The sequence below is a fragment of the Bradyrhizobium niftali genome (assembly GCF_004571025.1).
Lineage (GTDB): Bacteria > Pseudomonadota > Alphaproteobacteria > Rhizobiales > Xanthobacteraceae > Bradyrhizobium > Bradyrhizobium niftali.
The window spans coordinates 1-229,446 of record NZ_SPQT01000008.1; the positions used below are offsets into that span (position 1 = coordinate 1).

The window sequence follows — 229,446 nt, forward strand, 5'->3', positions numbered from 1 at the left end:
CCGGGACGACAGCGGAGTGTGTGGTCAGCGCGAACGCACCTCACCCGTAAACGAACGCCTTGTCGTCCAGATCCGTCTTCGGGATCTCGTCCTTCTCGGTCCAGTAATCCTGGCTGTGCTGCCATTCCGGCTTGTCGCCGCGCTTGGGCAGAAGATTCATGTTGCGCATCATGTAGCCGGGATTGAAGTTTTCCGGATCGATCCAGGGCAGGATCGGCATGTTGTGGTCTTCGGGTCGCAAGCGTACCTCGACCTTCTTTTTGCCCTTCGCCTTCATGTGTCCGAGCAGGCGGCAGACGAAATCGGCCACGAGGTCGACGCGCAACGTCCAGCTGGCACGGAAATAGCCGAACACCCAGACCATGTTCGGCACACCCGTGAACATCATGCCGCGATAGGTGACGGTGTCGCCGAAGGCGAGCGGCTTGCCGTCGATCTCGACGGCAATGTCGCCCAGCGCCGCAAGGTTGAAGCCGGTCGCGGTCACGATGACATCGGCTTCGAGCAGCTTGCCCGACTTGAGCTGGATGCCGTTCTCGACGAAACATTCGATCTCGTCGGTGACGACGGATGCCTTGCCGCTGGCGATGCCCTTGAACAGGTCGGCATCCGGCACGAAGGCGATGCGCTGCCGCCACGGCCGGTAGCTCGGCGTAAAGTGTGTCTCGACGTCGTACTCCGGACCAAGAACCGCGCTGATCTGGCCGATCAGTTCCTTCTTCACCTGCTCGGGCTTCGACAGGCAGAGCTTTGTGAACGCATCCTGCTCGAACAATATCTTGCGGCGGACGATCTCGTGGATCCATTCCTCGTCGACCTGGAGCCGGCGCAACTCCTCCGCGATCTCGATGGCGTTGCGGCCGAGCCTGAAATAGGTCGGCGAACGCTGGAGCATGGTCACATGCGCGCATGTGTCGGCGATGTTCGGCACCAGCGTCGCCGCCGTCGCGCCCGAGCCGATCACGACCACCTTCTTGTTCGTGAGGTCGATGTCATCAGGCCAGGTCTGCGGATGGACGATGCGGCCCTTGAAGCGGTCCGTGCCCTTCCACTCCGGCGTGTAACCCTCGGAATGGCGATAATAGCCCTGGCACATCCAGAGGAAGTTTGCGGTGAAGATCTTTGCCTCACCGGTGTCGGTCGTTGTCGCCTCGATGGTCCAGAGATTCTGCTCGCTCGACCAGCTCGCGGAATTGATCTTGTGCTTATAGCGGATGTGCCGGGCGATATCGTTTTCGTCGATCACCTCGTTCATGTAGGCGAGGATTTCTTCGGCGGTTGCGATCGGCGGCCCGACCCACGGCTTGAAGCTGTAGCCGAAAGTGTGGAGGTCGCTGTCCGAGCGAATTCCGGGATAGCGATGCGTGGTCCAGGTGCCGCCGAACGTCTCTTGCGTCTCCAGGATCACGTAGCTGGTGCCCGGAAGCTGCTTGGTGACGTGATAGGCGCTGCCGATGCCGGAGATGCCGGCACCGACGATCAGCACGTCGAAATGTTCAGAGGCCTGTTTGGTTGTGGCGTGACTGCGAACAGCGACATTCATTGTTGCTTCTATGCCTTGCTTGTCTTTTTGGCCGCCCTTGATGAGCGACGCGTTTCCTCCGCGACAGGCATGATCACCCGCCGCGCTTCCGCTTCAACATGGCACAGATCAAGTTGCGGTCAAATCACAGCGCCGCACCCCAGCTCCGCGCGGTCTGCAAGATCCAGTCGCGGTAGAGCGTGAGCGGCGTGACGCCGGTCAGCCCGCCGCAGCCGGCGGCGCCGTTCGGCCCTGTGGACCAGCTGATGAGGCCGACGAGCACGGCGCCGTTCGGCTTGTCCTCGAACACGGGACCTCCGGAATCACCGGTGCAGGCGCCAATTCCGTCGCGAACACCGTTGGTTACGGGATCGACCAGCCGGATCTGAAGCGTGCCGGGCTGGCCGGTGACGACGAGGCCCGCGACGCGCGTCGCGCCGCCGCTCTTGCCGTCACCGCGCACGGTGACGCCGATGCCGGCGATGACGAAGCGGTTGCCGACCTGAATTGGAATATTCGGCATGCCGACCGGCACCGTCGATTTTCCCTTGAGTGGAATTTCCAGTTGCAGCAGCGCCACGTCGGCGGTGGCGCGATGTGCCTGCATCGCCTGCATGTTGAAGCTTGGATGGATCGCGACGGTGCGGACGTTCAGCAATTGCGGCTGGCCGTCGGCGCCGCGATCGACGATCTTGTAGTCCGCGCCGGGCTGCACGCAGTGGGCGACGGTGAGCACGAGTCTTGGCGCGATCAGGCTGCCGGTGCAGAAATTGCCGCGTGAGCCGACGATGGTGACGACGGCACGCGCAACGCCATCGGCCTGCGGCGTGCCGCCGCCGACGATAGCACCGGCGGGCGTGGCGGGCAGCAGCGCAGCGACGATGAGAATTGCAAGCTTCTTCATGGGAACACGCCTTGGCGGCGACCTTGGTGGGGTTGCTTCGGACTGGCCCTTGCCGATAGCGCATGCTAGCCGTCTTGGAAAGGAATTGACGAGGGCAGGACATTGGCGATCGAGGCTGTGATCTTTGATTTTGGCGGCGTGCTGACGAGTTCGCCGTTCGAGGCGTTCGCGCGGTTCGAGACCGAGCGTGGACTGCCCATCGACATCATCCGGCGCACCAACGCCGCCAATCATCTGGAAAACGCCTGGGCCAGGTTCGAGCGCGCCGAGGTCGACATCGACACCTTCGACACGCTGTTCGCGGAGGAGTCGCGCGCGCTCGGCGCGGAGGTGCGCGGCCGCGACGTGCTGCCGCTGCTTCAGGGCGATCTGCGTCCCGAGATGGTCGAAGCTTTGAAGCGCATCAAGGCCGGGCTCAAGACCGGCTGCATCACCAACAATCTGCCCGCCAACGCCATCGGCAGCATGACCGGGCGCTCGCTCTACATCGCCGAGGTGATGGTGCTGTTCGACCACGTCATCGAGTCCGCCAAGATCGGCCTGCGCAAACCCGACCCACGCATTTACAAGATGATGGTCGAGACGCTGAAGGTCGATCCAAGGAATTGCGTCTATCTCGACGATCTCGGCGTCAATCTGAAACCCGCGCGTGAGATGGGCATGACCACCATCAAGGTCACCAGCGGCGCCCAGGCGATCGCCGAGCTCGAGAAGGCGACAGGGCTGAAGCTCTCCTAGGCGCGCTGCCAATTCCTCATCCAGAGGAGCGCGCTTTGCGCGCGTCTCGAAGGATGAAGGCCCGGCTGGTGCCCCTCGCCCTTCGAGACGCCGCGTAGGCGCGGCTCCTCAGGGTGAGGGAGAGAGGTCGGTGCACGCCGCTTCAACAGAAGCGTCATTGCGAGCGCAGCGAAGCAATCCAGAACCCACCGCAGAGACAGTCTGGATTGCTTCGCTGCGCTCGCAATGACGAGATCGGGGCGACTGTCTTCGTGAAACGCCCTACTCCGCCGCGGCGGCGATCCGCTCGGGAAACGCGGCTGCGAGCGAGGCGCGGTCGGGCTTCAGCACACCGCGCTCGGTGATGAGACCGGTGACGAGGCGAGCAGGCGTCACGTCAAACGCGTAATTCGCGACCGGCGAGTTCTCGGGCACGATGCGCACCGTCTCCAACCGGCCGTCGGCGGTGCGGCCGGTCATATCGGTGACCTCCACGCCGCTGCGCTGCTCGATCGGGATGTCGCGGATGCCGTCATGGACGGCGAAATCGATCGTCGGCGACGGCAGCGCGACGTAGAACGGCACGCCGTTGTCATGCGCGGCGAGCGCCTTGAGATACGTGCCGATCTTGTTGCAAACGTCGCCATTGGCGGCGACGCGATCGGTGCCGACGATGGCGAGATCGACCATGCCGTGCTGCATCAGATGGCCGCCGGTGTTGTCGGGGATTACCGTGTGCGGCACGCCGTGATGGCCGAGCTCCCAGGCCGTGAGCGAGGCCCCTTGGTTACGCGGCCGCGTCTCGTCGACCCAGACATGGATCTTGATGCCGCGCTCATGCGCCAGATAGATCGGTGCCGTCGCCGTGCCCCAATCGACGGTCGCAAGCCAGCCGGCATTGCAATGGGTCAGCACGTTGACTGTCTCGCCCGCCTTCTTCGCCGCGATCGCCTCGATCAGCGCCAGGCCGTTGGCGGCGATGCCGCGGTTGATCTCGACGTCCTGCTCGACGATCTCATCGGCGCGCGCATAGGCCGCCTCCGCCCGCTCAACGGGATCGATCGGCGCGAGCGTCGCACGCATCTCGTCCAGGGCCCATTTCAGATTGATTGCGGTCGGGCGTGCCACGACGAGCGTCTCGTAGGCGCGCTTCAGGCCGGCATCGGAAGCGTCCTCGCGCATCGCAAGCGCCATGCCGTAGGCCGCGGTGGCACCGATCAGCGGCGCGCCGCGCACCAGCATGTCGCGGATGGCCACTGCCGCGTCGTCGCAGGAGGTCAGGCGCGCGACAACGAACTCATGGGGCAGCCGGCGCTGGTCGATCGCGCCGACCGACCAGCCGTCGCGCTCACGCCAGATGCTGCGGAAATGCTTGCCGTCGACCTTCATGGCTTTCTGCCTTTCGTCTCACCCACGCAGCACGCGCCCTGCCACCGCATCGAGCTTCTTCAAAAGCTCGGGATCACGCGCCTCGGGCGCGGTGATCAGCGCGGTATCGAGCGCGCGATCCGAACCGATCGGGCACGGCTCATGCTCACGCGGAAAGTCTTGCGCCAGCCGCGCCACCAGCGCCTTCGCCTTGTCGGCATTCGAGGTCAGCACGCGAATGATGTCCTGCACGGTGACGGCGTCGTGGTCGGGATGCCAGCAGTCGAAATCCGTCACCATCGCCACCGTGGCGTAGCAGAGCTCCGCTTCGCGCGCGAGCTTCGCCTCGGGCATGTTGGTCATGCCGATCACGGAATAGCCAAGGGTCTTGTAGGTCATGCTCTCCGCAAGGGTCGAGAACTGCGGCCCTTCCATGCAGACATAGGTGCCGCCGCGCGCGATTGCGATGCCCTCGGCCTCGGCGGCCGCGGCGAGATGGATGCGCAGCCGCGGCGAGACCGGATGGGCCATCGACACATGCGCGACGCAGCCGTGGCCGAAGAACGAGCTCTCGCGCTTGTGGGTGCGGTCGACGAATTGATCGACCAGCACGAAGGTGCCGGGCGGCATCTCTTCCTTGAACGAGCCGCAGGCCGACAGCGAGATCAGGTCGGTGACACCGGCCCGCTTCAGGGCGTCGATATTGGCGCGATAATTGATGTCGGAGGGCGACAGCCTGTGGCCCTTGTCGTGCCGCGGCAGGAACACGATCGGCAGGCCTGCGATGGTCCCGCGCCGCAGGGGCGCCGACGGCTCGCCCCACGGGCTCTTGATCACCTCTTCGCGCGCACCCTCGAGGCCCGGCAGGTCATAGATGCCGGAGCCGCCGATGATGCCCAATACCGCCTGCGTCATGCCTGTTCCACCCTGTCTGCTCCATGCGACATGGTTAAGCTATGCCAGTTTTGCGGCGGTTTTGGAACGGGGGTGGGGGTGGTGCTGTGACGAGCGTGAGGCGCTCGTAACACGTTCGGTGTCGTCCCGGCCTAGTGCGCAATTGCGCACTAGGCCGGGACGACATTGGGGAGACACCTGTGCGTTTAACTAAGCCGCGGTCGCCGGCTGCAATTGGGTCATCACCATCCGCTCCAGCGTCTCGACGGACTGGAAATTCTCCGGCGTGATCTCCGACTGCGGAATGGTGAAGTCGAACTCGGCTTCGACGCCGAGCATCAGGTTGACCATGTCCATCGAGGTCAGGCCGACGTCGACGAGCTTTGCCGACGACGTGACGTCCGCGGCGAGCGCGTTCTGTTCGAGGATGCCCTTCACCAGCTTGATGATGCGATTGCGCACGTCGGTATTGAAGGCCTGCATCGGCAAATTCCCGTTTGTCTAGTCGGACCGGACTGCCGCCTACGATGGGCAGGGACGGCCGATCTCGCAATGGCCGGCACCATTACTTCGCGTTTCTTAGTAAACGATGACTCAGATTGTCTGGAATCCCGGCATCTTCCAGATCCCTAACGCGATCGCGGAAATTCCGACCATGCCAACAACCGGCCCTTAACTGTTCGTTCGGAATTTGGCTTTGTTTACCCTGTATTTCATCGACGAATTTGAATTAAATCCGTAGCCTCGTCTCACAAGCAAAGATGGTCGGAGGATCGCTTACACGGCATCGCGAATGATGCCGGCGATCTCGAACGGCAAACCGGAGGCGGACGAGCATGAACGTGCGTGAAGCAGTTCTCACTGTCGACGAAACGCAGACGAGCCTCCTCGAGCAGGGTCCCTCCCTGATCGAGCGCGCCACCCGAACCGCTGCAGCGGCAGCGGCCGACGCCGACGGGGTCGATCGCGACGCCCGCTTCCCGCACAAGGCCTTCGACGTCGCGCGTGAGCAGAAATTGCTCGGCGTCATGATCCCGGTCGAGTTCGGGGGCTTCGGCGCCTCGATCTACGACGTCACCGATATCTGCTACACGCTCGGGCGGGCCTGCGCCTCGACCGCGATGATCTACGCAATGCACCAGACCAAGGTCGCCTGCGTCGTCAGGCACGGCCACGGCATTCCCTGGATGGAAACCATGATGCGGCGGGTCGCCCGCGACCAGTGGCTGCTCGCCTCCTCCACCACGGAAGGCCAGAACGGCGGCAACATCCGCGCCAGCGCCGCCGCCGTCGACGTCGCCGGCGACACCGTCTCGCTGCTGCGCGACGCCACCGTGATCTCCTACGGCGCCGAGGCCGACGGCCTCGTCACCATCGCCCGCCGCGCCACCGACGCCGCCGCCTCCGACCAGGTGCTGCTGGCGCTCGCCAAGGACGATTACTCGCTGAAGCGGACGCTGGGCTGGGAAACGCTCGGCATGCGCGGCACCTGCTCCACCGGTTTCGAGCTGAAGGTCGACTGCCCGTCCGACCGTGTCTTCCCGGAAGCCTACGACAAGATCCATGCCCAGACGATGACGCCGTTTGCGCATCTGTGCTGGTCCTCGGCCTGGGCCGGCATTGCCGCCGCGGCCGTGACGCGCGCGCAGGCCTTCATCCGCAAGGCGGCCCGCAGCTCCGGCGGCCAGATGCCGCCGGCGGCTGCGCATTTCACGGCAGCGAAGATGTCGCTGGCAAAGCTGCGCGCGCTGATCGCTGCCAATATCGACGCCTTCGCCCGTGCCGAGCACGACGAGCGCGCGCTCGGCTCGCTCGACTTCCAGTCGTCGATCACCCTTCTGAAGGTGCAGGCTTCCGAACTCGCGGTCGAGACCGTGATGCATGCGATGCGCACCGCGGGTCTTTCCGGCTACCGCAACGACGGCGAATTCACCATGGGCCGTCACCTGCGCGACGTGCTGTCGTCGCCGATCATGATCAACAACGACCGTATTCTGGCCAACGCCGCGACCGCGACGCTGATGAGCGGCATTCCGGCGAGCCTTCGGGACTGACAAGCTTTCGAGACTGACGTGCCTTCGCCCAATAAGAATAATTTCAGATAGCAGGAAGTCGAATATGAACATTGCTGTTCTCCCCAACTCGCCTGACACCGCGCCGCAAATCTCGGATCCGCTCGATCATCTCGCCGACAAGCTGTTCCACAGCATGGGCTCGGACGGCGTCTATGCCCGCACCGCGCTCTATGAGGGCATCGTCGAGCGGCTCGCCGCGCTGATCACCAGCCATCGCGAAGCCGGCACCGAAGCGCTGCGCTTTCCACCGGTGATGAGCCGCGCCCAGCTCGAGAAGTCGGGCTATCTCAAGAGCTTTCCGAACCTGCTCGGCTGCGTCTGCGGCCTGCACGGCACCGAACGCGAGATCAACGCCGCGGTCAGCCGCTTCGACGCCGGCGGCGACTGGACCACGTCGCTCTCGCCGGCCGACCTCGTGCTGTCGCCGGCCGCCTGCTACCCCGTCTATCCGATCGCGGCGAGCCGCGGACCCTTGCCGAAGGGCGGTCTCCGCTTCGACGTCGCCGCGGACTGCTTCCGCCGCGAGCCGTCGAAACATCTCGACCGGCTGCAATCGTTCCGGATGCGCGAATATGTCTGCATCGGCACACCCGATGACGTTTCCGATTTCCGCGAGCGCTGGATGGTTCGTGCGCAGGCGATCGCCAGCGATCTCGGCCTGACCTTCCGCGTCGACTATGCCAGCGACCCCTTCTTCGGCCGCGTCGGCCAGATGAAGGCGGTGAGCCAGAAGCAGCAGCAGCTCAAGTTCGAGCTCCTGATCCCGCTGCGCTCGGAAGAGCAGCCGACCGCCTGCATGAGCTTCAACTATCACCGCGAGCATTTCGGCACCACCTGGGGCATCCAGGACGCCAATGGCGAACCGGCCCACACCGGCTGCGTCGCCTTCGGGATGGACCGGCTTGCGGTCGCGATGTTCCACACCCACGGCACAGACCTTTCGGCCTGGCCCGCCAAGGTGCGGGACATCCTCGGCCTGCAGCCGCATGTCGCGGCCGATGCCCATGGCGAGGGCTGGCGCTAGAGCATGATCCGGAAAAGTGCGAAGCGGTTTTCCGAAAAGATCATGCTGAGACGATAGACCAAACGAGGCCTGCCATTTCCACGGGTAAGACGAGCGTGATCCACACCAAGGTCAGATGCCGCGAGATCACCGAGGCCGACGTCGATGCGGTCGCGGACCTGCTGACGCGCGGCTTCGTCGGCCGCTCGCGCAATTACTGGATGCAGGGCCTGCGCCGGCAGGCCTTCCGGCCCGTGCCGGAGGGCTATCCGCGCTTCGGCTACATGCTCGACAATGACGGCACGCCGGTTGGCGTGCTGCTGCTGATCTACACGGCACGGAAGGACTGCGAAGAGACCGCGATCCAGTGCAATTTGTCGAGCTGGTATGTCGATCCGGCCTATCGCAACTACGCCCCGCTGCTGACCAAGATCGCGCAGCGGCACAAGGACGTGACCTATCTCAACATCAGCCCGGCGCCTTGGACCTGGCCGATCATCGAGACGCAGGGCTTTCGCGCCTATTGCCGCGGCATATTCTTTTCGGTGCCTGCGCTGGCGCGGGCCCCGCGCTGGAGCAAGATCGAAGTCGTCTCGCAGCACGCCAAGACGATCGAGGGACTTTCCGAGGCCGAGACCGAACTGCTGACGCGGCATGCGCGCTACAACTGCCTCAGCCTCGTCTGCCGCACGCCGCAGGGAACCTTCCCCTTCATCCTGCAACCGGTGCGCATCCGCCGCGGCTTCATCGCGCCGCCCGCGATGAAGCTGATCTACTGCCGCAGCGCCGCCGAGTACGCCGCCTGCGCAGGCCGCATCGGCCGGCTGCTGCTGCGGCTCGGCAAGATCTCGGTGGCTCTCGATGCCAACGGCCCAGTTCCCGGCCTCGTCGGTATTTATACTGAGCGGCGTGGCCGCAAATATTACAAGGGCCCGCACCAGCCGCAGCTCGCCGATCTCACCGACACGGAACTCGTGCTCTACGGGCCGTAGAAGATCGATCCGTCCCTGTAGCCCGCATGAGCGTAGCGACATGCGGGAACGACTGCCCCGGATATCGCTACGCTTATCCGGGCTACGGGACTGAGATTTGTCGCGCGCTCCCGCCCAACTCTGGCTTGCAGCTACCTTCGCACTCGCGCGCTCGCCTCACGCACTCTCTCCATCGCCAGTCACCCTCCGTAAACTACTGCGCTTAAGGGAATTTTCCGGGGTCTTCGTTACCCTCGGTGCTCGAATTACGCTGTGTTAAGTCGATTGCCCGCCGAGATCACGCCGACCCCATGACGTCGACCTGCGATAACGAGCTTGGTGCACGCCGCGAGCAGGGCCCGGAGGCCCTGGTCGCGCTGAGCCAGCTTGCGCTCGACCACATGGAGCAGGGCGTTTGCGTCTACGATGCCGACAACCGGATCGTGCTGGTCAACCAGCGTTACCTCAGCCTGTTCGACATGTCGGCCGATGTCGTGCGGGTGGGCACGAGCTATCGCGAGGTGCTCGCGCACAGCGCGACTCGTGGGAATTTTCCGGAAAGCGAGCTCGACACGCTGTATTCGACGCGGATCGCGCAAATCGCAGGCGGCAAGCCGTTCCGTACCGAGCAACGGCTGTCGACTGGCCTCGTCATGGCACTCGAGCTGAAGCCGCTTCCCGGCGGCGGCTGGATGACGATCTGCGACGACGTCAGCCGCCTCGCCCGGCTCGAGGCGGAATTGCGCGTGCAGACCGAACGCAGCCAGCATGCGCTCGCCAACATGTCGCACGGCCTCATCATGTATGACGCCGACAGCCGCCTCGTCGTCTGCAACGAACGCTTCCTGAACCTCTACAACCTCGACCCCGAAATCGTGAAGCCGGGCGTCACGCACAGCGCGGCCATCGAACACTGGCTCTCGCGCGGCAATACGCCGGGCATGTCGGCCGACGAATTCCGCGACACCAGGCTCGAGGACGTGCGCGGTCAGAAGGCGAAGACGCTGCTGGTGATGCGCTACGACGGGCGGATGGTGCAGGCGGTCTCCCGCTTCCTGCCCGACGGCGGCTGGGTGACGGTGCACGAAGACGTCACCGAACGGCTGAAATACGAGGAGACGCTGAGGCAGCAGAACTTCATCCTCGACGCGGCGATGGAGAACATGGCGCACGGGCTCGCCTTCTACGACAGCGACATGCGCCTGCGCGTCTGCAACACCACCTACCGCAAGATCTACTGGCTGTCGCCGGAGGAAACCAGGCCCGGCACGCATCTCGGCGAGCTGATCGAACGATCGATGGCGAACGGCGCGTTCGCTTCGGAATACAGCCCGCAACAGCTCCTGGAAGCCGCCAGCGCGCGGATCGCGAACCGCGATTCCTCGCCGATGCGCCGGCGCATGACGAACGACACCGTGATCTCGGTGCGCTATTGCGCCCTGGCCGAGGGCGGCTTCGTCGCCACCTACGAGGACATCACCGAGCGCGAGCGCGCGATCGAGGAGCTGAGCGAGCAGTATCGCCGCTTCGACGCGGCGCTGAACAACATGAGTCAGGGCCTGTGCATGCTCGATTCGAGCCTGCGCGTGATCGTCTGCAACCGCCGCTATATCGAGATGTACGGGCTATCGCCCGACGTTGTGAAGCCGGGCATTTCGATGCGCGAGATCATGGATCACAGCTGCGAGCTCGGCATCCATCCGAACACGACCGGCGCCAGGCTCTACGCCGACTATGTCGAAAGGCTGCGCGAGGGCGAGCACACGTTGCACCGCCATTTGAGCGACGGCCGTATCATCAAGCTCAACCACAAACGGATGGAGCTTGGCGGCTGGGTCGTCACCTATGAGGACGTCACCGAGCGCCACAAGGCCCAGGCCCGCGTTGCGCACATGGCCCGGCACGATTCACTCACCGACCTGCCCAACCGCACGCTGTTCCGCGAGAAGATGGGCGAGGGACTGAACCAGGTCGCGATCGCCGGCGGCGCCATGGCGGTGCTGTGCTTCGACCTCGACAATTTCAAGACCGTCAACGACAGGCTTGGCCATGCCGCCGGCGATCGCCTGCTACGCTGGGTCGCCGCGCGCCTGAAGGAGAATGTCGGCGAGCACGACACCGTCGCGCGCCTCGGCGGCGACGAGTTCGCCGTTCTCCAGCGCGGCCCGCAGCCACAGTCGGCCGAAAAGCTCGCCCGCCGCCTGGTCGAGATCATCGGCCACCCGCCGCCGCTGGAAAGCCAGTCGATCCATGTCGGCGCCTCCGTCGGTATCGCAATCGCGCCCGATCACGGGCTCGATGCCGACGAGCTGATGAAATGCGCCGACCTCGCGCTGTACCAGGCCAAGGCCAGGGGGCGCGGCGCCTATCAGCTGTTCGAACCCGAGATGGAGGAAGAGGCCCGCAGCCGGCACGCGCTGGAGCACGATCTGCGCGGCGCACTGGAGGCGCGTGAATTCCACCTGGTGTTCCAGCCGCAGGTGCGGCTCGACTCCTCCGAGCTCACCGGCTTCGAGGCGCTGCTGCGCTGGAAGCATCCCTCGCGCGGCTTCGTCTCGCCGGCCGAGTTCATTCCGATCGCCGAAGAGAACGGGCTGATCGTGCCGATCGGCGAATGGGTGCTGCGCACGGCCTGCGCGACCGCGGCGTCCTGGCCCGATGTCACGGTCGCGGTGAACCTGTCGCCGGTGCAGTTCCGCTCGCGCGGGCTGGCGGCGATGGTCACGAGCGCGCTCGCGGAGGCCGGCCTGCCGCCGCAGCGGCTCGAACTGGAGGTCACCGAGACCGCACTGCTCGACGACAGCGAGGCGACGATCGAGATCTTGCACCAGCTTCGCGCACTCGGCGTGCGCGTCAGCCTCGATGATTTCGGCGTCGGCTATTCCTCGCTGAGCTATCTGCGCAAGTTTCCGTTCGACCGCATCAAGATAGACCGCTCCTTCGTCGGCACGCTCGGCGAAAGCCCGGAGAGCGTCGCCATCGTCCGCACCATCGCGAGCCTCGGCTCCGTGCTCGGCGTCGAGACCACGGCTGAGGGTGTGGAGACCGAGGAGCAGCTCGACTTCGTGCGCGAATGCGGCTGCACCGCGGTGCAGGGCTATTACTTCGGCAGACCGTGCCCGGCGACCGAGGTCGGGCGCACCATCGAGACGCTGAACGCGGTTCGCCGCGTGGCGTAAGGCTGCTGCATGATCAATCCTCGCCGGTTCCTTCGAGTCGATCACGCAGAGCGTTGAGCACCCGGTGGGCGATCTCGACCTCCTTCACTGACAGCCCATCCGACAGGCCGTTGACCCACGGGACCTGCAGGCGGCCAGCCGCATCGTAGATCTGCCTGCCCTTTTCAGTGAGCACCACAAGCTGCGCCCGGCGATGATGCGGGTTGACCTCGAACACAACGAGACCATCGCGCTCGAGGTCGTTGACGATGCGCTGCACGTTCTGGCGATTGGCGCCGAGATTGCGGGCGAGCCAGGCGACCGGCTCCGGGCGCTCGGCATCGGCGATCGCCCCCAGGATCTGCCAGCGCGCACTGGTGAGGCCGAGCGACGTCACCAGCCGATCGCCGGCGGTCAGAAGCAGGCTGTTGGCTCGGAACAGGTCGAGGATGAGGCCGGTCAGGGCTTCGCCCGCCGGGGTCCGCTTGGTCTTGCTCATTTGGCACTACTACTCCGTATTGACATCATCATGTCAATTAGCTATGTCCTGGACTGCCGAATTGACATTATGATACCAAATTGACCGGAGCGATGTCATGCCTCAAATGCGTCCCCTCGACCCTTCCTTCCCGATCGACCGTCAGATCGCGCTCGAAACCGGCCCCGTGGTGCTCGTGAACGTCTTCACGCTCGACCCCGAGGACGAGCAGAGCTTCCTGGAGAGCTGGCAGAACGATGCCGCCTTCATGAAACGGCAGCCGGGCTTCATCTCGACCCAGCTCCACCGCGCCGTTGGCGACAGCGCGACCTATCTGAATTACGCAATTTGGGAATCCAACGCACATTTCCGCGCTGCGTTCACGCACCCGGAATTCCGCGCCAAGATTGCGGTCTACCCCACATCCGCCGTCGCGAGCCCGCATCTGTTTCAGAAGGTCGCGGTAGCAGGCATTTGCGTGGCGTAGCTGCCACATCGTCATTGCGAGCGCAGATCGTAGGGTGGGAAGGCGCACTTGCGCCGTGCCCACCAATTTAACGCGTGTTGCTGGCTCGAACTGCGAGGCGCGCCGTCTGAAGCGCTTCGATCACTTTCTCCAAGTCCTCCAGACCCAGCACGACCTCCAAATCGCTACCGTGCCTCAACGACAACGCCAACCCGGCAAGATCGTCGATAACGCGCACCAGCACGAGAGCCTCATCGCCGCTCTCACGATCTACGAAGCTTATCGGAGGAATTGTCACCCGACGTAATCTCCTACTTCGTACAGCGCCTCTTGAAACCGGTGGGCACGCTTCGCTTTGCCCACCCTACGGCTCCTCAGCCCGCCGCGGGCAGCACGCTGTCCGGCGGCGCAGGCCACGGGCGCTCGGCTGACGCGAGCCCGATCAGGCGGCCCTGGATGTAGTCGCAGCCCCAGTCGCGCAGCATGTTTGCGGCCTCGTCGTCCTGCACCCATTCGGCGACCGTCTTGATGTCGAGGCGGCGGGCGAGGTCGATCAGGGTCTGCACGAAAGCGCGATCGTCGGCGGAACGGGTGATGTTCTGCACGAAGGCGCCGTCGATCTTGACGATGTCGACGCCGAGCTTGCGCAAATTGCGGAACGAGGTGTAGCCGGCGCCGAAATCGTCGATGGCGATGCGGCTGCCGAAATTCTTCAGCCGGGTGACGAAGCCACGGACATCGTCGATGTCCTGGATCGCGACCGTCTCGGTGATCTCGACGATCAGCCGCTCGGCGACCCCGGGATGGGCCAGCATCAGCGACTCGATTCCCGCCCACCAATCGGGATCCATGGTGGTGTCGGGCGAGATGTTGAGGCTGAGACTGACATCGGGCGCGGCCGCGAGCTCGGCGACCACGAGCTCGAGTACGCGGTGATCGACGAGGCGGATGAGGCCGAGCCGCTCGGCGACCGGCACGATGTCGGGCGCGAGCAGCACCTGGCCGTCGCCCTGGTCCATCCGCACCAGGCATTCATGGAACGCGCGCTCGCGCGAGACGGCCGAGACCACCGGCTCATAGGCGAGCTTGATGCGGCGCTCGTTCAGTGCGGTGACGATCTCGTCGGTGACGCGGATGTTGACGCGGCGCTGCGCGTCGCGCGTGGCATCCGGACGCCACGCCGCAAACGAGCCGGAGCGCCGGCGCTTTGCCGCGTCCAACGTCTCATGGGCGCGGTTGACCGCCTCGTCCGTATTGCGGGCATAGCGCGGCACGCTGACCGCGCCGATCGAGGCGGTGACCGAGACCGGACCGGATTTCGTCGGCACCACTTCGTCGCGGATACCGGCGAGGAAACGCTCGGCCGCGACGTTCATGTCGTCGATGGTGCAGTTCTTCAGGATCAGGCCGAACTTGTTGCCGGAGAAGCGCCCGAGCACGTCGCCGCCGCGCAGCCGCGCGCGAATGCGTTTGCCGACGTCGAGGATCACGGCGTCCGCAACGTCGAAGCCGAAGGCGTCGTTGACGCGGGCGAGATGATCGATGCCGACCAGCATGAAGGCGGCGGTCGAGCGGAAGCGGGTCGTCTCCTCGATCGCCTCGGCCAGCGCCGCGATCAGGTGGGAGCGGTTGAGCTCGCCGGTCAGCGGATCGAGCCGGGCCAGCCTGGTCAATTCCTCGTCGCGGGCGTGGCGCTCATTGTTGATGCGGACGGAGCCGATCGCGCGGACCGGGCGGCCGTCGGGGCCGGCGAACCAGCGGCCGGTCTCCTCGACCCAGACCACGGGATCGGAGGCGCTCATGCGCACGCCGTATTCGACCCGGTAAGGCGTGCCGTCGGCGCCGTGCACGGCGGATGTCTGCGCCAGCGCGGCGGTCCGCAGCGACGGCGCAGGCTCGATCAGCTTGGCGAATTCGGCACCGGTCGCGAGCCGCTCGGCGGGGATGCCGGGGAATACGGCACTGAGCTGCTCACCCCAGACGATGACGTCGCTGGCGATGTCCCAGGCGAACACGGCCTGGCCGAGCGCGGCCAGGATGTCGGAGGCTTGCGGCAATGCGGGGGTCAATATCGCCTCGTTTCGGGACAGCGGGGAGTCCTATGCCGGCACAGGATAGAGCCAGATTCGCCCCCAACCCTAGGCAAAGTTGATAAACAATTTGGAAACCATGTTTCGGGGCGGTGCGGAACCAAACCGGCCCGGCCGGCATAGGCCTTGCGAGTACATGACTCGCACCGGCGCCCGCGTCCCGAAACGCGACAATCTTCGCCGGATCAACGGTGATTGCGATGTTGAGTACCGATCGATCGGACTTGGCGGACTACGGCACAGGCTCGGCCCTGGTGCCGCTGCTGCCGACGTTACAATGGGTTAACAAGGCGCCGATGCCTCGCCCCGATCCGAGCTTCGTCACCCAGCTCATCGCCAATGCCGAGCATTTGCCCCAGGCCAGCCGGCTCCGCCGAGCCTCCTCCGAAGATGCGCGGATGGCCTATGGCAGCAAGCGCCCGCTCGGAAGCGTCAGCGCGCGCACGCGGCAGGTGGCTTGAGATCGATCAGCGCGGCGCGTCGGGAGACGGCGTGCCGTTGCCGTTGCCCGGCTGCAAATGCGGCGAGGGGATTTCCGGCGAGGTCGTGCCTTGCACCGGCTTCGGCGCCGGATGGTCCATCAGCACGGATTCGGCGACCGATTGCGCGGAGGGCGCGGGCGGCACCGGGGCTGCCTGCGGTACCGATACCGGCTCGAACTTGGGCTCGGACGCAACGTCATCCGCCGGCGCCTCGGCCTGGCGCTTGGCCTTGCGCGGCGCCGGCACCGTCGTCTCGGCGACATAGGTGACACGGCGGCGCGTGCGCTGGGCGATGCCGCCGAGGAAATCGGCCATCGCGAGCAGCACCAGCAGGAAATAGGTGGAGTTGCCGAATTTGGGCCACATCACGAATTCGGCCGCGGCGGCGCCGAACAGGATCAGCGACAGCAAGTGATCCATCAGGAATTTCGCGCCGGGCCGCGCGCCCTTGACCACTTCGAGCAGCAGCAGCACCACACCAAGCGCGAGCAGGAGATCGGAGAGCGTGACCGGCCAGGTCTCGCCCGTGATCATCGGCACCTTGAACAGCACGTCCGAGAAGGACACGCTGGGCATCAGGAAGGCGATGATGTTGTAGACCGCGAGCGGAATCAGAAGCAGCGGGAAACCGACCATCGGCAAAATGCCTTCTCGATCAAGATATCCGGACAGAACAACGCAGCGGCGAAGCATTCGCTCCGCCGCCGTCACCGTCATATCTCATGGGGTGGCCGAAATCAGGCAGGTCAAATCGTCCCGCCTGAAGAAAAAGTCCTGACCTCAGGACTCTTTCTTCTTCAGGACCTGCCGGCCCTTGTACATGCCGGTCTTGAGGTCGAGATGGTGCGGACGACGGAGCTCGCCGGAGTCCTTGTCTTCCACGTAGGTCGGCTTCTTGATGGCGTCTGCCGAGCGGCGCATGCCACGGCGCGACGGCGAGGTTTTTCTTCTCGGAACGGCCATTTCAATATCCTCTAGGGATTGGTGTTATCAGGGCATCGTCCGCGAGGGACGGCTCAGCACCCGCAATACGAGGCGAGCTGAATGCCGATCAAGGCCGCGCTTATAGAGGAAGGCTGGCCGCAAAGCTAGGCTCTTGGGTCGGAAAATGCGCCCGAAAAAGGCCCGAAATCAGCGATTTTCCCGCCAGCAGGTCGCAAGCGTCGAGGCCTGCGCCCTTACCACATAGGTCCCGGCCAGCCGCCGGACACCCGGCCCAGGGTTCCTGGCGCTGCGTTTGACCGGATTCGGCAGGATCGAGGCCAGAAGTGCCGCCTCCCGGGGGGAGAGGCTGGCGGCCGATTTGCCGAAGGCATAGGCGCTGGCCGTCTCCACCCCAAACTGGCCCTGCGGACCGAGCTCGGCGATGTTGAGGTAAATTTCCAGGATCCGCGGCTTGGGCAGGACGAAATCGATCCACAACGCCAGCGGGAATTCCAGCGCCTTGCGGATGAAGTCCCGCCCCTGCCAGAGGAATAGGTTCTTCGCCACCTGCTGGGTGATGGTGGAGGCGCCCCGGAACGGCGTACCGTCCTCCTTCGCGTCGTCGATCGCCTCGCGCAGCGCGCCCCAGTCGATGCCGTGATGCTTGCAGAAATGAGCGTCTTCGGCCGCCACCACCGAGCGCGGCAGGTAAGGCGACATCGCCGCGAGATCGATCCATTCCCGCTGCATCGGCGCGCCCCGCAAGCTTCGCCAGGCCATCAGCGTCGAAACGGGATGGCCGGTGCGGTAGAACGGCGCGATCACATAGGGCGCGAGAACCACGACCGCGAGCGCTAGCAGCAGGATTTTAACGATGCGCAAATCGACCTTTCCGGCGCAAAATGAAACGCGGCCACGGGCCCAGCCATTAAGTCTGTGATAATTCGGGTCTTTTCCAGCACTTTTTAGGCCTTCCAAACGATTGACTGAGGCGGGCTCATAAAGGATTGTCCCGCCGAATTTTAGTTCTGGAGCCCTTCTTGATGACCGGCACGTCCCCGTCCGATTTCGCCAAACGTCTGGACAAGACCGCTGATGACACCGAGGCCCTGCTCGGGCGCCTCCTGGCGGACGACATCCTGCCCGATGAAATCGCCCGTCCCAAGCGACTGATGGACGCAATGCGCTATTCGAGCCTGAACGGCGGCAAGCGCCTGCGACCGTTCCTGGTGGTCGAAAGCGCGGCCGTGTTCGGCGTGCCGCGCGAGGCGGCCCTGCTCGCCGGTGCGGCGCTCGAATGCATCCACTGCTACTCGCTGATTCACGACGACCTGCCCGCGATGGACAATTCGGACCTGCGCCGGGGCCGTCCCACCCTGCACAAGAAGACCGACGACGCGACCGCGATCCTCGCCGGCGACGGCCTGCTCACGCTCGCTTTCGACATCATTACCCGCGACGAGATCCATCGTGACGCCAATGTGCGGCTGCTCTTGACGCGCGCGCTGGCGCGCTGCGCCGGCATCGGCGGCATGGTCGGCGGCCAGATCCTCGATCTCGCCGGCGAAGGCCGCTTTGGCGGCAACGAGCCGATCGATGTCGCGCGTATCCAGCAGATGAAGACCGGCGCGCTGCTGCGCTACGGCTGCATCGCCGGCGCGCTCCTCGGCCAGGCCACGCAGAAGGAATATCAGGCGCTCGACGACTACGGCCGCGCGCTCGGCGAGGCCTTCCAGATCGCCGACGATCTGCTCGACGTCGAAGGCGATGCGGCCGCGCTCGGCAAGCCCTCGGGTCAGGACGCAGCGATGGGCAAGACCACCTTCGTCACCCAGCTCGGCATCGAAGGCGCCAAGCAGCGCGTGCGCGACCTGCTCGCGCGGGCCGACAGCGCAGTCTCGATCTTCGGCGATCGCGCCGCCGTGCTGCAAGCCGCGGCGCGGTTTGTCGCCGAGCGCAAGAACTGACCGTGCGATGACGGGCATCGACAAAGACGATCCCGTCCTCGCGCGCTTCCAGAAAATGTCGCGGCCGATGCGCGTGATTTACGCGCGGCCGCGAACATTCATTTCACTCGGCTTCGGCATCCTGGTGTTTCTGTTGCTGCCCGGCACCCTGCGGCTGGCGACGCGGCTCGTGCTCGGCTGGGATGCGCTGATCGCGGTCTATCTGGTGCTGGTCTACGTGATGATGCTGAACAACGACCACCAGCACATCCGCCGCAACGCAGCGATGCAGGACGACGGCCGCTTCGTGATCCTGCTGGTGACGGCGATCGGCGCGTTCGCGAGCATCGCGGCGATCGTCGCCGAGCTCGGCGCCCATCGCGGCGCCGCGGAGCTGACGATCGCGATCACCACCATCGCGCTGTCATGGGCCGCCGTGCACACCACCTTCGCGCTGCATTACGCCCACGACTATTACCGGCACCCGCCGGGTGGGTTGCAGTTCCCGAGCGGCGACAAGGAAGACCACGCCGACTATTGGGACTTCGTCTATTTCTCCTTCGTGATCGGCATGACCGCGCAGGTCTCCGATGTCGGCATCACCGACAAGACCATCCGCCGCACGGCGACGGCGCACGGCATCGTGTCCTTCATCTACAACACGGCATTGCTGGCGCTGACGGTGAACATCGCGGCAAGCGCGATTGCGACGTGATCCCCCGACATTGTCCCGGCTCCGCCAGGACGATGTCGGGAAGCAGTAGCCTTCTCAGTTGCAGACCTCGGCATTGGCATCAACGTGGGGGCCGCCGCCACCGCGATATACGAGGCGGCAGCCGGGCCTGACCGGCCGGCAGAGGAGATCGTTGCAGAAAATCCGACCGCCGCCGCCCGAGGCGCGACCCGCGCCGGCCGCTGCAGCGGCACCATAGCCGCCCGCCGCACCAGCAGACGCGCCGCCGGACTGACGACCCTGCCGTGCGGGACGCTCATCGCCGTCGTCGCGCTTGGCCGTCGTCGGCTTGGCCGTTGCGGGCTTGGAGGCACGCTGCTTCTCGCACTCATTGTCGTCGTTGACCGCATAGCCGTCACGACAGACGACCTTGCTGCATTTGTCGCCGTCGGCCTTGAAGCCGTGCTCGCAGACCAGCGGGCAGACGCGCGACGGTTTTGACTTGACCGCATCGAGCGCATCGGTGCTCGCCACCTTCACGTCGAGCTTGGTGCCGGCATAGCGGTTGAACTGCGACAGCGACCGCTGCGAGGAGTTATTCCAATTGCCGTCGGCCTGCCCCGAGAAGCAGCCGACGCGGCCGAGCTCGGTCTGCACCGAGCGGCTGAGATCGGCCGGCGCAGTCGCGGGCGTCAGTGACGCGACGTTGATGCCGGCCGGGCTCGCCGTGCTGGCCGGCGCAGCGCCCGGGGCCGTGGCGGCAAGGTTGACGCGCTGCTGCTCGGCGGCGGCCGCCTGCTGCTGCGCCTGTTCCTTCGCCTTCTGGGCGGCAAGCTGCGCCTGCTCGGCGGCCTTCGCGTCGGCCGCAGCCTTGGCCTGCGCATCCTTCTGCGCACCGAGGGCGGCAAGACGGTCGCGCTCGGCCTCGGCCTGCTTGGCCTTCTCGATCGCCGCCGCATGAGCCTGCTCGGCGCCGATCTTCTCGAGCTGGAGCTTGGCGAGGCTGGAATAGAAGCCGTCGGGATGCTGAGCGAGGAAGGCATCCCATGCCGCCCTGTTGCCGACCTGGAGCGCGAGCTCGTAGTCGCGGCGGATGTCGGCCTGCGGGTTCGCCACGGGCGCCGCTGCAGCCACCACCTTGACCGGCACCAGCGGGACATCGTCGCCGCCGAGCGAGCCATAGACGAACGGCTCCTGCTTGTTGCCGGTCGACTTGAGCACGTCGTCGCGCACGAAGCCGAAGGCGCGCCGGACATCGAGGCCCGGCGTCGTCAGGTGCTTCGACAGCGCAACCGTAAACGGGCTGTTGGCGCCGTCGCCGTCCTGTGCCGTGAAGCCGGCCTTGGCCGAATAGGCAATCAGCGTGTTGGGACTGGTCGGCTCGACCTGGGCGAGGCCCCGGCCGATGCCGCGCGAGGCCACCGTGCGCTTCATGGTCTTGCCGAACGGGTTGTCGCGGCAGGCATCCAGGATCACCAGGCGGAGCAGCTTGGCGGGTTCGACGGCGACCAGGACGCGGTCGAGCGAGAGTGCCTCGTCATAGACGTCGGTATCGCGCTCGAGCTTGGCGTCAACGGGGATCAGATAATTGGAGCCTTCGACCTCGATGCCGTGACCGGCGTAGTAGACCACGGCGATGTCGGCATCGCGGGTCGCGTCCGCGAAGTCGCGCAGCACGCGCCGCGTATCCAGGGCCGACAAATCGTGCCGGTAATCGACGGTGTCGAAACCGGCATCCTTCAGTGTCTTCGCCATCACCGAACCGTCATTGACAGGGTTGGTGAGCGACGGCGCATGCTGATAGGCCGAATTGGCCAGCACCAACGCCACGCGCTTTCCGGCGAAAGCAGGTTCGGCGCCGAACAGCAGCGCGAGGGCGAGGAGAAGCGGGCAAAGTCTGAGCAAATTGCGCATGACACGACTTCCGAAAGTTCAGGACCACTCGAGCCCTTTGGGATCGTTCTTGTAGGCTGTGCTTGTGATGGAGGTCACGAAGGCGGCGCTGAGGACAGACGGGATGCCCCCTCGGGTTTGTCGCGCCAGCGCCGTCGCGGTTCGCTGAGGCGTGGGCTGGTTCCCTCATCCATCCCCGACGTGCCCCCGGTATTGCGGCAGATTGTCCGTAATCTCATGCCAGGGCGCCTTCGAGCCGACGAAAATATGGGCGCTGGGCCGGATCGAGGGGGCATCGACCAGGGTTCCCATGGCGACATGGACCCATTTTCCGTCGCGCACCCGGGAATAAAGCAGCGAGCCGCAACGGGCGCAGTGGGCGTCATGGGTGGTGTCGTCCCCGAAAATGATCCGCTGGTCGTCACCCCGGACGATGCGGAGCTTCTCTTGCGGAATGCCGGCGAACGGCTTGAAAGCGGAGCCGGTGGTGCGACGGCAGTTCGAACAGTGGCAGTTCATTGCGTAAGAGAATTGGTCCGCTACCTCGTAGCGCACGGCGCGGCAGTAGCATTCGCCGGTGAGAATACGAGCGTTCGAGTTTTCTGATCCGGTCATGGCAACGCCTGCGCGCAAATGGCTGACACACCCATAGCGCATTTTGATGCGTACGACTAAATTCCCCCAAGCCATCATTCAAAGGAATGACCCATGAGCCAGAATCGTTCGAGCGTCGAAGCCGTCGTGCAAAGCTATTTTGACGGACTCTACGAGGGCGATGCCGACAAACTCGGCGCCATCTTCCATCCCTCCGCCGATCTGCGCTGGGTCGAGAAGGGTGAATTACAGGTACTGACCGTGCCGGATTGGCTCGACCGCGTGCGCAAGCGTCCCTCCGGCAAGGCCGAAGGCAAGCCGCGCGAGGATTTCATCGTCACCATCGACCGTTCGGACGACAAGACCGCCTTCATCAAGGTCCGGTGCCAGCTGCCGCCACGGTTCTTCACCGACTACCTGGTGGCGATGAAGCTCGCCGACGGCTGGCAGATTGTATCGAAATCGTACCGGTATGACCTGAGGGAGTGAGGGGACGCCCTTCGCAATGACGGTGTAGAGACATCGTACACTGCGTTCCCTCCCCCCTTGCGGGGGAGGGTTAGGGAGGGGGTGCCACACGGCGTGCTCTATCGATTTCTGCGTGCGTGAAGCGACAATCTCTGTCGCGATGGATAAACCTCTTCCTGGGCTACCCCCCTCCCCTGCCCTCCCCCGCAAGGGGGGAGGGAGTGCAGTTTGCTTGTGGCTGCACTTTTCGCGCTCCAGCCGTTTACATCAATGAAGGTCCCCCATGCATCTCGACCGCCGCTCCCTGCTCGCCTCGCTGTGCTGGATGGCCGCTTCTCCCGCGCTTGCCGCCGGCGCGCCGCCTGAGCTCGAGGCCTATGAGCGCGAAAGCGGCGGACGGATCGGACTCTACGCGGAGAACCTTGCGACCGGCGCGAAGATCGCCTGGCGCGCCGACGAGCGGTTCGTCATGTGCTCGACGTTCAAGGCCTCACTTGCGGCCTGCGTGCTGGCGCGGGTCGATCGCGGCCAGGAGCAGCTCGCGGCCATGATCCCTTACGGCCAGGCCGACCTGCTGAGCTATGCGCCGGTTGCCAAGCAAAATCTCGCGGCCGGCAAGATGTCGGTCGCCGAGATGTGCAAGGCGATCGTCGAGCTCAGCGACAACACCTGCGCCAATCTGCTGCTGGCGCGGATCGGCGGGCCGGCCGCCCTCACCGCGTTCTGGCGATCGCTTGGTGACACCACCTCACGGATCGACCACAACGAGCCTGAGGTCAATCGCTCCGCGCCCGGCGATCCCCACGACACCACGACGCCGGCAGCGATGGCCGGCAATCTGCGGCGGCTGGTGACGGGCGAAGCGCTGTCGCCGGCATCGCGTGCCCAGCTCACCGAATGGATGGTGGGCTGCAAGACCGGTGCGAACCGGCTGCGCGGTGGCCTGCCCGCAAGCTGGACCATCGGCGACAAGACCGGCAACAACGGCGAGGACGCATCGGGCGATATCGCGGTCGCCTGGACCACGCCGGACACGCCGATCCTGATCGCGGCCTACACCCAGGGCGGCTCGCCGACTGCCCCGCAGATCGAGGCCGCGTTCGCGCGCATCGGACGCATGGTGGCAGGGCGCCTGGCGTAATGCCACCGCATTGACCTCTTGGCCGCTTCCGGGCGAAGACAGGCCATGATCGCAGCGAAATTCCAGACCTTCCTCATCCTGCTCGCCGTGCTGGCGGGCACCGCGCTCGTCGCCCGCCGTTTCAACATCGCGCCTGCGATCTTGCTGATGCTGTCCGGCGTCGGCCTCGCCTTCGTGCCGGGCATGCCGCCGGTGGAACTGCCGCCGGAGCTGGTGCTGCTGATGGTGCTGCCGCCGCTGATCTACTCGGCCAGCGTCGCCATGAGCTGGCGCGAGTTCCGGAACAATCTGCGCCCAATTGTGCTGCTCGCGGTCGGCGCGGTGATCTTCACCGCGGCGATGGTGGCGGCCGCCACGCATTATTTGATCGGCCTACCATGGACCATCGGCTTCCTGCTCGGGGCCATCGTCGCGCCGCCCGACGTGGTGGCGCCGCTCGCGATCGCGCGACGGCTCAACATACCGCGCCGCCTCCTGGTCATACTCGAAGGCGAAGGGCTCGCGAATGACGCCACCGCACTGATCCTCTACCGCTTCGCGCTCGCCGCCATCATGGTCGGCCATTTATCGCTGCCGCTGGCGGCCGGCGAGTTTGCCCTCATCGTCGCCGGCGAGATCGCCTTCGGCATCGGCGTCGGCTGGCTCTCGCTGCGCTTCCGCAAATGGGCGAAGGATCAGCAGGTCGAGCTCACGCTGTCGCTGATCACACCTTACGTCTCCTACTGGCTGCCCGAGCATGTCGGCGGCTCCGGCGTGATCGCCACCGTCGCCTGCGGGCTCTATGTGAGCTGGAACGGCCCGCTGCTGATCTCCTCGGCGACGCGCCTGCAAGGCATCTTCTTCTGGGACCTCATCATCTATCTGATCGAGGGCTTGCTGTTCCTGCTCACCGGCTTCCAGATGCGCGCGCTCTACGAGAAATCGAAGGCGTTCCCGCTCGACGACATCCTCATCGCGACCGCCGTCGTGCTGATGATCATTGTGACCGCGCGCTTCGCCTGGCTCTATCCCGCGACTTATCTGCCGCGGATCTTCTCCAAATCATTGCGCAAGCGCGATCCGTCGCCGCCATGGCAATGGCCGTTCGTGCTCGCCTTCACCGGCGTGCGCGGCGCGGTGTCGCTGGCGGCGGCGCTGGCGCTGCCGTTCACCCTGCCGGGCGGCGAGGCCTTTCCGTATCGCGACCTGATCCTGTTCGTCGCCTTCGGCGTCATCTTCGTCACGCTGATCGGCGTCGGACTGACGCTGCCGCCGGTGGTGCGCTGGCTCGGCGTCGCTGAAGCCGGCCGCAACGAGCATGTCGCCGAGCATGAGGCCGAGATCACCGCGCGGCGCCAGGCGCTCGACGCCGCGCTGAAGTCGCTCGACGCTCTGGCCGAAGGAAAGGAGGTCTCGGATGAAGTGATGAGGCTTCTGCGCGCCCGCCACGAGATCCGCGCCAACCAGCTTCCCGATTCCCTCGATCCCGCGCACCACGACGTCTCCGCCGCCGGCACCGCGCTGACCCGCGAGCTGATCGTCGCCGAACGCAAATTCATCCACGACCTCCTGCGCGACGGCCAGATCACCGACGAGACGCGGCGCCGGATCGAGCGCGATCTGGATCTGGAAGAGGCGAGCTTGGCGAACCGTGAGTATCGGGGCGTGCCGCTGTAGCTTCTCGTCAAGCTACCGCCTCACGCAAAACTCCCCCATCGCGGCCGCGACAGCTCCCGCGATCATCTCCTGCCGCTCCAGGGAGTTCATCGCCATTTCCTCGTCGCGGTTGATGATCGAGCCGGCTTCGAGCAGCACCGCGGCACTTCTCGTTCGCGACAGCACGACGAGCCCGTCATAGCGGTAGACACCGAGATCCTTGTCGAGCAATTGGCGCCGGTAGCGGCCCATCACCGGCAATGTGTATTGGCTGGCATAGTGCAGGCCCTGCTCTTTCAACTGCCGCCCGATCATCCGGGCCAGCAACAGGCTGGTGGCGAAGTGCGAATTGCGTTCGGATACGAACAGCGAATAGCCTGAAAACCGATCGCTGAAATAACTCATCGCGCCGTCGAATTCCCAGGTCTCGAGCAGCTTGTCCGGCACCGAGTCGTGATGGATCGACAGCAGGAGATCGGCCCGGCCGTCATTCGCGGCACTGACGCGCTTGAACAGGCTCGGCCGCGCCTTGCCGTCCGTAACGAGCAGGCGGGTTGCGGCAAAGCCCTGGTCCCTGAGTTTCGCCGTGATCAGCGTTCCGAGCCGGAAGTTGAAGCCGAACTCCGGATCATTGCGCGCGCTCAGCGCGCCGTAGGAGTCCGGGGTGTGCCCGACATCCACGACGATCCGGAATTTCGGCATCTCACATCTGGCCGATGGCGCCGGCGGCTTCGGCTTGGACTTGGGCCCGGGCTTCGCCATCGTTCGCGCGGCAGCGGCATGTCCGCGCTCAACGGGGGCCAGCGACGACAGCAGGGTCGACGCGACCAATCCGGCGATGATGCTGCGCAACTGCCCCAAGCGCTACTCCGCTGCTGCGACCTTGGGACGGCCGACGAAGCCTGCGACATCGCCAAAACGTTCCAGCATCACCGCCGGCAGGTCCTTGGCCCTGCTGGTGACGCAGGCGCCGGAGCGCACCGCGTAGCGATCCTGGTGTGCGGCCTGCGGCGGCGGCTCGCCCTGCTGAAGCGCGCGCGCCAGCTCCATCACGACTTTCCGGAAATGCATGATGCCGAGATCGGTCGGGCCGAGATGCTCCCGGGTACGGTCGGCGATCGGGCCCTGGCTGTCCTGCACGGCGGCGTCCTGCTCGGAGACGCCCTTGATGCCGGTGTAGCTCATGGTCTTCTGGAGCTTGCGGTCGATCAGATAATCGTTCCCCTTGTGGCGCAGTGGCACGTAATTGTCGTCGACCTCCGCGATCACGCCGTTGCCGCGATCGAACGCGTCGCGTTCGGCTTGCGTCAGCGGCCGCACGGGATTCCAGGCATAGGTGTAGATCCAGCAATTGGTGTCGGTGACGGGCACGAAGGTCTGGCCGAAGATGTTCTCACCCGGCATCGCGCTCGGCGCATAGGCGTGGAACGGCATCAGGAACTGCGCGATCCGCCAATAGATGTTGTCGCTGCCGGTGAGCCGGCCACCGGCGATCGTCAGTCCCGCTTCATGCGGACTGACCTTGATCACGGGGCGCGGATCCTCGGCGATCCAGCGCATGTGATCGGTGCTGACGCGGACAAGCGGATTCACAAAGTGCTTCTTGATGTCCAGAATCTCGTTCTCCTCCTTGTCGAAGGAGAGATGGGCGAAGGTGAAATGCGCGGTGTCGATCGAGCCCTCCAGCGCCTGCACCCAGTTGCAGTCCTGCCATTTCTTGCTGACGTAACGATGCGAGGCCGGCAGCAGCGCCATTTCGAGATCGGGCAGCTCGGGCATGGCGTCCGCTGGGCCCATATAGGCCCAGATCATCTCTCCCCATTCGCGCACCGGATAGGACTTGATGCGGATGAGATCCTTGGCGTTGAGATCGGGATAGGAGGTCGGCATGTCCACGCAGCGACCGTCGGTATCGAACTTCCAGCCGTGATAGACGCAGCGGATGCCGCACTCCTCAACGCGCCCAAGCCAGAGATTGGCGCCGCGATGCGGGCAGTATTGATCGATGACACCGACAACGCCGCGCGAATCGCGGAAGGCGAGCAGCTCCTCGCCGAGCACGGTGATCTTCTTGGGCTCGCTGTCGGGCTCGGGCAGTTCTTCGGACAGCAGGACGGGAATCCAGAAGCGGCGCAACAGCTCGCCCATGCCCGTTCCCGGGCCGACCTCGGTCAGGAATTTGTTGTCCTCGGCGCGGAGCATTGCGGATCCTCCCGATTTGTTTTTTGGGAAGATTGGCGCGGGAGCGGGAGGACGTCAACGCAAGAAGCGGCGCCTACACCGGCCGCTCCCCCTTCACCGTCACCCGCGTGCCCGAGCGCGTATGCGGCCAGTAGTCCCACATCGCGCGATGCTGGGTGCAGCGGTTGTCCCAGAAGGCGATGGCGTTCTCGGTCCAGCGGAAGCGGCACTGGAACAGCGGGTTCTCGGCGTGCTGGTAGAGATAGGCGAGCATCGCGTCGCTCTCGTCGCGCGGGATGCCGTTGATGTGGCGGGTGAAGCCGCGGTTGACGTAGAGCGCTTTCCTGCCCGTCACCGGGTGCGTGCGCACCACCGGATGCTCCGCGTTCGGATAGGACGGACGATCGGCGACGCCGTAATTGGCATAGAGCCCGCGATAGATCGGCTCGCCGTCATGCAGCGCGGTCAGCCCGTCGAGATAGGCCTTCATGCGATCCGACAGCGCCTCATAGGCCGCGTACATGTTGGCGAACAGCGTGTCGCCGCCGCGCGGCGGACACTGCTTGATGTAGAGGATCGAGCCCATCGGCGGCTCGAGATCGCAGGACACGTCGGAGTGCCAGCCCTCGCCGTTCGCGCGCGGCGAGTTCTTGTCGGCGTAGATCTTCATCAGCGCCGGGTCTTCGTCCTCGTGGGGAGCTGCGGGATGGAAATGCAGCTCGCCGAACTTGCGGCCGAAGGCGAGATGCTGCTGTGGCGTGATGTGCTGGCCGCGGAAGAAGATCACGAGGTTTTCCGCGAGCGCGCGGTGAACCTCATCCATTTGCCGGTTGGAACGGCCATCGCCATCGACGAGCGTGCCGATGTCGACGCCGGATATTTCAGCGCCGATGATCGGTGTGAGCTTTTCGACCGCGATCGTTTCGTAAGGCGCGCCGTCTTCGGCCATGTGACGGTAGCGCGGGCCCTGCTTGCCGGCGAGTGAGCTCATGGCGTGTCTCCCGATCGTTGTTGATTGGGGCCATCGTAGCGCGCGGTAACAGATGCGCAATCTGCACCGCAAACACAGCCGTCGTCCCGGACAAGCGCAAGCGCAGATCCGGGACCCATAGCCACCGAACTAGATTTGGCGAAGACTCGGAACTACGATCTCGCGCCATAACCACGGCCTGTGGTTATGGGTCCCGGCCTTCGCCGGGACGACGGCGGAGTATGAGGCGCTAGCGGAGTGAAATCACTCCGCCGCCGTCACCGGCACCTTGGCGCCCTGGCCGTAGCGCTGGTCGATGTAGTCGATCACCAGCGCCTTGAAGTCGGCGGAGATGGTCGGGCCGCGCAGCGTGCGGAACTTCTTGCCGTCGACGAAGACAGGCGCGGCCGGCGCTTCACCGGTGCCGGGCAAGGAGATGCCGATATTGGCGTGCTTGGATTCGCCGGGGCCGTTGACGATGCAGCCCATCACCGCGACGTTGAGCTCTTCCACACCCGGATATTTCGTCTTCCAGGCCGGCATCTCGTCGCGGATGAAATCCTGGATCGAGCGCGCCAGCTCCTGGAACGTGGTCGAGGTGGTGCGGCCGCAGCCGGGGCACGCCGCAACCAGCGGCACGAAGGTGCGGAAGCCCATGGTCTGCAAGAGCTCCTGGCCGACCTGCACCTCACGGGTACGGTCGCCGCCGGGCTCCGGCGTCAGCGAAATGCGGATGGTGTCGCCGATGCCCTGCTGCAGCAGGATGCCGAGCGCGGCCGAGGAGGCGACGATGCCCTTCGAGCCCATGCCGGCCTCGGTGAGACCGAGATGGATGGCGTAGTCGGAGCGCGACGCGAGATCCTGGTAGACCGCGATGAGGTCCTGCACCGCCGAGACCTTTGCGGAGAGGATGATGCGGTCCTTCGGCATGCCGAGCTCTTCGGCGCGCGCGGCCGAGAGCAGCGCCGACTGCACCATCGCCTCGCGCGTCACCGCGCGCACGTCGCGCGGATTGGCGGACGCGGCGTTCTCGTCCATCAGCTTGGTCAGCAGCTCCTGGTCGAGCGAGCCCCAATTGGCGCCGATGCGCACCGGCTTGTTGTTCTTGTTCGCGATCTCGATGATGTCGGCGAACTGGGTGTCGCGCTTGTCCTTGAAGCCGACATTGCCGGGATTGATGCGGTACTTGGCGAGCGCCTCGGCGCAGGCCGGATAGGCTGCGAGCAGCTTGTGGCCGATATAATGGAAGTCGCCGATCAAGGGCGTGGTGATGCCGCGCTTGGCGAGGCCGTCACGGATGTGCGGGACGGCGGCTGCAGCCTCCTCGCGGTCCACGGTGATGCGGACCATTTCGGAGCCGGCGCGCGCGAGCGCTGCGACCTGGGCGATGGTGCCGTCGATATCGGCGGTGTCGGTGTTGGTCATCGACTGCACGACGATCGGCGCCCCGCCGCCCACGGCGACGTCGCCGACCTTGACCTGGGTGGTCCGGTGCCGCGGCGCCGGGCCCGCGATGTCTGAATCGATGGTGTTCTCGAGCTTGTTCATGGGGTCCAAATATCAGGTTTTGGTGACGTTCAGCAATGCATCGCGCGGCGCCGCAGCCGATGAGCTGGGACGGTTAACTAGAAAAAGCCCAGCAATTACAAGGACCGCGGCGGCCCCGAACGTCAGGCTCAAGGTGTCGTGCATGATGAAATAGCTACCCACCACGCCAAACAAAGGGGTGATGAAGGTAAAAGCAGATAATTTGCTGGCCGAATAGGCCTTCACCAGCGCGAACCAAAGCGTGAACGTGGTTCCCACAACCCAGATCGCCTGGAAGGCCATCAGGGCGAGGGACAGCGGCGCCGGCGTGTGGGTGATGGATTCGCCGAACAGCCAGGCCGCCAGGCCCAGGATCGGGATCGAGGTTGCAACCTGGTAGCCCAGCGCCTTCTCCGGCGCGGCGAAGCGCAGCCGCGTGCCCTTGGCGACCAGGGTCGTTGCCGCCCACAGCGCGGCACCGCCGACGATCATGAGGTCGCCGAGCAGCACCTTGGCATCGACATCCGGCTGCGGCACGCCGATGGCGAGCGCGACGCCGGCAAAGCTCACCGCGAGTCCCAGCCATTGCGTGCCGCCGAGCCGTTCGCCGAGCACCTGGTAGGAGCCGAGCGCGACGAAGAACGGCGCGGTGTAAAGAAACACCACGGCCCGGGACGCCGGCGTGAGGCGCAGGCCTTGGAAGATCAGCACGAACTCGATGCCGAACATCAGCCCAGCGATCAGGCCGGGCTTCCAGGTCCCGTCCTTCTCGAAGAATTTGACGCCACGTAAGCTGCCGATGATGAACAGCACCGGCAGCGCACCCATCGAGCGGATCATCGCCTGGAGCATCGGCGGATGTCCGGCAGCACCAGCTTCACCGCGATCTGGTTGAAGCCCCAGGTCAGGCACAGCATCAGCATCAGGGCGATGGCGCCGGCACTGAGAGGGCGACCGGCGGACGGTATGGCTTGAGGTGAGGACATTTCTTCCCGAAATCCGGCTTTGTGCCGTTGTTGTATTAAGAGGTTTTCTGACAATGGGTGCAGATGCCCGTGATCTCGACCACGGACAATTTGGGGGCAAAGCCCGAGCTGCGCGCGGCGGCGTTGATATCCTTGGCGAAGGACGCTGACGGGATCTCGCCGACCAGGCCGCAGCGCTCGCAGATCAGGAATGCCACCGCCGAGGTCGCATCGTGGTCGTGGGCGGCGCAGGCGAGATAGGCGTTGCGGCTCTCGATGCGGTGCACGAGTCCGTTCGCCATCAAGAAATCGAGAGCACGGTAGACCGTGATCGGCGCCGGCCGCGGCATCGACTTGGCGAGTTCGTCGATCACCTCATAGGCGCCGAGCGGGCGGTGGCTGGAGAGCAGCGCCCCGAGCACCTGGCGGCGAATCGGCGTGAATTTCTGCGCGCGCTGCTCGCAAACCTCCTCGGCATGCGCCAGCGCGTCCGCAGTGCAGCGGCCGTGATCGTGGTCGGGCGCGGGAAATGCCGGTTTTGCGAGGGTCATTGCCTTGCGTTCTAGCATTTCGGCTGGGGAACCCAAAGGCCGGGCCACGCGCGGCTGTCAGCCATGCTTTTCCGGCGGGACAGCGTCGCACTAACCCGCCATGAAAAAATCATAAGCTTGCTTATAGTATCCCAAGCTTATTGGAGACAAAGCGCATGAGCCGCGGCCCCGTGGACCAGAACTTCCTGTTTACGCTCGCCGAGCTCTACCGCCTGCTGCGCGTCTACGCCGACAAGGAGGCGTCGCGCTTCGGCATCACCCGTGCGCAATGGGCGGTGCTGGCCAAGGTCGAGCGCAGCGAAGGCATGAAGCAGTCGGAACTCGCCGAGCTCCTCGAGGTGCAGCCGATCACGCTCACGCGCCTGATCGACAAGCTCTGCGACAATGACTGGCTGGAGCGCCGCAATGACGCCTCGGACCGCCGCGTCAAACGCCTGTACCTGAAGAAGGCCGGCCGGACGCTGCTCGGCCGGATGAGCGGGCTGCGGTCGGAAATCACCGCCAACGCGCTCGACGGCATCAATCCGGCGGACGCTCACCGTCTCCTCACCCAACTCGAATCCATCAAAGAAAACGTGCGTAACGCGATCCAGACCAGCGGAGCGGAACAAGCGCGTAAGGAGCAACGCTATGGCTGATCAGGTCCTGAAATTCCAGCCGGAGCAGAAGAGCGACAGCGGCAAGCCCACCAAGAAGGCCGGCACCGACCCGCGCCGCCGGCTGGTGGCCGGCCTGCGCCGTTATCGCCGCTTCCTGCTCCTGGTCGTGCTGCCGATCGTCGTCGCCATTGCCGGCTTGGCCTTCTATCTGAATGGCGGCCGCTATGTCGGCACCGATGACGCCTATGTCGGCGCGCAGAAGGTGCTGGTGACGCCCGACATCTCCGGCAAGATCGAGAAGGTCGTCGTGAGGGAAGGTCAGCTCGTCAAGCAGGGCGATGAGCTGTTCGAGATCGATCCCGTGCCGTTCCGCCTCGCGGTGGACGAGGCCAGGGCGCAGCTCGCGCAGGCGCAGTCGACCTACGATAATCTCCGCGCCAACATCAAGATCTACGGCGACATGCTTAATCTCGCCCAGCAGGGCGTCGACCTCAAGCAGCGCGACGTCGAGCGCAAGCAGGCGCTGGTCAAGAACAGCTACGGCTCGCAGCTCGATCTCGACAACGCGGCGAACGCGCTGGTCACGTCAGGCTCGATCGCGCAATACGTCAAGCAGCAGGTCTCGACGGCCAAGACGCAGCTGCTCGGCGATACCGACCTGCCGCTGGAGAAATTCCCGCCCTACGCGCAGGCCAAGTCCAAGCTCGACAACGCCGAGCGCAATCTCGATCACGCCGTGGTGCGGGCGCCGATGAGCGGCGTCGCGACGCAGGTCGAGCAGATCCAGCTCGGCCGCTATGTCAGCGCCGGCACGCCGGTGTTCTCCATCATCGACATCGCCCATCCCTGGGTCGACGCCAATCCGAAGGAAAGCGACCTCACCTACGTCACCGAAGGCCAGCCTGTTACCCTCGAGGTCGACGCGTTCCCGAACCACGTCTTCAAGGGCAAGATCGGCTCGCTCTCGCCGGGCACCGGCGCGCAATTCGCGATCCTGCCGCCGCAGAACGCCACCGGCAATTTCGTCAAGGTGGTGCAGCGCGTGCCGATCCGCATCTATTTCGACGAGACCGACAAATACGTGCGGAAGCTGAAAGCCGGCATGAGCGTCTACGCCACCATCGACACCGGGCATCGGCGCTCGCTCGCCGGCCTGCTCGGCCTGTCGGCGACCGCGGGTCAGGACAAAGACTAAGCCAAAGACCAAGACAAGGACTGATCCGATGTCCGGCCCCAATGCCAGCCTGATGGTCCCCGGCCTACGCCGGAACATGGTGACGATCTGCGCTATGACCGCGACCATCATGCAGGCGCTGGACACCACCATCGCCAACGTCGCCCTGCCCTACATGCAGGGCACGCTGTCGGCCTCGCAGGACCAGATCAACTGGGTGCTGACCTCCTACATCGTCGCCGCCGCGATCATGACGGCGCCGGTGGGCTGGATCGCCAACCGCTTCGGCCGCAAGCGCATCTTCATCATCTGCTCGGCCGGCTTCACCATGGCCTCGGTGCTGTGCGGCCTCGCGCAGGACATCAACCAGATGGTGCTGTTCCGCCTGCTGCAGGGCGTGTTCGGCGCGGCGCTGGTGCCGCTGTCGCAGTCGGTGATGCTCGACTATTACACGCTCCAGGAACGCGCCAAGGCGATGTCGATCTGGGGCATGGGCGTGATGATGGGCCCGATCATGGGGCCCTCGCTAGGGGCCTGGCTCACCGAGACCTATTCCTGGCACTGGGTGTTCTTCGTCAATCTGCCGTTCGGCGCCATTACCGTGCTCGGGCTGATCGTCTTCATGGACGAGACCAGGAAGGATATCAGCCTCAAATTCGACTGGTTCGGCTTCGCCGCGCTGGCGGTCGCGATCGGCTCGCTTCAGCTCGCGCTCGACCGCGGCGAGCAACTGGGCTGGCTCGAATCCAACGAGATCGTCGCGGAGTTCATCGTCTCCGCCGTCGCGTTCTACTTCTTCGTCGCGCACTCCTTCACGACCGCGACGCCGTTCATCCGCTTCGCGCTGTTCAGGGATCGCAATTTCGTCACCGGCTGCATGTTCATGGTGGTGATGGGGCTGGTGCTGTTCTCGACCATGGCGCTGGCCTCGCCCTACATGCAGAACGTGATCGGCTACCCCATCATCACCGCCGGCCTGCTGCTGGCGAGCCGCGGCTTCGGCACCTTCTTCGCCATGATGCTGGTCGGCCGCATGATGCGCTATTTCGAGGCGCGCACCCTGATCATCTCAGGCCTGACGCTGACCGCGGGCTCGCTCTACCAGATGACCGGCTGGACCGACCTGACCCAGGTGCCGGAGATCGTGACGGTCAGCGTCATCCAGGGCTTTGGCTTCGGCCTCGTCTTCGTGCCGCTCTCGACCGTTGCGTTCCTGACGCTGTCGAACGAGCTGCGTACCGACGGTACCGCGATGCTGACCCTGATGCGGAACGTCGCGAGTTCGGTCGGCATTTCCGTCGTCATCGCCCAGCTGACGCAGGGAACGCGCCGGACCTATGCGATCCTCTCCGAGCACATCAACCCGTTCAACCACGCGCTCCAGATGCCCGACGTCAGCGGCCTCATCAACCTCTCCACCGATGCCGGCCGCGCCATGGCCGACAGGATGGTCAGCGTGCAGGCGCAGATCATCGCCTTCGCGCACGACTATATGCTGGTGATGGTCTTCATCCTCTGCACCATCCCGCTCGCTTTGTTGATCGGCTCGACCAAGGCCACGCTGCGCAAGCAGGCCGCGGGGCCGGAACATGCGGTGATGGAGTAGGGGCACACGCGACCCACAATCTCCGCCGTCGTCCCGGCGAATGTCGGGCGGTCGTCGCGTCCCATTGCCGCTCCGTCGCCTACCCCAACAATTCCTCGCAGCCCAAATCCTCGACCGCGATCATCACGCGCTCCAGATTATTCCACCAGATCAACGGCGGGATGTTGATGCTCCACTGCCAGACCGGCCGGGTGATGTGCCAGAGCACCGACCATCGATAGTCGCGATCGAGCGCACCGCGCGTGTAGCCGGTGATGCCGCTCTCAATCAGCGTGTCATGGTAGAGATTGAGCAGCGAGCGTTCGAGCGCCTGCCGGCGTTCCGGATACCATTGCATCGCCATCATATAGGCGAGGTCGTTGGTCGGAACGTTGATACTCCACAGATCGAAATCGAAGATGCGCGCGGTGTCTGCGACGCCGGCGCGCGGCAGCATGAAATTCCAGATATGGGCGTCGCCATGGGTGATGCTGAGGTGCCGGCGTGAATGGTAGCGCCGGGACAGCCGGTCCGACTGATCGATGAGACGACGATAGAGGATGCGCCGCTCCTCGCTGAGGCGATCCCCGAGCAGGTCGGCGAAGCGGTCATAATGGCCCGCAAACGTCTCCATGTGTTGCGCGCTGTCCTCGGTGCTCGCCCAGGTGCCGGCGGTGTCGCCAAGTCCGGGATGGTCCCACCACGCCGCGTGCCAGCGTGCGAGGGTCGTAACGATCGCAACCGCCTGATCGCGCGATGGCGGCAGCGGCCAGGCCGTCGCGATTTCGTGGCTGTCGGTGAGGTCCTCGAGCAGAAGATGCCAAGTGAGGCTGTCCTCGTCGAAATGTCCGTCGAAGCAGCGGGGCACGAGTCCCGGCGGCATTTTCGGTACGAGCCGGGTGTAGAAGGCCACTTCGTGCCGGCCGCCATTTGCCAGCGTCTGCGCGAATGCGGAATTGGCAGTCTTCAGGATCAGCGATTGCGGGGCACCGGCGGATTCTCCGACATAGCGCAGGCCAAGGCGGATGATGTGTGACACGACGGTGTCACGCTGATGCAGCACCTTCACCTCGCGGACGGCGCCAGCGTCCAGCACGCCGCCCCTGCGTAGCGCGGCCGTCAGTTGGGCGGGCTCAACGACCGCCGGCAGTTGTGGATGTGTCATAGCCACGATGCCCCTGCCCCGCGCCATCCTGCACGATCACAACCCCGGGCACCAGCGGGGGACCCGGCGTCCGGCTTCAGGCCGCAGCCGTCGAATCGCGCACGGTCCGGACCACGACCGACCGCAGCTGCTCCAGATTGGACGCCATGCCGGCGATCGCCTGCCTGACCTCCGCGGCGCGCTCGTTCACGGAGGCGGCGTCGCGGCTGACATTGCCGATCTTGGCCGAGACCTCCTTCGCGGCGGACGCCGATTCGGAAATCGACCGCGCGATCTCCCGCGTCGCGGCGTCCTGCTGTTCCATCGCGGCGGCAACCGAGGTCGCCACACCGTCGATCTCGACGATGTGGCCCCCCATCGTCTCGACGGCATCGACCGCGGCCTGCGTCGAGGCCTGGATCTCGGCAATCAGCCGCCCGATCTCCTCGGTGGACTTGGCGGTCTGGTCGGACAGGGATTTCACTTCGGCAGCGACCACCGCGAAGCCGCGGCCGGCCTCGCCGGCACGCGCCGCCTCGATCGTGGCGTTGAGCGCCAGCAGGTTGGTCTGGCCGGCGATGCCGCCGATGAGGTCGGAGACCTCGGCAATCTTCTTCACCGATCCCGCCAGCGCCTGAATGGTCGAACGCGCCTGCTCGCGGCCGGCAACGGCCGATCGGGTGACCGTGCTGGTCCGCGCGACCTGGCCCGCGATCTCGCGGATCGAAGCGCTCAGTTCTTCGGCCGCGGCCGAAACGGTCTGGGAGCTGCCGAGTGCCTGGGTGGAGGCAGCGGCCACCGCCTGCGACTCCGAGGACAGCGATCGCGCGATCTCGGACAGGCTGGAGACGGCCCGCTCGACGCCCTGGCTCGCCGCACTCGCGGTGTCGACCGAGCGCCCGGTCTCGCGCTCGACGGTCTCGGCCATCTGGTGCAGGGCGCCGCGCTTGGCGAGCGCGGCCTCCTGCTCCTTCTGCAACTGCTCCTCGCGCAGCCGCGTATTCTCGATCGCGGCCTGCTTGAACACCAGAAGCGCGCCCGCCATCGAGCCGACCTCGTCCTGACGGTGGGCAAACGGAATGTCGGCGGCGATATCGCCGGTCGCGAGCTTTTGCATCGTATCCGTCATGCGCACGATCGGGCGCACCACGCCGAGGGCAACGCCGAGCAGCCCGGCGGCAATGAAGGCCAGGACGGCGGCGGTCACGCCGAGGAGGATGTAGAGGATCGAGCTGTCGCGCTCCGCGGCCAGCTTCTCCATGTCGGCATTCTGCTTGTTGGCGCTCTCGACGATGCTGTCGATGACGGCGCGATGCGCGGTGTAGGCGTCCTTGAGCCGCGCGTAGGCGCGTTCGGCGGCAGCCATGTCCTTGGCCTTGAGGGCCGGCAGGAGCTGGTCCGACAGGAGCTTCCAGAACTTCTGCACCTCGGCATCGGACTTCGACACCAGCGCCGTCTTCAGGTCGGCCGAGAGGCTGGAGGCGATCCAGAATGCCTTGCGCTCGTCGTAATCCTTGCGGAGCTGGACCAGGCGCTCGCCATGGGCCGCCAGCAGGTCCGGCTCGCGCATGGCGAGGGTCGCCTCGAGATAGGCCTCGATGACATATTCCGGCGGCGGCAGGATGTCCGCGATGAGGTCGTTGCCGAGCTTGATGTCGGAATAGAGCGGCCCGCCGACCTTGAGCTCCTTCAAGGCGTAGAGGCTGGTGGAGACCACGGCCGTGAAACCGATGGCCAGAACGATGCCGAAAGCAATGATCGCGGAGGAAAGCGACAGACGAATTTTCATGAAACAATCCAGGGCATGCGTCGAAACCGCAGCGACCCTAGACGAATACGGTAAATACGGGCTTGCTTCGCGCCAGAATTGTATCGCGCGCGCTCCGCACAATTACGGGGATTGGGCATCAATCATCGGTTTTTGAGTCAGCGAGGCTGACACACAAACCTGGAAGAGAGTGATTTCAGGCCCGATGCAACGCAGCGCCCACCTTGATGCGTGGAATGAGAAACGCGCGCCGGCGGTGCAGGCCTCCCGGCACGCGTTGCCTCACACGTCGAAGAACACCGTCTCGTCGTCGCCCTGCAAACGCAGATCGAGGCGATAGACGGCCTTGCCGGCCTCGCGCGTCGCGATCAGCGTGGCGCGGCGATCGGCGGGCACCAGCGCCAGCACGGGATCGGCGGCGTTGCCGGCCTCGTCGCTGAAATAGATCCGAGTATAGAGATGCCGCAGCATGCCGCGGCCGAACACCGCAAGGAGGACATGCGGCGCCTGTGGCTTGCCGTCGGGATCGGGCACCACGCCCGGCTTGACGGTGTCGAAGGCATAATTGCCGTCCTTGTCGGTGCCGCAGCGGGCGAAACCGCGGAAGCTGGCATTCGGCAGCGCGCGCTTGTCCTGCGGGTCGGCGAAACGCCCTTGGGCATCCGCCTGCCAGATCTCCAGCATGCAATCCGGCACGGCGACGCCGTCGCCGTCGAACACGCGGCCCTCGATGCGGACACGATCGCCCGTGACGTCGGGCGTCAGCGTCGAATTGGTGAACGCGTCGTTCCACGCATAGTCACCGGTCGGCGTCAGCCCGTATTTGAAGAACGGACCGACCGTCTGCGATGGCGTGATCCCGTTGTCCTTCACGTTGTCCTGCACTTAATGGTTCTCCATTGGCGTGGCGTTCTTGCCGCGCAGCACGATGTTGAAGCGGTAGCACAGCGCCCATTCGGGCTGGGTGTTCTCGAGATCGAACGACGAGACCATCCGCGCGCGCGCCTTCTCGTCCGGTACCGAATTGAAGATCGGATCGAACGGGAACAGCGGATCGGCCGGAAAGTACATCTGCGTCACCAGCCGCGTGACGAAGGAGTGACCGAACACCGAGAGATGGATGTGCGCGGGACGCCAGGCGTTGTGGTGATTGCCCCACGGATAGGCGCCGGGCTTGATGGTGACGAAGCGGTAGTAGCCGGCGGCATCGCTCTGGGTGCGGCCTGCGCCGGTGAAGTTCGGATCCAGCGGCGCCGGATGCTGGTCGCGGACATGGACGTAGCGGCCGCAGGAATTGGCCTGCCAGATCTCGACCAGAGAGTTGGGCACGCCGCGACCGTCCTCGTCGAGCACATGGCCGTGCACGATGATGCGCTCGCCGATCGGCTCGCCGCTGTGCTGGGTGGTGAGATCGTTGTCGCCCTCGCGCACGGTTTCGTGGCCGTAGACCGGGCCGGTCAATTCCGACAGCGTGTGGCGCATCGGGATCAAGGGCTTGTTCGGCGCGCGCTTGATCGAGCTTTTATACTCGGGCGACAGCGGCAGCGGATGCGCCTTGTTGCTGTCGACGGGATAGATGAATGTCATTGGCGACTCCTCCCCGGCCATTTTGGTCCGGCCGGTCAATGCTTCCGCCAATCATTATAGGATATAACTAATTGGGGGAAGCGAGTTTAGCAGCCTCTCTGGGCCGGCGCATGGCACAGACGCGCCCTATTTGATCGGCGGACGTGGCAGCACGGCTTCGCCGGCCTCGAGCCGGTAGGTGTGGTCGAGCGAATACCAGGGCGTCGCGACGTCGCGCGCGGCCGGATGCGGCGTATCGTGGCGCAGGAATTTGCCGATCAGCGCCTGCGTCACCCCGAACTGCACATCGCTGTCGATGTGCGGATCGGCGGGGTCGTAGACCTGCGAGATCAGCACCTTGAATCCGGGCTTGAAGATCAGGGCGTGCAGATGCGCGGGGCGATAGGGGTGCCGGCTCTGCGCCTTCAGCAGGCGGCCGACCACACCATTGGTCGGAATGGGATAGCCCACCATCATCACCGAACGGAAGGCGAAGCGTCCGTCCTGGTCGGTCGTGAACTTGCCGCGCAGGTTCATGTCGGCCTGATCAGGGTCCTGGTTCTCGTAGAGACCGACCGGCGAGGCGTGCCAGACATCGACCTCCGCGCCCGCGACAGGACGGTCGTCCTTGTCCACGACGCGGCCGCTGACGAACAGCGGCGCACCCGGTGTCTCGGAGCGGACAATCGATCCGCCATTCTCGACCCGCGGCGAATTCAACCGCCAGAACGGCCCGAGCAGCGACTGGTCGGTTTCCGTATTGCCCTGATCGCCATTGTTGAGCAGGCACACCAGCGGCGAGACGCCGAGCGAGCCGGCCATCAGCACGACTTCGTTATGCGTGTCGGTCGTCAGCTTGCCGAGCTCGGCCACGATCGCGGTGGCGTCGCGGAACTCCGCCTCGGTCAGGCGAACATCGCGCACGAATGCGTGCAGGTGCTTGACCAGTGAGACCATGATCTGGCGAAGCCGCGGATCGGACGTCCGCTCCATCACCGCCAGTGCCGCGGCCGTTACGTCCTGCTCGCGCTCGATGATCATGGGACGGTCCCTTCCCTCGTCATTCCGGGGCGATGCGAAGCATCGAACCCGGAATCTCGAGATCCCGGGTTCGGTGCAAGCGCACCGCCCCGGGATGACGGTCCACTGCGTGGACGGTCAATTCAGCTTCTCGATCGCAACGGCAACGCCCTGACCGACGCCGACGCACATGGTGGCGAGCGCGAGCTTGCCGCCGCGCTTCTCCATGCCGTGCACGGCGGTGAGCGCCAGGCGCGCGCCGCTCATGCCGAGGGGATGGCCGAGCGCGATGGCGCCGCCATGCGGATTGACGAAATCGGCATCGTCGGCAACGCCGAGCTGGCGCATGCAAGCGATGCCCTGCGAGGCGAAGGCCTCGTTGAGCTCGATCAGGTCGAAATCGCTGATCTTCTTGCCGAGCCGCTCCATCAGCTTGCGCGTGGCAGGCACCGGACCAATGCCCATGATACGCGGCGGCACGCCGGCCGAGGCGAGGCCGAGGATGCGGGCGCGCGGCGTCAGGCCGTGCTTCTTCACAGCAGCTTCGGACGCCAGGATCATCGCGGCGGCGCCGTCATTGACGCCGGAGGCGTTGCCGGCGGTCACCGTACCGGGATTGCGCACGATCGGCTTCAGCTTGGCAAGGCCTTCCAGCGTGGTCTCGGGACGCGGATGCTCGTCCTTGTCCACCGTGATCGGACCGGCCTTGCCGCCGGGAATGGTGATCGGCGTGATCTCTTCGGCGAAATAGCCGGCTGCGATCGCGGCACCCGCGCGCTGCTGCGAGCGGATCGCGAAGGCGTCCTGGTCGGCGCGCGAGACCTGGAATTCCTCGGCGACGTTCTCGCCGGTCTCGGGCATCGCATCGACGCCGTACTGCGCCTTCAGGAGCGGATTGATGAAGCGCCAGCCGATGGTGGTGTCGAAGATCTCGGCCGAGCGAGAGAAGGCTTCCTGCGCCTTGCCCATCACGAACGGCGCGCGGGTCATGGATTCAACACCGCCGGCAATCGCAAGCTCGATCTCGCCGGAGCGGATGGCGCGGCCGGCCGCACCGACCGCATCGAGGCCGGAGGCGCAGAGCCGGTTCAGGGTCTGGCCGGGAACCGAGTCGGGGAGACCTGCGAGCAGCAGCGCCATGCGCGCGACGTTGCGGTTGTCCTCGCCGGCCTGGTTGGCGCAGCCGAAGAAGACTTCGTCCACCTGCGCCCAATCGAGATGGGGATGCTTGGCCATCAGCGCCTTGATCGGGGCCGCCGCGAGGTCGTCGGCGCGCACCTTGGCGAGTGAGCCGCCGAAACGGCCAATCGGGGTCCGCACGGCATCGCAGATAAAGACGTCACGCATCGTTGTTCTCCCTGAATGCCGCGATCCGGCCCAAATTCTTCAATGTCGGCGGAGTTTTAGGAGGGCGCCCGCGGCAGGTCAATTGACGGTTTCGCGGGTGATGCATGTGAAACCCCAGCCGTCATTCCGGGGCGCCCGCAATCCATAACCACCAATCGGGGTTATGGATTCCGGGCCTGCGCCTGTCGGCGCATCCCGGAATGACGATGAGAATGTGGCGGCTCCTCGCTCCGTGCGGACAACGTGGAAAACCCGCCCTCCCCGGCCAAAGCGATAGGAGCGCGGGGCGAAATTTTGTAGGTTGCGCCGCCCATGACGATGCAACAGCCCATTCCCGCGCCAGACCCTGAACCCACGCCCGCGCCGCAGGCGGACGCCGCCGCGCGGGTCACACCGATGATGGAACAGTATCTGGAGATCAAGGCGGCGCATCAGGGCCTGCTGCTGTTCTACCGGATGGGCGATTTCTACGAGCTGTTCTTCGAGGACGCCGAGATCGCCTCGAAAACGCTCGGCATCGTGCTGACCAAGCGCGGCAAGCACCAGGGCGCTGATATCCCGATGTGCGGCGTTCCGGTCGAACGCTCCGAGGATTATCTGCACCGCCTGATCTCGGCCGGCCACCGGGTCGCAGTCTGCGAGCAGACCGAGGATCCCGCCGCCGCGAAAGCGCGCGGCAACAAGAGCGTGGTGCGCCGCGGCGTGGTGCGGCTGGTGACGCCGGGCACGCTGACCGAGGACACGCTGCTCGATGCGCGCGCCAACAATTACCTGCTGACGATCGCGCGCGCCCGCTCGTCTTCCGGAGGTGATCGCTTCGGGCTTGCCTGGATCGACATCTCGACCGCCGAATTCATGGTGACGGAATGTTCGGGCGGCGAGCTCGCTGCGACGCTGGCGCGGATCAATCCGAACGAGGCGATCGTCACCGACGCGCTCTACAACGACAACGAGCTCGGACAGACCTTGCGCGAACTGCCGGCGGTGACACCGCTGACCCGCGACGTCTTCGACGGCGCCACCGCCGAGAAGCGCCTGTGCGACTATTTTGCGGTCGCGACCATGGATGGGCTCGCACAGCTGACCCGGCTCGAAGCCACAGCTGCGGCCGCCGCCGTCACCTATGTCGACCGCACCCAGGTCGGCAAGCACCCGCCGCTATCGCCGCCCGCGCGCGAGGCTTCAGGCGCGACCATGGCGATCGATCCCGCCACGCGCGCCAATCTCGAGCTGACGCGAACGCTCGCCGGCGAGCGTCGCGGCTCGCTGCTGGATGCGATCGACTGCACCGTGACCTCGGCGGGTTCGCGCCTGCTGGCGCAGCGACTGGCGGCGCCGCTGACGGATGCGCCGGCGATCGCACGGCGGCTCGATGCGGTCGGCGCCTTCGTTGCCGATTCGGCCGCGCGCGAAGACATCCGCAGCATCCTGCGCGGCGCGCCCGACATGTCGCGGGCGCTGGCCCGTCTCTCGGTCGGCCGTGGCGGACCGCGCGATCTCGCCGGCCTGCGCGATGGCATCATCGCCGCCGACCAGGTGCTGGCGCGGCTCGGCGAGCTCGACCAGCCGCCGCAGGAGATCGCGGCGGTGATGGCGGCCTTGAAGCGACCATCGCGCGAGCTCGCGGCCGAGTTTGCGACGGCGCTCGACGAGCAACTGCCGCTGATCAAGCGCGACGGCGGCTTCGTTCGCCAGGGTTACGAGCCTGCCCTCGACGAAGCCCGGAACCTGCGCGACGCCTCGCGCCTGGTGGTGGCCTCGATGCAGGCCCGCTACGCCGACGACACCGGCGTCAAGGGCCTGAAGATCCGCCACAACAACGTGCTCGGCTATTTCGTCGAGGTCACCGCGCAGCACGGCGACAAGCTGATGTCGGCGCCGCTGAACGCCACCTTCATCCATCGCCAGACACTGGCGGGCCAGGTGCGCTTCACGACGTCGGAGCTCGGGGAGATCGAGGCCAAGATCGCCAATGCCGGTGACCGCGCGCTCGGGCTCGAGCTCGAGATTTTTGAGCGGCTCTGCGCCAAGGCGCTGGAGATCAGCGACGACCTGCGTGCCGCCGCGCAGGGCTTTGCGCTGCTCGATGTTGCGACCTCGCTGGCGAAGCTCGCCGTCGACGAGAACTATGTGCGGCCGGAGGTGGATTCGTCGCTCGGCTTCGCGATCGAAGCCGGCCGTCATCCCGTCGTCGAGCAGGCGCTCAAGCGCAACGGCGAGCCGTTCATTGCCAATGCCTGCGACTTGTCGCCGAGCCCTGCGCAAAAGTCCGGCCAGCTCTGGCTGCTCACCGGTCCCAACATGGCCGGTAAATCGACCTTCCTGCGCCAGAATGCGCTGATCGCCCTGCTCGCGCAGATAGGCAGCTTCGTGCCGGCCACGCGCGCCCGCATCGGCATCATCGACCGCCTGTTCTCGCGCGTCGGCGCCGCCGACGATCTCGCCCGGGGCCGCTCCACCTTCATGGTCGAGATGGTCGAGACCGCGGCGATCCTCAACCAGGCCGGCGAGCGCGCGCTCGTGATCCTCGACGAGATCGGCCGCGGCACCGCCACCTTCGACGGTCTCTCGATCGCCTGGGCCGCGATCGAGCATCTGCACGAGAGCAACCGCTGCCGCACGCTGTTCGCAACGCATTATCACGAACTGACCGCGCTCTCGGCAAAACTGCCGCGGATGTTCAACGCCACCGTGCGGGTGAAGGAATGGCAGGGCAACGTCGTGTTCCTGCACGAGGTGCTGCCGGGCTCGGCCGACCGCTCCTACGGCATCCAGGTGGCGAAGCTCGCGGGACTGCCACCGGCCGTGATCACGCGCGCCAAATCCGTGCTGGCGAAACTCGAGGCGCAGGACCGCGGCCAGACCGCCCGCGCCCTCGCCGATGATCTGCCGCTGTTCGCCGTGCCCTCACGCGCCGCCGCGGAAGCCGCGCCGCCGAGCGAGGCGGAGCTGCTGATCGACGCGGTGAAGGCGTTGCACCCCGACGAGATGTCGCCACGCGAGGCGCTGGATGCGCTGTATGCGTTGAAGGCCAAGCTGCCGAAGCAATGACGGTGCCGTAGCCCGGATGAGCGAAGCGACATCCGGGACACGTGATCCCGCATGTCGCTGCGCTCATGCGGGCTACGATACTTTTGCCGCAGCGGGAAAGGCTGGTGGGTTACGCTGCGCTAACCCACTCTACGCATCCGAACGTTTGGCCTACGCCCGCGCCGCGATCGCCGCCGCTTCCGCAGCGGCGCGCTGCATGCTGGTCGACATCTCGTTCGTGACCGTGCTCTGCTCCTCGACGGCCGCGGCGGTCGATGTCACGTATTCGCTGACATTGTTGATCGCCTGCTTGATCGAGCCGAGTGCGCTGACGACGTCGCCGGAGATGCCGTTGAGACTGCCGATCTCCTGGCCGATCTTGTCGGTCGCCTGCTTGGCCTGGTTGGCGAGGCTCTTCACCTCGGAGGCGACCACGGCAAAGCCGCGGCCGGCTTCGCCGGCGCGGGCGGATTCGATCGTTGCGTTGAGCGCGAGCAGGTTGATCTGCCCGGTGATGCTGTTGATCATCTCGACGATGCCACTCATCGCCTGCGCGGCCTCGGTGAGGCGCTGAGCCTGGGCGTCGGCGGCCGCGACCTGATCAACCGCGCTCAACGCGGTTTCGCGCGACTTGGTCATCGCCTCGGAAATTTCCCGCACCGAGGCGTTGAGCTCCTCGGAACCGGCGGCGACCGACTCCATCATGCCGCGAACGCGCTCGTTGCCCATGCGGACGAGCACCTGCCGCGTGGTGTCGGTGGCATATTTCACGACCTTGAACGGCTTGCCGTTGAGATCGAGGATCGGGTTGTAGGACGCCTGGATATAGACCTCCTTGCCACCCTTGCCGATGCGCTTGTACTCCGCCGCCTGGTACTGGCCGCGGTTGAGCGCGGCCCAGAACTCGCGATAGGCCGCGCCGTCGCGCTCCGACGGGTCGACGAACATGCTGTGATGCTTGCCATTGATCTCGGCGAGCGAATAGCCGAGCGCGCCGAGGAAGTTGGCGTTGGCGGTGATGATGGTGCCGTCCATGTTGAACTCGATCACCGCCTGCGCCTTGTCGATCGCCGCGATCTGACCGGCGAGATCGGCGTTCTTCAGCTTCTCCGCGGTGACGTCGGTTGCGAACTTGACGACGCCGAACGGCTTGCCGTTCTCGTCGAGCAGGGGATTGTAGGAGGCGAGGATCCAGACCTCGCGGCCGCCCTTGCCGATGCGCTTGAACTCGCCGGCCTGGTATTCGCCGCGGTTGAGCTTGGCCCAGAATTCGCGATAGGCGCCGCCGTCACGCTCGGACTGAGCCACGAACAGGCTGTGGTGCTTGCCCTCGATCTCGGCCAGCGAATAGCCGAGCGCCTCGCAGAAATTCTCGTTGGCCGTGACGATGGTGCCGTCGAGCTTGAACTCGATCACGGCCTGGGCGCGGCTGATGGCGGACACCTTGGAGGCTTCCGTCATGGCGCGAATCTTCTTGGCGGTGATGTCGGTCGCGATCTTCACCACCTTGACCGGCTTGCCGGCATTGTCGAGCACCGGATTGTAGGACGCCTCGATCCAGACCTCGCGGCCGCCCTTAGCAATTCGCTTGAATTCGGTGGCCTGCGGCTCGCCGCGGTTGAGCTGCGCCCAGAACGCCTTGTAGTCGGCACCGTCGCGCTGATCGGCCGGCACGAACATGGCGTGCTTCTTCCCCTTGATCTCGTCGAGGGAGTAGCCGAGCGCCTTCAGGAAGTTCTGGTTGGCCGTAAGGATCGTACCGTCCATCGCAAATTCGATCACGGCCAGCGAGCGGCCGATGGCGGCGAGCTGTGCGTCTGCATCACTGCGAGAGTTACGTCCAAACATCAAAGAAGCTCCATCTCGAATAGCACCGGATGTGACCGCGCGGCAGCGATGCCGTATTCCAATCGGCGGTTCCCGCAGGTCCGATCACTTGAATAGAGATCCGCCAAAATATACGCGGGCGGTGTCGGACGCGGGGTATGCAAGTTGATTCGTACGGGAAAAGCTCGAACAAAGTTCTAATAGAAATGTCGGAAAGCAGCAGCCGGGGGAAAGTCACCGGTGCGCACGGCGCTTGGCGGCAGTCTGGGCACGATTTGAAATGACATTTGTCACTCAACGGCTTGCGGGGCGCCGCGCTGCTTGCTCGAATGAATTCGCGCCAGACAAGTCTTTCGCGACGTCACATCGTGTCCGTAGTCTCACGGCGCTTATTGTGCACCTTGTGCATCGCACGCCGGCCGATGCCCCACAGTGTCAGGTTCGAGGTGACACAGGTGCCGAGCGCAAGACTCAAGCCGACGGCCGCGCCGAACGGCACCACCGCGACGTGCATGACCGCGATCGCCATGCCGAATCCGAGCAGGCCCCAGGCGGAGTTGGCGAGCACGGCGGCGGTCGGCGGACCGACGCCTCGCGCCTCGTGGTGGCCTCGATGCAGGCGCGCTACGCCGACGACACCGGCGTGAAGGGCCTGAAGATCCGCCACAACAACGTGCTCGGCTATTTCGTCGAGGTGACCGCGCAACACGGCGACAAGCTGATGTCGGCGCCGCTGAATGCCACCGTCATCCATCGCCAGACGCTTGCTCACCGGTCCCAACATGGCCGGCAAGTCGACCTTCCTGCGCCAGAACGCGCTGATCGCCCTGCTCGCGCAGATCGGCAGCTTCGTGCCGGCCACGCGCGCCCATCGGCATCATCGACCGCCTGTTCTCGCGCGTCGGCGCCGCCGAGCGAGGCGGAGCTGCTGATCGACGCCGTGAAGGCGTTGCACCCCGACGAGATGTCGCCGCGCGAGGCGCTGGATGCGCTGTATGCGCTGAAGGCCAAGCTGCCGAAGTAGTGCCAGCGAACCTTCCTTGGCCGTGTTCGCCGGCGTACTGGCCGTCAGCGGCCCGCCCCGGCAAACGGCTCGATCAGCTTCAAGGTGGCGGCGAGGCGGATGCTGCGCTTGCCGGCGAGCGCGGTCGCTTCCATTTCAGCACCCTTGTCATCGCAGTGGCCGGAGAAGCCGATGCCCACCTCGTAGCCACCGAACAAGGGATGCTCGCTCTTCGCCGGCGTGTGTTCCTGATTGACGAATTCGCCTTTCCAGCGACCGTTCGCCGAAGAATAGGCGCCGAGATAATAGAAGAAGGCATCGCCGCCGAGGATGCGGCCGTAGCGCAGCAACATCACGCCGGTATGGCCACCGGCAATTCCATCCAGCATCCGGATGTCGATCGAATAGAGTCCGCTGACGATGCCGCCCTCGCCGACCGCACCGGGCGGGGGAACGTCATCGTCGCCGAGCGGCGTCATCACGGCGCGAAACACCGCGGCGTCCTCGACCACTTCTCCCTCGAAGCGGCAGATCTTGCCCTGCTGTCGACCGCGAATGCTGATTGTGACGGCGTCGGAACTGACTAGCGACCTGTGCTGCGGCGACCGGCTGTGGCGCTTCGTCCGGAGCCTGGCGACGATTTCGCCGTCCACAATCTCGTAGGTGCCGAAGTGAGCGAAGGCCGTGTTGCCGCCAAGCATTTTCCCGGCATGGGCGTACAGAACGCTGCGGCCGGAGCCGTCGTTGATATCGTATTCGACCTTGTACAATCCCTCCACCGCACGCCCCGATCTTGCTCTGCTGCCAGCTTAGCGGGTCTGCCAGCCCCGGTAACCATCTATCCTGACGCAGGGCTGGGGTCCCAAGCGTAGCATACCTCGCCCCACGAAGCGCGGCGCGGCTAATGCACCGCCCTCTTCCGTCGCCCCATCCACCACAGCGTCAGGTTCCAGCCGATGCAGGTGGCAAGTGCGCAACTCAAGCCGATCGCCGAGCCGAACTGCGTGACGGCGACGTTCAGCACCGCGACCGCCATGCCGAATCCGAGCAGGCCCCAGGCGGAGTTGGCGAGCACGGCGGCGGTCGGCGGACCGCCGATGCGTGGATGCAGGATCAGCATGATGCTGGAGAACACCACCGGATACAGCGCGATGATACCGCTGATGCGGGGGCCGACCCAGCCCGACGTCGAAACCACGATGGCGACGAGGATCGCGACCAGCGCAGCACGCATGGGGACGTCGTACCAGCGCCGTGTCACCAGCGGCATCTTCGCGTGGCGATAGCCTGCGAGCAGTGGAATGCAGATGCCGAACGCGATCAGATTGGCGGCAAGCCCGGCCGTGAGCGACCAGTCGAACTGGCGGATGATCGTGGCCAGCACGATCCACACCGCGACGGCGCTGCCGCAACTCACCGCGAGATTGTGCCGCTGCGACAGCACGACATAGGTGAGGCACATGAAGATGGTCGCCGCGTTCACCGGCAGGCTCGCCAGCGCCCCCTGCGCGATGAAGCCGGCGTCGTGGTCGATGGCAAGAAAGACGTAGGACGGACCGGCCGAGACCGGCAGGGTCGCGATCAGTGCGCCGATCACGGGACCCGATCGCTCGGTGATGATCGAGGCCGTCACGACGAGCGCCGCCGCGATCGCCATGCGCAGGAGGAGGAAGAGGATGAAGTGGAGGTCGGGGGACATTTTTTCTTCGTCGTCCTGGACAAGCGAACTCCTGGCAAACGCGTTTGTCCAGAGTGAGCGCCGATCCAGGACCCATAGCCACAGGCTTCGCTGTGTTAAACGGTCGTAGTTGCAAGTATCGCGACACAATCAGCATCTGGGCTAATCGCGACGAGCAAGTGCTCGCGCGGGGGTCCCGGCTTTCGCCGGGACGACACCGATTGTTGGGCTGCGGCCCGCGTCTCACATCCGCTGCATCGACACCGACACCTTCGGGCCGTTCTTGATGGTCTGGTAGACCACGCAATAGCGCTCGGTGAGCTTGAGCAGGAGATCGAGCTTGTCCTGCGGCGCCGGCGTGTCGACCTCGAAGCGGAGACGGATCTCGGCGAAGCCGACCGGCGTCTCCTTGTCGACGCCGAGCGTGCCGCGGAAATCGAGATCGCCCTCGGCATAGACGTTGCCGGTCTTGAGCGGCACCTCGATCGCGGTCGCGACCGATTTCAGCGTGACGCCGGCGCAGGCGACCAGTGCCTCGAGCAGCATGTCGCCGGAGCAGAGTTCGAGGCCGGAGCCGCCGGTGGCCGGATGCAGGCCGGCAAGCGCGATGGCGCGGCCGGTCTCGACCTTGCAGGCGATGCCGTCGCTGTCGGTCGAGCCCTTGGCCTTCAACGTGATCAGCGCGGTCTTGGGATCGGTCTTGTAGCGTTCCTTGATCGGGGCCTGCATCTGGCGCAGTTGGGCAGCGTCCATCTTCGTTCTCTCCCGGAAAAATCGCCTCTCGATGTACCGGCTTGGGGAGAGATTGTCACCACCACATGGCCTGACCGGGACCCAGGGTTGCGTCACGGTCGGGCACGCTGCGGTCGAGCGAACGGTCGAGTGACGTCAGCACACTTCGCTTGAAGTTCTCGAACAGCGGCGAATTGCGGTCGCGCGGCCGCCCGAGGTTGATCTCGATCTGGTCGAACAGGCGCCCCGGCCGCGGCCGCATCACCAGCACGCGGTCGGCCAGCACCACGGCCTCGTCGACGTCATGTGTGACGAGGATCAAGGTCGGGCGCGTATCGGCCCAGAGGTCGAGCAGATGATCCTGGAGATCCCTGCGGGTGAAAGCGTCGAGCGCGGAGAACGGCTCGTCGAGCAGCAGCACCTCGGGCTGCGGCACCAGCGCCCGCGCGATCGCGACGCGCTGCGCCTGCCCGCCGGAGAGCTCGCGCGGCCAGGCCTGCGCCTTGTCGGCGAGCCCGACGCGCGCGAGCGCGCGCGCCACCTTCGCGCGCCGCTCAGCCGCGGGCAGATCGGCAAGGCCAAAACCGATATTGTCGGCGACGCTGAGCCAGGGCAAAAGCCGCGGCTCCTGGAAGATGATGCCGATCTTGGCGTGCGGCGAGGCGATCGCCTCGTCGTCGAGCGTTACCGTGCCTGAGGAGGCGCGGTCGAGGCCGGCGATGGCGCGCAGCAGCGTGGACTTGCCACAGCCGGAGCCGCCAATGATGGCGACGATCTCGCCCTGCCTGATCTCGGCTGAGAAGCGCGCCAGCGCCTCGACGCCGTTGGGATAGGTCTTGCCGACCCGGTCGAGCGCCAGCATCGCGTTACGCTCCCCCGGCGCGCCCGAAGGCGTCCTGCCAGCGCAGGAAGGGCGCGGATCCGACCTCGATCAGCCAGTCCGTGAGCTTGCCAAGCATGGCGAAGATCACGATGGCGGCGAGGATCTGCGCGGGCTTGCCGAGCTGCTGACCGTCGAGCAGGAGATAGCCGAGGCCTTCGGAGGCGCCGATCAATTCGGCCGCCACCACGAACATCCAGCCGAGACCGAGGCCGACGCGCAAGGAGACGACATAGGCCGGCAGCACCGCGGGCAGCAGGATGCGGCGGATCATCGCCGGTCCGGACAGGCGGAAGGTGCGGCCGACCTCGACGATCTTGCGATCGACCGAGAGGATCGCGCCCATGACGCCGAGATAGACCGGGAAGAACACGCCGACCGCGATCAGCGCGATCTTCGAGGTCTCGAAGATGCCGAGCCAGAGGATGAACAGCGGCACCCAAGCCAGCGAGGGTATCGCGCGAAGCGCCTGCACGGTCGGATCGAGCAGCCGGCGCGCCAGCGACCAATAGCCTGAGATCGCCCCGAGCAGCGTGCCGGCGACGACGCCGAACGCGAAGCCGAGGCCGACGCGCCACAGCGTCGCGGCGATGTGACGAACGAGTTCGCCGGAGCGGGCGAGATCAACGATGGTGACAAGGACGCGCGAGGGCGGCGGCACCAGCCGGCCGTTGGACCAGCCAGACCACACCACGAGCTCCCAGCCGAGCGCGAGCGCGAGCGGCAACAGCACACCCAGCACCGGCCGCGCGTAACGCGCGACGCGCGAGGGCGCAGCGGCGCTCTCGGCCGTATCAGAGGATCGTTGCAAGGCAGGCGCGTCGGAGATCATGGCCGGTAGGAAGCGCGTCTGGTCAGGGAATGCAACACTACTATTGCCGCGCTTTCTTGCGTCGTCCCCGCGAAGGCGGGGACCCATAACCACAGGGAGACGTGGTTACGGGGAGTCGGAGTTACCGCCTTCGTACCACAACCGCTCCCTGGGGGTATGGGTCCCGGGCTCGCTTCGCGCCCCGGGACGACGACGGTGTTTGCTGCGGCAGCTACGCTCTTCCCAACCGCCCTCAATTCGTCGGCAGCGGGACCTGGTCGTCGATCAGCGCGTCCAACGTCGCCTTCACGTCGACCTTGGCGTCGACGACTCCCGCCTGCTGCAACGCCAGGCCCGCGGCGAGGATCGACTCGCGCTGGGGCGCGCCGATGTGACTATGCGTCAGCTCGGTGCGTTCCTTGAGCTGCTTGTCGACGACGGCCTCGGGAAGCTTGGTCACGGCGATGAAGGTCTTCTTGAGATCGTCGTAGTTCGCCAACGAATATTTGCGCGCCTCTTCGTAAGTTGCGAGCACGCGGCGGGCGATGTCCGGATAGTCCTTCAGGAACTGCTCGCGCACATTGAGGATGCCCCAGGTGTTGGCGTCGGCCTTGCGATAGAACAGCCTGGCGCCTTCCTCCACCTCGGCCTGCGCCATCATCGGATCGAGCCCGGCCCAGGCATCGACATCGCCGCGGATCAGCGCGGTCTTGCCGTCGGCGTGCTGGAGCAGCACCGGCGTGATGTCCTTTTCGGTGAGGCCGGCACCAAGCAGCGCGCGCACTAGGAAGATGTGCGGATCGGTGCCGCGCGTCACCGCGACGCGCTTGCCCTTGAGATCCGCAACGCTCGCGATCTTGGACTCCTTGCCCGTCACCAGCGCGGTCCATTCGGGACGCGAATAGACGTAGATCGACTTGATCGGGTTGCCGTTGATCTTCGCCACCAGCGCCGCCGAGCCCGCGGTCGAGCCGAAATCGATCGAGCCGGCATTGAGGAATTCGAGCGCCTTGTTGGAGCCGGCCGACTGCACCCAGGTGATGGTGATGCCGTCCTTGGCGAACTCCTTCTCCAGGAGCCCCTTCTGCTTCAGGACCAGCGACACCGGGTTGTAGGTCGCCCAGTCGATGCGGATTTCCTTGAGCGGATCGGCCGCCCGCGCGGCGGGGGTCATGGCGAGCGCCATTGCTCCCGCCAACAGAATGCGTCGTGTCACCTTGGTCATGCCCGGCCTCCTCAAAAACTTCATTGTTTTTCAATGAGTTATATCTAGAGGTCAACGAGAAAATCCCACCCTTGAAGGCGGGTCGCCCGAGAACAACTTTGCCCGATGCCGGGCTTTTCAAGCATGGAACGACTATTGCCAGCGAATGGCGGGTGACAGCGCCTGTCACCTCTTATATCCGATGAGGCATGGACAGCGTCGCGACACAGCACAAGCAAGAGGTGGACGATCGCTTCGACACCGCGCGGATCACCGCCGCGGTCGATGCGCTTGCCGAAAAGCACAACGGACGCGAGGACGCGTTCCGCACCGCCATGGCGCAACTGCTCAAGGCCGAGCTGATCGCGTCGCGCGCCGCCGCACAGGCGATCCTGCTGAAGGACCGCCATGGCCGTCGCTGCGCCGAGCGGCTGTGCCATGTGCAGGACGAGATCATCCGCATCCTCTATTCGGCGGCGACCCGCCATCTCTACCGCTCGCCGATCCCGAGCGGCGCCGAGCGCATGGCGGTGGTGGCGACCGGCGGCTATGGCCGCGGCCTGATGGCGCCGGAATCGGACATCGATCTGCTCTTCATCCTGCCCTACAAGCAGACGGCCTGGGGCGAGCAGGTCGCCGAGGCGATCCTCTATTGCCTCTGGGACATGGGGCTGAAGGTCGGACACGCCACGCGCTCGGTCGACGAATCGATCCGGCAGGCGCGCGGCGACATGACGATCCGCACCGCGATCCTGGAGACGCGCTTCCTGACCGGCGACCAGCCGCTCTATGACGAGCTGGTCGAACGCTTCGACAAGGAAGTGGTGCAGGGCACGGCGTCCGAATTCGTCACCGCAAAGCTCGCCGAGCGCGAGGAGCGGCACCGCCGCGGCGGCCAGTCGCGCTACCTGGTCGAACCCAACGTCAAGGACGGCAAGGGCGCCTTGCGCGACCTGCACACGCTGTTCTGGATCGCCAAGTACGTCTATCGCGTCCGCGACACCGACGAATTGGTCGAGCGCGGCGTGTTCGACGCGCAGGAATATCGCAGCTTCCGCCGCTGCGCCGATTTCCTCTGGTCGGTGCGCTGCAATCTGCATTTCTACTGCGGCCGTGCCGAGGAGCGCCTCTCCTTCGACCTCCAGCGCGAGATCGCGATCCGGCTCGGCTACACCTCGCATCCCGGCATGCAGGACGTCGAGCGGTTCATGAAGCACTACTTCCTGGTCGCCAAGGAAGTCGGCAACCTCACCGCCATTCTCTGCGCCAAGCTCGAGGACCAGCAGGCCAAGCCTGCGCCGGTCTTGAGCCGGATGATGGCGCGGCTGCGCCCGACCCCGGTCAAGCGACGCGTCCCCGACAGCGACGACTTCATCGTCGACAACAACCGCATCAACGTCGCCGCGCCCGACGTCTTCAAGCACGATCCGGTCAACCTGATCCGCATCTTCCGCCTGGCGCAGAAGAACAACCTCGCCTTCCATCCCGACGCGATGCGCGACGTGACGCGCTCGCTCGGCCTGATCAACGCCCAGCTTCGCGAGAACCCCGAAGCTAACCGCCTGTTCATGGAGATCTTGACCTCCGACAACGCGGAGATCGTGCTGCGGCGCATGAACGAGACCGGCGTGCTCGGCCATTTCATCCGCGCCTTCGGCAAGATCGTCTCGATGATGCAGTTCAACATGTATCATCACTACACCGTCGACGAGCATTTGATCCGCTGCATCGGCTTCCTCCAGGACATCGAGCGGGGCGGCATCGAGGAGTTCGCGCTGGCGAGCGACCTGATGCGCAAGTCCCGGCCCGAGCACCGCTCCGTGATCTACATCGCCACGCTCTTGCACGACGTCGCCAAGGGCCGGCCGGAGGATCACTCGATCGCCGGCGCCAAGGTGGCGCGGCGGCTGTGCCCGCGGCTCGGCTTCAGCGCGGCCGACACCGAGCTCGTGGCCTGGCTGATCGAGGAGCATCTGACCATGTCCACGGTCGCGCAGTCGCGTGACCTGTCGGACCGCAAGACCATCGAGAATTTCGCGGCCGTGGTGCAGTCGGTCGAGCAGATGAAGCTGCTGACGATCCTCACCACCGCCGACATCCGCGGCGTCGGCCCGGGCGTATGGAACGGCTGGAAGGCGCAGCTGTTGCGCTCGCTTTATTACGAAACCGAGCCGGTGCTGACCGGCGGCTTCTCGGAGGTCGATCGGGGCAAACGCCTCGTGGCCGCACATGCCGAATTCCGCATGGCCTTCGCCGAATGGCCGGCGGACGAGCTCGATGCCTATATCGCCCGGCACTATCCGGCCTATTGGCTCAAGGTCGAGCTGCCGCGCAAGATCCGCCACGCCCGCTTCGTCCGCTCCAGCGAGCAGGCCGGCCACAAGCTCGCGATCAATGTCGGCTTCGACGAGGTGCGCGGCGTCACCGAGCTGACCATCTTCGCCGCCGACCATCCCTGGCTGCTGTCGATCATCGCGGGCGCCTGCGCCTCCGCCGGCGCCAACATCGTCGACGCCCAGATCTACACCACGACCGACGGCCGCGCGCTCGACACGATCTCGATCTCCCGGGAATACGACCGCGACGAGGACGAGGGACGGCGCGCCACCCGGATCGGCGAGATGATCGAGGACGTGCTCGAAGGCAAGCTGCGCCTGCCCGAGGTGGTGGCGCGGCGCACCGTGCGCAGCAAGGCGCGGCCCTTCGTGATCGAGCCGGAAGTGACCATCAACAACCAGTGGTCCGACCGCTACACCGTGATCGAGGTGTCCGGTCTCGACCGGCCCGGCCTGCTCTACGAGCTGACCACCGCGATCTCGAAGCTCAACCTCAACATCGCCTCCGCCCACGTCGCGACCTTCGGCGAGCGCGCGCGCGACGTATTCTACGTCACCGACCTGCTCGGCGCGCAGATCAACGCGCCGACCCGCCAGTCCGCGATCAAGAGCGCGCTGACCCATGTGATGGCCGGCGACAAGGCGGTTCAGCCGGCGGCGTGACGGCGGTCGCGCGCCCCTCTCTCCCCTCGTCATTCCGGGGCGCGCGTAGCGCGAACCCGGAATCCATTCATCCGCGAAGTTGGTGGCGCGATGGATTCCGGGCTCGCCGCTGCGCGGCGCCCCGGAATGACGAGGAGAGAGGTTGCGCGCGCTACGCCTTCAAACCTCCACCCCCTCATGCCGCAGCAGCCAGCGCTTGCGCTCCAGACCGCCGCCATACTTCACCAGCGAGCCGTTGGCGCCGATCAGGCGATGACAGGGCAGCACCACGCTGATCGGGTTGGAGCCGTTGGCATGGCCGACGGCGCGAATGGCCTTGGGCGTGTCGATCTTCGCGGCGAGCGTGCCGTAACTCATCGTGGTGCCGGCGGGGATCTTGGCAAGCGCGGTCCAGACCTTTTGCTGGAACGGTGTGCCGGCGATGCGCCATGCGATGGCCGAAAGCCTTCCGAGATCGCCGGCGAAGTAATCCGACAGCGCGGCCTTCATCGCTGCCGGCGCGGAGCGCTCGCTCAGATCCACCGCGCCGTAATGCAGGCGCAGCAGCTCGCGCATGCGGTGCTCGTAGTCGTCCCAGTCGAGCGCGCGCAGGGCGCCCTCGTCGTCGGTGACGAGCAGAGCGGTTCCGATCGGCGTCGCCAGACGATCGAGGCCGAAACTCTCGGGCGGAGATGCTGATCGACCGGCCATTGCACACCATCAATTCGGAACAGGCATCGCAATTGCCATGCCGGACGTGCTACCGTCCACCCGAAAGCTGACGCTGGGGGAGCTCAACTTGAATCTGATCGCCAATATCCTGGTGGCGCTGGTTGCCGCGCTGCACGCCTACTTCCTGATCCTGGAGATGTTCCTCTGGGACAAGCCGCAGGGCTTGAAGGTCTTTCGCAATACGCCGGAGAAGGCCGCGATCACGAAGGTGATGGCTGCCAATCAGGGCCTCTATAACGGCTTCCTCGCCGCCGGCCTGATCTGGGGCTTGCTTCACGGCAACCCGGCCTTCGCATTCCAGATCAAGGCATTCTTCCTGCTCTGCGTGATCGTGGCCGGCGCCTATGGCGCGGCAACCGTCAGCACGCGCATCCTGATCGTGCAGGCGCTGCCGGCGGCCATCGCGCTGGTGGCATTGTTCCTGGCCTGAGACTGCTGGTTAATTTCCTTGCCCTGAGACGCTACGGCGCAGCGCCGCGATCCTTGCGCGACGGCGAACGTTCCTCCACACTCTTCGGCAGCGATGGCGACCGTTGCAATCAACGGAAAAAGACCGTCGGCCGGAAATTCCGTCAGGAGGAACAACCCAATATGAGCAATCGCAGAGCCTTCATAACTGCCACGGCGGCGCTCGCCTTCGCGTTCTCCGCCAGCCAAGCCCTCGCCCAGAAGAAATATGACACCGGCGCGAGCGACACCGAGATCAAGATCGGCCAGACCGTGCCGTTCTCCGGCGCCTATTCCGTCTATGCCAATATCGGCAAGACCCAGGCCGCCTACTTCAAGATGATCAACGATCAGGGCGGCATCAACGGCCGCAAGATCAATTTGATCCAGTACGACGATGCCTATTCGCCGCCGAAGACGGTCGAGCAGGTGCGCAAGCTCGTCGAAGGCGACGAAGTGCTGTTCACCTTCCAGATCATCGGCACGGCCGCGAACGCCGCCGTGCAAAAATATCTCAACAGCAAGAAGATCCCGCAGCTGCTGGCCTCGACCGGCGCCGCACGCTTCAACGATCCGCAGAACTATCCCTGGACCATCGCCTACAATCCCAACTACGTGTCCGAGGGACGCATCTACGCCAAGTACATTCTCGCCAATCACCCCAATGCCAAGATCGGCGTGCTCTACCAGAACGACGACATGGGCCGCGACTATCTCGCCGGCCTCAAGAGCGGCCTCGGCGACAAGGCCGCCGGCATGATTGTCGGCGAAGTGTCCTACGAGGTCACCGACCCGACCGTCGATTCGCAGGTGGTCAAGCTGAAGTCGCTCGGCGCCGATCTCTTCTACGATGCCTCGACGCCGAAGTTCGCGGCGCAGGCCATCAAGAAGGTGGCCGAGCTCGGCTGGACGCCGGTGCACATCCTCGACATCAATGCGAGTCCGATCTCGGCGACGCTGAAGCCGGCCGGCCTCGACATTTCCAAGGGCATCATCTCGACCCAATACGGCAAGGAGCCGAGTGACCCGCAGTGGAAGGACGATCCGGGCGTGAAGGCCTTCTTCGCCTTCATGGACAAGTATTTCCCCGAAGGCGACAAGCTCAACACGGTCAACACCTATGCTTATTCGGTCGCCGAGTTGCTGACGCAGGTGCTGAAACAGTGCGGCGACGACCTGTCGCGTGAGAACGTGATGAAGCAGGTCGCCAACATCAAGGACTTCACCCCGAGCTTCGCGCTGCCCGGCATCAAGATCAACACCGGACCGAACGATTATCGCGTCAACAAGCAGATGCAGATGATGAAGTTCAACGGCGAGCGCTGGGAGCTGTTCGGCCCGATCATCGAGGACAACGGCCCGGCGGGCTAGCGACACAAACGGTTTCGTAGGGTGGGTTAGCCGGGCAGATGCGCGAAGCGAATCTGCTCGGCGCAACCCACCACTGTCTCTATCCGCGGTGACAGGATTGGTGGGTTACGCCTAGCGGACTGCGCTTCGCGTAGCCGCAAGGCTAACCCACCCTACGAACTTGTGCGGCGTCTACTTCGGTATCTCCCCAAAATTCTTCCCCACCGGCAACACCGCGTGCCGGATCAGCCGCGAATCCTCCACGGCGGCCTGACGGTGCTTCACCGCCTCGCGGTAGACGGGATCGCGGATCATCTCGACGAAGGCGGCGACGCTTGGGTATTCGGCGATGAAGCAATGGTCCCAGCGTTCTTCCTGCGGGCCGATCAGCATCAGCTCGAACCTGCCCTGCCAGACGATGCGGCCGCCGAGGCGTTCGAACACCGGGCCGCTCTCGCGGCCATAGGCCGCATAGGCCTCCGCGCCGCTCGCCTTGCGGCCGTCCGGATAGGCAGCGTCCTTGCGCAGGCGCACCAGATTGAGCATGTGGATCGGGCCCGGGCGGTCGTTGTCCCGGAATTGCGCAAAAATCTCCTTGGTCGGATCGATGTGGCCCATAGGTACTCCCTCGCGTGTTCCCTCTCGCTTTGTGGCGGCGATCCTAGCTTCGCCGTCCGATGAGCGGAACTGCGGCGGGCGAATGCCGCACCTCCTAATCGCGCGTTAACGTCTGGGTAACCGGGCCTTAAACAGCGACCGCTAGCGTGCGGCGGGGCGGACTGACCGGGCGTTTTGCTTATGGCGTGGGGAAAGAAAAAGGGTGGGCGGAAGGAGCCGCTGTTCGGCTTGCCCGCGGCGCTCACCGACCTGCGCCTGACCGCGGCCGACCGCGTCCCGGGCGGCGAGGACAAGCCGAAGAAGTCAGCGAAATCATCCGCCAAGAGCAAAGCTGAGGATTCCACCGACGAGCCGCCGCGCGAGCGGAAGGCATCGGCCGGCCGCAGCGGCGCCAAGCGCCGGTCGAAGTCGCGCATCGGCGCCAGCATTGGGCGCCTGGTCTATTGGGGTGCGGTGCTGGGCCTGTGGGGCGCGATCGCCGTGATCGGCGTCGTGGTCTGGGTCGGCGCCCATCTGCCGCCGATCCAGTCGCTGGAGATTCCCAAGCGTCCGCCGACGATCCAGATCGTCGGCATCGACGGCAGCATGCTGGCGCAACGCGGCGAGATGGCCGGCGCCAATGTCGCACTGAAGGATCTGCCGCCATACCTGCCCAAGGCCTTCATCGCCATCGAAGACCGCCGCTTCTATTCGCATTTCGGCATCGATCCCGTCGGCATCCTGCGCGCCCTCGTCACCAACGTGCTCCATCGCGGCGTGTCGCAGGGCGGCTCGACGCTGACGCAGCAGCTCGCGAAGAACCTGTTCCTGACCCAGGAACGCACCATGCAGCGCAAGCTGCAGGAGGCGGAGCTCGCGATCTGGCTGGAGCGCAAGCATTCCAAGAACGATATCCTGGAGCTCTATCTCAACCGCGTCTATTTCGGCTCGGGCGCCTACGGCGTCGAGGCCGCTGCGCAGCGCTATTTCGGCAAGTCGGCGAAGAACGTGACCATCGCAGAAGCCGCGATGCTGGCCGGTCTCGTCAAATCGCCGTCGCGGCTTGCGCCGAACCGCAACCCGGAAGGCGCGGAAGCGCGCGCGCAGATCGTGCTCACGGCGATGGCGGACGCAAAGTTCATCACTGAAGCGCAGGCGCAGGCCTCGATCGGCCATCCCTCCTACAACGTGAAGCCGGTCGGTGCCGGCACGGTCAATTACGTCGCCGACTGGATCGGCGAGGTGCTGGACGATCTCGTCGGCCAGATCGACGAGAGCATCAAGGTCGAGACCACGATCGATCCGAAGCTGCAGGGCGTGGCGGAAGCCGCCATCATCGACGAGCTCGCGGCCAAGAGCGTCAAGTTCAATGTCAGCCAGGGCGCGCTGGTGGCGATGACGCCCGACGGCGCCGTGCGCGCCTTGGTCGGCGGGCGGAACTATTCCGAGAGCCAGTACAACCGCGCGGTCACGGCCAAGCGCCAGCCGGGCTCCTCGTTCAAGCCGTTCGTGTACCTGACCGCGCTCGAGCAGGGCCTGACGCCCGATACCATGCGCCAGGACGCGCCGATCGAGGTCAAGGGCTGGAAGCCTGAGAACTACACCCATGAATATTTCGGCGCGGTGACGCTGACCCAGGCGCTGGCGATGTCGCTCAACACGGTCGCGATCCGCCTCGGCCTTGAGGTCGGGCCGAAGAACGTGGTGCGCACCGCGCACCGGCTCGGCATCTCCTCCAAGCTCGAGCCCAACGCCTCGATCGCGCTCGGCACCTCCGAGGTCTCGGTCGTCGAGCTGGTCGGCGCCTATGCGCCGTTCGCCAATGGCGGCTTCGCGGTGACGCCGCATGTCGTCACGCGGATCAGGACGCTCGGTGGCAAGCTGCTCTACATGCGCCAGGCGGACGAGCGCAACCAGGTGATCGACCCGCGCTATGTCGGCATGATGAACACGATGATGCGGGAGACGCTGATATCAGGCACCGCCAAGAAGGCGGAGATCCCCGGCTGGCCGGCGGCCGGCAAGACCGGCACCAGCCAAGATTACCGCGACGCCTGGTTCATCGGCTACACCGCCAACCTCGTCACCGGCGTCTGGCTCGGCAATGACGACAACTCGCCGACCAAGAAGGCCACCGGCGGCGGCCTGCCGGTGGAAGTCTGGTCGCGCTTCATGCGCACCGCGCACGAGGGCGTGCAGGTGGCAAACCTACCGAGTTCGCCGGGTGGCTGGGGTCTGTCGAACCTCGCGCAGGCGGCATCGCAAGTGTCGCCTCCGACAGCGGCCGCGCCCGGACCCGCGCCGGCGAACAATGGCGGCTATCGCCCGCCGCCCACGCGCGCCAATGCGCGGCCCGAAGCCGCCGCAGGACTCGACGGCTGGCTGATGGACCGGCTGTTTGGCGGGAACCGATAGGTTCGTCGTGAGGTCGCCATGACCTCAAAACAAAAACTGCGAAAACAACCCCATGCACAGTAGCCGGTGATTGCCGGCGCGATGCGCGGTGGATTGGAAGAAGCGCTTGATGCGACGGGGCTAATCAGGCATGCCGCGCAATTGTCGCGACGTGCGGCGAGAATCGAGCGAGACCGGCTGATGCTGCCGCATTCTCAACTGTCATTCCCCGCGAAGGCGGGGAATCCAGTACGCCGCGGCTTCTCGATTCAATCACAACCGCCTCTGGAATACTGGATCGCCCGCTTTCGCGGGCGATGACACCTTCCAAGACCGCCACAACGGCCCTAATCCTCGACCCCGTACCGGTGCAGGTCATTTCCGTACGTGTCGAGCCACTTCTTGGCGCGCTCCATCGAGGGGCAGACCTTGCCGCACACGCGCCAGAACCGCGCCGAGTGGTTCATCTCGACGAGATGGGCGACCTCGTGCGCGGCGAGATAGTCGAGCACGAAGGGCGGCGCGAGGATCAGGCGCCAGGAGAACGACAGCGAGCCCGCCGAGGTGCAGGAGCCCCAGCGGCTGGACTGGTCGCGGATCGACAGGCGCTTGACCCTGACACCGAGCTCGCCGGCATAGGCTTCGGCCGAACGCTGGAGATCGTGGCGCGCCTCGCGCTTGAGGAAGTCATGGACGCGGCGGTCCGCATATTCGACCCCGCCGGCGACGCAGAGAATGCGTTCACCGCTGTCGCGCACTTCCGTCCACACCGTGCCGCGCGCACCGGCGCGATGAACGATGCGATGGGGAACGCCGCGGAGCGGTATCACTGTGCCAGGCTGGAACGGCGCGGCCTTCGGCAAACGCCCGAGACGTGCCGCGATCCAAGCACCGTGACGCTGCGCGAAGTCTTTTGCTTCGGCGAGCGTGCCGCGCGGCGGCATGGTGAGGATGGCTTCGCGATCGCTCGGATGAATTCTGAGCGTGTAACGGCGCGCGCGTCTGTGCCGACGCAGCCGAATCGCAAAAAACTGCGATCCATGGGTGATGACGAGGGTCTTTGGCTCGTGGGGCCGCCGATAAAGGAGTGCGCGAGTGGCCATGTCTGTGAGTCCGGGGAGCAGGAGTTCGCCCGGATTCTGCCATAACCGCCGCCAGGGAAAGCGCTCGGCGCAAAAACAAATCATTTGCCCAATATACAGGGGTCTGGCGTCCGGGAGACCCTACAGACTGGGGTTGGAACCCGCTTTTTTCGCCCCCGCTGGATGCATGCGACACCCCCAAGGGGTGAGGGGGGACTCACTCCTATAAGGCTACCTAAATACCGCGAATCTGGACGGGAACAGGCCCTGCCGGAACCTCCGGCAGCACCCGAATTTCCGACGGGAAAGCCGAAATACGCGATTATTCAGCTGCGAGCGCCTGCAACGAGCTCGGATTCGCTGCGGAGACCATGAAGTCGTGAATCCGCGGCATGATTTCCGACTTGAAACGCGAGCCGTTGAACACGCCGTAATGACCGACGCCCTTCTGGACGTAATGAACGCGGCGATGATCGGGGATCGAGCTGCACAATGTGTGCGTTGCTTCGGTCTGACCGAGACCGGAGATGTCGTCGTTCTCGCCTTCGACCGTCATCAACGCCACACGCTTGACCTTGGAGGGATCGACGCGGGTTCCACGATGGGTCATCTCGCCCTTCGGCAGCGAGTGCTTCACGAACACGGTGTCGACCGTCTGCAGGTAATACTCGGCGGAGAGGTCCATCACCGCGAGATATTCGTCATAGAACTCACGATGCTTGTCGACGAGATCGCCGTCGCCCTTCACCAGATGGGCGAAGAGCTGCTTGTGGGCATCCATGTGCCGGTCGAGATTCATGCTGATGAAGCCGTTGAGCTGCAAGAATCCCGGATAGACGTCGCGCATCATGCCCGGATGCGGGAACGGCACCTTGGTGATGACGTGGTTGCGGAACCAGTCGATGCCGCGCTGCTGGGCGAGGTCGTTCACGCCGGTCGGATTGCGGCGGGTGTCGATCGGGCCGCCCATCAGCGTCATCGAGGTGGGCACGAACGGATCGCGCTGCGCTTCCATGATCGAGACGGCGGCGACGACGGGCACCGAGGGCTGGCACACCGCCATGACATGGGTGTTGCCGCCGAGGACGTGCAGCATCTCGATGACGTAGTCGATGTAGTCGTCGAGATCGAAGCGGCCGTCGCTGAGCGGCACCATGCGGGCATCGGCCCAGTCGGTGATGTAGACCTCATGCGCGGGCAGGAACGCCTCGACCGTGCCGCGCAGCAGCGTCGCATAGTGGCCGGACATCGGGGCTACGATCAGCACGCGCGGCTGCGGGCTGCGCAGCGGACGGGTGAACTTGCGATCGAAATAGAGCAGCCGGCAGAACGGCTTTTCCCAGACCGAACGGATCTCGACGGGGACGCGGATGCCGTTGACCTCGGTGTCGTTGAGGCCCCATTCCGGCTTGCCGTAGCGGCGCGTGGTGCGCTCGAACAATTCGCAGGCCGCGGCGACCGACTTGCCGACTTCGGTGCGCGCCCAGGGATTGAGGGGATTCTGAAACAGGAGCTTGGTCGCGTCGGTGACCGCGCGTGCCGGATTGAGAGAGGCGTGCGCCATCTCGTACATCCAGTACATCGGCGTCGTCAGAACCGGACTGCCTTCTGCAGCCAGGGGCGGTGCGCCGCCAAACTCACCAATAGGCATCGCTATATCCCTCTTCGCATCGCAGCATACTGCCGAATGCGTAATATTGCGTCAATGCATCGTCCCCGTACATCTACGTAGCGAAGACGGTTAAATCAGCCTGAATCCACGGGAAAGTGAAACTATTCGCCGGCGGACAGCAGCGAGCCGTTCTTCCTGGCGCTGCGCAAAAGGGCAAGGAATGCCCCAAAAGATGCAACCAGAAGGCCTGCATTGATGGCCAGCGCCTCCAGCATCAGGTCGGTGCGGAAGGTGTTCTCGATCAAGAGCGCGCGCATCCCCTCGAACACATAGGTCGGCGGCAGCACCCAGGCGACGACTTGCAGCCAGGCCGGCAGCACGCTGACCGGATAGTAGATGCAGGCGAGCGGCATGATCGCGAACATCAGGGTCCAGACGATGCTCTCGGCGCCGAGACCGTTTCGCAGCACGAGCCCCGAGACGAAGATGCCGACCGACCAGCTGGTGAAGATCAGATTGCAGAAGAACGCGATCAGCGGCAGGCCGAGGCTGTAGACGTTGAAATGAAACAGGAACAGCGCGAGCAGCGTCATCGGGATCACACCGATCGCGAGCCGGATCAGGCTCATGATCATCAGCGACAGCAGAAACTCGATCGGCCTCAAGGGGCTCATCATGAGGTTGCCGAGGTTGCGCGCCCACATCTCCTCCAGGAAGGAGATGGAGAAGCCGAGCTGTCCCCGGAACAGGATGTCCCAGAGGATGACGGCGCCGATCAGCGTGCCGCCAGCGCGCGCGAAGAAATTGGCGTTCTGCGCGATGTAGAGCTGGAGGAAGCCCCAGGTGATGACCTGGAGCGCCGGCCAGTAGAGCAGCTCGAGCAGCCGCGGCCAGGACGACATCAAGAGGTACCAATAGCGCAGGATCATCGCGCCGATGCGCTGCATGGAGATGCCGCGGTGAAGGGAGATCTCGCTCATCGGCGCACCACGTAGCTGGGATCAAGCTTCGTCATTCCGGGGCGCGCGGCGCGCGAGCCCGGAATCCATAACCATAGGCGGCGATTGTGGGGCGAGACCGGTAACCCCGAGTCTTCGCCAAATTCAATCCTGTGGTTATGGATTCCGGGCTCGCGACTATGTCGCGCCCCGGGATGACGGGATCCATCCGGGCTAGGACCGAAAAATCGGGACTCCCTCATCGCGCCGCCTCCTTCTCGCCGTTCACCCGGCCGCGGGCGACGTCCAGAAACACCTCCTCCAGCGTGGTGCGGTTGTAGCGGGCCATGATGGCCTCGGGCGTGTCGTCGTCCTCGATGCGGCCGCGCTTCATGATGATGACGCGGTCGCACAGACGCTCGACCTCGAGCATGTTGTGCGAGGCCAGCAGGATGGTGGCGTTGTTCTCCTTGCGATAGCGCTCCAGATGGGCTCGCACCCAATCGGCGGTGTCAGGGTCGAGCGAAGCCGTGGGCTCGTCCAGGAGAAGCAGCTCGGGCTGGTTGATCAGCGCCTTCGCCAGCGCGACGCGGGTCTTCTGGCCGGCGGAGAGCTTGCCGTTGGCGCGGTCGATGAATTCGGTGAGGTCGAGATCGTCGGCGAGCCTGGCGATGCGGCCCGCGAGATTCTTCACCGCATAGAGCTTGCCGAAGATGGTGAGGTTCTGGCGCACCGTGAGCCGCATCGGCATGTCGACATAGGGGCTCTCGAAATTCATCCGGCCCAGCACGGAAGCGCTCTCCTCGGGCATCCTGTGACCGAGCACCTGCACGCGGCCGGAGGTCGGCAGCACCAGCCCCATGATCATCGCGATGGTCGTGGTCTTGCCGGCGCCGTTGCCGCCCAACAGCCCGGTGATGCTGCCGCGCGGCAGCGAAAAGGAGATGTCATCGACGGCGCGGGTCTGCTTGTAGACCTTGACGAGGTGATCGACCGCAATTGCCGCAGAGGAGCTGCGCTCCGCGACAGTCGGCGGACTTGAAGCTTTGTCGTTCCCGGTCATGCTGGGCCGTTCTTCTGCTATTGCAGCTGACAGCGCAAGGCTTGTAATCCGGATGGTTCCACCAGCCGCGCGTTTGTGACCAGAAGGCACCGCCACATTGGCCGACATGACCGAAATTGCCGCTTCCGACTTTCGTCCCGCGCAGCGGCATATCCGCCTGGACACCATCCTGCGGCTGCGCTGGCTCGCGGTGCTGGGCCAGCTCGCCGCGATCTTCATCGTAGCGCAGGGGCTGGAGTTCAATGTCGAGATCGTCCCCTGCGTCAGCATCATCGCCCTGTCGGCCGCGCTCAATCTGGGGCTCCAGGCCGTCTCCAATCCGCTGCAGCGGCTGGAGCCGATACAGGCGGCCGGACTGCTCGCGCTGAACATCGTGGAGCTGGCCGGACTCTTGTTCTTCACCGGCGGGCTCCAGAATCCGTTCTCGTTCCTGTTCCTCGCGCCGGTGCTGATCTCGGCGACCGCACTGCCGGCCCGCTTCACCTTCGGGCTTGGCGTGCTGGCGGTCGCCTGCGCCTCGGTGCTGTTCTTCTTCCACCTGCCGCTGCCCTGGGATTCCGACGATCCGCTGGTACTGCCGCCGATCTATCTCGTCGGCGTCTGGCTCTCGATCGTGCTCGCGATCGGGGTCACCAGCCTCTACTCGTTCCAGGTGACCGAGGAGGCGCGCAAGCTTGCGGATGCGCTGGCCGCGACCGAGCTGGTGCTGACGCGCGAGCAGCACCTGACCCAGCTCGACGGCCTCGCCGCCGCGGCCGCGCACGAGCTCGGCACGCCGCTTGCGACCATCTTCCTGATCTCGCGCGAGCTGGAAAAGACGGTGAAGGACCCGGACTTTGCCGCCGATCTGAAAACCCTGCGCGAGCAGACCCAGCGTTGCCGCGACATCCTCAGCAAGATCACCCAGCTCTCCTCCACCGGTGCGCCGTTCGACCGCATGAAGCTGTCGGAGTTGATCGAGGAGGTGGTGGCCCCGCATCGCGATTTCGGCGTCGACATCAAGGTGCGGATCGCGGTGGCCGCCTTCGCCGAGCCGGTCGGCTCGCGCAACCCCGCGATCCTCTACGGCGTCGGCAACATCGTCGAGAACGCAGTCGATTTCGCCCGCACCGCCGTCGAGGTGAACGCCTGGTGGAACAAGGACACGATCGAGCTGCTGATCTCCGACGACGGCCCCGGCATTCCGCCCGATATCCTCAACCGGATCGGCGAGCCCTATCTGTCGCGGCGGCGCACCCAGGATGATGCCGTTGGCGAACGGCGCGGGCTCGGATTGGGCGTGTTCATCGCGCGCACCCTGCTCGAACGCACCGGCGCCAAGGTCTCGTTTACCAACCGGATCTTCCCGGAACACGGAGCGGTGGTCCAGATCACGTGGCCGCGACAGCGTTTTGAGGCTATCGAGACGCTTGAAGAAACAATAGGATAGGGCGCGACCTTGCGTCGCACAGAGGGCCCGATCGACCATTGGCGGCCTTGGCGCCGGCCGATTGCGAGGCCATATGTGGACGCGCAGGAGAGAGGACCAAACCTTGAACGCAATCGCCGAACTGAACGAACAGACCGACCGCTCGCTTCTCATCGTGGAGGACGACAAGCCGTTTCTGGAGCGGCTGTCGCGCGCCATGGAGACCCGCGGGTTCGCGGTGACGTCGTGTGACACCGTCTCGGACGGTCTTGCGCAGATTGGCAAGGCGGCGCCGGCCTTCGCGGTGGTCGACTTGCGACTCGGTGACGGCAACGGCCTCGACGTGGTCTCCGCGCTGAAGAAGAAACGCCCGGATGCACGCGCGATCGTGCTGACCGGCTATGGCAACATCGCCACCGCGGTGACCGCGGTGAAGATGGGCGCGATCGATTATCTCTCCAAGCCCGCGGACGCCGACGACGTCGTCGCCGCGCTGCTGTCGACCAGCGCAGAGAAATCCGAGCTGCCGACCAACCCGATGTCCGCGGACCGCGTCCGCTGGGAACACATCCAGCGCATCTACGAAATGTGCAACCGCAACGTCTCGGAAACGGCGCGGCGGCTGAACATGCACCGCCGCACGTTGCAGCGCATTTTGGCCAAGCGCGCGCCGAGGTAAGTTTCGTAGGGTGGATTAGCCGAAGGCGTAATCCACCTTTTCTCGTGCGGCAGAAGTGGTGGGTTACGTTACGCTACGCTAACCCACCCTACGCATTCACTCCCAGAAATCCGCGTGCCCCTGCGGATCGACCAGCCGGTTGATCCGCAGCGCCGCTGCCATCGCAAAGCGCACCGTCATCTGCTTGCGCGTGGCGGCCGCGATCTTGTGCTCGGGCGCCTCGCAATGCAGATGCGCACCGTAGGCGTCGGCGATGATCAGGCCGGTGTCTTGCGGAAAGATCTCGCACGGCAGATCCTGCGTGAAGGCGAAGAACAGCCGGTCGCAATGGGCACGGTACTCGTGCCATTTCTGATCGGCGCGCAGATCCTCCACCGACGACTTGATCTCGACGATCCAGATCTCGCCGCGCTCGTTCAGCGCCACCAGATCGGCACGCCGGCCCGAGGGCAGCGGCAATTCGCTGATGCAGGAGAAACCAAGCGAGCGCAGCAGCCGCGCCGTGCCACGCGCGATCGCCAGCGCCGTCTCGGATTGACGGCGGTCCGGCGGCGGCACGAGGGCGATGTTGCGGGCGCTGCTGTCCATGGGGGGAGTTTAGCCGATTCCCGTGGGGTTCACACTGCTTGATAGCGCGAGCTGTGGCCTCACTCTCCGCCGTCGTCCCGGCCTAGTGCGCAATTGCGCACGGGGGCCGGGACGACACTCGGGAACCTCCCCTCCCCCTCGCACTTATCACGCAGCCGCCGCACCTCGGCGGAGCATCGAGGCCGCTCGCGCATGATCGACGATCTCTGGTACAAGAACGGCGTGATCTACTGCCTCTCGGTCGGCACCTACATGGATGCCGACGGCGACGGCGTCGGTGATTTCAAGGGCCTGCTACGGCGGCTCGACTATCTGCACGGCCTCGGCATCACCACGATCTGGCTGATGCCGTTCCAGACTTCGCCGGGCCGTGACGACGGCTACGACATCGCCGATTATTACAGCGTCGATTCCCGCTACGGCACGCTCGGCGACTTCGTCGAGTTCGCCCATGGCTGCAAGCAGCGCGGCATCCGCATCATCATCGACCTCGTCGTCAACCACACCTCGGACCAGCATCACTGGTTCAAGGAAGCGCGGCGCGACAGGAATTCCCCCTATCGCGACTGGTATGTCTGGTCCGACACGAAGCCGGCCAATGCCAACAAGGGGATGGTGTTTCCCGGCGTGCAGAAATCGACCTGGACGCGCGACAAGGACGCCGGCGCCTGGTATTTCCATCGCTTCTACGATTTCCAGCCCGACCTCAACACCTCGAACCCGCACGTGCAGGCCGAGATCCTGAAGATCATGGGCTTCTGGATCCAGCTCGGCGTCTCCGGCTTCCGCATGGACGCCGTGCCCTTCGTGATCGCGACCAAGGGCGCCAAGGTGAAGAAGCCGGTCGAGCAATACGACATGCTGCGCGCGTTCCGCGAGTTCCTGCAATGGCGCCAGGGCGACGCCATCATCCTCGCCGAGGCCAATGTGCTGCCGGAAACCGACATGAACTATTTCGGCCGCGATGCCGACCGCATGCACATGATGTTCAACTTCCACGTCAACCAGCACCTGTTCTATGCGCTGGCATCCGGCGACTCGCGTCCGCTGGCAAAGGCGCTGAAGGCGACCAGGCCGCGGCCGGCCTCGGCGCAATGGGGCCTGTTCCTGCGCAATCACGACGAGCTCGATCTCGGGCGATTGACCCCGGCGCAGCGCGACACCGTGTTCAAAAGCTTCGGCCCCGACAAGGACATGCAGCTCTACGACCGCGGCATCCGCCGCCGCCTCGCGCCGATGCTGGGCGGCGACCGCAGGCGGCTCGAGCTTGCCTACAGCCTGATGTGCACGCTGCCGGGAACGCCCGTGATCCGCTATGGCGACGAGATCGGGATGGGCGACGATCTCTCATTGCCGGAGCGCAATTGCGCGCGCACGCCGATGCAATGGTCGACCGAGCCGCATGGCGGCTTCACCAAGAACGACAAGCCGGCGTGTCCCATCATCGACAAGGGCCCTTACGGCTTTCCGCACGTCAACGTCGCCAAGCAGCGACGCGATGCCAATTCCATGCTGAACTGGACCGAACGCATCGTCCGCATGCGCAAGGAGGTGCCCGAGATCGGCTGGGGCGATTTCGCCATCATTGCGACGCGCGATCCCGCCGTCTTCATCATGCGCTACGACTGGCGCAACAATTCCGTGCTGTTGGTGCACAATCTCGATGAGAAGCCACGCGAGATCGCGTTTTCAACGGGGTTGCCCGATGATGCCGGCGCGCACCTGATCAATCTGCTCGCGGAAGACCACAGCCACGCCGACAAGCGCGGCCAGCACCGTGTCGTGCTGGAGCCCTATGGCTATCGCTGGTACCGGGTCGGCGGGCTGGATTATTTACTGAAGCGGAGTGATATCGACGAGAATACAGCGCGGGGCAACAAGCATCCGGGATGACGTGGCCGTGCGCACCGCTGTCGCACTCTCCGCTGTCGTCCCCGCGAAGGTGGGGACCCATAGCCACAGGGAAGAGTGTGGCACGAACTGGTAACTCCGAGTCTTCGCAAAACCGCTCCCTGTGGCTATGGGTCCCGGGCTCGCGCTTCGCGCGCCCCGGGACGACGGTTAGGCGGGAGGCGCGACGATCACCCCCTCATTCCCCCGCAAGTCCAGCACCCCTTCCAGCCGCTCGCCCTCACGATCCAGAAACGTCGACAGCAGGATCTCACTGCCGAAGCGGATCGCGCTGGTGGTGACGGCGATCGGATCGGGACCGAGATTGAGCGCCACGATCACCACCCTGCCCTCGGCCTCGCGGCGGTAGATCAAGAGATCGCCCTGCGCCGCGATCGGATGATAGCTGCCCGCCAACAGGGGCGGGCTGCTCTTTCGCAGCACGATGAGCCGCTTGTTCAGGCTGAGGATCGAGCGCGTGTCGGCTTCGAGATTGACGACGTTCTCGTGGATATGATCCTCGGGCAGCGGCAGCCACGGCCGGACGTCCGAGAAGCCGGCGAAGTTCGAGGAATCCCACTGCATCGGCGTGCGGCAGCCGTCGCGGCCGACGCCGATGCCGGGCACGTTCTTCTCGAAGGGATCGCGCACGTCCTCGGGCGCGATCGCGAGCTGGTGCATGCCGATCTCGTCGCCGTAGTAGAGCGTCGGCGTGCCGCGCAGCGTCAGCAGCAGCATGGCGGCGACGCGGGCCTGCTCCGGCCCGACGCGGCTAGCGACGCGCGGACGGTCGTGATTGCCGAGCACCCAGTTCGGCCAGGCGCCTTTCGGCAGCGCCTTCTCATAATCGTCGATGATCTTCTCGATCGAGCGCGCGCTCCAGAAGGTCGAGAGCAGCGCGAAGTTGAACGGCATCTGCGCGCCGGTGAGATCGTTGCCGTAATAGGCCATCAGCCGGTGCAGCGGCAGATAGATCTCGCCGATCAGCACGCGGGCGCGATACGCATCGGTGACGCGCCGCATCTCGGCGATGACGTCATGCACCTCCGGCTGGTCGGTGGAATATTGCGTCATGATCCTTTCGTGCGCCGGCCGGCCCTCGACATAATGCGGGTTCGGCGGATTGTCGCGGAACTCGGCGTCCTTGATCAGGTGCCAGATCACGTCGACGCGAAAGCCGTCGACGCCCTTCTCCAGCCAGAACCGCATCACGTCGTAGATCGCGGCGCGGACATCCGGGTTGCGCCAGTTGAGGTCCGGCTGCTGGGCGAGGAAGGCGTGGTAGTAATATTGACCTGTCGTCTCGTCGAACTGCCACGCGCTGCCGCCGAACTCGGACACCCAGTTGTTCGGCGCGCCGCCATCGGGTGCCGGATCGCGCCAGACGTACCAGTCACGCCTGGGATTGTCGCGCGAGGACCGGCTCTCGACAAACCAGGGATGCTGGTCCGAGGTGTGGTTGGGCACGAGGTCGAGGATCAGCTTCAGACCGTTCTCGTGCGCGGCAGTGAGCAGCGCGTCGAAATCCGCCATCGTGCCAAACAGCGGATCGATGCCGGTATAGTCGGAGATGTCGTAGCCGAAATCGGCCATCGGCGAAGAGAAGATCGGCGACAGCCAGATCGCGTCGACGCCGAGCGACTTTACATAAGGCAGCCGCCGCAAGATGCCGGCGAGATCGCCGACGCCGTCACCGTCGCTGTCCTGAAAAGAGCGCGGATAGACCTGATAGAAGATGCCGTCGCGCCACCAATTCACCTCGCCCTGCGCCATGTCGGAGAACCCACCTGAAAACTGCCTCGCGCGAGAGAACGCGGAAGCAACGCCCCCGGTTCAAACCAGCAGGCGAATTGGGACGGCCGTGTGACGGTCGACGCGGCCGTTCCGGGCCCGGGCCACGAATCTTTTGCTTGGCGGCATGGCAAAAATCGGCATTGTGGCGCCATGACCGAGCAAAATGACACCCAAGGATCCTCGCAAGAGTCCTCGCAAGCCAAGGCCGGCGCGATCATCGTCCCCGTGACGCTGTTCGAGCAGAACTGCACCATCATCTGGGACGAGCCCGGCAAGAAGGCCGTGGTGATCGATCCCGGCGGCGACGTGCCGAAGATTTTGGACGCGATCAAGCAGACCGGCGTCACCGTGGAGAAGATCTGGCTGACCCACGGCCATATCGACCATGTCGGCGGCGCCGCGGAGTTACGCGATGCGCTGAAGGTGCCGATCGAGGGTCCGCATAAAGCCGACAAGTTCCTGCTCGACAATGTGGTGGAGAGCGGCGCGCGCTTCGGCATGACCGGCGTGCGCAATTTCGCGCCGGACCGCTGGTTGGAGGAGGGCGACACCGTGTCGATCGGCGGCTTGCAGTTCGACATTCTGCACTGCCCCGGCCATTCGCCCGGCAGCGTGGTGTTCTTCAACAAGGAATTACGATTTGCCCATGTCGGCGACGTGCTGTTCGCAGGCTCGGTCGGCCGCACCGACCTGCCCGGCGGCAGTCACGCGACGCTGATCGACTCGATTAAGACCAAGCTGCTGCCGCTCGGCGACGACGTCGGCTTCATCTGCGGCCATGGCGCAGGCTCGAGCATCGGCCAGGAGCGGATGACCAATCCGTTCATCACCGGCGAGATGTAGGTTCTATTCAGCGATGCGCCGGCGTCGCCACAAACTCTGCTGTCATGCCGGACAGGCGTTAGCGCAGATCCGGGCCCCATAGCCGCAGGGAGATGTGGTTACGGGGACTCGGCGTTGCGCCTTCGCGCCAAACTTTGTCCTGTGGCTATGGGTCCCGGATCGGCGCGCGCTTGAGGCGCGCTTGTCCGGGACGACGGCTGGGGTTTACTTCATCAACCCCGCGGCGGTCAGCGCGCGCGTGATGATCTGGCCGAGGTCGAAGCCGCGGGCGTCCTCGCGCTTCGGCTCGGCCGGTTCGGCGACAGCAGCGCGGATCGAGCGGGCCAGATGCGGCGCGGGCGTCAGCGCCGGCTTTGCCTCCGCCTTCTTCTTCGCCGCGTCCGGAATCCAGCCGGTCAGGCCGAAGAACTTTGCGATGTGATAGGACGAGGAGATGCCGGCCTCGATCAGGAACGCGCCCTCGACGCCATAGCGCTGGTCGTTGTCGGCTAGCCCAAGCGGCGTGCCATGCGCCATGTCGGTGATGGCATAGGACTCGACCAGCGTCTCGCCGTCCTTGTTCCACCAGGCCTGGCGGGGATAGCCGTCGACATGGGTCTCGGCCATCGGCACGTCGGGCAGGTCATGCAGATCGAGCCACTGCTTGACGATCTCGTTGGCATTGCCGGGATTGACGGTGCGGTCGGCACTGCCGTGCCACACCGACATCTTCGGCCAGGGGCCGCGATAATCGGAAGCGTTGCGCACGAGATCGCCGAGCTCGCGCGCGGGACGCGCCGGCGAATGGAACATGCCGTCCAGCGCCTCGCGCAAATTCGAGGCGATGCCATAGGGCAAGCCTGCGATCACCGCGCCGGCCGCGAAGACGTCCGGATAGGTCGCGAGCATCACCGATGTCATGCCGCCGCCGGCGGAGAGGCCGGTGATGAAGACGCGCCGGGAATCGATGCGGTGCGTCTTGACCATATGCGCGATCATCTCGCGGATCGAGCGCGCCTCGCCGCTGTCGCGCGCGGTGTCTTCCGGATTGAACCAGTTGAAGCAGGTGTTGCCGTTGTTGACGCGCTGCTGCTCGGGCATCAACAGCGCGAAGCCGTAGTGCCGTGCGAGCGTCGACCAGCCCGCGCCGAGATCGTAAGCAGCCGCGGTCTGACCGCAGCCATGCAGCACGACGACGAGCGCGCGCGGCATCTGCAGCTGCGCCGGCGCGAACGCGAACATGCGAAGATTGCCGGGATTGTCACCGAAGTCCGTGACTTCCGACATCGGACTGGACGCATCCGCGCTGCGGCCGAAGTCGGCAAAGCGCAGACCGTCCACCTTTGGCAGACGTCTCAAGAGATCGACATTTCTGGCGAGGGACACGGCAACTCCTGGCAGGCGACATTCAACGTTCAGCCAAACCAGATAGTTGCTGCACTGCAAAATGAAAAGTGTGTGTGCTGTCAATTACCAGAAATTCACGGAGAATCCGCACGCATTAACCGCAATGCCTCAACTTCGTGCAGATGCGCGGCGCATCCACGCCAGAAATGCGGCGCAGATCATGATTAATGTCACAAACAGCGCGAGCGAGACGAGAAATCCTGCGCGCGATGATTGCAATGATTCGATCGCGAAGAATATCGCGCCGATTGCGGCCACTCCGGCCGCATTTCCGATCTGCGCAATGGTGCCGTACATGCCGGACGCCGAGCCTGCGGCGACGGGCTTCACGGTCGAGAGCACCGCGCCGGACAGCGGCGCCATCACCAGGCCCTGACCGTAGCCGAAGATGATCAAGGTGAGCGCAAGCCCGATCGGCGTCGGCGCGTCGACATAGACTGCGACAAGCGCAAGCGCGGCGAGGCCGGCGATCTGAAGCGCGCATCCCTCGATCAACACCTTGGTGCCGCGATGGCGCGCCCGCGCGCCGCTGTGACGCGAGGCCACGACGAAGGCGAGCGCAAGCGGAACGAAGACCATGCCGGCTTCGAGCGGCGGAATCTTCAGGCCGCGCTGCATGAACAGCGTCATGACGAGGTAGAACGAGAGATTGGCAAGGAAGAAAAAGAACGCGGCGCCGAGACCGCGCAGGAACGCCGCATCCGCCAGCAGCGTGAGGTCAATCAGCGGCATGCCGCCGGCGCGCCCGACCGCGTGCTCGAGGTTCAGGAACGCCGCGAGGATCACAGCGCCGATCGCCATCACCGCCCACAGCGACGGCGCCCAGCCGACATCGTGGCCGAACAGCAGCGGACCGATCAGGCACAACAGCCCTGCGAACAGCACCACACTGCCCTTGATGTCGAGCCTTGTACCGGCCCGGCGCGGCACCGACGGCATGATGCGCGAGGCGGCACCGGCGATGAGGAGACCACAGGGCACGTTGACGAAGAACACCGAGCGCCAGCCGGTGCCGGCGAGATCGAGCGTGACGAGAAGACCGCCGAGCATGAAGCCCGCGGCGCCCGCAAGCCCGAGCACGATGCCGTAGACGGCGAAGGCCCGGTTGCGCTGTTCGTCGGTGAACAACAGATGCAGCGTCGCCAGCACCTGCGGCACCATCAGCGCGGCGGTGGCGCCCTGCGCCAGCCGCGCGACGATCAGCTCCGTGCCTGATTGCGCCAGCCCGCACCACAGCGAGGTCAGGGTGAAGCCGAGCACACCGGCCAGGAACACGTTCTTGGTGCCGTGGACGTCGCCGAGGCGGCCGCCGGTGACGACCAGCGTGGCATAGGCGATCAGATAGATCGCGATGACGGATTCGATCTGCGCCGGCGTTGCGTGCAGATCGATGGCGATGGTCGGAATGGCGACGTTGACCACGAAAGCGTCGACGCCGAACATGAACTGGGCGGCGACGACGATGGCGAGAACCCACCAGCGGCGCGACGAATCGATCTGCTTTGTGACGGTTTGATGCATCGGCGCGCGGCCCTTCGGGAATTTATTTACGCGCGATGCTCCCAGATCGGCGTCATCGGTGCGATTACCTCCGAGGTAGGACCTGCCGCCTTGGCCCGATTGCTGCATGTCGGTTCCCGCTGGTCCCGTGGGGTTCGGAAGTCTTCCGATGTACGACTACGACATGGTGGTGATCGGCTCGGGCCCGTCGGGGCGCCGGGCCGCGGTGCAATGCGCCAAGCTCGGCAAGGCCGTGTTGGTGGTGGAGAAGGGCCGGCGGGTCGGCGGCGTCTCCGTCCACACCGGCACCATTCCCTCCAAGACCCTGCGCGAGACCGTGCTCAATTTGTCCGGCTGGCGCGAGCGCGGCTTCTACGGCCGCTCCTACCGGGTGAAGCAGGACATCGCGGCCAGCGACCTGATGACCCGGCTGCAGAAGACGCTCGACCACGAGGTCGAGGTTCTCGAGCATCAGTTCAGCCGCAACCTGGTGCGCACCGCCAACGGCGAGGCGCGCTTCGTCGCGCCGCATCAGGTCGAGATCACGAGCGCGATCGGCGAGGTCAAGGTGGTGTCGGCCGCCTTCATCCTGATCGCCTGCGGCACGCGCCCGTTCCGGCCCGACTACGTGCCGTTCGACGGCACCACCGTGCTCGACAGCGACGAGATCATCGAGCTGCCAAAGCTGCCGCGCAGCCTTGCCGTGATCGGCGCCGGCGTGATCGGCGTCGAATATGCCACCATCTTCAGCGCGCTCGACGTGCCCGTGACCCTGATCGAGCCGCGGCCGACCTTCCTCGATTTCATCGACAAGGAGTTGATCGACGAGTTCATGCACGAGCTGCGCGACCGCAATGTCGCGCTGCGGCTCGGCGCCAAGGTCAACGCGATCGAGAAGAATGCGCAGGGCAATATCGTCACGCACTTGTCGGACGGGCGGCACGTCACCACGGAAATGCTGCTGTTCGCCGCCGGCCGGGTCGGCGCCACCGATCGCCTCAACCTCGAGGCGGCAGGCATCGCGGTTGACCATCGCGGGCGCATCACCGTCGATCCCGTGACGTTGCAGACCAGCGTGCCGCACATCTACGCGGCCGGCGACGTCATCGGCTTTCCGAGCCTGGCCTCGACCTCGATGGAGCAGGGCCGCGTCGCAGCCTGCCACGCGCTCGGCATGGAGCCGTTGGCGCCGCCGGAGTTCTTTCCCTACGGCATCTATTCGGTGCCGGAGATCTCGACCGCCGGCCTCACCGAGGAAGAGGTGCGCACGCGCGGCATTCCCTACGAGGTCGGTATCGCCCGCTTCCGCGAGACGTCGCGCGGCCACATCATGGGGCTGAACAGCGGCATGATGAAGATGATCTTCTCCACCAAGACGCGCCGCCTGCTCGGCGTGCACATCCTCGGCGAAGGCGCCACCGAGCTGATCCATATCGGCCAGGCCGTGCTGAACCTCAAAGGCACCATCGACTATTTCATACAGAACACGTTCAACTACCCGACGCTGGCGGAGGCATACAAGATCGCCGGCCTCGATGCGTGGAACAGGATGACAAGGTGATTTCTCTTACCTCTCCCCACTTGCGGGGAGAGGTCGGAATTCAAACGCAGTTTGAATTCCGGGTGAGGGGGAGCCTCCGCGAGTCGTCTGTCCACTGGAACGTCCCCTCTCGACACGTCATTGCGAGCGTAGCGAAGCAATCCAGAATCCCTCCGCGAAACGACTCTGGATTGCTTCGCTGCGCTCGCAATGACGGCGTGGGGCCATCTCGAAAACCCAACGACCTCCGTCCCCGCGGAGACTCCCCCTCACCCCGACCCTCTCCCCGCAAGCGGGGAGAGGGAGAATAGGCATCTCACCTCACTTCATCGCATGCCTGCATTCCGCCGCGCGGGACATCGCGCGATTGCGTTCGTGCCGTCAGGCACGTAGCCTCACCGTCTCAACAAACAGAAAATTCAGCCGGAGAGAACGCCATGGCGCGCCTGAAGTTCGGAGCCTTTCTTGCCCCGCATCACCCGATCGGGGAGCATCCGATGCTCCAGTTCCGGCGCGATCTCGACCTCGTCGAGCAGCTGGATAGCCTCGGCTATGACGAGTTCTGGTGCGGCGAGCATCATTCCTCCGGTTGGGAGATGATCGCCTCGCCGGAGATGTTTTTGGCCGCGGCCGGCGAGCGCACCAAGCGGATCAAGCTCGGCACCGGCGTGGTGTCGCTGCCCTATCACCATCCCTTCAACGTCGCCCAGCGCATGGTGCAGCTCGATCACATGACCGGCGGCCGCGCCATCTTCGGCTCCGGTCCCGGTGCGCTCGCCTCCGACGCGCACACGCTCGGCATCGACCCGATGACGCAACGCGACCGTCAGGACGAGGCGATCGGCGTGATCCGCCGCCTGTTCAACGGCGAACGCGTCACCGCCAGGAGCGACTGGTTCACCATGAACGACGCCGCGCTTCAGCTCCTGCCCTTGCAGGAGGAGATGCCGTTCGTGGTGGCCTCGCAGATCTCGCCCTCCGGGATGACGCTCGCCGGTAAATACGGCATCGGCATCATCTCGCTGGGCTCGATGACGACGCAGGGCCTGATGTCGCTCCAGCAGCAATGGCAGTTCGCCGAGGATGCCGCGAAGAAGCACGGCACCAAGGTCAACCGCGCCGACTGGCGCGTGCTCCTGACCTGGCATGTCGCGGAGACCCGCGAGCAGGCCCGCCGCGAGGCCGGCGCCGGGCTGATGCGCTGGCACAACGAATATAATGTCGGCACGTTGCAGCGGCCGGGCCTCACCGCGTTCGCCTCGCCCGACGATGCCGTGGACAAGACCGCCTTTGTCGAAGGCGCCGCCTCCGTCATCGGCACGCCCGACGATCTCGTGAAAATGATCAAGAACGTGATGCAGGTCTCCGGCGGCGTCGGCGCCGTGATCGGCTTCGTGCACGACTGGGCCAACCCGGAGAACACTCGCCGGAGCTGGGACCTGGTCGCGCGCTACGTGGTGCCGGAGATCAACGGCTATATCGATGGTCTCCGCAGGTCGCAAAAATTCGTGATCGAGAATCGCGCGATTTTCGAGCGCGCGGGCCAGGCCGTGATGGCCAAGATCATGGAGAACGAGAAGGCTGCCGAAGCGCTGAAGGTCACCGGCCCCGGCCGCGTCGCCATTCCCGCCGTCAACGCCCCGGATTTGCAGAAGGAAGCGGCGAAGCGGTAGGCCGCCAAACTGTCTCTAATGGTCGTCCCGGCGAAGGCCGGGACGACGATACTGTGCCGGGCGACTTGCACACAGGACGACTGGCACGTCATCGCATCAGTATTGTGCTATGTTGGCAGCAAGCCAACCGGAGCAATCGTCATGTCGATGCAGAATGTGGCCCCCGCGCTTCAGTTCACCGCGCCCAGGCGCAACGAGCTGACGCACATCCCCGGTGACGAGGGCTGGCCGATCATCGGCAAGACCTTCCAGGTGCTGGCCGACCCCAAGGGGCATATCGAGGCGAACGGCGCCAAATACGGCCCGGTCTACCGCACCCATGTTTTCGGCGAGACCAATGTCGTGCTGCTCGGACCCGAAGCGAACGAGCTCGTGATGTTCGACCAGCAAAAACTGTTCTCGTCGACGCACGGCTGGAACAAGGTGCTCGGCCTGTTGTTTCCGCGCGGATTGATGCTGCTCGATTTCGACGAGCACCGGCTGCACCGCAAGGCGCTGTCGGTCGCGTTCAAATCCGGGCCGATGAAATCCTATCTAGGCGATCTCGACCGCGGCATCTCCGCGCGCGTCGCGCAGTGGAAGGCCAGGCCCGGCGAGATGCAGCTTTATCCGGCGATGAAGCAGCTCACGCTCGATCTCGCCGCCGCGTCCTTCCTCGGCGCCGACATCGGGCCGGAGGTCGACGAGATCAACCGAGCCTTCGTCGACATGGTCGCGGCGGCCGTCGCTCCGATCCGCCGCCCCCTGCCCGGCACGCAGATGGCGCGCGGTGTCGCGGGCCGCAAGCGCATCGTCGCCTATTTCCGCCAGCAGATTCCGCTCCGCCGCGGCAATCACGGCGGCGATGATCTGTTCTCGCAGCTTTGCCGCGCCACCCATGAGGACGGGGCCCTGTTGTCCGAGCAGGACATCATCGACCACATGAGCTTTTTGATGATGGCGGCGCACGACACGCTGACCTCGTCGCTGACCTCCTTCATCGGCGAGCTTGCCGCCAACCCGGACTGGCAGGACAGGCTGCGCGCGGAGGTTCTCGCGCTCGGTCTTGCCCCGGGCGCGCCCAGCAGCTTCGACGATCTCGAAAAGATGCCGCTATCCGAAATGGCGTTCAAGGAAGCACTGCGGATCAAGCCGCCGGTGCCGTCGATGCCGCGCCGCGCGATGCGCGATTTCACCTTCAAGGGGTTCAGGATTCCCGCGGGCACCGCGGTCGGCGTCAATCCGCTCTATACGCACCACATGAGGGACATCTGGCCGGAGCCGGACCGCTTCGATCCGCTGCGGTTCACCGAGGAGGCCCAGCGCAACCGCCACCGCTTCGCCTGGGTGCCGTTCGGCGGCGGCGCGCATATGTGCCTCGGCCTGCACTTCGCCTATATGCAGGCCAAATGCTTCGCGCGGCACTTCCTCCAGAACATCGAGGTGTCGCTGGAGCCGGGCTACAAGCCGGACTGGCAGATGTGGCCGATCCCGAAGCCGCGGGATGGCTTGCGGGTACGGATGAAGGCGGTGTGATATTTCTCGTGTCCCGGACGCGCGAAGCGCGAGCCGGGACCCAGAATGTCGATATGCGTCCGGTAGCAAGATGGGCCCCGGCTCTGCAGCGCACCGCTGAAGAAGCGCTGCGCTGCGTCCGGGGCACGAGACCTATCCGGCCCCCTGATCGAACGCCTTGCGCAGCGCCACGTAGCCCTGCTGCTGCTGGCTCCAGTTGCGGCCGCCGGTCATGGCGCCATCGATGACGAGGTCGTGGCCGTTGATGAAACTGGATTCGTCGCTCGCCAGGAACACCGCGGCCTGGGCGATGTCGTCGGGGATGCCGGCGCGCGGAATCGGCTGCGCGGTCTTGTAAACCTCGCGCATCACCGCCGGCGTCTTCTCCGCGGCATCGGTCGGCAGCCCCAGCGCCTTGCCGAAAATGCCGGTCGCGATCGCGCCGGGCGAGATCGAGTTGACGCGGACGTTGGATTCGCCGAGCTCCATCGCCACGCATTTGGTGAGGTGGATCACCGCCGCCTTGGCCGCGCCGTAAACCACCGACGAGGAGAAGCCGGCGAGCCGGCCAGCGATGCTGCCATTGTTGATGATGCTGCCGGACCCCTGCTTCTTCATGTAGGGCGCGGCGTGCTTCATGCCGAGCATGACGCTGCGCACCAGCGTCGCCATCGCCGCGTCGAAGCGCTCGACCTCGAGACCTTCGATGCCGCCGGTCTGCGCCGGCCCGCCGGCATTGTTGAACAGGCAGTCGATGCGGCCGAATTTGTCCACCGCAAGCGCGATCAGCGCCTGCATCTGCGCTTCGACCGTCACATCGGTCTGGCGGAAGACACAAGTTGCCCCGAGCTGCTTGGCCAGCGCCTCGCCTTCCGGTATGCGCCGCCCCGCGATCACAATTTTGGCACCTTCGGCAACGAAGACTTCAGCGGTCCGCAATCCGATCCCGCTCGTCGCGCCCGTGATCACCGCGACCTTTCCGTCCAGCCTGCCCATGGAATGTCCCTGTTTTCGAACCCATTGACGCCAAATGGCGGATACCGATCGACCACGGCGCCGCGACGGACAGCGCCGCGACAGTCACTATTCCTGCCGGCTCCGAACAAGGCAAGCTTTGCTTGCGCTGGGGAGATGCGCAACAATCGCAACGAACGCACATCGCAACCGGGCGGCGCATGGAGAAGCTGATCGACGAATTCCGCAAGGGCTGGCAGGGCGCGGCGCCGCCGTCGCTCGGCTTGAGCATTGCCTTTGCGGTGGCCTGCCTGCTGGTTGCGACGCTGGCGCGCTGGGGTCTCGCGCAGGTGCGGCCCGACGTCTACTTCACCCCATACTTTCCGGCCGTGTTCTTTGCCGCCGCGTTCGGAGGCCTCCGGATCGGCGTCGTGACGGCGATCGTCGGCGGCGTCCTCGGCGTCGTCGTGAATTTCAGCGATGCGATTGCCGATCACGCGCGTTTTGCCCTGCTGGCGCTCTACTGGGCCGTGAGCGCGCTGACGATCTGGGGGGTCGAGCACTATCGCACCATGCTGGTGGAGCAGCGCCGGATCTCCAAGCGCCTGATCGAGGAAGAAGACTATCGCAAGCTGCTGGTCGACGAGCTCCAGCACCGGCTGAAGAACAAGCTCTCGACAGTGCACGCCGTGATTCACCAGGTGCTGCATGACCAGCCGCAGGTCTGGGCCCGGGTCGATCCGCGGCTGCGATCGCTGGCCGCAACCGACGATCTGATCTCGCGGATCGACAGGGCTGGCTGCGACATCCGCGATCTCCTGATCTCGGAGCTCGGTCCCTACGGCCACGTCCGCTTCACCCTCAACGGCGACCGGCTGTTCCTGCCGCCGAAGCTCGCGGTGACGCTGTCATTGATGTTTCACGAGCTCGCCACCAATGCGGGCAAATACGGCGCATTCTCCGCGCCGCGCGGTCTGCTGCAGGTGTCGTGGACCGTCGCCGACGATCGCCTGACCGTCACCTGGGACGAGACCGAGGGGCCGACCGTGGACAAGGTGTCCGAGCCCGGCTTCGGCACCAAGCTGCTGAAATCGGCACTTTCGGCCTTCGATGGCAGGACCGAGATCTCGTATCTGAAGACCGGGCTGCATTGCATCATGCAATGCCGCATCCCGCGAAGCGAATAGCCGCTCGGCAAAGCGAAGGCAGCCTCTCACGCTCCGCTCGCGGTTTCGCTGGGAGCATTGACCCTCTGTTAATGACGATGGGCGTCGCGCGTCGCATCGTCGCAAGACACGCCCGTATTTCTCCGGACCCCTTAACCAAACTTAAGAGGGAACCACGCAAGATCGCGCCCATTGCAAAGGCGCGCTGAAACAACAAGATTCATGACTTCTATGAACGACAACAGATATTCCGGCGCGAGCGAAGCCGAACTCGGATTTCTCAAGGAAATCGTTAGAATGCTGCCGGCCGGCCTGACCGTGCAGGACGCCCATGGCGAACTTCTGCTCGTTAACGATGCCGCAGCGGCGCAGCTCGGCATGGACGGCAGCCGACCCTCGCCCGATCTGGCGCCGCGCCGGGAAGCTTGCCGGAAGGCGCTGAGCGCCGGCCAGGCGGTCGTCACCGAGGAAGCCCTGCACGACGGCGCCGCGCGCCAGGTGCTGCTCACGACCCATCGTCCCGTTCGCCTCGCCGGGCGCGAGCTCCTGATCTCCGCCTCCTCCGACATCACCGAGCAGAAGAATTTCGAGGACCAGCTGTTCCGCTCGGCCTATTTCGACGAGTTGACCGGATTGCCCTCGCGGCGCGTGATCGAACACCGCGCCAACAACCTGCTCGCGCGCGATCACGGCGGCGAGCGCTTCGCGCTCGCCTTTCTCGACGTCGACAATTTCAAGCACATCAACGACTATTACGGCCACGCCGTCGGCGACGCGCTGCTGGTCGAGCTGGCGAAGCGGCTCGGGCGCGACCTGCGCGATTCCGACATGCTGTCGCGCATCTCCGGCGACGAATTCCTGCTGCTGCTGTCTCCGATCCAGAGCCAGGAGGAAATCGCCGAGTTCATGCAGGCGACGCTGGAGCGGCTGACCGCGCCGTTCTTCATCGACCATTCGGAGGTCTTCGCCTCGACCTCGGTCGGCATCAGCCTCTATCCCGACCATGGAAGCAGCTTCGAGACGCTGCGTCAGAACGCCGACATCGCGATGTACCGCATCAAGAACGACGGCAAGGGATCGGCCGCCTTCTTCGACGCCAGCATGGAGCGCGAGGCGCTGGCGCGGACCAAGATCGAGCAGTCGCTGCGGCTCGCCATCCTCGAGAAGCGCTTCTGCTGCGCGTTCCAGTCCAAGGTCGACATCCGCACGCAGGCGGTGAAGGGCATCGAGGCCCTGGTGCGGCTGCGCGACGACGAAGGCGTGATCCAGGCGCCGGGCTCGTTCATCAACCTTGCCGGCGAGCTCGGACTGATCGACGAGCTGACCCATCTCGTGCTCGCCGAGATCGTCAAGTCGATCGACCTGATCAACGAGACGTTCGGCGCGGAAGCCTCCATCAGCATCAACGTTGCCGCCAGGCAGGCCGGCAATCCCGAGTTCATGCGCAGCTTCGCGCAGGCGCTGGACAACACCGGCTTTCCCCAGCGCTTCATGATCGAGCTGACGGAAGAGGCCTTCGTCGCCAAAAGCCATTTCCAGTCGGAAATCCTGCCGATGTTCCGCAAGCTCGGCGTCGGCATCTCGATCGACGATTTCGGCACCGGCTATTCCTCGCTCTCGGCGCTCGCCGACATCACCGCCGACGAGATCAAGATCGACCGCTCCTTCATCACCGACATCCATAAGCGGCCGCGCAGCCAAGGCATCCTGCGCGCGATCGAATCCTTGAGCGAAGCGCTCGGCATGACCGTGATCGCCGAGGGCCTCGAATCCTACGAGGAACTCGCCTACCTCCAGGCCGCAAGCAAGATCCGCTACGCGCAGGGCTATTATTTCTCGCGGCCGATCTTCCTGGAGGAACTGAAGCTCGCAACACCCGTCTCCAGCGAGTCCCGCGCCAGCGTGGCCAGCCGCCCGATTCAGCAGAACCGGCAGGGCTATTCGCGGGCGAACGGGTATCGAAGGTAGGCTCCACTATCTGGATGTCGTCCCGGCGACGGCAAGTTCGGAGCCAGCCCCGTTTTCGCCCTTTGAAATTACTGCCCTTTTGGTAATAAACAGGCGGGCTTCCCGCGAGGCACGCCATGTCCGGTCCCTCTTCCGTCGTCAGCGATCCCGCCTATATCCGCGCACGCGCCATGGAGACGCTGTTCGAGCGGCTGGAGCATCTGTGCGAGGGTGCCATCGCAATCGATCGCAGCGGACGCGTGGTGTATGTCAACGAGAAATACGTCACCGCGATGGGCCTCTCGCATGAATCCGAGGCGCTCGGCCGCCCGATCGAGGAGGTCATCCCCAACAGCCTGATGCGAAGGGTCGTGGAAACGGGTGAACCGATCATCCTCGACATCATGGAGCTCGGCGGCGAGCAACTCGTCGTGACCCGCATGCCGATCGAGGACGAGAAAGGGAACATCATCGGCGCGATCGGCTTCGTGCTTTACGACCGCCTCGAGGGCTTGAAGCCACTGCTCGGTCGCGTCGCCCAGCTCGAAAACGATTTGCGGCTGGCGCGGCGGCAATTGTCGCATGCGCGTGCCGCCCGGTTCACGTTCGACGACTATGTCGGTGCAACCGCTGGCATTGCACAGGCCAAGACGCTTGCAGCGCGCGCCGCGCGCCAGAGCGTCACCATTCTGCTCACCGGGGAGACCGGCACCGGCAAGGAAATGATGGCGCAGGCCATCCACAACGCGTCCGCCCGCGCCGAAAAGCCGTTCGTCAGCGTCAACGTCGCGGCGATCCCGGACACGCTGATCGAATCGGAGTTCTTCGGCGCCGCGCCGGGCGCCTATACCGGCGCGGACCGCAAGGGTCGCGACGGAAAATTCCGGATCGCCGACGGCGGCACGCTGTTCCTCGACGAAATCGGCGAGATGCCGCTGCAATTGCAGGCCAAGCTGCTGCGCGTGCTGCAGGAGCGCGAGATCGAGCCACTCGGCTCCGACAAGGTCACCAGGGTCGACGTGCGCGTGATTGCGGCCACCAATGTCGACCTGCACAAGCGGGTCAGCGAGGGGACATTCCGGGCGGATCTCTACTACCGGCTCAACGTGCTCTCGATCGTGCTGCCGCCCCTGCGGCACTGCCTGGACGACCTGCCCGAGATCTGTGGACGGCTGCTCGACGACATCAGCGCATCCGGCGACTACCTCAATGCCAGGATCACGCCGAGCGGCCTGGCTGCGCTTGCGCGCTATGGCTGGCCCGGCAATGTCCGCGAACTGCGCAACATCCTGGAACGCGCGCTGATCCTGAGCGATTCGGGACGCCTCACCAGCGACGACTTCGATCGCATTCTCCCCGTCGGCGCGGAGACGGCGCCCACGGCACCATCGCGGCCGACCGGCCTCGTCCTGCCCTATGCGGAAGCCGAGGCCGAGTTCGAGAAGCACACGCTCGAACAGGCGCTCGCCGCCAGCAACGGCCAGATCTCGGAAGCGGCCAAGATGCTCCAGATCTCGCGCGCGACCTTCTACAAGAAGCTCGCGAAGTTCGGCCTCGCCTCGGGAGCCGCATCCGTCTGAGTTGCGAGACATCGGGTGTCCGGAGTCTCGGATTCCTGACACGGCGCGGAGCCGCTCCTTCCAGGAGCCGCCGCTGAATCTGCTGGGTTTTCAGCCATTTTGCGCAAACCTGCGGCATCTGGCGCGGAGCTTGCTCTTCGCTCTGCACAATGACGCGTGCTGCACATGCGCATTCGCAACCAGGGAGGACGCAAGATGAGTGAAGCGATCTCAGTCCATCAGCTTGAGGCGAGACAGCCCTCGCACGTGACGGTCGCCACCGCGAGCCTGATCGGCACGGCCATCGAGTGGTACGACTTCTTCCTCTACGGCACCGCCGCGGCGCTGATCTTCAACAAGCTGTTCTTCCCGACCTTCGACCCCATGATGGGAACGCTGCTGGCGTTCGCGACCTACGCGCTCGGCTTCATCGCGCGTCCGCTCGGCGGCGTGGTGTTCGGCCACTACGGCGACAAGATCGGCCGCAAGACCATGCTCTATCTGACCCTGCTGATCATGGGCGCCGCGACCGCGGCGATCGGCTTCCTGCCGACCTACGAGACCGCCGGCATCTGGGCCGCTGTTCTGCTCGTGACCTGCCGGCTGATCCAGGGTTTTGGTCTCGGCGGCGAATGGGGCGGCGCGGTGCTGATGGCGGTCGAGCATGCGCCCGCCGACAAGAAGGGATTTTACGGCAGCTGGCCGCAGCTCGGGGCGCCGCTTGGCCTCGTGCTCGGCACGCTGGTGTTCTCGGTGGTGTCCGCGATGCTGACCGACGCACAGCTTCTTTCCTGGGGCTGGCGCATCCCGTTCCTGTTCTCGATCGCGCTGGTGCTCGTGGGCTTGTGGATCCGCTTCACCATCGCGGAATCGCCAGAGTTCCAGAAGGTCAAGGACACCAAGCAAGAGGTCAAGATGCCGATCGTCGAGGCGATCCGCATGTACCCCAAGAACATCCTGCTCGCGATGGGCGCGCGCTTTGCCGAAAACGGCTTCTTCTACATCTACGCGACCTTCGTGCTGGCCTATGCCACGCAATCGCTCGGCATGAACAAGCAGGACATGCTCAACGGCGTGCTGATCGGCGCGGCGATCGAGACCTTCACCATTCCCGCCTTCGGCGCGCTCTCCGACCGCCTCGGGCGGCGGCCGATCTACATCTTCGGCGCGGTGTTCTCGGCGCTGATGTCGTTCCCGCTGTTCATGCTGCTTTCGACCAAGAACCCGCAATATGCCTGGATCGCGATCGTGCTCGGTCTCGCCGTCGGCCACGCCGCGATGTACGGCCCGCAGGCGAGCTTCCTGTCGGAGCTGTTCGGCACCAAGGTGCGCTATAGCGGCGTCTCGCTCGGCTACAACCTCGCCTCGATCTTCGCCGGCGCGCTGTCGCCGCTGATCGCGACGGGATTGATGACGGCGTACGCGCCGGCAACCTGGCCGATCTCGCTGTACATGATCGCGCTGGCGATCATCACCATCGTCTCGGTCTATTTCGCCACCGAAACCCGCAAGATCGCTCAGCCCTGAATGGGCTGAGCGCGACACCCCGCGACGCTGGAGCGGCTGGTCGCCAGCCGCTCCACGCGATACGAATAAGGCCAAGCGGGAAGAACGGGCATGCGGTCCGCAACAGACACGGGAGGGAATGCCATGAGCCAGCATCCTGCCTTGCCCTACCTGCGCAACGCCGAGAAGGGCAAAGTCGTCACCGCGGCGGAAGCCGTCATGCTGATCCGCGACGGCGACACGGTCGCCACCGGCGGCTTCGTCGGCATCGGCTTTGCCGAGGAGATCGCCGTGGCGCTGGAGGAGCTCTATCTCTCCAACGAGGGTGACGCGCCCTACACGCAAGGCAAGCCGCACAATCTGACGCTGGTCTATGCCGCCGGCCAGGGCGACGGCAAGCATCGCGGCGTCAACCATTTCGCCCATGAAGGCCTCGTCCGGCGGGTGATCGGCGGCCATTGGGGCCTTGCGCCCAAATTGCAGCAGCTTGCGATCGCCAACCAGATCGAGGCCTATAATCTGCCGCAGGGCGTCATCACGCATCTGTTCCGCGACATCGCGGCGCACCGGCCCGGGCACATCACCCGCGTCGGCATGGGCACCTTCGTCGACCCCAGGCACGGCGGCGGCAAGCTGAATGCGCGCACCACCGAGGACATGGTGGAACTGATCGCGCTTCGCGGTGAAGAGTGCCTGCTCTACAAAACCTTCCCGATCAATGTCGGGATCATTCGCGCCTCCACCGGCGATCCCGACGGCAACCTCACCATGGAAAAGGAGGCCCTGACGCTCGAGGCGCTCGCCATCGCCATGGCGGCACGTAATTCCGGCGGCATCGTCATTGCCCAGGTCGAACGCGTGGCCGAGGGCGGCAGCCTCAATCCGCGCCAGGTCAAGATTCCCGGCATCCTCGTCGATTGCGTCGTCGTGGCGAAGCCTGAGCATCATTGGCAGACATTCGGCACGCAATACAATCCGGCCTACTCCAGCGAGATCCGGGTCCGCGCCGCCTCGTTGCCGGTAATGCCGATCAGCGAACGCAAGATTATCGCGCGCCGCGCCGCCTTCGAGCTGAAAGCCAACAGCGTGGTCAATCTCGGCATCGGCATGCCCGAGGGGATCGCCTCCGTCGCCAATGAAGAGCGGATCATCGACCTCATCACGCTGACGACCGAGGCTGGTGTGATCGGCGGCATCCCGGCGAGCGGCATCGATTTCGGCGCGGCGATCAACACCCAGGCAGTGATCGACCAGCCCTATCAATTCGACTTCTACGACGGCGGTGGCTTAGATGCCGCCTTCCTCGGGCTCGCCCAGGTCGATCGCGCCGGCAACCTCAACGTCAGCAAGTTCGGACCGAAGCTTGCGGGTGCCGGCGGCTTCATCAACATCAGCCAGAATGCCAAGGAGGTCGTCTTCGTCGGCACGTTCGGCGCCGGCAAGCAGCGCATTGCGGTGAACGACGGGAAGCTCGTCATCCTCGACGAGGCGAGGTCGCGCAAATTCGTCGACAGCGTCGAGCACGTCACCTTCAGCGGCCCCTTCGCGGCGGCGCGGGGGCAGCGCGGGCTCTATGTCACCGAGCGCTGCGTCTTCGTATTGCGGCCCGACGGGCTCGAACTCACGGAAATAGCGCCCGGCATCGACATCGAGCGCGACATCCTGCGCCTGATGGATTTCAAGCCATTGATCCCGCGCGACCCCGTCCTGATGGACGCCCGCATCTTCCGCGACGGCCCCATGGACCTGCGCGAGCGGCTGCTGACCATTCCGCTCGACCAGCGCTTCACGCTCGACGAGCAGCAGAACCTGTTCTTCATCAACCTGGAACGCTATCCGCTGCGCAGCAAGGCCGAGATCGATGCGATCGCGGCCCTCGTCGAGGCGAGGCTCGCCCCGCTCGGCCGCCGGGTCTACGCCATCGTCAATTACGACAACTTCTCGATCCTCCCGGAGCTGATGGACGATTATTCGGCCATGGTGCGCAGCCTCGTCGACCGCTTCTATTCCGGCGTGTCGCGCTACACCACGTCCGGCTTCCTACGCATCAAGCTCGGCGAAGCCCTGGAGAAGCGCGGCGTCGCGCCGCACATCTTCGAGAGCGCGGAAGAGGCGCAGTCGGACTGGCGGCAGATCGAGTCGGCCGGCAGCCCCGCCGCGTCCGGCGACACGCGCGTGACACGGCAGGCCTAAAAATGATGCATGTTGATGTGCCGGCGCAGTCCGCCGGAAGGTTGAATTGCAATGTTCGTAACGTTGTGCAAATCGCTGTTACCGAGAAATTTTGAATCAGGAGGGACCATCGTGCGTCGATCACTCATCATAACAACAACCATCCTCGCGCTCGCCGCGGGCACCTCCGTACAGGCCGACGACCTCAAGGTCGCACTGATCTACGGCAAGACCGGTCCGCTCGAGGCCTATGCCAAGCAGACCGAGACCGGCCTGCAAATGGGCTTCGAATACGCAACCAAGGGCACCATGACGCTCGACGGCCGCAAGATCGTCGTCATCACCAAGGACGACCAGGGCAAGCCGGACCTCTCCAAGGCCGCGCTCGCGGAAGCCTATCAGGACGACAAGGCTGATATCGCGATCGGCACGACATCGTCAGCCGCAGCGCTCGCCATTCTCCCCGTCGCCGAGGAGAACAAGAAGATCCTGATCGTCGAGCCGGCGGTCGCAGACCAGATTACCGGCGAGAAGTGGAATCGCTACATCTTCCGCACCGCGCGCAACTCCTCGCAGGACGCGATCTCGAACGCGGTCGCGATCGGCAAGCAGGGTGTCACCGTTGCCACGCTGGCGCAGGACTATGCCTTTGGCCGCGACGGCGTCGCCGCCTTCAAGGAGGCGCTCGCCAAGACCGGCGCGACGCTCGCCGCCGAAGAATATGCCCCGACCTCGACCACCGACTTCACCGCGGTCGGCCAGCGCCTGTTCGACGCGCTGAAGGACAAGCCGGGCCGCAAGGTGATCTGGGTGATCTGGGCCGGCGCCGGCAATCCGCTGGCCAAGCTCCAGGACATGGATCCGAAGCGCTACGGCATCGAGCTCTCCACCGGCGGCAACATCCTGCCGGCGCTCGCCGCCTACAAGGGCCTGCCCGGCATGGAAGGCGCGACCTATTACTTCTACGAGATCCCGAAGAACCCGGTGAACGACTGGCTCGTCGCCGAGCACCAGAAGCGCTTCAACGCACCGCCGGACTTCTTCACCGCGGGCGGTTTCGCCGCCGCGATGTCCGTCGTCGCCGCCGTCACCAAGGCGAAGTCGACCGACACCGAGAAGCTGATCACGGCGATGGAAGGCCTGGAGTTCGACACGCCGAAGGGCAAGATGGTGTTCCGGAAAGAGGACCATCAGGCGCTCCAGAGCATGTATCACTTCAAGGTCAAGGTCGATCCGAACGTCGCCTGGGCCGTGCTCGAGCCTATGCGCGAGCTGAAGATCGAGGACATGGACGTCCCCGTCCGCAACAAGCGGTAGGTACTTCACCTCTCCCCCAGGGTGAGGGGGTACCACCTCTCGTGGGACCTGAGCCCCCTCACCCGATTTGCAATGGACGATGCTTCGCATCGCCAGGATCAAATCGACCTCTCCCCGTCGGGGAGAGATGAACCGATAGACCAACCCGGTTTGCAAGAATGCCGCTGACTCTCGAAACCCGCGACCTCACCATCCGCTTTGGCGGCCACGTCGCGGTCAACAACGTCTCCTGCACGTTCCGCCCGGGCGAGCTCACCGCCATCGTCGGGCCGAACGGCGCCGGCAAGACCACCTATTTCAACCTGATCTCGGGCCAGCTGCGCGCTTCACACGGCAGCATCCTGTTCGACGGCACCGACATCACCCAGCATTCCGCGCCGCTGCGCACGCGCGCGGGCCTCGGGCGTGCCTTTCAGCTCACCAATCTGTTCCCAAATCTTTCGGTCGAGGAAAATGTCCGCCTCGCGGTGCAGGCGGCGAACGGCACCCATTACGACATGCTGCGGCCGTGGATGGTCCGCCGCGACCTGATTGCACGCGCCGACGCCATCCTCGACCAGGTCGCGCTCGGTAGCCGCCGCGGTGTCGCCGCGACCGCGCTGTCACATGGCGACCAGCGCAAGCTGGAGGTGGCGCTGATGATCGCGCTGGAGCCGAAGGTGTTCATGTTCGACGAGCCGACCGCGGGCATGAGCATCGACGAGGTGCCTGTCGTGCTCAACCTGATCGCACAGCTCAAGCAGGACAGGAGCAAGATCATCCTCCTCGTCGAGCACAAGATGGACGTGGTGCGTTCGCTCGCCGACCGCATCATCGTGCTGCATAACGGCCAGCTGGTCGCCGACGGGCCGCCGGCCGAGGTGATCGCCTCGCCGATCGTGCAGGAGGCCTATCTCGGCGTCGCACCGAAGAGTGCAGCATGACCGATCTGCTCAAACTCTCCGGCGTGCACACCCATATCGGCCGCTATCACATTCTCCAGGGCATCGATCTTACGGTCCCGCAGGGACAGACCACAATGCTGCTCGGCCGCAACGGCGCCGGCAAGACCACGACGCTGCGCACCATCATGGGCCTCTGGCAGGCCTCGAAGGGCGAGATCAGCCTCGCCGGGATGCGCATCGACAGCCGCGCCACGCCCGACATCGCCCTGCTCGGCGTCGGCTACGTGCCCGAAAGCATGGCGGTGTTCTCCGACCTCACGGTGAAGGAGAACCTCGTGCTGGCGGCGCGCGACGGGCCACTCGACGACGCCCAGCTCGACTGGATTTTCGGCTTCTTTCCGGCCCTGCGCCGGTTCTGGCTGTCGCGCGCGGGAAGCCTCTCCGGCGGACAGAAGCAGATGCTGTCGATCGCGCGCGCCATCATCGAGCCGCGCAAGCTGCTCTTGATCGACGAGCCGACCAAGGGGCTGGCGCCCGCCATCGTCATGGCGCTGATCGAGTGCCTGAAGGAGATCAAGCGCAAGGGCGCGACGATCCTCCTGGTCGAGCAGAATTTCTTTGCCGCGCGCGAGCTCGGCGACAACGTGCTGGTCATGGACAACGGCACCATCGTCCATCGCGGCGAGATGGCGGCACTCGCCGCCGACGTGCCGCTGCAGGAGCGGCTGCTCGGCCTGAGCCTGGAGGCGCATCAGTGACAGAACTTGCCGCAAACGATCCGCTGCCGAAGCCGAAGCGCGACATCGCGCCGATCCTGCTGCCGGTCGCGCTCGCCCTCGTGGTGATCCCGCTGGTCGGCTCGCCCAGCACCTGGCTGACGCTGACCGCCGCGAGCCTCGCCATGGGCATGATGATCTTCATCATGGCCTCCGGGCTGACGCTGGTGTTCGGCCTGATGGACGTGCTCAATTTCGGCCACGGCGCCTTCATCGCCGTCGGCGCCTATGTCGCAACCCTGGTGCTGGCACCGTTCGCGGCTTCCATTCAGGCCGATTCGCTCTGGACGAACCTCGCGGTGCTGGCGCCGGCCGCGCTGCTGTCGATGGCGGTGTCCGGCGCGCTCGGCCTGATCGTCGAGCGCGTGCTGATCCTGCCGGTCTACGGCCAGCACCTGAAGCAGATCCTGATGACGACCGGCGGCCTGATCGTCGCCGAGCAGGGGCTCTATGCGCTGTGGGGGCCGCAGATCATCCCGATGCCGCTGCCCACTTCGCTGCGCGGCTCCTTCATCTTCGGCGACGTCGCAATCGCGAAGTACCGCGTGCTGGCGACGCTGATCGGCCTTGCCGTCTTCATCGCGATCCAGCTCGTGCTCAACCGCACCAAGCTCGGCCTGCTGATCCGCGCCGGCGTCGAGAACCGCGAGATGGTCGAGGCGCTCGGCTATCGCATTCGCCGCCTGTTCCTCGGCGTGTTCATGACGGGCTCCGCGCTCGCCGGCCTCGGCGGCGTGATGTGGGCGCTCTACCGCGAGCAGGTCCACGCCTCCATGAGCGACGACCTCACCGTGCTGATCTTCATCGTCGTCATCATTGGCGGGCTCGGGTCGATCGGCGGCTGCTTCATCGGCGCGATCCTGGTCGCGATGGTCGCCAATTACGGCGGCTTCCTGGTGCCGAAACTCGCCCTCGTGTCCAACATCCTGCTGATGGTCGCCATTCTGATGTGGCGGCCGCGCGGCCTCTATGCGGTGACCAGCCGATGATGATCCTCTCCGGCGATCCGCCGCGCAGCCGCGTGCTCACGCTCGTCCTCGTCCTCATCATCCTGGCGCTGGCGGCGACGCCGTTCCTGTTCCCGGGTGCCAAGGCGCTGAACGTCGCGGCCAAGATCTGCGTCTTCGCCGCGCTGGTCGCCTCCTACGACCTGCTGCTCGGCTATACCGGCTCGGTGTCGTTCGCCCACACCATGTTCTACGGCATCGGCAGCTACGCGATTGCGATCGCGTTGTACGGGATGGGTCCGAATTGGGCCGCGGTCGCAACCGGCATCGTCGTCGGCCTGCCGCTTGCGGCGCTGCTCGCGCTCGCGATCGGACTGTTCTCGCTGCGCGTCGCGGCGATCTTCTTCGCCATGATCACGCTGGCGGTCGCCTCTGCCTTCCAGGTGCTGGCCTCGCAACTGTCCTGGCTGACCGGCGGCGAGGACGGCCGCAGCTTCCAGCTGCCCGAGCTGCTGCGCCCCGGCACGGTGCTGATCTCCAAGAACCTGTTCGGCTTCGAGGTCAACGGCCGCATCCTCACCTACTACCTCGTGTTCGCCATATCGGCCGTGATGATCCTCGCTTTGCTGCGCGTGGTGAACTCGCCGTTCGGCCGTGTGCTGCAGGCGATTCGCGAGAACCGCTTCCGCGCCGAGGCGCTCGGCTTCCGCACCGTGTTCCACCTGACCTACGCCAACTGCCTCGCGGCCCTCGTCGCCGCCAGCGCCGGGATCCTGAATGCGCTGTGGCTGCGCTATGCCGGCCCCGACACCTCGCTCAGTTTCTCGATCATGCTCGACATCCTGCTGATGGTGGTGATCGGCGGCATGGGCACGATCTACGGCGCGATCATCGGCGCCACCATCTTCATCCTCGCGCAGAACTACCTGCAATCGCTGATGGGAGTCGCCTCCAAGGCGGCGTCGGAAGCCGGGCTGCCGCTGCTGCCGGGACTTCTGCATCCCGACCGCTGGCTGCTGTGGCTCGGGCTGCTGTTCATTGCCAGCGTCTATTTCTTCCCGACCGGCGTGGTCGGACGGCTGCGCAATCGCGGCGGTGACAAGAGCGCGGGCACCTCACATTAAGCCGCCGCTAACGATGCAGTGCAGCGATTGTTGCGCGCATTGCGCAACCGCGGAGCGATTCCCGCCCCGCTGCATGCGGCCGGTACCGCACAACCGCATTAATGCTTAGGTAACTGGCTTTCCTAAGGTTTACGCCATTTGTGCGGTGTATTCGTGTTTCTCCAGGGAGGGGGAATGCGCCAGGTCTTTTCCACAGTGGCGGCCGGAATGTCCTTAGCCGCGAAGAACGGCTGGGCGGCCTTGGCGCGGCGTGGTCCTGTCCTGTGGCTGACCCTGTGCGGCGCGCTGCTGGTCGCGGGGATCTTCGCCGTGACCGCCATGGCCGTCGGCGAATTCCGCGAGCGAACCCTCGCCAACCGCGAGCGCGAGCTGGAAAACACCGTGCAGCTGATCGCGCGGCATTTCGATCAGCAATTCGAGGATTCCGACGTCGTCGCCGCCGATCTGATCGGGCAGATGAATCTGCCGGGGATCACCTCGCCCGCGATGTTCCGCGAGCGCATGTCCGGCTCTGCCACAAACCAGATGCTGCGCAGCAAGATCAGCTCGGTCTCCTATCTCGGCGACATCGCGATCTACGATGCGGACGGCGAGCTGATCAACTGGTCGCGGGCCCAGCCGCTGCCCAAGATCAACATCTCATCGCGCGCCTACTTCCAGACGTTCAAATCCGATCCGATGGCCGAATCGGTCATCCTGGAATCCGTCCGCAGCTTCATCATCGGCAAATGGACCACGGTCGTCGCACGACGGCTGAGCCTGCCGGACGGCACGTTCGTCGGCGCGATGGTCCGGCGGATCGATCCCGACAGCTACCAGAACTATTTCGCATCCGTGGCGCTCGCCGAAGGCACGGCGATCTCGCTGTTCGATCGCGAAGGCAAGATGCTGGCGCGCTATCCGCATGTCGAAGAGCTGATCGGCAGGAGCTTCAAGACGGCGCCGCTGATGCACAAGGTGCTGACCAAGGGCGGCCAGCAAACGCTTCGCGTCAGGAGCCCGGTCGACGGCGAGGAGCGGCTCGGCTCAGCCGCGTCGTTGAAGCATTTCCCGCTGGTCATCGTTGCCACCAACACGATGGCGGCGGCGCTTGCCGACTGGCGGCAGCAGACCGGCTTCATGGTCACGACCGCCGCGCTTTCGGCCGTGGTGATCACGCTCATCCTCTTTCTGATCATCCGCCAGATCAACCGGCAGAACCGCGAAGCCCAGGCGCGGATCGAATCGGAGCGGCAGCGGCTCGACACCGCCCTGAACAACATGTCGCAAGGGCTGATCCTGTACGACGCCGCCGGATACATCGTCACCTGCAACCGCCGCTACGCCGACATGTTCGGCCTCTCCCACGACGTCATCAAGCCCGGCTGTCACATCCGCGAGGCGATGTACCACCGCAAGGAACGTGACGCGTTTGACGGCGATGTCGAGGAATTTTGCGCCGACGTCATGAGGGTCGTCGCCGAAGGCACGGTCTCCACACGAACTCATCAGTTGGCCAACGGCCGCGCCTTCCAGGTCATCAACACACCGCTCGCGCAGGGCGGATGGGTCGCCACGATCGAGGACATCACCGAGCGCCGCAACCTGGAACAGGAGCGCGATCGCAACCACACCTTCCTGCGCGAGATCATCGACCATATCCCCTCGCAGATCACCGTGAAGGATGCGCGTACGCGGCAATATCTGCTGCTCAATGGCGTCGCCGAACAGTTGTTCGGCCAGTCTCGTCAGGATGTTGTCGGCAAGACCGCCTTCGACATCTTCCCCGAGACGCCCGCCGCTCATATCACCGAAGACGACAGCAAGGCGCTGAATTCGGCCAAGGGATTGTTCAAGGACGAACACGCCTGGCAGATGCCGGGCATGGGGCTGCGCTACATCACTTCGACCCGGATCGGCATTCGCGACGAAGCCGGCGAGCCGCGCTATCTCATCCATGTCATCGATGACGTCACCGAGCGGCGGCGCGCCCACGAGAAGATCGCGCATATGGCGCATTACGATGCGTTGACCGACCTGCCGAACCGCGCGTTGTTCCGCGAGCAGATCGAACGCGAGCTGGCGAAGGTCGCCGACGGCGGGCAGTTCGCGCTGCTCTACATCGACGTCGATGAATTCAAGGGCATCAACGATTCGCTCGGCCATCACGTCGGCGACGAGCTGTTGAAGGCGATCGCCACCCGCCTCCGTGGCTGCCTCAAGAAGAGTGACCTGATCGCGCGGCTCGGCGGCGACGAGTTCGCGGTGATCCAGACCGCCATCCGGTCCCGGGCCGACGTGCTGTCCTTCGTGACGCGGATCTACGAGGCGATCCGACAGCCCTATCACTGCCTCGGCCACCAGCTCTCCACCGATGCCAGCATCGGCATTGCGCTGGCGCCGCAGGACGGCAACGATCTCGACCAGCTGATCAAGAACGCCGACCTCGCGATGTACGGCGCCAAGGCCGAGGGACGCCGCACCCACCGCTTCTTCGAGCCGGAAATGGACGCGTGCGCCAAGGCGCGCCTGACCATGGAGCAGGATTTGCGTCAGGCCCTGGTGAACGGCGGCTTCGAGATCCACTATCAGCCGCTGGTCGATCTGCGCTCGGGCGAGGTCTCGGGCTGCGAGGCGCTGCTGCGCTGGCGCCATCCCGAACGCGGCGCGATCTCGCCGGCGGAGTTCATTCCGATCGCCGAGGATACCGGCCTGATCAACGAGCTCGGCGATTGGGTGCTGCGCATGGCCTGCAACGAAGCCGCGACCTGGCCGTCGCATGTGCGGGTTGCGGTCAACGTCTCGCCGGTGCAGCTCAAATGCGACACGCTGGCGCTCAGGATCGCGGGCGCGCTCGCCGCCTCCGGGCTCGATCCGCGCCGGCTCGAGCTCGAGATCACCGAGGCCGTGCTGATCCGCGACGACGAGGCGGCGCTCTCGATCCTGCACCAGCTTCGCTCGATCGGCGTGCGGATCGCGCTCGACGATTTCGGCACGGGCTACTCCTCGCTGAGCTATCTGAAGCGCTTCCCGTTCGACAAGATCAAAATCGACCGCTGCTTCGTCGCCGACATCGCGGAGACGAGCGGCGCGCCCGTGATCGTGCAGGCGGTGGTGAACATCGCCGCCGCGAGCCACATGACCACGGTCGCCGAAGGCGTCGAGACCGAAGCCCAGCGCGAGCTGCTGCGCACGCTCGGCTGCACCGAGATGCAGGGCTATCTGTTCAGCGCGCCGAAGCCGGCCAGCGAGGTGCGAAAGCTGTTCGGCCCGAGCGATGCCGTGCCGGTGGCGGCGGTGGCCTGAGATGGCGAGATCCGCATCGCCGTCATGGCCTTGCGGATCGGCCATGGCGCCAAGGGAGCCGGCGACCACGTCACCCTCAGCGTCGGCGTCGCCGGCCACAGTCCCGGCGAGGCCGACGGCACCCCCGACCCGCTGCTGGGCCTGGCCGGCCAGGCGCTTTATACGGCAAAACGGCTCGGCCGCGACAGCCTGCCGGTTCCTGGCCGCATTGCCCGCAAATCAGCCTCGCCGAACACGGCGGAAGCGGTTGCCCGCCCCTCGCCAATCGGCTAAATGAGGCCCCACTGCACCCGTAGCTCAGCTGGATAGAGCGTTGCCCTCCGAAGGCAAAGGTCACACGTTCGAATCGTGTCGGGTGCGCCAGCCTTGTGGCCGTCTTTACGCCAGCGCCTAGCTGAGCATCGAGATCATCGCCTGGATCTGGTCCGAGGCGGACGTGACCAGTCCGTCGTAGGACGTCTGGCCGTGTGCGGCGGCCTTCAGGATGCATTCGGCCACAGCCGCTTTCAGACCGAAGACCGATTGATGGGCCGGCACGCTCGCCATCACGGTCTCCAGCGCTTGACGCATCGTGTGAATGAGCTCGGAGCTGTATTGCATGGGCTGTCCTCCGCGGGCTCATATTAGATCGCGTGCCCATGCTTGCCACTCACAAGCCTGAGACTGTTCTTTGAACCCGGTCGAGACTGAACGCCTCAATTCAAACGCCAGATGGCCGCATTGAGCAGGCCGGCAAACGCGACCCGGGCTGCGTAAGGCGCGAAAAGCATCCATCACCTCGCGCTTCTCTTTGCCCGATTGTATCATCTCTCCATGAGCGAATCCGACACGGTGACTGGCGACACTTCGCCCGTCCGCAAGATCATCCATATCGACATGGATGCGTTCTATGCGTCCGTGGAACAGCGCGATAATCCGGACCTGCGCGGAAAGCCGGTCGCGGTCGGAGGCTCCGCCGAACGCGGCGTCGTCGCGGCCGCCAGCTACGAGGCCCGCAAGTTTGGCGTTCGCTCCGCGATGCCGTCGGTGACGGCGAAGCGGCAATGTCCCGACCTGATCTTCGTCAGGCCGCGCTTCGAGGTCTACAAGGCGATCTCCAGGCAGATCCGCGACATCTTTGCCGAGCACACGCCGATCATCGAGCCGTTGTCGCTCGACGAGGCCTATCTCGACGTGACGGAAAACCTGCAAGGCATCCCGCTCGCGCGTGACGTCGCGCTGCGGATCCGCGAGAAGATCAAGGCCGAGACGGGGCTCAACGCTTCGGCCGGCATCTCCTACAACAAGTTTCTGGCCAAGCTCGCCTCCGATCATCGCAAGCCCAATGGTCAGTTCGTGATCTCTGCGGAGATGGGACCCGCCTTCGTCGAGACGCTGCCCGTCGGCAAGTTCCACGGGATAGGTCCGGCGACCAGCGCGAAGATGAATGCGCTCGGCATATTTACCGGTCGCGACATGCGTAACCAGACGCTGGAGTTCATGAACGCGAATTTCGGCAAGTCGGGCGCCTATTACTATTGGATCTCACGCGGCGTCGATGAGCGTCCGGTCCGGGCCAACCGGATCCGCAAGTCCATCGGCGCGGAGAACACGTTCTCAACCGACCTCGACGAATTCGACGCGCTGGTCGCCGAGCTCAAGCCTCTCGTCGACAAGGTCTGGCGCCATTGCGAGGCAACCGGCAACCGCGGCCGCACCGTCACCTTGAAGATCAAATTTGCCGACTTCGAGATCATCACACGTAGCAGGTCCGCACCAACACCGGTTGCAGGCCGGAACGATCTGGAACGGCTGGCCTGCGGCCTGCTCGAAGTCGAGATGCCGCTGCCCAAGCGCGTGCGGCTCTTGGGCGTATCGCTGTCTGCCCTGCAAGACGGGGATGATCCGGAGCCGCAGCTGACTTTCGGCATCTGAACCGGATGGACAGGGCGCTCGGCGAACGCGACCTCTTTATCCGCGACGCGTCTCCAAACCTGCCGTAGAGGCAGCAAATACGGGCCATTCGCGAACGGTGACGGGATTTTTCAAACCCGCCACCAATAGAAGTGTCGATCGGCCCGCACCAATCAATGCTTCATCTGCTCGAACACCACGATGACGCCGGTCGGCTCGGGCTCGTGCGCCGTCAGGCGTGTCAGGTCTGCATCGGACCAGTCGGCGAGGCTGACGACTTCGCCGGTCTCGCGTTCTGCACCTGGCGACGGGGTGGGCTCGAGGACCTTGAGTCCGCTTTCGTCGACGAAGAAGGTGTGCTCACCGAACATGCTGTTGAGCTGGGGCACGGCGGGATGCTCGTCGGGCAGCACTTGGGCGCCGAGTTGCGTGATGGTCTGCTTCACCTGCGCGGATGTGAGCTTCATGCGCTGCTCCGTTTCTGTCGTTTCGGGTTTCATTGATTTGGGCCAGAGCGGGCGTTCCCTGCGCCCTGGTTCGCCTGGCTCAAATTTCCGAACGGATGCTGCGCGCAAATGTTCCGGTGAAATGTATTTCGTGATCGCGCGTGGCATCTGCCGCGCTCACGGCACGGGATCGCCACACGATGTCCACGATCTGCCTGTGCGCGGCTCTAATCGGCGGCTTCGACGATCCGGATGTCGCGGTCCGCACCGTCGCCGAGCAAATCATGAGCAGCCTGATAGGCCGGGCTCGCATACGCGGCCTTGGCGCGCTCGACGCTGTCGAACTCGATGAGAACGACGCGTTCCATCTGCCCGAGCTCGAAGGCCGCAGCCGGCACCCCGCGCGCGAGCACACGGCCGCCGGCCGCCTCGATCGCCGGGCGCGACAGCTTGGCATAGGCCGCCATGGCGTCGGGGTTCTTGATCGCGCGGTAGGTGGCGACCCAATAGGCTTTTGCCATTCTTGTTCTCCTTGCTTCTCGTGACCTAATGCTCGCCTCTGACCTCGCCGACCGAGAGCGCGCAGATGCGTGACAGATATGTGTAGGGCAGACCGGTCTCCTCGGCCCAGGCGTTGAACTGCGCCTGCACTTTTGCGAGATCGCCCTTCGACTTCACCTCTTCGCCGATATCGAGGCCGGCACCGCGCAGGCAGGCCACGACGTCCCTGGAGGTCACGAAACCGTCCCAGCCGACGAAGCGCAGCAGCATCTGGCCGGTATTGCCGCCCAGCCGGCTGCCGCGTTTGGTGAGGAGATCGAGCAGGCCGATCTCGTCGGACGACGGCCACTTCGCCAGAAACTTGCCGAAGCTGCCGTGCTCCTTTGCGATCGCCTGGACGAAGGCGGCGTTGTCGCGCACCGACATGATCTTGGCGCCGTTGCGCACGATGCGCGCATCGCGCAGCAGGCCCTCCCAATAGTCTTCCGGCTGGAAGGTCAGCTTGGCCGGCTGGAAATGCAGGAAGGCCTCTTCAAAGCCGTCCCATTTCGAATCGATCACGCTCCAGGCAAAGCCCGCGCAAAACACCCGCTTGGTCATCTCGGCGAGGATGCGGTCGTCGCCGAGCTTCGCGAGGCGCTTGAGGTCGGGCTTAGCGGGCATCAGTCTGTCCAGCGCCTTGGGGCCGCCCTTGCGCTTCTCGGCACGGGCACGGATGGTCTTGAAGGGGGTCATGCGGACACGGGCGGTTGAGGGTGCGCCACGACAGCAGAATTCGATGGTCCGGTCCAGACCTGCGACGCCGGGCGCCTTGCATACCGCGAGACGCCGCGGCATGCTCGCCCTCATTGGATTGACGCGAAGGGGCGGCCGTGCTGGTCTGCTTCTTGCTTTTTTGCCGTTTTGGAATTCCCAGACATTTTCAATCTCGCGAACGGATTTCAAATGCGCTGCCTGGTCGTGGCTGACCTGCACTACGCGCTGCCGCAGTTCGACTGGCTGGTCAGCGCGGCGCCGCAATTCGACCTGGTGATCTTCGCCGGCGATGCGCTCGACATCGGCTCGATGGTGGATTTTCGCGCGCAGATCGTGGTGGTGAAAAAATACCTCGCGCTGCTTGCCGGAAAGACCCGCGTGATCCTCTGCTCCGGCAATCACGACCTCGACGAGCGCAGTGCGGAGGGGGAGAAGATCTCGCGCTGGATCTCGGAGGTGCGGGAGCTCGGCATTGCCTGCGACGGCGACAGCCTCACCATCGGCGACACCCTGTTCACGGTGTGCCCGTGGTGGGATGGACCACTGGTCAAGCAGCGCATCGCCGACCAGCTCCGCGATGCCGCGGCGAGCCGGCCGCAGCGCTGGATCTGGGCGCATCACGCGCCGCCGGCGAATTCGCCGACGAGCTGGGGCGGCAAGCGCTTCTTCGGCGATGTCGAGGTGGTGCAGTGGATCATGCAGTATCAGCCGTCGATGGTGATCTCGGGCCATGTGCACCAGTCGCCCTTCATCACGGATGGCTCGTGGTTCGACCGGCTGGGCCAGACCTGGGTCTTCAACGCGGGCCTGCAACCGGGCCGGCCGCCGACGCATATCGTGCTGGATCTCGATGCCAACAAGGCGTTCTGGCTGGCGGCGGGCGAGGCGCAGTGGATCGACCTCGACGCGCCGCTGAAGCGGCCGGCGGCCTTTGTCGAGGCGCCGCCGGACTGGCTTACATTCTTGGATCAGATTGCCGATCCGAGCCTGGCGAAACCTCAAGCGGCGGCAGGTTGATCATGCTTTGAAGCACTTCGCCGACCATGGCCAGGTGCGTGCCGTGGCCGGCATATTGCCGCTTGAGATCGGCAAGATAGGTATTGGCGGCGTTGAGCCGCTGCGCCAGCGTGCGCGCGAGCAGCAGCGCCACCTCCGGCTTCTGGATGAGGAATGACGCCGCGTCCTCGAACTCATAGATGACCGAATCCGAGCTGGCCCGCACCGTCGCGGTGTGCGGCAGCCCAAGCAGCACGGACATCTCGCCGAACACGGCGCCGGGCTCGGCGATGATAGCGACCACCGTGTCGCTCTTGAGCACTTCGAGCTTGCCCTCGACGAGCACGTAGAGGTGGCCGCTGCTGGTGCCACCCTCGGTGACGACCGACGTGCCGGCCTTGACCTGCCGCTCCGTTCCGCCGGTGCAATGATCCAAAACTGCGCGCATCGCCGAAAGCTCCCATCGCTGGGGATACCCGAGGGATACTAGAGCACGATCCGCGCCACGCGGCAATTCAACCTGCGTATGGCTATCGCGACAGGTGCTTGGCGAGGTGAACCGACTGCCAGTCGCCGAGCCCGGTATCCCTGAACCCGGCCTTCTTCGCCAGGCCGCGCATTTCCGCATTGGTTCGCGCGGTCTCGCCGGCGATCATGTCGTGGCCGAGATCGATCGCGCGCGTTTCCATCGCCGTCATCATCCGGAGGCCGAGACCCATGCGCTGGAACGCATCGGCGACCGAGATGGCAAATTCGCCGTGCCGTGCGGCTGCATCGTAGGCGTAGTGCGTTTCGCCGATGATGGTGCGCTGCCCCTCCTGCCCGAACTCGGCGAGCAGGGTGAAGTGACCGGGACGGTCGGCCTTCGCCACGCATTCGGCTGCGACCACGGCGAGGTCGGCGCGCGCACCCATGAAACGCTTGTTGCGCGAGGTCGTGGACAGGCCGGTGAAATAGACCGACAGGTTCGCCACGTCGGATGCACTGGCGGTCCTGATGCAGACCGTGCCCTTCGCTTCGGCCGGTTCAACCGGCGCGACGACGGCTCCCGGAAGTAGCTGTAGCATGCGTGACGCTCTCGGCGGGTTGCGTGAACCGCAGACCTAGCCGAGACCGTGCACGCTGCGCTTGGACATCGCTGCCAATCATGCGGCTGAAAACGAACAGCTCGTTTCCCTGTGCCGCGCGTCACACACGGGAGAGTGACGGCACCTCCTCGGGCATGATGGCCTGGAGGCCGCCGAAGCGTCGCTCGCGGCCGTGGAACGCGGCGAGGGCCTCGGCGAGATCGCCCGCGTCGAATTCGGGCCACATCCGCTCGGTGAAGTGCAGCTCGGCATAGGCGCCTTCCCACAGCAGGAAGTCCGACAGCCGCTTCTCGCCCGAGGTGCGGATGATGAGATCGACGTCGCGCAAACCGGCCTCGCCGGTGACGAGCTGCGAGAACGCGTCGCGGGTGAGGCTGGTCAGTGCCGCTGCTTTCGCCGCGGCGTTGAGGATGGCATCGCGCGCGGAATAATCGACGGCGATGCGCAGGTGAAGCGTGCTGCCCTGGGCGGTGGCCGCTTCGGCGCGCGCAATCGCATTGGCGATGCCGTCAGGCAGCCGGTCGCGGCGGCCGATCACGGTGAGGCGCACGCCGTTCTTCACCAGGCTCTGCACCTCGTTGGCGAGATAGAAGCGCAGCAGGGTCATCAGCGCGGCGACCTCGGCCTTCGGCCTTCGCCAATTGTCGGTCGAGAACGCGTAGAGCGTCAGCGTGCCGATGCCCTGCTTCGGCGCGGCCTCGACGATGCGGCGGATCGTCTCGACGCCGGCCTCGTGGCCGCGCACGCGCGACAGGCCGCGCCGCGTCGCCCATCGTCCGTTGCCGTCCATGATGATGCCGACATGAAGTTTCTCGTTGCGGGGCGCAAGTTCACTTTGCATTGCAAAGTCTCCGGTCAAAAAAGGACGATCAGGTCGAGACGATACCGAGGCGACCGAGCGGTGGCGCCTCGCGGCCGGCGGCCTTGGCGGCGTCGCGCACCAGCCGCTCGAGCACGGCGAGGTAATCGAGGAAGCGGCGGCGGCCGGCCTTGGTCAGGCGGCAAGTGGTGTGCGGGCGATTGCCCTCATAGCCCTTGGTCACCTCGACGAGGCCGGCCTCCTGGAGCACGGCAAGATGCCGGCTGAGATTGCCGTCGGTCAGGCCGCAGAGCTGCTTGAGGTCGGCGAACGCCAGCCCCTTCGGATGCGCCATCAGCGAGGTCAGAAGCCCGAGCCTCGCCTTCTCGTGGATGACGCGGTCGAGCCCTTCATAGGAAAAAGGCGCGCTGTCAGTCTTCGACATCGTGGTCTCCGGACGCAAAATACAGAATGCCCGCCATCACCGACTGGCCGATCACGAAAGGCAGGCCCATGGTCCATGGTGACAGCGTGTGGGTTTGGCTCGCGAGCACCACGACCGCGAAGCCTGAAACGAAATACCAGGCGCCGGCGAGCGCGACGGTGCGCGGCAGCGAGCGGACGGAGGCGAAGATGCCGAGCGACACCAGGATCTGCCACAGACCCGGCAACAGCCACAGCGTCTCACTCGCAAACTTCCACATCACCACCGCAAGCAGCACGCCGGCAACGCCTGCGGGGAGGAACTGCTCGACCGCCTGGTGGATCATGGCGTCGGCAAGGCCGGAATGATGGCGACGTGAACGCGCGCGCATCTCGATCCCGATCACGAGGACGGAGAGCACGGCGGCGACGAACCAGCCGAAGAAGAAGCCGAGCGGCTCGCCGGTGGGGTCACCGAGCAGCCAGAATTGCAGGATCGCCGTGATCAGCGCGACGGCGCCGGTCGCGGCCATGGTCGCCGGTCCGTAGCCGCGGAACGCCGTGCCGGCCGCGATCTGGCTGCGGATCGCCACAATGTCGGCCAGTGCCTTGTCGAGATCGCGCATCGGCAACGCCAGAACCTCGCTCCACCCACGCCTGTCGGACGTGTTACTTTGTATTGCAAAGTATATAGCCTGGCAAAGTAAAGGCAAGCCGGAAAGTCGCCGCGAGGAGCCTGATCTCGACAGACAACTGCCGGTTGCGCCCCACCTCGTCCCGCGGATAAGATGGATTCAAAACCATTCCGGGGGAGAAAGTATGTGGCTCAAGTCATTTGTCGTTGCGTCTCTCTTGCAGGTAATCGTTGCCGGCATCGCGCATGCGAAAGGACCATTCGGCAGCGTCAATGTCGGCAACTGGATCGGCGGCGCCTTCAGCAATGACGAGACGGGCGCCTTCTCCCATTGCGCGGCGACGACGCCTTATGCGAACGGCGTCATCCTCGTCGTGAGCCAAAATGCCGCCGGCACATGGTCGCTCGCCTTTGCGAGTCCCAGCTACCGCTTCAACAAGGGCGAGAACGCCGCGATCGACGTGACCTTTGACGGGCAGGAGCAAGCCAGGCTGTTCGCCACGGCATACCAGTCCAACATGCTCACGGCCATCATGCCGCTCAACGTCGTGCGTACGTTTCAGAAGGCGAGCCTGATGGTGGCCACAGCCGGCCGCGCCGTTCTGAATTTCGATCTGACCTCGACCGGGCCGGTGATCGCCGCATTGGCCAATTGCGTGACCAAGGTGAAAGCCGACGGGCTCGACAAGGCCGGCGATTTCACCAAGATCGCCGCCAAGCCGCAGCCCGCGCCAGACAAGCAGGCGCCGCCGGCCGGCAGCAAGGCTGCCCGGACCAGGAGCGGCACCGGCTTCGTGGTCAGCGCGAACGGCCACATCGTCACCAACCATCATGTGATCGACGGCTGCGTCGGCGACATCAAGGGCAACCTCACCGGCGAGGCCTCGATGGTGCTGCGCGTCGTGTCGAGCGATGCAAACAACGATCTCGCCCTCTTGCAGGCGCCGTCGACAGTGACATTCAAGGACTTTGCGCGGATTCGCGACCGCTCGTTCCACTCCGGCGATTCGGTCGTCGCGATCGGCTTTCCTTACCATGGCCTGCTCACGTCGGACTTCACCGTGACGACCGGTATCGTGAGCTCGCTCAGCGGCATGCGCAACGACACGCGTTTCCTGCAAATCAGCGCGCCGGTGCAGCCCGGCAATAGCGGCGGCCCGCTGTTCGACACCACCGGTCAGATCGTGGGCGTGGTCACCGCAAAGATCCCCGTACTGCGCATCGCCGCTGCGACCGGCAACATTCCGGAGAACATCAACTTCGCCATCAAGACCGGCGCGCTGCGCGACTTCCTCGACAACAGCGTGGTGCCCTACCAGACCGCGGAGCCGAAGAGCGAGCTCAAGACCACCGACATCGCCGGCAACGCGCGGCCCTATACGATGCTGATCTCGTGCAACGGGACGGAGCAGGCGGACGCGAAGCGGTAGCTATCGGTGCAAGGTACCCTGCCGCGTCATCACCCGCTGTCATTCCCCGCGACCCGGCTACGCCAGGGCTTCGGTCTAGGGGCGCCGAAGCTTCAGCGCAGGCGGCAGGCGGCAGGCGGGGAATCCAGTACGCTGCGGCCTCTCGTCTCTATCACTCCCCTCTCGGAGTACTGGATCGCCCGGTCAAGCCGGGCGATGACACCTTTGATGTGGGCAGAGCGTACCCGCCCCCTCACCCGTGGCAGCACGCATCCTTCGCCGCCTGCGGCTCGTACTGGTCGCGCAGGCGCACCCAGTCCATCGGGTAGGGCAGCCCCTCCTCGTGACGGCCGAGCGGGGTGAGGTCGAGGTACTGATAGGCGGCGTTCATCATGTCGAGGCCGCGGGCGAAACAGGAATAGGTGTGGAAGATCTCGCCGGCCTCGTTGCGGTAGAACACGCTGATGCCGGGCAGCTCGGGGCCGTAGAACGGCGTGGTGCCGAAATTGTACATCGGCTTGCCCGTGGCGATCTGCTCTGGCGAGAACGTCACGCCGTAATCCCGGTTGAAGTCGTTGCTTCCCGACGAAACCCAGTCGAAGGTCCAGCCCATCCGCGTCTTGAAGTCCTCGAGCTTTGCGATCGGCGCCAGCGAGATCGCGACCGTCGCGGTGTCGCGCGCCGCCAGGTGCGGCACCATGCGATCGAGACCGTCGGCCCAGAACGAGCAGCTCTTGCAGGCCGCTTCCCAGTCGGGCGCAAACATCACGTGCTGGACGACGAGCTGCGGACGCCCCTTGAAGAGATCGCCGAGCGTCACCTTGCCGCTCGGTCCGTCGAACACGTAGTCCTTGTCGACCTTGACCCAGGGCAGCGCGCGGCGCTCCTCGGCGAGGCGCTCGCGAGCCACTGTGAGCTCCTTCTCATGCGCCATAAGGGCTTTGCGAGCCGCGATCCATTGCTCGCGCGATACGATCTGATGGGGTTGCATGGCGGTCTCCTCTGACGGAAATCAGGCGACGAAGGCATCGAGCTTATCGAGGAACGAGCTCCAGCCCCGCTGATGATTGTCGCGTGCGGCCTCGTCGAAGAACTGGGCGTGATGAAAGATCATCAGCGTGCCGGCGCTGTCAGGCTTGAACGAGATCGTGACCAGCGATTCGCGCTCCGGCGTCGAGTGCCAGGCCCAGCTGAACACCAAGAGCTCGTTCGGCACGACCTCGCGATAGGTGCCGCCGGCCTCGAAATATTCGCCGTCGTCGCTGACGAAGCTGATGCGGTAGCGGCCGCCGGTGCGAACGTCGAGCTCGGCGTTCAGCGTCGCCGGCTTCATGTTCGGCGGCCCGAACCATTGCGCTAGCTGCGCGGCCTGCGTCCAGGCGGCGTAGACTTTCTCCGGCCGCGCGCGGAGCCGGCGCGTGAGCGTGAGGCTTGGACGTTCGGCTGGACGTTCGCTTGCGCGCTCGGCGCTGCGGGAATCGGCGTTGACGGCTGGGTTGGCCATGTCTCTTCCTCCACGAAGGCGGCAAGACGATCCAGATTGTCGGACCAGTACTGCGCGTAACGATTGAGCCAGTTCATCGCCTGCTCCATCGGCTGCGCGGTGAGCCGGCACGAGACCGTGCGACCGGTCTTCTCGCGCACGATCAGGCCTGCATCCGTGAGCACGTCGAGATGCTTCATGATCGCCGGCAGCGAGACCGGAAACGGCGCGGCCAGCTCGCTCACCGACAGGCTATCCAGCTCGCCGAGGCGGGCGAGAAGCGCACGCCGCGTCGGGTCGGACAGCGCCGCAAAGGTCCGGTCCAGCGTCTCGTCCTGATACTTAACCATGTGGTTTAGTATAAACGCGGACGAACGGCCGTCAAGCGGGAACCCGCGCGCGTGAAGCTGCACGACTGCGTGATCAGGCCGACCGATGTGCAGCGTGAAACGCAACCAGTGCGGCGCAACGAGCCACGCGCGCCGGCGCGGCTCGGGTTGACGCCGGGCCGTTTCATTCCAGATCAACGAGACGACGCGCGCAAGAAAAAAGCCCTGCCGAACGGCAGGGCTCCATTTCCGATCATCGCAAGATCGCTACTCGACCTTCAGGCCGGCAAACTCGACGACCTTCTTCCACTTCTCGGTCTCGGCCTTGATCTCCTCGCCGAACGCCTCGGGGGTCTGCACCCGCGGCTCGCCGCCGAGCTCGACCAGGCGCTTGGTCATGTCCGGCTCCTTCAACAGCGTGTTGATCTCATCGTTGAGCTTGGCGATGATTTCCTTCGGTGTGTTCTTCGGCGCACCCATGCCGAACAGCGCGCTCGCCTCGTAGTCCTTCACGGTCTCGCCGATCGCCGGAACGTCGGGCCGTTGCGGCGAACGCTGCGCGGTGGTGACGCCGATCGCACGCAGGCTGCCCGAACGGATGTGCTGGATGATCGAGGGCATGTTGTCGAACATCACCTGTACCTGACCGCCGATCATGTCGGTGATCGCGAGCGCCGCGCCGCGATAGGGCACGTGCTGCATCTTGCAGCCGGTCATCGCCATGAACATCTCGCCGGACAGATGCACCGAGGTGCCGTTGCCCGACGAGGCCATGTTGACCTTGCCGGGATTGGCCTTCACGTATTCGATGAACTCGGCGACGGTCTTGGCCGGCACGTCCTTGTTGACGGTCAACACGTTCGGCACGCGCTGGAACGAGGCGACCGGCGCGATGTCGCGCACGAAGTTGAACTTCAGATTGGTGTAGAGCGAGGCGTTGATGTAGTTGGCCGGATTGACCAGCTGAAGCGTGTAACCGTCGGGCTCGGCGTTGATCACGGATTCGGTGCCGATATTGTTGCCGGCGCCCGGCTTGTTCTCGATCACGAATTGCTGGCCGAGCTTTTCCGACAGCCGCTGGCCGATCAGCCGCGCCAGGATGTCGGTGGCCCCGCCCGGCGGATAGCCGACCACCCATTTCACCGGGCGAGCCGGATAGTCGGCGGCAAGCGCCTTCGACAGCGGGCTGGCTGCAAGAGGAGTGGCGGCAAGCAGGCCCAGCGCGGTACGGCGAGTGATCATCTCAAGGGTTCTCCCAAGTGTTGTTCTTGAAGGCCGAATATCTTGAAAGTGGCGTCGATGCGGTTGTAACAAAGCTTGCCGCAGGCGGATAGTGTGCGGGGCGCATCACGACGAAAGGATAAGGCATGCCGGTCAAGGTTCACGCCCTCGATCATCTCGTGATCAACGTCGCCGACGTCGCGGTGACAGCGGAGTGGTACCGCAAGATTCTCGGCATGGAAGTCAAGGTGTTCGACCCCGGTGGCGGCAAAGCGCCGCGGACTTCCCTTCAATTCGGTAACCAGAAGATCAACGTTCGGCCGCGCGATGCCGACAAGATCGAGTGGTTCACCGCCGACCACCAGACCGCCGGCAGCGAGGATCTGTGCTTTCTCACCTCCGCCTCGCCCGACGAGGTCGTGGCGCATTTGCAGGCACATGGCGTCGCGATCGAGGAGGGCCCGGTTCCCAAGCAAGGCGCCCGCGGCACGCTGCGCTCGGTCTATTGCCGGGATCCGGACGGCAGCCTGATCGAGATCTCGTCGTACGAGGATTGAGGCGCCTCGCGCTACATCCGATGCTGGACGAGGTGCCGGTCGTCTTCATCATCCCGCACGGCGGTGTCGCGGGCGCGGCGCCGGACCTGCATGACCACGTGATGGCCGCCTGCCGCAAGGGCCTCGCCGACTTCAAGGTGCCGCGCGAGATCAGGCTGGTCGACGACATGCCGCGCTCGACGCTGGAGAAGGTGGCGAAGGCGGAGCTGAGGAAGATGGTGGGGTGATCTTGTAGGGTGGGTTAGCCGAAGGCGTAACCCACCTCTTTGGTATCCGCGGAGACAGAAGTGGTGGGTTACGCTGCGCTAACCCACCCTACGGCACCGGCGTCAGAACGCCCCCAGCGCCACCGGGCGAAACGCCTGCAACAGCTGCTGGTCGAGCTTGCCGCCCATGCCTTCCATCATCGTGAAGGCGCGGGAGTGGGTGAAGGGCATGCGGTAGGCGCGCTTCTCCACCAGTGCGGCGTAGATGTCGACGATCGTGGTCAGCCGCACGATGTCGCTGATCTGGTTCGACGACAGGGCGTTGGGATAACCGCTGCCGTCGAGGAATTCGTGGTGATGCAGCACCACGTCGAGCATCTCCGGCGGGAAGCCGCCTTGCGCGGCGAGCGCGTCATAGCCGCGGCGCGGATGCTGGCGGACCTCGTCCATCTCCTCGTCAGTGAGCTTGCCGGGCTTGTCGAGCAGCGCGGAGGGAACGAAGGCCTTGCCGACGTCGTGCAGCAGCGCGGCGCGGGTCAGGCGGCGCTGGTCGTCCTCGCGCATGCCGAGATGCTGCGCGAAGGCGACCGCAAAGCCGGTGACGAACAGGCAGTGGCGATAGCTGCCGACATGGTGGCAGCCGACCGTGGTGAGCCACTCGCGCAGCGAGGAGTGCTTCATCGCCTTCAGGATCTTGCTTTCGGCGGCGATGACGTCGTCGAAGGTCAGGGGCACGCCGAGCGGCAGCTTCTCGAACATCTTGGCGAGCACCGCGTGCGCCGCCTCGACGCCGCGGTTGAGCGTCTTGCCGCGATCGGTCGCGTCATAGCTGGCGGTGTCGGGAAACGCGGCGCGGATGCGCTGCAGAATGGCGTCGGGCTGAAGCGGCCGCGAGATCGTGTCGGTGGCGCCGAGCGCCCAGGCCTGCATGGTGCCGTGGTGCAGGGCATCGGCGAGCACGAACAGCCGCGGCATCGAACGATAGGCATCGCCGCGCAGCTTGTTGCGCACCCGCTGCACGCTCTCGGGCGAGCGCAGATTGATGTCGACCACAAGGCCGGAGAGATCGCGCGAGGGCGTCTCGGGGATGTCCTGGGTCGTCACCGTCGAGACGTCGCCGACCGCCTTCAAGATGCTGGCAAGCTCGGTGCTCTCGTCGCTCCGGTCGGAGGCGAGAAGAAGCCGGCGTTTCGCGGCGGGTTTGGCTGACGCGTTCATGACTTCCCCAAGAGCGCTGGACCGAGGGCACGGGACTGGATCTGGCCTCAGCCTAAGCCCGATCAGGTTCTCCGGCCCTTAAGAGGCGTGCTCAATGGAACCTTCCGGGATTGCGCGCAATTTTACGGATTTCGGTTCCCATGACGGGTCCCGATCAAAACGGCGAAAACAACCCCATGCACAGTAGAACGGGCCTTGATGACAAAGGGGAATTTCGGACGCTGTCCGTCCCCACCTCCTGCCGTCATCGCCCGGCTTGACCGGACGATCCAGTACTCCGAGACGTCTGTCTGAATCGCTAGGCCGCGGCGTACTGGATGCCCCGCCCCCGTGCGCAATTGCGCACCAGGCGGGCATGACAGCGAGATTGTGGAGACGCCTACCAAAACAAATCCGCCGGAGGTTGCCCTCCGGCGGATGATTTCGCGCAGTCCTCGGCCTTACGCCTTCATCGCGCCCTTCACGGCTTCGGCCGTGATCGGCAACGCCCGCACGCGGGCGCCGCTGGCGTTGAAGATGGCGTTGCCGATGGCGGGAGCGACCACCGTCACGGCGGGCTCGCCGACGCCGGTGGCTTTCTCGCCGTTGGCGATCACGGCGACCGCGACCTCGGGCACCTGGCTCATGCGCAAGGGCGTGTAGCTGTCGAAATTGGTCTGCTCGATGCCACCGTCCTTGAGCGTCGCCTTCTCGTACATCGCCAGCGACAGGCCCCATAGCGCCGCACCCTCGACCTGGGCACGGATGTTGTCGGGATGCACCTGGGTGCCGACGTCGGTTGCGACCGTGAGCTTCTTCACGGTCACCTCGCCCGACGGCGCCACCGCGACGTGGGCGACGCACGCCGTCCAGCTTGCGGTCGCGCGCTCCTGCGACGAGACGCAGGCGACGCCCATGCCCTCGCCTTTCGGCAGTTGCTTGGTGCCGTAGCCGGACAGTCCCATCGCGGCGAGCAGCGTGTTGCGCAGCCGCTGCGCGCCGCCGTCGTTCTTGCCCTTGCCGTCGAGCAGCCCGATGCGGAACTGCGCCGGGTCCTTGCCGGTCGCAGCCGCGATCTCGTCGATCATGCTTTCGACCGCCCAGAAGGTCCAGCCGGGCGCCACCGAGCGGAGCTGCCCGGACGGCGTCGCGTTGTGCGCGAGCTCGTTCTTGATCGCGCGCACATAATGGTTCGGCACGGTGTAGAAGAAGTCGGCCCCGTTCACCGTGAAGGAATCGAGCGGGCCCTTCTTGTCGACCGATGGCGTCAGGAAATCGGGGATTCCCCAGCGCGCGGTCGGCCAGGCCGAGACCACGTCGTGGCTGAGCGCGACGAGCTTGCCGTCGCCGTCCACGCCGGCCTTGACCTTTTGGTAGGTGAGCGGACGCGAGAAATCCATCGTCATGTCGTTCTCGCGCGTGTAGATCACCTTCACCGGCTTGCCGATGGCCTTCGCCGCCTGCACCGCCGGCACCATCATGTCGGCATCGAGCCTGCGGCCGAAGCCGCCACCGAGCCACATCTGGTGCATCACCACGAACTTCGGATCGATCCCGGCGGCGCCTGCCGCAATCGCGCCGGAGCGCGTCGCGAACTGGTTGCCGGAATAGATGTGCAGGATGTCGCCCTTGAACTCCGCGGTGGCGTTCATCGGCTCCATCGGCGCGTGAATGTTGATGCTGGTGGTGTACTCCGCCTCCAGCACCTTGGCCGCCGACCCGAACGCGGCCGAGGGATCGCCATCCTTGACGAAGAACTGGCCGGAATCCTCTAACTTCTGAAGCCGCTTGGCTTCGTCGAGCAGCGACTCGCTCGAGACCTTCGCGTTCGGACCGCCGTCATAGGCGATCTTCAGCGCCGCAGCGGCCTTCTTGGCGTTGGCGTAGGTGCTGGCGACCGCGACGACCCAGCCCGACGTCGTGCCGGTCTTGTCGTCGAGGGTGACGGCCTTGATGAAGCCCGGCACCTTCTTCGCAGCCGAGTCGTCGACCGACTTCACCGTGGCGCCGAAGCGCACCGGCGGCGTCACCACCGCGCCATAGGCCATGCCCGGCAGCATCACGTCGATGCCGTATTTGGCCGTGCCGTTGGTCTTGGAGGGGATGTCGAGCTGCGGCACCGACACGCCGATCATGGTGTATTGATCCGGCGTCTTCAGCTTGATCGCCTTCAGCTCGTCCGGCGTGAAGGTCTTGGTCGCCTTGCCGCTCTTGACCAATTCGGCGAACGACATCTGCTTTTTCGACTTCGGATGCACGATCATGGAATCCCGCACCACGAGTTCCGACGCCGGCACGCCCATCACGGCGGCCGCGCCTTCCGTCAACGCCATGCGGCCCGCGGCGCCTGCGCGGCTCATGGCGTCAAAGTTCATCATGGTCGACCAGCTGCCGCCGGTGATCTGCGCGCCCAGCACGGGATCGTTGAACTTCGGATCGTTGGAGGCGAGCTGCACGCGCATATCGCTCCATTTCGCCCCCAATTCCTCGCAGACGATCTGCGCCATGGTGGAGGCGATGTGCTGGCCCATGTCGGCCTTGCCGCAGGTCACGGTGACGAGACCGTCAGGCGAGATCGCATACCAGACGCTCGGCTCGAAAGTGGCGGGCGCGGCGGCCGATGCCGGATCGATGCCGGGCACGCCGGCATAGCCGAGCACGAGGCCGGTCGCGGCGGTGCCGACGAGGAATGAGCGGCGGCTGAGATCGGTCGTCTCAGGGGCGACGTCGTTCACGTGCTTATTCATGTGGGCCTCCGCTCGTTGCCCGCGGCGGATGCGGTGCGCATCTCGGTAGCTGCGCGCATGATCGCCTTCTGGATCCGCGAATAGGTCATGCAACGGCAGAGATTGCCGTCCATATGTGCGACGACCTCCTCCTTGGTCGGATTGGGATTCTTCGCGAGCAGCGAGGCCGCCTGCATGATCTGCCCGGACTGGCAGTAGCCGCATTGCGGAACCTGCTCGGCGATCCATGCCTTCTGGAGCGGATGATCGCCCTTGGCGGATAGGCCTTCGATGGTGGTGATCTTCTTGCCGGCGACGTCGCCGACCATGGTCTGGCACGAGCGCACGGCTTCGCCGTTGACGTGCACGGTGCAGGCACCGCACAGGCCGGCACCGCAGCCGAACTTGGTGCCGGTCATCTGCAATTGCTCGCGGATTGCCCAGAGGAGCGGCGTGTCGTTCGCCGCATCCACGGACAGACTCCGCCCGTTGATGGTGAGAGTTGGCATAGGCGTCTTCCCCTGCCGGTGCATGAAGCCGCTTACGGCGGCAACTTGTAGCGGACGCCCACCGGACTGGCGTCAGCCTTGGCCGCAAGAATGATCGGGTTCAGGCGCCGAGGCAAATGCAATTTGGAATCGCTCGAAACTATCGCGGCAGCTCAGTGTTGTGCGTTGCGACAACGGCACCCGGCGCAGCGACTGGACGCAACAGAGAAGACGTCGCACATGCGTGCCATCGCGTTCAGGCAGTTTCTTCAAGGTAACCCATCGGGCTAGGATCGACGCGAAAACAGCAACCAACATAAAGAGGCGGGAGACATGCCAAGGATCGATCGGGACGGCGTCGGGATCTACTACGAAGTTCACGGCGACGGGCCGCCGCTGCTGCTCACCCACGGCTACTCATCGACCTCGGCGATGTGGCATGAACAGGTCGATGCGCTCGCGAAGGACCACAAGCTTGTCTTGTGGGACATGCGTGGCCACGGCCAGTCCGACTATCCTGATGACCCCAAGGCCTACAGCGAAGCACTCACGGTCGGCGACATGGCGGCGATCCTCGATGCCATCGGTGCCAAGCGCGCGATCATCGGCGGGCTGTCGCTCGGCGGCTACATGTCGCTGGCCTTCACGCGTGCCTATCCGCAACGCGTCCGCGCGCTGCTGATCATCGACACCGGTCCGGGCTTCAAGAAGGACGATGCGCGCGAGGCCTGGAACGCACGGGCGCTTGCCACCGCCGACAGGCTCGATCGCGAAGGTCTCGACGTGTTGAAGGCGGCGACGCGCGAGCGCGCCACGGCGAGCCATCGCAATGCCAAGGGGCTGGCGCTTGCCGCACGCGGCATGCTGACCCAGCGCGATGCGCGGGTGATCGAGCTCTTGCCCGACATCAAAGTGCCCTGCCTGATCGTGGTCGGCGCCGACGACACGCCGTTCCTGGCCGCATCCGACTACATGGCGGCCAAGATCCCCGGCGCACAAAAGGTCGTGATCCCCGCCGCCGGACACGCCGTCAACATCGATCAGCCCAAGGCATTTGTTGACGCGGTGCTGCCTTTCCTGAAGAACTTGCCGCAATAGGCCGGCCTGACGAGGACTTGAGGCGATGAAGCGAGCGATGTTGGTTGCGGGCGTCATGGCGACACTTTTCCCGGCGTCGGTGCAGGCCGAGCCGTTCGGCACCATGCCGCCGCGCCAGCCCTTCGTCGCGACCTTGTCGAACAACACGCCGCTCGCCTTCGGCATGGACGCCGAGCAGACCGCGCGCGCTTTGGGGCAGCCGCTGCAATATGTGCGGGGTCGTCCCGGCAACGAGATCTACCTCGCGCTTCGCAACCTCGGCGGCAGCGGGCTGATCCCCTACCGCCACCGCCTGTTCCTGCAATTCCGTCATGGACGGCTGGCAGGTTGGAAGGAGGATTACGGCGAGAACTGGATGTGGGAGTGAGAGCGGCCACACAGCCGCCTCCCCTGATCCAGAGGAGCTTGCGAAGCAAGCGTCTCGAAGGATGAAGGCCCCGCTGAAGCGTCTCGGCCTCTATCCCTCGAGACGCGCGCAAGGGCGCGCTCCTCAGGATGAGGAGAGAGATCAGAGTTTGTAGTAACCAAGAAGGACAACCCGCGTGGGACAAGACATCAAACTGACCGCCTCCGACAATTTCCAGCTCGGCGCCTATCGCGCTGATCCCGCAGGCAGCCCCAAGGGCGCGGTGGTGGTGATCCAGGAGATCTTCGGGGTCAATCATCATATCCGCTCGGTCTGCGATCGGCTCGCCGGGGAAGGCTATGTCGCGATCGCGCCGTCGATCTTCGACCGCACCTCGCCGAACTTCCAGTCGGGCTACACGCCCGATGAGATCGCCGAAGCGCGCAAGTTCGTAGCCAATCCCGACTGGGAGGCGATGCTGCGCGACACGCAAGCCGCGATCGATGCGGTCAGAAGCGTCGGCCCGGTCGGCATCATCGGCTTTTGCCTCGGCGGCAGCGTCGCCTTCGTCGCGGCGACGCGGCTGAGCGGCCTCAAGGCCGCGATCGGCTATTACGGCGGCGCGGTCGTGCGCTTTGCAGAGGAGACGCCGAAGGTGCCGACGCAACTGCATTTCGGCGAGAAGGATGCCGGCATCCCCCTGACCGACGTCGAAACCGTCAAGGCAAAACGGCCGGACGTGGAGGTCTTCATCTATCCGGGTGCCCAGCACGGCTTCCATTGCGACGAGCGCGCGAGCTACGACAAGGCGAGTGCCGACATCGCCTGGCCGCGCAGCATGGCGTTTTTCGCGAAACATTTGACGAAGTAGCGCGCGCGACTTTCTTCTCAGTCATTCCGGGATGCGCCGCGAAGCGGTGCAGGCCCGGAATCCATTCCTCCACAAGCGCTGGCGCACGATGGATTCCGGGCTCGCGCTACGCGCGCCCCGGAATGACGAGAGAGGAGAGACGGCGCCGCTCCTCAAGCGGGAATCGGGTGGGCGCGACCTGACGCCCGGCGGTAGGGTTGGCCAATCAAGCCAACACACGCCGGGAGAAACGTCATGCAGCGCGCCAACACGAACCTCGTCATCCGCAATCCCTTCGGCACGATGGACGTCCCGGGCCCGGACGATTCAGAAGTCATGGACTATGCCGCGACCGCAACGCTCGCCGGCGATGGCGCCGACGTCAATGCGGGGCATTGGGCGTCCATTCCGACATCGATCGACCCACTCGAGGGCATCTGGGCCAGTCGCTGGAACGGCGGTGCCGATCCGACCATTGCTGGCGATACGCCGGACACATGGAAGCAGGGCCGCGCGGAAATTCGCGTCGTGGGCGATCGGGTCTATCTCCGCTTCGACTGGGACAATGGCCGCCGGCACGGGCTGATCGACACTGCACGCGAGGGCGCGGGCCGCCTCGTCGGCAAATACATCAACCTGACCAATCCTGCGATCACGCGGCCGTGGATCGGGCGCGTGGTCGATGCGACACGCATCGACGGATGCTTTCCGAACGGGCGGCTGGATTTCAGGAGATAGGTCGCGAGGTCGCCGACATCATGTTCCCTGTCATTCCGGGATGCGCCGCGCAGCGGTGCAGGCCCGGAATCCATCGTGCGTCGGAAATGGTGGAGGAATGGATTCCGGGCTCGCGACTTCGTCGCGCCCCGGAATGACGAAAGAGAGAGAGCTAGAACCAGCGCTCGCCGACGAACACGGTGTCGCCCGGAGCCAACGGCGTGCCGAGCGGAACCACGGCGCGCATGGCGCCGCCGGCTTCGGTGTGCGTCACGGTGACGACGTCGCGCTTGGCGCGGGGCGAGAAGCCGCCGGCGATCGCGACGGCGCTCTCGACCGTCATGTTCGGCACGTAAGGATATTGGCCGGGCGCTGTGACTTCGCCGAGAATGAAGAACGGGCGATAGGCTTCGATCTCGACGGCAACCGAAGGCTCGCGGATGTAGCCGTTGCGCAGGCGCGCGGCGATTTCACCGGCGAGACCCGCCGTGGTGCGGCCACGCGCCGGCACCGCGCCGATCAGCGGCATGGTGATGGAACCGCCGGCATCGATCGCGTAGCTGTTGGTGAGACCTTCCTGGCCGTAGACCACGACGCGCAGCTTGTCGCCGGCATCGAGATGGTAGGAGGCGTCATAGCGGGCCGGCGCGGCGTAACCGACCGGCATCGGCGCAGGCGCGGAGGCAAAGGAATTGCGCAGCGCGCCGATGGCGCCGCCACTGTCAGCGACGACAACCGGCTGCGGTGCGTTGTAGGGCTGGCCATAGGCCATGGAATCGAGATCGGCGCGCGGCTGCATCACCGCGACGGGACCGGCGGTCTGCATGCAGCCGCCAAGGGCAAGCGCGGCGGACGCTGCCAGGGACGCTGCCAAGATCGACCATCGAAACGCGCGTGCAACCGGCACCGGACCTATCCCTCGAAACGAGACGGCTCCAGTGATGCACCGGTTATGGTTAATAAAGCGTTGAACGGGGCTTGGGGTCGCGACGATGCGGACGCGGTGGCAGCCGTACACTCCGTCATACCCGGGCTCGTCCCGCCTGCGCGGCCGAAGCCGCTCCAGCGAGGCGAAGGCCCGGGCATCCACGATTTTTTCTTGCGGCACCAAGAACGTGGATGGCCGGGACATAGGCGAGCGAAGCGACGCCCTCCTTCGGACGGCTATGCCCGGCCATGAGGAGTCTGTAGTTAGCCTACGCGCTCACGCCGACGCCGATCGGGCAGGACACGCCGGTGCCGCCGAGACCGCAATAGCCGGCGGGATTCTTGGCCAGATATTGCTGATGGTAGTCCTCGGCGAAATAGAATGCGCCGGCGGGCGCGATCTCGGTGGTGATGGCACCAAGGCCCTTGGCTGCGAGCGCCTTCTGATAGAGCGCCTTCGACTCATCGGCCGCTTTCCTCTGCGCATCCGAGTAAGTGTAGATCGCGCTTCGGTACTGCGTGCCGACGTCATTGCCCTGGCGCATGCCCTGCGTCGGGTTGTGGCTCTCCCAGAACGTCTTCAAGAGCTTCTCGTAGGAGATCTTCTTCGGATCGAACACGACCAGCACCACTTCGGTGTGGCCGGTGCGTCCCGAACAGGTCTCCTCGTAGGTCGGATTCGGCGTGTGGCCGCCGGCATAGCCGACGGCGGTGGTGTAAACGCCATCGCCAAGCTCCCAGAACTTGCGCTCGGCGCCCCAGAAGCAGCCGAGCCCGAACACCGCCTGCTCGAGGCCGGCGGGATAAGGCGGCTGCAACTTGCTGCCGTTGACGAAATGGGTGGTCGCGGTCGGGATGGCCTGCGCACGGCCCGGCAGCGCCTCAGTTGCGCTCGGCAATGCGGTGGTCTTGCGCATGAACAGCATGGACGGATCTCCGAAGAACGAACTGTCCGTCGCGTGAGCCAACTCGAAAAACCAGGCGCTCAGGCGGCGTGCTCGCGATCAGGTGGGAATATAGGCATTTACGCTCGAAGGGGCAGCCCTGTTACGGCGCCCTGATGTGCGGCGTTCAGTCCCGCGAATAGCCGATCAGGGGCTTGCGCGGGCGGAACAGGATCATCAGCAGGATGCCGACAATGCCGAGGACGGCGAACACCGGCTGGTCCAGCACGAGGCGGATCACCGAGGTCCAGAGCCAGGGCGCCTTGGCCTCGACCCAGGTCCGGAACGCCGACTGGCTGGCCTGATTGATGTCGTTCCAGAACTGGCCGAACCGGGTGAATTTGAGGGTCTGGTCGGCCACCCAGCGGGCGCCGTCATAGACCATGAAAATGAACCCGCCGGCGAGCAGCAACAGCCCAATCAGTCGGAAAAAGCCGCGGATCATGCCTCACCTTATATGGTCGTCCAATCGGCGGACCTAAAGAAACGCCGCCAGCCAATAGCCGCAAGGCGGCAGAAATTCAACCTCTTCAGGGCGTTACGGCACCCATCCGGGCCGCCCGGGGCCGGTTTTCCAAGCCTTGAAAGCGTTGACGGTGCCAAAGACCCTCTCTATAAGGGCGCCAACTGGCGGCGGGCGCAATCCTGCCGCCGCTGTTCTTTGAGCAGTTGCAGGCTCTTTGAGGCCTCGTGTTCCGGGAACAGCCTTGAACCGAACACCCTAAATCCGAGCGTCGATTACGCGGTCAAGCAAGCCGGCGCTACCCGACCAAGACGCGACCGGTACCCGCAAAGGACATTGAGACCATGGCCAATACCACCTCCGCCAAGAAAGCGACGCGCAAGATCGCCCGCCGCACCGCCGTCAACAAGTCGCGCCGCACCCAGATGCGTGGCGCCGTGCGCAACGTCGAGGAAGCGATCAAGACCGGCGACCGCGCCGCCGCCGTGAAGGCGCTGGCCAATGCCGAGCCCGCCTTGATGCGCGCCGCCCAGCGCAACATCATTCACAAGAACAATGCCAGCCGCAAAGTCTCGCGGCTCACCGCGCAGATCGCCAAGCTCGCCAAGTAAGTTCGCGAAGTAGGTTCGCGAACCAGGTTCGCCAAGCGATCTGGTTGCAATCATTCGATCGGTTGATCCGCTCGACATCGCGCTCGTCAATCAGCCCGGCCTCGCGCCGGGCTTTTTGCTGCCTGTCATATTCACGCAAGCAGTCGCGCGCCGCACCAATCTTCGATTGGAGGATTTGCATCTCCGCACTATGATGCCTTCCGTAATTTTACCTGCAGTCTTGTTTGCGGGCGATATTGCAACAGCGGAAACTTTCAGTGCAGTGCGAAAAACCCTTGCGAGGCAAGGCTAACTCGCATCTGCACGCGCGCCAAGTTCTGCACACCGTAGTTTCACCGGAATGCATCTCGCGGTGGAGTTACCCTGTGAAACGAGACTCAAAAAACGATGTCTCGCTAATCACTTATCGACATAGCGATCACAAGCATTTGGAAAATTCGTTTGCACGTCGTGCGCGTGACGCTTTTGTAAAAAATTTTTGGCGGTGACGGGGATTTGTCACATGACGCGGTGCATTTTCGATTCTGTGCACGAATCCAAAAACTTGCTCACGAGCCTGTGCACAAGTCGCGCGCGGCGTTAACGCTGGTCAAGTTTTTTGATGCCTCAAGTGTGAATCAATTTCGTTGCGAGTCTTTCCGCTTAGTGTATTCCTTAAGTCGTTCGCGGCGCCCACGATCTTGAGACCAGCGCGGTTTTGGAAACGGGGCGAGCGTGCAAATCGGCGGCGGTGTGCACGTTGGCGACGCTTCAACAAGCGATTGTCGGTTCAAAACCCATAGCAACATGGGAATGGTAGTTCTTTGTCTGAATGTCTCCAAGCGAGATCCAAGCGCAAACGAGAGACATCTTGAACTACCAACGACAGGCGTGATTGGCGAAGCCGGGCGAACGAACAGTGCAGACGGGCAGGACATCGGCGACTTTGGCCGCGGGTGTCTTCAGGACACGCAGGACCTTGCCGTGAGCAATCACGGCAGGACGGGGAGGTATCATGTCTTACGGACAGAACGCGGTATTGAAACAAGTTTTCCATTCCAATGATGCCGTTCTAAATCCGTCGGACATCCAGCCTCCCGCGTGTGACGGAGCGCCGAGTACGCGCTGACCTCGCGACCCCTCCATCTTTGACATCGCTGATCGGACGCGGCGTTCTCGCCGAACGGTCGAGCCATGCCTGACGATGGACTCGCTTTGAGGTCGCGCCATGCCAGGACCCCTATGGCAGGAACCCTGCATGGCGCTCACAACGCAACTATATCTCTCAAGAGAAGTTTTTGACGATGAACACATCGGAACAGGATCGCTGGTCACGCGTGAAGAGTCGGCTGCGCTCGAACGTGGGCGAAGACGTCTATACGAGCTGGTTTGCGCGCATGGATCTCGAAGACGTGCAGGATGAGAGCGTGCGGCTCTCGGTTCCCACGCGCTTCCTGAAGAGCTGGATCCAGGCCCATTATGCCGAGCGCGTGCTGTCGTGCTGGCAGGCCGAGATGCCGGAAGTGCATCGCATCGATCTCACTGTTCGCTCCGCGGTGCGCCCGGTCGTGCAGCCGAAGGAAGCCCCAGTGGCGGTCGAAACACGCCGTGCGCCCGCGCCGGAGCTGCGCTCGACCGCGACCGCGCCGGTCTCCGCCAATCATGACGCGCTCGGCGGCTCGCCGCTCGATCCGCGCCTGACCTTTGCGAGCTTCGTCGTCGGCCGCTCCAACACGCTGGCCCATGCGGCCGCGCGTCAGGTCGCCGAAGGGCGCCGCGGCGATCCCGTCATGTTCAACCCGCTCTACATCCATGCCGGCGTCGGTCTCGGCAAGACGCATCTGCTCCAGGCGGTGACCTGGGCCGGCAATTCCGGCAACGAGCGCAAGGTGCTGTATCTCACGGCCGAGAAATTCATGTACGGCTTCGTCGCCGCGCTGAAGACGCAGACGGCGCTCGCCTTCAAGGAAGCGCTGCGCGGCATCGACGTGCTGGTGATCGACGATCTCCAGTTCCTGCAGGGCAAGTCGACGCAGGCGGAGTTCTGTCACACGCTGAACGCGCTGATCGACGCCGGCCGCCAGGTCGTGATCGCGGCCGACCGTCCGCCGTCCGATCTCGAGAGCCTGGACGACCGCGTGCGCTCGCGGCTGGCCGGCGGCCTCGTGGTCGAGATGGGCTCGCTCGGCGAGGAGCTGCGCCACGGCATCCTCAAGTCGCGCGTCGCCGCCGCCCGCGCCCATCATGCGACGTTCGACGTGCCGGAGGAGGTGCTGCATTATCTCGCCCGCACCATCACCCATAACGGCCGCGACCTCGAAGGCGCGATCAACCGGCTGCTGGCGCACTCCAAGCTCAACAACCAGCCGGTGACGCTGGAGATGGCCGAGCGCGAGGTGCGCGACCTGGTCCGGCCGCAGGAGCCGAAGCGGATCAAGATCGAGGACATCCAGCGCGTGGTGGCGCGGCAGTATAATGTCAGCCGCTCCGACCTCTTGTCCTCGCGCCGCACCGCCAACGTGGTCCGCCCGCGCCAGGTGGCGATGTACCTCGCCAAGACGCTGACCCTGCGCTCGCTGCCCGAAATCGGCCGCCGCTTCGGCGGACGCGACCACACCACGGTGCTGCACGCCGTGCGCAAGATCGAGGCGCTGGTCTCCAAGGACACCGCGCTGTCGGAGGAAGTCGAGTCGCTGAAGCGCCAGCTTCAGGAATAAACGCCTAGGCTTCTCCTGCCATTCTCCCGCCGCCCCGGCCAAGCCAGGGCGGCGGCTTCGTTTTTGCCTGTAAATCGTGGGGAACTGGCCCCCGATCCCTTGAATCCCGGGGCCATCCGCGCCACCTTGCGCGACCCTGACGGCTTTGGTCATATCGGCTGGAGACCCCGGCCTGTCGGGATCTTCGGTGCCGCGGCGCGCTTTTCGGCCGCCCGGCTTTTCAACGTGGGTTTCCTTGGGGATCGGGCGAGTAGTGCAATGAAGGTTACGGTCGAACGCGCGCAACTCCTGAAATCGCTGGGCCATGTCCACCGCGTCGTCGAGCGCCGCAACACGATTCCGATCCTCGGCAACGTGCTGGTCCGGGCCGAGAACGCGAAATTGTCGCTGAAGGCGACCGACCTCGACCTCGAGGTGACGGAAACGCTGCCCGCGGAAACCGCGACCGCCGGCTCCACCACCGTGCCGGCGCACATGTTCTACGACATCGTGCGCAAGCTGCCGGACGGCTCCCAGATCGTGCTCGAGGCCGACGGCGACCGCGCCGTGCTGGCGATCCGCGCCGGCCGCTCGCGCTTCACGCTGCAGACGCTGCCGGAGAATGATTACCCGGATCTGGCCGCCGGCGACATGTCGCATTCGTTCTCGCTCGCCGCCAAGGACGTCAAGCGGCTGATCGACCGCACCCAGTTCGCGATCTCGACCGAGGAGACGCGCTATTACCTCAACGGCATCTATCTGCACGCCGCCGGCACCGCCAAGGCCGCCACCCTGCGCGGCGTCGCCACCGACGGCCACCGCCTCGCCCAGCTCGACCTGGTCCAGCCCAAGGGCGCGGACGGCATGCCCGGCGTGATCGTGCCGCGCAAGACGGTCGGCGAGGTGCAGCGCCTGATCGAGGACACCGAAGCCGAGATGACGATCGAGCTATCGCAGGCCAAGATCCGCTTTACGATCGGTAACGTCGTGCTGACCTCGAAACTGATCGACGGCACCTTCCCCGACTACGGCCGCGTCATCCCGCAAGGCAATGACAAGGAGCTCGTCGTCGACAAGAAGGATTTCGAGAACGCGGTCGACCGCGTCTCCACGATCTCGAGCGAGCGCGGCCGCGCGGTGAAGCTGTCGCTGTCGCCGGGCAAGCTGGTGCTGTCGGTGACCAACCCGGATTCCGGCAGCGCGACCGAAGAGCTCGAGGTCGAATACGCCTCCGACGCCCTCGATATCGGCTTCAACTCCCGCTACCTGCTCGACATCGCCGCCCAGATCGAAGGCGAGGTCGCGACCCTCAGGCTCGCCGACCCCGGCTCGCCCACCCTGGTCCAGGACCGCGACGACAAGAGCGCGCTGTACGTGCTGATGCCGATGCGGGTGTGAGGATATTTTCCCTCTCGTCATGGCCGGGCTTGACCCGGCCATCCATCAAACAAGATGACCTATTGGGTGTACATCCTCGCCAGCAAGCCCGGTGGAACACTTTACATCGGCGTCACGAACAATTTGGTCCGGCGCATCTACGAACATCGCGAGGGCCTGGCAGATGGCTTCACCAAGCGTTACGGGGTGAAAACGCTGGTCTATTTCGAAGCGCACGACACGATCGCCGCTGCTCTTCAGCGCGAAAAGAACATGAAGCACTGGTCCCGCGAGTGGAAGATCGATCTGATCGTGAAGAGCAACCCCGCGTGGCAAGACCTATATGATGAGATTGCCCGCTGACGCGGGCGATGGATTGCCGGGTCAAGCCCGGCAATGACGAGTTAAAATGACCCCCTCCCGCATTCATCGCCTGACGCTGACGCATTTTCGCAATTATCGGGCGGCGGGGCTCGAGACGGCGGCTGACATGGTGGCGCTGGTCGGGCCGAACGGGGCGGGCAAGACCAACTGCATCGAGGCGATCTCGTTCCTGTCGCCGGGGCGCGGCCTGCGGCGTGCGACGCTGGAGGACGTTGCCGACAAGCAGAGCGACGGCTCCTGGGCAGTGTCGGCGCAGGTCGAGGGCGCCTTGGGCCTCGCCACGCTCGGCACCGGCATCGACGCACCGCGGGCAGATAGCCCGGTGAGCCGGCGCTGCCGCATCGACCGCGAGCCGGTCAATTCGGCGAACTCCTTCGGCGACCACATCCGCATGGTGTGGCTGACGCCGGCGATGGACGGGCTGTTCATGGGCGCGGCCTCCGAGCGACGGCGCTTCTTCGACCGCCTGGTGCTGGCGATCGACAGCGAGCATTCCAGCCGCATCTCCGCACTCGAACGCTCCCTGCGCTCGCGCAACCGCCTGCTCGAGACGCGCAATTACGACGACCATTGGTGCGACGCGATCGAGCGCGAGACCGCCGAGCTTGCGGTCGCGGTCGCCGCGACGCGCGGCCAGACCGCCGCAAGGCTGACCGGCATGCTCAATGCGCGTGCGCAGGCCTCCGCCTTCCCGTCGGCGCAGATCGCGCTCGACGGCTGGATGGAGAACGCGCTGCTTCAAGAGACCGCAACGTCGGTCGAGGACCGCTACCGCCAGATCCTGCGCGACAACCGTCCGCGCGACGCCATCGCCGGCCGCACCACCGACGGCCCGCATTTGACCGATCTCCAGGTCGTCTACGCGCCGAAAGGCATGCCGGCGCGCGATGCCTCGACCGGCGAGCAGAAGGCGCTGCTGATCGGCCTCGTGCTGGCGCACGCGACGCTGGTCGCCGAGATGACCGGCATCGTGCCGCTGCTGCTGCTCGACGAGGTCGTCGCCCATCTCGATCCGAACCGCCGCGCCGCGCTGTTCGACGAGCTGAAGAAGCTTGGCGCGCAGGTCTGGCTGACCGGCGCGGACCCGGCCGCCTTCGCCGAGATCGGCGCCGGAGGCGAGGTCTTTGACGTCGAGAGCGGACGCGTCTCCGCCCGGCGCTAGTACGCCATTGAACCCGACGATTTCCGGCCGCGACTAGCTGTCAGAGGCCGCTCCGAGGGTGTCGCGGCGGTTATTGAGCGATGACATGAATCGCAATCTCTTGGAGAGTGAGATGCGGACGGTAAGGCCCGGGGCGCAGGTCCCGGCACACTGGCGGGCGGTTGCGTGCGGCCTCGTGCTGCTCGCAAGCTGCATGCTCGCGGCAGGCGCCGGCGCGGGGCTGCCGCACCTGACGGCGCTGTTTTCGGCCGAGCTCACGCCGGATCCTGCCACCAGGCTGCCCGCGCCGACCCGCTACAGCTACCGAGGCATCCACACCACCGTCGTGCAGGGCGTTGAGACGCCGCTTCGCACCAAGTTAGAGGCCACCGTGCCCGCCGAGCTCGGCAACGTCCTCGCCTTCTACCGCACCGAGCTCGGAAAGCTCGGCTGGCAGGAACAGCACGATGGCGCGGTGGTCTCCGCCGATCACGTCCAGCTCGCGTTCGTCTCCCCGCTCGGACCCGGCATGCTGGCGCTCGACCGCAAGGACAGCGGCACCACGATCAACCTCGTGCAGAAGAACGCATCCGTCGCGACCAACGCGAACGTCATGCCCGAGCCCGGACAGGCGAAGCTGGTGTTCGCCAACATCAGCGAGACGGACGCCACGCTCACGATCAACGACCGGACCATCAAGCGCGCCGCCGGCTCCTATGCGGTGTCGCTGGATCTGCAGCCCGGCAGATATTCCTACGAGGTGAGCGTGCCGGGCCATCCAGCCACCACGAATATCCTCAACTTCGCCGCCGGCGATACCTGGGAGCTCACGGTCGGGCGTGACGGAGAGGCATGGTCGCCGCTCCTGCTGTATTGAGCCCTGTTGAACCTCGCGGGTTCCTGCCGCGACTAGTCGTCTGAGGCCGCGCCGACGGTGCCGCAGCCTGCCATTGCGCCGGGGATGAAGACCCGCGCGAAATCCAGGAGTTTGGCGATGTCGATCATCAAGCGCGGGACGCAGGTCCCGGCACGCTGGCGGCTGCTTGTATGCGGCCTTCTGCTCATGGCGAGCGCGTCTCTGCCCGCACGCGCCGACGATGGCATTGTCGACGTTCACGCGCTGCCGCAACTCGAGGGTGCGGTGGAAGACACCTCGCGCCCCGATCCCTACCGCGTGGAATATCGCATGCCGACGCCGCAGGCGGTGACTTCACCGGCGGTGCGAAAGCTCCTGAGCGCCGACGGATGGGTGCCCTACGTGCTGCCGCTGGAGGAGAAGAGCACCACGCTGAAATTCAAGAAGGGACGGCAGGGCCTTTCCGTTCATTTCACGCAGGCCCTCGGCCGGCCCGACCAGTCCGTGGTCTACTACACGACCGACCGGGTCTATTCGAACGTGCCGTTTCCCGAAGGCGCGAGCGACCTCGTGTTCGACGGCACGAGGCCCTATCTCGGCTGCATCGCGCCCGGCGCGCTCGATGCGGCCTCGGATTTCTTCACGAAGGAAATGGCGGCGATCGGCTGGCGGAAGCTCACACCTGAGACGGCCGCGCGCTGGGCGAACGCCGATCTCGGCGACGCCGTCCCGAACGGCGTGCGCGTCTTCTACGAGCATCCCGATGGCGACACGACGCAGTTCTACAAGCAGAAGCCGGTGATGCTGACGCTGACCCGCCGCGACGACGGCAGGACCAATGTCGAGATCAGGGTGGCGCCGTTCGTGCTGCCCCAGGAGCTCCAGGCCGACGATGACATTGCCGGCCTGCCGCGACCCAAGCCGACCAAGACCGCCAGGGGATTGGGCAGCGCGACGTCTGCCAAGCACGAAATGTCGGCCGCCGTGATGGCCGATCTGCCCGCGGTGCTCGCCTTCTACCATCGCGAGCTCGCCGCGCGCGGCTGGCAGGAGAATGGCAATGCGCCGCTCGCCGCCGGCGACGAGGTGGCGATCAAGGTCTCCTCGGCGGAGGAAACCGGCGTGCTGCGGCTCGGCCGCAAATATGATTTCACCATGGTCAGCCTGACCGCGCAGTTGACGGAAGCGGCCCTCGCCGCGCGCGCCAGGGCCAAGAAGGAAGCCGACGAGAAATTCTTCAAGGACGCGGAGGCCGCGGCCAGGCAGGTCATCGCCGCCGACGAATCGAGGCGCAAAGTGCAGGCGGCCGCGCTGTCCGACACGCCGCTGAATGCGCTCGCCGACAGCAAGACGCCGGTGCCGGTGCCCGAAAACGCCGAAGGCGTGAAATTCGCGGGCGACGACGGCCGCCTCGAATTCTCCTCCACCTCCAGCGTGAAGGCGCTGACCGCGTTCTATCGCGCCGCGCTGAAGCCCGCAGGCTGGAAGGAGCAGCCCTCCGTCATCAACCAGCCCAACATGGCGGTGATGGAGTTCTCGAAAGGCGGCAAGTCGATCTCGATGACCGTGATGCAAATGGGTCCGAAAGTGAATGTCAGCGCCAACGGATCGGGCCTCAGGATGGCCGCCGCCAATCCTGCCTCCAAGGGCGGCCCGGTGAGCAGCGATCCGGCTGGCGCGCAGGCCAAAGCGTCCGGCCCGCTGGAAGCGGATCCGGAATCCGCGCTGCCCGTGCCGAAGCAGCACAGTTCGACCTCACTTGGCACGGCAAAACTACCCGGAATCGAGGTGCCGTTCCGCCGCGAGCTCGAAGCCAGCGTGCCGGCCGAGCTCAGCGACGTGCTGGCGTTCTATCGTAGCGAGCTGGCAAAACTCGGCTGGCAGGAGAAGCCGGATGGTGCAGTCGTCGCCGCCGACCATGTGCAGCTCGCCTTCACGTCTCCGCAGGGACCGGCCGTGTTGAGCCTTGCCCGGGCCAAGAGCGAGACGTCGATCAAACTGGTGCAGAAGAACCCGGATGCCGCGACCAAGGCGGACATCATGCCAAAGCCCGGCCATGCAAAGTTGCTGCTTGGCAATATGGGCAACCAGGAAGCCGTGCTCACCATCAACAAGCAGACCATCAAGGTTGCAGCCGGCGCGGGCGGTCCGCAGTCGCCGAAGGGGCCCACACTCGATCTGCCGGCGGGCAAGTACCAGTACTCGCTGAAAATGGCGGGCCGCCCCGCCCGCAATGACACCATCGACATCGCCGCGGGCGATGCCTGGGGCCTGATGGTGGGGCCGACCGGCGAAGTGCTGCCGTTGCAGATGTACTGATCCACCGGGCCCCTGATGCGGAGAGCGAGCATGACGACGGCAAGGCGTGCGATGAGAGGTCCGGCACGGTGGCTGCTGCCGCTGTGCGGCCTCGCTCTCCTCGCGGGCGGCCTGGTCGCCGCAAGCGCCGGCAGATGGATGCCGCATCCATCACCGCAAACTTCGGCCGCACTCACACCGGCGGATCCCGACGCCGACATGCCGGTGCCGAAGCAACACAACTTCTCCAGCTCCAATACCACCCATGTGACCGGCATCGAAATCCCGCTGCGGGTCGGACTCGAAGCCCATGTGCAGGCCCAGCTCAGCGATGTGCTCGCCTTCTAGCGCACGGAGCTTGCAAAGCGCGGCTGGGAGGAAAAGCCGGATGGCGCTGTGGTAGCAGCCGATCATGTGCAGCTCGCCTTCGCCTCCCCCAAGGGGCCGGCCACCCTGAAGCTTGGCCGCGCGAAGGACGAGACCATTGTCAGCCTGGTGCAGCGGAATACGGAGGCCGCGGCCAAGGCCAATTTCCTGCCGATAGCAGGACAAGCGCGGCTGATATTCGGCTATCTTGCGCTCGATGTGGCTTCGCTTGTGATCAACGATCAAACCATCAAGATCGCGGGCGGCGAAAATCATCCACAAACGCTGGATCTGCCGCCCGGCACCTATTCCTACGCGCTGCTCGTGTCGGGCTATCGGGTGCGCACCGATACCATCACCGTGGCCGCAGGCCAGGCTTGGTCCCTCACGTTGGACGGCTACAAGAAGCCGGATCAGATCTACTGAACGCAGGTGGCCTGTTCCGTGGCGCCACGGCACCTGGGAACGCGCTTCTCCGCCCCGCAAAATCCGCGCCTTTAAGGGGTGAAAAAGAGGCTCCGAATCGGGCTTTTTGCAGCGCCCAGAATCGGCCTTCGCAAGCCTTGAAAACCGGCCGAAAATCCCTATTTAGTCAAAGGGTTGCCGGAGGATACTTTGCGCTAGGCGCAATCCGTCTTTCATGGCACAAATAGCCTCACATCAGCGCCTTTTTGTGCGGCTGATTCGGGCGACATCTCGAAGGCCTCTCATGACAGAACCTGCTCGGCAGACGCCTGCCGAAAACGAGCCCTCAAATCCGAGCGATTACGGGGCGGAATCGATCCGCGTGCTCAAGGGTCTCGATGCCGTGCGCAAGCGCCCCGGCATGTATATCGGCGACACCGACGACGGTTCGGGCCTGCACCACATGGTGTACGAGGTCGTCGACAACGCGATCGACGAAGCGCTTGCCGGCCACGCCACGCGCGTCGATGTCGTGCTCAATGCCGACAATTCCGTCACCGTGCGCGACGACGGCCGCGGCATTCCCGTCGACATCCACAAGGGTGAAGGCATCTCGGCGGCCGAGGTCATCATGACCCAGCTCCATGCCGGCGGAAAGTTCGACCAGAACTCCTACAAGGTCTCCGGCGGCCTGCACGGCGTCGGCGTCTCGGTCGTGAATGCGCTGTCGAGCAAGCTCGGCCTGCGCATCTGGCGCGACAACAAGGAGCACTACATCGAGTTCGCCCATGGCGATGCGGTCGCACCGCTGGTGGTGGTCGGCGACGCGCCGGGCAAGCGCGGCACCGAGGTGACGTTCCTGGCCTCGGGCGAGACCTTCAAGAACATCGAATATGATTTCGCAACGCTCGAGCACCGCCTTCGCGAGCTCGCTTTCCTCAACTCCGGCGTCAACATCGCCCTCTCCGACATGCGCCACGCGGTCGAGAAGCGCGAGGAGATGCACTATTCCGGCGGCGTCGAGGAATTCGTCAAATATCTCGACCGCAACAAGAAGGCGATCGTGCCGGCGCCGATCATGGTGCGCGCGGAAGCCAACGGCATCGGCGTCGAGGCGGCGCTGTGGTGGAACGACAGCTACCACGAGAACGTGCTGTGCTTCACCAACAACATCCCGCAGCGCGACGGCGGCACCCATCTCGCCGGTTTCCGCGGCGCGCTGACGCGCCAGGTCAACGGCTATGCCGAGGCCAATGCGAAAAAGGAAAAGATCGCGCTGACCGGCGACGATTGCCGCGAAGGCCTCACCGCCGTTTTGTCGGTGAAGGTGCCCGATCCGAAGTTCTCGTCGCAGACCAAGGACAAGCTGGTGTCCTCGGAAGTGCGTCCCGTGGTCGAGAACGTGCTCAACGAGGCGCTCCAGGCCTGGTTCGAGGAGCACCCTAGCGAAGCCAAGATGATCGTCGGCAAGGTGATCCAGGCCGCGGCCGCCCGCGAAGCCGCGCGAAAGGCACGCGAGCTGACGCGCAAGAGCCCGCTCTCGGTCTCCTCGCTGCCCGGCAAGCTCGCCGACTGCCAGGAGAAGGATCCGGCCAAGTCCGAACTCTTCATCGTCGAGGGTGACTCGGCAGGCGGCAGCGCCAAGCAGGGCCGCAACCGCGAATTCCAGGCGGTGCTGCCGCTGCGCGGCAAGATCCTCAACGTGGAACGCGTGCGTCCCGACAAGATGCTGGGAAGCGAGCAGATCGGCACGCTGATCACGGCGCTCGGCACCGGCATCAGCGACGAGTTCTCGATCGACAAGCTGCGCTATCACAAGATCATCGTGATGACGGACGCCGACGTCGACGGCGCCCACATCCGCACGCTGTTGCTGACCTTCTTCTACCGGCAGATGCGCGACATCATCGACGGCGGCTATCTCTACATCGCCCAGCCGCCGCTCTATAAGGTCTCCAGAGGCAAGTCCGAGCAGTATCTGAAGGACGAGCGGGCGCTGGAAGACTATCTGATCGACGCCGGCCTCGACGACTGCGTGTACATTCCCGGCACCGGCGGCGACCGCACCGGCCGCGATCTCCGCTCGCTGGTCGACGACGCCCGCGCCGTCCGCAGCATCCTGCGCAACCTGCACAGCCGCTATAACCGCAGGGTCGTCGAGCAGGCGGCCATCACGGGCGTGCTGAACAAGTCGATCTACGGCGATCCCGAGAAGGCCGCCGCAGCCGCCCAGTACATCGCGAGCCGGCTGGACAGCCAGGCCGAGGAGGTCGAACGCGGCTGGGTCGGGCAATACGTCGAAGGCCAGGGCTTCCTGCTCGAGCGCACGGTGCGCGGCGTCAAGGAAGCCGCTGTTATCGACGATGCCTTCCTCGGCTCGGCCGAGGCCCGCAAGCTCGACGAGTACACGCCGAAACTCCAGGACGTTTATGCCCGCTCCGGCAAGCTGCGGCGCAAGGACAGCGAGCAGATGGTCCACGGCCCGTCCGACCTGTTCGAGGCGGTGACCGAGGCCGGCCGCAAGGGCATCTCGCTCCAGCGCTACAAAGGTCTCGGCGAGATGAACCCGGAGCAGCTCTGGGAGACGACGCTCGACACCGAGGCGCGCTCGCTGCTCCAGGTGAAGGTCAAGGAGGTCGACGAGGCCGACGACATCTTCACCAAGCTGATGGGCGACGTGGTCGAGCCGCGCCGCGACTTCATCCAGGAACATTCGCTGAGCGCGACGATCGATATCTGAGGCGCGGCAGCGTTCACGAGAGGTCGTCATGGCCGGACTTGTCCCGCCGGAGCGGCTTCGGCCGCGCAGGCGGGACAAGCCCGGGCATGACGGCTAGACCAATCCCTGCATCGCTGAACCTCACCACGCGCCATCGCGACGAAACGGCATGAACCCGCAAGGCCATTCCGGCCGGGAAGTGTCGTGCCATGACCAGCTCTGCGACCGCAAGTTCTGCCGTGCCATCCCGCCGGCTCGGCGTAATCGGCAGCATCGTCGGCGTGCTGGCGCTGATCGCGGCCGTGCTGCCGCACTGGCTCGTGCCCGTGATCTATCCGCCGCCGCCGGCGGACCAGGTCATCGTCGACACCGGGCACCGCCTCAAGGACCGCCTGATCGCGCGCGTCAAGGGCACCGAGTATCACGCCCCGCCCCGCGAGAAATCGACGGGCAGCCAGCTCAGGGAGGCATCCTCGATCGGTGCGATCTCGCTCGGCCTGCTCGCGATCCTGCTCGCCGTCCTCGCGCTGGTGTTTCGCGAGGAGAGGCTGCTGGCGGGCGTGGCGGCCGCGCTCGGGACCGGCGCCATCGCCATCGAGATATCCTTCCTGGCCATGGGCGTGCTGATGCTGATCGTGATCCTTTATGTGGTGGCGAATATCATCGGCTTGTTCTAAACGCCCGGTCCAGCGGGCCTCTTCGGGGGCCATGAGCGGCTCTCCGCCGCGACAAGTGCAGAATTGCTACCCTGCTCAATTCTCGGTAGTTTCCGCTTCCGAAGCAGCCCGCCCCACCGCAACAGGACGGAGAGAACCGACGTGGCGCCCATCCAATACATCGTCGAGGGCGGTCACCGGCTCTCGGGCTCGATCGAGCCGTCCGGCAACAAGAATTCAGCGCTGCCGATCATCGCCGCCGCCCTGCTCACCGAGCATCCGGTGACGCTGGAGAACGTGCCGCGGATCCGCGACACCGAAACGCTGGTCGAACTGATCCGCTCGGTCGGCGCGGCGGCGGAATGGACCGCCCGCAACACGCTTCATATCCATGCCAAGAGTATCCGCGCCGCCGATCTCGACCCCGAGCTCTGCGTCCGCATCCGCGCCTCGATCCTGCTCGCAGGCCCCCTGCTCGCCCGCTGCGGCGAGGTGATGCTGCCGCCGCCCGGCGGCGACGTCATCGGCCGCCGCCGGCTCGACACCCATGTGCTGGCGCTGGAACAGCTCGGGGCCAAAGTCACCGCGACCGACCGGCTCGAATTCCGCGCGCCAAAGCTCGCCGGCGCGGACGTGTTCCTGGACGAGCCGAGCGTCACCGCGACCGAGAACGCGCTGGTGGCGGCGGTCGCCGCCGACGGCGTCACCTATTTGCGCAACGCGGCCTCCGAGCCGCATGTGCAGGACCTCGCCAATTTCCTGGTCGCACTCGGCGCCAGAATCGAGGGCATCGGCACCAACACCATGATCGTGCACGGGCCGGCGACGCTGGGGGAAGCGACCTACCGGATCCAGCCCGACCATATCGAGGTCGGCTCGCTGATCGGGCTTGCCGCCGTGACGCGCTCGCCGCTTCGCATCGTGCGCGCCGGTGTCGAGCACCTGCGCTCGATCCGCATGGGTTTCGAGCGGCTCGGCATCGTCTGCCGCGTCGAGGGCGACGACCTCATCGTGCCCTCGAACCAGACGCTCAAGATCCAGGACGATTTCGGCGGCCACGTGCCGAAGCTGGAGGACCAGCCCTGGCCCGCCTTCCCCGCCGATCTGATGTCGATCGCGATCGTCACCGCCACGCAATGCGAGGGCGTGATCCTGATGTTCGAGAAGATGTTCGAATCGCGGATGTTCTTCGTCGACAAGCTGATCGCGATGGGCGCGCGTATCGTGCTCTGCGACCCTCATCGCGCCATCATCGCCGGCCCCAGCCGCCTGCGCGGCGCGCCGATGACTTCACCCGACATCCGCGCCGGCATGGCGATGCTGCTGGCCGCCGTCTGCGCCGAGGGCACCTCGACCATCAACAACGCCGACCAGATCGAGCGCGGCTACGAGCGCATCGAGGAGCGGTTGAACGCGCTGGGCGCGAAGATCAAGCGCGTGCCCGAAAGGAAGAGCTGAGGACTTCTTCGCCTCTCCCCGCTAGCGGGGAGAGGCTGGATAGCATCGCAGATGCAATCCGGGTCAGGGGGAGTCTCCGCGAGTCCAACTGCCACCTTTTCTGCGGAAGCAGGCCCCTCACCCCAACCCTCTCCCTCGTAAGAACGGGGAGAGGGAGAAGAGACCGCTTTCGTCAACTCACTCGTGCCCCGGACGCGGCACAGCACGCCCGGCGATGCGAAGCATTGTCCGGTCGTGATGCGCCGCTGAGCCGGGGCCCTTATTGCGGGATCGATGCTTGTGGCTCCTGGGTCCCGGCTCGCGCTTCGCGCGTCCGGGACACGTGAGCCATGTTTTCGACGTGCGGCTGTGTTATTGACCGGCCATGCTCGACACAGTCCAGCCTCGTCCGCAGCCGCAAGCCGGCGTGCCGCAAAACCATCTCGCCGAAGAGTTCGTCGAGACGCTGCGGCTGGCCGTGCCGATGATGCTGACGCAGCTTGGGCAGATCGCGATGATCACGACCGATCTCGCGCTGATCGGGCGGCTCGGCGAGGAGGCGGTCGCGGCGGCCGCGCTGGCGCATACGGTCTATTTCGTCAGCTTCACCTTCGGGCTCGGCCTGATGTCCGCGGTGTCGCCGCTGGCCGCGCAGGCGTTCGGCGCCGGCGACGTCAGGCGCATCCGCGGCGCCTTGCGCGTCGGCCTGTGGGTCGCGTTGCTGATCTCTCTGCCAATGATGGCCTCGCCGCTCTATGGCGAGCACATTCTGCTCGCACTTGGCCAGGCGTCGCAATCGGCCGCACTGGCGCAGCGCTATCTCTATGGCCTCGCCTGGGGCATCGCGCCGGCGCTCGGCTTCATCGCGCTGCGCAGCATGATGAGCGCGGTGAACCGCCCACAGGCGCCGCTGTGGATCACGGTCGCGGCGATCCCTGTCAATGCGGTGCTGGTCTATGCCCTGATCCACGGGCTGTTCGGCATGCCCCAGCTCGGTCTGTTCGGCGCCGGCCTTGGAACCACGCTGGTCAATCTCGGCACCTTCCTTGCCGCGCTCGCGGTCGTGGCCTGGCGCAAGCCGTTTTCGGACTACCACCCGCTCGCAAACCTCTGGCGGATCGACTGGCCGCTGATGCGCCAGCTCGTCACCATCGGTGCGCCGATCTCGTTTTCGCTGCTGCTGGAGTATGGCCTGTTTTCGTCGGCCGCGCTGCTGATGGGACTGATCTCGACCGCCGCGATCGCCGCGCACCAGATCGCGCTGCAGGTCACCGCCGTGCTGTTCATGGTGCCGCTCGGCATCGGCATGGCGGCTACGGTGCGCGTCGGCCATGCCTTCGGCCGCAACGAGCCGCTCGCCGTCAGGCGCGCGGGCCTCGTCGCCGCCGTGCTCGGGATCGTGCTCGTCTCCGCGCTGACGGTCGCCATCATCCTCGGCCGTTACCAGGTGGGCCGGCTGTTCTTCGGCAGCAGCGAGGCCAGCGCGGCGACGATCGAATTGACGGCGACGCTGCTGGTCGTCGGGGCAACGTTCTTCATCGCCGACGGCCTGCAGACCATCATGGGCGGCGCGCTGCGCGGCATCAATGACACCAGGATGACGCTGGTGTTCGCGGCGATCGGCTATTGGTGCGTCGCCTTCCCGGTCGGCTGGGTGCTGGCCTTCAACGCCCAGCTCGGCGCGGTCGGGATCTGGATCGGTTTTTCAGTCGGCTCGTTCGTTTATGCCGGCCTTCTGATCTTGCGCTTCCGGATGCTGACGCGCAGACTGGCGGGATGACCGGACAGGTTCGCGAAATCACCCCCAATGTCGACGCCGGCACAGTGCTGGCCGGCGCGCAGTTCATCGACGCGTTTCGCGTCGATATCGGTACGGCCGCAGTGAACGCACGCGAGGCCTGCACGCGGATGGTCGCGAACGAGCCGGGCTGGATCAGCGCGCTGGTGCGCCTGCGCAACATTCTCGTCACGCCATTCGGCCTGAAAAAATCCGGCGAAGGCGCGCCCGCACCCGGCGGCCTGATCGGACTGTTTCCCGTGTTGAGCGAGACACCGGAGCGACTGATCGCCGGCTTCAATGATTTTCACCTCGATTTCCGCATTGTGGTGGACGTGGCCGGGGATGCAGCGAGCCGTGAGGTGACCCTGACTACGCTGGTGAAGACGAACAATTTGCTCGGCCGGACCTATCTCGCGATCATCACGCCGTTCCACAAGGTCGTGGCCCGCAGCATGATCGGGGGGATCGCGGAGCCGGCGCGATGACGCTCTCCGTCGACCTGTTCTATTCCTTCCGCAGTCCCTACAGCTATCTGGCGCTGCCGAGGACGCTGAAGCTGGTCGAAGAGTATGATCTCGCGGTGAACCTGCGACCGGTCTACCCGATCGCAGTCCGCGTGCCCGGCTTCTTCAAGAAGGCTAGTCCGAACTTCATTCGCTATGTGGTGCTCGACAGCACGCGCGTAGCGCAGCACGAGGGCATTCCGTTCCGCTTTCCCCGGCCCGACCCGATCGTGCAGGATATGACGACGCTCGATGTCGCGACCGAACAACCCTACATCCACCGGCTGACCCGGCTGGGCGCGATGGCGCAGCTCGAGGGCCGTTCGCTCGCATTCACCGATGCAATCGCCCGCGTGCTGTGGGACGGCTCGGTGGCGGGCTGGAACGAAGGCGATCACCTCGCCCGCGCCACTGCGGCGGCCGGCTTCGATCTCGCCGCGATGGATGAAGCGATCAGCGCAGATCCGGATCGTTACGAGCGGGTGATCGCCGAGAACGAGAAGGACCACGCCGCCTCCGGTCATTGGGGCGTGCCGACCTTCGTGTTCGAGAACGAGCCGTTCTTCGGCCAGGACCGCATCGACCTGCTGGTCTGGCGCATGGTGGCTAAGGGCCTGACGAAACGCTAGGCCGTGGTCGTGAACCGGTTTCCCTGAAACTGCGACTGAGACGTGGCGCCCCGATCCCAGCGGCGCGTTCGGAGGGTCGCATGTATCTGGCAAAGTTCTTCCACCGCGCACCCGGCGATGACGATCGCGAATTGATGCTGGTCCCGGGCAGCGATCCCATGGTGATCGGCGTTCATATGAACTGGAAGGGCGATCCCGACGCGGACGAATTTCTGCGCAAGGAATTCTCCGGCATTGCCGACGCCGCGGCGGCTTTCCGCCGCCATGTCGCCAAGCTGGTCGCGGCCGGCTATGTCGAGACGGATCATACCAACTACACGCTGCGCGACCTCGGGCCCAATCCGCGAGCCAAGCCTGACTGGCAGAAGGGGCTCGATGAGCTGATGATCCTGGCGCTCAGCGCGCCGATGGCCGAGCAGGCCGCGCAGCTCGACGCGCTCAAGGGCACGCCGGCCGAACATGAGCCGCTGTATCTCTGGCATGCCGCGCGTCGCGGCTATTCTGCCGGAGACGACGCCGCCCAGACGGTGCGCCTTACCGAGCAGGCGCGCGACACGCTCATAGCGCGGCGCGCGGCCAAGGAGCCGCATTATGCGTGGTCGATCTACGAGGGCGATCTGGAAGGGCGAATCCTGGAATTGCTGAGCGATGTTTATCTGGAGGCCGACAATCCCGATGCCGCGCTGAAGACGATCGAGCATTTGTGCAAGACCGCCCCGAACCACGCGCGCATCCTCAAGCGCGCCGAGCTGCTCTGCGGCTTCTTTCCCGAGCGGCGGGAAGAGGCTTTTGACGACGCCTATCAATGGTCGCGTTTCGGCGGCTATGAGGACATCATGGCGTTTCCCGGCTACGAAGCCTACGCGGCCCAACGCAAGGCGGGAACGTCCGCAAAAGGCTGGCGCTGGAAACCCGGCACGCCGGCGAGCGAAGCGGACGTGAGCAAAGCGGAGCAGGCGCTCGGCGTCCGGCTGCCCGATGACTATCGCAAGTTCCTGCTGACGCGCGGCGAGACCGAATTGTTGGTGCGACTGCCTGAATCGTCCTCCGAGCTTCGCTTCTATGCGCCTGATGAACTCGCCACGCAGCTTCGCAATGTCCTGGACTTCATTGCCCATTCCGAGGACGAGCTCGAAGAGGCCTGCGCCTATTTCCGTAAGGAATACGGCGTCTCGTTGAAGCATCTGGTGCCGGTTGCGGAACCGTCACAGCTCAGCCGCTGCCTGCTGCTCCATGTCGAGCCCGGCGAGCGCTATGGCCAGTGCTTTCAGTGGGACCATGACGGCGCGTGGGAGCTGGAGCAGCCGCAGCCGGGTTTTGACGTTGCGTTGAACGCGCTGACGGACGGCATCGAGCAGCGCGACGCGACGCAGCTCGCGTTCTTCGATCTCTCCTGACGCGGCAGTAGGGCGTGTTCCCTCGAAGGCGACGCGGTCGCCCGTCAACTTCGCACCGGCTGCCCCACCCCGAGCAAGTTACCTTCGCTGTCGCGAAACCAGGCGCCCCGCTCTCCAACACCCTTGCTGGGTAATTTCCCGCAATCTCGGCAATCCCCTCGACAGTCTTCAGGCCGGGCAGATCGTACTCCTCGAACTCGACTCCCCGCGCGCGAAGCTCGCGTACGGTGGCCTCGATATCCTCGACCTCCCATCCCATCTGGGTGTGCGTGTGGGCTTGCACTCCTGCCGATATGAATATCGCAAACTCGCCCCCCGCGCAGACATAGCGGAGTCCGCCCGCACGCTCTTCTATCGGCTCGAGCCCGAGTTTCTCGGAGTAGAATGCCCGAGCGCGGTTCAGGTCCTTTGCCGGAAGCCGGGTTGCCACCTTCGCGTTCCCTAGCATGTTCTCTCCTTTCTTCGTCTCAAGCTCGTTCACTGTTCTACGGCGCTTTGCAGTCGGCAGCCGACGCTTTTGAGTACACGCCCAAGCTCACTCCGCCACGCGCGCGGACTTGTCGGTCGAGACTTCCGACCATTCGCCGACGACGCGGTCGAGATCGCAGAGATTCTGGTGCATCTGCTCCAGCGAGAAGCCGATGGCGAAGAAGCGTTCGGCGGTGTCGCCGGAATGGCCGCGGATCAGACCGTCATGGCGCACCGCGGCAACCGCCTCGGCGTAGTGCTGAAGCGCGACATGCACGGGATGGATCGGCGGCGCGCCGACGCCCTCGCGCAAGGCCGCGGCGGCCGAACGCAGGAACCGCGCGATCACGGTCGAGACCTCCGTCAAGGGAGCTGCAAGCCGCATCTGCACCTCGGCCGGCAGCGGCACCACGGTGGCGCGGCCGATCATCACGACGTCATGGCGCAGCCGCAGGACCGTTCGCAGCAAGGGACCGGTGTCGGGCCCGCTCGACAGGCGCGCGGCGCGCTCGCGTTCGGCCTCGGCGCCGATCGCATTGAGACCGACCATCGCCGTGCCGATGCCGTCCTGGATCCGGTGCAGCGCGTCGTTGTCGCGGCCGCGCGTCAGGCCCGCAAGCAGCTCGGTGAAGGCATCCGCGATCAGCTCGAGCAGCGTGGCCGCGCTGGCGCGGATCTGCCGCACCGCGCGCGACGGCAGCACCAGGAATGAGACCAGCAGCCCGGTGATGGCGCCGACCCCGACCTCGCTGACGCGGTCGATCGCCGACGCCAGGGGATCGGAATGATGCATGGTCGGAACCAGCAGCACGATGATCGCGGTCACCGTCGCGGCGTTGAGGCTCGGATTGATCGCGGCCACGAAGGCGAGCGGCGCGACCGCCAGCACCAGTAGCCCCAACAAACCGGCTTCGGTCGAATAGGGGATCAGGATCGCGATGGCGCCGCCATAGATGGCGCCGCCGATCGTGCCGAGCACGTAGTCGCGCGTTGCCTTCAGCGAGCGGCCGACGCTCATCTGGGTCACGATCAGCGAGGTCAGCACGGCCCAGAGCGGCAATAGCAGATGCAGCGCGGTGGCGATCGCATAGGCCGCCACCGCGGCCACCGTGACCCGGATCGCCAGCCCCAACTGCGTCCGCCGTGATCGGATCCGGTCGAACATTTGTCTTGCGAGTGCCATCGTCGAATGTCCCGGTCCGATCCTCTTGGAGCCTGCCAAAAGCATAGCTGATGCCCGCGGCCCCCAGGCCGCTTGAAAGGCCAAATCGGCCCGCCTAACTTGCGCGCCAAAACGAGGAAACACGATGGCCCACGAAACCGCAACGCTCGCCGCCTATGTCTTCAATCTGAAATACCAGGATATTCCGGCGGAAGTGCTGGATCGCGCCAAGGTGCTGACGCTGGATTTCCTCGGCAGCGCCATCCGGGCCCGGCGCGAAGCGGAATCCACCCCCTCGATCCTGAAGATGCTGGAGGCGCTCGCGCTCGACACCAAGGGCGAGTCCACCGTGTTCGGCGATAGCAAGACCTGGACCCCTGCGGTGGCGGCGCTGCTCAATGGCGCGCTCGGCCATTCCCTCGATTTCGACGACACCCATGCGGATTCCTCGCTGCATCCGAGCGCGCCGGTCGTTCCGGCCGCGTTCGCCGTCGGCGAGATGGTCGGCGCTTCCGGCCGCGACGTGCTGACCGCGATCGTGGCGGGCTATGAAGTCTGCTGCCGGCTCGGTAACGCGCTCGACCCGACCTCGCATTATGCGCGCGGCTTCCATCCGACCGCGACCGCGGGCACCTATGGCGCGGCGGCCGCGGCCGGAAAACTGTTCGGCCTCAGCGAAAAGCAGATCATCGCCGCCTTCGGCGTCTCCGGCAGCCAGGCCGCGGGCTCGCTGCAATTCCTGGTCAACGGCGCCTGGAACAAGCGCTACCAGGTCGGCGCCGCCGCGATGAACGGCGTGATCGCCGCGACGCTGGCGCGCAACGATTTCGTCGGCGCGACCGAATCGGTCGAGGGCAAGCACGGCCTGCTCGCCGGCTACACCGACGATGCGCATCCTGAAAAGGCCGTGGCCGAGCTCGGCAAGACCTACGAGACGATGAAGATTGGCGTGAAGCCGTATCCGAGCTGCCGCTACACCCATGCCGCGATCGACGCGCTGATCGCGATGCGGCGCGAGCACAATCTGACGCCCGACCAGGTCAAGCGCGTCGAGATCGGTTTGCATCGGAACGGCATCACCCTGACCGGCGATGCCGCGACCAAGCGGCACCCGACCTCGATCGTCGGCGGCCAGTTCTCGATGTTCTTCACCGGCGCACTCGCGCTCGACCAGGGCTCGTTCGGCTGGGACGATTACAACCGCCTTGGCGATGCCGCCATCGACGCGCTCGCCGACAAGTTCGACGTGGTGCAGGACGACCGGCTTGAGATCGGGCGCACCCATCCGTTCGGTGCGCGCGTCAGCATCACGACGGACGATGGCGTGCACGAGCGGCTCTATGCCGATCCCTCCGGCGAGCCGAACTCGTTTCCCGATGCGCAGGCAATGCAGCAGAAATTCCTTACGCTGGCGCGCCCGGTGCTGAATGCGCGGGCGGAGAAATTCGCGAATGCGATCCTGACGCTGGAGCGGTTCGATCGCGTGGCGAAGGCGACGGAGCTGGGAAGGTAGGAGACGTCTGTTTGCCTCTCCCCGCTTGCGGGGAGAGGGAGAAGAGGCGGCGCTCCTCGCTACCTCAGTTCGCCCCCGCCAGCTTCCCCTTCTCGGTGCGTGCTGCGGCCACCACGTCGCGCACGAGATCGAACACGCCGTCCGCTTGCGGCGGCCAGTTCGGCGAGCGGCCGAGCCGCACGATCACCAGGCGCTCCGACGGAATCACGATCGTGTACTGCCCGATCGTGCCCTTGGCGAAGAAGGCATCGCGCGGCCAGCCGTGCGTGACGCGAAAGTTCGCACCAAAACCATCGCCCTGGTTGGTCCAGAAGCCGGCGCCGATACCGACCCAGGCGTTCGGGGTGGCGGACGCTGAATAATTCACCCAGCCCTCCGGCAGGATGCGCTTGCCGCCGACAACGCCGTCGTTGAGATAAAGCTGGCCGAAGCGCGCCCAGTCGCGCGCGGAGGCCAGCATGTTGCTGGAGCCCTCGATCGTGCCGGCACTGTCGAGCTGAAGCGTGACGTTGTTCATGCCGAGCGGCGCGAACAATTCGCGGCGCGCGAAGGCCAGCGCATCTACGGGCTTGCCGCCCGCGGCGTTGCGGATCAGATGCGCGAGAATGAGAAAATTGCCGTCGTGATAATTCCACGCAGTGCCCGGCGCGGTCGCGAGCGGCGCGCGCTCGGCAAAGCTGGTCATATCGTCTTCGGCGAACTTCATGGCGTTGACCGGCTCGAGCGCGGAACCGAGGGACGCCTCCAATGAACTTCCGAGCGCAATGCCTGCGGTGTGACGCAGCAACTGATCGACCGTGATGGCATGGTGCGGATCATCAGGATTTTGCCAGGCGGCGATTGGCGCGGGCCCATCCAGCTTCAACTTGCCCTGGCGCACGAGAATGCCTGTCAACGCTGAGATCACCGACTTCGTCATGGAGAAGCCGAGCAGCTGCGTCTCGGGCCCGATGCCATCGGCATAGCGCTCGGCAATGATGCGGCCGGCCTTCATGACGACGATTGCGCGGGTGCGGCGATGAGGCGGCTGCGCGGGCTCGGCGAAGGCGCGGTCGAGCGCGGCTGCCAGGTCCCCGCTTTGCGGCGGAGCGACTCCCGGGCCGGCGATCTCGGGCAGCAGCGCGGGCTGTTTGTCAGCAGGCGGCAATGCGACGTCAGTGATCCCCCGGCCGTGCTCGAGGGTGCAGCCGAGCCCCTCGCGATAGACGGCATGGCTGCGGCCGATGCCGAACAGGGTCACCGTGACATCCTTATGGGCGCGATCGATCTGCAAATTCATCGCCCAGGTCAGGAGGCCGGTACCCGGCATCGCGTCGGTGATCTCGGCGAGGTTGCGCTGGGGATCCAGACCGGAGACGAACGTCTCCGAGCAGAGCGTGTCGGCGATGAAGCCGGTAGCAACCTTGGGCACGTTACGCGCCCGCGCCGCGCCGAGCACGAGGCCGGCGCAGGCGATGGCGGTGGTGAGGAGGACGATCTTACGGCGACGGGTCACGGGCTTTCTCCGGCTGCGGGGCGTGTGCCGAGAGGAAGTCGGATGCGGGGAATGCGCGCTCGCCGGATTTGGAAATCGGCCTCGTCGAAACTGGTCGGGGCTAGTCGATTCTGGAATTATATAGCGATTTCAATGGCCTGAAATCTAGGCCGCATCGACTTTGAGCCGCCGGTACTCCGTCGGCGTCACGCCGGTGACCGCCTTGAAAGCGCGGTTGAAGGGGCCGAGGGACTGGAAGCCGGCGTCCATCGCGATGGTGATGACGGGGACCTCGGCCTGGGCGGGATCGGCGAGCGCGGCCTTGGCTTCCTCGATGCGGTGGTTGTTCAGGAACACATTGAAGTTGCGATAGCCGAGCCGCTGGTTGATCAAGCGGCGCAGCCGGTATTCGGGAATTTTCAGCCGGCCCGCCAGCACGCCGATGGTGATGTTCTCCTGACGATAGATCCGCTCGTCCCCCATCAGCCGCATCAGGGCGTCGATGAGCTTTTGATCGGCGGCGTCATCGGCCGCAGGCTGACTGAAAACAATCGGCGGTGCGGGCTCCGCCGCGGCGGGAAACAGATCCGCCCCGTCAACGCGCATCATGGCATAGACGATCGCTGCGACAGTGCCGGCGAGCACGCCGGCACTGATGGTTTCGGCGACATCGCCGACGTGGTGGCCGGCGGCGGCGATCTGGAGCACCGCGTTCAGCCCGCCATAGAGCGCGGTTATGCAGACGATGAAGACACGAACGCGGCGGCGGCGCTCGACCAGGTCGGCCGGCCAGGAGGCGATCATCTGCCCGACCGCAAGCGCGATGAAACCGAGCACGATCAGATTGACCACCGTCACCGAGAACCGCACATGGCCGCTGGGTGCAATCCAGACGCAGCCTGCGAAGCTGAAGGCCGTCACCAGCGCCCAGACCCATCCGTGCCACCAGCTGAGGCGAAACTCGTCGTCGAACAGGGAGCGTGTGAACAGCCAGAACACCACGATGGTGCCGGTCGACAACGCGATCAGCGGTGCATGCCAGAGCGGGATCCGCGACGTGACATCCACCGAATAGCTCGCCGCATGCGCGGCCGAGCCCAGCGCGAAGGCCGCGCCGAGGCGAGCTGCGAGCACCTTGCGAAAGTCCTGCAACAGCGACGCCGCCAGCATCAGCAGCAGCGCGACGCTGGCGGCGCGAAAGGCGAGCTCGAGGGCGGCAAGGGTCATCGGGCGATGCGAACAGTCTCGGATGAAATCAGCCGAACATCGTTCGTTGCGCCGGCTTTTTCAAGGACCATCCGCACCGCAGGTGTCATCGCCCGGCTTGACCGGGCGATCCAGTACTCCGAGACGGTCGTGGTTGAGCCGAGAGGCCGCGGCGTACTGGATGCTCCGCCTTCGCGGGGCATGACAGGCGGAGTATCTGGAGCTATTGCCCGCGACGTCTGGGCCCGGCTTTGTCGCGACGGCGATACCAAATCCTGCTACTATCGCATCCAAGAAAGTCAAAAGGAGTCCACCATGAGCTGGCAACCCTCCAACGATCCCGTGCTCGGCGATCCCATGTCCTGCGATGCGCTCGATCTCGTCATCGTGCCGCGCACGCGCGACCTCGGCGACGGATTTGAAGTGCGCCGGGCGCTGCCGCATGGCAAGCGGCAGATGGTCGGGCCGTTCATCTTCTTCGACCATTTCGGCCCGGTGCAGTTCGTCTCCGGCAAGGGCATGGACGTGCGGCCGCATCCGCATATCGGGCTTGCCACCGTCACCTATCTCTTTGACGGCTCGATCATGCATCGCGACAGCGAGGGCAACATCCAGGAGATCCAGCCAGGCGCGATGAATTTGATGACCGCCGGACGCGGCATCGCGCATTCCGAGCGCACGCCGGATGCTCAGCGCGCCTCGGGCCAGAAGATGCTGGGCCTGCAAAGCTGGATCGCACTGCCGGCCGGATCGGAAGAGATCGCGCCGTCGTTCCAGCACTACGGCGCGGGCGATTTGCCGATGATCTCCGAGCGCGATTTCACCGCGCGGGTGATCGCGGGCTCCGCCTTCGGCATCACCTCGCCTGTTACGATGGTCTCGCCCTGGTTCTACACCGAGGTGACGGCGATCGCGGGCGCGAGCGTGCCGCTCGACCCCGATCACGAGGAGCGTGCGATCTACGTGGTGGACGGCGAGGTCGAGATCGCGAACGAGCGCTATGAGGGACCGCGGCTGCTGATCTTCCGGCCCGGCGACCGCATCACCGTGAAGGCGCTCAAGGCAACGCGCATGATGTTTCTCGGCGGCGATGCATTGGAGGGCCCGCGCCACATCTGGTGGAATTTCGTCTCCTCCAGCAAGGAGCGGATCGAGCAGGCCAAGCAGGACTGGAAAACCGGCCGCTTCGCGGCGGTTCCGCAGGAACATGAGTTCATTCCGCTGCCGGAATAGGCTAATCCGGTTTCCGGCTGCGCTGTCCGGTGCAGCCGGATTTTCTGCCTGAAGGCCCTGTCCGCGAAAGCTTTGCCGATGACCACCATGCTCTCCAGCGATCTGCCCCTCCCCAAGATCGGGCGCGGCAAGGTGCGCGATATCTACGCCGTCGACGACGACCGCCTGCTGCTCCTCACCACCGACCGCATCAGCGCCTTCGACGTCGTGATGGGCGAGACCATCCCGATGAAGGGCGCGGTGCTGACCCAGATCAGCGCGTTCTGGTTCAACGAGCTCGAAGGCGTGGTGCCGCATCACATGATCAGCGCCGACACCGACGAGATTATCGCGGCCGTCCCTGCCCTGAAGCCGCACCGCGCCGAAATTCTCGGCCGCGCCATGCTCTCCCGCCGCACCACGGTGTTTCCGATCGAATGCGTGATCCGCGGCTATCTCTCCGGCTCGGCCTGGAAGGAATATGCGGCCAGCGGCACGCTCGCGGGCGAGAAGCTGAAGGCGGGCCTCGTCGAGAGCGAAAAGCTGGAGCCGGCGATCTTCAGCCCGGCGACCAAGGCCGAGACCGGGCATGACGAGAACATCACGATCGCGCGGATGCGCGAGGTGGTCGGCGACGAGACAGCCTATACGCTCGAGAGCATGACGCGCGCGATCTACACGCTCGGCGAGGAGCTGGCGCGCGAAGAGGGCATCATCATCGCGGACACCAAGTTCGAGTTCGGCCGCGACAAGGACGGCCGCATCATCCTGATCGACGAGGTGATGACACCGGACTCCTCGCGCTTCTGGGCGGCCAGTGCCTACAAGCCCGGCCAGCCGCAGGCGAGCTTCGACAAGCAGCCGCTGCGCGACTATCTCGACGTCGAGCGCCGCGCCGGCCGCTGGAACGGCGACGCCCCGCCGCCACCGCTGCCGGCGAGCGTGGTGGAGGCGACCAGCAAAAGGTATCTGGAAGCGTATCGGCGCGTGACGGGGAAAGAGCTGACGATTTAGGCAGCGGCTGTTGCCACAAACTCGTCATTGCGAGCCAACGGGTCCGCGCAACACGCTCGTTGTCATCGCCCGGCTTGACCGGGCGATCCAGTACTCCGTGACGCCAGTGATCGAATCGAGAAGCCGCAGCGTACTGGATTCCCCGCCTTCGCGGGGAATGACAGCGGTGGGCGTGGAACCGCTTTCTGCCACAACATCGAATGTTGTGGCGCAGGCTTCGGCTTTTCTGTCCACCATATGGTTGACCATTCACACGGCGTGAACGGAGATCCTCACCGCGGAACTGTCGGATATTTCATAGTTACAAGAATCCTGTTGCGGTAAGTCCGTAGTCGTCTACGTCTCGGACGAGACTTTTCTCAGGGGCGGGTGCCACGGCGTGACAGATCCAGTGCGCGTTCACGTCGCCTGCAAGCGAAAAGCGCAGGTCCGGAAGCCTTGCCTGCAAGGCTTCCACCAGGCGCTCGATTGCATCCCGTCCGGCGACCGAGTCATTCGGGTCGATGTAGACGCATTCGTCGCTGAAGACATCGTCGATCAGCCGTCGGCGTTTGCCGGCATCTCGCTCGTTCCAGACGGCAATGTAGTTCTGGACGAGATTTGTCACGCGTTCGCTCATTGGATTTTCTCCTCCACATGACCATGCCTGCCGTTTACGACAGGGTATCGCTAACCATCGTGTCCAGGCTGCTCGCGGCGACGCCCAACAGTTTCTCGGTATCGCCGGCGTCGAGCAGAAGCGGCTTCTCGAACAGATAAGACATCTCGATCCCTTCGCTGAAGCCGATGCCCTCCAGATCGGCCGAGGTGAGGCGAAGCAGGTCCGGAACGTCGATCTTCAGCGCGACCGCAAATCTGCGCACCAGTTCGCGCACGGACGCGGACTGCGATGGCACGTGAAAGGCGCGGCCCCATTTTCCGGTAAAGCGCGACGCAGCGATCAGCGTCCTCGCCGTGTCCTTGGTGAAAGACCAGGCATGCGCCACATCGGGATCGCCGAGGAACGCGACCGGCTCGTTCTTGAGCAGCGACGGCAGTGCCAGCAGCGAGAAATACGCGACCGCGCCCTTGCCGAGATAGTCGCTTGCGCGGACCTCGAGCGCGGGAACGTTCGATCGCAGCGCACGCTGCCACATGATGTGCCGGGTCGTGCCCTTCCGGGTGGTCGGGTCCGGCTCCAGGTCCGCAGTGAGAGGGCTCACGGCCGCCGCGCCATAGCCATAGACATTCCCGACCACGAGTAGCCTCGCACCAACCTGCTCGGCCGCCTTGACCGTTCCGTCCATGATCGGAAAGAAGTCGGTCGGCCATCTGTGATAGGCGGCCATGGCGCACATGAAGATCGCATCGGCGCCCTTGGCCAATCCGGCGAGCTGCGCAGCGTCGGTGGCATCCGACGAAACCGTGCGCACATCGCCGGCATCGAGCGACCCGGCATTCCTGCTCGTCAGGATGACGCTGTGTCCCTGCTCTGCCAGGAGGCGAGCCGTCTCGCGTCCAACGGGACCGGCTCCGACAATCACGTAATGACTCACTTTGCATCCTCATTTGTCACGAAACGACAGATGAGTTCTTTGGCGCCGGAGCCGTTGAAAATCGCGCACGATGCGCCAAATATCGAGCACGTTCCGCCAAGATCTGGAGCCTGGCCCATGCATGCGAGACCGCGTTCGGCGCCAACATCGGTCGGCACCGCCGCCGCGGCCATGCGAACCGAGCCACACTCCGTTGCGCTCGAGCCGATCCGCGATCACCGGATCGTCATCCACCTCAGCCCTGCGACGCGCTCATTCTGTCTTGAGACCGGGCATCAGTTTCTGCGTCAGGCCGGCGATATCGATGTGATTCCGTGCGGCGCCTTGGGCGGCTTTGTGGCGGAGACGCCCTACCAGTCGCTTCAGGTCCGACTCGCGCCGAGCATGCTGGACCATGCAGCGTCGAGGGCTCGACAATTGGCATCCGCCCGACTGACGCACCATCATATGCTGCGAAATGACCGCATCGTTCTGCTTGGACAGGCTCTCGAAAGCGACGTGAAAGCGGGCTCGCCGAGCGGCCCGTTGTTTGCCGAGAACGTGGGAATGGCCCTGGCGGTCGAATTGCTGAACCTGGCGAATGATCCGCCGGCCCAGGTCATCCGCCTGTCGAACGCGCAGCTCCGGAGAGTCCTGGCCTATATCGATGCAAATCTCGACCAGTCGCTCACCATCGACATTCTCAGCCGCGAGGCCGGTGTCAGCAGCTCGCATCTACGGGCCTGGTTCAAGGCGGCGATGGGCGTCACGGTCCATCGCTACGTTCTGAGGAGGCGGGTGGAGCACGCGCAGCAGCTGATGCTTCAAGGCAATCGCAAGCTCAGCGAAATTGCCCTTGAAGCGGGCTTTTCCCATCAATCTCACCTCGCCAAATGGATGCGTCGCGAGCTCGGACGCAGTCCCAGTCAGCTGCGCCGCGGCACGATGCCGACGAGCTGATCCGCCGCTGCCAGCGCCTCTCCGTGATAAGGCAGTTGGCGTGACCCATTGCCGTGCGTTGGCTCAATAGCGGCCGGCGCCGATTTCCAGTATGATCCTGCCTGCCATTGGCTCTCCGAGCACGACACGGCGTGCCCCCGATGAAGCTTCTCCTATCAATCGCGACTTCGACTGCACGCCGCTCCAGACCAGCGCGAGGAAGACCTCCAGGGACCGCGCAACGGCCCCTGGACAGCGAAAGCGCATTTGGAAGACAGCAATGGAGAAGAAACATGACACGTACGTGTGCGAGAAGAATTGCACTGGCAGTCTCGACCTTTGCCTGCGCGGCGTTGTTCTCCTTCACCTGGACTGAGGAGCACGGTGTCTCGATGTCGGTCGACAGTGCACAGGCGCGGGTCGGTCGCCCGCTGACTCCCGTGAGCGTTGCTGGCGTGGCGCGTCGACAGACGCGGCGCGCAGTCTACGGTGCCGCCGCAGTCGGGGCAGGCGCCGCAGCAATTGGCACAACCGCCGCGATTGCCGCGACCTCACCTGGATGGGGGGCCGGTACGGGCTATTATGCGGGTGGCGGTCCTTACGCGGCTTACGGCTACTCCTCGGAGGACTGGCGGAGGCGAAACGGCATGGTCTGCACACCCGGTACGCTGACCAAGATGGACGACGGCCGCATGTATCGCTGCCAGTAATGGCACAAACGCATCAGCGGGAGGCGGCTTTCGAGCCGTCTCCTGCATCTTGCACCCTTGCCAGAAGACGCGCGCCCCGCAACAGCGGGCAAGCCGTTCCTGCAATTCCTCTGCTGCCTTGATCCAGATCAAGCCGGGAGCAAACGACAGAAGAATGCTGATCACTCGGCTTTAGCCCGAGGGAGGTTGCCATGAAGCTGATCGACACCAAGCGAATGCTACTTGTTGCAGCCGTTCTCGGCTGTGGAATTTTCGGCTCGATCAATTGGTCACACGACGACGGCATCACGGTCGTCGTTCAAGCCGCTGAAGCCAGGGTCGGACGACCGGCGACCCCGGCAAGCGTCGCCGGCGTCGCGCGTCGCACCACGCGGCGCGCCGTCGTCGGGGGAGCGGCCGTGGGTGCGGCAGCGGCCAGCACGGCATGCGTCCGCGTCTATGTGAACGGCGCCTACGTGTGCCGCTGATGCATTCGCGCCGGCGAGTTCAAATCGCCGGCGCGCAGCATCGATTGCCGGTTAGACCCCCGCCATCATCACGTATTTGATCTCGACATATTCTTCCATGCCGTGACGCGAACCTTCGCGCCCAAGGCCGCTTTCCTTGACGCCGCCGAAGGGAGCGACTTCCGTGGTGATGAGACCGGTGTTGACGCCGACCATGCCGGATTCCAGCGCTTCGGCGACGCGCCAGACGCGGCCGAGATCGCGAGAGTAGAAGTAGGAGGCCAGACCAAACGGCGAGGCGTTGCACATCGCGATGACGTCGGCCTCGTCCTTGAAGCGGATCACCGGCGCGAGCGGGCCGAAGGTTTCCTCCTGCGCCACCAGCGAGTCCGGCTTGACGTCGGCGAGCACCGTGGGCTCGAAGAAGGAGCGTCCGAGCTCGCTACGCTTGCCGCCGGTGACGACCTTGGCGCCGCGCTTCACGGCGTCGGCAATGTGGCGCTCGACCTTGTCGACCGCCTTCAGGTTGATCAGCGGGCCCTGCGTCACGCCGCTCTCGGTGCCGTCGCCGATCTTCATCGCCGCGACCTTCTTCGACAGCTTCTGCACGAACTCGTCGTAGATCTTGTCCTGGGCGTAGAGGCGGTTGGCGCAGACGCAGGTCTGGCCCATGTTGCGGTATTTCGAGACGATGGCGCCTTCCACCGCTGCATCGATATCGGCGTCGTCGAACACCACGAAGGGGGCGTTGCCACCGAGCTCGAGGCCGAGCCGCTTCACGCCGACGGAGGCCTGCTGGTAGAGAATCTTGCCGACGGCGGTCGAGCCGGTGAAGCCGACGAAGCGGACCGCAGGATGCTCGCACAGCACCTTGCCGATCGGCGGCGCATCGCCGGTGATGATGTTGAGCACGCCCTTAGGGATGCCGGCCTTCTCGGCGAGCACGGCCAGCGCCAGCGCCGACAGCGGCGTCTCGTTGGCGGGCTTCAGCACCACGGTGCAGCCGGCCGCAAGCGCCGGCGAGACCTTGCGCGTGATCATCGAGTTCGGGAAATTCCACGGCGTGATCGCGCCGCAGACCCCGATCGGCTGCTTGATCGCGAGCAGGCGCGCATCAGGACGCTGCGTCGGAATGGTTTCGCCATAGACGCGGCGGGCTTCCTCGGCGAAGAACTCGATATAGGCCGCGCCGATGTCGACCTCGCCGAGCGCCTCGGAGAGCGGCTTGCCTTGCTCGGAGGTGAGGATCAGCGCAAGGTCCTCACGGTTGGCGACGATCAGATCGAACCATTTGCGCAAAATGTTGGAGCGCTGCTTGGCGGTGTGCTTGGCCCAGGCCGGGAAGGCACGCTCGGCGGCTTCGACCGCCTTGGTGGTCTCGTCCGCGCCAAGCTGCGGGACTTTGGCGAGCTCGACGCCGGTCGCAGGATTGTTGACGGCAAAGACCGGCGTGCCGACCCAGGCGCCGTCGATGTAGCAAGCTTCCTTCAGCAGCGAGGGGTCCTTCAACCGGTCGCGCAGAGTGGCGGTGGCGTGCTGGGCGCGTGCGGCGGCGGTCGGGGTCATGGCGTTACTCCTCAAAGGCGCGATCGGATCGGCCCGGAATATAGGGACAGACGGCGCACAATGCACCGCCCCGCAACGCACATCAGATGGGAGCTAAACTCGCAGCGGCGATCCCTTACCTCTCCCCGGCGAGGAGAGGTGGGGCATCGTGACCGCTGCAACAGGTCAACCCAGTCTCGTCGTCGTTTAGGCCGCGCCGCTCATATAGGTCTCGCGCCGGCCGATCATGCGCTCGGCGGCGGCCTTGGCGTCGGACTTCGAGGAGGTCGCGCAGGTCCGGTATTCGAGGTCGGGAACGCCCGAGGTGTCGCGGCGGCCAAACCACGACTTCGAGCCGACCGGCAGCAGCGCCAGCGCCTGCGCCAGATTATCGACCGCACCGAAGGAGTAGAGCGCGCCGCTGCCGGCGATGCGGACCTCGTAAATGCCGGGCGAGATCGGCGCCTCGAGATTGTCGCCCCGTCCGGGACGGGGATAGCGCTTCCATTCGCTCCAGGTTGAAATCATCAGAGGTCCCCCTCGCGGCCGGTGCCGGCCGCCAAAATTTGTATCAAGTCCTAACGTCCACGGCTGATTGGGCCCGTTGCCAAACGCCGCAACGCACAAAATGTTTCGGGTGCTTCAAACACGCGAAACATATCGCCAGAGCCCATCCACGGTCACGGTTCGTTGCGGCCATCCACCGCAGATTGTGACGGAGTGTTGCAGTTGAGCCGCCTTGTCGTCCTGCGCGAGGCGCGGGCCGTCAAGTCACGACATCGCGACCGGCGGAGGCATCGGGACGCGCTTGCCGCGCGGGGCACGCAGGAGGACAATCGATCACTTCCAACAATAATCAAACCGGAGGAAATGCGTATGCGAAGCCAAGCCCAGATCGACGAGATTCTGCGTAAGACGAGCGACGCCAAGGAAATTCCCGGTGTCGTCGCCATCGCCGCCAGCAGTAACGACGTGCTGTATCAAGGCGCGTTCGGCAAGCGCGATCTGTCCAAGCCCGACGCGATGACAACGGACAGCGTGTTCTGGATCGCCTCGATGACGAAGGCGGTGACATCGGCGGGCGCGATGCAACTGGTCGAGCAAGGCAAGCTGTCGCTGGACGCGCCGATCGGTGACGTGTTGCCCGACCTCGCCAAGCCGCAGGTGCTCGAAGGCTTTGACGCCAAGGGCGAGCCGAAATTGCGGCCGGCCAAGGGCGCGATCACGCTGCGCCAGCTCATGACCCATACCGCCGGCTTTGCCTACAATGTGTGGAACGGCGATCTCGCGGTCTACTTGGAGAAGACCGGAACTCCGAACATCTTCTCCTGCCAGGACATCGCGCTGAAGACGCCGATCATGTCTGACCCCGGTACGCGCTGGGAATATGGCATCAACATCGACTTCGTCGGCAAGGCGGTGGAAGCCGTGAGCGGCAAGCGGCTCGATGCCTATCTGCGCGACAATCTCTTCACCCCGCTCGGCATGAGCGACACCGGCTTCAAGATCACCGACAACATGCGCCAGCGGCTAGTCGCTACCCATGCTCGCGGCGAGGATGGATCGCTGACGCCGATCCCGTTCGAGATCGAGCAGAATCCGGAATTTTGCATGGGTGGTGGCGGCCTTTACGGCACTGCCGGCGACTACATCAAGTTCACCCAGATGATCCTCAACAAGGGCCGCGGCAACGGCAGCCAGGTGCTGAAGCCCGAGACGGTCGCGACGATGGGCCAGAACCACATCGGCGATCTCACCATTGGCAAGATGACGACGGTTGCGCCCATGTACACCAACGATGTCGATCTCTTCCCTGACATCGTGAAGAAGTGGGGGCTGTCCTTCCTGATCAATACCGCCAAAACGCCGGAGGGCCGCAGTGCCGGCAGCCTCGCCTGGGCTGGTCTCGCCAACACCTATTTCTGGATCGATCCGGCGCGCGATGTTTCCGGCGTGATCCTGATGCAGGTGTTGCCGTTCGTCGACGCCAAGTGCATCGAGGCCTTCACGGGATTCGAGCGCGGGGTCTATGCCGGGCTCGATGCGGGGAGCGGGCAGAAGGCGGCGTGAGGGACACTGCTCTCACCACGCGACAACTGTCATTCCCTGCGAAAGCGGGGAATGACAGTACGCCGCACCTTCTCGATGAACCGCTGACGTCTCGGAGTACTGGATCGCCCGGTCAAGCCGGGCGATGACAGCGGAGGATGAGGCACGAGCGTGCCTCTCGCAATGACGGGGAGAGAGGCGAGCCTTAAACCGTCAGCCCGCGCTGCTGCGCCAGCTCCTTCAGCGAAACCTGCGGCCGCGCGCCGATGTGCTGGATCACTTCGGCAGCCGCGAGCGCGCCGAGCTCGCCGCACTGCTTGTGCGCGAGGTTGCGCGAAAGACCGTACAGGAAGCCCGCCGCGAACAGATCGCCGGCGCCGGTGGTATCCACCAGCTTCGCGATCGGCGAGGCCGGAGCTGCGACGGCCTCGGTCGGTGTCACCACCATGCAGCCCTTCTCGCTGCGGGTGACGACGCCGAGATTGACGTCGTTGCGCAGCTCCTTCAGCGCCGCGTCGAAGTCCGAGGTCGCGTAGAGAGAATGCAGCTCGGATTCGTTGGCAAATACGATGTCGACGGTGCCGTTGCGCATCAAGGACAGGAACTCGTCGCGGTAACGATCGACGCAGAAGGAATCCGACAGCGTCAGCGCCACCTTGCGCCTGGCGTCATGGGCGATCTTGGCTGCCTTGACGAAGGCTTCCTTGGCGTTCTTGGGGTCCCAGAGATAGCCCTCGAGATAGACGATCCCGGCGCTCGCGATCTCGGCCGGGTCGATGTCGGCGGGCGACAAATCCTGCGCCGCCCCGAGATAGGTGTTCATGGTGCGCTCGCCATCGCCCGTGACCAGGATGTAGGAGCAGCCGGTGGCGGGGCCGTCCTTCGCGGCGGGCGTGTTGAAGGCGACGCCGGCAGCGCGGATGTCGTGGACGTAGAGCTTGCCGATCTGGTCGTCCTTGACCTTGCCGACATAGGCCGCGCGCGCACCGAGGCTGCCGATGCCGACGATGGTGTTGGCGGCCGAGCCCCCCGAGACTTCCGTCGCCGGACCCATGTCCTGGTAGATGGCGGCGGCCCGCGCCTCGTCGATCAGGGACATGCTGCCCTTGGTCATGCCGTGCTTGGCGAGAAAAGCCTCGTCGGTCCTGACCAGGACGTCGAACAGCGCGTTGCCGATCCCGAGAACGTCATATTTCACGTCAGCCATTCACCTTGATCCTGTTGCCGGATTGCGATTGCCGGGGAAATCCGCTTCCTGTCGGCCTGAAATCTGGCTCGCGGCCTATCACGACCCGGCCTTTGCGGGCAAGCCACGGTATTATGCACGCGCAATGATCCGCTCCTTCCTGACCGTCTCGACGGGAACACTGGCCTCGCGGTTGCTGGGTTTCGCCCGCGATTCCCTGATCGCGGCGCTGCTCGGCACCGGCGCGGTGGCGGATGCGTTTCTGGCGGCCTTCCAGCTCGTCAACGTGGTGCGGCGGCTGCTCAGCGAAGGGGCACTGAACGCGGCACTGGTCCCGGCATGGCTGCGCGTCCGTGACCGCGATGGCGAGGCGGCTGCATCTGCCTTCGCCGGACGCGTGCTCGGCACGGTCAGCGCGGCCCTGATCGCGATCTCGGTCGTCATTGCGCTGTTGATGCCGCTGATCATCACGGTGATCGCGCCGGGATTCCTCGGGAGCAGCACCCTCGATCTCGCCGTCCAGAACGCGCGGCTGATGCTCCCCTATCTCGCCTTCGCCGGCCCCGTCACGGTGCTGATGGGGCTGCTCAATGCGCAAGGACGTTTTGCCCTCACGGCGTTCTCGCCGCTGCTGTTCAACATCGCCCTGATCGCTGCGATTGCGGTGCTGCTGATCTGGCATGCCGATGCGACCTTCGCCGCGTGGATGCTGGCGGCGACCGTCGGCATCGCCGGGCTACTGCAACTCGCTATGCTGCTGTCGCAGCGAAGCGGCCGCCTCGCCACGCCGTTGCGCGTCAATTTCGACAAGGAGATGCGCGGCTTCTTCGCCAAGGCCATCCCCGGCATGATCGCAAGCTCGGGCCCGCAATGGCTGATGGTGGCCGGCGCGATCGTCGCTTCGGCGACGCCCTCTGCCGTCTCCTGGCTCTATTTCGCCAACCGCCTGATCGAGCTGCCGCTCGGCATCGTCGGCGTCGCCATGGGCACGGTGCTGGTGCCGGAGCTCACACGCGCCGTCAGCGGCGGCGACCGCGAGGCGGTGGCGCATGCGGAATCGCGCGCGCTGGAACTTGCGACCGGGCTCGCGCTGCCGGCAACGCTCGGCCTGATCGTGCTGGCCGAGCCGATCGTGCGGCTGCTGTTCGAGCATGGCGCCTTCGGCGCCGATGACAGCGCGGCCACCGCGCGCGCGCTGATGTGGTTGGCGCTGGGCCTGCCGGCTCATGTGCTGATCAAGGCGCTGTCGCCGGCCTTCTATGCCCGCAGCGACACGATGACGCCGCTGCTGGCAACGGCCAAGGGATTTGTGGTCGCGGTCGCGCTTGCGGTTCTCCTCGGCCATTTCTTCGGTGCAAGCGGGATCGCCGCGAGCATCGCGGCCGGCGCCTGGAGCAGCGCGCTCTCGCTGCTGCGCAAGGGCACGGGCGAATTCGGCTTCTCGGTCGATGTCGCCGCCCGCAAGCGGCTGCCGCGGATCGTGCTCGCCGCCTCCGCCATGGGCGCCCTGCTCTGGCTGACCGCAGGCCTGGTGCCTGCCGAAGCGCATGGCCTCGTCAAATTCATCGTGCTGGGCGTGCAGATCGCGGCCGGAATCGCCGTCTACGGCCTGCTCCTGCAAATCCTCGGCGCGGCCTCCTGGCGCGAGGCGGCTGCCGCCTTGAGGCGGCCCGCCTAGCCCGACCCCGGCGCGCAGGATGATCGAATTGCCCTTGACGGGGCAGCGCCGCTGTTGGAAACGACGGCCGGTACCTTCCAGGAAAGCTTACCATGCCATTCGTTGAACGGGTCTTTTCGGGCGTCCAGCCGACCGGCAATCTGCATCTCGGCAATTACCTCGGCGCGATCGTCAACTTCGTGAAGATGCAGGAAACCCACAACTGCATCTATTGCGTCGTCGACATGCACGCGATCACGCAAGGCGTGGACGTCTGGGGCGGCCCGGTCGAGCTCGCGCGCAACACCCGCGAGGTGACCGCTGCGTTCATCGCGAGCGGCATCGATCCGAACAAGCACATCGTGTTCAACCAGAGCCAGGTCTCCGGCCATGCCGAGCTCGCCTGGATCTTCAACTGCGTCGCGCGCATGGGCTGGCTCGGCCGCATGACCCAGTTCAAGGAGAAGGCCGGCAAGGATCGCGAGAACGCCTCCGTCGGGCTGTTCGACTATCCCGTGCTGATGGCGGCCGACATCCTGCTGTACCGCGCCACCCACGTTCCGGTCGGCGAGGACCAGAAGCAGCATCTCGAGCTCTCGCGCGACATCGCGCAGAAGTTCAACAACGACTTCGGTGACTCGATCCGCGCCCAAGGCGCCAATGACGGCCTGTTCTTCCCGCTGCCGGAACCCTTCATCACGGGCCCGGCGACGCGCGTGATGTCTTTGCGCGACGGCACCAAGAAGATGTCGAAGTCGGATGCCTCGGACAATTCGCGCATCAACCTCACCGACGACGCCGACACCATCGCGCAGAAGATCCGCAAGGCGAAGACCGATCCGGAGCCGCTGCCGACGGAGGAGAAGGGCCTGGAAGCCCGCCCCGAGGCCGACAATCTCGTCGGCATCTTCGCGGCGCTCTCCGACCGCTCCAAGGCCGACGTGCTCCGCGATTTCGGCGGTGGACAGTTCTCCAGCTTCAAGAACGCGCTGGCGGAGCTGTGCGTCACCAAGCTCGCGCCGATCGCCGGCGAGATGAAGCGCCTCGTCGCCGACCCCGGCCATATCGACGCGATCCTGAACCAGGGTTCCGACCAGGCCCGCGCCATCGCCGACGAGACCATGAAGCTCTCGAAGGACATCGTCGGCTTCATCCGCCGGCGCTGATCATCGCATCCGCAAAACGCGGCCGGCGCGCTGGCGTCGGCCACTTCCCCTCTCCCAAACGTTGCGGGAGTGTGGCAGCATGTCGGCCGTGCACATTCCGGGACATGCATGACCAGCAAGCGACTTTGCTTCGAGCCGGGTCACAAGCCCAAATGCCTTGTTATCGTCGACGACACCGCCGAATGGGACCGCGCGGTCTACTACGCCAGCCGCTGGGCGATCCGCGCCGGCGGCGGCGTGGTGATGCTGCGCATCATCGAGCCCGAGCAGCAGAGCCAGGAATGGCTTGGTGTGGCCGACATCATGCGCGCCGAAGCGCATGAGGCGGCGGAAGCCGCGCTCGACCGTGCCGCCGGGAGAGCCAACGGCATTGCCGCGATCACGCCGGAACGGGTGATCCGCGAAGGTGCGCCGATGGAACAGCTGCTTGCGGTGATCGACGAGGACCCCGACATCGCCATGCTGGTGCTCGCTGCCAATCCCGGTGCGGAAGGCCCCGGGCCACTGGTCTCGCTGCTCACGTATGAGCTGGGCACGTTCCCCGTTCCCGTGACGATCGTTTCCGGCGCGCTGAGCGACCAAAGCGTGGATTCGCTGTCATAGGCGTCCCTGTCTGGACACGCCAACCAGATATCCGTCATGCCCGGGCTTGTCCCGGGCATCCACGTTCTTGGCGCCACGAAGCAAGGCGTGGATGGCCGGGTCAAGCCCGGCCGTGACGGCGCGGGGCTATTAAAGTGTTCTAACCCGCTGATATCGCGACGAAACGTGCTCCCCGCCCCTTGATCGTGCGTTCCCCGTCGCCATCTGCTAGTGGATAGGCCACGCGCCGGCCTTGAACCGGCGACGTCTGGAGAAAACCATGTTCATTCAAACCGAAGCCACCCCCAATCCAGCCACGCTGAAATTCATTCCCGGCCGCGTCGTGGTCGACGGCAGCCCGATGGAATTTGCCAGCCGCGAAGCCGCGGCGCGTTCGCCGCTCGCCGAAAAGCTGTTCGAGGTGCCCGGCGTCACCGGCGTGTTCTATGGATCGGACTTCATCACCGTGACCAAGGCGACCGGTGAATGGCAGCAGCTCAAGCCCGCGATCCTCGGTGCCATCATGGAGCACTACATGTCCGGCGCGCCGCTGCTCGCCGGCGGCGCCGCGCAAAGCGATGCCGATCTCGACGACGAGGACGAGTTCTTCGACGAGGCCGATGCCGAGACGGTCGACATGATCAAGGACCTGATCGAGACCCGGGTGCGGCCGGCGGTCGCCAATGACGGCGGCGACATCACCTTCCGCGGTTTCAAGGACGGTATCGTCTATCTCAACATGAAGGGCGCCTGCTCCGGCTGCCCGTCATCGACCGCGACGCTGCAGCACGGCATCCAGAACCTGCTCAAGCACTTCGTGCCCGACGTGGTCGAAGTCCGGCCGATGTGACGACGAAGTCGTCATTCCGGGGCGGTCCGAAGGACCGAACCCGGAATCTCGAGATTCCGGGTCTGGTGCTGACGCACCATCCCGGAATGACAGTTGTCGTAGGGTATTTTGGAGGCCGGCAAATCGTGCGTGAAGAATGGCGGATCGGCCCGTGGTTCGCTACACTCCTCGTTATTCGCCACTCGCCATTCGCGTTCTCATGCTGATCCTTGCCATCGATACCGCGCTGGAAGCGTGCGCGGCCGCCGTGCTCGATACCGATGCCGGCGAGCTGCTTGCGCAGGAGCAGCTTCTCATGAAGCGTGGCCACGCCGAGGCGCTGATGCCGATGATCGCGCGCGTCATGCTATCGGCCAATCTCGCCTTCACCGCGCTCGACCGCATCGCCGTCACCGTCGGCCCAGGAAGTTTCACGGGCCTCCGCGTCGGCATTTCGGCGGCGCGCGGCCTTGCACTCGCGGCCAAGCGGCCAGCCGTCGGGCTGACGACGTTGTCGGCCTATGCCGCCACCGTCGTCGGCCAGAGCAAATCGGCGCCGGTGATCTCCGCGATCGATGCGCGGCACGATCACGTCTACTTCCAGATCGTCGCCGGCGACGGCAGCCAGCTGGTGCGGCCGGGCGTCGCTCCCATCGACGAGGCGATCGCGGCCTCGCAATTCGGTGCACCGCATCTGGTCGGCAATGCCGCAAGCATCCTCGCCGATCGCTGGCCGAAGGATGCACCGCAGCCGGTCGCGGTCGACGCGCAACCCGCGCCCGATATCGGCTGGGTCGCATGGCTTGGCGCTGCCGCTGATCCCGAGACAAATCCGGCGCGGCCATTCTATCTGCGCGCACCCGATGCGAAACCGGCAGCACAGCCCCCGCTCGCAGCTCACGCCGCAACCTCATGATGAGCTGGCTGTCGGAATGGTGGCGCGGCGGCACGGCCGCCGTCGAGCCGGCTTCCGCGCGCGATGCCGCGCGGCTCGCGCAGCTTCATGGCGCCTCCTTCGCGCATGGCTGGGGCGAAGGCGAGTTCGAGAGCATGATGAGCGAGCGCAATACGCTGGTGCATCGGCTGCGCCTCGGTCGCAAGACCATCGGCTTTGCGGTGTCGCGGATCGGCGCGGACGAAGCGGAGATCCTCTCGATCGCGGTCGACGAGGCCCATCGCGGCCGCGGCCTCTCCCGCACGCTGCTGATGACCCATCTCGGCCACCTCGCCGGGCGCGGCGTGCGCACGATATTTCTCGAGGTCGAGGAAAACAACCAGCCGGCCCGGCGGCTCTATGCGGGGTGCGGATTCATGGTGGTCGGACGTCGCGAACGCTACTATAAACAGCCGAACGGGGAACAATTGAACGCCCTTCTGATGCGGCGTGACTTGTCGTAACATTGATGGCAGAAAGCGCCCCGTCAGGCAGACAGATCATGACCGCACTGAAACCTTCTTCTGCATCCAAGTCGTCCGGCATCGAGGCGCGCTGTGCCGCCACCGGCATGCGCATGACCGAACAGCGCCGCGTCATCGCCCGCGTGCTCGCGGAGGCGGTCGATCATCCCGATGTCGAGGAATTGTACCGGCGCTGTGTCGCCGTCGACGACAAGATCTCGATCTCGACCGTGTATCGCACCGTCAAGCTGTTCGAGGATGCTGGCATCATCGAGCGCCATGACTTTCGCGAAGGACGCGCGCGCTACGAGACGATGCGCGACAGCCATCACGACCACCTCATCAATCTGCGCGACGGCAAGGTGATCGAATTCACCTCCGAAGAGATCGAGAAGCTCCAGGCGGAGATCGCCCGCAAGCTCGGCTACAAGCTGGTCGATCACCGGCTCGAGCTCTATTGCGTTCCGCTCGACGACGACAAGCCGACAAGCTAAGTGCCCGTCGACCTCATCATTTTCGATTGCGACGGCGTGCTCGTGGACAGCGAGGTGATCTCCTGTCGCGCGCATGCGGATGTGCTGACGCGCCACGGCTATCCGATCACCCCGGAGCAGGTGCTGGTCCGCTTTCTCGGCGTATCCGAGAAGGACGCGCGGCGGATGGTCGAGCAGGAAATCGGCCGCAGTCTTCCTGACGATCTCGAGAGCCAGGTGAATGCGGCCACGCTGCAATTCTACGCCAGCGATCTGCAGCCGATCACCCATGTGGCCGCGGCGATCGCCGCGATCGATCTGCCCAAATGCGTCGCATCGAGCGGCACGCCGGACAAGATCCATCACGGCCTGACGTGCGCCGGGCTCTACGACCTGCTTGCGCCGAACATCTTTTCCGCAAGCCAGGTCGCCCGCGGCAAGCCCGCGCCCGACCTGTTCCTGTTTGCCGCCGCGCAGATGAAGGTCGCCCCGGAGCGGTGCCTCGTGATCGAGGACAGCCTCCCCGGAGTGACCGGCGCGCACGCCGCCGGGATGACCGTGCTGGGCTTTCACGGCGGCAGCCACTGCCCGCCGGGTCACGCCAAACGGCTGCGGGGCGCCGGCGCCGGACTGACGTTCGACGATATGCGGCAATTGCCTGAGCTGGTCCGGCGGGTCGGGGCGGACGCTTTGGCGGGGTGATTTCCGTCATTCCGGGGGCACGCGCGGCGCGCGTGAACCCGGAATCCCGAGTTTTTGGCCCGAGATTCCGGGTTCGCGCTGACGCGCGCCCCGGAATGACGGTCCAGAGGCTCCATTCGCTGGATTTTCCCCCCTCCAGCCTATATCTGAAGGCCGTCCTCCACCTCCATTTTCGGGTTCCATGACGCCGCCGCGCAAGCTGCACATCAAATCATATGGCTGCCAGATGAACGTCTACGATGCCCAGCGCATGGTGGACACGCTGGCCCCGGAAGGATTCGTGGAGACGGCCAGTGCAGAGGACGCCGACCTCGTCATCCTAAACACCTGCCATATCCGCGAGAAGGCCTCCGAGAAGGTCTATTCCGAGCTCGGCCGGCTGCGCGTCGCCAAGGACGAGGCCGCCCGCGGGGGCCGCGCGATGCAGATCGCGGTCGCAGGCTGCGTGGCGCAGGCCGAGGGCGAGGAAATCGTGCGCCGGGCGCCGGTGGTCGACATCGTGGTCGGTCCGCAGAGCTACCATCACCTGCCGGAGCTCTTGAGGCGCGCCGGCAACGAAGGCCGCGCGATCGAGACCGAATTTCCCGCCGCCGACAAGTTCGGCTTCCTTGCCCAGCCGAAGCCCGACGCGATCCGCGCGCGCGGCATTTCCGCCTTCGTCACGGTGCAGGAAGGCTGCGACAAGTTCTGCACCTTCTGCGTCGTGCCCTATACGCGCGGCGCCGAAGTGTCGCGCCCGGTTGCCAGGATCGTCGACGACGTGAAGCGGCTCGCCGAGAACGGCGTGCGCGAGCTCACGCTGATCGGGCAGAACGTCAACGCCTATCATGGCGAGGGACCGGACGGAAAAACCTGGCCGCTCGGCCGGCTGCTCGAACATCTGGCAGCGATTCCCGGCATCGCGCGGCTGCGCTATTCGACCAGCCATCCCCGCGACGTCGATGACAGTCTGATTGCGGCCCATCGCGATCTCGAGGCCCTGATGCCGTTCGTGCACCTGCCGGTGCAGTCGGGCTCGGACCGGATTCTGGCGGCCATGAACCGCAAACATACCGCCGATGATTATCGGCGTGTCATCGACCGTTTCCGGGCCGCGCGCCAAGATATTGCTTTTTCATCAGATTTTATCGTGGGTTTCCCGGGTGAAAGTGAGCAAGATTTTCTCGCCACCCTCGCGCTTGTCATGCAAATCGGCTACGCTGCCGCTTATTCGTTCAAATACTCCGCCCGGCCGGGAACGCCGGCCGCGGACATGCAGGAGACGGTGTCCCCCGCCGAGATGGACCAGCGATTGGAGCGGCTCCAGGAACTGATCGACAGCCAGCAATCGGCCTTCAACAAGGCCGCGATTGGCTCAACGGTCGACGTGCTGTTCGAGCGTCCGGCGCGCAAGGACGGCCAGATCGTCGGCCGCACCGCCTTCCTCCAGCCCGCGCATGTGATGGCCTCGCCCGACATCATCGGACAAATCCTGCCGGTGCGGATCGACAGCCTCGAACGCTACAGCTTCCTCGGCGAGCTCGTCACACCGCGCGTTGCGCGCGAGCCCGCTTTATCACCCATCGCCACTGGAGCCTGAACCCTTGCCAAAAAGCGCATCGGATTCGTCTTCTATCGCTCCCAGCCGCAAATTTGACCGCGACATGCAAGTTCCACCCGAAACCCAGGTCGTCATCGACTTCGACGACAACCGCGCCGCATCCGCGCTGGTCGGGCCCTATGGCCAGAATCTGGCGCAGATCGAGCGGCGGCTCGGCGTCGTCGTCGATTCCAAGGGCAACCACATCACCATCGGCGGCACGCGCGACGGCTGCGACGCGGCGCGCCGCGTGCTGGAGGCGCTCTACGCCCAGGCGGTGAAGGGGCAGGATCTCGACCAGGGCGAGGTCGAAGGCGCGATTCGCGCCGTGATCGCCCAAGGCTCGTTGTTCGAGTTCGACGCCAAGTCCGCCAAATCGACCTTCGACAGCATCAATCTGCGCAAGCGCCCGGTGCGCGCACGCACGGCTGCCCAGGATTCCTACATCCGCGCGCTGAAGCGCCACGAGCTGGTGTTCGGCATCGGCCCGGCCGGCACCGGCAAGACCTGGCTCGCGGTCGCGCATGCCGCGCAACTGTTCGAGCGCAAGGAAGTCGACAAGATCATCCTGTCGCGCCCGGCGGTGGAAGCTGGCGAACGGCTCGGCTTCCTGCCCGGCGATCTCCGCGAGAAGGTCGATCCCTATCTGCGCCCGATCTACGACGCGCTCTACGACCTCATGGACGCACGCATCGTCGAGCGGGCGCTGCAGACCGGCGAGATCGAGATCGCGCCGCTCGCCTTCATGCGCGGCCGCACGCTCACCAACGCCGCCATCATCCTGGACGAGGCGCAGAACACCACGTCGATGCAGATGAAGATGTTCCTGACCCGTCTCGGCGAGAACAGCCGCATGATCGTGACCGGCGACCCCTCGCAGATCGACCTGCCGAACGGTCAGACCTCGGGCCTCGCCGAGGCAACCCGCCTGCTGGACGGTGTCGAAGGCATTGCACAAGTTCATTTCAAGGCCGAGGACGTGATCCGCCACGAGCTCGTGGCGCGGATCGTCGCCGCGTATGAAGGGTCGCCGCAGCGGCCGGCGACCGGCAAATCCTGACGGGACAACAACCGGACCATATGGGCGCGGACGCAAGCGCCTTTTCGTTCCGAACAAAGACAATGTCACACCCCAATCTTCCCATGACCGAGGTCCTCGTCGTCGCCGATTGCTGGCAGCGCGAACCCGATTCCGAAGCCGTGATCCAGCGCGCGGTCGCGGCTGCCGCCGAGAGTGTCGACGAAGACGTCGCGGAAGCGGAAGTGGCGGTGATGCTGACCGACGATGCCGGCATCCGCACGCTCAACAGCAACTGGCGCGGCATCGACAAGCCGACCAACGTGCTGTCGTTTCCCGCGCTCCAGCCGGAGGGCGAATGGAAGCCCGGCGATGCGCCGCGCATGCTCGGCGACATCGCGATCGCCTACGAGACCATGCGGCGCGAGGCGGACGAGGAAAAGAAGCCGTTCGACCACCATCTGAGCCATCTCGCCGTGCACGGTTTCCTGCACCTGATCGGCTACGACCACGAGAACGACGACGACGCGGAGGAGATGGAAGCGCTGGAGACGCAGATCCTCGCCCATCTCGGCATTCCCGATCCCTATGCCGACCGCCCGGGGACGCACTGAGATGCCGGATTCCGACCCGACCCACGACAATCCCCGCAACACGCCCAATTTGCCTGTCGTGGTGACATCAGGGGAGGTCCTGCGTCCGACCGCCGAGGGCTGGCTGCTGCGCGCGATCCGCACGCTGTTCGGCTGGAAGGCCGGATCGGTGCGCGACGATCTCCAGGTCGTGCTCGACGCATCGACGCCCGACGACACCGGCTTCTCCGCCGTCGAGCGCACCATGCTGCGCAACATCCTCGGCCTGCACGAGCGCCGCATCGCCGACGTCATGGTGCATCGTGCCGACATCATCGCGGTGAAGCGCGACATCCCGCTCGGTGAGCTGATGGACCGCTTCGAAAGCGCCGGCCATTCGCGCCTCGTCGTCTACAACGAGACGCTCGACGATCCCGTCGGCATCGTCCACATCCGCGACCTGCTCGCGTTCATGACCGCGCGGGCGCGCGTGTCGGACGCCACCAAGACCAAGCGCAAGAAGCCGCTGCCGGCCGGCCTCGACCTTCGTACCGTCGATCTCGCGCTGCCGCTCGAGGACGCGCGCATCATCCGCAAGCTGCTCTACGTGCCGCCGTCGATGCGCGCGATCGACCTGCTCGCGCAGATGCAGGCCACGCGCATCCACCTGGCGCTGGTGGTCGACGAATATGGCGGCAGCGACGGACTGGTCTCGCTCGAGGACATCGTCGAGCAGATCGTCGGCGAGATCGACGACGAGCACGACAGCGACGAGCCGCCCTCGATCGTGCGCCTGCCGGACAACGCCTTCATCGCCGACGCCCGCGCCAGCCTCGACGACGTCCGCACCGTGATCGGCGCGGACTTCGTCACCGGCGAGGCCGGCGAGGAAGTCGAGACGCTGGGCGGCTATCTCGTCAGCTTCGTCGGGCGCCTGCCGGTACGCGGCGAGGTGATCTCGGGCCCCGGCAATTACGAGGTCGAGGTGCTCGATGCCGATCCGCGCCGCGTCAAGCGGCTGCGCATCTCGACGCGGAAGGAACGCCCCGCGCCGCGCACCCAGCGCGAGAGCCGACGCCGCGAGGCCGCGCCGGAGAGCGGTCAACCGCCGGCAAGTGACACGCCGACCCCGCCGCCAGGCGACGGGACCGGCCCACAGTGAGCGCATTCCAGCGCCTCCGGCAGATTGCGCTAGCCATCATCCTCACCTGGGGATGGAAGCGCGCCGTCCTCGCCATGGCCGCCGGCGCGCTGTCGGTGCTGGCGCTGGCGCCGTTCAACGCCTTCCCGGTGCTGTTCATTACTTTCCCGGTTATGGTCTGGCTGATCGACGGCGCCGGCGCTGGACGATACGGCGGCATCCCCGCCGCGGCGCTGACCGGCTACTGGTTCGGGCTCGGCTATTTCGTGCCCGGCCTGTACTGGATCGGCTATGCCTTCTTCGTCGACGCCGACGTGTTCGCCTGGCTGACGCCGTTCGCCGTGCTGGGCCTGCCGGCCTATCTGTCCATCTTCACGGCGATCGGTTTTGCGCTGGCACGCCTGCTCTGGACCAAGAACGCCACGCGCGTGCTTGCGCTCGCGGCAAGCCTCACCATCGCCGAATGGCTGCGCGGTCACGCGCTGACCGGCTTTCCCTGGAACGCGTTCGGCTATGCGCTGTCGGAGCCGTTGCCGCTGGCACAGACGGCGTCGCTGATCGGCCTGTGGGGCATGACGTTCCTGGCGGTCGCGATCTTTGCGAGCCCCGCGACGCTGATCGACCGCACGCCCGATCGCCGCGTGGCCTGGCGCGCGCCGGCCGCGGCAGTCGCACTTCTGATTGTCATGAGCATCTTCGGCGCGATCCGCCTGTCGCTGCATCCGACCACGATGGTCGCGGGCGCCAAACTGCGCCTGATGCAGCCGAACCTCCAGCAGGACGCGAAATTCAACTACGCCGCTAAGGCGGAGGTGATGAAGAAATACCTGGCGCTGTCGGACCGCGCCTCCGGGCCGCAATCGACCGGCGTGCGCGATGCCACCATCCTGATCTGGCCGGAATCCGCCTTTCCGTTCTTCCTGACCCGCGAAGCCGACGCGATGGCGGAGATCGCCGAGCTGCTGCCGAAGGGCACGGTGCTGATCACGGGTTCGGTCCGCGCGCCCGATCTGCCGCGGGGAACGCCGATCACGCGTGCCTATAATTCGATCTACGTGATCGATCACGACGGCAGCGTGCTCGCGGTCTACGACAAGTTGCATCTGGTGCCGTTCGGCGAGTTTCTTCCCTATCAGGGCCTGATGGAGAAGCTCGGCTTCGAGCAGCTCACGCGTGTGCGCGGCGGCTTCATCGCCGGCACCGTGCGGCATGCGCTGCCAGTCGCCGGCGCGCCGTCCGCGCTGCCGCTGATCTGCTACGAAGCAATTTTTCCCGGCGAGGTTGCCGGTCGCAACGAACGTCCGGGCTGGATCGTGAACCTCACCAATGACGGCTGGTTCGGCATCTCGACCGGCCCCTATCAGCATCTGGAGCAGGCGCGGATGCGCGCGATCGAACTCGGATTGCCGCTGGTCCGCTCCGCCAATACCGGCATCTCCGCGGTGATCGATCCGGCGGGACGAACCATCGCCAGCCTCGGTCTCGGCGTCGAAGGCATTTTGGACGCAAGCCTGCCCGCCGCGATCCCGCCGACGATCTATGCGCGGGTCGGCGACGTGCCTGCGGCCGTGCTCGTCGCGGTGGCCGTGCTTCTCGCGGTCCGCCGACGCGTGACCAAACGGCACCCCTGATCCCGCCATCAACGCCGAAGGGGCCGGAATCCTTTGACAACCGTGGTCTCACGGTTGACAGACTGCACGCGGGTTCCTCATTCTGCACCGACTGCAAAAGACAGTGGGCATTGCTAAATTTCTCCGCAATGTTTCCCAATAACAGGGTCTGATTTTTATGATGCTGGCACCTGAGGCATTCAATCGATTGCGCTGAGGGTGGTGTTTGGAGGCTGAGGAAATGTCGAAAGCGCCCAACCCTGTTGACAAATATGTCGGCAGCCGCGTGCGTATGCGCCGCATCATGTTGGGCATGAGCCAGGAAAAGCTCGGTGATGCTTTGGGCCTGACTTTCCAGCAGATCCAGAAGTACGAGAAGGGCACGAACCGGGTCGGCGCGAGCCGAATCCAGCAGATTGCCGAGATTCTCCAGGTGCCGGTGTCGTTCCTGTTCGAGGGCGGACCGAGCGGCGTGGCCGGCCCGGACGGCTTCGCAGAAGGCGCCTCGCCCTCCTACGTCTCGGACTTCCTTGCGACCTCCGAAGGACTCGCCTTGACCAAGGCGTTCACCCGAATCACTGATTCGAAGATGCGCCGCTCCATCGTCGATCTCGTCGAGCAGATTGCGGCACGCGAAGGCCCCGACAAGCGCTGACGCGCCAGCTCAATCGATTTGAGGCTGCGTCAAATCTGGCCTATGTCGTCATTTGTGGCCGCGCTTTGATGTGCGTCCTCTCAAATGATGCGATTCAAAGGCATAGATGCGCCCATGGCGAGCTCCAATTGGTTCGATACCCAAACTATTCTCGACGGCATCCGACGCTGGGTGGAGATCGAGACGCCGACAGAGGCGCCTGATCAGGTCAACAGGCTGGTGTCGCTGGTCGCGGATCATTATCGCGATCTGCCCGTCACGCTCGAGCGCGTCGCCGGCGTTGACGGCTGCGGCGATCATCTGCTGGCACGCTCGGCCTGGGGCCAGGACCAGCCCGGCATCCTGGTGCTGAGCCACCTCGATACCGTTCACCCCCTGGGATTCATCGAACGTCTGCCGTTCAAGGTCGAAGGCGACAGCGCGTTCGGTCCCGGCATCTACGACATGAAGGGCGGCGCCTACATCGCCCATATCGCGTTTCGCGCGCTTTGCGCCACGGCCGAGCGTTCGCCACTCGGAATCACCCACTTGTTCACCTCCGACGAGGAGATCGGCAGCCCCACCTCGCGCGCGCTGATCGAGACGGAAGGGCGCAAGGCCAAATACGTGCTGGTGACGGAGCCGGCGCGCGACGGCGGCAAGATCGTCACCGGACGCAAGGGCGTCGGACGCTTCCAGGTGTTCATCAAGGGCGTGCCGGCGCATGCCGGCTCGCGGCCCGAAGACGGTCGCAGCGCCGTCCGCGAGCTCGCCAATATCATCCTGACGCTGGAAGGGATGAACGACCCGGCGCGCGGCGTCTCCGTGAATGTCGGTGTGGTGCGCGGCGGCACGCGCCCCAACGTGACGCCGGAAGAGGCCTATGCCGAAGTCGATCTGCGCGTGCTGAGCCTCAAAGACGCGGAGGAGTTCGTCGGCAAGATCCTCGGGCTGACATCGAAGACCGAAGGCGTCACCGTCAAGGTCACGGGCGAGCTCAATCGTCCGCCTTACGAGAAGAGCAATGCAGGCGCCTCGCTCTACGAGCATGCGAAGACGCTCGCCGGCGAAATCGGCTTCGAGCTGATCGACACCCACACCGGCGGCGGCTCGGACGGCAATTTCACAGCTCCCCACACCGGCACGCTGGACGGGCTCGGCGTCGACGGCAAGGGCGCGCACACCCACTATGAGCAGCTCTATGTCTCGTCGCTCGAACCGCGCGCGCGGCTGCTCTATCGCCTGTATCAGACGCTGCGATGAGCGAACGCAAGTCAGATCCCGATCGCGATGACAGCGAGCGCGCCTTCTTCGGGCGCCGCAAGGGCCACAAGCTCAGGCAGCACCAGGCCGAGCTGATCGATCATCTGTTGCCGCATCTTGCGCTCGACGTCACGGGCGAGGCGCCGGGGAATGCGCGCGAGATCTTCGATCCCGCGGCGAACGACGTGCGGCTCGAGATCGGCTTCGGCGGCGGCGAGCATCTTGCGGCCGAGGCGCAGAACTTCGCCACGACCGGCTTCATCGGCTGCGAACCCTATGTCAACGGCATGGCGAAGATCCTGGCGCAGATCGAGGCCGGCAACATCGCCAACATCCGCCTGTTTGCCGGCGATGCCGCCGAGCTCCTGGCCTGGCTACCGCCAGCCTCGCTGTCGCGGATCGACCTGATCCATCCGGATCCCTGGCCGAAGCGGCGGCACTGGAAGCGGCGCTTCGTCCAGGACAGGACCATCGCTGCAATGGCGCGCGTGCTGAAGGTCGGCGGCGAATTCCGCTTCGTTTGCGACATCGACGATTACTGCGCCTGGACGCTGTCGCATCTTGCGCGCTCGACGGATTTCAAATGGCTTGCGGAGCGCGCCGACGATTTCCGGCAGCCCTGGGACGGCTACACGATGACACGCTACGGCCGGAAGGCCGCGCGCGAGGGTCGCAAGGCGGCTTACTTGCGGTTCAGAAGACAATGATCGTCGTTCCGGGGCGCGCAGAGCGCGAACCCGGAATGACCAGCAAAAGAACCTTAGATCGTCTGCCGGTTGCGCCAGAAATTCACGACGCGCTCCGCCGTCGTCGGCATCAGGCGCGTGAAGTTCATGCGGGCGGCCTCGATGTCGGCATTGGCCGGCGCGCGATGCGGACCGTACCAGAGCAGGATGAGCGCGCGCACCGTGGGCCAGCCGAGATTCAGCACGCGCCCCAGGATCAGAATCGGATCGTAGCGGTCGCCCGCGATCAGGCGGTCGAGGATCGAGAGGCGGACGCCGGACATCGCCGAGAGCGAGGCGATCGCTTCCTCGTATTTGCCTGCCTTGGCAAAGCCCAGCAGCGCGCTCTCGCCGAGATGGCCCTCGCGATGCAAGGCGAGCACCGTGCGCTGTGCCGCCGAGAAATCGCGCCGCGGCCCGGGCGGCAGCGCGGCCTCCTCGATGGCCGCCATGGCGCGCTTGATCTCGACCTGGCGCACGGGATTGACCACGCTGGAGAGACGGCGGCGGATGACGTCGAGCGTGCCGTCGAGCAGCTCTTTCAGGTGCTCGCCCGAAAGATCGTTGCGCTGGCCGATCTTGAGCGTCAGCACGCCGTCCTGCGCGGCACGCTTGATCAGCTCGGAATAGCTGCCAGGCGAGAACACCGCACCGGCATTGCCCGCGGCGCGACGCACCACGTCGCGATCGCCGCGCTCGACCAGCACGTCGGTGACGACGGACGACAGAACGGGGCGCTCCGTCATCGCCAGCAGATGCCCCTGGCCCTTCAGCCGCGCGATCTCGACCAGGGCGGCTTCGTCGAGCACGGGCGAGCGGCGCAGCACCGGGCCGGCCACCATGATCTCGTTTTCGCGCGCGAGCTGGTTCACCAGGTGCCGCGGCGCGTTGTCCAGGCGCGAGAAGCGCTCGGCGAGATCGACGCGCGAGGCGAGCTCGGCATGCGGCACGAGATCGATCAGGAGATCGTCGAAGAGATCGATGAGCTCGGGACGGAGCTTGTCCGGATCCTGGAAGAACAGTTCGGCGATGGCACGCGCGATTTCGCCACGACGCCGGGGGTCGCCGCGTTTGACGATTTCGTCCAGTCCGGGAATGAGCGACGTGGCAACGGTCATGAAAACGCAAACTCGTACAGGGCACGCCGCGGGTGCGCCCTTGGTCCAAGCCGCCCCACAATCAGGGAATTTAGGCCCCGTTGATGAAGGAAGCGTTGCGCGGGGGGCCGCCGGAATGGCGCAAAAAGCCTCGCCTGCCCTGCGATGGGCCTTGTCCGGGAGGGTGGAAAGGGCTATATCAGCGCCAATTCATCTTCTCATACGATCCGCGTAGTGAGAGTGGGCCCGAAAGGACCCGCTCTTTTTTATTACCTGAGCGCGGCTTGGCGGAAGATGCGGCCCGGCGAGCTGTCGGGAGAGTTCCGAAGCGGGCTTTGAAATCGTAACCAAGCCTTAACCATCGAGCGCCTTGACCCTGGATATGACCGAACCGACCACTGGTTCCACGGATGCCGAGTTGCTGGCCGAGCCGAGGCTCGTGGTCGAGCCGGGCGTCGCGGCTCGGGTGTCCGCGGTGGCAGGGCCCGTGCTCCAGGGCATGGGCTACCGCCTGGTGCGGATCCGCATCTCCGGTGAAGCCGGCTGCACCGTGCAGATCATGGCCGAGCGCCCTGACGGCTCGATGCAGATCGAGGATTGCGAGGCGATTTCGCGGGCGCTGTCGCCCGTGCTCGACGTCGCCGACCCCATCGATCGCGCCTACCGGCTGGAAATCTCCTCGCCGGGGATCGATCGCCCCCTGGTGCGGCGATCCGATTTCGAGCGCTATGCCGGGCACCTGGTGAAGGTCGAGATGGCGGTCGCCCATGAGGGGCGGAAGCGCTTCCGCGGCATGATCGGCCCTGTCGAAGGCGACCGCGTGCATCTGCATCGCGACGACGTCAAGGCGGGCGAGGAACGCGACGTTCTCCTGACGATGGAGGATATCAGCGAGGCCCGGCTGGTGCTGACCGATGAGCTGATCGCGGAATCGATGCGCCGTGGCAAGGCTGCGGCGCGCGAGATGCGCCGCAATCTCGGCCTGGAGCCGCCGGCTGCGCCTCACGCGAAAATCAGCGAAAAAACGACCAAGAACACCAAGCCTAAGAAGAAGCCGGCACCGACCAACACGAAGAAGCATCGCCTGGCCGCCGAACGCGCGCGGCGCGGCGAGATCGAGCCTGACGAAGGAGACTAGCCATGGCAGTCAGCGCCAATCGACTTGAATTGCTCCAGATCGCCGATGCCGTCGCGCGGGAGAAATCGATCGACCGCGGCATCGTCATCGCGGCGATGGAGGACGCCATCGCCAAGGCGGCACGGGCCCGCTACGGCAGCGAGACTGACGTTCACGCCGAGATCGACCCGAAAAAGGGCGAGCTGCGGCTGTCGCGCCACATGCTGGTGGTCGAGAAGGTCGAAAACCACTCCAACCAGATTTCGCTGGTGGATGCGCAGCGCGCCAATCCCGGCGCCCAGGTCGGCGACACCATCGCCGATACCCTGCCGCCGCTGGAATATGGCCGCATCGCCGCGCAGTCGGCCAAGCAGGTGATCGTGCAGAAGGTGCGCGAGGCCGAGCGCGACCGGCAATATCAGGAATTCAAGGACCGCATCGGCGACATCGTCAACGGCGTCGTCAAGCGCGTCGAATATGGCAGCGTGATCGTCGATCTCGGCCGGGGCGAGGCCATCATCCGCCGCGACGAGATGCTGCCGCGCGAGGTGTTCCGCAACGGCGACCGTGTCCGCGCCTACATCTTCGACGTCCGCCGCGAGACCCGCGGCCCGCAGATCTTCCTCTCCCGCACCCATCCGCAGTTCATGGCGAAGCTGTTCGCGCAGGAAGTGCCCGAGATCTACGACGGCATCGTCGAGATCAAGGCGGTTGCCCGCGATCCCGGCTCGCGCGCGAAAATCGGCGTGATTTCCCGCGATTCCTCGGTCGATCCGGTCGGCGCCTGCGTCGGTATGCGCGGCTCGCGCGTGCAGGCGGTGGTGAACGAATTGCAGGGCGAGAAGATCGACATCATTCCCTGGTCGCCCGACATCGCGACCTTCGTGGTCAACGCGCTGGCGCCGGCCGAAGTCTCCAAGGTTGTCATCGACGAAGACCGCGAGCGCATCGAGGTCGTCGTGCCCGATACCAACAACCAGCTCTCGCTGGCGATCGGCCGCCGCGGCCAGAACGTGCGTCTGGCCTCGCAGCTCACCGGCTGGGATATCGACATCCTGACCGAGCAGGAGGAATCGGAGCGCCGCCAGGCCGACTTCGAGAACTCCACCCGCGTCTTCATGGAATCGCTCAACGTCGACGAGGTGGTCGGCCAGCTGCTCGCGTCCGAAGGCTTCACCTCGGTCGAGGAACTCGCGATGGTCGACATCAAGGAGCTCGCCGGCATCGAGGGTTTTGACGAGGAGACCGCGCAGGAGCTCCAGAACCGCGCCCGCGAATATCTCGATCAGCAGGAAGCCGAGCTCGAGGCCAAGCGCGTGGAACTCGGCGTCGAGGACGCTCTCAAGGACGTGCCCGGCGTCACCTCGAAGATGCTGGTGAAGTTCGGCGAGAACGACATCAAGACCGTCGACGACCTCGCCGGTTGCGCCACCGACGATCTGGTCGGCTGGACCGAGCGCAAGGAAGGTGGCGAATCCACCAAATATCCGGGTGCGCTCGACGGTATCGACATCTCCCGTGACGATGCCGAAGCGATGATCATGCAGGCTCGCGTCAAGGCGGGCTGGATCACCGAGGCCGATCTCGCCAAGCCCGCTGAAGAGGCTGAGGCGACCGAAGATCAACCGGCTTAAGGGCGAAGGAGAATGTCCCTCGGATGCTCGCAGATACTGACCACGATCTCGACCATGGGCCGCGGACCGAAAGGTCCGCGACCATGCGGATGTGCGCGGTCAGCCGCGAGGTCCGGCCGATCGACGAGCTGATCCGTTTCGTTGTATCGCCCCAGGGCGACATAGTTCCCGATCTCAAGCGCAAGCTGCCCGGACGCGGCATGTGGATCACTGCCTCGCGCGAGGTGGTTGCGGAAGCCGTGCGGCGTCACCAATTTAACAAGGCCTTCAAGCGCGAGCTGCGCACCCCTCAGACGCTTCCCGCCGACATCGAGGCGCTCCTGGTCCGGAGCGTGACGGAAGCCCTTGGGATCGCCGCCAAGGCGGGCCAGATCGTGGCCGGCTTCGGCAAGGTCGAGAGCGCCCTGCGCGAAGGCACGGTCGAGGTCCTGATCCACGCCAGCGACGGGGCCGCGGACGGAATCCGCAAATTGGACATGCTGGCACGTCAAAATGCCGGAAATCGCGGCGCGAAGCCGCAGATTCCCGTCGTGACGGTACTGAAATCGATAGAATTGGATTTGGCACTGACCCGGTCAAATGTGATACATGCTGCCCTGCTCGCGGGCCCGGCGAGCAGGTCATTCCTGTCACGTAGCCAGATGCTGGTCCGATACCGGATGGCGGACGATGACAAGACTGCCGAAAAGCCCGGCCAGGATTTCTGAGAGACAACGACGACCCGATAGGACTGTGCGGCAACGCACAACGCTAACAGATCAGGATTAGGACTGCTGAATGGTTGATACCAAGACCCCTGACGACAAGAAGCTGAGCGTTCCGAGCAAGACGCTAACGCTCAAGCCGCGCGTCGAAACGGGCACTGTGCGCCAGAGCTTCAGCCATGGCCGCAGCAAGCAGGTCGTGGTCGAGAAGCGCGGCAAGCGCCGTATCGACGGCAGCCCCGAGCCGCAGGCTCCCACGGTTGTTGCAAAGCCGGCACCGGCCGCGCCCGCTCCGTCGCGCCCCGCTCCGCCCGCCCAGCCGCGCAACGCCGGTTCCGGCGTGGTGCTGCGTACCCTGACCGAGGACGAGCGTTCGGCCCGTGCCAGCGCGCTGGCCGATGCCAAGCTGCGCGAAGTCGAGGAACGCCGCCAGGCCGAGGAAGAGGCCCAGCGCCGCGCTGTCCGCGAGGCCGCCGAACGAGCCGAGCGCGAAGCCGCCGAAGCCCGCCGCAAGGCCGAGGACGAGCGCCATCGCCACGAGGACGAAGCCAAGCGGAAGGCCGAGACCGAGGCCAAGAAGCGTTTTGGCGAAGGCGAGCAGCCGGCATCGGCCGCGCGTCCCGCGACCGCGGCACCGGCCGCGCCTGCGCCGCGGCCCGGCGCCCCCGTGGCCCGGCCCGGAACCACGACGACCCGCCCGGGAACAACGACGGCGCGTCCTGCAACGACGACCGCGCAGCGTCCGGGTGCACCGGCAGGTCGCGGCCCCGCAGTTGCGGCCGAACCGGATGAGGACGAGGCACCGCGCCAGATCCGTCGCGGTCCCGGCGGCGCCGCGCGTCCCGCGCCCCCGCCCAAGACCACGCACAAGCCCGGCCCGCAGAAAGAGCGCGGCCGCCTCACCGTCGTCACTGCGCTCAACGCCGACGAGGTGCGCGAGCGCTCGATCGCCTCGTTCCGCCGCCGCACCCAGCGTCTGAAGGGCCACGCCTCGAACGAGCCGAAGGAAAAGCTCATTCGCGAGGTGGTCATTCCGGAAGCGATCACGATCCAGGAGCTCGCCAACCGCATGGCCGAGCGCGCGGTCGACGTCATCCGCATGCTGATGAAGCAGGGCGCGATGCACAAGATCACCGACGTGATCGACGCCGACACCGCGCAGCTGATCGCCGAAGAGCTCGGTCACACCGTCAAGCGCGTCGCCGCGTCGGACGTCGAAGAGGGTCTGTTCGACCAGGTCGACGATTCCACCGACACCGAGACGCGTTCGCCCGTGGTGACCGTGATGGGTCACGTCGACCACGGCAAGACCTCGCTGCTCGACGCGCTCCGTCACGCCAACGTGGTCTCCGGCGAAGCCGGCGGCATCACCCAGCATATCGGCGCCTATCAGGTGGTGTCGCCCGAAAGCGGCAAGAAGATCACCTTCATCGACACGCCCGGCCACGCCGCGTTCACCGCGATGCGCGCCCGCGGCGCCAAGGTCACCGACATCGTCGTTCTGGTGGTCGCTGCCGATGACGGCGTGATGCCGCAGACCGTCGAAGCCATCAACCACGCCAAGGCGGCGCGGGTGCCGATCATCGTTGCCATCAACAAGATCGACAAGCCCGATGCCAGGCCCGAGCGCGTGCGCACCGAGCTGCTCCAGCACGAAGTGCAGGTGGAATCCTTCGGCGGCGACGTCGTCGACGTCGAGGTGTCCGCCAAGAACAAGACCAATCTCGACAAGCTGCTCGAGATGATCGCGCTGCAGGCCGACATCCTCGACCTGAAGACCAATTCGGAGCGCCCGGCCGAAGGCACCGTGATCGAGGCCAAGCTCGACCGCGGCCGTGGCCCGGTCGCGACCGTGCTGGTCCAGCGCGGCACGCTCCGTGTCGGCGACATCATCGTTGCCGGCGCCGAGATGGGCCGCGTCCGCGCGCTGATCTCGGACCAGGGCGAGACGGTGCAGGAAGCGGGTCCGTCGGTGCCGGTCGAGGTGCTCGGCTTCAACGGTCCGCCGGAAGCCGGCGATCGCCTCGCCGTCGTCGAGAACGAAGCCCGCGCCCGCCAGGTCACGAGCTACCGCGCGCACCAGAAGCGCGAGAACGCGGCAGCCTCGATCTCCGGCATGCGCGGCTCGCTCGAGCAGATGATGTCGCAGCTGAAGACGGCGGGCCGCAAGGAATTCCCGCTGATCATCAAGGCCGACGTGCAGGGCTCGCTGGAAGCGATCCTCGGCTCGCTGGAGAAGCTCGGCACCGACGAAGTCGCCGCCCGCATCCTGCATGCCGGCGTCGGCGGTATTTCGGAGTCGGACGTGACGCTCGCGGAAGGCTTCAACGCCGCGATCATCGGCTTCTCGGTTCGTGCCAACAAGGAAGCCGCTGCGGCCGCCAAGCGCAACGGCATCGAGATCCGCTACTACAACATCATCTACGACCTCGTGGACGACGTGAAGAAGGCGATGAGCGGTCTGCTCGCGCCGACCTTGCGCGAAACCATGCTCGGCAACGCCGCGATCCTGGAGATCTTCAACATCTCCAAGGTCGGCAAGGTCGCCGGCTGCCGCGTCACCGACGGCACCGTGGAACGCGGCGCCAATGTGCGTCTGATCCGCGACAACGTCGTCGTGCACGAAGGCAAGCTGTCGACGCTGAAGCGCTTCAAGGACGAAGTGAAGGAAGTCCAGTCCGGTCAGGAATGCGGCATGGCCTTCGAGAACTATCACGACATGCGTGCCGGTGACGTGATCGAGTGTTATCGCGTGGAGACGATCCAGCGCTCCCTGTAAGTCCAAATCTTACCGAAGCGCCCGGATCTTTTTGAACTGAAATAGCGGGAGTGAGATGGCCGGATTTTTCCGGCCATCCACGCCTCTTCGTTTCAACAGGACAAATGACAATGCTCGTGTCCCAAACACGGGCATGACGAGGTGATTTTCAGACCATGCCCCGCCACCATCAAAAGAAGAGTTCCGCGCCAGGCGGAGGCTCGCAACGCCAGTTGCGGGTCGGCGAACAGGTTCGCCATGCGATGGCCGAGATTCTGGCGCAAGGCAACGTGCATGATGCGGACCTCGAAGGTCACATCGTCACCGTGCCGGAGGTGCGGATGTCGCCCGACCTGAAGCTCGCGACAATCTACGTGATGCCGCTCGGTGGCCGCGACACCGAGGTCGTCATCGCTGCGCTCGAGCGCAACAAGAAATTCCTTCGCGGCGAAGTCGCGCGGCGCGTTAACCTGAAATTTGCACCTGATGTTCGCTTCCGCGTCGACGAGCGATTCGACGAAGCGGAACGGATCGAGAAGCTTTTGCGAACACCTGCGGTGCAGAAGGACCTGGAACAGGATCCGGATTCGGATCGGGAAGAAGAGCAATGACGATGGACCCGGCTCACGGCACGATCGGCGGTGAAGAGGCCGATCAGCGCGACGTGCAGAAAAATAATTTTGCGGACATGGGCGGCAATTCTCAGCCGCATCAGGAGCCGCGCCGCGTCAACAACGATCCCCGCGCCAGGCAGCAGAAGGGCAACCAGGTTCGCCGCGACCGCCGCGACGTCCACGGCTGGGTTGTGCTCGACAAGCCGATCGGCATGACCTCGACGCAGGCCGTCGCCGTGCTCAAGCGCCTGTTCAACGCCAAGCGCGCCGGCCACGCCGGCACGCTCGATCCGCTCGCTTCCGGCGGCCTGCCGATCGCGCTCGGCGAAGCCACCAAGACGGTTCCCTTCGTCATGGACGGCCGCAAGCGCTACCAGTTCACCGTGTGCTGGGGCGAGGAGCGCGACACCGACGACATCGAGGGCCGGGTCACCGCGACCTCCGACCAGCGCCCGACCCGGGAGGCCATCCTGGCGCTCTTGCCCCGCTTCACCGGGGTGATCGAGCAGATCCCGCCGCGTTATTCCGCGATCAAGGTCCAGGGCGAGCGCGCCTATGACCTCGCCCGCGACGGCGAGGTCGTGGAACTGGCTCCCCGCCCGGTCGAGATTCACCAATTAACCCTTGTGGATCAACCGGATAACGACCGGGCCGTGTTCGAGGCCGAGTGCGGCAAGGGCACCTATGTCCGCGCCCTCGCCCGCGATATGGGCCGGATTCTGGGCACTTACGGCCATATCTGCGCGCTGCGGCGGACCCTGGTCGGCCCTTTTGGCGAAAACGACATGATTCCGCTGGATCAGTTGGAGGCTTTGTGCGATAGAGCCGCGTCCGGCGAGGGAAGCCTCGCCGACGCGCTTTTGCCCGTTGAGACCGCGCTGGACGACATCCCGGCACTGGCCGTCACTCGGGCTGATGCGGCAAGGCTCCATCGGGGCCAGGCCGTTTTGTTGCGCGGACGGGATGCGCCCACTTGTAGCGGCACAGTCTATGTCACGGTGGCAGGCCGCCTTTTGGCGCTTGCCGAAGTCGGCAATGGCGAAATCATCCCCAAGCGTGTGTTCAACCTGACCGGCCTGACTGCCAGCCCCGGTCGCAACGAGAGAAATTGACGATGTCGATTGCCGCAGAACGCAAAGCGGAAGTCATCAAGACGAATGCCACCAAGGCCGGCGATACCGGCTCGCCCGAGGTTCAGGTCGCGATCCTGTCGGAACGCATCAACAACCTCACCAACCATTTCAAGACCCACGTGAAGGACAACCATTCGCGTCGCGGCCTCTTGAAGCTGGTCTCGACCCGCCGCTCGCTCCTCGACTACCTCAAGAAGAGGGACGAGGCGCGCTACAAGGCGCTGCTCGAGAAGCACAACATTCGTCGTTAAGTGTTCCGGCGCGCGCCACTGGCGCGCGTTTTCGCGCGTGGTTTCGAACGAAAGCGTTTGTTTAAAGGTTTTTGATCGAGGCTGCGTGCGCGTCGGGTGCAAGCCGTTGACGGCTAGCATCCGGGGCATGATCGGCGAAGACCGCGGTTCGGTGTTCGCGTTCGTGCCGACTGACAGTCCAGCAGCAATCCGGCGGCTGGGCACAACGGGCGAGGCGCCCGTATGACCCGAAAGGATGGACGCCATCCGAATTCCAAAAACCATGGCAGGATCGCAGGACGCTGATCATTCGCTCCGATCAGCGTCCCGCAATCTTGCGCATGGTTTTTGTTTTTCGAAGCGTCCCTTGTTTCGAGAACCCATGAAAGAAGACCTCTATGTTCAATAAGCATTCAGTCGAGATCGACTGGGGCGGACGCCCTCTCAAGCTCGAAACCGGCAAGATCGCCCGCCAGGCCGACGGCGCCGTCGTCGCCACCTATGGCGAGACCGTGGTGCTCGCCACCGTCGTCGCGGCGAAGGCGCCGCGCGAAGGCGTCGACTTCCTGCCGCTGACCGTCGACTACCAGGAGAAGACCTACGCCGCGGGCCGCATTCCCGGCGGCTATTTCAAGCGCGAGGGCCGTCCGACCGAGAAGGAGACGCTGGTCTCCCGCCTGATCGACCGTCCGATCCGTCCGCTGTTCGTCGATGGCTGGCGCAACGAGACCCAGGTGATCGCCACCGTGCTGTCGCACGACATGGAGAACGATCCCGACATCGTCGCGCTGGTGGCATCGTCCGCCGCGCTGACCCTATCCGGCGCTCCCTTCAAGGGTCCGATCGGCGCCGCGCGCGTTGGCTTCGTCAATGACGAATACGTGCTCAACCCGACGCTCGACGAGATGGTCGACACCCAGCTCGACCTCGTCGTCGCCGGCACCGCCGACGCCGTGCTGATGGTGGAATCGGAAGCCAAGGAGCTGAACGAAGACATCATGCTCGGCGCCGTGATGTTCGGTCACCGCCACTTCCAGCCGGTGATCAACGCGATCATCGAGCTCGCCGAGAAGGCCGCCAAGGAGCCGCGCGAAGTCACCGTCATCGACAATGCCGCGCTCGAGAAGGAAATGCTCGGCCTCGTCGAGCAGGAACTGCGCGCCGCCTACGCCATTCCGGTCAAGCAGGATCGCTACGCCGCGGTCGGCAAGGTCAAGGAAAAGGTGATCGCCCATTATTTCCCCGAAGGGCAGGAGCCGAAATACGACAAGCTGCGCATCGCCGGCGTGTTCAAGGAGCTGGAAGCCAAGATCGTTCGCTGGAACATCCTCGACACCGGCAAGCGCATCGACGGCCGCGACAGCAAGACCGTGCGCAACATCATCGCCGAAGTCGGCGTGCTGCCACGCGCTCACGGCTCGGCGCTGTTCACCCGCGGCGAGACCCAGGCGATGGTCGTGACCACGCTCGGCACCGGCGAGGACGAGCAGTACATCGACGCGCTGTCGGGAACGTACAAAGAGACGTTCCTGCTGCACTACAACTTCCCCCCCTACTCGGTCGGTGAGACCGGTCGCCTCGGCGGCACCAAGCGCCGCGAGATCGGCCACGGCAAGCTCGCCTGGCGCGCGATCCACCCGGTGCTGCCGCCGCATCACGAGTTTCCGTACACGATCCGCGTGGTCTCCGAGATCACCGAATCCAACGGCTCCTCGTCGATGGCTTCGGTCTGCGGCGCCTCGCTCGCGCTGATGGACGCCGGCGTGCCGTTGAAGCGGCCGACCGCGGGCATCGCGATGGGCCTGATCCTCGAAGACAAGCGCTTTGCGGTTCTCTCCGACATCCTCGGTGACGAGGATCATCTCGGCGACATGGACTTCAAGGTCGCCGGCACGGAATCGGGCATCACCTCGCTCCAGATGGACATCAAGATCGAGGGCATCACCGAGGAGATCATGAAGGTCGCTCTCGGCCAGGCCAAGGATGGGCGTATCCACATCCTCGGCGAGATGGCCAAGGCGCTCACGAACGCCCGCGCCGAGCTCGGCGAATACGCGCCGCGCATCGAGACCTTCAAGATCCCGACCGACAAGATCCGCGAAGTGATCGGCACCGGCGGCAAGGTGATCCGCGAGATCGTCGAGAAGACCGGCGCCAAGGTCAACATCGAGGACGACGGCACCGTGAAGGTCGCCTCCAGCGACGGCGAGGCGATGAAGGCCGCGATCAAGTGGATCAAGTCGATCGCGTCCGAGCCGGAAGTCGGCCAGATCTATGACGGCACCGTCGTCAAGGTGATGGAGTTCGGCGCCTTCGTGAACTTCTTCGGCTCCAAGGACGGCCTCGTTCACATCAGCCAGCTCGCTTCGGCGCGCGTGCAGAAGACCTCCGACGTCGTCAAGGAAGGCGACAAGGTCAAGGTCAAGCTGCTCGGCTTCGACGACCGCGGCAAGACCCGCCTCTCGATGAAGGTGGTCGACCAGACCACCGGCGAGGACCTCGAGGCCAAGGACAAGGCCGCCGAGGGCGAGAAGGCCCCGCGCGAAGCGGCCGGCGAGTAAGTTCTCGTACCATCAGAAACACGAAAGGGCGGCCGAAAGGCCGCCCTTTTTGTTTGGGTTCGCTCCGGGCGAAATGCGTGCCCTCTCCCGCAAGCGGGAGAGGGCACCGACTCAGGCCGCGAGATCGAACCGGTCGAGGTTCATCACCTTGGTCCAGGCCTTGGCGAAGTCCTTGACGAACTGCTCCTTGGAGTCCGACGTGGCATAGACCTCGGCGTAGGCGCGAAGCTGCGAGTGCGCGCCGAAGATGAGATCGGCGCGCGTGCCGGTCCCCTTCACCGCGTTGGTCTTGCGGTCGCGAGCCTCGTAGGTGCCGTCGGCCGCTTGCGTCCACTGCGCGCTCATGTCGAGCAGGTTGACGAAGAAGTCGTTGCTCAGCGTGCCCACCTTCGCGGTGAGAACGCCATGCTTCGAACCGTTCGCATTGGCGCCGAGCACGCGCAGGCCGCCGACCAGCACGGTCAACTCAGGTCCGGTGAGCTTCAGAAGCTGCGCGCGATCGACGAGCGCTTCTTCCTGCTGCAGGAACTGATGCTTCTTGCTGATGTAGTTGCGGAAGCCATCGGCCCGCGGCTCGAGCGGCGCGAAGGACGCCACGTCGGTCTGCTCCTGCGAGGCATCCATACGGCCCGGCGTGAACGCGACCTTGACGTCGACGCCGGCGTCCTTCGCGGCCTTCTCGACCGCGGCGGTGCCGCCGAGGACGATCAGGTCGGCGAGCGAGACCTTCTTCGCGCCGGCCGAGGCGTTGAACTCCTTCTGGATCGCTTCGAGCTTGCCGAGGACCTTCGAGAGCTGAGCCGGCTGGTTCACCTCCCAGTCCTTCTGGGGGCTGAGACGAATGCGCGCGCCGTTGGCGCCGCCGCGCTTGTCCGAGCCGCGGAACGTCGATGCCGACGCCCACGCCGTCGAGACCAGCTCCGGCACCGAGAGGCCCGAGGCCAGGATCTTCGTCTTCAGCGCAGCGATGTCCTGATCGCCGACCAGCTCGTGATTCACGGCCGGGATCGGATCCTGCCAGATCAGCGTCTCCTTCGGCACCAGCGGGCCGAGATAGCGCACGATCGGACCCATGTCGCGATGGGTGAGCTTGAACCAGGCGCGGGCGAAGGCGTCCGCGAACTGATCGGGGTTCTCGAGGAAACGCCGCGAGATCTTCTCATAGGCCGGATCCATGCGCAGCGAGAGGTCGGTGGTCAGCATCGTCGGCCGATGCTTCTTGGACTTGTCGAAGGCGTCGGGAATGATCGCGTCGGCACCCTTGGCCGTCCACTGGTTCGCACCGCCCGGGCTCTTCGTCAGCTCCCATTCGTACTTGAACAGGTTCTCGAAGAAGTTGTTGCTCCACTTCGTCGGCGTCGTCGTCCATGTCACCTCGAGACCGCTGGTGATGGAATCGCCCGCCAGGCCCGAGGCGTGCTTGCTCTTCCAGCCGAGGCCCTGATCCTCGATCGCGCCCGCTTCCGGTTCCGGTCCGACCAGCGACGGATCGCCCGCACCATGGGTCTTGCCGAAGGTATGACCGCCGGCGATCAGCGCGACGGTTTCCTCGTCGTTCATCGCCATGCGGAAGAAGGTCTCGCGGATGTCCTTTGCCGCGGCGATCGGGTCCGGCTTGCCGTTCGGGCCTTCAGGATTGACGTAGATGAGGCCCATCTGCACCGCGCCGAGCGGCTCGGCGAGCTGGCGTTCGCCGCTGTAGCGCTCATCGCCCAGCCAGGTGCCTTCCGGACCCCAATAGAGCTCTTCCGGCTCCCAGACGTCGGCGCGGCCGCCGGCGAAACCGAAGGTCTTGAAGCCCATCGACTCCAGCGCGACGTTGCCGGCAAGCACCATCAAATCGGCCCAGGAGATCTTGCGGCCGTATTTCTGCTTGATCGGCCAGAGCAGCCGGCGCGCCTTGTCGAGATTGGCGTTGTCAGGCCAGCTGTTGAGCGGCGCGAAGCGCTGCTGACCGGCCCCGGCGCCACCGCGCCCGTCGGTGATGCGGTAGGTGCCCGCGCTGTGCCAGGCCATGCGGATCATCAGGCCGCCATAATGACCGAAGTCGGCGGGCCACCACTCCTGCGAGTCCGTCATCAAGGCGGTCAGGTCCTTGATGACCGCGTTCAGGTCGAGCGTCTTGAATTCCTTGGCGTAGTCGAATTCCTTGCCCATCGGGTCGGACAGGCCGGAATTCTTGTGCAGCATCTCGATGCTGAGCTGGGTCGGCCACCAGTCGCGGTTTGCCGGCGCGCGTTTTCCACCCGAAAACGGGCACTTCGAAGTGTCGTCCATGAATACCTCCTCTGGTGGCGTCGAACTCGCGCCTTTGACCAGGTAGAACCACTCTAAGCCCCGCATTCCATCAGGGGAAGTTGACTTTAGTGATCGCTGCGATAAGATTTTCTGATGGTCAACGTGACGATGCGCCAGCTCCGGTATTTCGACGCGCTGGCGCGTCACGGGCATTTCGGGCGCGCGGCGGAGGCGAGCTCGATCTCGCAGCCGGCCCTGTCGATGCAGATCAAGGAACTGGAGGAAGCGCTCGGCGGCCTGCTGCTGGAGCGTACCGCCCGGCAGGTCGCGCTGACGCGGTTCGGCGAAGAGCTCGCGCCGCGCGTCCGCGACATCCTGCGCTCGGTCGATGAACTCGGCGATTTCGCGCGGGCGTCGCAGGACCGCTTCGCCGGCCGCCTGCGCATCGGCATGATCCCGACGATCGCGCCCTACCTGCTGCCCAAGATCACCAAGAATCTCACGCGCATGCATCCGGAACTCGACATCCGCGTGCGCGAGACGATGACGCCGCGGCTGATCCAGGAACTGGTCGAAGGCCGGCTCGACACCGCCATCGTCGCGCTGCCTGTGTCCGAGTCCTCGCTCACCGAGGTCGCCCTGTTCGAGGAAAAATTCCTGCTGGTGCGGCCGGGCGCGGATGAGGGAACGCCCGCACCCTCGCGCGAGATGATGCGGGAGATGCGGCTCCTGCTGCTCGAGGAGGGACACTGCTTTCGCGACCAGGCACTGTCGTTCTGCAACATGCAGTCGGCGCCGCCGCGCGAGATGCTGGATGCGAATTCGCTGTCGACGCTGGTCCAGATGGTCAGCGCCGGCATCGGGGTCACCTTGATCCCGGAGATGGCGGTGCCGGTGGAGACGCGATCGGCCTCGGTCTCGCTGACGCGCTTTCGCGACCCGCAGCCCTCGCGCACCATCGGCATGGTCTGGCGCAAGACCAGCCCGCTGGCGCGGCAGCTGCTCCAGATTTCCGAGGTGGTGTGCCTGTCGGCCGGCAAGGTGCGGACACGGCCATCCGTGCGCAATCAGCGGGCCTGAAGCCTCGATGTTGCATCCCGTCATCCGCCCCGCCCGCGCCGACGAATATGACGAGATCGGCCGCGTCTGGATGGAAAGCTGGGTCTCGACCGGCCTTGCCGAGGCGAGTGAATTCCTGCTGGCAAACCTGCGCGCACGCATCAGGCGCGAGATCGAGAACGGCTGGAGCCTGTTCGTCGCCGACGACAACGGCACGATCGCCGCCATGCTGGCGCTGCATCTGCCAAAACGCTATCTCGACATGCTTTTCGTCGGGCCCGCCTACCAGGGCCAATCGCTCGGACGGCAATTACTCGCCTTCACGCGCACGCAAATGCCCGACGAGATGTACCTGCGCTGCGTCCGCGAGAACGAAAAGGCCTGGCGCTGGTACGAGCGCGAGGGTTTTGTGTTCGAGAAGGAAGAGGTTGAACCGTCGAACGGGTTCGTGATGAAGTGCTACCAGTGGAAGCGGTAGCGCGCCGCCGGATAGGCAGTGACCACCGGCCGCAGCTTGCGGTTGTCGCAATCCCGACCTAGTGTGGCGTGTCCGACATTCTCCTGCTGACATTCTCCTGCTTCTGATCTTCTGGAATCCATGGTTCGAACTGCTGTCTCGGTCGTCGCCCTGCTGACCTTGCTCGCTCCGGCAGCTGCGCAAACCCCTCCCGCAACCACCGCACTTCCCGCTCAAACTGCGACACCGGCAAAGCCAGCGGCCAAGAAGGCCGCGAAGCCGAAAGCGGCGCCGGCCAAACCCGCGGAACAGACGACTGCCGACCTTGCGGCATCGGTGTGATCGCGGCGACGCAGGAGCCGTTCGTCGTCGAGAAGATCGGCCTAACGGTGTTCGGCAACGAATATGCGGAAGTGCCGGTTTCCTGGGGCCTTGACGATCTTGTTTTCGCACGAGCGCGTGCGGCGGCGGGGGCCACGCCGCTCCGGCGAATCGCCTACGCCAAAGGCGCGTTCGACACATATTATCACCCGAAGCCCAGCCTGTTTCGCAATGACCGCGAAGAGCTGTCGAACCTGGTCCGTCAGATTGCGGGCAATGCTGGCTGCGAACGATATATCGTCGTCACGCGCGGCGATGGGATGCTGCCGGGAACCAATCAGCCGCTCCGGGGACTCGGCATTCTCAATCGTGGTGTAGGTATCATCAGTTATTCGTATCTTTACGTCTATGTCGGCGTGACCGTGCTCGACGGCCAGACCTTTGAAATCAAGAAGGGGCCTGGCGTGACGTTGGAAGGTGTCATGAAGCATATGGCTGACAACTTGGTGCAAGACGAACATCTGCGCAAAGTAGACAACTCCCTGTTTCCGGCCACGGCGGCCGACTCCGCCAGCAACACGACCCTGCGCGACAACATTCGCGATTTCCTGACGGAGCGGCTGGACAAGACCTTGCCGCCCTATTTCGCGCAGTGAGGCGCGGTGACGTGTGACGATGAACCTGCTTGCCGCTGCATTGGTCTCATATGCGCTGTTGTCGCCGACAGGTGGGCAAGTGCAGCCTGCGCCAAAGCCGGAGGTGGTCAGGCCAACCGTCAGGAAACCCGCAACTGTCGCTCCGACCAAGCCTGTCGAAACTGGCCCGTGCCAGATCGGCGTGATCTCATTTGCCGGCGACCTTTTCTGGGTCGAAAAATACGGGGCACTCAAGTTTCTCAATACGTATGCGCAAACATCCGTCGCCGCTTGGGGACTCGATGAACTTGTCGTCTCGCGGGTCCGCGCTGCCGCCCCGGGCAGCTCTGTCAGGGGAATTCCGTACACGCGGCAGGAACTCGACGAAGGTCGTCGGCAGCGATCGGTCTTTCGCGATTCCGACGGGAACGTCCTACGATTTGTTCAATACCTCGCCGGCCGCACCCGCTGCGAGCGCTATGTTACTGTGCTCAGGCATGGTGGCACTCAGCGGGAATTTGGCATCGGCATCTCGCACCATCTCGATGCGCGCGTGTTTCTCTTCGCGATTATGTTCGTTCGCGTCTACGACGGCCGAACGTTCGAAATCATCAGTGAAGCGCCAGCGCGCGAAGACGACTACTCTGCGCTGCAGCGTGCTCTCCATGACGAACTTGGTGGCCCCTATCGCAAACTGGATGCTGCGATGTTTCCGGCGAAGCCGGCGGACGCGGCCAAAAATCCGGTCCTGCGCGACGGCGTGCGGGATATGCTAACGAAGAGCTTGGACAAAACCCTGCCGGCTCTGCTTCGACGACAGGTTCGGTCTCCCGAGCGCTGACAGATCGCACCCTCGCGTCGAAGATCGTCGATCGGTCCGCGATCAGGATTAACGTTGACCAACATGTCGTTCTCGCAGCAGGTCTCTTGCCCAGGCGTAGTACGTTGCGAATGCACGGCAAACGCGCCATGAATTGCGCGCTGTTCGCCTCCTGCCGATGGAAGGTTTCTCGCCATGATCAAGCTCTACTGGTCGCCCCGTTCTCGCTCGTTCACGACGCTCTGGCTGATGGAAGAGAGCGGCCTGCCCTATGAGCGCGTGCTGACCGACATCTCGACCGGTGCGCAGAAGGCGCCGGACTATTTGAAGGTCAATCCGATGGGCAAGGTGCCGGCGCTCAGCGACGGAGACGCTGCGCTCGGCGAGGCCGCGGCGATCTGCGCCTATATCGCCGACCGCTATCCCGAGACGAAGCTTGCGCCCGCGGTGACCGATCCGCGCCGCGCGCGCTATCTGCAATGGCTGTTCTTCTCGCCGGGCTGCATCGAGCCCGCCATCATCCAGATCTTCACCAAGATCGAGATCGCGACCTCGACGGCGGCTTGGGGCAGCGCGACGCAGGTGTTCGACGTGCTGGAAGCTGCGCTCGCCGAGGGGCCGTGGATTCTCGGCGAGGAGTTTTCCGCCGCCGACGTCACGATCGGCTCCGGCCTGAACTACGCGGTGCGCCTGTTCAAGATGGTGCCGTCGCGCCCGGCCTTCGATGCCTATCTGGCACGCTGCATGGCGCGGCCGGCGTTCCAGCGCGCGGAGAAGATCGCGGCCGGTTAGACCGGAGATCGTAGGGTGGGCAAAGGCGCTCTTGCGCCGTGCCCACCTCTCTCGACGAGAGCGACGGAAGAAGTGGGCACGCTTCGCTTTGCCCACCCTACGGAAGGATCCTATTCCGACGTCTTCAGATCGTCCGGCCTCGGCATCAAGACGATGTTGTAGCCGGAATCGACGTAATGGATCTCGCCGGTCACGCCGCCGGAGAGATCCGACAGCAGATACAGCGCCGAGCCGCCGAGCTCGTCGAGCGTGACGCCGCGGCGGAGCGGCGAATGTTTTTGCATGAAGGCAAACATCGCGCGCGCCTCACCGATGCCGGAGCCGGCGAGCGTGCGGATGGGACCGGCGGAGATCGCGTTGACGCGGATGCCGCGCGGTCCGAAATCGGAGGCGAGGTAGCGCACGGAGGCTTCCAGCGCCGCCTTGGCCACGCCCATCACATTGTAGTTCGGCATCGCGCGCTCGGAGGCGCCGAAGGTCAGCGTGATCATACTGCCGCCCTCCGTCATCAGCTCGGCGGCGCGTTTTGCGACCTCCGTGAACGAGAAGCAGGAGATCACCATGGTGCGCGAAAAATTCTCGCGGCTGGTGTCGGCGTAGCGGCCCTTCAACTCGTTCTTGTCGGCGAAGCCGATCGCATGGATCACGAAATCGAGCCGGCCCCACTTTTCGCGGAGCACGGCAAAGGTGGCATCGACGCTGGCGATGTCCTCGACGTCGCACGGCAGCACCAGATCCACACCAAGCTGCTCCGCCAGCGGCTTGACGCGCTTGCCCAAGGCATCGCCCTGGAAGGTGAAGGCAAGCTCGGCGCCGTGGGCATGCAGCGTCTTCGCCATGCCCCACGCGATCGAATGATCATTGGCGATGCCCATGATCAGACCGCGCTTGCCCTTCATCAAACCTTCCATTGCCCACCATTCTCCGCTCTTCGTCATGCCCGGGCTCGTCCCGGGCATCCACGTTCTTCCGAGCCTCAGGCCAAGACGTGGATGGCCGGGACAAGCCCGGCCATGACGAAACAATCACCAGTCGCCGATAGTAACGTCACACATCCAGCCGGCTGAACACCAGCGTGGCGTTGGTGCCGCCGAAGCCGAAGGAGTTCGACAGCACGGTGCCGATCTTGACGTTGTCGATGCGCTTGCGCACGATCGGCATGTCGGCGAACACGGGATCGAGCTCCTGGATGTGCGCGCTCTCGCAGATGAAGCCGTTGTTCATCATCAGCAGCGAGTAGATCGCCTCCTGCACGCCGGTGGCGCCCAGCGAATGGCCGGTCAGCGCCTTGGTCGCCGAGATCGGCGGGCACTTCTCGCCACTTCCGAACACCCGACGGAGCGCGTCAATCTCCGGCGGATCGCCGGCCGGCGTCGAGGTCGCATGCGGATTGATGTAGTCGACCTTGGTCTTCACCGTCGACATCGCCATGCGCATGCAGCGCTCGGCACCCTCGCCGGAAGGCGCGACCATGTCGTAGCCATCGGACGTCGCGCCATAACCGACGATCTCGCCATAGATGCGCGCGCCGCGCGCCTTGGCATGCTCGAGCTCTTCCAGCACCAGCACGCCGGCGCCGCCGGCGATGACGAAGCCGTCGCGGTTGACGTCGTAGGGACGCGACGCCGTGGCAGGCGTATCGTTGTACTTCGAGGACATCGCGCCCATGGCGTCGAACAGCACCGACAGCGACCAGTCGAGCTCCTCGCAGCCGCCGGCGAAGATGACGTCCTGCTTGCCGATCTGGATCGTCTCATAGGCGTTGCCGACGCAGTGGTTCGACGTCGCGCAGGCCGAGGAGATCGAATAGTTGACGCCCTTGATCTTGAACCAGGTCGCGAGCGTCGCCGAGGCCGTCGAGGACATCGCCTTCGGCACGGCAAACGGTCCGACGCGCTTCGGCCCCTTGGTGCGGGTGATGTCGGCGGATTCGACGATGGTCCGGGCGGACGGGCCGCCGGAGCCCATGATGATGCCGGTGCGGATGTTGGAGACTTCGTCGGGCCCTAGACCGGAATCCTGGATCGCCTGCTCCATCGCGACGTGATTCCACGCTGCGCCCTGGCCGAGGAAACGCATGGCGCGGCGATCGACCACTGTCGAAGGATCGAGCGTAGGCTCACCCTGCACCTGCGAACGGAAGCCGAGCTCGGCATATTTCTCAGCCCGCGAAATGCCCGACTTCGCCTCGTGAAGGCTCGCAAGCACTTCCTGGGTGTTGTTTCCGATGGACGAGACGATGCCCATCCCGGTGACCACAACCCGCCTCATGACAGCCTCGCCTAAATCGTTGTCTTTCTTTGTGATGCGTTCAGCCCAGGCTCGTGCCCTGCTTGAACAGGCCGACCTTCAGGTCCTTCGCGCGATAGATAATCTGGTCGTCGACCGAAATCCACCCGTCGGCAATACCGAGCACGAGCTTTGACCGCATCACGCGCTTGATATCGACGTTGTACACAACCTTGCGGGCCTCGGGCAGCACCTGGCCGCTGAACTTCAGCTCGTTCAGCCCAAGCGCACGACCGCGACCTTCGCCGCCGCTCCAGCCCAGGTAGAAGCCGACCATCTGCCACAGCGCATCGAGGCCGAGGCAGCCGGGCATCACCGGATCGTTCTTGAAATGGCAGCCGAAGAACCAGAGGTCGGGCTTCACGTCGAGCTCGGCACGCACCAACCCCTTGCCGAACTCGCCGCCATTGTCGTTGATGTCCGTGATGCGGTCGAACATGAGCATCGGCGGCAGCGGCAGCTGGGCATTGCCCGGGCCGAACATCTCGCCGCGGGCACACGCCAGCAGATCTTCGTATTCGTAACCGTTGCGCCTGTTCAGCATGCATGAGCCTCTGTTCAAAGTCCGATTGAGCGACGTTTTTTGGCGAAAATGGGCCCCGTCCCGGTCGGGGAGCAACGCCAGCAGCCATCGTCAGGCGCAACTCCCACAAGCCGCGGATGGACTGCGGACCGGGCCTCGATGCCCGGATGCACCAAAATCGGCTAAGCGGAACCGCGCGCTCTCTAACACAGGCCATTTCGGTGGCAAAGCGCTGTCATGAAGGTAAAATGACGGGCGGCTCGCTCGGTTCCAGTCTGATTAGAACCTCTCTAGTTGCGAGAAACTTGCATCTGCATCTATCTGTTCTTATATTGCAGATAGATACTGTTCACGCGTGCCCGAAATCTGGAAATGAGCGAGAATACCGCGCCCCGCCACGACGATGACGTCCATGCCGCAGCCCTCCTGTCCGGCCGCCAGCCGGCCTTGACCGGCTGCCCGTGGCACGACGTTAACGAAATGCTCCAGTCCGCCGGGCTCCGTCCGACGCGCCAGCGCATGGCGCTGGGCTGGCTCCTGTTCGGCAAGGGTGCGCGCCACCTTACGGCGGAAATGCTGTACGAGGAAGCCACGCTGGCCAAGGTTCCGGTGTCGCTGGCGACCGTCTACAACACGCTGAACCAGCTCACCGACGCCGGCCTGCTCCGTCAGGTCAGTGTCGACGGCACCAAGACCTATTTCGATACCAACGTCACCACCCACCACCACTATTACCTCGAGAACAGCCATGAGCTGGTCGACATCGAGGATCCGCATCTGGCCCTGTCCAAGATGCCGGAGGTGCCCGAGGGTTACGAGATTTCGCGCATCGACATGGTCGTGCGCCTGCGCAAGAAGCGCTGAGGTATTTCTCCTGCGTCGTCCCGGCGAAGGCCGGGACCCATACCGCGTGATCCCTCAATGAGGCATGCCGGTTGACGCCTTCAAAAACAGCTCAGGCCCGGGGTATGGGTCCCGGCCTTCGCCGGGACGACACCAACGTCAATTCACCTGCTCGTCCGAATACACGCCCCAGAGGCGTTCCTGCTGGATCCAGCCGTCAAAGCCGTTACCGGTGACGCGGCACCAGTTTGCGCTGCACTTCTTCACCTGGGTGACCACACCGGCCTGGAGCTTGGCCGCAACCGCGCTGTCGGGATCGGCGCGGTCGTAGATCGGCGCGAGCTCGTCCTTGTGCTTCATGGTGACGACCGCGGTGCGGCGGCCCGACAGCAGCGAATGATAGACCCAGCCCTCGGCGCCTTCGGAATCGCGCACCCGGCGCCAGTTCTCGAACTCGGCGGTGATTTCGACCGGCAGGCCGGCACGGGTGTAGACCCAGGCCACGTCATTGTCCTTGGTCGGACCGGCGCGGACGTTCACGTGATCCGACTTGAGGCTGACATAGCGGGGCACCGGGAGGCCGCTGGCACTCTGGGGGGTATTGTCCTTCGCCGAATGCGAGGGGCTGACCGAGGCGCTCAACCAGGTGCAAACGAGCGCCATCACCAAACAAAAACGCCCCAACGCCATCAACCCGTCTCCTGTCGAGGAGCCGGCCGAGCCGGACCCTCACCCCAAAATTCCAAAAAAACCCTGCCGCGGTCGTCCCTGACCCGCCCCACGCGGGTGTTCCCCATGCCTGGCCCGTGGTTCTTGTCTTGGCCCGGCCTTCTGCTAGAGAGGACGGACGCTTGAACAGCCAGTTTGGCCCGATTTTCCGGCTGGAAATATCGGGAGAGCTTGAAGGAAACGCCGGGGACGACACGGCAAGGGCAGTGTCGAACAACCGGGTTAATGAGGCCTGAACGGCCAGCCTTTGGCGACAGAGGCGGGCTTGCGACGCTTCATGAGAGCAGGACATGTCGGTGAAGAAAAAGCCCCTCGTCGTGGTGACGCGCAAGCTGCCGGATTCGATCGAGACGCGGATGCGCGAGCTGTTCGACGCGCGGATCAATCTCGACGACACGCCGATGTCGCCCGAGCAGATCGCGGAAGCCGCGCGCACCGCCGACGTGCTGGTTCCGACCGTCACCGACCACATCACCGCCGACATCGTCAACCAGCCGGACTGCAAGCTCCGCCTGATCGCGAATTTCGGCAACGGCGTCGACAATATCGACGTCGAGGCTGCACATGCCCGCGGCATCACCGTCACCAACACGCCGAAGGTTTTGACCGAAGACACCGCCGACATGACCATGGCGCTGATCCTGGCCGTGCCGCGCCGGCTGATCGAAGGCGCATCGATCATGACGGAAGGAAAACCCTGGGCCGGCTGGTCGCCGACCTGGATGCTCGGCCACCGCATCGGCGGAAAGCGTCTCGGCATCATCGGCATGGGCCGCATCGGCCAGGCGGTGGCGCGCCGCGCCCGCGCCTTCGGCCTGCAGATCCACTACCACAACCGCCGTCCCGTCGCGCCGAAGATCGCCGAAGAGCTTGGCGCGACCTATTGGGAAAGCCTCGACCAGATGCTGGCGCGGATGGACATCCTCTCGGTGAACTGTCCGCATACGCCGGCGACCTATCACCTGCTCTCGGCGCGGCGGCTGAAGCTGATCCGCAAGGACGCCTACATCGTCAACACCGCGCGCGGCGAGGTCACCGACGAGGACACGCTGATCAAGCTGATCGAAGCCGGCGAGATCGGCGGCGCCGGCCTCGACGTCTACGAGCACGAGCCCGCGGTGAATCCCAAACTGGTGCGGCTCGCCAAGGCCGGCAAGGTGACGCTGCTGCCGCACATGGGCTCGGCCACGATCGAAGGCCGCGTCGAGATGGGCGAGAAGGTGATCATCAACATCCGCACCTTCCTCGACGCGCACAAGCCGCCGGATCGCGTGCTGCCGAGCATGCTCTGAGGCGCTGTGCGCCGAGGCTCGCAGACTTGAACGGAGCGGCCGGCATACCGCGGCCGCTCCGAGCCAGTCACTGCTTTGCCAAGGCGGCCAGGATCGGGCCGGCTTCGGCGTCTTCCACGCATGGGGTCACAGTGATCTCCATGACGTTGGCCCATTGGGCGTACCATTGGTACATGGCCTTGGGGTCGTTGCTCTCCGAAATGGCAAAACCCGTCCCATTCATTCCGTGCCAGCGGCCGAGCATCTTCACGCCTTCCGGTGGCGCGCCCCCTGTCTTCAGGAATTTCTCGATCGCGGAGTCGATCAGGCTTGGCGGCAGTTTCCAGCTCGAGATGTACTTCATAGCAATCTCCAATCTGAAATAACCATTTGCCTTGCGGCGACGCGAATTCAATCACGAAGAGAGACACTTGCAAGTGTCGATTCGGGCCCGTCCCGATCACTGTCCGGAGACGGCACAGGCGACGCGAGGCGCGCGACTTTCTCCGCCCGGCAATGTGAGCAGCCTACTCGCGATGGATGCTTAGATCCTCGAACACAGGCCCATCGCCGTTGAGCGGATTGGCCGGATCGCGCGCGTAGCGCAGCGTCTCGAAGCGCATCGCGCGCGCATCGATCATCAGCAGGCGGCCGACGAGGCCGTCGCCGAAACCGACGATCTCGCGGATCGCCTCCAGCGCCATCATCGAACCCAGCACGCCCGCGAGGGCGCCCATGACGCCGGCCTCGGCGCAGGCCGGCACCGTGCCGGGCGGCGGCGCCTCCGGAAACAGGCAGCGATAGGTCGGATTGAATTCGCCAGCCTCGTTCTTCTCATGCGCGCGGATGGTGGTGAGCGAGCCGTCGAAGGTGCCGAGCGCCGCGGTGATCAGCGGCCTCTTCGCGAAGAAGCAGGCATCCGAGACCAGATAGCGTGTCGAGAAATTGTCGGAGCCGTCGAGCACGAGGTCGTAGTCGCCGATCAGGCTGAGCGCGTTGTCGGCGTTGAGCCAGGTGGCGTGACCGACGAAGCGCACATGTGGATTGAGAGCGGAAATGCGCTCGGCCGCGCTCTCGACCTTGTGGCGGCCGATGTCCGGCGTCGTATGGATCACCTGGCGCTGGAGGTTGGACAGCGACACCACGTCGTCATCGACCACGCCGAGCGTACCGATTCCGGCGGCGGCCAGATACATCAAGGCGGGCGCGCCGAGCCCGCCGGCGCCGATCACCAGCACGGAGCCCCGCTTCAGCGCAGCCTGGCCCGGGCCGCCGACGTCGCGCAGCACGATATGGCGGGCATAGCGTTCGAGTTCGTCCGGGCTCAGCATCTTCGTCCGTCTCTCCTACCACGCCCTCGCTCTCGATCCTCATGGTGAGGAGCGCGGAACGCGCGTCTCGAACCATGAAGGCCCAGATCTCGCCCGGGGCCATCCTTCGAGACGCGGCCTAAGGCCGCTCCTCAGGATGAGGACTTGAGCTCGCGGCCCCCGTAGCAGGCCTGAACCACCCCGAGATTGTTCGCGACCAACGAGATGTGCTTCAATGGCATTGCGTTCAATGGGCTGGCTGGATTTGTCATGAGATCGATGCTTGCGGCAACACTGATGTTTGCGGCTGCCACAGGCGCGAACGCCCAGATGACGACGCCGCAGATCCCCGGCACCAAGCCGAAGACGGTCCAGACCGTTCCGATCCGCCCGCCCGCGCTTCAGACGCCGTCGGAAACTGCCGATGCCATGGCGCAGGCGGAACGCCTGTCGCTCCAGTCCGACCTCGCCTGGGTCGGCCAATATAACGGCGCCATCACCGGCGACGTCAGCGAGCGCATGGTCAATGCCATCAAGGAGTACCAGAAGAACAAGGGCGGCAAGCCGACCGGTGTGCTCAATCCGCAGGAGCGCGCCGCGCTTGCCGAGACTGCGCGGCGGAAACAGGACAGCGTCGGCTGGAAGATCGTGATGGAGCCGACCAGCGGCGCCCGGCTCGGTATTCCCGGCAAGCTGGTGCCGCAGCAGGCGACCGACGCCAACGGCTCGAAATGGACCTCGCCGACCGGAACGGTGCAGGTGCTGCTCAGCCGGCGCAAGGAGGCGAACCCGACCACCGCAAAGCTCGCGGACGCCGAGAAGAAGGAGCCGGCCGGCCGCAAGATCGACTACACCGTGGTGAAACCCGACTTCTTCGTGCTGTCCGGTCTCCAGGGCCTGAAGAAATTCTACGTGCGCGGCACCTTCAAGGGCGACGAGGTCCGCATCATGACGATCCTCTACGACCAGGCGACCGAGAACACGGTCGAGCCGGTCGTGATCGCGATGTCGAGCGCGTTCAATCCATTCCCGGCAGGACCGCAAGCCGGACCGGCACCGCGCAAGACCGTCGAATACGGCACCGGCATCGTCGTCAGCGACGACGGCGCGATCCTCGCCGACCGTCTCGTCACCGACAGCTGTCTTGCGATCACCATCGCCGGCTACGGCAGCGCCGATCGTCTCGCCGAGGACAAGGAGCACGATCTCGCGCTCTTGCACATCTACGGCGCACGTGGCCTGAAGCCGCTCAGCCTCGCTGGCGGCGGGGCGAAGACGAATGTCGACGTCATCGGCATCGCCGATCCGCAAAGCCAGGGCGGCGCGGCCGGGGTCTCGAGTGTCAAGGGCGCGCTGGCGCCCGTCACATCAAGCGATTCCGCACTGTCGCCGCCACCGGCGGTCGGATTTTCCGGTAGCCCCGCGATCGACGCCGACGGCAAATTCGCCGGCATCGCGCTGCTGAAGCCGGCGATGGTGGCGGGACCCGCGACGTCGGTGCCGGCATCGCAGGCCGTGATGGTCTCAGCGGAGACGGTGCGCGATTTCCTGAAGGCCAACGACGTCACGGCGAACGGCACGTCAACGGATGCGAAGGCGGCCGTCGTCCGTGTCATCTGCGTGCGGAAGTAGCCAGGCGACCATCACAATCTCTCGTGTCCATCGGCGCACATCGCACGTACGACTACGGGTCCAGTAATGGTACGGATTAGCTGGCATTCCCGATTCCGCCATCATTGTTGCCGTTGATTCGGACTTCCGCGATCCCTTTGGATCGGGCCGGCACGTCCTGAGCGAGAAGAGCTCAGCATCCAGAAGCGATGCACGTTCGCGTGGCGTATTCCTGACCCAGGCACTCCAAAGGATTTTTCTTCCATGCACACGATCGTACTGGCCACCCAAAAGGGTGGCAGTGGCAAGAGCACGCTTGCCATCGGCCTCGCGCTGGCGGCCAAGCAGGCCGGCTTCACCGTCCGCCTGATCGAGACCGACCCGCAGGGCACCCTGTCCAACTGGCTGCGCCGTCGCACCACCGAGGATCTCGTGGTCGAGCCGATCTATCACGCCGCCGACATCGGGCCTCGCCTGAACATGCTGGCTGACAGCGGCCTGCAGCTTGCGATCGTCGACACCGCGGCCGGCCTCAGCGCCGCGACCACCGCTGCAATCCGTCATTCCGATCTCTGCCTGATCCCGGCCCGCCCGAGCGTCGCCGACATCGAGGCGACCGCCTCGACGCTCAGCGTCGCGCGCGCCTGGAAGCGGCCCTACAGCTTCGTGCTGAACCAGACGCCGATCCGCGGCCAGCGCATCGACAATGCCGCCAACACGCTCGCCGAGGAAGCTGCGCTCGATCTCGCCGAGGTGCTCGCGCGTCCGCTTGTCGCGATGCGCAACGACCACCAGGATTCACTCGCCAACGGCCTCGCCGTCAGCGAATTCGCGCCGAACGGCAAGTCGGCGGACGAGATCCGCGGCCTCTGGCAGTGGATCGAGACCCGGCTCGAGCTCAGCGCCACGACCAATGTCCTGATCGACCAGGTCATCTCGGCCACGGACGGCATGCTGCATGCCGCCACCGAGCTTGCGGCGGACGAGACCACGACACTGGCGTCCTGAGCGGGGCGATCGCTCAGGCGGCAGCCGGCCCTTCACCATCCGGAAGGCTCCAGCGACGAAGCAATCCGGCCACCAGCCCGGCCGGATTGCTTTGCTTCGCGTTTTTGGGAGACTCCGTCCACCCGTCATTGCGAGCGCAGCGAAGCAATCCAGAATCCCTCCGCGGTGACAGTCTGGATTGCTTCGCTGCGCTCGCAATGACGCTCGTGGTGGGCTCGTCATGCTCACACAGACTCACGGCCGTTTGGCCGCGGGCTTAGTCGTCACTTCTGACATTTCCGACACCAGAAGGTCGAACGGCCGTTCTGGTTGAAGCGCTTGATCGTGCCGCCGCAGGCAGGCGTCTTGCAGGTCTCGCCTTCGCGGTCATAGACCTTGAACGAATGCTGGAAGTAGCCGAGCTCGCCTGTGGTCCGGCGATGGTCGCGCAGTGACGAGCCGCCGGCCTTGATGGCGTCGTTCAGCACGGTGTGGATCGCACCGACCAATCTCTTCGCATGGTCTGTCGGCTCGCCCTTCCTGGTCGACAGCGTCGCGGCGATCCGGCGCGGCGACAGATGCGAGCGATGCAAGGCCTCGCAGACATAGATGTTGCCGAGCCCGGCCACCACGCGCTGGTCGAGCAGCGCGGCCTTCAGGCTTGTGGTCTTGCCTTCGCAGGATCGCGCCAGCATCGCGGCATCGAATTCGTTGCCGAGCGGCTCGGGGCCGAGACCGCGGAGCAGCGGCTCGTCTTCGAGCGCGTTGCGCGCGATCACTTTCATGCAACCGAAGCGGCGCGGATCGTTGAAGACGATGTCGGCACCCGAGGACATCCGAAACAGCACGTGGTCATGGGTGGTGTCTTTGCCGCGCGGATAGTGAAATTCGCCAGGTGCGGCGTCATTGTCCGGCTTGATGACGCGAAACGAGCCCGACATGCCCAGATGCATCAGGAGCACGTCGCCGGAGGCCAGATCGGCCATGAGATATTTTGCGCGGCGGCCAAGGCCGGTGACGACCTGCCCCTGGAGCCGGGCCACGAAATCCGGCTGGAACGGAAAGCGCAAGTCCGGCCTACGGGCCTCCGCGACGACGATTTTCGCACCCTCCATGACGGGCTGAAGGCCGCGGCGGACGGTCTCGACTTCGGGCAATTCAGGCATGGTTCAGGCATTCACCTTATGAGGGCGGTGTGATAGCGCCATTGCGGCGGGCACGCTATGGTCCGCCTCGTGGAGTAGAGTAATGGATCGGCCGGGCGAAACCACGCATTTTGGCTTCAGGGACGTTCCCCTGGGGGACAAGCAGACGCTGGTGAACGATGTGTTTCACAGCGTTGCGTCGCGCTATGACCTGATGAACGACCTGATGTCCGGCGGCCTGCACCGGGTCTGGAAGGACATCATGATCAACGCGCTGGATCCGCCGAGGGGCGACCGGCCGTTCGCGTTGCTCGACGTCGCCGGCGGCACCGGTGACATTTCGTTCCGCGCCGCCAAGGCGGGCGGCCCCGGCTTTCACGCCACGGTCTGCGACATCAATTCCGACATGCTTGCCGTAGGCCGCGAGCGGGCCGCCAAGCGCCATCTCGAGACCCAGGTCGATTTCGTCGAAGGCAATGCCGAGGCGCTCGCTTTTGCCGACCGCAGCTTCGACGCATATACGATCGCTTTCGGCATTCGCAACGTACCGCAGATCGACCTTGCGCTGCGCGAGGCCTATCGCGTGCTGAGGCCCGGCAGCCGCTTCCTGTGCCTGGAGTTCTCGACCGTCGAGATGCCCGGCCTCGACAAGCTCTATGACCTGTTCTCGTTCAAGGTGATCCCGCCGCTCGGCCGCATGATCACGGGCGATGCCGAATCCTACCAATATCTCGTCGAATCGATCCGCAAGTTTCCCAAGCCCCACGCCTTCGCCGACATGATCCGCGACGCCGGCTTCGCCCGCGTGAACTGGCAGATATTGTCCGGCGGCATCGTCGCACTGCATTCGGGCTGGCGTTTGTGATTTCTGCCATCACCCACACTGCGCGCCTGATGCGCGCTGCGTTCGTGTTCGCGCGCGAGGGCGTGTTCGGCTCCGTCGATCCGAGCCTGGTGCCGCCGCCCGGGCAGCTCGCGCTGAAGCTTGCGCGCATCATCGAACGGCGCGGTCCAAAGCACGGACCGCGACTGTCGCGCGCGCTGACCCGGATGGGCCCGGCCTATCTCAAGCTCGGGCAGTTTCTGGCCACGCGCCCCGACGTCGTCGGCTTCATCATGGCGCGCGATCTAGAAAGTCTCCAGGATCGCCTGCCGCCGTTTTCGCAGGAAGAAGCGGAAGCAGCGATCGCGACCTCGCTGGAGCGCCCGCTGAAAGACGTGTTCACGAGCTTCGGCCCGGCGGTCGCCGCCGCCTCGATCGCACAGGTGCATCGCGGGGAAGTCCTGCGCGACGGCATTTCCAAGTCGGTCGCGGTCAAGGTGCTGCGGCCCAACGTCGCCTCGCGCTTCCGCCGCGATCTCTCCGATTTCTTCTTCGTCGCGTACAAGGCCGAAGCCTATTCGTCCGAGGCGCGGCGCCTGCGCCTCATCGAAGTCATCAACACCATGTCGCGCTCGGTCGCGATGGAGATGGATCTGCGGCTGGAAGCCGCGGCGCTGTCGGAGATGGCGGAGAACACCCGCGACGATCCTGATTTCCGCGTGCCGACCGTCGATTGGGACCGCACCACGCATAACGTGCTGACGATGGAGTGGATCGACGGCATCGCGCTGAACGATCACAAGCGCCTGGAAGAAGCCCAGGTCGATCTGCCCGAGCTCGGCCGCAAGGTGATCCAGAGTTTTCTGCGCCACGCGCTGCGCGACGGTTTCTTCCATGCCGACATGCATCCGGGCAATTTGTTCCTGGACGATACCGGCCGCCTCGTCGCGGTCGATTTCGGCATCATGGGGCGGCTCGGGATGAAGGAGCGGCGTTTCCTCGCCGAAATCCTGCTCGGCTTCATCACGCGCGATTATCGCCGCGTCGCCGAGGTGCATTTCGAAGCGGGCTACGTGCCAGCGCACCACTCGGTCGAGAATTTCGCGCAAGCGATCCGCGCCATCGGCGAGCCGATCCACAACCGCACCGCCGAGGAGATCTCGATGGCGCGGCTGCTGACGCTGCTGCTCGAGGTCACCGGCCTGTTCGACATGACGACGCGGCCCGAGCTGATCCTGCTGCAGAAGACCATGGTGGTGGTCGAAGGCGTCGCGCGCGTCTTCGATCCCAGGCTCGACATCTGGAAGGTCGCCGACCCCGTGGTGCGGGAATGGATCGAGCGCAATCTCGGACCGATCGGCCGGGTGCAGGGCGCGATTTCCGGCGGCGGCGATCTTGCCCGCGTGCTGATGCGCCTGCCCGATATCGCACAGCGCTCCGTCGCCGTGCTCGAGCAGCTCGAAACCATGACGCGGGAGGGTATCCGGCTGTCGCCGGAGAGCATCGCGGCGATGGGCCGCAGCGAAGGCCGCAAGAACCGCTGGCGCACCGTGGCGCTCTGGATCATCGCCGCGACCTTCATCGGGATCCTGATCGCCGTCCGGAATCTATGATTGCACTGCAATCATGCGAATGATAGCATCGCTATCATTCCGTGCTGGAGGGGTGTCATGGCAAGCCTGACCATCCGCAAGCTCGACGAGGGTGTCAAAACCTATCTGCGGCTGCGTTCGGCCAAGAACCACAGGTCCGTCGAGGAAGAGGTCCGGGTCATCCTGCGGGAGCTGATCGAGGGCCGTGAGGAGCCGCTGACGCCGTTTGCGGTGCCGCCGGCGGCATCCACCGCTCCGGTGTCTCAGCGCACCGGCGCCCTTCCCGAAGCCAGCGTCACCCTGATCATAGGCGGCGGGATCGCGGCATTTAAATCGCTCGACCTGATCCGGAGGCTGAAGGAGCGGCGCATCGAGGTCCGCTGCGTGCTGACCAAGGCCGCGCAGCAATTCGTCACGCCGCTCTCGGTCAGCGCCCTCTCGCATGAGCGCGTCTATACCGACCTGTTCGATCCCCAGAGCGAGTTCGACGCCGGCCATATCCGCCTGGCACGTGACTGCGATTTGATCGTGGTCGCCCCCGCCACCGCCGACCTGATGGCCAAGATGGCGAACGGCCATGCCGACGACCTCGCCAGCGCCATCCTGCTCGCGACCAACCGCAAGGTGCTGCTGGCGCCGGCGATGAATCCGCTGATGTGGAACAACGCGGCGACGCGCCGCAACGTTGCCTTGCTCCAGCGCGACGGCGTGGTGCTGATCGGGCCGAATTCCGGCGAGATGGCCGAAGCTGGCGAAGCCGGAATCGGCCGCATGTCCGAGGCAATCGAGATCGCCGCCGCCACCGAGCGCCTGCTGCGGCCGCCGGTGCCGCGCCCCCTTGCCGGCAAGCGCGTGCTGATCACTGCGGGCCCCACCCACGAGCCGATCGACCCGGTGCGCTACATCGCCAACCGCTCCTCCGGCAAGCAGGGCTTTGCCATCGCCGCTGCCGCGCAGGCCGCCGGCGCCGAGGTGATCCTGGTGAGCGGCCCGGTCGATCTTGGGGATCCCCAGGGCGTGACGGTGAAGCATGTGGAATCGGCGCGGCAGATGCTGGAGCAGGTGCAGGCGGCCCTTCCCGCCGACATCGCGATCTTTGCCGCCGCCGTCGCCGACTGGCGTGTCGCCAATGAAGGCGAGCAGAAGCTGAAGAAGACCTCGGCCGGCATGCCGCCGCTTCAACTGGTCGAGAACCCCGACATCCTCGCCACGATCTCGAAGCTGACCGACAAGCGCCCGCCGCTTGTGATCGGCTTCGCCGCCGAGACCGAGCACCTCATCGACAACGCCAAATCCAAGCTTGCCCGCAAGGGCTGCGACTGGATCGTCGCCAACGACGTCTCACCGGCGACCGGCGTGATGGGCGGCGACCGCAACACCGTGCATTTGATTAGTCGCAGGGATGGAGAGATTGCAGTTGATTCCTGGCCGGCGATGACCAAGGAACAGGTCGCCATCGAACTGGTCGCGCATGTTGCAAGGAGCGTGACCGACAAATCCCTGGAGTCCGCATCTTGAGCACGAAGGTCACCGTCGAACTGCAACAGCTCGCCCACGCCGAGGGCCTGCCGCTGCCGGCCTATCAGACGGCGGAGGCCGCCGGCCTCGATCTCATGGCCGCGGTCCCGGACAGCGAGCCGCTGACGCTTGCATCCGGCCAACATGCGCTGGTGCCGACGGGACTTGCGATCGCGTTGCCGCCCGGGCACGAGGCGCAGGTGCGGCCGCGCTCGGGGCTCGCCGCCAAGCACGGCGTCACGGTGCTGAATTCGCCCGGAACCGTCGACGCGGACTACCGCGGCGAGATCAAGGTGATCCTGATCAACCACGGCGCCGCCCCCTTCGTCATCAAGCGCGGCGAGCGCATCGCGCAGATGGTGATCGCGCCGGTGGTGCAGGCCGCGCTGGTTCCCGTGGCGACATTGTCTGCGACCGATCGCGGCGCCGGCGGCTTCGGCTCGACCGGCCGCTAACACACGGCAACTTCAGCCGAATCACCGCAGAACCACGTGAACCGGGAACCGCGCACCCGGCATTTTTGTGGGACCGCCTTTGCGTTCACGATCTGGACTCTTACCGCTGGAGTCGCGGTGAGGGTATTGTCGTTTGATTCGCGCGCGACGGGGGTCGCCGCGCGCAAATTCGTGCGATCTTGGGGCAACTATGTCAGGCGTGATCGTGTCGATGCGTCGGACGCTGCTGTCGTGCACATCGCTCGTGCGCAACGGCTTGATCGGGAGCGCTCTCGCGGCGCTGCTGCCGGCTGCGCCGGCTGAGGCCGCCGACTTCGTCGACACACTCTCGGAATTGCTGGACTTCAACCGGCAGGAACTCGCGGTGCTCGCCACCGCGCTCGCGCTGCTCGGCTTCTCGGTGGTGGCCGCGATCCTGTTGATGCGCACGCGCGTGCGCACGGCGAAGAGCGAGGCGCGGCTGCGCGCGCGGATCGGGGAACTGCAACTCCAGGCCGATCGCTTCGGCGCGCTGCTGTTCGCCGAGCCGCAGATCCTGATCTCCTGGCCGGCCGGCGACAATCGCGCGCAGATTTCCGGCGACATCTCGATGGTGCTGCCGCGCGACTCTTCCCCGCAGCGCGTGCTCGCCTTCGGAACCTGGCTGCCGCCGGAACCCGCCCTTCAGATGGACCACGCCGTGGATGCGCTGCGCGACCGCGGTGACGGCTTCCAGCTGACGCTGACCACCGCGCATGGCCATACGCTGGAGGCCATCGGCCGCGCCATCGGCGGCCAGGCCATTGTCAGGATTCGCGAACTCTCGGGCCTCCGCCGCGATCTGGCCGAGACCAATCTGCGCTACAAGGCGCTCTCCGACGAGACCGAGATGCTGCGCGGCTTCGCTGCCGCGGCACCCTGGCCGATCTGGGCCAAGAGCGAGAACGGCGCGCTCACTTTCGCCAACCCGGCCTATGTCCGTGCGACCGAGGCTGCGAACTTCAGAGACGCCCAGGAGCGCAAGCTCGAGCTGCTCGACAGCGCCGACCGCAGCGCGATGGAACGGGGACTGAAGGACGCGGCCAATTTCACCTCCCGCCTGCCGATCGTGATCGGCGGCGAGCGGCGCATCTACGACGTGCGCGCCGTCAATGTCGGCAGCGGCAGTGTCGGCGTCGCGATCGACGCCAGCGAGGCGGATGCGCTGAGCTCGGCGCTGGTGCGGATGGCGGAGGCGCATCGCCGCACGCTCGACCAGCTCTCCTCCGGCGTCGCCGTGTTCGACGGCCAGCGGCGCCTCGCCTTCTACAACGATTCCTACCGCCGGCTGTGGGACCTGGACCGCTCGTTCCTCGACGCCGATCCCGATGATTCCAGCGTGCTGGACCAGCTCCGTGCCGCGCGAAAACTGCCGGAGCAGCCCGACTTCCGCGCCTGGAAGGCCAAGCTGCACGAGGCGTATCGTGCCGTCGAGGCCGCCAAGGACACCTGGTACCTGCCCGACGGCCGCGCCCTCTCCGTCGTCACCACGCCGAACCCGGAAGGCGGCGTCACCTATCTGTTCGACGACGTCACCGAGAGCCTCGAGCTCGCCCGCCGCTTCGACGGCATGATCCGCGTCCAGCGCGAGACGCTGGACAGCCTCGCCGAGGGCGTCGCGGTGTTCGGCAGCAACGGCAAGGCGCAGCTGTTCAACCCCGCCTTCGTCCGGATGTGGAAGCTGTCGAGCGACGCGATGCGCGACGAGCCGCACATCCAGACCGTCGAAGGCTGGTGCCATCAGCTGTTCGACGACCCGGTGGTCTGGCGGCAGATCCGCGAGGCCGTCACCTCGATCGAGAGCCGCGCCGACGTGCCGCTGAAGCTGGAGCGCAAGGACGGCAGCGTGCTCGACGGCATGATCCGGCCGCTGCATGACGGCGCGACCATGCTGACGTTCCAGGACATCACCGACACCGAAAACGTCGAGCGCGCGCTGCGCGAGCGCAACGAGGCGCTGGAGACCGCCGACCAGATGAAGGTGGATTTCGTCCACCACGTCTCCTACGAGCTGCGCTCGCCGCTCACCACCATCATCGGTTTTGCGCATTTCCTCAGCGATCCATCGACCGGACCGCTGACGCCGAAGCAGGCCGAATATCTCGACTACGTCACCAAATCGACCAACGCGCTGCTGGCGCTGACCAACAACATCCTCGATCTCGCCACCATCGACGCCGGCGCAATGAAGCTGGAACTTGGCCCGGTCGACGTCAGCAAGGCCATCGAGCTCGCGGCCGAAGGCATCCAGGACCGGCTCGCCACCGACCGCATCCGCCTGAAGGTCGAGATCGCGCCCGATATCGGCAGCTTCATCGGCGACGAAAAGCGCGTGGTGCAGGTGCTCTATAACCTCCTCGCCAACGCCGTCGGGTTTTCTCCACAGGATTCCACCGTCGGCCTCAGCGCGCGCCGCACCGAGCACAGTGTGGTCTTCACTGTGACAGATTCCGGGCCTGGAATACCTGCCGACATGAAGGACAAGGTGTTCAACTGGTTCGAAAGCCGCTCGCAGGGGTCGCGTCACCGCGGCGCCGGGCTCGGCCTGTCGCTGGTGCGCTCCTTCGTCGAGCTGCATGGCGGCAAGGTGCGGGTGGATTCGATCGTGGGCAGGGGCACGGTCGTGATCTGCGACTTCCCGACCGACCGGGCGGCGCATCGCGACGCCGCCGAATGAGCGCGCCAACCACATTCTCCGTCGCGCTTCACAACGAGACGGCCACCGCGCAACTGATGGCCGATCTCGCACTGCTGGTCGGCCCGGGCGACGTCATCACGCTCACCGGCGACCTCGGCGCCGGCAAGACCGCGGCCGCGCGCGCCATGATCCGCTACCTCGCCGCTGACGACGCGCTGGAAGTGCCGAGCCCGACCTTCACCCTGGTGCAGGGTTATGAGCTGCCGCCGTTCCCGGTCATGCATGCCGATCTCTACCGGGTCGAGGACGAGAGCGAGCTCGAGGAGATCGGGCTGTCGCCGCTGCCGGACGCCACGCTTGTCCTGATCGAATGGCCGGAGCGCGCGCCGTCGGCGATGCCCGCGGATCGCATCGACATCGCGCTCACGCATCGTCCGGCTCTCGGCTCGAATGCGCGCGCGGCCGACATCACCGGTTACGGCAAGGGCGCAGCCCAGGTCGCGCGTCTGAAGGCGCTGCGCGAATTCCTCGACGCATCCGGCTATCTCGACGCGACGCGGCGGCGCATGGCCGGCGACGCCTCGACCCGATCCTACGCGCGGCTGGTGCGCGACGACGAGATCGTCATCCTCATGAACTTCCCGCAGCGCCCCGACGGCGCGGCGCTCTACAACGGAAGATCCTACAGCGCCGCGGTGCATCTCGCCGAGAACGTCAAGCCCTTCGTCGCGATCGACGAAGGCCTGCGCGCACAAGGAATCTCCGCGCCCGCAATCCACCACTGCGATCTCGACCAGGGCTTCCTCATCACCGAGGATTTTGGCAGCGAAGGCGTGATTGAAGGCGACCCGCCGCGCCCGATCGCCGAGCGTTACGAGGCCGCGACCGATGTGCTGGCGGTGCTGCACGGCAAGACGCTGCCGGAGACGCTGCCGCTGGACGGGCAGACCTACGCCATTCCGGTCTTCGACACCGAGGCGATGCTGATCGAAATCGGATTGATGCTGGAGTGGTATCTGCCCGATCGCAACGCGCCGCTGAGCGAGGCGAAGCGCGCGGAATTCCTTGCGATGTGGCGCGAGCTGCTGAAGAAGCCGCTGGCCGCGCCGAAGTCGTGGATCATCCGCGACTTTCACTCGCCCAATTTGATCTGGCTCGGGATGCGCACCGGCATCGAACGCGTCGGCGTGATCGATTTCCAGGACACCGTGCTGGGGCCGCAATCCTACGACGTGGTGTCGCTGCTGCAGGACGCCCGCATCGACGTGCCCGAGAATCTCGAGCTGACGCTGTTGTCGCGCTACATCAAGGCGCGCCGCGCCGCCGATGCGAGCTTCGATCCAGCCGGTTTCGCCGAGCTCTACGCCATCATGTCGGCGCAGCGGAATACCCGCCTGCTCGGCACCTTCGCCCGGCTCAACCGCCGCGACGGCAAGCCGCATTATCTGCGCCACCAGCCGCGGATCTGGACCTATCTCCAGCGTTCGCTGGCACATCCCGCTCTCGCCCATTTGCGCGACTGGTATCTTGCCTCCGTCCCGCCGCCCCAAGGGCTGCCTGAAGGCTGATTCGGGCCCGATTTACCGGCTGTTAGCCAAGACGTCGGTATTCTGGCGGCGAGGCAGCCGGATACTTGCGGGGCTGGAGCGGGACAGATGGCGGTAAAGACGGACCAGCGCGGCAACAGCCGGGTTGTTTTCGAACGCGGGATTCCGGCCCAGATGATGGGGATCGACGGCACGTGGCGGCGCGACTGCACCATGGAAGACGTCTCCGAGAGCGGCGCCAAGCTGACCATCGACGGTTCGGTCGAAGGCCTGCATCTGAAGGAATTCTTTCTCCTGCTGTCGTCCACCGGACTCGCGTACCGGCGATGCGAGCTGGCCTGGGTCAATGGCGACCAGATCGGCGTCAATTTCCTCAAGCTCGGCGACAAGACGAAAAAGGCCCGTTCCGCATCCGTCGGGGCGTAACGGCAACACCCGTCGTACAACCGTCACGGCGGGTGGTTAAGGCGGTTGAGATGCGGTGCGGCTGAATAAGGACCGTGCTAGGATTGCTGCGAACGCGAATTCCAAGGGTAATTTCAGGCGTAATTCCAGGGGTTCTGAGTCCACGAGGCTGAGAAAGACGAGTCTGAGAAGGCAAACGATGTCCGTCAAACCGACCAAAGCCATGGTGCTCGCCGCAGGGTTCGGCCTGCGCATGCGTCCGTTGACGGACAAGATGCCGAAGCCGATGGTGCCGGTGGCGGGCCAGCCCCTGCTCGACCACGTGCTCGACAAGCTCGGCCAGGCCGGCGTGACCGAGGCGGTGGTCAATGTGCACTACCTGCCGGACCAGATCATCGACCATGTCGCATCGCGCCAGCAACCGCGCGTCACCATCTCGGACGAACGCGACCAGGTGCTCGGCACCGGCGGCGGCGTGGTCAAGGCGCTGCCGCTGCTCGGCAACGCGCCGTTCTTCCATGTCAATTCCGACACGCTGTGGATCGACGGCGTGCGCTCCAACCTGACGCGGCTCGCCGAAAACTTCGATCCCGCACGGATGGACATCCTGCTCTTGATGGCGCCGACGGCGACCAGCATCGGCTATAGCGGCCGCGGCGATTACGGCATGCTGCCCGATGGGGCCTTGCGCAAGCGCAAGGAGAAAGAGGTCGTTCCGTTCGTCTATGCCGGCGCAGCGATCCTGTCGCCCTCGATCTTCGCCGATGCGCCGCAGGGCGAGTTCTCGCTGACCAAGATGTTCGACCGCGCCAACGAGCAGGAGCGCCTGTTCGGCCTGCGCCTCGACGGCGTCTGGATGCATGTCGGCACGCCTGATGCGGTGCACGCCGCGGAAGAGGCGTTTCTGGAGAGCGTGGCGTAGAGTTCAGCCACTCGCAGCGCTGTCATGCCCCGCCACCGGGCCTCGCCTTCGGCGAGCCCGATGACAGGCTCCGGCGGGGCATCCAGGACGCCGCGGCTTCTCGGCTGAATCTCGACCGCCTCTGGAATACTGGATCATCCGCCTTCGCGGATGATGACAGCGGGAAACAAGCCGCCAGAACCGTAGGATGGCGAACAGCGGGGACGAATTCACCTCCGCCCATGACCATTCGAGTCCGCCTCCCTATATTGCCTGATCCTTCGAATCAGGCGGCCGATGCGCGTTTTCAGTGTTCCCATCTCAGTTCCGTTCCTGCGCACGGTCGTCACGGCCCTGCTCGACGGCCGGCTGGTCGAGGGATTCGAGGCGCGCAAGGATCCGGCGCGGCTTGCGGACGCCACGCTCTACCTGCCGACCCGGCGCGCCATGCGCGTCGTGCGCGAGATCTTTCTCGACGAGATGAAGGCGGACGCCGTCGTGCTGCCGCGCATCGTCGCGCTCGGCGACATCGACGAGGACGAGCTCGCCTTCGCCGATGAAGGCGAGCAGTTCGCGAGCGCAACGCCGCTCGACATTCCGCCCCGGCTCGGCGAGCTCGAACGGCGGCTGACGCTGGCGCAGCTCGTCGCGGCCTGGGCGAAGGGCCCGGTGCTGTCACCGCTGGTGGTTGGCGGGCCAGCCTCGACGCTGGCTCTCGCGGGCGATCTCGCGCGCCTGATCGACGACATGGTGACGCGCGGCGTCGACTGGAGCGCGCTCGATGGCCTGGTGCCGGACCAGCTCGATCGCTACTGGCAGCACTCGCTCGAATTCCTGCGCATCGCACGCATCGCCTGGCCCGGCCATCTCGCCGAGATCAACCGGATCGAGCCCGCGGCGCGGCGCGACCTCCTGATCGCGGCGGAAGCGAGGCGCCTGACCGCGCATCCCCATGGCCCCGTGATCGCGGCCGGCTCGACCGGCTCGATGCCGGCCACGGCGAAATTCCTGCATGCGGTCGCCTCGCTGCCGCATGGCGCGGTGGTGCTGCCGGGGCTCGACACCGATCTCGACGAGGACGCCTGGCGAACCATCGGCGGCGTCCGCGATGCGCTCGGCAAGTTCGCGGAGCATCCGGCGTCGAACCATCCGCAATATGCCATGCACGCGCTGCTGGAGCGCTTCGGCATCAAGCGCGGTGACGTCGAGCTGCTTCATCCGCCTGCGGAAGGCGGTCGCGATTTGCTCGCGTCGGAATCGATGCGGCCCTCCGCCAAGACGGAAGTCTGGCACGACCGGCTGAAGCAGCCGGATGTCGCGGCAAAGATCGCCGGCGGCATGACGAGGCTCGCGGTCGTCGAGGCGCCCAATCCTGAAATGGAAGCGCTGGCGATTGCGATCGCGATGCGCGAGGCGCGGCACCTCGACAAATCGGCGGCGCTGGTCACGCCGGACCGCGCGCTGGCGCGGCGGGTGATGGCTGCGCTCACCCGATGGGATCTCGCCTTCGACGATTCCGGCGGCGACGTGCTGATGGAAACGTCCGCCGGCGTTTTTGCGCGCCTTGCGGCCGAAGCGGCGACCAAGGGATTGGAGCCGCCGACACTGCTGGCGATGCTGAAGCATCCGCTGTGCCGGCTCGGCCGGCTACCTGGCGCATGGAAGGCAGCAATCGAAGGCCTGGAGCTCGCCGTCCTGCGTGGCACGCGCCCGCCTGCGGGCACGGCCGGCCTGCTGCGTGAATTCAACCGCTTTCGCGAGGAACTGGCCAAGCTGTGGCGCAGCGAAGTCTCCGCGCTCCACAAGGCCGAGCCGCGCGCACGTCTCAAGGCGGAGGACCTCGATCGCATCCAGGCCCTGATCGATGCCTTGCGACAAGCCTTGGCGCCGATCGAGGGTCTCGCGTCATCAAAGCCATATGACTTCGCTGAGCTCGCGCATCGGCATCGCGAGATCATGATCGAGCTGTCGCGCGACGAACAGGGCATCCCGCTGGCCTTCGAGGAGCGCGAGGGCCTCGCGCTCGCCAGTGCCTTCGACGATCTCCTGCGCGGCGGAACGACCAGCGGATTGATGGTTCCGCAGCCAGATTACCCCGACGTTTTCCAGACCGCGTTCGGCGATCGCGCGGTGCGGCGACGTGACAGACCGGGGGCACGGCTCCAGATCTACGGCCCGCTGGAATCGCGCCTGATGCAGGCCGACCGGATCATCGTCGGCGGCCTGATCGAGGGCGTCTGGCCGCCGGCGCCGCGCATCGATCCCTGGCTCAGCCGGCCGATGCGGCATGAGCTCGGCCTCGATCTGCCGGAGCGGCGCATCGGCCTCTCCGCCCACGATTTCGCGCAGCTGCTCGGCGGAGATGAGGTGATCCTCACCCATTCCGCCAAGGCCGGCGGCGCGCCGGCGGTGGCTTCGCGCTTCCTGCACCGGCTAGAGGCTGTTGCGGGCGACGATCGCTGGAAGGCGGCCATCCGCGCCGGCGAGAAATACGTGCAGTTTGCTGCTTTGGACCAGCCCGACGAGGTCAGGCCGATCAAGCAACCCGAACCGCGGCCACCGCGCGCGACACGGCCGCTGAAAATGTCGGTGACCGCGATCGAGGACTGGCTGCGCGATCCCTACACGATCTACGCCAAGCACATTTTGCGGCTCGATGCGCTCGATCCCGTCGACATGCCTCTGTCGGCCGCCGACCGCGGCTCGGCGATCCACGATGCGCTCGGCGAATTCACGGAGAGCTACGCCACGCGCCTACCCGACGATCCTGCCCGCGTGCTGCGCGCGATCGGCGAAAAGTATTTCGCGCCGCTGATGGAGCGTCCTGAAGCGCGCGCGCTGTGGTGGCCACGTTTCCAGCGCATCGCGCGCTGGTTTGGCGAATGGGAGACGGTACGGCGTGATGCGATCGAGTCGATCACCGCGGAGACGCGGGGCGAGATCTCGATCAGGCTCGACCACGACCGCAGCTTTCAGCTCTCCGCCCGCGCCGACCGCATCGAGCGGCGCCAGGGCGGCAGCTATGCCATCCTCGACTACAAGACCGGGCAGCCGCCGACCGGCAAGCAGGTGCGCATGGGCCTGTCGCCGCAGCTGACGCTGGAAGCGGCGATCCTGCGCGAGGGCGGATTCCCTGACATCGACGCAGGTTCGTCCGTTAGCCAGCTCGTCTATGTGCGCCTGAGCGGCAACAATCCGCCCGGCGAGGAGCGCATCCTCGAGCTCAAGTTCAAGCAAGGCGACGAACCGCAGCCGCCGGATATTGCTGCCGCTGAGGCCCGGGCCAAGCTTGAAGCGCTGATCCGCGCGTTCGAGGACGAGAACCAGGCCTACACCTCGCTGAACCTGCCGATGTGGTCCAACCGCTACGGCACCTATGACGACCTCGCCCGCATCAAGGAGTGGTCGGCGGCGGGTGGATTGGGGATCGAGGAATGGTGAAGGCGCCGCGTCCCATCCCCGATGAAGTGCGCGCGCGGCAGGCGCGCGCATCCGATCCGACCGCATCGGCCTTCGTGTCGGCCAATGCCGGCTCGGGCAAGACCCACGTGCTGGTGCAGCGCGTGATCCGCCTGCTGCTGTCCGGTGTTCCGCCGGAGAAGATCCTCTGCATCACCTTCACCAAAGCCGCCGCCGCCAACATGGCCGAGCGCGTCTTCACCACGCTCGGCCATTGGGTGACGCTGGACGATGATGCGCTCACGAAGGCCATTGTTGCAGTCGGCATCCCGCATCCCAACGCAAAGCTGCGGCGCGAAGCACGAAAACTGTTCGCCTGCGCGCTGGAGACGCCCGGCGGATTGAAGGTGCAGACCATCCACGCGCTGTGCACCCGCCTGCTCCAGCAGTTTCCATTCGAGGCCAACGTGCCGGCGCGCTTTTCCGTCATCGACGAGCGCGACCAGACCGACATGATGGAACGCGCCAATCTGAAGGTGCTGCTGGAGGCCGCACGCGACCCGGAGACGGTCACCGGCCGTGCACTGCTAACCGCGATGGCCAGCGCCGCCGACGTCACCTTTAAAGAGGTCGTGCGCGAGGCCTGTCTGAGCCGCGATCATTTCATGGCCTGGACGGACGAGGCCGGCAACGCAGAAGCTGCCGCCGCGCAGATGGCGGCCGTGCTCGACGTTGACGCCGCCGATCGCATCGAGGACGTCGAGACGGAGATTCTGGACGGTCCGTTCCTGCCGCGATCGCGCTGGGACGACATCGCCTTTGCGCTGGAAGATGGCAGCAAGTCCGACAACGACCAGGCCAGCCGGCTCCGCGAGGCAAAAGCCTTTTCCGGCAGCGCGCAGGTCGATGCCTATCTCGGCGTCTTCCTCACCGACGAGAAGCTGCCGCGCAAGGCGGTGCTGACCAGGAAGTTTTGCGATCACAACCCCTCCGTCGCCCGCCTGTTCGAGAACGAGGCGCAGCGTATCTGTGGATTGATCGAGAAGCGCCGTGCGGTGACCATGCGTGATCGCACGGCGGCCCTGCTCCATATCGCGACCGCGGCGGCCGCGAACTATCGGCGCGAGAAGCAGGAGCGCGGGCTGCTCGACTACGACGATTTGATCGACAAGACGCTGGCGATGCTGAACCGCGTCTCATCGGGCTGGGTGCATTACAAGCTCGACCGCGGCGTCGACCACGTGCTGATCGACGAGGCCCAGGACACGAGCCCCCGGCAATGGGACATCGTCGCGCACATCATCTCCGAATTCACCGCAGGCGAAGGCGCGCGCGAGGGGCTGAACCGTACCGTCTTCGCCGTCGGCGACGAAAAGCAGTCGATCTTCTCCTTTCAGGGTGCCCAACCCCGAGAATTCGACGCGCGCCGGCGCGAGCTGCACCGCAAGTTCACCGCCGCCGGGCTGAAATTCGATCCGGTCGCCTTCACCTATTCGTTCCGCTCGGGTGCCGCGATCCTGCATTCGGTCGATCACGTCTTCCGCGACCCCGCGATCTACAAGAGCATCCATTCGGTCGAGATCGGCCATCCCCTGCACAATGCGCTTGCCGATGCAGCTCCCAGCGTGATCGAGCTGTGGGATCTGGCTGAAGCCGACGATCGGCAGGACATCGAGGGCTGGCGCGCGCCGTTCGACGGCGTCGCCGTCACCAGCCCCGAGGTCAAGCTCGCCCGCCGCATCCAGGCCGAGATCAAGCGGCTGGTCGAAAGCGGCACGCTGACCGGACATGAAGGCGAACGGCGGCCGCTGCGCTACGGCGACATGCTGATCCTGGTCCGCCGCCGCGGCAACGCGTTCGACGCCGTGATCCAGGCGCTGAAGCACGCCAACGTGCCGGTTGCCGGCGCCGACCGGCTGAAGCTCACCGAGCACATCGGAATCATCGACCTGATGAACCTTGCGGACGCGCTGCTGCTGCCGCAGGACGACCTCGCGCTCGCGGTGGCGTTGAAGAGCCCGCTGTTCGGGCTCGATGACGACGATCTGTTTCAGCTTGCCCATGGCCGCAAGGGCTCCCTGCGCCGCGCGCTCGGCGAGCACGCATCGACGAGCGAGAAGTTCGCCACGGCACTGCGCCGGCTCGAGGCCTGCGAGACTCGCGCGCGCGAGGAGACGCCGTTCGCCTTCTACGCGTGGCTGCTCGGCGGCGACGGCGGCCGCGCGCGCATCCTGCGCCGGCTCGGCCATGAGGCCAATGACGCGCTCGACGAGTTCCTGGAGCTGGCGCTGAACTACGAGCGCAAGGCGCCGGCCTCGCTGCAAGGCTTCGTGGCCTGGCTGCGCTCGGCCGACACCGAGGTGAAGCGCGACATGGAAATCTCGCGCGACGAGGTGCGGGTGATGACCGTGCACGGCGCCAAGGGCCTCGAAGCGTCCGTCGTGTTCATGGTCGACACGACATCGTCGCCCGCGGACTCGCAGCGAGTGCGGCTGATCCACGTGCCGCGCGGCAATGGCGGCGAGGTGGTGGTGTGGGCCGGCCGCAAGGCCGACGATCCCAAGCCGGTCGTCGAGGCACGCAAGGCCATGCTCGAGGAGACCGAGGACGAATACCGCCGCCTGCTCTACGTCGCGATGACGCGCGCGGCCGACCGGCTGATCGTCGGCGGCTGCATGCCCGGTAACATGAGGACGGTCCGCAAGCTGAGCTGGTACGATTTGGTCGACACCGGGCTCACCGGCTCGGGCCTCGAGAAGCAGACGGTGGAGACGCCGCTTGGCAAGGTGACGCGATTCGCCCGGCCGGAGGACGTCGTTTCCCTCGGCTCACCCGCGGCATCCGTGGACCAGACGATCGCGTTGCCCGACTGGCTGCGGACGCCGGCACCGCGCGAGATGCTTGACGACGATGCCGTGCGCCCGTCCGGCCAGTCTGCCGAGGAAGGCCGCGCGGTGCGGTCAGGCGAATCAGTGCAGTCGCGCGCGCGCGCGCTGCAACGCGGCACGCTGGTGCATCGGCTGCTCCAGTCGCTGCCAGACATCGGCCCCGAGCGCCGGCGCGAGGCCGCGCTCGGCTTCATGGCGCGCAACGCCTCGGACTGGGCGGAGGCCGACCGCACCGCGCTGGCCGACAAGGTGCTCGCGCTGATCGCCGAGCCGCGCTTTGCCCAGGTCTTTGCCGCCGGCAGCCGGGCCGAGGTCGCCATCGTCGGCAGGCTGGAGCGGCCGGGCCAACCGCCGGCGCTGGTATCGGGGCAGATCGACCGGCTGGTCGTTCGTCCGGACGAGGTCCTGATCGTCGATTTCAAAACCAACCAGGCGGCGCCCAAAAGCGCCTCGGAGGCCCCCGCCGTCTATGTCCGACAGCTCGCGCTGTACCGGGCGGTGCTGTCGAGGCTTTATCCCCAAAAGCCTGTCAGGGCCGTCCTGCTCTGGACCGAGGCCCTTGAATATATGGAGATTTCAGCCCCCGCGCTGGACGCGGCGCTGGCATCCCTTCATCTCAGTGTGAGCGTCCTTGACCCGGCAAGGAGCCGTTCATAGGTTGACGCCATGATCCCGGGCGCGATTCCCAACCGCGCCGATTCTTTCAACCGAGTGAGGTACTCCAATGGCCGTTAGCAAGGTTTCCGACGCCGATTTCGAAGCCGAAGTGCTCAAGGCGAACGGCCCTGTCGTCGTCGATTTCTGGGCCGAATGGTGCGGCCCCTGCCGCATGATCGCCCCCGCCCTCGACGAGATCGCCGGCGCGATGGGCGACAAGGTCAAGATCGTGAAGCTCAATGTCGACGAGAGCCCGAAGACCGCGTCGAAGTACGGCGTGATGTCGATCCCGACCCTGATGATCTTCAAGGGCGGCGAGATGGCCTCCCGCCAGGTCGGCGCGGCGCCGAAGGCGAAGCTCCAGCAGTGGATCACGTCGGCGGTGTGATCCGCTTCGTGCGTAACTGAGAATTCTGCAACGGCCGGCGAATAGCCGGCCGTTTTATTTGTCGTCTGCCTCGGCGCGCTCAATGCCTTCGACGAGCGCCTGAAACATCGCAACCAGTCGCTTGGTGTCGGACGCCAGCGGCTTAAAGAACGCGGCGTCGGCGTCTTCGACCGCCACGACAGCTTTCCGCGCGAGATCGCGGCCCACCTTGGTGACCGTGATCGCCTTGGCGCGCGGGTCCTGGGGATGATCGATCCGCTCGATCAACCCTGCTGCTTCCAGCGCGCGCAACACCTGGGACGTGGTCATCGGATCGATGCCGCTGAGCTGAGAGAGCCGCGCCTGGGTCAGCGTTTCCTCAGCACCGAACCAGGTCGCCGTTGCCAGCAACACGAATTGGGAATGGGTGAGCTCGTAAGGCTGGAGCGCCACCCGCAACCGGCGTTGCCAGGCGTTCGAGATCTTCCAGAGCAGGAAGCCCGGGCTTTCGGCGGGTCCGGACAGACGGGTCGGGAGTGGCGGCTTCGTCATCGCGTCCCCTCGGCCAGTTTGGACAGGCTCGCGAGCACCTCGGGAAAATCGGCGGAAACCGCCGGGCCGATCTCGGCGGCCTGCGGGCCGCGGGCATCGACGGCATAGACAATGCGCGTGCGCGCCGGTCCAAGCGGCTCGATGCGGTGGGCGACAAGGATGACGAGATCGCCCACCCGTGTTTCGTCGACGAAGCAGATGTTCTCGCGAACGTCGACCAGCTGCGAACGCAGCGCCTCCTCACCGGGCGGCTTCATCGTGAACCAGGTGCCGGTCGCAAACGGTCCGTCGATGTTGATCTGCTCGATGCCCGCGTTCCAGTTTTTCCAGGCGGGGACTTCGCGAAAGATGCTCCAGATCGTCTCTGGGGTCGCCGACGTCTCGATGGCGTATTCGCTCCGCCAGGTGTTTTCGTCGCTCATGGCATGACCTCCCGTTTCATATGCGCACTTATAATAAGTGCGCATATGATAATGTCAAGCCCACAGCCCTGATGGAGCCGTCTACTTGATCCAGCCCGTTGCCAGCGCCTTCGCGAGCTCCGGCTGATTGTTGCGGCGCGCGAGCGCGGCCATCGTCTCATGATCATAGACGACATGGCGGAACGTCACCTGCCATGCGCTCCCGACGAGTTCGAGGATCGCGTAGCGCGCGTGCGGCGTGCCGGCCTCGACGACATGGGGGAACGGATGCTTGTCGCGATAGCCGGGGCTGCCGACGCTGCCGGGATTGACGATCAGCCGGCCATCGCGCAAGCGCACCGCGCGGGCGAGATGGGTGTGGGCGCAGAGGATCAGGGACTGCGTAATGCCTTGCGCGAACTGCTCGATGCGATCGAGCGGCGATAGCGCCACCGTGCCGTCGGGATGCACGGTGTCGAGCCAATAGACTTCGTCGTTGTCGGGCGTCGCGTGGCAGAGGAGGACCCGGTCGCGGAACACGCGCGTCATCGGCTGCGCCCGCAGCCAGTCGAGTTGCGCGGCGTTGAGCGCCGCATGGGCAGGACGATCCCATGAACCCATCTTCTCCGGCGGACGGTCGAGCAAATAGCGGTCGTGATTGCCGAGCACATGCACGGCCTCGAGCTGCATCAGGATCTCGGTGGTCCGCCGCGCGTCGAGCGGACCGCTCAGCATGTCGCCGAGATTGACGATGTCGGCGATGCCCTGCGCGCGGATATCGGCGAGCACCGCCTCCAGCGCGAGATGGTTTCCATGGATGTCGGCAATCGCGGCGAAGCGCATCGTTTCGAAGCTCCACTATCGTGCCCCGGACGCAGCGCAGCACGCAGTGGTGCGCTGCCGAGCCGGGGCCCATTTAACCTTCTGGGTCCCGGCTCTGCGCTCCGCTCCGCTTCGCTGCGCTTGTCCGGGACACGAGAATCCTATGCAGGAGGCGTGCCGTTGATGCCGAGCACGTGGCCGGCGAGATAGAGCGAACCCGTGATCAGGATGCGCGGCGGCACCTCGTAGGCGAGCTTCGACAGCGCGCGCAGCGCGGCCTCGATGCCGGGCGCGGGCTCGACGCGCATGCCGAGGCAGCGTGCGGCGTCCGCGAGGCGGTCGGCCGGCATCGCATTCTCGGTGTCGGGAATCGGCACCGCGATGATGTGACGGGTGAGCCCGGCGAAATTGGCGAGAAAACCTTGCGCATCCTTGTTGGCCATCATGCCCGCGATCACGACCAGCGGCCGCGACACCCGCTCCTCGAGATCGCCGAGCGCGGCCGCTGCGACGCGCCCGCCTTCCGCATTGTGTCCGCCGTCGAGCCAGATCTCCGAGCCCCGCGGCCCCCAGGAGAGCAGCTCGCCCGAGGTGATGCGCTGCATCCGCGCCGGCCATTCGGCACCGACGATGCCGGCCTCGAACGCCGCCTGATTGACCTTGAACGTCGGAATCGCGCGCAGGGTCGCGATCGCAAGCCCGGCATTGTCGAACTGGTGCCGCCCGAACAGGCGCGGCGCGGCGAGATCCATCAGGCCGCGGTCGTCGGAATAGACCAGGCGCCCATGCTCGACATTGACGTGCCAGCTCTCGTTCGCGGCAAACAGCGGCGCGCGCATGCGCCTGGCCTGCGCCTCGATCACGGCCATCGCCTCGCCCGCCTGCTCGGCCGAAATCACGGGCACGCCGCGCTTGATGATCGCCGCCTTCTCGCCGGCGATGGAGGTCAGCGTATCGCCGAGGAAGTCCGTGTGGTCCATGCTGACAGGCGTGATCACGGTGGCCGCCGGCGTGTCGACGACATTGGTCGAATCGAGCCGTCCGCCAAGGCCGACTTCGAGCAGCACCACGTCCGCCGGGTTCTGCGCGAACAGATGAAACGCGGCGGCCGTCTTCAGCTCGAACACGGTCGCAGGCTCGCCGGCATTGACGCGCTCGACCTCCTCCAGCGCGGCGCACAGCTCGTCGTCGCCGACCAGCACGCCGCCACCGGGGCGGCCGAGCCTGAAGCATTCGTTGATGCGAACCAGATAGGGCGAAGTGTAGGCGTGCACGCGCAGGCCGGCGGCTTCCAGCGTCGCGCGCAGATAAGCGAGCGTCGAGCCCTTGCCATTGGTGCCGGCGATGTGGATCACCGGGGGCAGCTTGCTTTCGGGGTGGCCGAGCCGCTCGAGAAGGCGGTGCATCCGCTCCAGCCCGAGATCGATGCGCTTCTGATGCAGGGCCGACAGCCGCCCGATCAATTCGCCGAGCGGCGGCTTTGCGCTGTCAGGAGATGCGTTCACGCGTGCGGCGCGGCCGGCGCCGTCTCGGAAGCCGATACGATCTGCGCCGGGCTGACGACCGGCTGCACCGATTTCGACGCGGTCTCCAGCGCCGGAGCCTTGGTCAAAAGGCGACAGAGCCGTGCCAGGGTCGGGCGCAGCTCATGGCGATGCACGACCATGTCGATCATGCCGTGCTCTTTCAGGTACTCGGCGCGCTGGAAACCTTCCGGGAGCTTCTCGCGGATGGTCTGCTCGATCACGCGCGCCCCGGCAAAGCCGATCAGCGCGCCGGGCTCGGCGATCTGCACGTCGCCCAGCATCGCGTAGGAGGCGGTGACGCCGCCGGTGGTCGGGTTGGTCAGCACGACGATGTAGGGCTGTTTTGCCTCGCGCAGCATCTGTACCGCAACGGTCGTGCGCGGCATCTGCATCAGCGACAGGATGCCTTCCTGCATGCGCGCGCCGCCGGATGCGGCGAACACGATGAACGGCGACTTCTTCTCGACCGCGAGTTCGAGCCCGCGCACGATGGCTTCGCCCGCGGCCATGCCGAGCGAGCCTCCCATGAAGTCGAAATCCTGCACGGCGATGACGACGGCGGCGCCTTCGAGCTTGCCGTAGCCGACCTTGATCGCGTCATTCAGGTTGGTGCGCGCACGCGCATCCTTGATGCGGTCGGCGTATTTCTTTTCGTCGCGGAACTTGAGCGGGTCCGGCGTGACCTCGGGCAGCGCGACGTCGTACCAGGTCTCGTTGTCGAAGATCGACTTCAGACGTGCCACCGCGCCCATGCGCATGTGGTAGTTCGAGCCGGGAATGACGAACTGGTTGGCCTCGACGTCCTTGTAGAACACGAGCTGCCCGGAATCCGGACACTTGATCCACAGATTCTCCGGCGTCTCCCGCCGCAGCATGTTGCGGATCTTCGGCCGGACCACATTGGTAAGCCAGTTCATGGTTTGCTCCGATGTGCGATCCCGCTCCGGGAACCGCCTGAAGGGATATATGGCTGCCGGACCCTGCCCCGGCAAGCCGCCGTGTCGTCCGCCCCGAAAGCGGAATTATGGCCTATTCCGCCGCCTGCTGCGCGCCCTTGACGCCCTGGGCCAGGGACGCCGTCAATTCGGCGACGGCGTTAACGGTTTTGGCGGTGGCCCGCCCCTCGGCGTCGAGGCTGTTCTTGAGCGCATCGACCAGCGCGGTACCGACCACCGCGCCGTTCGCATGCGAGGCGATGGCGCGCGCAGTCTCCGGCGTGCGGATGCCAAAACCGACGCAGACCGGCAGCTTGGTGTGACGCTTGATGCGGGCGACCGCTTCGCTCACCGCCGAGGAGTCCGCCGCCGCAGCCCCGGTGATGCCGGTGATCGAGACGTAGTAGACGAAGCCCGAAGTGTTGGCGAGCACGGCCGGCAGGCGCTTGTCGTCGGTGGTCGGCGTCGCCAGACGAATGAAGTTCAGGCCGGCCTTCATCGCGGGCAGGCAGAGCTCGTCGTCCTCTTCCGGCGGCAGATCGACGATGATGAGGCCGTCGACGCCGGCGCCCTTGGCATCGACCAGGAACTTGTCGACGCCGTAGATGTAGATCGGGTTGTAATAGCCCATCAGCACGATCGGCGTCGCATTGTCGTCCTTGCGGAAGCCGCGCACGAGCTCGAGCGTCTTCTTCAGCGTCATGCCGGCCTTGAGCGCGCGCAGGCCCGCGGCCTGGATCGACGGACCGTCGGCCATCGGATCGGTGAAAGGCATGCCGATCTCGATCACGTCGGCGCCGGACTTCGGCAGCGCCTTGATGATCTCGAGCGAGGTGGCGGGATCGGGATCGCCGGCCATCAGGAAGGTCACGAAGGCCGAGCGGCCCGCTTTCTTCAGCTCAGCAAAACGGGTGTCGATACGCGTGGTCACTTGCTCTTGCCCCTCAGGATGTCGCCGACCTGCGGGACGTCCTTGTCGCCGCGGCCGGAGAGATTGACGACCATCAGGTGATCTTTTGCCCGCTTCGGCGCGAGCTCCATCACCTTGGCGATGGCATGCGCGGGTTCGAGCGCGGGGATGATGCCTTCCAGCTTGGACAGCAGCTGGAACGCAGCGAGCGCCTCGTCGTCGGTCGCGGACAGATAATTCACGCGGCCGATCTCGTGCAGCCAGGAATGCTCGGGGCCGATGCCGGGATAGTCGAGACCGGCCGAGATCGAATGGGCGTCCTGGATCTGGCCGTCCGCGTCCATCAAGAGATAGGTGCGGTTGCCGTGCAGCACGCCGGGACGGCCGCCCGCGATCGACGCCGCATGCAATTGCGTCAGCCCGTGGCCGGCGGCTTCGACGCCGAAGATCTCGACGGTGGAATCGTCGAGGAAGGGATGGAACAGGCCCATCGCGTTGGAGCCGCCGCCGATGCAGGCGACGAGCGAGTCCGGCAGGCGGCCTTCGACCTCCTGCATCTGCGCCTTGGTCTCGTTGCCGATGATCGACTGGAAGTCGCGCACCAGCGTCGGATAGGGATGCGGGCCCGCCACCGTGCCGATGCAGTAGAATGTGTTGTGCACGTTGGTGACCCAGTCGCGCAGCGCCTCGTTCATGGCGTCCTTCAGCGTGCGCGTGCCCGACTGCACCGGGACCACCTTGGCGCCCAGCATCTCCATGCGGATGACATTGGGTTGCTGCCGCTCGACGTCGACGGCACCCATATAGACCACGCATTCGAGGCCGAAGCGCGCGCACAGCGTCGCGGTGGCGACCCCGTGCTGGCCGGCGCCGGTCTCGGCGATGATGCGCTTCTTGCCCATGCGCCGCGCCAGCATGATCTGGCCGAGCACGTTGTTCACCTTGTGCGAGCCGGTGTGGTTGAGCTCTTCGCGCTTGAGGTAGATTTTTGCGCCGCCGAGATGCTCGGTGAGACGCTCGGCGAAATAGAGCGGCGAGGGCCGGCCGACATAGTTCTTGAGATAGCCGTTCATCTCGGCCTGGAAGGCCGGGTCGGCCTTGGCCGCGGTGTAGGCCTTCTCGAGATCGAGAATCAGCGGCATCAGCGTTTCGGCGACGAAGCGGCCGCCGAAAATGCCGAAATGGCCGCGCTCGTCGGGGCCGCTGCGGTAGGAATTTGGCTTGGCGATGTTCATCGGACGCTCAACTCTTGACTTGCATCTTGGGTGGCGCGCGCGGCGCGGATGAAGGCCTTGATCATCTCGGGGTCCTTGACGCCGGAGGCGCTCTCGACACCTGAGGACACGTCGACGCCACCGGCGCGGGTGACGCGAAGGGCTTCAGTGACGTTGTCGGCGTGAAGCCCGCCCGAGACCATGTAGGGCAAGTTCAGATCGAGGTTTTCGAGCAGGTGCCAGTCGAACGGCTCCCCTAAGCCGCCGGGCCGCGTCGCGTCCTTCGGCGCGCGCGCATCGAACAGGATGCGGTCGGCGACCGCGGCGTAGCCGGGCAGCACGGCAAGATCGGCTGACGTTGCGACCGGCACCGCCTTCATCACGGGGCGGCCGAACTTCTGCTTGATGTCGCGCAGCCGCGCCACGCTCTCCTTGCCGTGGAGCTGGAAAATGTCCGGCGACAGCGCGTCCATGATGTTGTCGAGCGTGGCGTCGTCGGCATCGACCGTGAGCGCAACCTTGAGCGCGCGCCGCTGCACCTGGCGGCCGAGGTCGCGGCCGAGCTCCAGCGACAGATGCCGGGGCGACGGCAGAAAGAACACGAACCCCACCATGTCGGCGCCCGCGTCGAGCGCTGTTTCGAGCGTCTCGCGCGTGGACAGGCCGCAGATTTTGACGAGCAGGGACATGGTCTCGAAGCAGGTAAAGGCCGCAACTCCGCGGCCGGAAAGCAGGGTTTTCGGTTGCGGCCGCTTCTACAACGTCGCGCGCTGCTTGTCTCGCCCGACGGGCCCGTAAAGGCCCACCCCGACGGGGGCGGGGAGGCGCTGGGAATCGGGCTTCGCCGCGACCGCCTGGGACCGCAAACCGGCCAGTTCGGTCCGGGCGCTGCGCGCATCCGCCTCATGCCGGCGGGCCGCGCGGCGCCAGTGCCGCTGGCCGAACCAGACGGCGCAGCCGCCGGCCAGGACGCCCAGCGCCGCCACCAGGATCAGCAGCACGAACAGCGGCAGCGTGACCGACAATGCCGGGTCGTCGGAGACAAAAGGATCGAGGGAGACCGTGACGAAATGCCGGTTGGAAACGGCGAACACCACCAGGATCAGACCCAGCGGAATCACGATCAGCGCGGTCAGGAACTTTCGCATCTCGCTTCGCTCGCCTTGAATCAAGCCTCCGGCCGCATCGCTCGCGACCGCGGGAAACCCTGACGCCGGCCTTAGTCTGCCGCGCCGGGATCCGGATGGTCGCGGTTCAGCCGCTCGCGCATTTCCTTGCCGGTCTTGAAGAACGGAACGCTCTTCTGATCGACCGGCACATGGGCGCCGGTGCGCGGATTACGCCCGGCGCGTGCAGGGCGATGCTTGACCGAGAAGGCACCGAAGCCGCGCAACTCGACGCGGTCGCCGCGTGCGAGAGCCGCTACGATCTCTTCGAGAATCGCATTCACAATGTTCTCGACATCCCGCTGGTACAGATGCGGGTTGTGCTCGGCGATACGCTGAACAAGTTCGGATTTGATCATCGAGAGATAGGACCCGGAAGCGTGCGGATGACCATTTCCGTGAAAATACCGTGATCTGTCAAGACGCTAAATCAAGGTTGAGCGTCGTGAAAATGCGTGACAAATGCCAAAAAAGCAGGCTGCCCCGACACTCGCCGGACGCGAAAACCCTCAATTGCTCGCTCGCCCCCGTCAGTTTGACGCAGCCGGCTGCCACAAGGCGAGCATTCCATCCATTCCGAACCGGTCGACGGCCTGCGTGACGCCGGTTTGCCCGATTTGATGCGCAATCGAGCCCAAACCCAGCGCTTCCAGCGTCACGGCGGCAGCAGTCTTGAGGAACGGCAGGTCGCCGAAGCGCGTCTGGAGCTTGTAGTCGCGTACCGAAAGCCCCTTCTTGACGCCCTTCTGCTCGACCAGCCAGGTCACTGCAGTCTTCTCGTCACCGATCTGGTCGATCAGCTTGAGATCGATCGCCTGGCGTCCGGTGAAGACGCGGCCGTCGGCCACTTTCTCGAGCTGCGTGTCGTCCATGCCACGCCGTTCCTTCACCAGTCCCTTGAACCAGGCGTAGGAATCCCTCACCAGCGCGTCGAGCGCGGCCCGCGCCTCGGGACTGGTCGGCTCAAAACCGTTGGGCGCGGCCTTCAGCGGCGAGGATTTTACCTCCTCGACCTTGACGCCGATGGTCTTCAGGAGCTCGGTGACGTTGGGGTACTGGAACAGCACACCGATCGAGCCGACCAGCGAGCTCTGCTGCGCGATGATGTGGTCGCTCGCGATCGCCGTGATGTAACCGCCGGAGGCGGCGAGACCCTCGACCATGACGACGAGCGGCTTCTTCGCCTTGAGCCGGACAAGCGAGTCGTAAAGCTGCTCGGAGCCTGCGGTGGTGCCGCCCGGCGAGTTGATGTGGACGATGACGGCGGCAGCCTGCGAATTCTCCAGCCGCTCCAGCGCCTGCGTGCGATCGGAATCGCTGCGGATCAGGCCCTCGATCTGGACCCGCGCAATCGAGCCGGCGGATGCGAAGGTGCCGCGCGCACCGGGCGTCGCGATCAGTGCGAAGCCCGCAATCGCCGCGATCGCGATCAGCGCGGCCACGACACGCCAGAACGTCAGCTTGCGGCGGATCCTGCGGCGATCGACGATGATGTCCGAATCGAGCGACATCGGAATATCTCCAATGAAAGACCCAGGCGCGTTGTGCCGTCACGGCGTGACCAACGGCTTATCTGGATACATCAATTGCGGCGCAATTTGAAGAAAACAAGGCTGGTGCCCTGGTGGGGGCCCGGACGCCGCCACACACTCAAGTGTCGTCCCGGCGAAGGCCGGGACCCATAACCACAAAAGGTAATTTGGCGAAGACTCTTCGTTCGGTACTCCTACCGCCCACCATCGATAGATCACGCGGTATGGGTCCCGGCCTTCGCCGGGACGACGATCGCAACAAAAAAGCCCCGGCTCGCGCCGGGGCTTTGATGTCAGCGAAACGAGCGTTTCGCTTACTTGCTGTCGCGGTTCTTGAGCGCGGTGCCGAGGATGTCGCCAAGCGTCGCACCCGAATCGGAGGAGCCGTACTGCGCGATGGCTTCCTTCTCTTCGGCGACTTCGAGCGCCTTGATCGACACCTGGACCTTGCGGGCCTTCTTGTCGAACTGGATCACGCGGGCATCGACCTTCTCGCCGACGGCGAAGCGTTCGGCGCGCTGGTCGTTGCGGTCACGGGCGAGCTCCGAGCGCTTGATGAAGGTGGTAAAGTCGGTACCGGCGATCTTCACCTCGATACCGCTCTCCTTCACTTCGAGCACTTCGCAGGTCACGACCGCGCCCTTCTTGACATCGCCCGGCTCGGCGAAGGGGTCGCCTTCGAGCTGCTTGATGCCGAGCGAGATGCGCTCCTTCTCGACGTCCACATCGAGCACCACGGCCTTCACCATGTCGCCCTTCTTGTAGTTGTCGATCACCTGCTCGCCCGGAAGCTTCCAGTCGAGGTCGGAGAGGTGGACCATGCCGTCGACGTCGCCCTCGAGACCCAGGAACAGACCGAACTCGGTCTTGTTCTTGACCTCGCCCTCGACCACCGAACCGGTCGGGTGACCTTCGACGAAGACCTCCCAGGGGTTGCGCATGGTCTGCTTGAGGCCGAGCGAGATGCGGCGCTTGACGGAATCGACTTCCAGCACCTGCACTTCGACTTCCTGCGAGGTCGAGACGATCTTGCCGGGGTGCATGTTCTTCTTGGTCCACGACATCTCGGAGACGTGGATCAGGCCTTCGATGCCCGGCTCGAGCTCGACGAACGCACCGTAGTCGGTGATGTTGGTGACACGGCCGGTGAAGCGGGCACCCAGCGGGTACTTGGCTTCGATGCCCTGCCACGGATCGTCCAGCAGCTGCTTCATGCCCAGCGAGATGCGGTGCGTCTCGTGGTTGATCTTGATGATCTTGACCTTCACGGTCTGGCCGATCGAGAGCACCTCGGTCGGATGGTTGACGCGGCGCCACGCGATGTCGGTGACGTGCAGCAGGCCGTCGATGCCGCCGAGATCAACGAACGCACCGTAGTCGGTGATGTTCTTGACCACGCCGTCGATGACCTGACCCTCTTCGAGGTTCTGCACCAGCTCCTGACGCTGCTCGGCGCGGGTCTCTTCCAGCACCGTGCGGCGGGAGACGACGATGTTGCCGCGGCGGCGGTCCATCTTCAGGATCTGGAACGGCTGCGAGTTGTTCATCAGCGGCGCAACGTCGCGGATCGGACGGATGTCGACCTGCGAGCGCGGCAGGAAGGCCACGGCACCGTCGAGGTCGACGGTGAAGCCGCCCTTGACCTGGTTGAAGATGACGCCGTTGACCTTCTCGTTGTTCTGGAACGCCTTCTCGAGCTTGCCCCAGCTCTCTTCGCGGCGCGCCTTGTCGCGCGACAGCACGGCTTCGCCGAGCGCGTTCTCGATGCGATCGAGGAACACTTCCACCTCGTCGCCGACCTTGATCTCGCTGTCACGGCCGGGGCCGGAAAATTCGCGCAGGGCGACGCGGCCCTCGGTCTTCAGGCCGACGTCGATGACGGCCATGTCCTTTTCAATTGCAACCACCTTGCCCTTGACGACGGAGCTTTCCTGCAGGTTGCCACCTGCGAAGGACTCGTCGAGCATCGCGGCGAAATCGTCGCGCGAGGGGCTATAGGTATCAGCAGAAGTCGAAGCCATTTGTTCTCCAGTTGCGGATGTCTTGCCGGCCGTTGGGTTCATGGGCGCATCGCACGCGCAGTGTCGGAAGGTCCGCAAGACCTTCGAGCGACCGCTTGCTGCCCCGGCCTGGCACCGGAACGGCGGAAGCGGGCCGGCTGAGGCCCGCGCGTTCGATACGTGGAAATCTTTGTC

Annotated in this window: 204 protein-coding genes, 1 tRNA gene and 8 pseudogenes; 118 read left to right on the top strand and 95 right to left on the bottom strand. The window is 65.2% G+C overall.

Going from position 1 to position 229,446, the window contains the following annotated elements; translation table 11 throughout:
* Positions 1–40: 40 nt before the first annotated feature.
* Together E4K65_RS16120 and E4K65_RS16125 are read right to left on the bottom strand one after the other, a co-directional pair.
* Positions 41–1,543 (bottom strand): flavin-containing monooxygenase, encoded by a 1,503-nt coding sequence (locus E4K65_RS16120; RefSeq protein WP_135175024.1) that lies wholly within the window; start codon positions 1,541–1,543, stop codon positions 41–43.
* 124 nt (positions 1,544–1,667) lie between these two features.
* Positions 1,668–2,426: a S1 family peptidase gene (locus tag E4K65_RS16125; protein ID WP_135175025.1), complete on the bottom strand. Its 759-nt coding sequence runs from the start codon at positions 2,424–2,426 to the stop codon at positions 1,668–1,670.
* Between the two features lie 102 nt (positions 2,427–2,528).
* Here E4K65_RS16125 and E4K65_RS16130 point away from each other — a divergent pair, with 102 nt between their 5' ends.
* The gene (locus E4K65_RS16130; protein WP_167770856.1) at positions 2,529–3,164 is read left to right on the top strand and encodes an HAD-IA family hydrolase; all 636 of its coding nucleotides are present in this window, start codon (positions 2,529–2,531) and stop codon (positions 3,162–3,164) included.
* Between the two features lie 261 nt (positions 3,165–3,425).
* Here the strand turns inward: E4K65_RS16130 and mtnA are convergent, their stop codons facing one another.
* From mtnA to E4K65_RS16145, 3 genes are all read right to left on the bottom strand, one after another.
* On the bottom strand, positions 3,426–4,532 hold the full coding sequence (mtnA, locus tag E4K65_RS16135; RefSeq protein ID WP_135175026.1) for an S-methyl-5-thioribose-1-phosphate isomerase: 1,107 nt from the start codon (positions 4,530–4,532) through the stop codon (positions 3,426–3,428).
* Between the two features lie 18 nt (positions 4,533–4,550).
* Positions 4,551–5,426, bottom strand: a complete 876-nt coding sequence (locus E4K65_RS16140; protein ID WP_135175027.1) for an S-methyl-5'-thioadenosine phosphorylase — start codon at positions 5,424–5,426, stop codon at positions 4,551–4,553.
* A 189-nt stretch (positions 5,427–5,615) separates the two neighbouring features.
* Positions 5,616–5,888: a phosphopantetheine-binding protein gene (locus E4K65_RS16145; RefSeq protein ID WP_135175028.1), complete on the bottom strand. Its 273-nt coding sequence runs from the start codon at positions 5,886–5,888 to the stop codon at positions 5,616–5,618.
* A gap of 353 nt (positions 5,889–6,241) precedes the next feature.
* On the opposite strand from E4K65_RS16145, the gene E4K65_RS16150 reads away from it, so the two are divergent.
* The 4 genes from E4K65_RS16150 (at position 6,242) to E4K65_RS16165 (ending at position 12,633) form a co-directional block, all read left to right on the top strand.
* Positions 6,242–7,459, top strand: coding sequence for an acyl-CoA dehydrogenase family protein (locus E4K65_RS16150; protein WP_135175029.1), 1,218 nt, complete (start codon positions 6,242–6,244; stop codon positions 7,457–7,459).
* 64 nt (positions 7,460–7,523) lie between these two features.
* On the top strand, positions 7,524–8,504 hold the full coding sequence (locus tag E4K65_RS16155) for an amino acid--[acyl-carrier-protein] ligase (protein WP_027542184.1): 981 nt from the start codon (positions 7,524–7,526) through the stop codon (positions 8,502–8,504).
* 95 nt (positions 8,505–8,599) lie between these two features.
* Positions 8,600–9,475, top strand: coding sequence for an acyl-CoA acyltransferase (locus E4K65_RS16160; RefSeq protein ID WP_135175030.1), 876 nt, complete (start codon positions 8,600–8,602; stop codon positions 9,473–9,475).
* A 290-nt stretch (positions 9,476–9,765) separates the two neighbouring features.
* Positions 9,766–12,633 carry a PAS-domain containing protein gene (locus E4K65_RS16165; protein WP_135175031.1) on the top strand — a complete coding sequence of 956 codons (2,868 nt, stop codon included), beginning with the start codon at positions 9,766–9,768 and terminating at the stop codon, positions 12,631–12,633.
* A 13-nt stretch (positions 12,634–12,646) separates the two neighbouring features.
* Here the strand turns inward: E4K65_RS16165 and E4K65_RS16170 are convergent, their stop codons facing one another.
* The gene (locus E4K65_RS16170; RefSeq protein ID WP_135175032.1) at positions 12,647–13,111 is read right to left on the bottom strand and encodes a MarR family winged helix-turn-helix transcriptional regulator; all 465 of its coding nucleotides are present in this window, start codon (positions 13,109–13,111) and stop codon (positions 12,647–12,649) included.
* Between the two features lie 97 nt (positions 13,112–13,208).
* On the opposite strand from E4K65_RS16170, the gene E4K65_RS16175 reads away from it, so the two are divergent.
* A complete protein-coding gene (locus E4K65_RS16175; protein ID WP_135175033.1) occupies positions 13,209–13,577 on the top strand; it encodes an antibiotic biosynthesis monooxygenase family protein in 369 nt (122 codons plus the stop codon).
* 67 nt (positions 13,578–13,644) lie between these two features.
* Here E4K65_RS16175 and E4K65_RS47250 read toward each other — a convergent pair whose 3' ends face one another.
* Together E4K65_RS47250 and E4K65_RS16180 are read right to left on the bottom strand one after the other, a co-directional pair.
* On the bottom strand, positions 13,645–13,800 hold the full coding sequence (locus E4K65_RS47250; RefSeq protein WP_167770857.1) for a hypothetical protein: 156 nt from the start codon (positions 13,798–13,800) through the stop codon (positions 13,645–13,647).
* A 130-nt stretch (positions 13,801–13,930) separates the two neighbouring features.
* A complete protein-coding gene (locus E4K65_RS16180) occupies positions 13,931–15,625 on the bottom strand; it encodes a bifunctional diguanylate cyclase/phosphodiesterase (RefSeq protein ID WP_135175034.1) in 1,695 nt (564 codons plus the stop codon).
* 221 nt (positions 15,626–15,846) lie between these two features.
* Here E4K65_RS16180 and E4K65_RS16185 point away from each other — a divergent pair, with 221 nt between their 5' ends.
* Positions 15,847–16,107, top strand: coding sequence for a hypothetical protein (locus E4K65_RS16185; protein WP_027542178.1), 261 nt, complete (start codon positions 15,847–15,849; stop codon positions 16,105–16,107).
* Between the two features lie 6 nt (positions 16,108–16,113).
* On the opposite strand, the gene E4K65_RS16190 is transcribed toward E4K65_RS16185, so the two are convergent.
* From E4K65_RS16190 to mtgA, 3 genes are all read right to left on the bottom strand, one after another.
* Positions 16,114–16,764, bottom strand: coding sequence for a hypothetical protein (locus E4K65_RS16190; protein WP_167770858.1), 651 nt, complete (start codon positions 16,762–16,764; stop codon positions 16,114–16,116).
* A 144-nt stretch (positions 16,765–16,908) separates the two neighbouring features.
* A complete protein-coding gene (rpmF, locus tag E4K65_RS16195; protein ID WP_007598106.1) occupies positions 16,909–17,091 on the bottom strand; it encodes a 50S ribosomal protein L32 in 183 nt (60 codons plus the stop codon).
* Positions 17,092–17,259: 168 nt separating this feature from the next.
* A complete protein-coding gene (mtgA, locus tag E4K65_RS16200) occupies positions 17,260–17,934 on the bottom strand; it encodes a monofunctional biosynthetic peptidoglycan transglycosylase (protein ID WP_135175036.1) in 675 nt (224 codons plus the stop codon).
* Between the two features lie 161 nt (positions 17,935–18,095).
* Between mtgA and E4K65_RS16205 the strand changes: the two genes are divergently transcribed.
* Together E4K65_RS16205 and E4K65_RS16210 are read left to right on the top strand one after the other, a co-directional pair.
* Complete coding sequence (locus E4K65_RS16205; RefSeq protein ID WP_027542175.1) at positions 18,096–19,019, top strand: polyprenyl synthetase family protein; 924 nt, start codon at positions 18,096–18,098, stop codon at positions 19,017–19,019.
* 7 nt (positions 19,020–19,026) lie between these two features.
* Positions 19,027–19,713, top strand: coding sequence for a DUF1345 domain-containing protein (locus E4K65_RS16210; protein ID WP_135175037.1), 687 nt, complete (start codon positions 19,027–19,029; stop codon positions 19,711–19,713).
* A gap of 54 nt (positions 19,714–19,767) precedes the next feature.
* Here E4K65_RS16210 and E4K65_RS16215 read toward each other — a convergent pair whose 3' ends face one another.
* Positions 19,768–21,585, bottom strand: a complete 1,818-nt coding sequence (locus tag E4K65_RS16215) for a caspase family protein (RefSeq protein WP_135175038.1) — start codon at positions 21,583–21,585, stop codon at positions 19,768–19,770.
* A gap of 165 nt (positions 21,586–21,750) precedes the next feature.
* Positions 21,751–22,179 (bottom strand): GFA family protein, encoded by a 429-nt coding sequence (locus E4K65_RS16220; protein ID WP_167770859.1) that lies wholly within the window; start codon positions 22,177–22,179, stop codon positions 21,751–21,753.
* 93 nt (positions 22,180–22,272) lie between these two features.
* Here E4K65_RS16220 and E4K65_RS16225 point away from each other — a divergent pair, with 93 nt between their 5' ends.
* The 3 genes from E4K65_RS16225 (at position 22,273) to E4K65_RS16235 (ending at position 25,423) form a co-directional block, all read left to right on the top strand.
* Positions 22,273–22,647: a nuclear transport factor 2 family protein gene (locus E4K65_RS16225; RefSeq protein ID WP_027542171.1), complete on the top strand. Its 375-nt coding sequence runs from the start codon at positions 22,273–22,275 to the stop codon at positions 22,645–22,647.
* A 262-nt stretch (positions 22,648–22,909) separates the two neighbouring features.
* Positions 22,910–23,767, top strand: coding sequence for a class A beta-lactamase (bla, locus tag E4K65_RS16230; protein ID WP_135175039.1), 858 nt, complete (start codon positions 22,910–22,912; stop codon positions 23,765–23,767).
* 45 nt (positions 23,768–23,812) lie between these two features.
* Positions 23,813–25,423 (top strand): Na+/H+ antiporter, encoded by a 1,611-nt coding sequence (locus E4K65_RS16235; protein ID WP_135175040.1) that lies wholly within the window; start codon positions 23,813–23,815, stop codon positions 25,421–25,423.
* A 12-nt stretch (positions 25,424–25,435) separates the two neighbouring features.
* Here E4K65_RS16235 and E4K65_RS16240 read toward each other — a convergent pair whose 3' ends face one another.
* The 6 genes and pseudogenes from E4K65_RS16240 to E4K65_RS16265 all read right to left on the bottom strand — a co-directional run bounded on the left by E4K65_RS16240 (position 25,436) and on the right by E4K65_RS16265 (position 31,596).
* Positions 25,436–26,263, bottom strand: coding sequence for an N-acetylmuramoyl-L-alanine amidase (locus E4K65_RS16240; protein WP_167770860.1), 828 nt, complete (start codon positions 26,261–26,263; stop codon positions 25,436–25,438).
* A gap of 3 nt (positions 26,264–26,266) precedes the next feature.
* The gene (locus E4K65_RS16245; RefSeq protein ID WP_135175041.1) at positions 26,267–27,604 is read right to left on the bottom strand and encodes a Rieske 2Fe-2S domain-containing protein; all 1,338 of its coding nucleotides are present in this window, start codon (positions 27,602–27,604) and stop codon (positions 26,267–26,269) included.
* A gap of 73 nt (positions 27,605–27,677) precedes the next feature.
* A complete protein-coding gene (locus E4K65_RS16250; RefSeq protein WP_135175042.1) occupies positions 27,678–28,574 on the bottom strand; it encodes a TauD/TfdA dioxygenase family protein in 897 nt (298 codons plus the stop codon).
* 243 nt (positions 28,575–28,817) lie between these two features.
* On the bottom strand, positions 28,818–30,101 hold the full coding sequence (gene ispG, locus E4K65_RS16255; protein ID WP_092186217.1) for a flavodoxin-dependent (E)-4-hydroxy-3-methylbut-2-enyl-diphosphate synthase: 1,284 nt from the start codon (positions 30,099–30,101) through the stop codon (positions 28,818–28,820).
* A 12-nt stretch (positions 30,102–30,113) separates the two neighbouring features.
* Positions 30,114–31,066 (bottom strand): annotated as a pseudogene (locus tag E4K65_RS16260) (DMT family transporter).
* A gap of 35 nt (positions 31,067–31,101) precedes the next feature.
* Complete coding sequence (locus E4K65_RS16265; RefSeq protein ID WP_135175043.1) at positions 31,102–31,596, bottom strand: Fur family transcriptional regulator; 495 nt, start codon at positions 31,594–31,596, stop codon at positions 31,102–31,104.
* Between the two features lie 155 nt (positions 31,597–31,751).
* On the opposite strand from E4K65_RS16265, the gene E4K65_RS16270 reads away from it, so the two are divergent.
* From E4K65_RS16270 to E4K65_RS16280, 3 genes are read left to right on the top strand one after another with little or no spacing between them, the layout of a single operon-like run.
* Positions 31,752–32,234 (top strand): MarR family winged helix-turn-helix transcriptional regulator, encoded by a 483-nt coding sequence (locus E4K65_RS16270; protein ID WP_092187000.1) that lies wholly within the window; start codon positions 31,752–31,754, stop codon positions 32,232–32,234.
* Positions 32,227–33,390 (top strand): HlyD family secretion protein, encoded by a 1,164-nt coding sequence (locus E4K65_RS16275; RefSeq protein WP_135175044.1) that lies wholly within the window; start codon positions 32,227–32,229, stop codon positions 33,388–33,390. The genes E4K65_RS16270 and E4K65_RS16275 overlap by 8 nt, the downstream gene beginning before the upstream one ends.
* A gap of 28 nt (positions 33,391–33,418) precedes the next feature.
* A complete protein-coding gene (locus E4K65_RS16280; RefSeq protein WP_135175045.1) occupies positions 33,419–34,975 on the top strand; it encodes an MDR family MFS transporter in 1,557 nt (518 codons plus the stop codon).
* Between the two features lie 79 nt (positions 34,976–35,054).
* Here the strand turns inward: E4K65_RS16280 and E4K65_RS16285 are convergent, their stop codons facing one another.
* The 6 genes from E4K65_RS16285 to pcaF form a co-directional block, all read right to left on the bottom strand.
* Positions 35,055–36,146 (bottom strand): phosphotransferase, encoded by a 1,092-nt coding sequence (locus E4K65_RS16285; RefSeq protein WP_135175046.1) that lies wholly within the window; start codon positions 36,144–36,146, stop codon positions 35,055–35,057.
* Positions 36,147–36,195: 49 nt separating this feature from the next.
* On the bottom strand, positions 36,196–37,887 hold the full coding sequence (locus E4K65_RS16290; RefSeq protein ID WP_135175047.1) for a methyl-accepting chemotaxis protein: 1,692 nt from the start codon (positions 37,885–37,887) through the stop codon (positions 36,196–36,198).
* 261 nt (positions 37,888–38,148) lie between these two features.
* Positions 38,149–38,751 carry a protocatechuate 3,4-dioxygenase subunit alpha gene (pcaG, locus tag E4K65_RS16295; RefSeq protein ID WP_135175048.1) on the bottom strand — a complete coding sequence of 201 codons (603 nt, stop codon included), beginning with the start codon at positions 38,749–38,751 and terminating at the stop codon, positions 38,149–38,151.
* Positions 38,752–39,453, bottom strand: a complete 702-nt coding sequence (pcaH, locus tag E4K65_RS16300; protein WP_135175049.1) for a protocatechuate 3,4-dioxygenase subunit beta — start codon at positions 39,451–39,453, stop codon at positions 38,752–38,754. It abuts the gene before it with no gap.
* Positions 39,454–39,579: 126 nt separating this feature from the next.
* Positions 39,580–40,473 carry a dioxygenase family protein gene (locus E4K65_RS16305; protein WP_135175050.1) on the bottom strand — a complete coding sequence of 298 codons (894 nt, stop codon included), beginning with the start codon at positions 40,471–40,473 and terminating at the stop codon, positions 39,580–39,582.
* A gap of 117 nt (positions 40,474–40,590) precedes the next feature.
* Positions 40,591–41,799, bottom strand: coding sequence for a 3-oxoadipyl-CoA thiolase (gene pcaF, locus E4K65_RS16310; protein WP_135175051.1), 1,209 nt, complete (start codon positions 41,797–41,799; stop codon positions 40,591–40,593).
* Positions 41,800–42,111: 312 nt separating this feature from the next.
* On the opposite strand from pcaF, the gene mutS reads away from it, so the two are divergent.
* Entirely contained in the window at positions 42,112–44,850 is a 2,739-nt protein-coding gene (gene mutS / locus E4K65_RS16315) for a DNA mismatch repair protein MutS (protein WP_135175052.1), read from the top strand.
* A 150-nt stretch (positions 44,851–45,000) separates the two neighbouring features.
* Here mutS and E4K65_RS16320 read toward each other — a convergent pair whose 3' ends face one another.
* Both E4K65_RS16320 and E4K65_RS16325 read right to left on the bottom strand, forming a co-directional pair.
* Positions 45,001–46,677, bottom strand: coding sequence for a methyl-accepting chemotaxis protein (locus E4K65_RS16320; RefSeq protein ID WP_135175053.1), 1,677 nt, complete (start codon positions 46,675–46,677; stop codon positions 45,001–45,003).
* A 340-nt stretch (positions 46,678–47,017) separates the two neighbouring features.
* A pseudogene (locus E4K65_RS16325) lies at positions 47,018–47,242 on the bottom strand (hypothetical protein); the annotation flags it as partial.
* Between E4K65_RS16325 and E4K65_RS16330 the strand changes: the two are divergent.
* Positions 47,243–47,571 (top strand): annotated as a pseudogene (locus E4K65_RS16330) (MutS-related protein); the annotation flags it as partial.
* 16 nt (positions 47,572–47,587) lie between these two features.
* A pseudogene (locus E4K65_RS50220) lies at positions 47,588–47,680 on the top strand (hypothetical protein); the annotation flags it as partial.
* Between the two features lie 44 nt (positions 47,681–47,724).
* Here the strand turns inward: E4K65_RS50220 and E4K65_RS16335 are convergent.
* The 6 genes from E4K65_RS16335 to E4K65_RS16360 form a co-directional block, all read right to left on the bottom strand.
* Complete coding sequence (locus tag E4K65_RS16335) at positions 47,725–48,438, bottom strand: hypothetical protein (RefSeq protein WP_135175054.1); 714 nt, start codon at positions 48,436–48,438, stop codon at positions 47,725–47,727.
* A gap of 122 nt (positions 48,439–48,560) precedes the next feature.
* Positions 48,561–49,358: a hypothetical protein gene (locus E4K65_RS16340; protein WP_135175055.1), complete on the bottom strand. Its 798-nt coding sequence runs from the start codon at positions 49,356–49,358 to the stop codon at positions 48,561–48,563.
* A gap of 222 nt (positions 49,359–49,580) precedes the next feature.
* On the bottom strand, positions 49,581–50,090 hold the full coding sequence (locus tag E4K65_RS16345; RefSeq protein ID WP_027542149.1) for an OsmC family protein: 510 nt from the start codon (positions 50,088–50,090) through the stop codon (positions 49,581–49,583).
* 55 nt (positions 50,091–50,145) lie between these two features.
* On the bottom strand, positions 50,146–50,931 hold the full coding sequence (locus E4K65_RS16350) for an ABC transporter ATP-binding protein (RefSeq protein WP_135175056.1): 786 nt from the start codon (positions 50,929–50,931) through the stop codon (positions 50,146–50,148).
* 4 nt (positions 50,932–50,935) lie between these two features.
* Positions 50,936–51,781 carry an ABC transporter permease gene (locus E4K65_RS16355; RefSeq protein ID WP_135175057.1) on the bottom strand — a complete coding sequence of 282 codons (846 nt, stop codon included), beginning with the start codon at positions 51,779–51,781 and terminating at the stop codon, positions 50,936–50,938.
* Between the two features lie 232 nt (positions 51,782–52,013).
* Positions 52,014–52,985 carry an aliphatic sulfonate ABC transporter substrate-binding protein gene (locus tag E4K65_RS16360; protein ID WP_167770862.1) on the bottom strand — a complete coding sequence of 324 codons (972 nt, stop codon included), beginning with the start codon at positions 52,983–52,985 and terminating at the stop codon, positions 52,014–52,016.
* Positions 52,986–53,173: 188 nt separating this feature from the next.
* Here E4K65_RS16360 and E4K65_RS16365 point away from each other — a divergent pair, with 188 nt between their 5' ends.
* Positions 53,174–55,963: a [protein-PII] uridylyltransferase gene (locus E4K65_RS16365; protein WP_135175059.1), complete on the top strand. Its 2,790-nt coding sequence runs from the start codon at positions 53,174–53,176 to the stop codon at positions 55,961–55,963.
* Positions 55,964–56,122: 159 nt separating this feature from the next.
* Here the strand turns inward: E4K65_RS16365 and E4K65_RS16375 are convergent, their stop codons facing one another.
* Positions 56,123–56,653 carry a methylated-DNA--[protein]-cysteine S-methyltransferase gene (locus E4K65_RS16375; protein ID WP_135175060.1) on the bottom strand — a complete coding sequence of 177 codons (531 nt, stop codon included), beginning with the start codon at positions 56,651–56,653 and terminating at the stop codon, positions 56,123–56,125.
* A 37-nt stretch (positions 56,654–56,690) separates the two neighbouring features.
* On the opposite strand from E4K65_RS16375, the gene E4K65_RS16380 reads away from it, so the two are divergent.
* Together E4K65_RS16380 and E4K65_RS16385 are read left to right on the top strand one after the other, a co-directional pair.
* Positions 56,691–57,104 carry a DUF1304 domain-containing protein gene (locus E4K65_RS16380; protein ID WP_167770863.1) on the top strand — a complete coding sequence of 138 codons (414 nt, stop codon included), beginning with the start codon at positions 56,691–56,693 and terminating at the stop codon, positions 57,102–57,104.
* Positions 57,105–57,265: 161 nt separating this feature from the next.
* The gene (locus E4K65_RS16385) at positions 57,266–58,492 is read left to right on the top strand and encodes an ABC transporter substrate-binding protein (RefSeq protein WP_027542142.1); all 1,227 of its coding nucleotides are present in this window, start codon (positions 57,266–57,268) and stop codon (positions 58,490–58,492) included.
* Positions 58,493–58,663: 171 nt separating this feature from the next.
* Here the strand turns inward: E4K65_RS16385 and E4K65_RS16390 are convergent, their stop codons facing one another.
* A complete protein-coding gene (locus tag E4K65_RS16390) occupies positions 58,664–59,089 on the bottom strand; it encodes a DUF1330 domain-containing protein (protein WP_135175061.1) in 426 nt (141 codons plus the stop codon).
* Between the two features lie 180 nt (positions 59,090–59,269).
* Here E4K65_RS16390 and E4K65_RS16395 point away from each other — a divergent pair, with 180 nt between their 5' ends.
* Positions 59,270–61,483 (top strand): transglycosylase domain-containing protein, encoded by a 2,214-nt coding sequence (locus E4K65_RS16395; RefSeq protein ID WP_135175062.1) that lies wholly within the window; start codon positions 59,270–59,272, stop codon positions 61,481–61,483.
* A gap of 326 nt (positions 61,484–61,809) precedes the next feature.
* Here E4K65_RS16395 and E4K65_RS16400 read toward each other — a convergent pair whose 3' ends face one another.
* The 4 genes from E4K65_RS16400 to E4K65_RS16415 form a co-directional block, all read right to left on the bottom strand.
* On the bottom strand, positions 61,810–62,649 hold the full coding sequence (locus E4K65_RS16400) for a M48 family metallopeptidase (protein WP_135175063.1): 840 nt from the start codon (positions 62,647–62,649) through the stop codon (positions 61,810–61,812).
* A gap of 217 nt (positions 62,650–62,866) precedes the next feature.
* Positions 62,867–64,195: a polyhydroxyalkanoate depolymerase gene (locus E4K65_RS16405; protein WP_135175064.1), complete on the bottom strand. Its 1,329-nt coding sequence runs from the start codon at positions 64,193–64,195 to the stop codon at positions 62,867–62,869.
* A 122-nt stretch (positions 64,196–64,317) separates the two neighbouring features.
* Positions 64,318–65,136, bottom strand: a complete 819-nt coding sequence (locus E4K65_RS16410; RefSeq protein WP_135175065.1) for an ABC transporter permease — start codon at positions 65,134–65,136, stop codon at positions 64,318–64,320.
* A 217-nt stretch (positions 65,137–65,353) separates the two neighbouring features.
* Positions 65,354–66,157 (bottom strand): ABC transporter ATP-binding protein, encoded by an 804-nt coding sequence (locus E4K65_RS16415; protein WP_167770864.1) that lies wholly within the window; start codon positions 66,155–66,157, stop codon positions 65,354–65,356.
* A gap of 106 nt (positions 66,158–66,263) precedes the next feature.
* Between E4K65_RS16415 and E4K65_RS16420 the strand changes: the two genes are divergently transcribed.
* Together E4K65_RS16420 and E4K65_RS16425 are read left to right on the top strand one after the other, a co-directional pair.
* Entirely contained in the window at positions 66,264–67,586 is a 1,323-nt protein-coding gene (locus E4K65_RS16420; protein WP_135175066.1) for an ActS/PrrB/RegB family redox-sensitive histidine kinase, read from the top strand.
* Positions 67,587–67,689: 103 nt separating this feature from the next.
* Positions 67,690–68,244 (top strand): ActR/PrrA/RegA family redox response regulator transcription factor, encoded by a 555-nt coding sequence (locus tag E4K65_RS16425; RefSeq protein ID WP_008141807.1) that lies wholly within the window; start codon positions 67,690–67,692, stop codon positions 68,242–68,244.
* Between the two features lie 96 nt (positions 68,245–68,340).
* On the opposite strand, the gene E4K65_RS16430 is transcribed toward E4K65_RS16425, so the two are convergent.
* Positions 68,341–68,832 carry an MmcB family DNA repair protein gene (locus E4K65_RS16430; protein ID WP_092186190.1) on the bottom strand — a complete coding sequence of 164 codons (492 nt, stop codon included), beginning with the start codon at positions 68,830–68,832 and terminating at the stop codon, positions 68,341–68,343.
* A 192-nt stretch (positions 68,833–69,024) separates the two neighbouring features.
* Here E4K65_RS16430 and E4K65_RS16435 point away from each other — a divergent pair, with 192 nt between their 5' ends.
* Entirely contained in the window at positions 69,025–70,725 is a 1,701-nt protein-coding gene (locus tag E4K65_RS16435) for an alpha-amylase family protein (protein ID WP_135175068.1), read from the top strand.
* 168 nt (positions 70,726–70,893) lie between these two features.
* Here E4K65_RS16435 and E4K65_RS16440 read toward each other — a convergent pair whose 3' ends face one another.
* Entirely contained in the window at positions 70,894–72,495 is a 1,602-nt protein-coding gene (locus tag E4K65_RS16440; protein WP_135175069.1) for an alpha-amylase family glycosyl hydrolase, read from the bottom strand.
* 171 nt (positions 72,496–72,666) lie between these two features.
* On the opposite strand from E4K65_RS16440, the gene E4K65_RS16445 reads away from it, so the two are divergent.
* Positions 72,667–73,359 carry an MBL fold metallo-hydrolase gene (locus tag E4K65_RS16445; protein WP_135175070.1) on the top strand — a complete coding sequence of 231 codons (693 nt, stop codon included), beginning with the start codon at positions 72,667–72,669 and terminating at the stop codon, positions 73,357–73,359.
* Positions 73,360–73,563: 204 nt separating this feature from the next.
* On the opposite strand, the gene E4K65_RS16455 is transcribed toward E4K65_RS16445, so the two are convergent.
* Both E4K65_RS16455 and E4K65_RS16460 read right to left on the bottom strand, forming a co-directional pair.
* Positions 73,564–74,724 (bottom strand): extracellular catalytic domain type 1 short-chain-length polyhydroxyalkanoate depolymerase, encoded by a 1,161-nt coding sequence (locus E4K65_RS16455; protein WP_167770865.1) that lies wholly within the window; start codon positions 74,722–74,724, stop codon positions 73,564–73,566.
* Positions 74,725–74,853: 129 nt separating this feature from the next.
* Complete coding sequence (locus tag E4K65_RS16460) at positions 74,854–76,266, bottom strand: MFS transporter (protein WP_135175206.1); 1,413 nt, start codon at positions 76,264–76,266, stop codon at positions 74,854–74,856.
* A gap of 148 nt (positions 76,267–76,414) precedes the next feature.
* Here E4K65_RS16460 and sthA point away from each other — a divergent pair, with 148 nt between their 5' ends.
* The 3 genes from sthA to E4K65_RS16480 all read left to right on the top strand — a co-directional run bounded on the left by sthA (position 76,415) and on the right by E4K65_RS16480 (position 80,973).
* Complete coding sequence (gene sthA, locus E4K65_RS16465; protein ID WP_135175071.1) at positions 76,415–77,806, top strand: Si-specific NAD(P)(+) transhydrogenase; 1,392 nt, start codon at positions 76,415–76,417, stop codon at positions 77,804–77,806.
* Between the two features lie 416 nt (positions 77,807–78,222).
* Positions 78,223–79,458, top strand: a complete 1,236-nt coding sequence (locus E4K65_RS16475) for an LLM class flavin-dependent oxidoreductase (protein ID WP_135175073.1) — start codon at positions 78,223–78,225, stop codon at positions 79,456–79,458.
* Between the two features lie 141 nt (positions 79,459–79,599).
* Positions 79,600–80,973 carry a cytochrome P450 gene (locus tag E4K65_RS16480; protein WP_135175074.1) on the top strand — a complete coding sequence of 458 codons (1,374 nt, stop codon included), beginning with the start codon at positions 79,600–79,602 and terminating at the stop codon, positions 80,971–80,973.
* 132 nt (positions 80,974–81,105) lie between these two features.
* Here the strand turns inward: E4K65_RS16480 and E4K65_RS16485 are convergent, their stop codons facing one another.
* On the bottom strand, positions 81,106–81,948 hold the full coding sequence (locus E4K65_RS16485) for an SDR family NAD(P)-dependent oxidoreductase (protein WP_135175075.1): 843 nt from the start codon (positions 81,946–81,948) through the stop codon (positions 81,106–81,108).
* A gap of 179 nt (positions 81,949–82,127) precedes the next feature.
* Between E4K65_RS16485 and E4K65_RS16490 the strand changes: the two genes are divergently transcribed.
* From E4K65_RS16490 to E4K65_RS16550, 13 genes are all read left to right on the top strand, one after another.
* Complete coding sequence (locus E4K65_RS16490; protein ID WP_135175076.1) at positions 82,128–83,093, top strand: sensor histidine kinase; 966 nt, start codon at positions 82,128–82,130, stop codon at positions 83,091–83,093.
* A gap of 210 nt (positions 83,094–83,303) precedes the next feature.
* Entirely contained in the window at positions 83,304–85,040 is a 1,737-nt protein-coding gene (locus E4K65_RS16495) for a putative bifunctional diguanylate cyclase/phosphodiesterase (RefSeq protein WP_167770866.1), read from the top strand.
* A 116-nt stretch (positions 85,041–85,156) separates the two neighbouring features.
* Positions 85,157–86,599 (top strand): sigma-54 interaction domain-containing protein, encoded by a 1,443-nt coding sequence (locus E4K65_RS16500; protein WP_135175078.1) that lies wholly within the window; start codon positions 85,157–85,159, stop codon positions 86,597–86,599.
* Between the two features lie 195 nt (positions 86,600–86,794).
* Positions 86,795–88,105, top strand: coding sequence for an MFS transporter (locus tag E4K65_RS16505; RefSeq protein WP_235885654.1), 1,311 nt, complete (start codon positions 86,795–86,797; stop codon positions 88,103–88,105).
* Positions 88,106–88,228: 123 nt separating this feature from the next.
* Complete coding sequence (locus E4K65_RS16510; RefSeq protein WP_135175080.1) at positions 88,229–90,277, top strand: acyl CoA:acetate/3-ketoacid CoA transferase; 2,049 nt, start codon at positions 88,229–88,231, stop codon at positions 90,275–90,277.
* A 111-nt stretch (positions 90,278–90,388) separates the two neighbouring features.
* On the top strand, positions 90,389–91,573 hold the full coding sequence (locus tag E4K65_RS16515) for a substrate-binding domain-containing protein (RefSeq protein WP_167770867.1): 1,185 nt from the start codon (positions 90,389–90,391) through the stop codon (positions 91,571–91,573).
* A 158-nt stretch (positions 91,574–91,731) separates the two neighbouring features.
* Positions 91,732–92,496 (top strand): ABC transporter ATP-binding protein, encoded by a 765-nt coding sequence (locus E4K65_RS16520; RefSeq protein ID WP_135175082.1) that lies wholly within the window; start codon positions 91,732–91,734, stop codon positions 92,494–92,496.
* Positions 92,493–93,215, top strand: coding sequence for a branched-chain amino acid ABC transporter ATP-binding protein (locus E4K65_RS16525; RefSeq protein ID WP_135175083.1), 723 nt, complete (start codon positions 92,493–92,495; stop codon positions 93,213–93,215). Before E4K65_RS16520 ends, E4K65_RS16525 begins: the two co-directional genes overlap by 4 nt.
* Positions 93,212–94,222, top strand: coding sequence for a branched-chain amino acid ABC transporter permease (locus E4K65_RS16530; RefSeq protein ID WP_135175084.1), 1,011 nt, complete (start codon positions 93,212–93,214; stop codon positions 94,220–94,222). Before E4K65_RS16525 ends, E4K65_RS16530 begins: the two co-directional genes overlap by 4 nt.
* Positions 94,219–95,304 (top strand): branched-chain amino acid ABC transporter permease, encoded by a 1,086-nt coding sequence (locus tag E4K65_RS16535; protein ID WP_209312070.1) that lies wholly within the window; start codon positions 94,219–94,221, stop codon positions 95,302–95,304. Before E4K65_RS16530 ends, E4K65_RS16535 begins: the two co-directional genes overlap by 4 nt.
* Positions 95,305–95,478: 174 nt before the next feature.
* Positions 95,479–98,589, top strand: a complete 3,111-nt coding sequence (locus E4K65_RS16540; protein ID WP_167770868.1) for a bifunctional diguanylate cyclase/phosphodiesterase — start codon at positions 95,479–95,481, stop codon at positions 98,587–98,589.
* A 24-nt stretch (positions 98,590–98,613) separates the two neighbouring features.
* Positions 98,614–98,862, top strand: coding sequence for a nucleotidyl cyclase domain-containing protein (locus tag E4K65_RS16545; protein WP_235885655.1), 249 nt, complete (start codon positions 98,614–98,616; stop codon positions 98,860–98,862).
* A 13-nt stretch (positions 98,863–98,875) separates the two neighbouring features.
* A tRNA-Arg gene (locus E4K65_RS16550) sits at positions 98,876–98,952 on the top strand.
* A 27-nt stretch (positions 98,953–98,979) separates the two neighbouring features.
* Here E4K65_RS16550 and E4K65_RS16555 read toward each other — a convergent pair.
* Complete coding sequence (locus tag E4K65_RS16555) at positions 98,980–99,189, bottom strand: hypothetical protein (protein WP_135175087.1); 210 nt, start codon at positions 99,187–99,189, stop codon at positions 98,980–98,982.
* Positions 99,190–99,402: 213 nt separating this feature from the next.
* Here E4K65_RS16555 and dinB point away from each other — a divergent pair, with 213 nt between their 5' ends.
* Positions 99,403–100,503, top strand: coding sequence for a DNA polymerase IV (gene dinB, locus E4K65_RS16565; protein ID WP_135175088.1), 1,101 nt, complete (start codon positions 99,403–99,405; stop codon positions 100,501–100,503).
* Between the two features lie 152 nt (positions 100,504–100,655).
* On the opposite strand, the gene E4K65_RS16570 is transcribed toward dinB, so the two are convergent.
* The 3 genes from E4K65_RS16570 to E4K65_RS16580 all read right to left on the bottom strand — a co-directional run bounded on the left by E4K65_RS16570 (position 100,656) and on the right by E4K65_RS16580 (position 102,164).
* Positions 100,656–100,949 carry a hypothetical protein gene (locus E4K65_RS16570; protein WP_135175089.1) on the bottom strand — a complete coding sequence of 98 codons (294 nt, stop codon included), beginning with the start codon at positions 100,947–100,949 and terminating at the stop codon, positions 100,656–100,658.
* Positions 100,950–101,155: 206 nt separating this feature from the next.
* A complete protein-coding gene (locus E4K65_RS16575) occupies positions 101,156–101,449 on the bottom strand; it encodes a DUF1330 domain-containing protein (protein ID WP_135175090.1) in 294 nt (97 codons plus the stop codon).
* A gap of 25 nt (positions 101,450–101,474) precedes the next feature.
* Positions 101,475–102,164 carry a DNA-3-methyladenine glycosylase I gene (locus tag E4K65_RS16580; protein ID WP_167770883.1) on the bottom strand — a complete coding sequence of 230 codons (690 nt, stop codon included), beginning with the start codon at positions 102,162–102,164 and terminating at the stop codon, positions 101,475–101,477.
* Between the two features lie 210 nt (positions 102,165–102,374).
* Here E4K65_RS16580 and E4K65_RS16585 point away from each other — a divergent pair, with 210 nt between their 5' ends.
* Complete coding sequence (locus E4K65_RS16585) at positions 102,375–103,202, top strand: metallophosphoesterase family protein (RefSeq protein ID WP_135175092.1); 828 nt, start codon at positions 102,375–102,377, stop codon at positions 103,200–103,202.
* Here E4K65_RS16585 and E4K65_RS16590 read toward each other — a convergent pair.
* The 5 genes from E4K65_RS16590 to E4K65_RS16610 all read right to left on the bottom strand — a co-directional run bounded on the left by E4K65_RS16590 (position 103,141) and on the right by E4K65_RS16610 (position 106,117).
* The gene (locus tag E4K65_RS16590; RefSeq protein WP_027542104.1) at positions 103,141–103,629 is read right to left on the bottom strand and encodes a Crp/Fnr family transcriptional regulator; all 489 of its coding nucleotides are present in this window, start codon (positions 103,627–103,629) and stop codon (positions 103,141–103,143) included. The two genes, E4K65_RS16585 and E4K65_RS16590, sit on opposite strands and share 62 nt — an antisense overlap.
* Before the next feature lie 82 nt (positions 103,630–103,711).
* On the bottom strand, positions 103,712–104,248 hold the full coding sequence (locus E4K65_RS16595; RefSeq protein ID WP_135175093.1) for a GNAT family N-acetyltransferase: 537 nt from the start codon (positions 104,246–104,248) through the stop codon (positions 103,712–103,714).
* 121 nt (positions 104,249–104,369) lie between these two features.
* Positions 104,370–105,110, bottom strand: a complete 741-nt coding sequence (locus E4K65_RS16600; RefSeq protein ID WP_135175094.1) for a di-trans,poly-cis-decaprenylcistransferase — start codon at positions 105,108–105,110, stop codon at positions 104,370–104,372.
* Between the two features lie 28 nt (positions 105,111–105,138).
* Positions 105,139–105,513 carry a winged helix-turn-helix domain-containing protein gene (locus E4K65_RS16605; protein ID WP_027542101.1) on the bottom strand — a complete coding sequence of 125 codons (375 nt, stop codon included), beginning with the start codon at positions 105,511–105,513 and terminating at the stop codon, positions 105,139–105,141.
* Complete coding sequence (locus E4K65_RS16610; protein WP_027542100.1) at positions 105,500–106,117, bottom strand: hypothetical protein; 618 nt, start codon at positions 106,115–106,117, stop codon at positions 105,500–105,502. Before E4K65_RS16610 ends, E4K65_RS16605 begins: the two co-directional genes overlap by 14 nt.
* Positions 106,118–106,310: 193 nt before the next feature.
* On the opposite strand from E4K65_RS16610, the gene E4K65_RS16615 reads away from it, so the two are divergent.
* On the top strand, positions 106,311–107,555 hold the full coding sequence (locus E4K65_RS16615) for a S1C family serine protease (RefSeq protein ID WP_135175095.1): 1,245 nt from the start codon (positions 106,311–106,313) through the stop codon (positions 107,553–107,555).
* Positions 107,556–107,787: 232 nt separating this feature from the next.
* Here the strand turns inward: E4K65_RS16615 and E4K65_RS16625 are convergent, their stop codons facing one another.
* From E4K65_RS16625 to E4K65_RS16640, 4 genes and pseudogenes are all read right to left on the bottom strand, one after another.
* Positions 107,788–108,525 carry a DUF899 domain-containing protein gene (locus E4K65_RS16625; protein WP_135175097.1) on the bottom strand — a complete coding sequence of 246 codons (738 nt, stop codon included), beginning with the start codon at positions 108,523–108,525 and terminating at the stop codon, positions 107,788–107,790.
* A gap of 21 nt (positions 108,526–108,546) precedes the next feature.
* Positions 108,547–108,879, bottom strand: a pseudogene (locus E4K65_RS16630) (SRPBCC family protein); the annotation flags it as partial.
* A gap of 11 nt (positions 108,880–108,890) precedes the next feature.
* Entirely contained in the window at positions 108,891–109,367 is a 477-nt protein-coding gene (locus E4K65_RS16635; RefSeq protein ID WP_167770869.1) for an ArsR/SmtB family transcription factor, read from the bottom strand.
* Between the two features lie 246 nt (positions 109,368–109,613).
* Complete coding sequence (locus tag E4K65_RS16640; RefSeq protein WP_135175100.1) at positions 109,614–110,588, bottom strand: Bug family tripartite tricarboxylate transporter substrate binding protein; 975 nt, start codon at positions 110,586–110,588, stop codon at positions 109,614–109,616.
* A 125-nt stretch (positions 110,589–110,713) separates the two neighbouring features.
* Between E4K65_RS16640 and E4K65_RS16645 the strand changes: the two genes are divergently transcribed.
* Both E4K65_RS16645 and E4K65_RS16650 read left to right on the top strand, forming a co-directional pair.
* Positions 110,714–111,124 (top strand): VOC family protein, encoded by a 411-nt coding sequence (locus E4K65_RS16645; RefSeq protein ID WP_135175101.1) that lies wholly within the window; start codon positions 110,714–110,716, stop codon positions 111,122–111,124.
* Positions 111,109–111,351, top strand: a pseudogene (locus tag E4K65_RS16650) (AMP-binding enzyme); the annotation flags it as partial. The gene E4K65_RS16645 and the pseudogene E4K65_RS16650, both read left to right, overlap by 16 nt.
* A gap of 102 nt (positions 111,352–111,453) precedes the next feature.
* On the opposite strand, the gene E4K65_RS16655 reads toward E4K65_RS16650, so the two are convergent.
* The 3 genes from E4K65_RS16655 to E4K65_RS16665 form a co-directional block, all read right to left on the bottom strand.
* On the bottom strand, positions 111,454–112,548 hold the full coding sequence (locus E4K65_RS16655) for an HD-GYP domain-containing protein (protein ID WP_135175102.1): 1,095 nt from the start codon (positions 112,546–112,548) through the stop codon (positions 111,454–111,456).
* A 440-nt stretch (positions 112,549–112,988) separates the two neighbouring features.
* Positions 112,989–115,274 carry a xanthine dehydrogenase family protein molybdopterin-binding subunit gene (locus tag E4K65_RS16660; RefSeq protein ID WP_135175103.1) on the bottom strand — a complete coding sequence of 762 codons (2,286 nt, stop codon included), beginning with the start codon at positions 115,272–115,274 and terminating at the stop codon, positions 112,989–112,991.
* Positions 115,271–115,762, bottom strand: a complete 492-nt coding sequence (locus tag E4K65_RS16665; protein WP_135175104.1) for a (2Fe-2S)-binding protein — start codon at positions 115,760–115,762, stop codon at positions 115,271–115,273. The genes E4K65_RS16660 and E4K65_RS16665 overlap by 4 nt, the downstream gene beginning before the upstream one ends.
* Before the next feature lie 312 nt (positions 115,763–116,074).
* Here E4K65_RS16665 and E4K65_RS16670 point away from each other — a divergent pair, with 312 nt between their 5' ends.
* The 4 genes from E4K65_RS16670 (at position 116,075) to E4K65_RS16685 (ending at position 118,773) form a co-directional block, all read left to right on the top strand.
* Positions 116,075–116,839, top strand: coding sequence for an alpha/beta fold hydrolase (locus tag E4K65_RS16670; RefSeq protein WP_135175105.1), 765 nt, complete (start codon positions 116,075–116,077; stop codon positions 116,837–116,839).
* A gap of 25 nt (positions 116,840–116,864) precedes the next feature.
* A complete protein-coding gene (locus E4K65_RS16675) occupies positions 116,865–117,206 on the top strand; it encodes a hypothetical protein (protein WP_135175106.1) in 342 nt (113 codons plus the stop codon).
* Between the two features lie 175 nt (positions 117,207–117,381).
* On the top strand, positions 117,382–118,056 hold the full coding sequence (locus E4K65_RS16680) for a dienelactone hydrolase family protein (RefSeq protein ID WP_135175107.1): 675 nt from the start codon (positions 117,382–117,384) through the stop codon (positions 118,054–118,056).
* A gap of 234 nt (positions 118,057–118,290) precedes the next feature.
* Positions 118,291–118,773 (top strand): hypothetical protein, encoded by a 483-nt coding sequence (locus E4K65_RS16685; protein ID WP_135175108.1) that lies wholly within the window; start codon positions 118,291–118,293, stop codon positions 118,771–118,773.
* Positions 118,774–118,924: 151 nt separating this feature from the next.
* Here the strand turns inward: E4K65_RS16685 and E4K65_RS16690 are convergent, their stop codons facing one another.
* The 3 genes from E4K65_RS16690 to E4K65_RS16700 form a co-directional block, all read right to left on the bottom strand.
* Positions 118,925–119,659, bottom strand: coding sequence for a polysaccharide biosynthesis/export family protein (locus tag E4K65_RS16690; protein WP_135175109.1), 735 nt, complete (start codon positions 119,657–119,659; stop codon positions 118,925–118,927).
* A gap of 289 nt (positions 119,660–119,948) precedes the next feature.
* On the bottom strand, positions 119,949–120,605 hold the full coding sequence (gene msrA, locus E4K65_RS16695) for a peptide-methionine (S)-S-oxide reductase MsrA (protein WP_135175110.1): 657 nt from the start codon (positions 120,603–120,605) through the stop codon (positions 119,949–119,951).
* A gap of 145 nt (positions 120,606–120,750) precedes the next feature.
* Positions 120,751–121,068, bottom strand: coding sequence for a hypothetical protein (locus E4K65_RS16700; protein ID WP_027542083.1), 318 nt, complete (start codon positions 121,066–121,068; stop codon positions 120,751–120,753).
* A 362-nt stretch (positions 121,069–121,430) separates the two neighbouring features.
* Between E4K65_RS16700 and rpsT the strand changes: the two genes are divergently transcribed.
* From rpsT to E4K65_RS16780, 16 genes are all read left to right on the top strand, one after another.
* Positions 121,431–121,697, top strand: a complete 267-nt coding sequence (gene rpsT, locus E4K65_RS16705) for a 30S ribosomal protein S20 (RefSeq protein WP_011083654.1) — start codon at positions 121,431–121,433, stop codon at positions 121,695–121,697.
* 1,283 nt (positions 121,698–122,980) lie between these two features.
* Positions 122,981–124,393, top strand: a complete 1,413-nt coding sequence (gene dnaA / locus E4K65_RS16715) for a chromosomal replication initiator protein DnaA (RefSeq protein WP_135175112.1) — start codon at positions 122,981–122,983, stop codon at positions 124,391–124,393.
* 258 nt (positions 124,394–124,651) lie between these two features.
* Positions 124,652–125,770: a DNA polymerase III subunit beta gene (dnaN, locus tag E4K65_RS16720; protein WP_135175113.1), complete on the top strand. Its 1,119-nt coding sequence runs from the start codon at positions 124,652–124,654 to the stop codon at positions 125,768–125,770.
* A 54-nt stretch (positions 125,771–125,824) separates the two neighbouring features.
* A complete protein-coding gene (locus tag E4K65_RS16725; protein WP_135175114.1) occupies positions 125,825–126,112 on the top strand; it encodes a GIY-YIG nuclease family protein in 288 nt (95 codons plus the stop codon).
* Positions 126,113–126,158: 46 nt separating this feature from the next.
* Entirely contained in the window at positions 126,159–127,295 is a 1,137-nt protein-coding gene (gene recF / locus E4K65_RS16730; protein WP_135175115.1) for a DNA replication/repair protein RecF, read from the top strand.
* Positions 127,296–127,407: 112 nt separating this feature from the next.
* A complete protein-coding gene (locus E4K65_RS16735; RefSeq protein ID WP_167770870.1) occupies positions 127,408–128,151 on the top strand; it encodes a hypothetical protein in 744 nt (247 codons plus the stop codon).
* Positions 128,152–128,268: 117 nt separating this feature from the next.
* Positions 128,269–130,449 (top strand): hypothetical protein, encoded by a 2,181-nt coding sequence (locus E4K65_RS16740; RefSeq protein WP_135175117.1) that lies wholly within the window; start codon positions 128,269–128,271, stop codon positions 130,447–130,449.
* A 30-nt stretch (positions 130,450–130,479) separates the two neighbouring features.
* Entirely contained in the window at positions 130,480–130,776 is a 297-nt protein-coding gene (locus E4K65_RS49780; protein WP_347340958.1) for a hypothetical protein, read from the top strand.
* Between the two features lie 66 nt (positions 130,777–130,842).
* Entirely contained in the window at positions 130,843–131,220 is a 378-nt protein-coding gene (locus tag E4K65_RS49785) for a hypothetical protein (protein WP_347340959.1), read from the top strand.
* A gap of 283 nt (positions 131,221–131,503) precedes the next feature.
* The gene (gyrB, locus tag E4K65_RS16750; protein WP_135175118.1) at positions 131,504–133,939 is read left to right on the top strand and encodes a DNA topoisomerase (ATP-hydrolyzing) subunit B; all 2,436 of its coding nucleotides are present in this window, start codon (positions 131,504–131,506) and stop codon (positions 133,937–133,939) included.
* 188 nt (positions 133,940–134,127) lie between these two features.
* Complete coding sequence (locus E4K65_RS16755; protein ID WP_135175119.1) at positions 134,128–134,595, top strand: hypothetical protein; 468 nt, start codon at positions 134,128–134,130, stop codon at positions 134,593–134,595.
* A 141-nt stretch (positions 134,596–134,736) separates the two neighbouring features.
* A complete protein-coding gene (gene murA, locus E4K65_RS16760; protein WP_092190528.1) occupies positions 134,737–136,032 on the top strand; it encodes a UDP-N-acetylglucosamine 1-carboxyvinyltransferase in 1,296 nt (431 codons plus the stop codon).
* Positions 136,033–136,396: 364 nt separating this feature from the next.
* The gene (locus E4K65_RS16765) at positions 136,397–137,791 is read left to right on the top strand and encodes an MATE family efflux transporter (protein ID WP_135175120.1); all 1,395 of its coding nucleotides are present in this window, start codon (positions 136,397–136,399) and stop codon (positions 137,789–137,791) included.
* The gene (locus E4K65_RS16770) at positions 137,788–138,276 is read left to right on the top strand and encodes a DUF2867 domain-containing protein (protein ID WP_135175121.1); all 489 of its coding nucleotides are present in this window, start codon (positions 137,788–137,790) and stop codon (positions 138,274–138,276) included. Before E4K65_RS16765 ends, E4K65_RS16770 begins: the two co-directional genes overlap by 4 nt.
* Complete coding sequence (locus tag E4K65_RS16775) at positions 138,273–138,923, top strand: 2-hydroxychromene-2-carboxylate isomerase (protein WP_135175122.1); 651 nt, start codon at positions 138,273–138,275, stop codon at positions 138,921–138,923. The genes E4K65_RS16770 and E4K65_RS16775 overlap by 4 nt, the downstream gene beginning before the upstream one ends.
* A gap of 80 nt (positions 138,924–139,003) precedes the next feature.
* Complete coding sequence (locus E4K65_RS16780; RefSeq protein WP_135175123.1) at positions 139,004–140,320, top strand: SMI1/KNR4 family protein; 1,317 nt, start codon at positions 139,004–139,006, stop codon at positions 140,318–140,320.
* Positions 140,321–140,570: 250 nt separating this feature from the next.
* Here E4K65_RS16780 and E4K65_RS49790 read toward each other — a convergent pair.
* Together E4K65_RS49790 and E4K65_RS16790 are read right to left on the bottom strand one after the other, a co-directional pair.
* Positions 140,571–140,768, bottom strand: a pseudogene (locus E4K65_RS49790) (VOC family protein); the annotation flags it as partial.
* Positions 140,769–140,855: 87 nt separating this feature from the next.
* Positions 140,856–141,971, bottom strand: a complete 1,116-nt coding sequence (locus E4K65_RS16790) for an FUSC family protein (RefSeq protein WP_135175124.1) — start codon at positions 141,969–141,971, stop codon at positions 140,856–140,858.
* A gap of 124 nt (positions 141,972–142,095) precedes the next feature.
* Here E4K65_RS16790 and E4K65_RS16795 point away from each other — a divergent pair, with 124 nt between their 5' ends.
* Positions 142,096–143,463 carry an MmgE/PrpD family protein gene (locus tag E4K65_RS16795; RefSeq protein ID WP_135175125.1) on the top strand — a complete coding sequence of 456 codons (1,368 nt, stop codon included), beginning with the start codon at positions 142,096–142,098 and terminating at the stop codon, positions 143,461–143,463.
* 64 nt (positions 143,464–143,527) lie between these two features.
* Here E4K65_RS16795 and E4K65_RS16800 read toward each other — a convergent pair whose 3' ends face one another.
* Both E4K65_RS16800 and E4K65_RS16805 read right to left on the bottom strand, forming a co-directional pair.
* Positions 143,528–144,958 carry a serine hydrolase domain-containing protein gene (locus tag E4K65_RS16800; protein ID WP_135175126.1) on the bottom strand — a complete coding sequence of 477 codons (1,431 nt, stop codon included), beginning with the start codon at positions 144,956–144,958 and terminating at the stop codon, positions 143,528–143,530.
* Positions 144,959–145,102: 144 nt separating this feature from the next.
* Complete coding sequence (locus E4K65_RS16805) at positions 145,103–146,164, bottom strand: AraC family transcriptional regulator (protein WP_135175127.1); 1,062 nt, start codon at positions 146,162–146,164, stop codon at positions 145,103–145,105.
* 294 nt (positions 146,165–146,458) lie between these two features.
* On the opposite strand from E4K65_RS16805, the gene E4K65_RS16815 reads away from it, so the two are divergent.
* Positions 146,459–147,376: a pirin family protein gene (locus E4K65_RS16815; RefSeq protein ID WP_135175128.1), complete on the top strand. Its 918-nt coding sequence runs from the start codon at positions 146,459–146,461 to the stop codon at positions 147,374–147,376.
* Between the two features lie 78 nt (positions 147,377–147,454).
* Positions 147,455–148,369, top strand: coding sequence for a phosphoribosylaminoimidazolesuccinocarboxamide synthase (locus E4K65_RS16820; RefSeq protein ID WP_135175129.1), 915 nt, complete (start codon positions 147,455–147,457; stop codon positions 148,367–148,369).
* Between the two features lie 24 nt (positions 148,370–148,393).
* On the opposite strand, the gene E4K65_RS16825 is transcribed toward E4K65_RS16820, so the two are convergent.
* The 3 genes from E4K65_RS16825 to E4K65_RS16835 are packed head-to-tail and all read right to left on the bottom strand — an operon-like array spanning position 148,394 to position 149,904.
* Positions 148,394–148,618, bottom strand: a complete 225-nt coding sequence (locus E4K65_RS16825) for a hypothetical protein (RefSeq protein WP_135175130.1) — start codon at positions 148,616–148,618, stop codon at positions 148,394–148,396.
* Between the two features lie 52 nt (positions 148,619–148,670).
* Positions 148,671–148,988 carry a nuclear transport factor 2 family protein gene (locus tag E4K65_RS16830; RefSeq protein ID WP_135175131.1) on the bottom strand — a complete coding sequence of 106 codons (318 nt, stop codon included), beginning with the start codon at positions 148,986–148,988 and terminating at the stop codon, positions 148,671–148,673.
* A gap of 34 nt (positions 148,989–149,022) precedes the next feature.
* Positions 149,023–149,904: an NAD(P)H-binding protein gene (locus tag E4K65_RS16835; protein WP_135175132.1), complete on the bottom strand. Its 882-nt coding sequence runs from the start codon at positions 149,902–149,904 to the stop codon at positions 149,023–149,025.
* On the opposite strand from E4K65_RS16835, the gene E4K65_RS16840 reads away from it, so the two are divergent.
* The 3 genes and pseudogenes from E4K65_RS16840 (at position 149,896) to E4K65_RS16855 (ending at position 151,999) form a co-directional block, all read left to right on the top strand.
* Positions 149,896–150,843: a helix-turn-helix transcriptional regulator gene (locus E4K65_RS16840; protein WP_135175133.1), complete on the top strand. Its 948-nt coding sequence runs from the start codon at positions 149,896–149,898 to the stop codon at positions 150,841–150,843. The genes E4K65_RS16835 and E4K65_RS16840 overlap by 9 nt on opposite strands.
* A gap of 272 nt (positions 150,844–151,115) precedes the next feature.
* Positions 151,116–151,305: pseudogene (locus E4K65_RS49795) on the top strand (hypothetical protein); the annotation flags it as partial.
* A gap of 418 nt (positions 151,306–151,723) precedes the next feature.
* Entirely contained in the window at positions 151,724–151,999 is a 276-nt protein-coding gene (locus E4K65_RS16855; protein ID WP_135175135.1) for a hypothetical protein, read from the top strand.
* A gap of 51 nt (positions 152,000–152,050) precedes the next feature.
* Here the strand turns inward: E4K65_RS16855 and E4K65_RS16860 are convergent, their stop codons facing one another.
* Positions 152,051–153,544: an NAD-dependent succinate-semialdehyde dehydrogenase gene (locus E4K65_RS16860; protein WP_135175136.1), complete on the bottom strand. Its 1,494-nt coding sequence runs from the start codon at positions 153,542–153,544 to the stop codon at positions 152,051–152,053.
* 186 nt (positions 153,545–153,730) lie between these two features.
* Entirely contained in the window at positions 153,731–154,051 is a 321-nt protein-coding gene (locus E4K65_RS16865) for a hypothetical protein (RefSeq protein WP_027542058.1), read from the bottom strand.
* Between the two features lie 348 nt (positions 154,052–154,399).
* Between E4K65_RS16865 and E4K65_RS16870 the strand changes: the two genes are divergently transcribed.
* Positions 154,400–155,593, top strand: a complete 1,194-nt coding sequence (locus E4K65_RS16870) for a serine hydrolase domain-containing protein (protein WP_167770871.1) — start codon at positions 154,400–154,402, stop codon at positions 155,591–155,593.
* 184 nt (positions 155,594–155,777) lie between these two features.
* Here the strand turns inward: E4K65_RS16870 and E4K65_RS16875 are convergent, their stop codons facing one another.
* Entirely contained in the window at positions 155,778–156,779 is a 1,002-nt protein-coding gene (locus tag E4K65_RS16875) for an adenosine kinase (RefSeq protein ID WP_135175138.1), read from the bottom strand.
* A gap of 124 nt (positions 156,780–156,903) precedes the next feature.
* On the opposite strand from E4K65_RS16875, the gene murJ reads away from it, so the two are divergent.
* From murJ to trmB, 16 genes are all read left to right on the top strand, one after another.
* Positions 156,904–158,436 carry a murein biosynthesis integral membrane protein MurJ gene (gene murJ, locus E4K65_RS16880; protein WP_135175139.1) on the top strand — a complete coding sequence of 511 codons (1,533 nt, stop codon included), beginning with the start codon at positions 156,904–156,906 and terminating at the stop codon, positions 158,434–158,436.
* 92 nt (positions 158,437–158,528) lie between these two features.
* Positions 158,529–159,581, top strand: a complete 1,053-nt coding sequence (gene trpS, locus E4K65_RS16885) for a tryptophan--tRNA ligase (protein ID WP_135175140.1) — start codon at positions 158,529–158,531, stop codon at positions 159,579–159,581.
* A gap of 108 nt (positions 159,582–159,689) precedes the next feature.
* Positions 159,690–160,184, top strand: coding sequence for a universal stress protein (locus tag E4K65_RS16890; protein WP_027546802.1), 495 nt, complete (start codon positions 159,690–159,692; stop codon positions 160,182–160,184).
* A 259-nt stretch (positions 160,185–160,443) separates the two neighbouring features.
* The gene (locus E4K65_RS16895) at positions 160,444–161,013 is read left to right on the top strand and encodes a NifU family protein (protein WP_135175142.1); all 570 of its coding nucleotides are present in this window, start codon (positions 160,444–160,446) and stop codon (positions 161,011–161,013) included.
* Positions 161,014–161,212: 199 nt separating this feature from the next.
* Positions 161,213–161,908 carry a tRNA (adenosine(37)-N6)-threonylcarbamoyltransferase complex dimerization subunit type 1 TsaB gene (gene tsaB / locus E4K65_RS16900; RefSeq protein ID WP_135175207.1) on the top strand — a complete coding sequence of 232 codons (696 nt, stop codon included), beginning with the start codon at positions 161,213–161,215 and terminating at the stop codon, positions 161,906–161,908.
* Positions 161,905–162,390 (top strand): ribosomal protein S18-alanine N-acetyltransferase, encoded by a 486-nt coding sequence (rimI, locus tag E4K65_RS16905; RefSeq protein WP_135175143.1) that lies wholly within the window; start codon positions 161,905–161,907, stop codon positions 162,388–162,390. The genes tsaB and rimI overlap by 4 nt, the downstream gene beginning before the upstream one ends.
* 38 nt (positions 162,391–162,428) lie before the next feature.
* Positions 162,429–162,884 carry a Fur family transcriptional regulator gene (locus tag E4K65_RS16910; protein WP_027546806.1) on the top strand — a complete coding sequence of 152 codons (456 nt, stop codon included), beginning with the start codon at positions 162,429–162,431 and terminating at the stop codon, positions 162,882–162,884.
* Positions 162,885–163,565 carry an HAD family hydrolase gene (locus E4K65_RS16915; RefSeq protein WP_135175144.1) on the top strand — a complete coding sequence of 227 codons (681 nt, stop codon included), beginning with the start codon at positions 162,885–162,887 and terminating at the stop codon, positions 163,563–163,565. It abuts the gene before it with no gap.
* A gap of 181 nt (positions 163,566–163,746) precedes the next feature.
* Positions 163,747–165,144, top strand: coding sequence for a tRNA (N6-isopentenyl adenosine(37)-C2)-methylthiotransferase MiaB (gene miaB / locus E4K65_RS16920; RefSeq protein WP_135175145.1), 1,398 nt, complete (start codon positions 163,747–163,749; stop codon positions 165,142–165,144).
* 64 nt (positions 165,145–165,208) lie between these two features.
* Positions 165,209–166,204 (top strand): PhoH family protein, encoded by a 996-nt coding sequence (locus E4K65_RS16925; RefSeq protein WP_135175146.1) that lies wholly within the window; start codon positions 165,209–165,211, stop codon positions 166,202–166,204.
* Between the two features lie 83 nt (positions 166,205–166,287).
* Positions 166,288–166,776: an rRNA maturation RNase YbeY gene (ybeY, locus tag E4K65_RS16930; protein WP_235885657.1), complete on the top strand. Its 489-nt coding sequence runs from the start codon at positions 166,288–166,290 to the stop codon at positions 166,774–166,776.
* 1 nt (position 166,777) lies between these two features.
* Complete coding sequence (locus E4K65_RS16935) at positions 166,778–167,896, top strand: hemolysin family protein (RefSeq protein ID WP_167770873.1); 1,119 nt, start codon at positions 166,778–166,780, stop codon at positions 167,894–167,896.
* Entirely contained in the window at positions 167,893–169,506 is a 1,614-nt protein-coding gene (gene lnt / locus E4K65_RS16940; RefSeq protein ID WP_135175148.1) for an apolipoprotein N-acyltransferase, read from the top strand. The genes E4K65_RS16935 and lnt overlap by 4 nt, the downstream gene beginning before the upstream one ends.
* A 220-nt stretch (positions 169,507–169,726) precedes the next feature.
* On the top strand, positions 169,727–170,140 hold the full coding sequence (locus tag E4K65_RS16945) for a helix-turn-helix domain-containing protein (protein WP_135175149.1): 414 nt from the start codon (positions 169,727–169,729) through the stop codon (positions 170,138–170,140).
* An 84-nt stretch (positions 170,141–170,224) separates the two neighbouring features.
* Complete coding sequence (locus tag E4K65_RS16950) at positions 170,225–171,382, top strand: M20 family metallopeptidase (protein ID WP_135175150.1); 1,158 nt, start codon at positions 170,225–170,227, stop codon at positions 171,380–171,382.
* Positions 171,379–172,089 carry a tRNA (guanosine(46)-N7)-methyltransferase TrmB gene (trmB, locus tag E4K65_RS16955; RefSeq protein WP_135175151.1) on the top strand — a complete coding sequence of 237 codons (711 nt, stop codon included), beginning with the start codon at positions 171,379–171,381 and terminating at the stop codon, positions 172,087–172,089. The genes E4K65_RS16950 and trmB overlap by 4 nt, the downstream gene beginning before the upstream one ends.
* 53 nt (positions 172,090–172,142) lie before the next feature.
* Here trmB and E4K65_RS16960 read toward each other — a convergent pair whose 3' ends face one another.
* Positions 172,143–173,225: a DUF2336 domain-containing protein gene (locus E4K65_RS16960; protein ID WP_135175152.1), complete on the bottom strand. Its 1,083-nt coding sequence runs from the start codon at positions 173,223–173,225 to the stop codon at positions 172,143–172,145.
* A 361-nt stretch (positions 173,226–173,586) separates the two neighbouring features.
* Here E4K65_RS16960 and rimP point away from each other — a divergent pair, with 361 nt between their 5' ends.
* The 4 genes from rimP to infB all read left to right on the top strand — a co-directional run bounded on the left by rimP (position 173,587) and on the right by infB (position 179,438).
* Positions 173,587–174,342, top strand: a complete 756-nt coding sequence (gene rimP, locus E4K65_RS16965) for a ribosome maturation factor RimP (protein ID WP_135175153.1) — start codon at positions 173,587–173,589, stop codon at positions 174,340–174,342.
* A gap of 2 nt (positions 174,343–174,344) precedes the next feature.
* The gene (gene nusA / locus E4K65_RS16970) at positions 174,345–175,955 is read left to right on the top strand and encodes a transcription termination factor NusA (protein WP_135175154.1); all 1,611 of its coding nucleotides are present in this window, start codon (positions 174,345–174,347) and stop codon (positions 175,953–175,955) included.
* Between the two features lie 23 nt (positions 175,956–175,978).
* Complete coding sequence (locus tag E4K65_RS16975) at positions 175,979–176,662, top strand: RNA-binding protein (protein ID WP_135175155.1); 684 nt, start codon at positions 175,979–175,981, stop codon at positions 176,660–176,662.
* Positions 176,663–176,732: 70 nt separating this feature from the next.
* Entirely contained in the window at positions 176,733–179,438 is a 2,706-nt protein-coding gene (gene infB / locus E4K65_RS16980) for a translation initiation factor IF-2 (protein WP_135175156.1), read from the top strand.
* Between the two features lie 92 nt (positions 179,439–179,530).
* Here infB and E4K65_RS48725 read toward each other — a convergent pair whose 3' ends face one another.
* Complete coding sequence (locus tag E4K65_RS48725; protein ID WP_235885661.1) at positions 179,531–179,734, bottom strand: hypothetical protein; 204 nt, start codon at positions 179,732–179,734, stop codon at positions 179,531–179,533.
* Here E4K65_RS48725 and rbfA point away from each other — a divergent pair.
* The 4 genes from rbfA to pnp all read left to right on the top strand — a co-directional run bounded on the left by rbfA (position 179,651) and on the right by pnp (position 183,955).
* Positions 179,651–180,028: a 30S ribosome-binding factor RbfA gene (gene rbfA, locus E4K65_RS16985; protein WP_235885660.1), complete on the top strand. Its 378-nt coding sequence runs from the start codon at positions 179,651–179,653 to the stop codon at positions 180,026–180,028. The two genes, E4K65_RS48725 and rbfA, sit on opposite strands and share 84 nt — an antisense overlap.
* Positions 180,025–181,143 carry a tRNA pseudouridine(55) synthase TruB gene (gene truB, locus E4K65_RS16990; protein ID WP_167770874.1) on the top strand — a complete coding sequence of 373 codons (1,119 nt, stop codon included), beginning with the start codon at positions 180,025–180,027 and terminating at the stop codon, positions 181,141–181,143. The genes rbfA and truB overlap by 4 nt, the downstream gene beginning before the upstream one ends.
* Before the next feature lie 2 nt (positions 181,144–181,145).
* Positions 181,146–181,415: a 30S ribosomal protein S15 gene (gene rpsO, locus E4K65_RS16995; protein WP_018644188.1), complete on the top strand. Its 270-nt coding sequence runs from the start codon at positions 181,146–181,148 to the stop codon at positions 181,413–181,415.
* Positions 181,416–181,792: 377 nt separating this feature from the next.
* Positions 181,793–183,955: a polyribonucleotide nucleotidyltransferase gene (gene pnp, locus E4K65_RS17000; RefSeq protein WP_028172517.1), complete on the top strand. Its 2,163-nt coding sequence runs from the start codon at positions 181,793–181,795 to the stop codon at positions 183,953–183,955.
* A 111-nt stretch (positions 183,956–184,066) separates the two neighbouring features.
* Here pnp and katG read toward each other — a convergent pair whose 3' ends face one another.
* On the bottom strand, positions 184,067–186,232 hold the full coding sequence (katG, locus tag E4K65_RS17005) for a catalase/peroxidase HPI (RefSeq protein WP_167770875.1): 2,166 nt from the start codon (positions 186,230–186,232) through the stop codon (positions 184,067–184,069).
* A 114-nt stretch (positions 186,233–186,346) separates the two neighbouring features.
* On the opposite strand from katG, the gene E4K65_RS17010 reads away from it, so the two are divergent.
* From E4K65_RS17010 to E4K65_RS17030, 5 genes are all read left to right on the top strand, one after another.
* Positions 186,347–187,273: a hydrogen peroxide-inducible genes activator gene (locus tag E4K65_RS17010; RefSeq protein ID WP_027546825.1), complete on the top strand. Its 927-nt coding sequence runs from the start codon at positions 186,347–186,349 to the stop codon at positions 187,271–187,273.
* Between the two features lie 7 nt (positions 187,274–187,280).
* A complete protein-coding gene (locus E4K65_RS17015; protein ID WP_135175159.1) occupies positions 187,281–187,730 on the top strand; it encodes a GNAT family N-acetyltransferase in 450 nt (149 codons plus the stop codon).
* A 317-nt stretch (positions 187,731–188,047) separates the two neighbouring features.
* Positions 188,048–188,686 carry a hypothetical protein gene (locus E4K65_RS17020; protein ID WP_235885658.1) on the top strand — a complete coding sequence of 213 codons (639 nt, stop codon included), beginning with the start codon at positions 188,048–188,050 and terminating at the stop codon, positions 188,684–188,686.
* Between the two features lie 19 nt (positions 188,687–188,705).
* Entirely contained in the window at positions 188,706–189,506 is an 801-nt protein-coding gene (locus tag E4K65_RS17025; RefSeq protein WP_135175160.1) for a hypothetical protein, read from the top strand.
* A 174-nt stretch (positions 189,507–189,680) separates the two neighbouring features.
* Positions 189,681–190,277 (top strand): glutathione S-transferase family protein, encoded by a 597-nt coding sequence (locus E4K65_RS17030; RefSeq protein WP_135175161.1) that lies wholly within the window; start codon positions 189,681–189,683, stop codon positions 190,275–190,277.
* Positions 190,278–190,387: 110 nt separating this feature from the next.
* On the opposite strand, the gene fabI is transcribed toward E4K65_RS17030, so the two are convergent.
* The 3 genes from fabI to fabA all read right to left on the bottom strand — a co-directional run bounded on the left by fabI (position 190,388) and on the right by fabA (position 193,110).
* Entirely contained in the window at positions 190,388–191,188 is an 801-nt protein-coding gene (gene fabI, locus E4K65_RS17040; RefSeq protein WP_135175209.1) for an enoyl-ACP reductase FabI, read from the bottom strand.
* A 136-nt stretch (positions 191,189–191,324) separates the two neighbouring features.
* The gene (gene fabB, locus E4K65_RS17045) at positions 191,325–192,548 is read right to left on the bottom strand and encodes a beta-ketoacyl-ACP synthase I (RefSeq protein WP_027546831.1); all 1,224 of its coding nucleotides are present in this window, start codon (positions 192,546–192,548) and stop codon (positions 191,325–191,327) included.
* 40 nt (positions 192,549–192,588) lie between these two features.
* Positions 192,589–193,110, bottom strand: coding sequence for a bifunctional 3-hydroxydecanoyl-ACP dehydratase/trans-2-decenoyl-ACP isomerase (gene fabA / locus E4K65_RS17050; RefSeq protein WP_135175162.1), 522 nt, complete (start codon positions 193,108–193,110; stop codon positions 192,589–192,591).
* A 351-nt stretch (positions 193,111–193,461) separates the two neighbouring features.
* On the opposite strand from fabA, the gene irrA reads away from it, so the two are divergent.
* Positions 193,462–193,953 carry an iron response transcriptional regulator IrrA gene (irrA, locus tag E4K65_RS17055; protein ID WP_135175163.1) on the top strand — a complete coding sequence of 164 codons (492 nt, stop codon included), beginning with the start codon at positions 193,462–193,464 and terminating at the stop codon, positions 193,951–193,953.
* A 138-nt stretch (positions 193,954–194,091) separates the two neighbouring features.
* Here the strand turns inward: irrA and E4K65_RS17060 are convergent, their stop codons facing one another.
* Complete coding sequence (locus tag E4K65_RS17060) at positions 194,092–194,622, bottom strand: SH3 domain-containing protein (protein ID WP_135175164.1); 531 nt, start codon at positions 194,620–194,622, stop codon at positions 194,092–194,094.
* A gap of 329 nt (positions 194,623–194,951) precedes the next feature.
* On the opposite strand from E4K65_RS17060, the gene E4K65_RS17065 reads away from it, so the two are divergent.
* Positions 194,952–195,953 carry a 2-hydroxyacid dehydrogenase gene (locus E4K65_RS17065; protein ID WP_027546835.1) on the top strand — a complete coding sequence of 334 codons (1,002 nt, stop codon included), beginning with the start codon at positions 194,952–194,954 and terminating at the stop codon, positions 195,951–195,953.
* 67 nt (positions 195,954–196,020) lie between these two features.
* Here E4K65_RS17065 and E4K65_RS17070 read toward each other — a convergent pair whose 3' ends face one another.
* On the bottom strand, positions 196,021–196,296 hold the full coding sequence (locus tag E4K65_RS17070) for a DUF3303 domain-containing protein (RefSeq protein WP_135175165.1): 276 nt from the start codon (positions 196,294–196,296) through the stop codon (positions 196,021–196,023).
* 163 nt (positions 196,297–196,459) lie between these two features.
* Positions 196,460–197,263 carry a HesA/MoeB/ThiF family protein gene (locus tag E4K65_RS17075; protein ID WP_027546836.1) on the bottom strand — a complete coding sequence of 268 codons (804 nt, stop codon included), beginning with the start codon at positions 197,261–197,263 and terminating at the stop codon, positions 196,460–196,462.
* Between the two features lie 249 nt (positions 197,264–197,512).
* Here E4K65_RS17075 and E4K65_RS17080 point away from each other — a divergent pair, with 249 nt between their 5' ends.
* Together E4K65_RS17080 and E4K65_RS17085 are read left to right on the top strand one after the other, a co-directional pair.
* Entirely contained in the window at positions 197,513–198,874 is a 1,362-nt protein-coding gene (locus tag E4K65_RS17080; protein WP_167770876.1) for a serine protease, read from the top strand.
* A 243-nt stretch (positions 198,875–199,117) separates the two neighbouring features.
* Complete coding sequence (locus tag E4K65_RS17085; RefSeq protein WP_135175166.1) at positions 199,118–199,861, top strand: ParA family protein; 744 nt, start codon at positions 199,118–199,120, stop codon at positions 199,859–199,861.
* 263 nt (positions 199,862–200,124) lie between these two features.
* Here E4K65_RS17085 and mutM read toward each other — a convergent pair whose 3' ends face one another.
* The gene (mutM, locus tag E4K65_RS17090) at positions 200,125–201,006 is read right to left on the bottom strand and encodes a bifunctional DNA-formamidopyrimidine glycosylase/DNA-(apurinic or apyrimidinic site) lyase (protein ID WP_135175167.1); all 882 of its coding nucleotides are present in this window, start codon (positions 201,004–201,006) and stop codon (positions 200,125–200,127) included.
* An 82-nt stretch (positions 201,007–201,088) separates the two neighbouring features.
* Between mutM and ubiE the strand changes: the two genes are divergently transcribed.
* The 11 genes from ubiE to trxA all read left to right on the top strand — a co-directional run bounded on the left by ubiE (position 201,089) and on the right by trxA (position 218,214).
* Entirely contained in the window at positions 201,089–201,850 is a 762-nt protein-coding gene (ubiE, locus tag E4K65_RS17095; RefSeq protein WP_027546840.1) for a bifunctional demethylmenaquinone methyltransferase/2-methoxy-6-polyprenyl-1,4-benzoquinol methylase UbiE, read from the top strand.
* The gene (gene ubiB / locus E4K65_RS17100; protein ID WP_135175168.1) at positions 201,847–203,421 is read left to right on the top strand and encodes a 2-polyprenylphenol 6-hydroxylase; all 1,575 of its coding nucleotides are present in this window, start codon (positions 201,847–201,849) and stop codon (positions 203,419–203,421) included. The genes ubiE and ubiB overlap by 4 nt, the downstream gene beginning before the upstream one ends.
* Before the next feature lie 57 nt (positions 203,422–203,478).
* On the top strand, positions 203,479–204,918 hold the full coding sequence (gene coaBC / locus E4K65_RS17105) for a bifunctional phosphopantothenoylcysteine decarboxylase/phosphopantothenate--cysteine ligase CoaBC (protein WP_135175169.1): 1,440 nt from the start codon (positions 203,479–203,481) through the stop codon (positions 204,916–204,918).
* Positions 204,915–205,373, top strand: coding sequence for a dUTP diphosphatase (gene dut, locus E4K65_RS17110; RefSeq protein WP_135175170.1), 459 nt, complete (start codon positions 204,915–204,917; stop codon positions 205,371–205,373). Before coaBC ends, dut begins: the two co-directional genes overlap by 4 nt.
* Positions 205,374–205,563: 190 nt before the next feature.
* The gene (locus tag E4K65_RS17115) at positions 205,564–208,068 is read left to right on the top strand and encodes a sensor histidine kinase (RefSeq protein WP_135175171.1); all 2,505 of its coding nucleotides are present in this window, start codon (positions 205,564–205,566) and stop codon (positions 208,066–208,068) included.
* The gene (tsaE, locus tag E4K65_RS17120) at positions 208,065–209,597 is read left to right on the top strand and encodes a tRNA (adenosine(37)-N6)-threonylcarbamoyltransferase complex ATPase subunit type 1 TsaE (protein WP_135175172.1); all 1,533 of its coding nucleotides are present in this window, start codon (positions 208,065–208,067) and stop codon (positions 209,595–209,597) included. The genes E4K65_RS17115 and tsaE overlap by 4 nt, the downstream gene beginning before the upstream one ends.
* Before the next feature lie 87 nt (positions 209,598–209,684).
* Positions 209,685–210,002 (top strand): PilZ domain-containing protein, encoded by a 318-nt coding sequence (locus tag E4K65_RS17125; protein WP_135175173.1) that lies wholly within the window; start codon positions 209,685–209,687, stop codon positions 210,000–210,002.
* A 178-nt stretch (positions 210,003–210,180) separates the two neighbouring features.
* Complete coding sequence (locus E4K65_RS17130) at positions 210,181–210,903, top strand: nucleotidyltransferase family protein (protein WP_027546847.1); 723 nt, start codon at positions 210,181–210,183, stop codon at positions 210,901–210,903.
* Positions 210,904–211,179: 276 nt separating this feature from the next.
* Entirely contained in the window at positions 211,180–214,323 is a 3,144-nt protein-coding gene (gene addB, locus E4K65_RS17135) for a double-strand break repair protein AddB (protein WP_135175174.1), read from the top strand.
* The gene (addA, locus tag E4K65_RS17140) at positions 214,317–217,826 is read left to right on the top strand and encodes a double-strand break repair helicase AddA (RefSeq protein WP_167770877.1); all 3,510 of its coding nucleotides are present in this window, start codon (positions 214,317–214,319) and stop codon (positions 217,824–217,826) included. The genes addB and addA overlap by 7 nt, the downstream gene beginning before the upstream one ends.
* 67 nt (positions 217,827–217,893) lie before the next feature.
* Positions 217,894–218,214, top strand: a complete 321-nt coding sequence (gene trxA, locus E4K65_RS17145; RefSeq protein WP_008540017.1) for a thioredoxin — start codon at positions 217,894–217,896, stop codon at positions 218,212–218,214.
* 54 nt (positions 218,215–218,268) lie between these two features.
* Here trxA and E4K65_RS17150 read toward each other — a convergent pair whose 3' ends face one another.
* From E4K65_RS17150 to rpsA, 12 genes are all read right to left on the bottom strand, one after another.
* Entirely contained in the window at positions 218,269–218,745 is a 477-nt protein-coding gene (locus tag E4K65_RS17150; protein WP_135175176.1) for a MarR family winged helix-turn-helix transcriptional regulator, read from the bottom strand.
* A complete protein-coding gene (locus tag E4K65_RS17155) occupies positions 218,742–219,167 on the bottom strand; it encodes an SRPBCC family protein (protein WP_135175177.1) in 426 nt (141 codons plus the stop codon). The genes E4K65_RS17150 and E4K65_RS17155 overlap by 4 nt, the downstream gene beginning before the upstream one ends.
* Positions 219,168–219,248: 81 nt before the next feature.
* Complete coding sequence (locus E4K65_RS17160; RefSeq protein ID WP_135175178.1) at positions 219,249–219,989, bottom strand: metallophosphoesterase family protein; 741 nt, start codon at positions 219,987–219,989, stop codon at positions 219,249–219,251.
* Between the two features lie 140 nt (positions 219,990–220,129).
* Complete coding sequence (locus E4K65_RS17165) at positions 220,130–221,473, bottom strand: bifunctional folylpolyglutamate synthase/dihydrofolate synthase (protein ID WP_135175179.1); 1,344 nt, start codon at positions 221,471–221,473, stop codon at positions 220,130–220,132.
* A complete protein-coding gene (gene accD / locus E4K65_RS17170) occupies positions 221,470–222,411 on the bottom strand; it encodes an acetyl-CoA carboxylase, carboxyltransferase subunit beta (protein ID WP_135175180.1) in 942 nt (313 codons plus the stop codon). Before accD ends, E4K65_RS17165 begins: the two co-directional genes overlap by 4 nt.
* Positions 222,412–222,523: 112 nt before the next feature.
* Positions 222,524–223,360: a tryptophan synthase subunit alpha gene (trpA, locus tag E4K65_RS17175; RefSeq protein WP_135175181.1), complete on the bottom strand. Its 837-nt coding sequence runs from the start codon at positions 223,358–223,360 to the stop codon at positions 222,524–222,526.
* The gene (trpB, locus tag E4K65_RS17180) at positions 223,357–224,574 is read right to left on the bottom strand and encodes a tryptophan synthase subunit beta (RefSeq protein ID WP_135175182.1); all 1,218 of its coding nucleotides are present in this window, start codon (positions 224,572–224,574) and stop codon (positions 223,357–223,359) included. Before trpB ends, trpA begins: the two co-directional genes overlap by 4 nt.
* Positions 224,571–225,242, bottom strand: a complete 672-nt coding sequence (locus E4K65_RS17185; RefSeq protein WP_135175183.1) for a phosphoribosylanthranilate isomerase — start codon at positions 225,240–225,242, stop codon at positions 224,571–224,573. The genes trpB and E4K65_RS17185 overlap by 4 nt, the downstream gene beginning before the upstream one ends.
* Before the next feature lie 66 nt (positions 225,243–225,308).
* Positions 225,309–225,701: a LapA family protein gene (locus E4K65_RS17190; protein WP_135175184.1), complete on the bottom strand. Its 393-nt coding sequence runs from the start codon at positions 225,699–225,701 to the stop codon at positions 225,309–225,311.
* Between the two features lie 71 nt (positions 225,702–225,772).
* Positions 225,773–226,078, bottom strand: a complete 306-nt coding sequence (locus tag E4K65_RS17195) for an integration host factor subunit beta (RefSeq protein WP_008539997.1) — start codon at positions 226,076–226,078, stop codon at positions 225,773–225,775.
* A gap of 171 nt (positions 226,079–226,249) precedes the next feature.
* Positions 226,250–227,230: a signal peptide peptidase SppA gene (gene sppA / locus E4K65_RS17200; protein WP_135175185.1), complete on the bottom strand. Its 981-nt coding sequence runs from the start codon at positions 227,228–227,230 to the stop codon at positions 226,250–226,252.
* Between the two features lie 335 nt (positions 227,231–227,565).
* Positions 227,566–229,272, bottom strand: coding sequence for a 30S ribosomal protein S1 (gene rpsA / locus E4K65_RS17210; protein WP_027546860.1), 1,707 nt, complete (start codon positions 229,270–229,272; stop codon positions 227,566–227,568).
* Positions 229,273–229,446 lie beyond the last annotated feature (174 nt).

Excerpts from the sequence above, each read along its gene's own strand:
- E4K65_RS16120 (WP_135175024.1), bottom strand. The coding sequence starts at position 1,543 with ATGAATGTCGCTGTTCGCAGTCACGCCACAACCAAACAGGCCTCTGAA.
- E4K65_RS16125 (WP_135175025.1), bottom strand. The coding sequence starts at position 2,426 with ATGAAGAAGCTTGCAATTCTCATCGTCGCTGCGCTGCTGCCCGCCACG.
- mtnA (WP_135175026.1), bottom strand. The coding sequence starts at position 4,532 with ATGAAGGTCGACGGCAAGCATTTCCGCAGCATCTGGCGTGAGCGCGAC.
- E4K65_RS16140 (WP_135175027.1), bottom strand. The coding sequence starts at position 5,426 with ATGACGCAGGCGGTATTGGGCATCATCGGCGGCTCCGGCATCTATGAC.
- E4K65_RS16145 (WP_135175028.1), bottom strand. The coding sequence starts at position 5,888 with ATGCAGGCCTTCAATACCGACGTGCGCAATCGCATCATCAAGCTGGTG.
- E4K65_RS16150 (WP_135175029.1), top strand. The coding sequence starts at position 6,242 with ATGAACGTGCGTGAAGCAGTTCTCACTGTCGACGAAACGCAGACGAGC.
- E4K65_RS16155 (WP_027542184.1), top strand. The coding sequence starts at position 7,524 with ATGAACATTGCTGTTCTCCCCAACTCGCCTGACACCGCGCCGCAAATC.
- E4K65_RS16165 (WP_135175031.1), top strand. The coding sequence starts at position 9,766 with ATGACGTCGACCTGCGATAACGAGCTTGGTGCACGCCGCGAGCAGGGC.
- E4K65_RS16170 (WP_135175032.1), bottom strand. The coding sequence starts at position 13,111 with ATGAGCAAGACCAAGCGGACCCCGGCGGGCGAAGCCCTGACCGGCCTC.
- E4K65_RS16175 (WP_135175033.1), top strand. The coding sequence starts at position 13,209 with ATGCCTCAAATGCGTCCCCTCGACCCTTCCTTCCCGATCGACCGTCAG.
- E4K65_RS16185 (WP_027542178.1), top strand. The coding sequence starts at position 15,847 with ATGTTGAGTACCGATCGATCGGACTTGGCGGACTACGGCACAGGCTCG.
- E4K65_RS16190 (WP_167770858.1), bottom strand. The coding sequence starts at position 16,764 with ATGGTCGGTTTCCCGCTGCTTCTGATTCCGCTCGCGGTCTACAACATC.
- rpmF (WP_007598106.1), bottom strand. The coding sequence starts at position 17,091 with ATGGCCGTTCCGAGAAGAAAAACCTCGCCGTCGCGCCGTGGCATGCGC.
- E4K65_RS16205 (WP_027542175.1), top strand. The coding sequence starts at position 18,096 with ATGACCGGCACGTCCCCGTCCGATTTCGCCAAACGTCTGGACAAGACC.
- E4K65_RS16210 (WP_135175037.1), top strand. The coding sequence starts at position 19,027 with ATGACGGGCATCGACAAAGACGATCCCGTCCTCGCGCGCTTCCAGAAA.
- E4K65_RS16215 (WP_135175038.1), bottom strand. The coding sequence starts at position 21,585 with ATGCGCAATTTGCTCAGACTTTGCCCGCTTCTCCTCGCCCTCGCGCTG.
- E4K65_RS16220 (WP_167770859.1), bottom strand. The coding sequence starts at position 22,179 with ATGACCGGATCAGAAAACTCGAACGCTCGTATTCTCACCGGCGAATGC.
- E4K65_RS16225 (WP_027542171.1), top strand. The coding sequence starts at position 22,273 with ATGAGCCAGAATCGTTCGAGCGTCGAAGCCGTCGTGCAAAGCTATTTT.
- bla (WP_135175039.1), top strand. The coding sequence starts at position 22,910 with ATGCATCTCGACCGCCGCTCCCTGCTCGCCTCGCTGTGCTGGATGGCC.
- E4K65_RS16235 (WP_135175040.1), top strand. The coding sequence starts at position 23,813 with ATGATCGCAGCGAAATTCCAGACCTTCCTCATCCTGCTCGCCGTGCTG.
- E4K65_RS16245 (WP_135175041.1), bottom strand. The coding sequence starts at position 27,604 with ATGCTCCGCGCCGAGGACAACAAATTCCTGACCGAGGTCGGCCCGGGA.
- E4K65_RS16250 (WP_135175042.1), bottom strand. The coding sequence starts at position 28,574 with ATGAGCTCACTCGCCGGCAAGCAGGGCCCGCGCTACCGTCACATGGCC.
- ispG (WP_092186217.1), bottom strand. The coding sequence starts at position 30,101 with ATGAACAAGCTCGAGAACACCATCGATTCAGACATCGCGGGCCCGGCG.
- E4K65_RS16265 (WP_135175043.1), bottom strand. The coding sequence starts at position 31,596 with ATGACCCTCGCAAAACCGGCATTTCCCGCGCCCGACCACGATCACGGC.
- E4K65_RS16270 (WP_092187000.1), top strand. The coding sequence starts at position 31,752 with ATGAGCCGCGGCCCCGTGGACCAGAACTTCCTGTTTACGCTCGCCGAG.
- E4K65_RS16275 (WP_135175044.1), top strand. The coding sequence starts at position 32,227 with ATGGCTGATCAGGTCCTGAAATTCCAGCCGGAGCAGAAGAGCGACAGC.
- E4K65_RS16280 (WP_135175045.1), top strand. The coding sequence starts at position 33,419 with ATGTCCGGCCCCAATGCCAGCCTGATGGTCCCCGGCCTACGCCGGAAC.
- E4K65_RS16285 (WP_135175046.1), bottom strand. The coding sequence starts at position 36,146 with ATGGCGCGGGGCAGGGGCATCGTGGCTATGACACATCCACAACTGCCG.
- E4K65_RS16290 (WP_135175047.1), bottom strand. The coding sequence starts at position 37,887 with ATGAAAATTCGTCTGTCGCTTTCCTCCGCGATCATTGCTTTCGGCATC.
- pcaH (WP_135175049.1), bottom strand. The coding sequence starts at position 39,453 with ATGACATTCATCTATCCCGTCGACAGCAACAAGGCGCATCCGCTGCCG.
- E4K65_RS16305 (WP_135175050.1), bottom strand. The coding sequence starts at position 40,473 with ATGATCATCGAGCGCGAGCAGGACGTAACGGCCGCGGCACTGGCGGTG.
- pcaF (WP_135175051.1), bottom strand. The coding sequence starts at position 41,799 with ATGCGTGACGTCTTTATCTGCGATGCCGTGCGGACCCCGATTGGCCGT.
- mutS (WP_135175052.1), top strand. The coding sequence starts at position 42,112 with ATGACGATGCAACAGCCCATTCCCGCGCCAGACCCTGAACCCACGCCC.
- E4K65_RS16320 (WP_135175053.1), bottom strand. The coding sequence starts at position 46,677 with ATGTTTGGACGTAACTCTCGCAGTGATGCAGACGCACAGCTCGCCGCC.
- E4K65_RS16340 (WP_135175055.1), bottom strand. The coding sequence starts at position 49,358 with ATGTCCCCCGACCTCCACTTCATCCTCTTCCTCCTCCTGCGCATGGCG.
- E4K65_RS16345 (WP_027542149.1), bottom strand. The coding sequence starts at position 50,090 with ATGGACGCTGCCCAACTGCGCCAGATGCAGGCCCCGATCAAGGAACGC.
- E4K65_RS16350 (WP_135175056.1), bottom strand. The coding sequence starts at position 50,931 with ATGCTGGCGCTCGACCGGGTCGGCAAGACCTATCCCAACGGCGTCGAG.
- E4K65_RS16355 (WP_135175057.1), bottom strand. The coding sequence starts at position 51,781 with ATGATCTCCGACGCGCCTGCCTTGCAACGATCCTCTGATACGGCCGAG.
- E4K65_RS16360 (WP_167770862.1), bottom strand. The coding sequence starts at position 52,985 with ATGACCAAGGTGACACGACGCATTCTGTTGGCGGGAGCAATGGCGCTC.
- E4K65_RS16365 (WP_135175059.1), top strand. The coding sequence starts at position 53,174 with ATGGACAGCGTCGCGACACAGCACAAGCAAGAGGTGGACGATCGCTTC.
- E4K65_RS16375 (WP_135175060.1), bottom strand. The coding sequence starts at position 56,653 with ATGGCCGGTCGATCAGCATCTCCGCCCGAGAGTTTCGGCCTCGATCGT.
- E4K65_RS16380 (WP_167770863.1), top strand. The coding sequence starts at position 56,691 with ATGCCGGACGTGCTACCGTCCACCCGAAAGCTGACGCTGGGGGAGCTC.
- E4K65_RS16385 (WP_027542142.1), top strand. The coding sequence starts at position 57,266 with ATGAGCAATCGCAGAGCCTTCATAACTGCCACGGCGGCGCTCGCCTTC.
- E4K65_RS16390 (WP_135175061.1), bottom strand. The coding sequence starts at position 59,089 with ATGGGCCACATCGATCCGACCAAGGAGATTTTTGCGCAATTCCGGGAC.
- E4K65_RS16395 (WP_135175062.1), top strand. The coding sequence starts at position 59,270 with ATGGCGTGGGGAAAGAAAAAGGGTGGGCGGAAGGAGCCGCTGTTCGGC.
- E4K65_RS16400 (WP_135175063.1), bottom strand. The coding sequence starts at position 62,649 with ATGATTTGTTTTTGCGCCGAGCGCTTTCCCTGGCGGCGGTTATGGCAG.
- E4K65_RS16405 (WP_135175064.1), bottom strand. The coding sequence starts at position 64,195 with ATGCCTATTGGTGAGTTTGGCGGCGCACCGCCCCTGGCTGCAGAAGGC.
- E4K65_RS16410 (WP_135175065.1), bottom strand. The coding sequence starts at position 65,136 with ATGAGCGAGATCTCCCTTCACCGCGGCATCTCCATGCAGCGCATCGGC.
- E4K65_RS16415 (WP_167770864.1), bottom strand. The coding sequence starts at position 66,157 with ATGACCGGGAACGACAAAGCTTCAAGTCCGCCGACTGTCGCGGAGCGC.
- E4K65_RS16420 (WP_135175066.1), top strand. The coding sequence starts at position 66,264 with ATGACCGAAATTGCCGCTTCCGACTTTCGTCCCGCGCAGCGGCATATC.
- E4K65_RS16430 (WP_092186190.1), bottom strand. The coding sequence starts at position 68,832 with ATGGACAGCAGCGCCCGCAACATCGCCCTCGTGCCGCCGCCGGACCGC.
- E4K65_RS16435 (WP_135175068.1), top strand. The coding sequence starts at position 69,025 with ATGATCGACGATCTCTGGTACAAGAACGGCGTGATCTACTGCCTCTCG.
- E4K65_RS16440 (WP_135175069.1), bottom strand. The coding sequence starts at position 72,495 with ATGGCGCAGGGCGAGGTGAATTGGTGGCGCGACGGCATCTTCTATCAG.
- E4K65_RS16445 (WP_135175070.1), top strand. The coding sequence starts at position 72,667 with ATGACCGAGCAAAATGACACCCAAGGATCCTCGCAAGAGTCCTCGCAA.
- E4K65_RS16460 (WP_135175206.1), bottom strand. The coding sequence starts at position 76,266 with ATGCATCAAACCGTCACAAAGCAGATCGATTCGTCGCGCCGCTGGTGG.
- sthA (WP_135175071.1), top strand. The coding sequence starts at position 76,415 with ATGTACGACTACGACATGGTGGTGATCGGCTCGGGCCCGTCGGGGCGC.
- E4K65_RS16475 (WP_135175073.1), top strand. The coding sequence starts at position 78,223 with ATGGCGCGCCTGAAGTTCGGAGCCTTTCTTGCCCCGCATCACCCGATC.
- E4K65_RS16480 (WP_135175074.1), top strand. The coding sequence starts at position 79,600 with ATGTCGATGCAGAATGTGGCCCCCGCGCTTCAGTTCACCGCGCCCAGG.
- E4K65_RS16485 (WP_135175075.1), bottom strand. The coding sequence starts at position 81,948 with ATGGGCAGGCTGGACGGAAAGGTCGCGGTGATCACGGGCGCGACGAGC.
- E4K65_RS16490 (WP_135175076.1), top strand. The coding sequence starts at position 82,128 with ATGGAGAAGCTGATCGACGAATTCCGCAAGGGCTGGCAGGGCGCGGCG.
- E4K65_RS16495 (WP_167770866.1), top strand. The coding sequence starts at position 83,304 with ATGAACGACAACAGATATTCCGGCGCGAGCGAAGCCGAACTCGGATTT.
- E4K65_RS16500 (WP_135175078.1), top strand. The coding sequence starts at position 85,157 with ATGTCCGGTCCCTCTTCCGTCGTCAGCGATCCCGCCTATATCCGCGCA.
- E4K65_RS16505 (WP_235885654.1), top strand. The coding sequence starts at position 86,795 with ATGAGTGAAGCGATCTCAGTCCATCAGCTTGAGGCGAGACAGCCCTCG.
- E4K65_RS16510 (WP_135175080.1), top strand. The coding sequence starts at position 88,229 with ATGAGCCAGCATCCTGCCTTGCCCTACCTGCGCAACGCCGAGAAGGGC.
- E4K65_RS16520 (WP_135175082.1), top strand. The coding sequence starts at position 91,732 with ATGCCGCTGACTCTCGAAACCCGCGACCTCACCATCCGCTTTGGCGGC.
- E4K65_RS16525 (WP_135175083.1), top strand. The coding sequence starts at position 92,493 with ATGACCGATCTGCTCAAACTCTCCGGCGTGCACACCCATATCGGCCGC.
- E4K65_RS16535 (WP_209312070.1), top strand. The coding sequence starts at position 94,219 with ATGATGATCCTCTCCGGCGATCCGCCGCGCAGCCGCGTGCTCACGCTC.
- E4K65_RS16540 (WP_167770868.1), top strand. The coding sequence starts at position 95,479 with ATGCGCCAGGTCTTTTCCACAGTGGCGGCCGGAATGTCCTTAGCCGCG.
- E4K65_RS16545 (WP_235885655.1), top strand. The coding sequence starts at position 98,614 with ATGGCCTTGCGGATCGGCCATGGCGCCAAGGGAGCCGGCGACCACGTC.
- E4K65_RS16555 (WP_135175087.1), bottom strand. The coding sequence starts at position 99,189 with ATGCAATACAGCTCCGAGCTCATTCACACGATGCGTCAAGCGCTGGAG.
- dinB (WP_135175088.1), top strand. The coding sequence starts at position 99,403 with ATGAGCGAATCCGACACGGTGACTGGCGACACTTCGCCCGTCCGCAAG.
- E4K65_RS16570 (WP_135175089.1), bottom strand. The coding sequence starts at position 100,949 with ATGAAGCTCACATCCGCGCAGGTGAAGCAGACCATCACGCAACTCGGC.
- E4K65_RS16575 (WP_135175090.1), bottom strand. The coding sequence starts at position 101,449 with ATGGCAAAAGCCTATTGGGTCGCCACCTACCGCGCGATCAAGAACCCC.
- E4K65_RS16580 (WP_167770883.1), bottom strand. The coding sequence starts at position 102,164 with ATGACCCCCTTCAAGACCATCCGTGCCCGTGCCGAGAAGCGCAAGGGC.
- E4K65_RS16585 (WP_135175092.1), top strand. The coding sequence starts at position 102,375 with ATGCGCTGCCTGGTCGTGGCTGACCTGCACTACGCGCTGCCGCAGTTC.
- E4K65_RS16590 (WP_027542104.1), bottom strand. The coding sequence starts at position 103,629 with ATGCGCGCAGTTTTGGATCATTGCACCGGCGGAACGGAGCGGCAGGTC.
- E4K65_RS16595 (WP_135175093.1), bottom strand. The coding sequence starts at position 104,248 with ATGCTACAGCTACTTCCGGGAGCCGTCGTCGCGCCGGTTGAACCGGCC.
- E4K65_RS16600 (WP_135175094.1), bottom strand. The coding sequence starts at position 105,110 with ATGCAAAGTGAACTTGCGCCCCGCAACGAGAAACTTCATGTCGGCATC.
- E4K65_RS16605 (WP_027542101.1), bottom strand. The coding sequence starts at position 105,513 with ATGTCGAAGACTGACAGCGCGCCTTTTTCCTATGAAGGGCTCGACCGC.
- E4K65_RS16610 (WP_027542100.1), bottom strand. The coding sequence starts at position 106,117 with ATGCGCGATCTCGACAAGGCACTGGCCGACATTGTGGCGATCCGCAGC.
- E4K65_RS16615 (WP_135175095.1), top strand. The coding sequence starts at position 106,311 with ATGTGGCTCAAGTCATTTGTCGTTGCGTCTCTCTTGCAGGTAATCGTT.
- E4K65_RS16625 (WP_135175097.1), bottom strand. The coding sequence starts at position 108,525 with ATGCAACCCCATCAGATCGTATCGCGCGAGCAATGGATCGCGGCTCGC.
- E4K65_RS16635 (WP_167770869.1), bottom strand. The coding sequence starts at position 109,367 with ATGGTTAAGTATCAGGACGAGACGCTGGACCGGACCTTTGCGGCGCTG.
- E4K65_RS16640 (WP_135175100.1), bottom strand. The coding sequence starts at position 110,588 with ATGATCACTCGCCGTACCGCGCTGGGCCTGCTTGCCGCCACTCCTCTT.
- E4K65_RS16645 (WP_135175101.1), top strand. The coding sequence starts at position 110,714 with ATGCCGGTCAAGGTTCACGCCCTCGATCATCTCGTGATCAACGTCGCC.
- E4K65_RS16655 (WP_135175102.1), bottom strand. The coding sequence starts at position 112,548 with ATGAACGCGTCAGCCAAACCCGCCGCGAAACGCCGGCTTCTTCTCGCC.
- E4K65_RS16660 (WP_135175103.1), bottom strand. The coding sequence starts at position 115,274 with ATGAATAAGCACGTGAACGACGTCGCCCCTGAGACGACCGATCTCAGC.
- E4K65_RS16665 (WP_135175104.1), bottom strand. The coding sequence starts at position 115,762 with ATGCCAACTCTCACCATCAACGGGCGGAGTCTGTCCGTGGATGCGGCG.
- E4K65_RS16670 (WP_135175105.1), top strand. The coding sequence starts at position 116,075 with ATGCCAAGGATCGATCGGGACGGCGTCGGGATCTACTACGAAGTTCAC.
- E4K65_RS16675 (WP_135175106.1), top strand. The coding sequence starts at position 116,865 with ATGAAGCGAGCGATGTTGGTTGCGGGCGTCATGGCGACACTTTTCCCG.
- E4K65_RS16685 (WP_135175108.1), top strand. The coding sequence starts at position 118,291 with ATGCAGCGCGCCAACACGAACCTCGTCATCCGCAATCCCTTCGGCACG.
- msrA (WP_135175110.1), bottom strand. The coding sequence starts at position 120,605 with ATGCTGTTCATGCGCAAGACCACCGCATTGCCGAGCGCAACTGAGGCG.
- E4K65_RS16700 (WP_027542083.1), bottom strand. The coding sequence starts at position 121,068 with ATGATCCGCGGCTTTTTCCGACTGATTGGGCTGTTGCTGCTCGCCGGC.
- rpsT (WP_011083654.1), top strand. The coding sequence starts at position 121,431 with ATGGCCAATACCACCTCCGCCAAGAAAGCGACGCGCAAGATCGCCCGC.
- dnaA (WP_135175112.1), top strand. The coding sequence starts at position 122,981 with ATGAACACATCGGAACAGGATCGCTGGTCACGCGTGAAGAGTCGGCTG.
- dnaN (WP_135175113.1), top strand. The coding sequence starts at position 124,652 with ATGAAGGTTACGGTCGAACGCGCGCAACTCCTGAAATCGCTGGGCCAT.
- E4K65_RS16725 (WP_135175114.1), top strand. The coding sequence starts at position 125,825 with ATGACCTATTGGGTGTACATCCTCGCCAGCAAGCCCGGTGGAACACTT.
- recF (WP_135175115.1), top strand. The coding sequence starts at position 126,159 with ATGACCCCCTCCCGCATTCATCGCCTGACGCTGACGCATTTTCGCAAT.
- E4K65_RS16735 (WP_167770870.1), top strand. The coding sequence starts at position 127,408 with ATGCGGACGGTAAGGCCCGGGGCGCAGGTCCCGGCACACTGGCGGGCG.
- E4K65_RS16740 (WP_135175117.1), top strand. The coding sequence starts at position 128,269 with ATGTCGATCATCAAGCGCGGGACGCAGGTCCCGGCACGCTGGCGGCTG.
- E4K65_RS49780 (WP_347340958.1), top strand. The coding sequence starts at position 130,480 with ATGACGACGGCAAGGCGTGCGATGAGAGGTCCGGCACGGTGGCTGCTG.
- gyrB (WP_135175118.1), top strand. The coding sequence starts at position 131,504 with ATGACAGAACCTGCTCGGCAGACGCCTGCCGAAAACGAGCCCTCAAAT.
- E4K65_RS16755 (WP_135175119.1), top strand. The coding sequence starts at position 134,128 with ATGACCAGCTCTGCGACCGCAAGTTCTGCCGTGCCATCCCGCCGGCTC.
- E4K65_RS16765 (WP_135175120.1), top strand. The coding sequence starts at position 136,397 with ATGCTCGACACAGTCCAGCCTCGTCCGCAGCCGCAAGCCGGCGTGCCG.
- E4K65_RS16770 (WP_135175121.1), top strand. The coding sequence starts at position 137,788 with ATGACCGGACAGGTTCGCGAAATCACCCCCAATGTCGACGCCGGCACA.
- E4K65_RS16775 (WP_135175122.1), top strand. The coding sequence starts at position 138,273 with ATGACGCTCTCCGTCGACCTGTTCTATTCCTTCCGCAGTCCCTACAGC.
- E4K65_RS16780 (WP_135175123.1), top strand. The coding sequence starts at position 139,004 with ATGTATCTGGCAAAGTTCTTCCACCGCGCACCCGGCGATGACGATCGC.
- E4K65_RS16790 (WP_135175124.1), bottom strand. The coding sequence starts at position 141,971 with ATGGCACTCGCAAGACAAATGTTCGACCGGATCCGATCACGGCGGACG.
- E4K65_RS16795 (WP_135175125.1), top strand. The coding sequence starts at position 142,096 with ATGGCCCACGAAACCGCAACGCTCGCCGCCTATGTCTTCAATCTGAAA.
- E4K65_RS16805 (WP_135175127.1), bottom strand. The coding sequence starts at position 146,164 with ATGACCCTTGCCGCCCTCGAGCTCGCCTTTCGCGCCGCCAGCGTCGCG.
- E4K65_RS16815 (WP_135175128.1), top strand. The coding sequence starts at position 146,459 with ATGAGCTGGCAACCCTCCAACGATCCCGTGCTCGGCGATCCCATGTCC.
- E4K65_RS16820 (WP_135175129.1), top strand. The coding sequence starts at position 147,455 with ATGACCACCATGCTCTCCAGCGATCTGCCCCTCCCCAAGATCGGGCGC.
- E4K65_RS16825 (WP_135175130.1), bottom strand. The coding sequence starts at position 148,618 with ATGGTCAACCATATGGTGGACAGAAAAGCCGAAGCCTGCGCCACAACA.
- E4K65_RS16830 (WP_135175131.1), bottom strand. The coding sequence starts at position 148,988 with ATGAGCGAACGCGTGACAAATCTCGTCCAGAACTACATTGCCGTCTGG.
- E4K65_RS16840 (WP_135175133.1), top strand. The coding sequence starts at position 149,896 with ATGACTCACTTTGCATCCTCATTTGTCACGAAACGACAGATGAGTTCT.
- E4K65_RS16855 (WP_135175135.1), top strand. The coding sequence starts at position 151,724 with ATGAAGCTGATCGACACCAAGCGAATGCTACTTGTTGCAGCCGTTCTC.
- E4K65_RS16860 (WP_135175136.1), bottom strand. The coding sequence starts at position 153,544 with ATGACCCCGACCGCCGCCGCACGCGCCCAGCACGCCACCGCCACTCTG.
- E4K65_RS16865 (WP_027542058.1), bottom strand. The coding sequence starts at position 154,051 with ATGATTTCAACCTGGAGCGAATGGAAGCGCTATCCCCGTCCCGGACGG.
- E4K65_RS16870 (WP_167770871.1), top strand. The coding sequence starts at position 154,400 with ATGCGAAGCCAAGCCCAGATCGACGAGATTCTGCGTAAGACGAGCGAC.
- E4K65_RS16875 (WP_135175138.1), bottom strand. The coding sequence starts at position 156,779 with ATGGCTGACGTGAAATATGACGTTCTCGGGATCGGCAACGCGCTGTTC.
- murJ (WP_135175139.1), top strand. The coding sequence starts at position 156,904 with ATGATCCGCTCCTTCCTGACCGTCTCGACGGGAACACTGGCCTCGCGG.
- trpS (WP_135175140.1), top strand. The coding sequence starts at position 158,529 with ATGCCATTCGTTGAACGGGTCTTTTCGGGCGTCCAGCCGACCGGCAAT.
- E4K65_RS16890 (WP_027546802.1), top strand. The coding sequence starts at position 159,690 with ATGACCAGCAAGCGACTTTGCTTCGAGCCGGGTCACAAGCCCAAATGC.
- E4K65_RS16895 (WP_135175142.1), top strand. The coding sequence starts at position 160,444 with ATGTTCATTCAAACCGAAGCCACCCCCAATCCAGCCACGCTGAAATTC.
- tsaB (WP_135175207.1), top strand. The coding sequence starts at position 161,213 with ATGCTGATCCTTGCCATCGATACCGCGCTGGAAGCGTGCGCGGCCGCC.
- rimI (WP_135175143.1), top strand. The coding sequence starts at position 161,905 with ATGATGAGCTGGCTGTCGGAATGGTGGCGCGGCGGCACGGCCGCCGTC.
- E4K65_RS16910 (WP_027546806.1), top strand. The coding sequence starts at position 162,429 with ATGACCGCACTGAAACCTTCTTCTGCATCCAAGTCGTCCGGCATCGAG.
- miaB (WP_135175145.1), top strand. The coding sequence starts at position 163,747 with ATGACGCCGCCGCGCAAGCTGCACATCAAATCATATGGCTGCCAGATG.
- E4K65_RS16925 (WP_135175146.1), top strand. The coding sequence starts at position 165,209 with ATGCAAGTTCCACCCGAAACCCAGGTCGTCATCGACTTCGACGACAAC.
- ybeY (WP_235885657.1), top strand. The coding sequence starts at position 166,288 with ATGACCGAGGTCCTCGTCGTCGCCGATTGCTGGCAGCGCGAACCCGAT.
- E4K65_RS16935 (WP_167770873.1), top strand. The coding sequence starts at position 166,778 with ATGCCGGATTCCGACCCGACCCACGACAATCCCCGCAACACGCCCAAT.
- E4K65_RS16945 (WP_135175149.1), top strand. The coding sequence starts at position 169,727 with ATGTCGAAAGCGCCCAACCCTGTTGACAAATATGTCGGCAGCCGCGTG.
- E4K65_RS16950 (WP_135175150.1), top strand. The coding sequence starts at position 170,225 with ATGATGCGATTCAAAGGCATAGATGCGCCCATGGCGAGCTCCAATTGG.
- trmB (WP_135175151.1), top strand. The coding sequence starts at position 171,379 with ATGAGCGAACGCAAGTCAGATCCCGATCGCGATGACAGCGAGCGCGCC.
- E4K65_RS16960 (WP_135175152.1), bottom strand. The coding sequence starts at position 173,225 with ATGACCGTTGCCACGTCGCTCATTCCCGGACTGGACGAAATCGTCAAA.
- rimP (WP_135175153.1), top strand. The coding sequence starts at position 173,587 with ATGACCGAACCGACCACTGGTTCCACGGATGCCGAGTTGCTGGCCGAG.
- nusA (WP_135175154.1), top strand. The coding sequence starts at position 174,345 with ATGGCAGTCAGCGCCAATCGACTTGAATTGCTCCAGATCGCCGATGCC.
- E4K65_RS16975 (WP_135175155.1), top strand. The coding sequence starts at position 175,979 with ATGCTCGCAGATACTGACCACGATCTCGACCATGGGCCGCGGACCGAA.
- infB (WP_135175156.1), top strand. The coding sequence starts at position 176,733 with ATGGTTGATACCAAGACCCCTGACGACAAGAAGCTGAGCGTTCCGAGC.
- truB (WP_167770874.1), top strand. The coding sequence starts at position 180,025 with ATGACGATGGACCCGGCTCACGGCACGATCGGCGGTGAAGAGGCCGAT.
- rpsO (WP_018644188.1), top strand. The coding sequence starts at position 181,146 with ATGTCGATTGCCGCAGAACGCAAAGCGGAAGTCATCAAGACGAATGCC.
- pnp (WP_028172517.1), top strand. The coding sequence starts at position 181,793 with ATGTTCAATAAGCATTCAGTCGAGATCGACTGGGGCGGACGCCCTCTC.
- katG (WP_167770875.1), bottom strand. The coding sequence starts at position 186,232 with ATGGACGACACTTCGAAGTGCCCGTTTTCGGGTGGAAAACGCGCGCCG.
- E4K65_RS17010 (WP_027546825.1), top strand. The coding sequence starts at position 186,347 with ATGGTCAACGTGACGATGCGCCAGCTCCGGTATTTCGACGCGCTGGCG.
- E4K65_RS17015 (WP_135175159.1), top strand. The coding sequence starts at position 187,281 with ATGTTGCATCCCGTCATCCGCCCCGCCCGCGCCGACGAATATGACGAG.
- E4K65_RS17025 (WP_135175160.1), top strand. The coding sequence starts at position 188,706 with ATGAACCTGCTTGCCGCTGCATTGGTCTCATATGCGCTGTTGTCGCCG.
- E4K65_RS17030 (WP_135175161.1), top strand. The coding sequence starts at position 189,681 with ATGATCAAGCTCTACTGGTCGCCCCGTTCTCGCTCGTTCACGACGCTC.
- fabI (WP_135175209.1), bottom strand. The coding sequence starts at position 191,188 with ATGGAAGGTTTGATGAAGGGCAAGCGCGGTCTGATCATGGGCATCGCC.
- fabB (WP_027546831.1), bottom strand. The coding sequence starts at position 192,548 with ATGAGGCGGGTTGTGGTCACCGGGATGGGCATCGTCTCGTCCATCGGA.
- fabA (WP_135175162.1), bottom strand. The coding sequence starts at position 193,110 with ATGCTGAACAGGCGCAACGGTTACGAATACGAAGATCTGCTGGCGTGT.
- irrA (WP_135175163.1), top strand. The coding sequence starts at position 193,462 with ATGAGCGAGAATACCGCGCCCCGCCACGACGATGACGTCCATGCCGCA.
- E4K65_RS17060 (WP_135175164.1), bottom strand. The coding sequence starts at position 194,622 with ATGGCGTTGGGGCGTTTTTGTTTGGTGATGGCGCTCGTTTGCACCTGG.
- E4K65_RS17065 (WP_027546835.1), top strand. The coding sequence starts at position 194,952 with ATGTCGGTGAAGAAAAAGCCCCTCGTCGTGGTGACGCGCAAGCTGCCG.
- E4K65_RS17070 (WP_135175165.1), bottom strand. The coding sequence starts at position 196,296 with ATGAAGTACATCTCGAGCTGGAAACTGCCGCCAAGCCTGATCGACTCC.
- E4K65_RS17075 (WP_027546836.1), bottom strand. The coding sequence starts at position 197,263 with ATGCTGAGCCCGGACGAACTCGAACGCTATGCCCGCCATATCGTGCTG.
- E4K65_RS17080 (WP_167770876.1), top strand. The coding sequence starts at position 197,513 with ATGAGATCGATGCTTGCGGCAACACTGATGTTTGCGGCTGCCACAGGC.
- E4K65_RS17085 (WP_135175166.1), top strand. The coding sequence starts at position 199,118 with ATGCACACGATCGTACTGGCCACCCAAAAGGGTGGCAGTGGCAAGAGC.
- mutM (WP_135175167.1), bottom strand. The coding sequence starts at position 201,006 with ATGCCTGAATTGCCCGAAGTCGAGACCGTCCGCCGCGGCCTTCAGCCC.
- ubiE (WP_027546840.1), top strand. The coding sequence starts at position 201,089 with ATGGATCGGCCGGGCGAAACCACGCATTTTGGCTTCAGGGACGTTCCC.
- coaBC (WP_135175169.1), top strand. The coding sequence starts at position 203,479 with ATGGCAAGCCTGACCATCCGCAAGCTCGACGAGGGTGTCAAAACCTAT.
- E4K65_RS17115 (WP_135175171.1), top strand. The coding sequence starts at position 205,564 with ATGTCAGGCGTGATCGTGTCGATGCGTCGGACGCTGCTGTCGTGCACA.
- tsaE (WP_135175172.1), top strand. The coding sequence starts at position 208,065 with ATGAGCGCGCCAACCACATTCTCCGTCGCGCTTCACAACGAGACGGCC.
- E4K65_RS17125 (WP_135175173.1), top strand. The coding sequence starts at position 209,685 with ATGGCGGTAAAGACGGACCAGCGCGGCAACAGCCGGGTTGTTTTCGAA.
- E4K65_RS17130 (WP_027546847.1), top strand. The coding sequence starts at position 210,181 with ATGTCCGTCAAACCGACCAAAGCCATGGTGCTCGCCGCAGGGTTCGGC.
- addB (WP_135175174.1), top strand. The coding sequence starts at position 211,180 with ATGCGCGTTTTCAGTGTTCCCATCTCAGTTCCGTTCCTGCGCACGGTC.
- addA (WP_167770877.1), top strand. The coding sequence starts at position 214,317 with ATGGTGAAGGCGCCGCGTCCCATCCCCGATGAAGTGCGCGCGCGGCAG.
- trxA (WP_008540017.1), top strand. The coding sequence starts at position 217,894 with ATGGCCGTTAGCAAGGTTTCCGACGCCGATTTCGAAGCCGAAGTGCTC.
- E4K65_RS17150 (WP_135175176.1), bottom strand. The coding sequence starts at position 218,745 with ATGACGAAGCCGCCACTCCCGACCCGTCTGTCCGGACCCGCCGAAAGC.
- E4K65_RS17155 (WP_135175177.1), bottom strand. The coding sequence starts at position 219,167 with ATGAGCGACGAAAACACCTGGCGGAGCGAATACGCCATCGAGACGTCG.
- E4K65_RS17160 (WP_135175178.1), bottom strand. The coding sequence starts at position 219,989 with ATGCGCTTCGCCGCGATTGCCGACATCCATGGAAACCATCTCGCGCTG.
- accD (WP_135175180.1), bottom strand. The coding sequence starts at position 222,411 with ATGAACTGGCTTACCAATGTGGTCCGGCCGAAGATCCGCAACATGCTG.
- trpB (WP_135175182.1), bottom strand. The coding sequence starts at position 224,574 with ATGAACATCGCCAAGCCAAATTCCTACCGCAGCGGCCCCGACGAGCGC.
- E4K65_RS17185 (WP_135175183.1), bottom strand. The coding sequence starts at position 225,242 with ATGTCCCTGCTCGTCAAAATCTGCGGCCTGTCCACGCGCGAGACGCTC.
- E4K65_RS17190 (WP_135175184.1), bottom strand. The coding sequence starts at position 225,701 with ATGCGAAAGTTCCTGACCGCGCTGATCGTGATTCCGCTGGGTCTGATC.
- E4K65_RS17195 (WP_008539997.1), bottom strand. The coding sequence starts at position 226,078 with ATGATCAAATCCGAACTTGTTCAGCGTATCGCCGAGCACAACCCGCAT.
- sppA (WP_135175185.1), bottom strand. The coding sequence starts at position 227,230 with ATGTCGCTCGATTCGGACATCATCGTCGATCGCCGCAGGATCCGCCGC.
- rpsA (WP_027546860.1), bottom strand. The coding sequence starts at position 229,272 with ATGGCTTCGACTTCTGCTGATACCTATAGCCCCTCGCGCGACGATTTC.